The sequence below is a fragment of the Nocardioides sp. NPDC127503 genome, from assembly GCF_040302165.1.
Classification (GTDB): Bacteria; Actinomycetota; Actinomycetes; order Propionibacteriales; family Nocardioidaceae; genus Nocardioides.
Genome location: NZ_JBEORH010000006.1, coordinates 1 through 228630, shown reverse-complemented (window position 1 = coordinate 228630; position 228630 = coordinate 1). Strand labels below are relative to the sequence as shown.

The window sequence follows — 228630 nt, the reverse complement described above, 5'->3', positions numbered from 1 at the left end:
CCCGGGGCCGTCGCCCGCGAGCGCGACGTGCTCGGCTGGGGCACCGACATCACCGACGCCCTGGTCCATCGGCTGCACCATCCGACCCTCGCCCCGGCGATTCCGATTACCGCGTACCGGCTCGGGCAAATGGGTGATATCACTTGCGTGAGCCATCTCGAAGGTCTCACTGGTCTGCCGCCCGCCCATCAGGACGTGGTGAGGTCGGCGATCCACCGGATCAAGGAGCGCCATGAGCACAGCGTCTGAGTCAGGCACCCCGCCGCGAGCTCCCGTGCTCGTCCTCGGCGCGACCGGCGACCTCGGCAGCGCGGTCGCGCGCCGGCTCAGCGCGGAGGGCACCCCAGTCATCCTGCACGCCTACAGCCGCACCACCGAGCTGGCCTACCTGGCCGACGAGACCGGCGCCGTCGCGCGGGTGGAGGGCGACCTGACCACCGACGACGGCGTGGACGCCCTGGCCGAGACGCTGGCCGGGTTCGAGACGCTGTCGGGGCTCATCAACTGCTCCGGCATCAATCCCAGTCCCGACACGGTCGCCGAGATCGACCGGTCCGAGTGGCAGCTCACCCTCGACCTCAACCTGACCTCGGTGTGGCGCACGGCCTCGCTCGCGCTGCCGAAGCTCCGGGCGGCCCGGTCCGGGGCGGTCGTCCTGGTCAGCTCCGTCTTCGGGATCCGTACGCCCTCACGACGGGCCGCCTACGGCGTGTCCAAGCACGCGCTGACCGGGCTCGCACAGGCGATCGCGCAGGAGGAGGAGGGGATCGTCCGGGCCAACGTCGTCGCTCCCGGCCCGATGTGGAGCGAGTCGTCCCGGCAGGTCTTCGTCAAGCACGCTCGCAAGGAGGGCGTGACCGTCGACCAGTACATCTCCTACCGGGCCGCGCGCATCCCCGGACACCGGTTCGTCACCGCCGATGCCGTCGCGAAGGTCTGCGTCTTCCTCGCCTCCGACATGGCCGGCGCCATCAATGGCCAGTGCGTGGTCGCAGACGGCGGCGAGTACTGACCCGCGGCGCAACCCGCAATTTACTCGAGATGCCACTGATGCGGCGTCGTGCTGTCTAGGCTTCGCCTAGCGCCTCCACACGTCTTTGTTTCTCCTCTTCAGACTGGCGACAACGTTGACCAATTTCTGGCTTGCCATCGATCACGCAGACGATGGGCTGTTCCACACCCCGGACTCCTCCGACATCAGGCCCGGCATCCTCGATCTGGTGGCCAACACCCCTCGTTGGGGCATCGTCGTGCGGCCCACGCAGGGCCACGGCGACGTACGCCGCGAGCTCGCCTGCGCCGGGCTCCCGGACATCGACGCCGTCGATGAGCTCGTCGTCCCGGAGAGGACGACGGACGCGGTGAAGGTCGGGTTCGACGACCACCAGACCGAGTGCGCGCCGATGGCGCTCGACATTCTGGAGCGACTTCCGGGCTATGACCGGGTCTTCCTCGAGCCCTACTGCACGACGCCCGGCTGCCTCGAGGATCTGGCCACCCTCGCCACGCGGTCACGGTGCGGCGGCATCGTGCTCAAGCTCAAGGTCAACGACGAGGGCCTCGAGAGCATCGAGCGCGCCGACCTCGGGCGAGCGTTCTGGGTCGCACGGTCCGACGGGATGGGGTGGGACGACTTCAGCGAACGCCTGCCGCGGGTGCGAGCGCTCGGCGCCAGCGGTGTGATGGTGGGCCGGGCGGTCTGGGGGGACACCGGCGAGGCCGGTCAGGACGTACGTCTCAAGACCATCCGCGAGCGAATGCACACGATCGAACGCATCTTCGCGTAGAGCGATCTCTTGATCCGGTCCGCGAGCCGCGAGGCGACGTACAACCGGATTGGCCCTAGGCTCGGTGACATGCTGACGACGCGCCAGGGGATCCGCCCGCTGCACGCGGGTGATCTCAGCGCGTTCCTCGACCTGACCGCGCAGGATCCGGTGGTCAACGTGTTCGCGGAGTATCGGGCGCGCACCACCAACCTCGAGCCGCGCTGGCTCGGCGGCGAGATCTGGGGCCGCTGGGACGGCGGCGACCTGGTCGCGGCCTGTCACGTCGGCGCCAACCTGGTCCCCATCCAGGCCACCGAGGAGGATGCGTACGCCTTCGGTGAGCGGGCCCGCAACCGGGTCCGCACCGTCTCGACGATCGTCGGGCGGCAGGCCGCGGTGCGGGCGCTGTGGGGATCGATCGGCGAGTCGTGGGGGACACCGCGCGACCAGCGCTGGGAGCAGCCTCATCTCGAGCAGCAGCTGCAGAGCCTGGTCGAGCCGGACCCGTTCGTACGCCGCACCGTCCGCGCCGACATGGACGCGCTGTATCCGGCGTGCGTGGCGATGTACACCGAAGAGGTCGGGATCTCGCCGGAGACCGGCGGCGGCCGCGACCTCTACCGTGCCCGGGTGCTCCAGCTGATCTCGCGCGGCTGGTCCTTCGCGCGGATCGAGGACGGCGAGGTCGTCTTCAAGGCCGAGGTGGCCTGCGCGACCCCCGAGGCCGCGCAGATCCAGGGCGTCTGGGTGCCCGAGCACCGCCGCGGCGAGGGCCTCGCTGCCCGCGGGATGGCCGCGGTCTGCGACATCGTCCGCAGCGAGATCGCTCCGCGCGTCTCGCTCTACGTCAACGAGTGGAACGCCCCCGCGCGCCGCGCCTACGAGCGGGCCGGCTTCCTCGAGACGGCCCGCTTCTCCACCATCATGTTCTGATCTGGCTACGTTCTAGGAATACGCGCGCCAGGCTCGCTCGCAGTCGGTGGCCTCGCAGCGTACGAGCCAGGGCGTGCCGCTGCTCGGGTGGGACCGCATCAGGATCCGGGTGTTGGTCTCCCAGGCGTACATCCACAGCCCGTTGGGGTTGCGGTAGGTGGTGAGCAACGTGCCGCGGAGGCTGCGGCGGCGGACCACGTCGGCGTGGTTCTCGTGCTCGATCGCATTGGTCGCGAAGCGGGCGCCGTCGGGCGAGAACGACGCGACCGCCTCCAAGCACCCGCGCCAGAGCGTCGTCGCGGGCGCGGTGACGGTCGAGACCACCGAACAGGCGTCGAGGTTCGACGGGTCCTTCGTGTACGTCGCCAGCCGGTTGGTGGCGAAGCTGCCTGCGTACGCTGCCCGGGAGGCGATCGTCTTGACCGTGCCGGCCTTCCAGTCCCACACCAGCGTGCGCGGGGTGCTGTAGGCACCCACGAGCACGCGGGTGCCGCTCACGTCGATCGGATCGGGCCTGGTGGCTCCCCTGAAGGTGTGGCGGGCGACGACCGCGCCCGTGGTGGCGCTGCGAACCTGAGCCTGGATTCCGCCGCTGGTCAGGGTTGCCGTCTTGAGCAGGTAGCGGCCGTCGGCCGACAGCCTGGCCTTGTCCGCGTAGTACATGTCGGTGAGGGTCCTCTGCGCGACATCGAGCTGCACCCGGATGATCTTGTCGATGTTGCGGTTGCTGGCCCGCAGCACGAACCCGCTCCCTGAGCGGCCCAGAAGGGTGAACTCGTCGAGATCGTCACCGACGAGCGCGACCGGCGTCTTCATGCCGGTCGCCGGGTCGACCACCGAGACCGACTCGGACGATGGACGGTGCAGGTAGGGAACGGTCGGGCTGTCGCCGATGGGCAGCGGAAGGGGAAGTACGTCGACGGTCGGAGCCGCCGCAGAAGCCGGTGTCGTCAGTGAGACCGGGAGCATGAGAGCAACGAGGATGGCCGTGGCCAGTGCCGGGATTCGGATACGTCTCATGGAGGGATGACGTGTGCCGGCCGGGGTCGGTTGCAACACGCTCCTGACCGGTTCGCGGGAGCGGTCCGGTGCGCCGTACGCTTGCCCGCATGATCGCCCGTATGTCGACCCTGTTCGTGCGGACCCTGCGTGAGGATCCCGCGGACGCCGAGGTCGCGAGCCACAAGCTGCTTGTCCGTGCCGGCTACATCCGCCGCGCCGCTCCGGGGATCTACTCCTGGCTGCCGTTGGGCCTGCGCGTGCTTGGCAAGGTCGAGGGGATCATCCGCGAGGAGATGGCCGCGATCGGCGCCCAGGAGGTGCACTTCCCGGCGCTGCTGCCGCGTGAGCCCTACGAGGCGACCGGCCGCTGGACGGAGTACGGCGACGGCATCTTCCGGCTCAAGGACCGCAAGGAGGCCGACTACCTGCTCGGTCCCACGCACGAGGAGATGTTCACGCTCCTGGTCAAGGACCTCTACGGCTCCTACAAGGACCTGCCGCTGGCCATCTACCAGATCCAGACGAAGTACCGCGACGAGGCGCGTCCCCGCGCGGGGCTGCTGCGCGGCCGCGAGTTCATCATGAAGGACTCCTACTCCTTCGACTACACCGACGAGGGGCTGTCGGCGGCCTACGACGCCCACCGTGCGGCGTACGTCAAGGTCTTCGACCGCCTCGGGTTCGAGTACGTCATCGTCAAGGCCACCTCCGGCGCGATGGGCGGCTCGGCCTCCGAGGAGTTCCTGGCCGTCTCCGCGGCCGGCGAGGACACCTTCGTACGCTCGCCCGGCGGCTACGCCGCCAACGTCGAGGCCGTCACGACCCTGGCCCCCGAGCCGCTCTCGTACGAGGACGTGCCCGCCGCCCACGCCGAGGACACGCCCGACACCCCGACGATCCAGACGCTCGTTGACCACCTCAACGAGGCGTACCCGCGCGAGGACCGGCCCTGGGAGGCCGGCGACACGCTGAAGAACGTGCTCGTGACGCTGCGCCACCCCGACGGCACCGTCGAGCCGCTCGCCATCGGCCTGCCCGGTGACCGCGACGTCGACATCAAGCGCCTCGAGGGCCAGCTGGAGCCGATCGAGGTCGAGCCCATGGACGACGTCGAGCTGAAGAAGCACCCCGAGCTCGTCAAGGGCTACATCGGTCCCGAGGTGCTGGGGGAGTCGTCCGCATCGGGGATCCGCTATCTCGTGGACCCGCGCGTGGCCACCGGCACCCGCTGGGTCACCGGCGCCAACGTCGAGGGCAAGCACGTCATCGACCTGGTCGCCGGCCGCGACTTCACCCCCGACGGCACCATCGAGGCCGCCGAGGTCCGTGAGGGCGACCAGGCTCCTGACGGCTCCGGCCCGCTGACGCTGGCCCGCGGCATCGAGATGGGCCACGTCTTCCAGCTCGGCCGCAAGTACGCCGAGGCGCTGGGGCTGCAGGTGCTCGACGAGAACGGCAAGCTCGTCACCGTCACCATGGGCTCCTACGGCATCGGCGTCACCCGCGCCGTGGCCGCCGTCGCCGAGGGCACCCTCGACGACATCGGTCTCGCCTGGCCCCGCAACGTCGCTCCGTACGACATCCACCTGGTCGCGACCGGCAAGGACGCCGCCGTCTTCGAGGCTGCCGCGAAGCTGGCCGGTGAGCTCGAGGCCGCCGGCATCGACGTGCTCTACGACGACCGCCCCAAGGTCTCGCCGGGCGTGAAGTTCAAGGACGCCGAGCTCATCGGCGTCCCGACCATCGTCACCGTCGGCAAGGGCCTGGTCGAGGGCAAGGTCGAGGTCAAGGACCGCAAGAGCGGCGAGAAGACCGAGGTCGCTCTCGCCGACGCCGTCGCTCACCTCGCCGAGGTCGTCCGCGGCTGACATAACCGGAACTTCTCCGGTGTTTCCTGCGCTTCTCGGGTGTTGCAACGCCTGAGAAGCGCAGGCATACCCGGTTAACCGGGGATTCCAACCGCCCGGAATGCGGCAAGATCGACCCCATGACGGGGGACAGGATTCTTGACCGTACGCTCGCCTGGCGGGTGGCGAGCGCCGCGGAGGCGGCTGCGAAGATCGGGCCTGGGAAGACGGTGGCCTTCTCTGGGTTCGCCGGGACAGGGCGGCCGAAGGCGGTGCCTGAGGCCCTGGGGCTGGTCCGGGAGTGGCCGGAGGGTGTCGACGTACGTCACTCGCGGGTCGCCCAGCACGCGGCGTCCGGGTTCTACGGCGCTCTCGACGTCGCGGTGGTCGAGGTCGCGGCGATCCTGCCCAACGGACTGCTCGTCCCGGGGAGCAGCGTCGGCAACAACCAGACGTGGCTCGACGCCGCCGACGCCGTGATCCTCGAGGTCAACAGCTGGCATCCGCGCGGGTTCGAGGGGTTCCACGACATCCATCACGGCTCCCAGCTGCCGCCGGCGCGGGCACCGATCCAGCTGACGACGCCGATGCAGAGGATCGGTGACCCCTTCCTCCTCGTCGATCCGGCCAAGGTCGTCGCCGTCGTCGAGACCGATCGCCCCGACCGAGGCTCACGACCGCGCGTGATCGACGAGGAGAGCCGCGCGATCGCCGAGCTCGTCGTGGACTTCCTCCGCCACGAGGTACGCCACGGCCGCCTGCATCACAGCCTGCTCCCGCTCCACGCCGGTGCGGGGCCCGTCGCCGACGCGGTCCTCGCCGGGCTCCAGGGCGCCGAGTTCGAGCACCTGACGGCCTACACCGACACCGTCCGGGACGGTCTCCTCGACCTGCTCGACTCCGGGAAGCTGATCGGGGTCTCGGCCACCTCCTTCGGCCTCTCCGAGGCGGGCGCTCGCCGGTTCAACGACGATGTCCACCACTACAAGGGCCGGGTGCTGCTGCGCCCGCAGGAGATGTCGAACCACCCCGAGGTCATCCGCCGGCTCGGCCTCATCGCGATCGACTCGATGGCCGAGGCCGACATCCACGGCAACGTGAACGCCCTCGGCGGCTCGGGTGACTTCGCGAGCAACGCCCACCTCAACCTCTTCGCCGCCCGCTCCACCGCCGAGCAGGGCTCGGTCTCGCGCATCGTGCCGTTCGTAGGCCACGTCGACCACACCGCGCACGACGTGCAGGTGATCATCACCGAGCAGGGTGTGGCCGACCTGCGCGGCATCTCGCCCGCCGCCCGCGCCCGGCGGATCATCGATCACTGCGCCCATCCCGACTTCCGCGCCGAGCTCACCGATCTGGTCGACTCGGCGCAGCTGTCCCGCTGAAACACCATGAGTCGGCCGGTGTCGCACCGCTAGGGTCGTGGCCATGGCGATCGACGCGGTGATCTTCGACTGGGGCGGCACGCTGACGAAGTGGCACGACATCGACTTCCACGCGGAGTCGCTGGCGCTCGCCCAGGCGGTGAGAGGTGCCTGCGACGACGACCACCCGGTCAACGCGACCAGGCTCCACCAGGCCGGAGAGACGATCTGGGCCCGCAGCCGCGACCACCAGCAGAGCTCGACGATCGACAACCTCTTCGATGAGGCCGGCCTCGAGCACGACCCTGACCTGCTCGACGCCTACTACGAGTTCTGGGAGCCGCACACCCTGACCGACCCCGAGGTCGGTCCGCTGTGGGAGGCGCTCCGCGCCGACGGCGTACGTGTCGGGGTGCTGTCCAACACGATCTGGCCGCGCGCGTGGCACCGCGGGTTCTTCGAGCGCGACGGGGTGCTCGACCTGCTCGACGGAGACGTCTACACCTCCGAGGTTCCCTGGACGAAGCCCGCCGAGGAGGCGTTCCACGCTGCGATGGAGGCCGTGAAGGTCTCGGATCCGTCTCGATGCGTCTATGTGGGCGACAGGCTCTTCGACGATGTGTACGGTGCTCAGAAGGCTGGTCTGCGGGCGATCCACATCCCGCACAGCAACATCCCGAGCAGCCAAGTCGGCCACAGCGAGGGCTCTCCGGACGCTGTCGCACATCGACTGAGCGACATACACCAGATCGTTCGCTCCTGGGAATGACGCCGAGAAAAGTTGCAAGTTCTTGCAATGCGCTTTTGCGGGTCTGGGCCATCCTGAGCGGGGATTGCATACTTCTGCAAGAGAGGTTCAGCCCCAGGCGACTTCTCAGGCCTCGTGTCCAGGCCAAAACCTGGCCCGCGAGCCGCCCGGTCTCGGGAGACATCTCGGGAGTCTCCCGCGCCGGACGGTTCGCGGGCCATCTCGGCTTTTGGGGGTCAGGTGCCTGGGAAGGCCCGTGGTTTCGCGCCCAGATCGAGCTGCCGGGCGGCCGCCCGGCAGAGCAGCTGGATGAGCAGCGTCCGGTCGGTGCCGGTCGCCTTCGGGGCCAGCGAGAGATAGGTCGCGGTGGTGTCCTGCTCCAGCTGCAGCGCCGCGGCGCCGATGCCGGCCTCCGACCCGATCCGGCCGGGCAGGTCGTAGACGGCCGAGGGCGCGACCGGCTCGATCCCGGCGGCCACCACGCGCGCGGCCAGGGCCTCCCGGGCGTTCACGTGGTCGTCGTACGCGTCCGTGAGCGCCCGCGCCAGAGCCGGCGAGGACGTCGCCGAGGTGCGCCCGCCCAGGGCGCCCAGGACGTAGATCGCGGAGTGCTCGACGGCGAGTGCCGCCTGAAGCGCCTCGGTCGAGGAGGATGTCGCGGTCGTCATGCCAGACCTCGTCCGTGCAGGAGCTGCTGCTGGCCGGCGGCGGCCGAGGCGAGCAGCGTGATCAGCTGAGGGTCAGCCGCGCGCCCGGCGGCGGCGGTGAGAGTCGTGACCAGGGCGAGCTGACGCTCCTGCCAGCGCCCGGTCGCCGGCGCCGCGGTCACGCCCTTGGTCGGCGCCAGCGCCTCGACGTGCACGCGATGGAGCTGCACGAACGCGGAGGGGGCGCCCTTGTCGGCCCCGAGGATCTCCGCGACCGTGGCGTCGATCACACTCTGGTCGGGGTTGGCGGGGGCCGGGGGAGTGCTCGGTGGAGGGGCTTTGACAGGATCCAGCATCTCCGAGGCCGAACACGCCGAGGCGGCCAGCGGAGCAACCACGGCGACACCCACAGCGGTGCGCCGCGAGAGCATCCGGAGGGCACGTGCGCTGGTCACGTGAGGAACCCTAACCACACCCGGCGGGAGTCGCGTCAGCGGCTTTCCAACACAGCCGCACGCTGTTCGAGACACCCGACGCGTACAGGTATGGTGTCACCAGAAGTGAAGCGTGCTCGGAGGCGCATACAACAGGACCGGACAACAGGATGCAGGGGGAGATCGCGTTGAGTGCTGAGCGGAAGGACGCGATCGCGAGTGCCATCGAAAAGGCCCTCGCAGACCCGCTTCAGACCTTGGGCTTCGACATCGAGGCCGTGGAGATCACGCCGGCCGGCAAGCGCCGGATCCTGCGGATCGCCGTCGACAAGGACGGCGGGATCACCCATGAGGAGGTCACCGAGGCAACCCGTGAGGTCAACCGGGTCCTCGACGAGTCCGACGTCATGGGCGAGCAGCCCTACACGCTCGAGGTCACCTCTCCCGGTGTCGACCGGCCGCTGACCCTGCCGCGCCACTGGCGCCGCAACAAGGGTCGCCTGGTCAAGGTCACCACCGCCGACGGCTCCGCGTTCACCGGACGGGTCAAGGAGTCCGACGAGGAGCGGGCGAGCCTCGAGGTGAGCGGCAAGCGCCGCGATGTGGCGTACGCGGACGTGAAGAAGGCGCTTGTGCAGATCGAGTTCAAGCGGATCGACGAGGGGGAGTAGGCCATGGACATCGATATGAGCATCCTGCGGATGCTGGAGCGGGAGCGGGAGATCTCGCTCGATGTGCTCGTCGAGGCGATCGAGCAGGGGCTGCTGACCGCCTACCACAAGACCGGCGACTCCCAGACGAAGGCGCGGGTCGACCTGGACCGCAAGACCGGGCACGTACGCGTCCTGGCGGCCGAGATCGACGCCGAGGGCAACGTCGTCGGGGAGTACGACGACACGCCCGAGGGCTTCGGCCGGATCGCCGCCACCACCGCCAAGCAGATCGTGCTGCAGCGGCTGCGCGACGCCGAGGACGACGTGAAGTTCGGTGAGTTCTCCGGCAAGGAGGGCGACATCCTCTCCGGCGTCATCCAGCAGGGCCGCAACCCCGACGACGTGCTCGTCGACCTGGGCCGGCTCGAGGGCGTCATCCCGCTCTCCGAGCGCGTGCCGGGTGAGGACTACAGCCACGGCACCCGGATCAAGGCCCTCGTGGTCAGCGTGCGCAAGGGCATGCGCGGCCCGCAGATCACGCTCTCGCGCTCTCACCCCAACCTGGTCAAGAAGCTCTTCTCCTTCGAGGTGCCCGAGATCGCCGACGGCACCGTGGAGATCTCCGCGATCGCCCGCGAGGCCGGCCACCGCACCAAGATCGCGGTCAAGTCGACCGTCCCCGGCGTCAACGCCAAGGGCGCCTGCATCGGCCCGATGGGCCAGCGGGTCCGCCAGGTCATGTCCGAGCTGCAGGGCGAGAAGATCGACATCGTCGACTGGTCCGAGGACCCGAAGGTGCTCGTCGCCTCCGCGCTCTCGCCGGCCCGGGTCTCCTCGGTCACGATCATCGACGAGGCGACCAAGTCCGCCCGTGTCGTGGTGCCCGACTACCAGCTCTCCCTGGCCATCGGCAAGGAGGGGCAGAACGCCCGCCTGGCCGCTCGCCTGACCGGCTGGCGCATCGACATCCGCTCCGACGAGGAGACCCCGGTCGCCTGAGCATCGCGGCTCGCTAGCCTGTGCGCCATGGCGAGCGTGCGTGAGACCACTCTGACCGACTCCGAGGGCGTCCTGCTGGAACCGGAGGGCGCCACCACCGGCGTACTCGTGCTCTCGGGGTCATCGGGGCGGATCGAGACCGACCGGTGCCGGATGCTCGCCTCGCACGGTGTGGCCGCGGCATCGATCCGCTACTTCGGTGGCCCCGGACAGCCGGGCGAGGCCCGGTTGATACCGCTGGAGACGTTCGACGACGTCCTCGCCGACCTCCACGCCCGCTACCAGCGGCTGGTCGTGCTCGGGACGTCCTGGGGCGCCCAGGCCGCGCTCCTGCTCGGCACCCTGCACCCCGAGATCGACGCGGTGGTCGGGATCTCCCCGACGTACGTCTCCTGGGCCGGTCTCAGCGACGAGCGGCCGCAGCGGTCCTCGTGGACGCTGCGGGGCGAGCCGGTGCCGTTCGTGCCGTTCGACGACGAGGCGATCGAGGACGCGGTCAAGGAGGCAGAGGCGACCGGAGTGAGGTCGAGCGGCGAGCTTGCTCGTCCGCTCGCGCCGAGCGAGGGAGCAAGCGCGCGAAGCGCGCACGGGGAGCTTCCGTCGTTCTGCGAGGCCTATCTCTCGGCCTTGGAGAAGTACGCCGACCGCGTGCCCGCTGCGACCATCCCGGTCGAGCGCATCGCCGGTGAGGTCGTCCTGGTCGCCGGGGGAGGCGACGCGCTGTGGCCCTCGGTCCTGTCCGCCGAGGCGGTCCGGCGGCGGCGTACGGCACACGACCTGGAGACGATCGTGGTCACCCATCCCGATGCCGGCCACCGGGTCGTGCTGCCCGGCGAGCCGGTGCTTCCGCTCAGCCAGCGGCTCGCCTGGGGCGGCTCGGAGGCGGCCGACCGCGAGCTCGGCCTGCTGGCTTGGCCGGAGATCGCCGCCATCTTGTGATCGCCGCCATCCGGTGAGGACGGGTCACGGAATAAGAACGACCTGCGCCCCGGTTTCGTCTACCGAACCCCGGAAGCGGTAGTGTTAAGGATCGGTGGCACGCCTCGAAGAAACTACGCAGAACGGACCTGTCCGTACGTGCGTTGGTTGCCGGAAGCGAGCTGCCAAGCGCGAGTTGTTGCGGGTGACCGCCGGCTCGGACCGCAACGGCCAGCCGGCCGTCGTGCCCGATCCGACAGCCACCGCACCTGGGCGAGGGGCGCATATGCACCCCACGCGTGAGTGCTACGAACTCGCGGTGCGCCGGAAGGCGTTCACCCGGGCCTTACGGGCCGAGGGCGGGCTTTCCAGCGCACCGGTGGAGGACTTCCTCGACACGCGCCCGACATCCACGACCGTCGCCGACGGTCAACTGACCAGGAACTGGAGCAAAAGCTCATGAGCACTCGATGAGTACTTCGCGATGAGCGTGTTCTACAACCATTAGTGGTCACAGTTTCACCCGGATTTGGGTCTGTGGCCAGAAGGAGAAACGTGGCTAAGACCCGAGTCCACGAACTCGCCAAAGAGTTCGGAGTCGAGAGCAAGTTCGTTCTCGAGAAGTTCAAGGAGATGGGTGAGTTCGTCAAGTCGGCGAGCTCGACCGTCGAGCTCCCCGCGGAGATGCGTTTCCGCAAGGAGATCGGCCCCGGCCTGAAGGCCGGCGGCAAGGGTGGTTCCGCGTCCACGGACGAGAAGCCCGCCCCCAAGCCCGGCCCCAAGCCGGCTCCCAGGCCCGCGGCCCCCAAGAAGGCTGCGGACGCGGCGCCCGAGAAGCCTGCCGAGGCTCCCGCGGCGACCAAGTCGGCTGCGCCCAAGCCCGGCCCGAAGCCCCCGGCCAAGAAGGCCGAGGCTGAGCCGGCCGCCCCCGCGGCGTCGGCTCCTGCCGCTCCCAAGCCCAGCCCGAGCACGCCGGCGAGCACCGACCGTGGTGACCGTCGCCCGGCCGCTCCCAAGCCGGGTGCGCCTAAGCCTGGTGCCCCGAAGCCCGGTGCTCGTCCGCAGACCCCCGCGGCTCGCGGTGGCGCTGGTGGTGCCGGTCGTCCCGGACCGCGTCCGGTCGGCAAGCCCGGCGCTCCGCGCCCGGGCAACAACCCGTTCTCCTCCAACCAGGGCATGGGGCGTCCGCGTCCCGGCGGCCAGGGTGGAGGCCAGGGTGGAGGTCAGGGTGGCCAGGGCGGAGCCCCGGCCGGTGGCGACCAGCGTCCGCCGCGTCCTGCTGCCGCCCGTGAGGGTGGTCAGGGTGGTGGCCGTCCGGGCATGCCGCGTCCCAACCCGGCGATGATGCCGAAGTCCCCGGCCGCGTTCGGTGCCCGTCCTGGTGGCGGTCCCGGCGGCGGTGGCGGCGGCCGTGCCGGTGCTCCGGGTCGTCCCGGCGGCGGTGGCCGTCCGGGTGCCGGTGGTCGTCCCGGTGGTGGCGGCGGCGGTGCTCCGGGTCGTCCCGGTGGGGGTGGCTTCGGCGGTCGTCCGGGTGCCGGTCGTCCCGGCGGTCGCGGAACGACCCAGGGCGCCTTCGGTCGCCCGGGTGGTCCCTCGCGTCGTGGCCGGAAGTCGAAGCGGGCGCGTCGTCAGGAGTTCGAGGCCATGGAGGCCCCGACGATCGGTGGCATCCGCGTCCGCAAGGGCAACGGCGAGACCGTGCGTCTCGCCCGTGGTTCCTCGCTGACCGACTTCGCCGAGAAGATCAACGTCGACCCGGCCCAGCTGGTGCAGATGCTGTTCGGCCTCGGTGAGATGGTCACCGCGACCGAGTCCGTCAACGACGAGACCCTCGAGCTGCTCGGTGAGGAGCTCAACTACATCGTCTCGGTCGTCTCCCCCGAGGACGAGGACCGTGAGCTGCTGGAGTCCTTCGACATCGAGCTCGGCGACGAGGGCGACGAGGCCGACTGGACGGTCCGACCGCCGGTCGTCACCGTCATGGGTCACGTCGACCACGGTAAGACCAAGCTGCTCGACGCCATCCGTGACGCCAACGTCATCGAGGGCGAGGCCGGTGGCATCACCCAGCACATCGGTGCCTACCAGGTCTCGACCGAGGTCGACGGCCAAGAGCGCAAGATCACCTTCATCGACACCCCGGGTCACGAGGCGTTCACCGCCATGCGTGCTCGTGGTTCGCAGTCCTCGGACCTCGCGGTCCTCGTGGTTGCTGCCGATGACGGTGTGATGCCGCAGACGATCGAGGCGCTCAACCACGCCAAGGCGGCTGGTGTCCCGATCGTGGTCGCGATCAACAAGATCGACAAGCCGGAGGCGGACCCGACCAAGATCCGTGGCCAGCTGACCGAATACGGCGTCATCCCCGAGGAGTACGGCGGCGACACCATGTTCGTCGAGATCTCGGCCAAGTCGCGGATCAACATCGAAGGCCTCCTCGAGGCCGTCGTGCTGACCGCCGACGCCTCGCTCGACCTGCAGGCCAACGCCAGCCAGGACGCGCAGGGCATCGTGATCGAGGCCCACCTCGACCGCGGTCGCGGCCCCGTCGCGACCATCCTGGTCCAGCGCGGCACGCTGCGCGTGGGTGAGTCCATCGTCGCCGGTCCGGCCCACGGCCGTGTCCGCGCGATGATCGACGAGTACGGCCACGAGATCACCGAGGCGACCCCGTCGCGTCCGGCGATGGTCCTGGGTCTCTCGGCGGTGCCGGGTGCCGGTCAGAGCTTCCTGGTCGTCGAGGACGACCGGATGGCTCGCCAGATCGCCGAGAAGCGCGAGGCACGCGAGCGTGCCGCGCAGCAGGCCAAGCGCCGCGTACGCCGCACGCTGGAGGACTTCATGGCCTCCATGGAGAAGGGCGAGAGCCAGGAGCTCAACCTCATCCTCAAGGGCGACGTGTCCGGTTCGGTCGAGGCGCTCGAGGACGCACTGGCCAAGATCGACGTGGGTGGCGACGAGGTCTCCATCCGGGTCATCGACCGCGGTGTCGGTGCGATCACCGAGACCAACGTCGACCTGGCTGCTGCCTCCGACGCGATCATCATCGGCTTCAACGTCCGCCCGCAGGGCAAGGCGACGGAGCTGGCTGACCGCGAGGGTGTCGAGATCCGCTACTACTCGGTCATCTACCAGGCGATCGAGGAGATCGAGGCGGCCCTCAAGGGCATGCTCAAGCCGGAGTACGAGGAGAAGGTCCTCGGCAAGGCGGAGATCCGCGCGATCTTCCGCTCGTCGAAGGCCGGAAACATCGCCGGTTGTATGGTCACCGAGGGCCTCATCCGCCGCAACGCCAAGGTTCGCGTCCTGCGCGACGGCGCCGTGGCGGCCGACAACCTCGACCTGGCCTCGCTGCGCCGCGAGAAGGACGACGCCTCCGAGGTCCGCGAGGGCTTCGAGTGCGGTCTGGTCCTGAAGAACTTCCAGGACATCAAGGAAGGCGACATCATCGAAGCCTTCGAGATGGTGGAGATTCCCCGAGGCTGAGAATGAGCCTCTGACGTTGGCCGGGTCGCAGTCGCGGCCCGGCCAACGTCTCGATTTACTTCGATTATTTGAGAGAGTGTGAACATGAGTAGCCCACGGGTTCGCCGGATCGCTGACCGGATCAAGGTCATCGTGGCGCAGATGCTGGAGCGACGGATCAAGGATCCGCGGATCGGGTTCGTCACCGTGACCGACGTTCGCGTGACCGGCGACAGCCAGCAGGCGACGATCTTCTACACGGTGCTGGGCGCCGACTCGGAGGCGGAGTTGGCCGGCACGGCCGCCGCGCTGGAGTCGGCCAAGGGGCTGATCCGCTCCGAGGTCGCCAAGCAGCTCGGCACCCGCACCGCGCCGACGCTGGAGTTCATCCACGACGCGCTGCCGGAGACCGCCCGCCACCTCGACGACGTGCTCGCCCGCGCCAAGGCACAGGATGAAGCGGTCGCCGCTGCGCGTGGGGAGACCTACGCAGGCGAGGCCGACCCCTACAAGAAGCCGCGCGAGGACGACGACGAGTGGGACGAGGACGACGAGGAGTGAGTGCCCCCGCATCTGGGCTGGTCATCGTCGACAAGCCTGCCGGGGTCACCTCCCACGACGTCGTCGCGCGCGTACGGCGGCTGGCCGGCACCCGCAAGGTCGGGCATGCCGGCACCTTGGACCCGATGGCCACCGGCGTACTCGTTCTGGGGATCGAGCGCGCCACCCGGCTCCTCGGCCACCTGATGCTGACCGAGAAGTCCTACTCGGCGACGGTGCGGCTGGGTGTCTCGACGACCACGGATGACGCCGAGGGCGAGGTCGTGGAGACCCGCTCTGCCACAGGCATCGACGAGGAGCGCGTACGCAGCGCCTTCGCCACCCAGGTCGGCGACATCCTCCAGGTGCCGACCGCGGTCTCGGCGATCAAGGTCGACGGGAAGCGCGCCTACCAACGCGTACGCGACGGGGAGCAGGTCGAGCTGAAGGCGCGGCCGGTCACGGTGCACGAGCTCACCGTCGGCGAGGTCCGGAGCGAGGGCGACGTCGTCGACGTCGACATCTCCGTCCGCTGCTCCTCGGGCACCTACATCCGGGCCATCGCCCGGGACGTCGGCGAGGCGCTCGGGTTCGGTGGCCACCTGACGATGCTGCGCCGCACGGCGGTTGGGCCCTACGGCCTCGACGTCGCGAAGACGCTCGATGAGCTCACCGACGAGTTCGCCGCGCTGCCCCTGGCGGAGGCCGCCCGCGCCGCGTTCACCCCCTACGACCTCTCCGAGGAGCAGGCGCAGGACGTCCGCTACGGACGCAAGCTCAAGCTCGCGTTCGACGGTCTCACCGCCGTCTTCGCCCCCGACGGCGAGTTCCTCGCGCTCTACGAGCCGGTCGGACCCGAGACCGCCAAGGCGACCGCCGTCTTCGTCGGCTGACACCCCACGCTGAGACGTCACTCCGGTCGGTCGAGTTGGCACGGCCGTGCCAACTCGACCGACCGGAGTGACGTCTCGGCCTGCGGGGGCGACGCCTCGGCGAGGTGGAACGCTTGTCAGGTGGGCCGGATCCCGGGAAGGGGAGCGGGGATGGATATTCTGGCGACGTGTTCTGGAGAAGTCTGAGCGAGGTGCCCGCCGACCTCGGCCGCACCTGTGTCGTGGTCGGCAACTTCGACGGCGTCCATCTCGGGCACCAGCATGTGCTGCGCCGGGGGCGCGAGGTGGCGGACGCCAAGGAGCTCACCCTGGTCGCGGTCACCTTCGACCCACACCCGATGGCGGTGCTGCGGCCCGAGCACGCCCCAGGTGTGCTCACGAGGATGGAGGAGCGCGCCGAGCTGCTGCTCGCGGCCGGCGCCGACGCCGTACTCGCGCTGCCGTTCGACATGGAGATGGCCAACTGGTCACCCGACGACTTCGCCCAGCGCGTGCTCGTCGATGCGCTGCACGCCGAGGCGTGCGTGGTCGGCGCCAACTTCCGCTACGGCTGCAAGGCCGCCGGCGACGTGGCCGACCTGGTCGCCTACGGCAAGATCCACGACTTCTCCGCCGAGGGGATCCCGCTCGACGGCGGGCCCCAGGTGTGGTCCTCGACCTACATCCGTACGTGTCTGGCCACGGGTGACGTCACCGGCGCCGCCGAGGCGCTGGGCCGTCCCTACTCGGTGCGTGGGGTCGTCGTGAAGGGCGACCAGCGTGGCCGCGAGCTCGGCTTCCCGACGGCCAACGTGCCCACCGACTCGCTGACCGCGGTGCCGCCCGACGGCATCTACGCGGGCTGGCTGACCCGGCGCGACACCGGAGAGCGGTTCCCCGCCGCCATCTCGGTCGGCACCAACCCCACCTTCGAGGGCGTGGTCGGGCGCCGGGTGGAGTCCTACGTGCTCGACCGCGACGACCTGGAGCTCTACGGCGTCGAGGTCGAGGTCGCCTTCGTGGAGCGGCTGCGCGGCATGGTCGCCTTCGAGGGGATCGACGCGCTTGTCGAGCAGATGCGCGCCGACGTGGTGCGGGCACGCCAGATCCTTACCGAGCCGTAGACTCCGCGGCCTGTTCAGCGGGCTCCGGGTGCGGTTCAATTGTTGGTTATGGATCCCCACCCCACCCCAACGTCAGCCTACGAGACCGAGGTCGAGGCCGACCGCCCCCGCGGCGGTATCCCGGCCTTCCTCAACGCGGTCCTGGTCACCGGTGGGCTCTGGGTCCTGCAGTTCCTCTCCGGCTCCGCGCCGTTCTCGACCTGGATCGAGGAGAACGGCACCGGCTCGCCCAGCTGGGTGGCCGCGCTGCTCGGGGACCGGCTCACCTACTTCGGCGAAGGCTCCTTCAGCGGCCTCTTCTCCGGCGACGACCTGGTGCACTCCGCCGTTCTCACCGGCACCGTCTTCGTGCTCACCTGGCTGCTGACCTGGCTCTGCACCATCGGCATCTGGCCGCGGGCGTTCTGGCCGGTGTTCCTCGGCTGCTGGTTCGCCGCGATCGTCGCCACCGCCGCCGGACAGGTCGCCGGGAGCCTCTACTCCTACCTCGCCGGCAGCTCCGACTCGTTCGTGGTCACGCTCGGTGAAGCGCTCGAGTCGGGTGCTGCGTACGGGCTGACCTACGGGTGGGCGATCGGGTTCCTGATCGCGCTGATCTGGCTCGCTGTGCCCGGCAAGAGGGACGAGGTGGAGGAGTACACGCCGATGTCCTCGCTCATCTCCGGCGGCCCGAGCGGCCCCAGCGCCCCCGGTGGCCCCGGCGGCCCCACGGGCCCCGGGGGAGCGCCCGGTTACGGGCAGCAATTGCGCTCGAGCGTCGCGGTGCCGACCGCCCAGACGCGACTCGCCCCCGCCTCGCCTTCCGGGCAGCCTGTTCAGCCCGTCCAGGTGCGCACCTTCACCGGACCCACCCGCGCCTCCGGGCCGGCTGGCGACACGGCCGCCTGGAAGGACTTCGTACGCGACGTACGCGGCCGGTCCTAGGGCCAGGCCCTCCCCGCCGCTGAGCTACTCGGCGGCGCGCGGTGCAATGCTCTGGCAAGTAGTGCGCACTGCGTAGTAGTGTGCGAAGCATGGATACCACCCAACTGCTCAAAGGGGTGCTCGACCTGACCGTCCTGGCCGTCGTCGACGGCGAGGACGCGTACGGCTATGACATCGTCCGCAAGCTCCGCGACAGCGGGCTCACGGACGTCGGCGACGCGTCGGTCTACGGCACCCTGCGGCGGCTGTACGCCGCGGGTGCCCTGACCTCCTACGTCGTGCCGTCGGAGTCGGGTCCGCACCGCAAGTACTACGGCATCACACCTGCCGGGCAAGGCCAGCTCAAGCAGCAGAGCGAGGACTGGTCCCACTTCTCCACCACCGTCACCGAGATCCTCCAAGGGGCAAGCGCATGACGACCACAGATGCCGAGGCCAACGTCGCGCCGGAGGTGCGGCTCTTCCTGGCTCGCGTACGCCGCGAGCTCGCCGATCTCGACCCGGAGGTGCTCAGCGACATCACCGACGGCCTCGAGGCCGACTTCACCGAGCTCGTCGAGGAGCGCGGTCCCGACGCGCTCGGCGACCCGGCCGAGTACGCCAAGGAGCTGCGGGCCGCGGCGGGCATCCCTGTGGGTGTGAAGGCGCCCCGGGGTCTCGCGGAGCGGGTCGACGGGCTCCTGGACGCCGGCCACGACCGCTTCGACAAGGCGGTCGCCAAGCTCGGTGAGCTGCTGCGTACGGACCTGGCTCCTGTGGTCGCCTGGCTGCGGCCGCTGTGGTGGATCGTGCGTGCCTGGGCGGCGGCCTGGCTGGTCTCGGCGGTGTTCGGGTGGAGCATGTCGAGCGCCCCGGCGGTCCTCCTCCTCATCGTCGCGGTGGCGGTCAGCATGTTCATCGGAGCCGGCCGCGTCTGGCCCGGTGGTGACCGGGGGACCGCCGCACGTGTCGTGCTCCTGGGCCTGAACACGTTCGCCGCGTTCGTGCTCTTCATGACCTGGGCGAACGGGGGTGGCGGCAGCACGGACTACGACCGTGGTTGGAGCGACGGCTTCAACGAGGCCGGCGCCGGCGGCGGCTACGGTGCGCCGATCGGCGAACAGGCGGGGATCTACTCCGACGGCAAGTGGGTCAGCAACATCTACCCGTACGACGCCTCGGGCAAGCCGTTGACCGGCGTACAGCTCTTCGACCAGGAGGGGAAGCCGATCGACGTCGTCACCCAGCCCGACTGCACCTCGTCGGCCGCCGCCCCGCTCCCGCCGGTCACCGGCGACGAGCTCGACATGGCCGAGGTCGTCTGCACCGACGAGATGACCGGCGAGCCGCTGCAGGCGCGGATCTTCTACCCGTGGTCCAACGGTGCCGCGCAGCTCTATAACGTCTTCCCGCTGCCCAGCCGGGTCCAGCCGGGCACCGCGCTCGACCCGAACGCGTTCGCGGACGGGAGCGAGGACGCACCGGCGATCCAGGGGCCGCCGCTGGCGACCGTACCGAAGGCCTCGCTTCCCGGGATCACGACGACCTCGCCGAGCGCTACTCCGAGCGCTTCCCCGAGTGCCTCGCCGAGCGCCACTGAGAAGCCATGAGCTGACCGATGCAACCAAACCCGGCCTCACAGCGTCGAACCCAGTGGCGGGAGAGACGAGGGGGAGTTCGATGAAGTTCTGGTGGAGGTTGCGCCGGCTGGTGGCGCGTCTCGTGCTCGTGGCGTGATCCGGCGGCGATTCGGGGCGTACGCCGGCTCGCTGTTAATCTTCTCGGGTTGTCGGCCCATGGGGGTCGGCGGCTCAAGCCGTGAAATCGGCCGCGGACCAAGAGTGCCCCGGTGAACAGGCCCGGGCGCGCCGCGCAACGAGTTAGGCCCACGGGCCGGAAGGGAGCCTTCGCATGGCAGTTGGAACTGACGCGGAGACCAAGAAGAAGATCATCGCCGAGTACGCCACGACCGAGGGTGACACCGGCTCGCCGGAGGTGCAGATCGCGCTGCTGTCGCACCGCATCTCCCACCTGACCGACCACCTCAAGGAGCACAAGCACGACCACCACAGCCGTCGTGGTCTGCTGCTGCTCGTCGGCCAGCGCCGCCGCCTTCTCAACTACCTTCAGAAGAAGGACATCGAGCGCTACCGCTCGATCATCGAGAAGCTCGGCCTTCGTCGTTGATCTCTTGATCTTCGTAGCGGCGGGCCGCCCCCACATGGGGCGGCCCGTTCGCCTGTTTTAGGGAAGGTTGGGCCTCAGCGGTACCTCTTGGGGCATTCCTGCTGCGATCACGGGTGAATCAGGCGCAGTCTGGAAACCGTGCATCGTCATATCGCAGGCAAGCTGACCGGACCCAAGACCAAGTACGTCGTCGTGCTGTTCTGGCTGCTCGCCGTGGTCGCCCTCGGCGGTTTCGCCGGGAAGCTGACCGAGGTGCAGAACAACGAGGCCAGCTCATGGCTGCCGGCATCGGCCGAGTCGACCCGCGGATTCGACAAGATGAGCCCGTTCCAGGATCCCAACGCGATCCCCACCACGCTCGTCTACACCTCGACCACCACCACCGGGGCCGAACTCGCCGCTGTCGCCTCGGGTGACATCGCCGGGCTCGGCACGCTCGACGGGGTCGAGGGCGAGATCGAGCCACCGCGGTTGTCGGAGGACGGCGAGGTCGCCCAGCTCACCGTGACCTTCAACCTCGGCTCGGACGGCTGGGCCAAGATGCCCGGCCTCGTCGACGAGATCCGCGGGATCGCCGACCACGACGGCGTACGGGTGCACGTCACCGGCCAGGGTGGCTCCGCAGCCGACGCGGCGGAGGCGTTCGGCGGCATCGACACGACGTTGCTGCTGGCCGCGCTCGTGGTGGTCGTGGTCATCTTGCTGTTCGTCTATCGCAGCCCGGTGCTCTGGCTCTTCCCGATCGTCTCGGTGGTGGTCGGCCTCGGCGTGACGATGGGCTTGGTCTATTTCCTGGCGAAGAACGCAGGGCTGACCGTCAACGGCCAGAGCCAGGCCATCTTGAGCATCCTGGCGATCGGTGCCGGCACCGACTACGCCCTGCTGCTGGTCTCCCGCTACCGCGAGGAGCTGCGCAACTTCGAGGATCGTCACGACGCGATGGCGCATGCCCTGCACCGTGCCGCTCCGGCGATCCTCGCCAGCGCCGTGACCGTCGCCCTGGCCATGCTCTGCCTGACCTTCGCGGAGATGAACTCGACCGCCGGGATGGGGCCGGTCGTGGCCGTCGGGATCGGCGTGACCTATCTGGTGATGGTCACCCTGCTGCCTGCCCTCCTGGTCATCTGCGGCCGGTGGGTCTTCTGGCCGAAGCGCCCGGCTTACGGATCGCCGGAACCGACTGAGACCGGTCTGTGGGCGAGGGTCGGTGACCGGGTCTCGGTCCGGCCGCGCAGGGTCTGGGTGGTGACGACGGGCCTACTGCTGCTCGCCTGCCTCGGTCTGTTCCGGCTCGACGCCAACGGACTGGCATCGGACGAGACCTACACCAAGGAGTTCGACTCGATCACCGGCCAGCAGGTGCTGGTCGACCACGACATGGTCGACCAGTCCAACCAGCTGCTCGTGGTCGCCGACTCGGCGGCGCAGGAGCAGGTGCAGCAGGCGCTCGACGGTGTCGACGGGCTGGTACCCACCGTGACCCCGGCGGGGGAGATGGTGAGCTTCCCGCTCGGCCCGCCGCAGGACGGTGTGGTCGCGATCGCGGCGGTGGTCGACGCCGACGTGACCTCGCCCCAGGCGTACGACATCGTGGCTGCCGCGCGCTCTGCGGTGCACGAGGTGGACGGCTCCGCCGCCCTGGTCACCGGCACCTCGGCGATGATGCTCGACACCCTCGAGGCCAGTCAGCGTGACAACTTCGTCATCATCCCGATCGTCCTGCTGGTCGTGCTGCTGGTGTTGATGGTGCTTCTACGCGCGCTGGTCGCTCCGTTGATCCTGCTCGGCACGGTGATCCTGTCGTTCGGCGCGGCACTCGGCATCTCGGTGCTGCTCTTCGAGTTCGTCTTCGGCTTCGCCGGCGCGGACCCGGGGTTCCCGCTGTTCGCCTTTGTGTTCCTGGTCGCGCTGGGAATCGACTACAACATCTTCCTGATGACCAGGGTGCGTGAGGAGTCGCAGGTCCGCGGCACCTGGGCAGGGTCGCTGGTCGGCCTGACCTCGACCGGTGGCGTGATCACGTCGGCGGGTGTCGTCCTCGCCGCGACGTTCCTGGTGCTCGGCTCGCTGCCGATGGTCTTCCTGGCCGAGATCGGGGTGACCGTCGCGCTGGGGGTCATGCTCGACACGATGATCGTCCGGTCGATCCTGGTCACCGCCATCAACCTCGATGCCGGCGACCGGATCTGGTGGCCGAGCAAGCTGGCGAAACCTAAACAAGAGTAAGTTAGTCATGTTAATGTTCGGGCCATGACGTCCCCAGGTCTGAACCGACGCACCTTCCTCACCACCGCGGCGCTCGGCGCGGCGGCGGTGGGCACGACCCAGGTCGCCGAGTCGGTCACGGCCGGCGCCGCCGCGGGCGCCCCGGCGATCCTCAAGCCGCTGCCAGTCGAGCGGTTCATCGACTACGGCACCAACGCCGAGACTCGCTGGGACTCGGTCGACCCGCGCCGCTACCTGACCCCGCAGGCCGACCTCTTCGTGCGCAACCACACCGCGACCCCGCAGATCGACCCGGAGACGTACGAGCTGGAGATCTTTGGCGACGGGCTGCGCGACGCTGCCGGCATCAAGCTCACCCTCGACGATCTCAAGGCCTTCCGACACGTCGAGACGACCTCGGTCCACGAGTGCACCGGCAACGGCCGCAGCTTCTTCACCACCCAGCAGGGCCAGGAGGTCAGCGGCACCAAGTGGACGCTGGGCGCCGTGGGCGCGGTCCGCTGGAAGGGCGTACGCCTCGGCGACGTCCTCACCGCCGTCGGCATCCGTCAGGACGCGGTCTCCGTGCAGGCGAGCGGGCTCGATGCCCCTTATGTGGACAAGGGTGTCGACTACGGCCGGGTGCGGCGCCCGTTCCCTATCGAGAAGGCCTTCGACGACGCTCTGCTCGTCTGGGGTGCCAACGGTGAGGACCTGCTGCCCGATCACGGCTTCCCGCTGCGGCTGCTGCTGCCCGGCTGGATCGGCATTGCGAGCATCAAGTGGCTCGGCTCGCTGGAGGTGTCCACGAGCGTGCTGACCTCGCCGTGGGACACGAAGTGGTACAACGTCGACGGCCCGCTCACCGTCAACCCGGTCCGCTCCGCACTCGAGCTGGAGTGGAATGCCGAGATCCCGGCCGGCGACCGCATCGTGCTGAGCGGCCGCTCCTGGTCCGGCAAGGCGCCGATCGCGCGCGTCGAGATCAGCACCGACGGGGGAGAGACCTGGGCACAGGCGATCCAGCACGCGCCGGGCCGCCCCACCGGCGGCCACGGCCTCGGCTGGGCGCAGTGGGACCACACCTGGCGCAACCCCGAGCCCGGGGCGTACGAGATCCTCGTCCGGGCCACCGACCGGGCCGGGCGCACCCAGCCCGACGTCGCGGCCCACAATCCCGGCGGCTACCTCTTCGACGCCGTCGTACGCCACCCCGTCACCGTCATGTGATCTCCTCGCGGAGGCACGCGCGTGCCTCCGTTCCGCATTTCGGGCAGGGGACGGATAGGCTGAGCGATGAGTGCTAGCGCCATCCGCGCAGGCACTCGGAAAATGGAACACATCACCAGGAGCGGCCCGCCCGTCCGGCTCGGTCCTCGGTAGTGATTCCCAGGTCCGTCGCGGACCTGAGGGTCTCGATCGAAGACCGGCCCCGTGCACAACGAGTGCACATGCCCGGCGCGGGGGCGCTCCGAGACCTAGACAAGGACGAATCCTTGACTGAACCAGTCATCACTGCCGTCGAGACGACCATCGACAACGGCAAGTTCGGCACCCGCACCGTCAAGTTCGAGACCGGGCTGCTCGCCCGCCAGGCCGCGGGTTCCGTGACCGCCTACCTCGACGACGAGACGATGCTCCTCTCGGCGACCACCGCCTCCAAGCAGCCGAAGGACCACTTCGACTTCTTCCCGCTCACCATCGACGTCGAGGAGCGGATGTACGCCGCGGGCAAGATCCCCGGCTCGTTCTTCCGTTCCGAGGGTCGCCCGGGCGAGGACGCGATCCTCACCTGCCGCCTGATCGACCGCCCGCTGCGCCCGACCTTCAAGAAGGGTCTGCGCAACGAGGTCCAGGTCGTCATCACCGTCATGGCACTCGACCCCGACCAGCCCTACGACGTGCTCGCGATCAACGCCGCGTCGATGTCCACCCAGCTCTCCGGCCTGCCGTTCTCCGGCCCGGTCGGCGGCGTGCGCGTCGCCCTGATCGAGGGCCAGTGGGTCGCCTTCCCGAGCCACAGCCAGCTCGAGAACGCCGTCTTCGACATGGTCGTCGCCGGCCGCGTCACCGACACCGGCGACGTCGCCATCATGATGGTCGAGGCCGAGTCCACCGAGAAGACCTGGGATCTGGTCCAGTCCGGCGCCCAGGCGCCGACCGAGCCGATCGTGGCCGGTGGACTGGACGCCGCCAAGCCGTTCATCAAGCAGCTGGTCGAGGCCCAGGCCGAGCTGGCCAAGCAGGCCGCCAAGCCGGTTCAGGACTTCCCGGTCTTCCTGGAGTTCCAGGACGACGTCTACGAGGCCGTCGAGGCCACCGTCGGCGCCGACGTCACCGACCTCTACAGCGTCAAGGGCTCGCGCGAGCGCGTCCTGACCAAGCTGGAGCGCGAGGAGGAGGGCGACCGGATCAAGCTCGCCCTGCTCGAGAAGATCGGCGCCCAGTTCGAGGGCCGCGAGGGCGAGATCGGTGCGGCGTACAAGGCCATCACCAAGAAGGCCATCCGCACCCAGGTCCTGCGTGACAAGGTCCGCATCGACGGCCGCGGTCTGGCCGACATCCGGCCGCTGCACTCCGAGGTCGGCGTGATCCCGCGGGTCCACGGCTCGGCGCTCTTCGAGCGCGGCGAGACCCAGATCCTGGGTGTCACCACCCTCGACATGCTCAAGATGGAGCAGCAGCTCGACACGCTCTCCCCGGAGAAGCACCGTCGCTACATGCACAAGTACATCTTCCCGCCGTTCTCCACCGGTGAGACCGGTCGCGTGGGCTCGCCCAAGCGCCGCGAGGTCGGCCACGGTGCGCTCGCTCGTCGCGCGCTCCTGCCGGTGCTCCCGAGCCGCGAGGAGTTCCCCTACGCGATCCGCCAGCTCTCCGAGGCGATGGGCTCCAACGGCTCCACCTCGATGGGCTCGGTCTGCGCCTCGACGATGTCGCTGCTCAACGCCGGTGTCCCGCTCAAGGCTCCGGTCGCCGGCATCGCGATGGGTCTGATCTCCGGTGAGATCGACGGCGAGACGAAGTACGTCGCGCTCACCGACATCCTCGGTGCCGAGGACGCCTTCGGCGACATGGACTTCAAGGTCGCCGGCACCGCGGAGTTCGTGACCGCGCTGCAGCTCGACACCAAGCTCGACGGCATCCCGGCCGAGGTCCTCGCCCAGGCCCTCAACCAGGCCAAGGACGCGCGTACGACCATCCTGGACGTCATGCACGAGGCCATCGGCGGCGTCGAGGAGATGGCTCCGACCGCTCCTCGGATCATCACCGTGAAGGTCCCCGTCGACAAGATCGGCGAGCTGATCGGGCCCAAGGGCAAGGTCATCAACCAGATCCAGGACGACACCGGCGCCCAGATCTCCATCGAGGACGACGGCACGGTGCTCATCGGCGCGACCGACGGCGGCGCCGCCGAGGCCGCCCGTGCGGCGGTCAACGCGATCGCCAACCCGACCATGCCCGAGGTCGGCGAGCGCTACCTCGGCACGGTCGTGAAGACGACCAACTTCGGTGCGTTCGTCGCCCTGCTCCCGGGCAAGGACGGCCTGCTCCACATCACCAAGCTGCGCGCCCTCAACGGCGGCAAGCGGGTCGAGTCGGTGGAGGACGTTGTCGAGGTCGGCCAGAAGATCCAGGTCGAGATCGCCGAGATCGACGACCGCGGCAAGCTCTCGCTGGCCCCGGTGCTCGAGGAGGAGGCTCCTTCCGAGGAAGCTCCTGCGGAGACCGCCACCGAGGCCGCAGACGAGGAGTGACCTTGGTGTCACGCACCACCCGGGGGACCGGTCGACACGCAGGTGTCGGCCGGTCCTCCGGCTATAACCAGGAGCCCGGCACCACCGTCACGCTCGAGCAGACCGAGGTCAACGGCGCGGTGACGTCGCTGGTACGCCGCACGGTCCATCCCTCGGGACTGCGGATCGTGACCGAGCAGATGGCCGGGGTCCGCTCGGCCGCCATCGGCGTGTTCATCGGTGTCGGGTCCCGGGACGAGACCGCGCGTCAGCACGGCTGCTCCCACTTCCTCGAGCACCTGCTGTTCAAGGGCACCCCGTCGCGTACGGCCTTGGCGATCTCCTCCTCGATGGACCGCGTCGGTGGGGAGTTCAACGCCTACACCGCCAAGGAGTACACGTGCTTCCACGCGCGGGTGCTCGACGTCGACCTGCCGCTGGCGATCGACGTCATGGGCGACATGCTGACCTCCTCGCTGATCACGGGCGAGGACGTGGAGGCAGAGCGTGACGTGATCCTCGACGAGATCGCGATGCACGACGACGAGCCCGACGACGTGATCCACAACCTCGTCGCCGCGCAGGCGTGGGGTGCCGAGACACCGCTCGGGCGGGGCATCGCCGGCACGGAGGCCTCGATCGCGGCGCTGACCCGCGAGGAGATCAACGACTTCTACCACGTGCACTATGTGGCGCCACGGATGGTCGTCTCGGTGGCCGGCAACGTCGACCACGACGAGGTCGTGGCGCTGGTGGAGAAGGCGTTCTCCGGCTCGGGCTTCCTGCGGGGATCGGCCGCGCCGGTGCCTCCGCGTGAGGGGTCGCCGCTCGAGGTCGCTCCCGGCGAGATCAGCGCCCAGCGCCCGCTGGAGCAGGTCAACGTGATCCTGGCCCGTGAGGGTCTGCAGCGCGGCGACGACCGCCGCTTCGCCTTCGAGGTGGTCAACACCGCCGTCGGCGGCGCGACCTCCTCACGGCTCTTCCAGGAGGTCCGCGAGCACCGGGGCCTGGCCTACTCGGTCTACTCCTACGCCTACAGCCACGCCGAGACGGGTCTCTTCGGGGTCCAGGTCGGCTGCCTGCCGGCCAAGCTCGACGAGGTCCTCGAGGTCGTACGCTCCGAGCTGTCCGCCGTCGCCCGCGACGGCATCACCGACGAGGAGCTCGAGCTCGGCAAGGGCCAGCTGCGTGGCGGTCTCGTGCTCGGCCTGGAGGACTCTGCCTCCCGGATGTCCCGCATCGGCCGCGCCGAGCTGGTCCACCGCGAGCTCTACTCGATCGACGAGGTGCTGGCACGGATCGACGCGGTCACTCTCGAGGAGTGCCGTGAGGTGGCCGCCGAGATCCTCACCCGGCCGGAGATCCTGGCGGTAGTGGGACCGGCCTGACGCCGAGTCGGCGCGTTCTGACCGGATCATCGGCCGAGTCGGCTCGTCAAGACGAGCCGACACGGCGTGATCTGGGTCAGCGCTTGCCGATGATCCCGACGGCGGCGGGGACCTTGGAGTCGACGATGGAGACGCGGAAGCCGGCGTCGGCCAGGGCCTTGCTCGCCTTCTCGACGATCTCGGGGACCTGCTCGCGCTGGGTTGCCTCGTAGAAGAGGTTGACGGTGCCGCCGGGGAGCACGCGCTCGTGGAGCAGCGCGATCTCGGCGGATGCGTCGCGCACCCAGAACAGGTTGACGTTGAACGCGAACACCTTCGTCAGCCGCTTGACCGGGACCCGCAGCGTCGCGAGGTCGATCTGTCGGACCGTGAGGCGTCCTGCCTCCAGGTACTTCGCGCAGCGTCGCTTCGTACGATCGACACCCGACTCCGAGCGATCGATCGCAAATAGCTTTCCGGTCTCCAGCCGGCTACAGATCAGCTCGGCACCAGCCCCCGGGCCACAGCCGATCTCAAGGACATGATCGTTCGGTTGAATGTCCATGAAATCAACGGCCCAACGGATCCGAGCAGGGATCGTCTGCACCACCATGGGTCCAAGACTGCCAGATCCTCATACGGTTCCGCTCACAGCCCCTTCGACAAGCTCTGAACAAGCCTCGCAATTTGTTCACCGGATGGTGGTCGATCGTTGCTGGAGCGTGATCTATAAGGTGTGGCCTCATGACTAAGGTGGCTGTTCTCGGTGCACGTGGCAAGCTCGGTTCGGCGGTCTGCGAGGCCGTCGAGTCCGCCGATGACCTGGAGCTCGTCGCCAGGATCGGTCGCGACGACGAGCTGTCGGCGATCACCGACGCCGGTGCCGAGGTGGCCGTCGACGTCACCACGCTCGAGGCGGTGATGGGCAACGCGGAGTTCTGCCTGTCCCACGGCGTGCACACGGTGATCGGCACCTCGGGCTTCGGGCCCGACCGCGTCGAGCAGCTCGAGGCCTGGCTGGCGAAGAACCCGGGCGTCGGCGCGATGGTGGTGCCCAACTTCTCGGTCGGCGCGGTGCTGATGATGCGGTTCGCCGAGCTCGCCGCCGCCCACTTCCCGTCCGTGGAGATCGTCGAGACCCACCACGAGCGGAAGGCCGACGCTCCTTCGGGTACGGCACGCAGGACCGCCGAGCTCGTCGCTGCGGCGCGCCGGGAGGCCGGGGTGGACCCGGCGCCCGACGCGACCACCTCGGCCCTCGACGGGGCCCGTGGGGCCTCTGTGGAGGGCATCCCGGTGCACTCCCTGCGGATGTCCGGATCGGTCGCCCACCAGGAGGTCATCCTCGGCGGTGTCGGCGAGCTCCTGACCATCCGCCACGACTCGCTCTCGCACGCCTCCTTCGCCCATGGCGTACTCGCCGCGATCCGCGGCATCGGCTCGCGGCCCGGGCTCACGGTCGGCTTGGAGGACGTGCTCGGGCTGGTCTGAGGCCGGGGGAGTCAGCCCGGGCAGAGGTCGCCGCGTCGGAGCAGCTCGTCCTTGGGCTGCTCGGCGGGATCGTCGGGATCGGCGAGCAGGCTCCGGTAGTCGTCGTGTCGCAGCGGTCCGTCGGCGAGCTCGCCCGAGGACCGCGGAACCTGCAGCGGCCCGGTGTCGTACTCCATCTCCACCTGGTCCACGCCGGGGATCGAGGTCAGCGACAGCACAGTCTGGGCCGTCGCGAGCACGACTCGGTTGGTGGCGATCGCGTCGTCCGTGGAGATGCGGAGGTGGGCGGTGCGATCGGTGATCGCCACGAGATTAAGCCACCTGTCCGGAGGCAGAGCCGTGCCGAGGCCGGAGCCCAGGTCGCGCGCCGAGGGCCCGTCGCCGAGCTGGCCGAGGATGTTCCTGGCGACCCCGGTGAGGGTCTTCGCGCAGAAGCTCCCCGCGGGCCGGCCGACGAGCCGGTCCTCGGCGTCGACCCAGTAGAGCCGCGGTCCGGCGACAGCGCTCGCGGCGCCCGAGGGGACATCGTCCACGTCCTCGAGCAGGTGGTACGGCACCTCTGACGGGTCGACGGTGCGTACCTGGTCGTCGTCGGGGACTCCGCACGACGCCACCGCGAGCAGGAGGAGGCCGGCGGCGCCCGCCGCCCAGGACGTACGCACCGCCCTCATGTCGCCTCTCGACCCGAGGCGGTCCTCGCCGTGGGCGCCAGCGGGAAGGAGAGCACGAAGTCGGCGCCGCCGGAGGCGGCCTCGCGACACCAGACCGAGCCGTCGTGGAGCTGCGCGGTCTGCTCGACGATGCTCAGCCCGAGCCCGCTCCCAGTGGTCGCGCCGCGGGCGCCCATCCGGGCGAACCTGTCGAAGATGCGTTCTCGTTCGGCGGCTGGGACCCCGGGGCCGGAGTCGGAGACATGGATCTCGGCGTAGCCGCGTCGTGCGATCGCGCGTATCGAGGTCAGGCCGCCCCCGTGGGTCTCGGCGTTGCGCACCAGGTTGGCCAGCGCCCGGTGCACCTGGAGCCGGTCGGCGTAGATCGCGAGATCGGCGGGGACGTCGACGGTGGCCTGGTCGCCGATCTCGGCCTCGGCGAGCGTCGCGGCGACCAGGTCCGCGACGCTCAGCACCTCCCACTCCGACTCGCGTACGCCCGCATCGAGCCGTCCCAGCGTGATCAGGTCCTCCAGTGCACCGCGGAACCGCTCCAGCTCGCCGGCCATCAGCCCGACGGCGGTCGCCGAGCTCGGCGAGAGCGTGGGGTCGCCCTGCAGGACACCGAGGCTGGTGGTGAGGGTGGCGACCGGCGTACGGAGCTCGTGGCTGACGTCGGCCGCGAAGCGGGCGTCATGGTCGAGGCGCTCGACGACGGTGTCGACCATGGTGTTGAACGACCCGGTGAGGGTGGCCAGGTCGGGGTCGTCGGTCGCCTCGACCCGGGTGTCGAGCTCTCCGGCGGAGATCCGGGCGGCGGCCAGTGCGACCTGCCGCAGCGGCCGCAGCACCCGCCGGGCGGCGTACCAGCCCAGGAGTCCGCCGGCGAGGGTCGTGATGGCCGCGGAGATCGTGACCGCGTAGCCCATCGTGTCGAGGGTCTCGCTGAGCTCCTTGGCGTGGGTGACCTCGTAGTAGTCGGCGTCCACGCCCTCGAGCGGGACGCCGACCACGATGTTGGGTCGGTCGTTCGTATCGGTCCAGGACAGCGCCACGTCTCCGGCTTCCACGCTGGTCGCGACGTTGCTGGTGGCGTCGTGGACCTGCGTGGTGAGGTCGGAGGAGTACCACTGTCCGTCCTGGTGGACGAATACCGTGGTGCGCCGCGGCGGGGCGATCTCGGAGAGGACCTCGGCGACGTTCACGCCGTTCGTGCGCAGTCGCTCCTTGACCAGGGCGGCGTCGATGTAGGCCTGCTGCAACGCGTTCCGCTCGCGCTGGACGATCAGGTAGTGACGCGCCGAGAAGTAGGTGCTGCAGGCGAGGATCAGGCTGATCAGCAGTGCGCCGGCGGCGAACGCCGCCACGACGTTGGCGCGCAGCCCGCGCCGGGGTGGCCACCGGATCATCGCGGATCCAGCCGGTAGCCCAGCCCACGGACCGTCGAGATGACGCCGCCGGCCGTCGGGTCGCTGTCGACCTTGTTGCGCAACCGGCTGACGTGCACGTCGACGACCCGGACGTCGCCATGGTGGCCCTCGGGCCACATCTGGCTGACCAGGTTCTCGCGGGTCATCACCCGTCCGGGGCTGGCCGTCAGCGCGAGGAGGAGCTTGAACTCCGTGCTGGTGAGGTGCAGGTCCTCGGCGCCGCGGCGCAGGGTGGCGGCCGCCGGGTCGAAGACCAGCGGTCCGTGGGTCGAGTCGAGCACGATGCCCCCGACCGGGGTGTAGCCACTCGAGGAGGACACGAGCGGGTAGTCCGGGCGCCGCAGCGCGGCCTTGATCCGGGCCCTGACCTCGGCGACGTCGAACGGCTTGCGTACGTAGTCGTCTGCTCCTGCCTCCAGCGCCGCGACCACGTCCTTGGACCCGTCGCGAGCGCTGATGACGATGATCGGAGCCGTCGTTCGCGGGCGGACGCTGCGGATGAAGGTGAATCCGTCGATGCCGCCGAGCATCAGGTCGACGAGCATCACGTCGTACGGCTCGAGGGCGTCCAGGTCGAGGGCGACCTCGGCGTCGTCGGCCTCACCGACCGCGTACCCCTCCTGCTCGAGGAAGAGCCGGAGTGAGGTACGCAGCCCGTAGTCGTCCTCCAGGATGAGCACTCGCTTTGCTGCCTCTTGCACGTCTCGCATCGTCTCACCCGAGCGGTCAGGAGGCCGACCCGTCGCGGCGTACCCGCCGCAAGTGACACGAAACTGACACGAAACTGCGAAGGGCCCTCCATACGCCGCGGGCAGTGTGGGCGGCATGAGCGAGGGGGACTTCTACCCGGTCGACGAGACCGTCGTCGTCCCGTTCTCGGACGCCACCTGCCTGCGGGCGATCCACATCCTGCGCTGGCGGCTGTCGGAGATGCTCGCGGGCGGTCCGGAGGCGGTCGTGGTCGACCTGGCAGGTCTGACCGGGTTCTCCTCCACGACTGTCGCGGCGCTGCTGTGGGCCAAGCGGCGCTGCGGTACGCGGGGCGTGCCGCTTCGCCTCCGCAACGCTGATCCCGCGCTCGCCGGCCGGCTTCGACGAGCCGGCCTCGACACCATCTGGGACATCCGGACGGCTCCGGACACCCCAGCCCCCACCCGAAAGGTCACTTGATGAGCAACCACGTCCACGAGACGGACCGCGAGGATGCGGCCGATCTGCTGACGCCGGACCAGGCGATGAGCCAGGTGCGGGCGTGGACCGACTCACGAGTCGTCGGCGACCGTGCCGCCAATCGGCTCGAGGTGCTCGCCGCCTTCGGCGTCCATGTGGCCATCTCGAACCTGCCCGGCGAGATCTGGGTCAAGCTGGCGTGGCGTACGCCGACCCGGGTCGAGCTCTCCACGGTCTGGACCCTCACCTCGATGCCCGCGGAGGCACCGGAGTCCTTCATCGCCGACAAGCTCACCGATCTGACCAGCGGCTGGAGCTTCCAGAGCCACGCCGGCGGCGCCAGCCTGATCTGCGAGGTCGAAGACCCTCCCGGGTCAGACGAGACTCAGCGGTAGTCGTCGGGGAGCTGCGTGCCGATCTTGACCTGCGGCTTGGGCAGGCGCAGGGGGCGGATCTGGATCGAGCGCATGATCGCGTAGTAGGTGGTGCCCTTGAGGTCGTTGTCGGGGAAGCGACGCTTGAGCTCCTTGCGGAGCAGGAAGCGCAGCGCGACCAGGTTGATGATCACGGTGGCCATCACGACGAGGGTGAAGAGCTGGGAGTACATCGCCAGCTCGAGGCTGATGTAGGGCACCACGAGCGCGATGATCAGCACCGGGAGCACGATCTCGGCGAAGGTGAACCGGGCGTCGATCCAGTCGCGGATGAAGCGCTTGACCGGGCCCTTGTCGCGCAGCGGGAGGTAGCGCTCGTCGCCGGTCTTCATCGCCTGGCGCATCTTGTCGCCCTGCTCGGAGCGCTGGGCGCGGTTGGCGGCGTTGATCTCCTTGCGGGAGCGCGGCTGCTTGAGGCGCGCCTTGCGGGCCGCCTCCGCTTCCTTGCGCGAAGGGGTCGGACGACCCTTACCGGTCTCTTTGACCGGGTTCTCGGGCTCGACGACCTGCGGGGCGGGGGACTTGCGACCGAACAACGGAGGGACCTCTTACTGTTGGCTGGGACACATACAGGATATCCCGAAGGACCCTGACAGCGAGTTTTGTGGACCCGGCCTAAGGTGAGAGGCAACACTTGTCCTAGGACGACGAGAGTCCAGCGGCAAGCGACGACGCGGGGCGGCCGGCGGTCGGCCGCATATGAGAGGCGTAAAGGGAACCGATGAGTGTGATGAAGCGGCTGAGCCTGGTCTTCAAGGCGAAGGCAAACAAGGCGCTCGACAAGGCCGAGGACCCACGGGAGGTGCTCGACTACAGCTACCAGAAGCAGCTTCAGATGCTGCAGCAGGTGCGCCGCGGTGTCGCGGACGTCGCGACCAGCCGCAAGCGCGTCGAGCTGCAGATCAACGGGCTCAAGCAGCAGTCCGACAAGCTCACCCAGCAGGCCCAGAAGGCCATCGAGATGAACCGTGAGGATCTCGCCCGTGAGGCCCTCACGCGCAAGAGCGGTCTCACCCAGCAGATGAACGACCTCAACACCCAGCTGGGCACCCTTCAGGGCGAGGAGGAGAAGCTCACCCTCGCGCAGCAGCGGCTGCAGGCGAAGGTGGAGTCCTTCCGCACCAAGAAGGAGACCATCAAGGCGACCTACACCGCCGCCGAGGCGCAGACCCGGATCAACGAGGCGATCTCCGGCATCGGCGAGGAGATGGGCGACGTCGGCATGGCCATGCAGCGTGCCGAGGACAAGACCCTGGAGATGCAGGCTCGCGCCGGCGCCGTCGACGAGCTGCTCGCCTCCGGTGCCCTCGACGACCTGACCGCCGGTCCGTCCGACGACATCACCCGCCAGCTCGACGCGCTGAGCTCGACCAACGACGTCGAGGCCGAGCTCGCCGCGCTCAAGGGCCTCAACTCCCCGCAGCAGACCCAGGCGCTGCCCGGTGCCGACGCCAACGCGCCGGTCATCGACGTGGAGTCGACCGAGAAGAAGGCCGAGCAGTGATCGTACGCATCCTGGGCGAGGGGCAGTACGACCTCGACGAGGCCGCCGTGGACAAGCTCAACGAGCTCGACGCCGCAGTCGAGACCGCCTGCAAGGGCACCGACGAGGCCGTCTTCGACGCGGCCCTGGAGGCGCTGCTCAACGGCGTACGCTCGCTGGGCACCGCCCACCCGGTCGACGCGATCGACTCCTCCGACCTGATCCTTCCCGGACCCGGCTCCACGCTCGCCGAGGTCTCCGAGATGCTTGGCGACGAGGGCCTCATCCCCGGCTGATGTCCCGCTTCCAGGGTGATGCCGGGCTGACCGTCCGGATGACCACGGTGATGTTCCTGCTCGGCGCGTTGTTCGTCGGGCTCATCGTGGCGCTGATGTTCGTCATGCCCGCGCAGTGGGCGCCGATCATCGGCATCGTCGGGCTCGGCATCGCCTGGTGGCAGTGGTACGCCTCCGACACCCTCGCGATGCGCGCCATGGGCGCGCGCGAGGTGTCGGCTCAGGAGGCGCCCGAGCTGCACGCGATGATCGACCGGCTGTGCACCCTGGCCGACATGCCGAAGCCGCGGGTCGGGATCGCGCACACCGACATGCCCAACGCCTTCGCCACCGGCCGTTCGCCGAAGCGGTCCGCGGTCGTGGTGACCACCGGCATCATGCAGCGCCTCACCGCCGAGGAGCTGGAGGGCGTGCTCGCCCACGAGCTCTCCCACGTCGCCCACCGCGACGTGCTGGTGATGACGGTCGCCTCCTCGGCCGGCATCGTGGCCGGGATGCTGAGCCGCGGCTCCCAGTACGGTGCGTACGCAGGTGGCGGCCGCCGCGACAACAACAACGGTCTGCCGGTGTGGCTGGTGGTGCTGCTGGTCTCGCTGGCCGTCTACGCCGTCTCCTGGCTGCTGCTGCGGATGCTGTCGCGCTACCGAGAGCTGGCCGCCGACCGCGCCGGCGCGCAGCTGACCATGAAGCCGGGCGCGCTGGCCAGCGCGCTGCAGAAGATCACCGGTGAGATCTCCGCGATCCCGAGCCGCGATTTGCGGTCGTCGCAGGCGATGAACGCGTTCTTCATCGCGCCGGCGATCAGCGGCCAGTCGCTGCGTACGCTCACCTCGACCCATCCGTCGCTGGAACAGCGGCTGGAGCAACTCGCCCGGATCGAGGCCGAGCTGGGCCGTCCGGCGCAGTAGGGTCGCCCTCGTGGGCTTCTGGGATGTCATCACGGGTCGTACGCGACCGAAGCAGGCCAACCTCGACGCACTGTTCGCGGTGCCGACTGCCGCACTCACCATGCAGACCTCGCTCGGCCTGGTCCCGACCGGCGACGGCGCGGTCTGCTACCGGGCCGCGGCGGGGGCAGGGTTCGCCGGGACGCAGAGCGACATCGTCGAGCTGCTCGGCGCCTCCGAGGGCGCGCCGACGGTGACCACGAGCGTCGACGAGTTCGGCTTCACCTGGCTCAGCGTCGACCACGAGCCGCTGGACCCGGACAACCCCGACATCACAGGCCTGGTCACCGACCTGCACGCGGTCAACACCACCCTGGAGATGAACGGCTTCGGCCCCGGCCTGCTGTGCTCGCTGATCGCCTTCCGTGACAGCAGCGCGGGCGCCGACGGGCGCAGCGTCGGCCTGATCTACCTCTACAAGCAGGGCACCTTCTACCCCTTCGTCCCGACCGGCCCGCAGCAGCGCGACAACCTGCTCGAGATCAACGTCCGCAGCGCGGTCGAGGGCGATCTACCGGTCGAGAAGGATCTCTCCCGCTGGCTCGCCGTCTGGGGAGCTCCCGGGCTGTGACCGATTCTGAGGCTGAGACGGAACGGGCGCGGAGCTTCGGCGCGGTCGCGGAGGACTACGAGCGGTTCCGCCCCGGCTACCCCGACGACCTGGTCGCGCTGGTGAGCGACGTCGCCGACGGCCCGGTGCGTCGGGCGATCGAGATCGGCGCCGGCACCGGGAAGGCGACCCGGACGTTCGCGGCCGCGGGCATCGAAGTGGTCGCGACCGACCCCGACGCCGACATGCTCGGGGTGCTTCGGCGCGAGTGCGCCGGGCTCCCGGTGACCACTGTGCGCGCCGCTCTGGAGGAGCTCGACCCGGCGGTCTACGAGCCCTTCGACCTGCTCTACGCGGCCGCCTCGTGGCACTGGACGGCGCCGGCGACGCGGTGGGACCTCGCCACCGCGCTGGTCCGAGACGGGGGAGCGGTGGCCTTCTTCGGCGGCCCGTTCGTGCTGGCCGACGATGAGGTCGCGGTGGTCGAGGAGGAGATGATCGCGGCGTACGCCCCGGCGGGCCGGCACATCCCGCCGCCGTCCGCGGTGGACGCGCCGATGCTGTTCCCGGGGGACGAGATGCTGGCCGACGGCCGGCTGAGCGACGTACGGCAGCGGGAGGTGCCGCGCCGGTTCACCCTCGCTCGAGCGGACTACGTGCGCCACCTCGACACCATCTCCGCGATCCGGATCCTTCCGGCCGCCGACCGGTCCGCGCTCTTCGCCGACCTGGCCGCGGTCCTCCCCGAGCAGGTGGAGGTGCGTGCGGATCTGATGGTCCACACGGCCCGCCGAGCCGTCGGTCAGCGGTGACATCAACACACCACAGTGACCTCACAGGCACCACACAGCAAACCGTCGCATGATGGGGTCATGACTGCTGGAGGAAAGGACCTGACCCGCGCCGACGGCTCGCCGCTGCGGGTGCTCGTCGTGGACGACGAGGTGAACATCGCCGAGCTGATCGCGATGGCGCTGCGGTTCGAGGGCTGGGAGATCACCATGGCCCACTCCGGCTCCAAGGCCGTGGCCGCCGCGAAGGAGACCGCTCCCGACGCGATCGTGCTCGACTGGATGCTCCCCGACTTCGACGGGCTCGAGGTCATGCGCCGGGTCCGGTCCACCAACCCGTCCGTACCCGTCCTCTTCCTCACCGCCAAGGACGCGGTCGAGGACCGGGTCGCCGGGCTGACCGCGGGTGGTGACGACTACGTCACCAAGCCGTTCTCGCTCGAGGAGCTCGTCGCCCGGCTGCGTGGGCTGATGCGGCGGGCGGGCGCGACCCGGGTCGAGGAGCACTCGGTGATCCGCGTCGGCGACCTGACGATGGACGAGGACTCGCGCGAAGTGCATCGTGGCGAGGAGGAGATCACCCTCACCGCCACCGAGTTCGAGCTGCTCCGCTTCCTGATGCGCAACCCGCGCCGGGTGCTGTCGAAGGCCCAGATCCTCGACCGGGTCTGGTCCTACGACTTCGGCGGCCAGGCCAACGTCGTCGAGCTCTACATCTCCTACCTGCGCAAGAAGATCGACGCCGGCCGGGACCCGATGATCCACACGATGCGCGGCGCGGGCTACGTGCTGAAGGCCGCTGAGTGATCCGGCTGCAGCGACTGGTCGCGCCGCTGAGCTCGCGCCTGGTCATCACCGCGGTCTCCCTGGTGCTGGTCGTCTCGCTCCTGATCGCCACCTTCGCCACGATCGCGCTGCGACAGACATTGATGGACCGTCTCGACCGGGACGTCGAGGAGATGTCGCGTCGGATTGGCGGTCCGTCGCCCGCGGGCAATCGCATCGTCGTACCGCCAGGTGCGGTATGGGCCGTCTTCCCTGCGGCCAGCCAGGAGCAGAGCGGGGTCGGGAGCTTTGACCGCGACGCAGAGGACGAACTCTCCGACGCCGACCTGGAGGCGTTGAAGGATGTACGTGTCGACGCTCGCACCCACGATGTGGAGCTTCCCGACGAGGGAGGCTTTCGTGCAGTCGCCCAAGCGGTCACCGTCGATCTGACCGGGGAGAGGGCCGTGCTCGTAATGGGGATGCCGACCGCCGAGGTCGACAACACGATCGAGAGCCTCGTCTTCTGGGAGGCGCTGCTGACCCTGCTGGGTGTCCTGGCCGCCGCGGGCGCCGGCTATGTCGTCGTACGCCGCCAGCTCAGCCCGCTGCGCGAGGTCGCGGCCACCGCGCACACCGTCGCCGCGCTGCCGCTCTCCTCCGGTGAGGTCTCGGTGACCCAACGGGTGCCCGAGCGGCTCACCGACGAGGACACCGAGGTCGGCCAGGTCGGGGCCGCGCTCAACTCGCTGCTCGACCACGTCGAGACCTCGTTGGCCGAGCGTCACCGCAGCGAGCAGCAGGTACGCCAGTTCGTGGCCGACGCCTCCCACGAGCTGCGCACCCCGCTGACCACGATCCGCGGCTACACCGAGCTGGCCCAGCAGCGGCCCGAGGCGGTCCCGACGGCGCTGGGCAAGGTCGAGGAGGAGTCGCTGCGGATGACCGCCCTGGTCGAGGATCTGCTCCTGCTCGCTCGCCTCGACCAGGGCCGTCCGCTCGCCCGCGACTCGGTCGATCTGACCAGGCTGCTCCTCGAGGCCGTCGACGACGCCCGCGTAGTCGCCCCCTCACACACCTGGCGGCTCGAACTGCCGGCCGACGCCGACTCCGGTGACGCCGAGGTGATCGTCACCGGCGACGCCCAGCGCCTCCACCAGGTGATCAGCAACCTGCTCACCAACGAGCGCCGGCACACGCCCGCCGGCACCACGGTCACCGTCCGCGTACGTCCTGATGGTTTCGACGTCCACGACGACGGCCCCGGCTTCCCTCCGGCCCTGGTACCGCACGCCTTCGAGCGCTTCACCCGCGCCGACGAGGCTCGTCAGCGCGACGGCGGCGCCGGTCTCGGCCTCGCGATCGTCCACGCCATCGTCACCTCCCACGGCGGCACCGTGACCCTCGCCAGCGCGCCGGGCGACACCACCATCGCCGTACGCCTCCCGCGCTCGTCGCAGGGATGAGGTGGGGTTTTCCCTACCCGGGTCGGCTCCTTGAGCCCATCGTGGGAGAGCGGCGGGTTCCTTAGCGTCGAAGGGTGACATCAGCCACCCGAAACCCAGGAGCCACCCCATGACCACACCCGCCCTCGAGGTCACCGGCCTCACCAGGACCTACGGCACCGGCGCGGCCGCCGTGACCGCGCTCAACGGGCTCGACCTGGCCTGCGCGCCGGGCACGTTCACCGCCGTGATGGGGCCCTCCGGCTCCGGCAAGTCCACCTTCCTGACCTGCGCCGGAGCGCTGGAGCAGCCGACGGGCGGCCGGGTCGTCATCGCCGGCCAGGACGTCACCGAGCTGACCGAGGCGCGCCGGACCAGGCTGCGCCGTGAGCGGATCGGGTTCGTCTTCCAGGGCTTCCACCTGCTGCCCTACCTCACCGCCGAGCAGAACGTCGCGCTGCCGCGGCGGCTGGCCGGCGGCCGGATCGACGCGGCGGCCCGCCGCCGGATCTGCGACCTGCTCGACCGCGTCGGCCTGGGCGATCGCACCGGCCACCTGCCGGCACAGCTCTCCGGCGGCCAGCAGCAGCGGGTCGCGATCGCCCGGGCGCTGGTGACCGGTCCCGACATCGTCCTCGCCGATGAGCCGACCGGAGCCCTCGACTCCCGCACGGCCGCCTCGGTGCTCGCCCTGCTCCGCAGCCTCGTCCGCGAGCTCGGCGCGACCGTGGTGATGGTGACCCACGACCCGGTCGCCGCTGCGTACGCGGACAGCGTGGTCTTCCTCGTCGACGGCCGTGCCGTGGGGCGGATGGACAACCCTGCCGCGGAGGCCGTCGCCGGCCAGATGGCGCACCTCGACGAGCTCACCGCCCGGGCCGAGCGGGAGATGGTGTGATGTTGTCCCTGGCACTGCGCTCGCTGCGCCATCGCGCCACCGCCATGACCGCGACCTTCCTCGCGATCCTGCTGGGCACGGCGGTGATGGGTTCGTTCACGCCGTTGATCCAGGTCGGGCTCGACTCCGGCACGCCGAGCGCCGAGCGGGAGACCCTGCTCGTCCTCGGCGGGGTGGTCGGAGCCTGGGGCACCGTCATCGCGCTCTTCTCGATCGTCTCCACCGTCGGGGTCACCGTCCGGCAGCGCGAGGTCGAGATCGGCCTGCTGCGCACCGTCGGCGCCGAGCCCCGTCAGGTCCGCACGCTGGTACGGGCGGAGACGCTCGTGGTCGCGCTCGTCGCCGCCGTCCTCGGCGCCCTCGTGGCGAGCCTGACCAGCCGGGCGCTCCTCGACCTGCTGCAGTCCGGTGGCGTCGTCAGCGAGCAGGTCGCCCACTCGGGCGGCTGGATCGCGCTCGCCGCGACCGTCGCCCTGCTCCTGCTCGTCTCCCTGGCCGCCTCCGGCCTGGCCGGGTCACGTGCCTCCCGGGGACCGGCGACCGTCGCTCTCTCCGAAGCCAGGTCGGGCAACGGACGCATCGCCTGGTGGCGGTGGGTGGTGGCCGTGGTCGCCGTCGGCCATGCCACGACCATGGTCGTGATGACCATGGTCGCGGGCAAGGATGCCGCCGACCCGTACGACGCGATGGCGATGACCGGTTCCCTCGGACTCCTGGTCGCGGTGGGTCTCGCCGCCCTGGCGCCGCTGCTGCTGCGGGCCGGGAGCTGGGTGCTGCGGCCGCTGCTGGGCGGCACGAGCGGGCACCTGGCGGCGTACAACACCTCGCGGAGGTCCCACCTGCTCGCCGGGGTGCTCGCCCCGGTGATGGTCCTCTCCGCGGCCGCGGTCAGCATCCTGATGCTGGTCGGGATCGACGAGCGTACGCTGCCCACCGGCCTGCCGCCGGAGGTCACCGAGGGCTACGAGACGATCAACCTGCTCAACAACGTGGTCACCGCGATGATCTGCGCGTTCGCCGCGATCATGGTCGTCAACGCCTTCGCCGCCCTCCTCGCCGACCGGCGCCTGGAGCTGCACCGGCTGCGGCTGCTCGGTGCCACTCCCGGTCAGGTGCGTGGCTCGATCCTCGCCGAGGCCGGTGTGGTCGCCGCGGTCGGCACCGTCATCGGTCTGCTCGCCGCCCAGGCGACGATCGTCCCGTTCGCCTACGTCCGGGGTGAGGGTCTGATCCCCGATGCACAGCTCTGGCTGCCGCCTCTGCTGATCGCCGGAGCCGTGGTGCTCACGCTGGCCTCTGCGGCCGGCGCGACGAGCCGGGCATTACGCACGACGTCCGGCGCTCGCTGATGTCACACTCACTCCTGATGACCGAGTGGGATGCACCGATCCGGACCGTGCGACCGGAGCCGTTCAGCGGGCAGGCGCTCATCGAGCGGCTCCGGCTGACCGGACTGTCGCTGGGCTATGCCCTGATGATGGTGCCCGCCCTGGTGCTGGCGATCCTCACCGTGCTCTCGATCCCGCTCGGGCTGGTGTTCGGCGTCGGCATCGCGATCGCCCTGGGCGCGGTGCCGGCCACCCAGGCCGTCGCCGGGGTGCATCGCCGGGTGAGCGGCATGCTCCTCGGGGAGACGATCCCGGAGACGTACGCGGACCTGAGTGCGCTGCCGGTCCTCACCCGGCCGTTCCGGTGGCTTCGGGACAAGGCGCGGTGGCGCGACTTCGCCTTCTGCTGCTTCTCGGCGACCGGCGGCTTCGTGCTCTCCCTGCTGCCCGCGGCGTTCCTGACCGTGCCGCTGACCTGGCTGATCCTGGCGTTGAGCGGCATCACCTGGGTGGCCTGGATGCTGCTCCTGCTCACCGGCCCGCTGCTGCTGGTCTGGTGGGTGACGACCCCGGGCCTGGTCCGGGCACGGGCGCTGGCCGAGCGTGGCATCTTCGGTCAGGGGGAGGTCGCCACACTGGCCGCCAGGGTGGAGAAGGTCGAGTCGACCCGCGCCGAGACGCTGGACCACTCGGCGGCCGAGCTGCGCCGCATCGAGCGCGACCTCCACGACGGTGCTCAGGCCAGGATCGCCGCCGTCGGGATGAGCGTCGGGCTGGCCGAGAAGCTGATGGCGAGCGACCCGGACGCTGCCGCCGCGCTGCTGCGCGAGGCCCGCGAGACCACGGTGTCCGCGCTGGAGGACCTGCGTGGAGTCGTACGCGGGATCCTGCCGCCCGTGCTCGCCGACCGTGGCCTCGTGGGAGCGGTCCAGGCCCTCACCGTCGGACTGCCGCTGCCGGTCACCGTCGCCATCGAGTTGCCCGGGCGGCTGCCCGACCCGGTCGAGTCGGCGGCCTACTTCGCGGTGGCCGAGTGCCTGGCCAACGCGGTCAAGCACTCCGGCGCCGACCGGGCGTTCGTACGCGGCAGCCACAACGGGCAGCGGCTGCGGATCGTGGTGGGGGACAGCGGCCGTGGCGGCGCCGACGCGACCGGACAGGGGCTCGCCGGGGTCGCATCCAGGCTGGCCGCCTTCGACGGCACCGTCGAGGTCGAGAGCCCCGCCGGTGGACCGACCCTGATCACGCTGGAGGTGCCTTGCCGGATCTGAGGGTGGTCCTGGCCGAGGACCAGGCGCTGCTCCGCGTCGGCCTCACCCGGATCCTCGAGGCAGGCGGGATCGAGGTCGTCGAGGCCGTCGACAACGCGCCTGCCCTGGCCCGGGCTCTGCTCCGGCCGGACGTGGACGCGGCGGTGGTCGACGTACGTCTTCCTCCGTCTTTCACCACCGAGGGCATCACCGCCGCGATCGAGGTCAGGCAGGCGCGGTCGGGGTTTCCGGTGCTGGTGCTGAGCCAGTACGTCGAGCCGCTCTACGCGCGCGACCTGCTCGCCGGGGGAGAGGGCGCGGTCGGCTACCTGCTCAAGGACCGCGTCGCCGATGTCGACGCCTTCCTCGGAGCGGTCCGCCAGGTCGCCGGTGGCGGGACCGTCCTCGACCCGGAGGTCGTGGCCGCGCTCCTCACCCGCCGGGAACGCCCGCTCGACCGCCTCACCGAGCGTGAGCGCGAGGTGATGACGCTGATCGCCGAGGGGCGCTCGAACGCCGCCATCGCCGCTCAGCTCTTCGTCACCGAGAAGGCGGTCGGCAAGCACATCAGCTCGATCTTCACCAAGCTCGACCTGCCCCAGGCCAGCGACGACAACCGTCGCGTGCTCGCGGTCCTGGCCTGGCTCAACGACACCTGACCCGGCGCCGACCTCGGCGCCGGGTGGACAGGGTCAGTCGTCCTGCGTCTTGCCTGGCAGGTCGAGCATGCGCTGGAGGGCGAGCTTGGCGTAGCGCTCGGTGTCGGGGTCGACCTCGATGCGGTTCACGACCTGACCCTCGGCGAGGGACTCGAGGGCCCAGACGAGGTGGGGGAGGTCGATGCGGTTCATCGTCGAGCAGTAGCAGACGGTGCGGTCGAGGAAGACGATCCGCTTGTCGGGGTGGGCGTTGGCGAGGCGCTTGACCAGGTTGAGCTCGGTGCCGATCGCCCAGGCCGACCCGGCGGGAGCGGCCTCGATGGTCGAGATGATGAACTCGGTCGAGCCGACCAGGTCGGCCTTGAGGACGACCTCGTGCTGGCACTCGGGGTGGACCAGGATCTGCACACCCGGGATCTCGGCGCGCAGGTCGTCGATGGTGTCGGGGGAGAAGCGGCCGTGGACCGAGCAGTGGCCCTTCCACAGGATCACCTTCGCCGCCCGCAGCTCCTCCGCGCTGAGGCCGCCACCGGGCTTGAGCGGGTCCCAGACCACGCAGTCGCCCAGGGACATGCCGAGCTTGAGCACGGCGGTGTTGCGGCCGAGGTGCTGGTCGGGGAAGAAGAGGACCTTGGCATCGTCCTTCTGGTCGAAGGCCCACTCCAGCACGGCCTGCGCGTTGGAGGAGGTGCACACGACGCCGTCGTGGCGTCCGCAGAACGCCTTGATGTCGGCGGAGGAGTTCATGTACGTCACCGGCACGACCTGGTCGGCCACACCGGCTTCCGAGAGCGCCTCCCAGGCCTTCTCGACCTGGCCCAGCCGCGCCATGTCGGCCATCGAGCACCCGGCCGCGAGGTCGGGGAGGATGACCGCCTGCTCGGGCGAGGTGAGGATGTCGGCCGACTCGGCCATGAAGTGCACGCCGCAGAAGACGATGTACTCCGCGTCCGGCCGGGCGGCGGCGTCGCGCGCGAGCTTGAAGGAGTCCCCGGTCACGTCAGCGAACTGGATGACCTCGTCGCGCTGGTAGTGGTGTCCGAGGACGAACACCTTCTCGCCGAGCTTCTCCTTGGCGGCGAGCGCGCGCTTGACCAGGTCAGGGTCGGAAGCGGCCGGCAGATCGCCGGGGCACTCGACGCCACGCTCGGAGTTCAGGTCGGTGCCGCGCCCCAGGGGGAGCAGCGGGAGGTCGACAGTCGTCATGATGACGATAATACATGTCGAGGGCTCGCCGGCCCGGTGGCATGGGTCACATGGTGGTACGGATCAGGCACGCAGCGGGCGCACGGCATCCCACCCCGGGTCGGTGTCGACCCGGGTGACGACGTCTCCGTGGACCCAACCGCCGACCGTCTCTTCGAGCCGTTGCGGGGCAGAGGTGGTGGGGTCGACATAGGCGTGGAGAAGGCGTACGCCGTTGGTGGTCTCGTGAGCCACGACGCGGCCGTCGGGGCCGAGGGTCGAGGCGAGCCGGTCCTCGAGCTGGCCGAGCTCGCGCAGGGCGTCGGGCGAGGGGAGACCCCGCTCGGCGAAGCCGACGTAGGGGACCATCACGCCGACGTGATGGGTCAGGTTGGGTGCGGTGACCGGGTGCAGGGGCACGACCGCGCTCGCGATCACCGGTCCCTGGGGGCTCTCCCCGTGGAGCAGGACCCAGGCCGGGTTGCCGTCGGGGTCGACGTACTCCTTGCGGAGGTTGCGTACGGCGACACGCAGCCCGTCGAGGCCGAAGCCGTCGCGGGGGCGGGCGGTGGTGGTCTCGACCTCGCCGATCCACAGTTCCGTGCTGGACTCGCCCAGCGTCGTGTCGAGGGCGTGGAAGGCGACCTGGAGGCGGGCGTCGTCCGCGAGGTCGGGGAAGGCCGGGTGGAAGAGGGTGAGGTCGAAGTGCGCGCCGTTCTGTTTGGCGGCGACCAGGACGTCGGCGAGCCGGATCGCGTCACCGGAAGGGGTGGTGAGCACCGCCTCGACCGGGTCGTCGACGGGCGGGCGCTGGTCGCTGAACTCCCAGGGCGAGACGCCGTCGGGCTCGGGGGCGGCGAGCAGCCAGCGGCGTGCCAGCGCGCGATGGTCTGGGTTGCCGCCGGCCGAGACGACCAGCAGCCGGCCGCCCAACGGCCCGGGGCCGACCTCCCAGCTCAGGCCCGCCTCGATCGCGTCGATCCGCCTGGCCAGCAGCGTGACGAGAGCCTCCTGGTCGTCGGCGTCGAGCGCAGCACCGCAGGCGAGAGCGCCCTTCTGGGCCCACCAGGTCCAGAAGCCATTGATCCGCCTGGTCTCTGAGTCGCCGGCCCCGCGCCGCCCGAAGATCCGCACGAAACGACCTTAACGCGACGCATGCGGAATGGTTACGACTCCGAAAACGTCAGGCGAGACACCCGGACCTTCCGGGCGCAGGTAGGTTTCGGCCATGCGAGTGCTGATCGCCCCCGACAAGTACGCAGGCACGCTCACCGCGTCCCAGGCGGTCGCCGCGATCGCGGAGGGCTGGCGGCGTACGGCGCCCCGCGACGAGCTCTCGCTCGCGCCGATGGCGGACGGGGGGCCGGGCTTCCTCGAGCTGTTGCACGAGGTCCTCGGCGGCGACCTCCACGAGGTCGAGGTCAGAGGCCCGCACGGTGAGCCGGTGACGGCGCAGGTGCTGGTCGACGGCGAGACCGCCTACCTCGAGTCGGCCCAGGCCGCCGGCCTGCACCTGACCGGCGGAAAGGGCGCCGAGCAGGCGAGCTCGTACGGCGTGGGCCAGCTGCTCCTCGCCGCCCGCGACGCCAGCGCGACATCGGTCGTGGTCGGCCTCGGCGGCTCGGGCACCAGCGACGGGGGAGCGGGCCTGCTCGCCGCGCTCGGCGCCACCGCGGACCGGCCGCTCGATGCCGGTGTCGCCGGGCTCGAGGGCATCAGCGAGGTCACGCTCCCCGAGCCGCTGGGCCTCGAGATCGTGATCGCCAGCGACGTCGACAACCCGCTGACCGGGCTCTTCGGCGCGATCAAGGTCTACGGCGCTCAGAAGGGGCTGGCCGAGGAGACCATGCCCCGCTGGGACGGCGCGCTCCAGGACCTGGCCGCCGCCACGTCACGTAAGACCGCCACCGAGAAGGGCGCGGGAGCGGCCGGCGGGATCGGGTTCGCACTGCTGCTCCTCGGCGCCACCCGGCGACCGGGGTTCGACGTCGTCGCCGACCTGCTCGGGCTGCCCGAGCTGGCCTCCCGGACCGACCTGGTGATCACCGGTGAGGGGTCCTTCGACCCGCAGAGCGCGGCCGGGAAGGTGCCGGCCGGGGTGGCGAAGCTGGCCGAGCGGGCGCTGCGGCCCTGCATCGTGCTGGCCGGCAAGGTCAGCATGAGCGGGCGGGAGATGCGTACGCTCGGGATCGACGCCGCCTATTCGCTCGTGGACATCGTCGGCGAGGAGCAGGCGCTCGGCCAGGCGTACGACTCCCTGGTCCAGGTCGCCGCCAGGGTGGCCCGGACGTGGTCCGCCGACCAGCGGGAATAACCGATGATGTGCGACGATTGAGCCTTAAGACACACCCGCACCCACGCACAGGGAGCCCAGCTACATGACCGAGCAGACGACCGAACGCCGCGAAGACTCCATCAACGTGAGCGACGTTGCCGCTTCGAAGGTGAAGAGCCTCCTGGAGCAGGAAGGCCGAGACGACCTCAGCCTGCGCATCTCGGTGCAGCCCGGTGGCTGCTCCGGCCTGCGCTACCAGCTCTTCTTCGACGAGCGCACCCTCGATGGTGACGTCGTCACCGACTTCGACGGTGTCTCCGTCGTCGTCGACCGGATGAGCGTTCCCTACCTCAACGGCGCCATGATCGACTTCGTGGACAGCATCGAGAAGCAGGGGTTCACCATCGACAACCCCAACGCCACCGGCTCCTGCGCCTGCGGCGACTCGTTCCACTGAGTCAGCACAGCCACTGAGCATCAGCGCGAGCGCCCCTGTCCGACTCGGACAGGGGCGCTCGCGCGTTCGGTGACGCTCAGGCAGGGACCGGCGCGGGCCGGCGACCGGCGAACGCGGGCGTCGCCAGGGCCAGCACGAGGAGCACGAGCCCGAAGGCGGTGGAGGCGAGCATCGCGGTCTCCATCGCCGGTTCGACGCCCGCTGCGGAGCGGCTGGTGAACACGGCGGTGAGCGTCGCGACGCCGATCGCCCCGCCGAGCTGCTGCATCGCCTGGAACATCCCGGCGGCGGCACCGGAGTCCTCACCCTCGGCCGCCGCCATGATCGCGGCGCTGGCCGGGGTGAAGAAGAACGGCGCGGTGAAGCCGAAGATGAAGCACGGCAGCAGGACACCGGCCCACAGCGGGGCATCGGCGGCGAGCAGTACGAACGCGACCAGCCCGGCCAGGCCGAGGACGATCCCGAGAACGATCGTGCCGCGGTCACCGACGCGGGTCACCAGCGCCGGCACCAGCCGGGCGCCGATGATCACCGACGCTCCCCACGGGAGGTAGGCCAACCCGGCCTCGAGGGCGTCGAAGTGGCGTACGTCCTGCAGGAAGAGCACCGAGAACGTGAAGAACCCGATCATCATCGCCGGCACCAGGAGCATGCCCGCATAGGGCACGGCGCGGCGGGCGCCGCGGAGAAGCCGGAGCGGTACGACGGGGTGTGCCGCGCGTGACTCCACGGCGACCAGGACGACCAGGGCGAGCAGCGCGAGAGCCAGGGAGCCGAGCACGAGGGGGTCGCCCCAGCCCTCCTGTCCCGCTCGGGTGAGCCCGTGCACCAGAGCGACCATGGTGACCGCCGAGGCGAGCGCACCGGGGATGTCCAGGCGTCCTGGTGTCCGGTCGGCCTCTCGGACGAAGGCCACGGTCCCCACGATGACCGCCGCACCGACGGGCACGTTGATCAGCATCACCCAGCGCCAGTCGAGGGCCACGGTCAAGACACCCCCGGCGACCAGGCCGAGGCAGCTGCCGAGGCTGGAGCCGATGATGAACCACGACATCCCACGCAGTCGCTGCGGCCCTTCGTCGGTGTTCGCGACCAGCAGCACCATGATCGCCGGCCCGGCCAGCGCGGCGCCGATGCCCTGCACGGCGCGAGCTGCGATCAGCAGCTCCCCGGACGGGGCGAGCCCTCCGGCTGCGGAGGCCACCACGAAGACCGCCGCGCCCGCCAGGAGCACGCGGCGGGGGCCGAACATCATCCCGAGCCGTCCGCTGACCAGGAGGAAGCCCGCGAACGCCAGGGCATAGGCGGAGACGACCCACGACAGGCCGACCGCGCTGAGCCCGAACTCCTCGCGGATGTAGGGCAGGGCGACGGTGACGATCACGCCGTCGACCATCAGCATCAGCTGGCAGGTCACCACCGCCGCCACCGCCCAACCTCCGCCGCGGGCACCGGCTCTGTTTCCGGTCTGTGCCTCGTGAAGCTCTGTCATGTCTTCGTACCTCGCTATCATCGGAACCAGGGAGACTCCCCATTTCAAATGTGGGGATAGTCCCCGGTTATTGTCAAGGGGTAATGATGACTGCGACCGAGATCACCGACTGGGAGAGCAGGCGGCCGAAGCGGGCGGATGCGCGCCGCAACTACGACGCCGTCGTCGAGGCGGCGCGAGCGGCTTTCGCGCGCTACGGCGTCGACACCTCGATCGACGAGATCGCGCGTTCCGCGGGGGTCGGGAACGCGACGCTCTATCGGCACTTCCCGACGCGCGACGAGCTCATCTCCGCGGCGCTCGCGGAGAACATGGCGGCGGTGCACAAGCGGGGCACCGAGCTCGCCGGGGCCGAGGAGCCGCTGACGGCCCTGCGGGAGTGGCTGCTGGCGTCGATCGCGCAGATCAGCACCTACGGGGGACTCCCGGGCAGCGTGCTCGACGCTGCCGGCAGGGAGGGGTCGCTGCTCGGAGTGACCTGTGAGCACATGCAGGAGACGACCCGGACGCTGCTCGCCCGGGCGCAGGAGTCCGGTGACATCAGGCAGGACGTACTCATGGACGATCTCTTCGATCTCGCCGCCGGGATCGCCTGGGTCATCAGCCGTGACCGGGCCGCCGGCCCAGACCGCGCCGCGAGGCTTCTCGACCTCGCCCTGGACGGGGTGACCGCGAGGGAGTGACCGGGTCGCGGACATGACGAGAGCCCCTGTGTGTGACAGGGGCTCTCATGTCTGCGGGCAGCCACGACACGCGGTCGCGGCGGCGTCCGACTCAGGTCAGGGCGAGGTCGTCGGCGACGTGTCCGCAGGCCTCGAGCATCGCGGCGTGGCCCGGCTCGCGGGCCTGCATCCGCACGGACGGCGCCGGGCGGGCCGCCTCGCGCACCCGTGGTGCGGGCAGGCGCAGCGCGCTGTCGGCGGCGGCGCAGTCGGCGCAGAGCTGCGCGGGGCTGTCGAGGTCGTCGTACGGAACGCGCATGGCTGTCATGCAAACGACGGTAAGCACTACCAACGGGTAGCAGAAGGCCGACTCAGCGGTAATATTTCATCTTCTGTCTACGGTCGAGCCTTAACGTCGCCCGAGGTCTCGCCGGTAGGGTTCCGCGCATGTCCGGTTCACTCCTGATCGCAGGCTCCATCGCCACTGACCACCTGATGAGCTTCGGCGGAAAGTTCGCCGATTCGCTGGTCGCCGACCAGCTCGACAAGCTCTCGGTGAGCTTCCTGGTCAACGACCTCGAGATCCGCCGCGGTGGCGTCGGCGCCAACATCTCCTTCGGCCTGGCCAACCTCGGTCTGGCGCCGGTGCTCGTGGGTGCGGTCGGCGAGGACTTCGCCGACTACCGCTCCTGGCTCGAGCGCCACGGCGTCAACTGCGACCACCTGCACGTCTCCGAGACGCTGCACACCGCGCGGTTCGTGTGCACCACCGACACCGCGATGGCGCAGTTCGCCAGCTTCTACCCGGGCGCGATGGCCGAGGCGCGCGAGATCGAGCTCGGCCCGATCGCCGACAAGGTCGGCGAGCCGTCCTTCGTGCTGATCGCGCCGGACGACCCCGACGCGATGAAGCGCCACACCCAGGAGGCGCGCCAGCGCGGCTACACCTTCATCTCCGACCCGAGCCAGCAGCTGGCCTTCGGCGACGGCGAGCTCATCCGTGAGCTCGTCGACGGCGCCGCGTACCTGTTCACCAACGAGTACGAGTCGCACGTCCTCCAGCAGAAGACCGGCTGGTCCGCCGACGAGGTCCTCGCGCGCGTCGGCACCCAGGTCACCACGCTCGGCAAGGACGGCGTACGCATCCAGCGCAAGGGCGAGGACGCGATCGAGCTACCGGCCGCGAAGAACGTCAACGCCATCGAGCCCACCGGAGTCGGCGACGCCTTCCGCGCCGGCTTCCTGGCCGCCCTGGCCTGGGACTGCGAGCTCGAGCAGGCCGCCGAGGTCGGCTGCGTCCTCGCCGCCTACTGCGTCGAGACCGTCGGCCCGCAGGAGTACTCCTTCACCGCCGAGGAGTTCGTCGCCCGGGTCCGCGAGTCCTACGGCGACACCGCAGCGGACCAGATCGCCCCGCACATCAAGGCCTGAACTTCTCCGGTGTTTCCTGCACTTCTCTGGCAATGCAACGCCTGAGAAGTGCAGGAGTACCCGGTTAACCGGGTATGCCTACCGCTCAGCTCAGACGGCGTATCCGATAGACGGGTACGCCGTCTTCTGCTTCCACCTCGCCGACGAACTCCTGGCCGCGCATGCGGGCCCAGGCGGGTACGTCGTGGTGGGCGGCCACGTCGTCGGCCGCGACGGCGATGACCTCGCCGACCTCGACGTCGCCGAGGTGGCGGCCGAGCTCGATGATCGGCCGCGGGCAGGCCTGGCCGCGGCAGTCGAGGGTGATGTTGGGCGCGCTCACAGGCCGGCCTCGGCGCGTAGGTCCTTGACGATCCCGGGTAGTGCGTCGAGCACGCGCTCCACATCCTCTCGCGTCGTGTCGCGGGTCAGCGATAGCCGAACGTTACCGTGTGTCAGCGCTCCCATGGCAGCAAGCACGCGAGAGGGTTCGCGGGTGTCGGAGGTGCAGGCCGAGCCGCTGGCGACACCGGCGCCGATGCGGTCCAGCGCGGTCACCAGCGCCTCGCCGTCGACGTACAGCGCCGAGAAGGTGACCAGGTGGGGGAGCCGGTCCTCGGCGGGCCCGGCGACGTCCACGTCGGGGATCTCCGTCCGGACGCGTTCCCTGACCAGCGCGACGAGCTCGTGCTGGCGGGCGTTGACCTCCTCGCGCTCGGCGACGACCGCCTGGAGCGCCGCCGCGGCCGCCAGGGCCCCGGGGATGTTCGTGAACCCCTGGTCCGTACGCGACCACTCATCGCCCGGGAACGGCCAGCGCCACCGGGCGGACCGGCGTACGACCAGCACTCCCACGCCACCGGGGCCACCCCACTTGCGGGCGGAGCCGGCGACCGCGTCTCCGACCGAGGGCAGCGGCAGCCGCCCCATGGCGGCGCCGGCATCGACGAAGAGCGCAGCCGGGCCGGCGGCGGAGGCGACCTCGTCGAGGCGCTGGATGGTGCCGACCTCGTGGTTGGCCTGCTGGACGGCGATCACGTCGACGTCTCCGGCCTCCACCGCGTCACGCACGGCGGCCACGTCGACCCGGGCCTCGCCGTCGACGGCCAGCTCGGTGACGGGGGAGCGCTGCGACCATCGGGCGGCGTCGATGACCGCCTGGTGTTCGACGGCACTGTGACCTATGCCACGTGATCCGAGCCCCAGCAGGCCCGCATGCACGGCGGCGGTCCCCGACGATGTGAAAAGCACCTCATCTCGACGCACCCCCAACGTCTCGGCGACGACCTCGCGGGCGTTGGAGAGCAGCAGTTCGGCGTTGCGCGCCGGCCGGTGGAGGCGGCGCGGGTCGGCGTACCCCTGCTCCGCCGCGGCGAGCAGCACTTCCCGCGCGGCGGGATGGAGCGGTTCGGCCGATGCGGCGTCGAGGTAGGTGAAGCGGTCGGTCACAGAACCCAACGGTAGCCATACGCGACATGAGGAACCCCTGAAGATGAATCCGGAGGCGCTCGCGGTAGTCTGCCGACATCTGAGTGTTCGCATGAGAGAGAGGCTCGTAGTGGGTCTGCACTTGCCAGGGGCCGGAACGACTCCGTCCCACGCCCGCGCCCGACGTGGTGCGCTGGTGGCGACGCTGACGGCCGGCGCCCTCCTGCTGAGTGGCTGTTCGGACGAGGCGGCGCGTTTCGGCTTCCCCGAGCCACGTTCTGAGCAGGGGGATCACAACCTCGCCCTGTGGCAGGGCGCATGGATCGCCGCGTTGATCACGGGTGTCCTGACCTGGGGGCTCATCTTCTGGGCGATCTGGCGCTACCGGCGCCGCAGCGACGCCGACGTCCCGGTCCAGACGCGTTACAACCTGCCGTTGGAGATCTTCTACACGATCGCCCCGGTCCTGATGGTGATCGTGTTCTTCGACCACACCGTCAAGGTTCAGAACGAGATGCTGGACAACGGCAACCCGACCAACGTGATCGAGGTGACCGGCCAGCAGTGGCAGTGGACCTTCAACCACGGCATCGGTGAGCCCGACGTGAGCGCGGACGAGAACCTCGTCGACGACGAGTTCGCCTACGACAGCTACGGCTACGTTGTGGGCACCGGCTCGCACATCCCGACGCTGGTCCTCCCGGAGAAGACCACCACGCGGTTCAACCTGCGCTCGGCCGACGTCATCCACAACTTCGGTGTCCCGGACTTCGGCATGAAGATGGACGTCATCCCGGGTCGGGTGAACCACTACTCGATCACCACGAAGGAGGCCACGGCCACCTTCGACCCGAGCGCGGAGGACCTCATCGAGGGCACCACGTTCCGCGGCGCCTGCTACGAGCTCTGCGGCGTCTACCACGCCCGGATGATCTTCAAGGTCGCGATCGTCTCCGAGAGCGACTACAAGTCCTACGTCGACACGCTGGCGCAGAACGGCTTCGAGGCCGAGCGCCCGCTGCTCGGTGGTGGCAAGTCCACCCGCCCCGCCGACGACATCCCCACTCACGAGGAGGAGGGCGAGTGACCGCCACCGCTGCGCGCCCGGTCACCGAGGGCCGCAAGCCGCTCGGAACGCAGATCTACCAGCTGCTGACCACCACCGATCACAAGCTGATCGGCAAGATGTACCTGGTCACGTCGTTCGTCTGGTTCCTGATCGGCGGCCTGATGGCGCTGCTGATGCGCTCGGAGCTGGCCTTCCCGGGACAGCAGGTCGTCAACGACGAGCTGTTCAACCAGCTGTTCACGATGCACGGCACGATCATGCTGCTGCTCTTCGCGACGCCGCTGTTCTTCGGCTTCTCCAACGTGATCATGCCGCTGCAGATCGGCGCGCCTGACGTCGCCTTCCCGCGGCTCAACATGTTCAGCTACTGGCTCTACCTCTTCGGCAGCCTGATCGCGGCCAGCGGCTTCCTCACCCCGACCGGCGCGGCCGACTTCGGCTGGTTCGCCTACACGCCGCTCTCCAGCGCGCAGTACTCGCCGGGTGTCGGTGGCGACCTGTGGATCATGGGTCTCTACATGGCCGGTCTGGGCACGATCCTCGGCTCGGTCAACTTCATCACCACGATCATCTGCATGCGGGCGCCGGGCATGACCATGTTCCGGATGCCGATCTTCACCTGGAACACCCTGGTCACCGCGCTGCTCGCGCTGATCGCGTTCCCGATCCTCGCGGCCGCGCTGCTGATGCTCGAGTCCGACCGCCAGTTCGGCTCCCACGTCTTCGACGCCGCCCATGGTGGCCCGATCCTGTGGCAGCACCTGTTCTGGTTCTTCGGTCACCCCGAGGTCTACATCATCGCGCTGCCGTTCTTCGGCATCATCTCCGAGATCCTCCCGGTCTTCAGCCGCAAGCCGATCTTCGGCTACGTCGGCCTGGTCGCCGCGACCCTCGGCATCGCGATCCTCTCGGTGGCGGTGTGGGCGCACCACATGTTCGTCACCGGCGCGGTCAACCTGCCGTTCTTCTCCGGCATGACCTTCCTGATCGCGGTGCCCACAGGCGTGAAGTTCTTCAACTGGATCGGCACGATGTGGGGCGGATCGGTCAGCTTCGACACCCCGATGCTCTGGTCGATCGGCTTCCTGACGACCTTCCTCTTCGGTGGTCTGACCGGCATCATCCTGGCGAGCCCGCCGCTCGACTTCCAGGTCTCCGACTCCTACTTCGTGGTCGCGCACTTCCACTACGTGGTCTTCGGAACCGTCGTGTTCGCGATGTTCGCCGGCTTCTACTTCTGGTGGCCGAAGATGACCGGCCGGATGCTCGACGAGCGCCTCGGCAAGGTCCACTTCTGGCTGCTGTTCGTCGGCTTCCACGCGACCTTCCTGGTCCAGCACTGGCTCGGTGTCGAGGGCATGCAGCGACGCATCGCCGACTACCTGCCCAGCGACGGGTTCACCTTCCTGAACCAGTTCTCGACGGTGGGCGCGTTCCTGCTGAGCCTGTCGATGCTGCCCTTCTTCTACAACCTCTACATCTCCCGCAACGCCCCCAAGGTCGAGGTGGATGACCCCTGGGGTTGGGGTCGCTCGCTGGAGTGGGCCACCGCCTGCCCGGCGCCGCGCCACAACTTCGTCTCCATCCCGAAGATCCGCTCGGAGTCCCCGGCCTTCGACCTCCACCACCCGGAGATCGCCGCGCTGGAGCACGATGAGGACGATCTCGCCTCCACCAGCTCCAACAAGGAAGGCTGACCCCGATGAAGTCTGAAGCCTGGATCTTCGTGGTCTGCACCGCCTTCATGGTGCTGGTCACGCCGGCCTACTGGTTCGTCACCGCGGCCTCCGAGGAGGGCGGCGACTGGACCGGCACCTCGGCACTGGTGATGTGCACGCTGCTGTTCGCGATGATCACCGTCTACCTCGGCTTCCACGCCATCAAGATGGACCCGCGTCCCGAGGACCGTGAGGACGGCGAGATCGCCGAGGGCGCCGGGGAGTACGGCTTCTTCCCGCCGTTCTCCTGGTGGCCGCTGTGGGCCGGTCTCACCTTCGGTCTGGTGGTCCTCGCCGTCGCGATGGCCGCCTGGTGGCTCCTCATCATCGCCGCCGTGCTCGGCCTCCTGGCCCTCGCCGGCTGGAACTTCGAGTACTACCGAGGCGAGTTCAAGCACTGAGCAGAGAACGTACGCGGGGCCCGATCCGAGATGGATCGGGCCCCGCTTCCCTTCTTGGGAAGCTCTTGGTGATGCCCGGTAGGGTTATCGCGCCCACGTCCCGGTTCAGGGCGTCGGGGTAAATGAATCAGGTCTGGAGCAGTCTCACCGTGTCAACGCAGTCACCGTTTCGCCGCCCGTCCGTGTTTGCCCGCCGCCGGGTGCTGTTGACCACGGCAGCGGCGGCCCTCGCGCCGGTGCTCGCCGCGTGCGGGGCCGACTCGGCCTCGAAGGAGCCCAAGAAGCCCGCCGAGCCGACGGTGCAGATCACGCCCAACATCGAGAACAACGCCACCGGCGTCGCGGTCGACAAGGTCGTGAAGGTCGATGTGGCCAAGGGGCGGCTCGACGAGGTCATGCTGACCGGTGCCAAGGGCACCAAGGTGCGGGGCACGATCACCGAGGACGGGCTCAGCTGGAGCGCGGGCGAGGTGCTCGAGCCGACCGCCTCCTACACCCTCGCGGTCACCGCCACCGGTGACGACGGCCTGGAGCAGACGAGCGAGATCAAGTTCTCGACCGAGGATCTCGGCCTGGACCGTCAGACCTACCCGTCGATCGCGCCGCTCAACGGCGAGACGGTCGGCGTCGGGATGCCGATCATCGTGACGTACGACCTGCCGGTGAAGAACAAGGCCGCCTTCGAGAAGAAGATGATCGTCGAGTCGACCCCGAAGCAGGAGGGGTCCTGGTACTGGGTGAGCGACAAGGAAGCTCACTACCGCCCGCGCACCTACTGGCAGGCCAACTCCACGATCAACGTGAAGCTCAACATCAACTCCGTCCCCGCCGGCGGCGGGATCTTCGGCCAGAAGGACCGCGAGATCACGTTCAAGACCGGTGACGCGCACATCTACAAGGCCAACGCGCAGACCCACCAGATGGAAGTCTTCAAGAACGGGCAGAAGATCAGGACCATCCCGATCACGACCGGCAAGGAAGGGTTCATCACCCGCAGCGGCGTAAAGGTGATCATCGAGAAGTTCAAGCGCAAGACCATGAACTCCGAGACCATCGGGATCAACCAGGGCGACCGGGAGTACTACAACATGGAGGGCGTGAAGTGGGCCATGCGGCTGACGTTCTCCGGTGAGTTCATCCACGGCGCACCGTGGTCGGTCGCGCAGCAGGGCAATGCCAACGTCTCCCACGGGTGCACCGGGATGAGCGACGAGAACGCCAAGTTCCTCTACGACATGACCCGCCGCGGCGACGTCGTCGAGACCGTCGGCACCAACCGCGAGATGACCTTCAGCAACGGCTGGGGCGACTGGAACACCTCCTACGAGGAATACCAGGCGGGGTCTGCACTCGCCTGAGTCGATGTTGTGCATTGCAGCAATTAGCGTGCGACATCATGCGGTTGATGCTTGCTTCCATCAGCGCCTTTACTTACTTTCCACCTAACACGTAATCGCGTTGCGCAGGGCTGACCCCGACGGCCCGCGCCCTGGAAGGTGGACTCGTTGCCTCGGCCTGTGCTGGTGCTCGACCTGGACGGCACGGTGTGTCTCGGAGACACACCGGCACTTCTCTACGCCACCCGGGTGGCGGACCTCACCGACGCCCCTGAGGTGCTCCTGGAGACCGCAGCGGCCTTCCTCGGGCAGAGACTCCCCGTGACCGCTCCGAAGACGCTGACAGGCGCTCAGGACGGCTATGAGGCAGTCAAGATCCTGGGCCTGGCGGCCGGAGTGACCGAGGAGCAGCTCAGCGCTGCGTACGTCGCGAGCCGGGCAGCGATCAGCGAGCAGCCGGGGGACATCCGCACGCCCGACGGGCTGATCGACCTGCTCGACGGGATCGACGCGCACCGGGTGATCCTGACCAACTCGCCCGGCGGCAGCGGGCTGGACGCGATCCTGGAGCACCTCGGCGTACGCGACGTGGTCGACGAGGTGTGCACCGATGCGCTCAAGCCGACCCGGATGAAGGGGCACCTGGACGGCTTCCTCGACCACGTCGGAGCCGCCGACACGCCGGAGTGGTTGATGTCGGTCGGCGACATCTGGCGCAATGACCTTGCCCCCGCCGTCGAGCGTGGTTGTGTTGCTGCATACGTTGACGCATTCGACCGCCGGCAGGGACCGGCCCATGTTCGTGCAGGATCGTTCGTGGACCTGTACCCCGCAGTCTCGGACTGGTCGAATGACCCGTCATCCTTCATAGCAGCTCACCCCCTCAAGGAGTCTGTCCAATGTTGAGAACCCCCCGGTTGCTGGCGGTCGGTGCCGCCACATCGCTCGCCCTCGCGCTCGCCGCCTGCGGCGGCGGTGAGGACAGCGCCGCGCCCGCGGAGGATCCCGAGGAGATCGTGCTGTCGCTGGTGCCCTCCGGCGACGTCGACTCGATCACCCAGAGCGCGAAGGGCCTGGAGTCGTTCCTCAGCGACAAGATCGGGATCCCCGTACGCGCCGAGGTGACCGAGAGCTATGCCGCCGCGATCGTGGCGATGAAGGCCGACCAGGCCCAGGTCGCGATGCTCGGCCCGATCGGCATGGTCCAGGCCGAGGACCAGGCCGGTGCGGTGCCGGTCCTGCAGTCGGTGCGCTTCGGCTCGGGGACCTACCACACCCAGTGGTTCACCAACGACCCCGAGACCTACTGCGCCGACGAGGTCAAGGTCGTCGAGGGCTTCAAGTACTGCAACGGCACCGATGCCGCCAAGACCGGTCCCGCCGGCGAGGAGGCGCTCGCCAAGATCAAGCCCGGCACCTCGATCGCCTTCGTGGATCAGGGCTCCGCCTCGGGCTACTACTACCCGGCCACCCAGTGGGGGCAGGTCACCGGTGGCGACGCCCTGGTCGACCTCGACGCGCAGTTCGCCGGTGACCACGACGCCGCGGTCCTGGCCGTGGCGCGCGGTGACTACCCGATCGGGGTGAGCTTCGACGACGCCCGCGAGGAGGTCGCGGACGACGAGCCGAAGGTCGCCTCCGAGGTCGTGGTGTTCGCCTACTCCACCGAGATCCCCAACGACGGCATCGTCGTCGCCGCCGGACTCTCCAAGGAGCTGCGTACGAAGGTGACCAACGCGTTCACCGCGATGGCGAAGGACCCCAAGGGACTCAAGACGCTGAAGGCGGTCTACGAGATCGAGGGTCTCGAGAAGGTCGACACGGCCGCGCTGAAGAAGGCGAAGTCCGTGGAGGAGAACTTCGGCGAATGAGCGGCTCGGATCCCGCGGGTCGGACCAATGGTGGGCACAGCATCGTCTTCGACGACGTCTCGGTGGTCTACCCGAACGGCGCCCGCGGCCTGGACAAGGTCTCCTTGACCATCCCGGCGGGGGAGTTCGTCGTGGTCGTCGGACTCTCCGGGGCCGGCAAGTCGACGCTCGTACGCACGATCAACGGCCTGGTGCCGGTCACCTCGGGATCGCTGTCGGTGGGCGGGACCGAGGTGGCCACGGCGCGCGGGCGACAGTTGCGGCGCCTGCGTGCCGAGATCGGGATGATCTTCCAGGGTTTCAACCTGGTGACCCGTCGCTCGGTGATGGGCAATGTGCTCACCGGGCGCCTGCACGCGCAGTCATGGGTGCGGTCGGCCCTCGGACTGCACACCAAGGCCGACAAGGAGATCGCCTTCGAGGCGCTCGAGCGCGTCGGGATCGTCGAGAAGGCATGGGTACGCGCCTCCCAGCTCTCCGGCGGGCAGCAGCAGCGCGTTGCGATCGCCCGTGCGCTGGCGCAGCAGCCGTCCGTGGTGCTCGCCGACGAGCCGGTCGCCTCCCTGGACCCGCCGACGGCCAACCTGGTGATGCGAGACCTGCAACGGATCAACCGCGATCTCGGTATCACCACTGTGGTCAACCTGCACTTCCTCGATCTCGCCCGGCGCTACGCCGACCGGATCATCGGCATGCGCGCGGGTGAAGTGGTCTTCGACGGTCCTGCCGCCGAGGCCGACGACGCCGTCTTCGAGAGGATCTACGGCCGCTCGCTGACCGCCGAGGACGTCTTGGCATGAGTCAGGCCACCCTCGACCGCCCCGGCGGCGGCTCGCCGAAGCAGGTACGTCCGGCGCAGCCGCCGCCGAGCCCGCTGCTCATCGGGGGCATTGTCGGCGCTGTCGCCATCACCGTGGTGGCAGGGTGGGCGATCGACTTCTCGCTCGCGCCGGTCATCGAGCAGTGGCCGATGCTGACGATGATCCTCGGGGAGGTGGTGCACCCCGAATGGTCGGAGATCACCGACCCGTCCTCGCGGCTGTGGACCGCGCTGAAGGAGACCGCGGCCATCGCGATCATCGCGACCTTCGTGGGCTCTCTGATCGCCCTCGGGGTGGCTCTGCTGGGCTCCAAGGTCAGCGCGCCGCCCGCCGTCTACCGGGTCACCAAGTCGGTGATGGCGGTGATCCGGTCGCTGCCCGACATGGCGTACGCGCTGGTCTTTGTCGCCGTCGTCACCGGCCCGCTTCCGGGGATCCTGGCGCTGACCATCTTCAACATCGGCATCGTCGCCAAGCTGACCGCGGAGAGCATCGACGCCGTCGATCCCGGCCCCCTGGAGGCGCTCGACGCCGCCGGGGCCACCCGCTGGCAGCGGGCCCGTGTCGCGATCGTGCCCGCCGTGCTGCCCAACTACGCCTCGTACGTCCTCTATGTCTTCGAGCTCAACATCCGCGCCTCCGTGGTGCTGGGTGCGGTCGGGGCCGGCGGGATCGGGCAGCTGATCATGCTCTACTTCAACCGGGCCGACTATCCCCAGCTGGCGGCGGTCGTGATCGTCATCTTCGTGGTGGTCATCGCGATCGACCTGTTCTCCCAGTTCCTGCGCCGGAGGCTGGTATGACCTCGGCGACCGTGACTCGGCCGAAGCCGCCGCCGAAGTGGCCCTATACCGTGGCCGGCCTGGCGCTGATCGGCATCGTGCTGGTGGCCGGCTGGTCGCTGGACGATGCCAAGTGGGAGCGGCTGCCGCAGTTCCCCGGGGAGATCCTGCAGTACGCCGGGCAGATGCTCGACGGCGTGCTCACCTGGCCGGGAGCGCATCCCGAGGGCCAGGCCGACCCGGAGCTCACCTACGGGGACTGGTGGCTGCAGTCGCTGAAGCTGATGGGGGAGTCGGTGGCGCTCGCCTGGATCGGCACCTGCGTGGGGGCGCTGTTCTCGTTCCCGCTGGCGTTCCTGGCCGCCTCGAACACCGCGCCGATGGTCCTACGCCTCCCGGTGCGGCTGTTCTTCAACGCCATCCGCGCCGTCCCGGAGATCCTGCTTGCGGTGATCGTGATGCTGCCGCTGTTCGGGCTCAACCCGATGGCCGGAGCGATGGCGATCGGCATCCACTCGATCGGCTCGCTCGGCAAGCTGACGCTGGAGAACATCGAAGCGGTCGACCCGCGTCCCGTCGAGGCCGTCACGGCGGCCGGCGCGACGTGGTGGCAGCGCATCCGTACGGCGGTCATCCCGCAGATGATGCCGGAGACGGTGGCATTCTGGCTCTACCGCTTCGAAGTGAACATCAGGGCAAGCGCGATCCTCGGCGTCGTGAGCGCTGGTGGAATTGGTGCGTTATTAAACCGTGTCCTTCGGGGCCGTGAGTGGGAGTGGGGTGGAATCATGCTAGCTGTGATCATCATCGTGACGATCCTGGTCGACCAGCTGTCAGCAGCGCTGCGTCACCGGATCCTGCACGGCGCCGAAGCCACTGCGGTGGCGGCATGACGAGTGCGCCGGTCCTCCCAGCCATAAGGGCCGCGATGCCGCGGCTCAACCCTTCCGAGCGCGCGGTAGCCGAGGTCGTGCTGACCCGTTCGGAGTGGGCCATCGAGGCGACCACCGCCGAGATCGCCGCCGAGGCTTCCGTCTCGACCGCGACCGTGGTCCGAGCCGCGCAGAGACTCGGGTTCCGCGGCTTCCCGCACCTCAAGGTGCTGCTGGCGCGCGACCTCGGAACGGCCAAGACCGAGACGACCGAGGGAGGCAGCCCGCTGACGGTGGTGCGCTCCTTCTTCGCCGACATCGCCGACTCCGCCTCCGACATGGTCGGGCTCCTCTCCGAGGAGCAGGTCACCCGGGCCGTGGAGCTGCTCGCCGAGGCCCGCTCGATCCTGGTCGCCGGCACCGGGGTCTCCTCGCCGGTCGCCCAGGACATCGCGATGAGACTGGGCTCCCAGGGCCTGAGCACCGTCGCTCCCAGCGATCACCTCGACCAGCTCATCCGGGCCCGTCTGCTCCAGCCGGGCGACGTCTGCGTCGTCGTCAGCGGCACCGGCGCCACCGCGCCGACCATCCAGGTCGCCCAGGCGGCCGTCGCCGGGGGAGCGGCCGTCATCGCGCTCACCTCATTCACCGGCACCCAGCTGACCAAGCTCGCCGAGGTCGAGCTGGTCACGCCGCAGGGCGGTCGCGCCGGGTTCCGTCAGGAGCTCGACTCGATCATCCGGATCCCGCAGCTCATCCTCGGCAACGCGCTCGTGGCCGCCGTTGCGGCCCGCGACCCCGAGGCCGCCGCCAACGTACGCGCCAGGGTGCTCGAGGTCGTCGGCGGCGAGCTCGACCCGCAGGGCTGAGTTCCTAGAGGTACGCAGCGAGCAGCTCCGCCTCGGCGCGGAGCTGCTCTGCTTTTTCGCCCGCGCCGCGGGACTCCAGGTCCGTCGCGGCGCTCAGACGCTCGGTCTGCTCATCGGTGATGATGCCTCGTACGTCGTCATCGGTGAGGTCGCGCCTGGCGGCCTCGGTCGCGCCAACGCCGCTGGCTGCGCCGGCTATCGGGCCGTCTGCTGTGAGGGCCGCCTCCGCCACCGGCAGTGCCTCGGCGTTGGCGATGGCGGACAGGGTCGAGCGGAGCACGGCTGTCGTCGTGGTGTCGCGCGCCTTGCGGGCGGTGAGGAGGTCGGCTCGGAGTCGAGCCTGGAGGCCGGTCATGTGCTGGACCCTAGGGTCCGCGTCCGGCCGCGGGCAACCGGGTTTCGGCCGCTAGAACACCCAGAAACGCACGTGGCGCCGTCCCCCGGAGGGAACGGCGCCACGTGCGCTCTGATGTGGATCTCGACCCGCCCGTCGCCCGCTCGCAAGCTCGCGGGCGGGGCTCGCTCGATCTCCTCCGGTCATCGGTGGGCGAGCAAGCTCGCCCACCGATGCGTCGGACGTCAGTGGCTGAGGGGCTCCTCGATCGCCGAGTGACGGTGATCGTCGAAGTCGTGACCGTCGACCTGGTGACCCTCGTGGGCAGCCAGCTCGTGGGCCTCGTGCTCGGCGTGGTGGTGCGCCTCGCTGAGCTCCTCGGGGGTCGGCTTGTCCACGTCGTGGTCGTAGTAGAAGGCCCGGAGCTTCGCGCGGAAGGTCGGCTTCCCGTTCTTCTTCAGCTCCGGCTCCTCGCCGGCCCGGCCGCGGTCGCGGACGGTCATGGCGTAGGCCTCGGCCTCGGGAAGGGGCAGGTGCTTCTCGTGGTAGGCGCCCTCCGGCGTACGGATGACCGTGCCGGTCTCGTAGCCGTGCAGCAGCTTCTCGTTGTCGTGACGCTGCAGCGAGATGCACCAACGACGCGTGATGATGAACGCCGCGACCGGACCCAGGAACACGAACGCCCGCAGGAAGTAGGTGATCTGGTTGATCGAGAGGTCGAACTTGATCGCGATGATGTCGTTGCCGCCCGCGGCCCAGAAGCCCGCGTAGAACGTCATCAGCGCGACGAACGTGGCGGTGCGGGTCGGAGCGTTGCGCGGGCGCTGGAGCAGGTGGTGCTCGCGCTTGTCGCCGGTGATCCAGGACTCGATGAACGGGAGCATCAGCACGACCATCCAGGCCGCCATCGGCAGCACGATGACCGGGAAGAAGATGTTCCACGACCAGGTCGAGCCCCAGAAGTGCGACTCCCAGCCCGGCATGATGCGCAGTGCGCCGTCGGGCCAGCCCATGTACCAGTCAGGCTGCGAGCCCGCGGTGACCTTGGTCGGGTCGTACGGGCCGAACTTCCACACCGGGTTGAGCGAGAAGAAGGCACCGAGCAGGGCGGTCACACCGAAGGTGATGAAGAAGAAGCCGGTCATCTTGGAGATGTAGTTCGGCACCATCGGGTAGCCGACGACGTTCTTCTCGGTGCGTCCGGGTCCAGGCCACTGGGTGTGCTTGTGGTAGATCAGCAGGATCAGGTGGGCACCGATCAGCGCCAGCAGGATCGCTGGGATGAGCAGCACGTGGATCGTGAACAGGCGTGGAATGATGTCGTCGCCTGGGAACTCGCCTCCGAACAGGAAGAACGAGAGGTACGTCCCCACGATCGGGATCGCCATCATGAACCCGTCCGCGGCCCGGATGCCGGTGCCGGAGAGCAGGTCGTCGGGGAGCGAGTAGCCGGTGAAGCCCTCGAGCGTGCCGAGGAGCAGCAGCGTGGCGCCGATGACCCAGTTGATCTCACGAGGCTTGCGGTGCGCGCCGGTGAAGAACACGCGCATCATGTGGATCATCATCGAGGCGATGAACAGCATCGCCGCCCAGTGGTGGACCTGGCGCAGCAGCAGGCCGCCGCGTACGTCGAAGGAGATGTCCAGCGTCGAGGCCATCGCCTCGGACATGTCGATGCCGCGCAGCGGCGCGTAGGAGCCCTGGTAGGTGATCTCGGCCATCGAGGGCTTGAACCACAGGGTCAGGAAGGTGCCGGTGACGAGCAGGACCACGAAGCTCCACAGCGCGATCTCACCCAGCATGAACGACCAGTGGTCGGGGAAGATCTTGCGGGAGAGGAACTTGCTCAGGCCACCGAGGCCGAGGCGCTCGTCGGCCCAGTTGGCGGCTGCGCCGGCCTTGGTCGGCTTGCCCGCCGGGGCAGCGGCGTTGGTGCCGTTGCTGGCGGCAACCTTGGACGTGTCGGTGCTCACTGTCCGCCCTCCTTGTAGCCGTACTGCTCAGCATCGGCGGCGTGGTCCTTGGACCAGTCGTCGAAGATCGTGTCGATGTCGTAGGTGTTGCGCTCCCAGTAGCTGACGCCCACAGGCTCAGGGTAGTCCGAGAGGGCAACGAGGAAGCCGTCCGCGTCGACGCCCAGAGGCAGTTGCGGGAGGTGCCGGCCGGCCGGACCGAAGATGACCTTGCCGTGGTCGGCGAGGTCGAAGGTCGACTGGTGGCACGGGCACAGCAGGTGGTGCGTGGTGCGCTCGTTCAGCGAGATCGGGCAACCGACGTGGGTGCAGATCTTGGAGTAGGCCACGATGCCGTTGACCGACCAGTTGCGGGTCACGTCGTTGGCGATGTCGTTGGGGTCCATCCGCAGCAGGATCGTCGCGGCCTTCGACTTGGCGATCTGCAGCGGCGCGCCGTGCAGGCTGCCGTCGAAGATCGTCGAGGGCTCGGCGTTGACCAGGTCACCGATCTCCAGGTCGCCCGGGCGGATCGGGGTGCCGACCACGTCGCGTACGACGCGCACGCCGGCATCCCAGACGGTGTGCTCGAGGCCGGCACCGGGGTAGGGCTGCTCAGCGGTGATCTGGGCGTTGGTCTGGCCCAGGTCCTTGAGCATCACGATCGCGGGCAGACCGAGCAGGGCGGCCGAGCCGATCATCGCGTTGCGGATGAAGGGGCGGCGGGCCATGCCGGACTCGTGGAGCGCGGCCTTGAGCTCGGCGACCGCGACCTCGCGGGTGGCGGGGGAGGAGGCCGCCGGGTGGCGGTCCTCGGTGTGCTCGATGTCGACGACGAGCTTGCGGGCCCACTGGATGACGCCGATGCCGAGGAAGAGCAGGGCGAAGCCCAGCGTCGATCCCAGCGCCAGGTTGGAGGCGCCGTAGCCGGCCCAGACGTCACCGTCGTAGCCAGGCTCGACGGCGAAGTACGCAACCACGAACAGCACCGAGCAGAGCGCGGAGAGACCGAAGAAGAGGCTCACCTGACGCTCGGCGCGCTTCTCCGCCTTGGGGTCGACGTCGGTGGGACGCCAGTGATGCTCGTGCAGGCCCGGGTCGGGCAGCAGCGCGTCGGTGTGCGCGTTGAGCTCGGGGTGCGAGTCGTCGTGCTTCTCGATCTCGCTGAGGTCGCTGCTCACTTGGCAGATCCCTTCTTGGTCTGGTTGGTGCGCGTGGTGTGCGCGGCGATCCAGAAGGCGAAGGCCACCAGGACGCCGAGACCGACGACCCACGCGACGATGCCCTCGGTCACCGGACCGAGCGAACCATTGTTGAAGCCGCCGTAGTCGGGCTGTTCCTTCATCGACTCGACGTAGGCGATGACAGCCTTCTTCTCCTCCGGGCTGATGTTGCCGTCGGAGAAGGTGTCCATGGACTGCGGACCGGTCAGCATCGCCTGGTAGATGTGCTTCGGGTCGGTGTTGAGGATGCTCGGAGCCTCGCCGCCGCGCGGCATGGCGCCGCCGGCACCGGTGAAGTTGTGGCAGGCGGTGCAGTTGGTCAGGAAGATCTGGCCACCGAGGGCGACCGCCTCCTCCCGCTCCTTCTCCGAGGCAAAGGTCTCCGGGTCGTACTGCTCCCGGTCCGGGACGGCCGGGCCGGGGCCGAGGCTGGCGACGTACGCGGCCAGGGCGTCGATCTCGTCCTGGTTGAAGCTGGGGTCCTTGACCTCGACCTGGGCGCCGGGCTGGGCCATCGGCATCCGGCCGGTGCCGACCTGGAAGTCGACGGAGGCGGCACCGACACCGATCAGGGAGGGCCCGTAGAGCTTCCCGTTCTGGGTGGTGATGCCCTCACCGTTGGAGCCGTGGCAGGTGGAGCAGTTGATCATGAAGAGCTCTTTGCCCTCGGCGACGAGAGCAGCGTTGTCCTTCTCCTGCTCGGCCTGGGAGGCCGGGGCGAGCGCGGCGTACGCGCCGCCGGTGCTCAACAGGGCGACCAGGAGCACGGCGGCACCGGCCAACGGGCGGCGACGGTGCCGCGACAGTCGACCGACGGAGCGGTTCAGTAGACGCACATTCAGTCCTTGGTCACTTGAGGAGGTAGATGGTCGCGAACAGGCCGATCCACACCACGTCGACGAAGTGCCAGTAGTAGGACACGACGATCGCGGAGACGGCCTGCTCGTGGGTGAAGCGCTTGGCGACGTACGTCCGGCCGAGCACGAACAGGAAGGCGATCAGGCCGCCGGTGACGTGCAGACCGTGGAAGCCCGTCGTCAGGTAGAAGACCGAGCCGTAGGGGTCGTCGGGACCGGTGATGCCGCGGTTGAGGGCGATGCCCTCCTGCACCAGGGCTGCGTACTCGGTCGCCTGACCTGCGATGAAGACCGCGCCCATGAGGTAGGTGAGGATGAACCACTCACGCAGGCCCCACAGGCGGATCGCGAGCAGGGAGCCCTTACGTCCGACCTGGCCGCGCTCGGCGGCGAAGACGCCGAACTGGCAGGTGAACGACGACAGCACGAGGATGGTCGTGTTGACCGCCGCGAACGGGATGTTGAGCCCAGCGGTGTTGGCTTCCCACACCTCGGGGCTGACCGCGCGGATCGTGAAGTAGGCCGCGAACAGCGCCGCGAAGAACATCAGCTCGCTTGCGAGCCAGATGATCGTCCCCACGCTGACCATGCTCGGACGGTCGTGATGCCCGTGCAGGCGGGCTGTTGGAAGAGTCGATACTGTCGCCACGCCCGCCATTATGTCCTGCCCCTTTCCCAGAGTCTTCTTGGGACCCTGTGTGTCGTGTTTCAGGGTGCTGCTACACCCTTAGACACCGCTCAGGTTCGGGTTGTGACATGTGGCCTCAGGGCCTGGTGTTGGCGCTAGCATCGGGGTGTGACCGATACCACCTCGAATTCACTGAAGATCCTCGTCTACAGCGACGACGTCGACGTACGCAAGCAGGTGATCCTCGCTCTGGGGCGCCGCCCGCATCCGTCTCTGCCGGAGGTGGAGTACGTCGAGGTGGCCACCGAGCCGGCCGTGCGCGCCCAGCTCGACGCCGGTGGCCTGGCGCTGGCCGTGCTCGACGGCGAGGCTGCTCCGGCCGGTGGGCTGGGGATCGCGAAGGCGGTCAAGGACGAGGTGAAGGACGCTCCGCCGATCGTGGTCCTCATCGGTCGTCCTCAGGACGCATGGCTCGGCACCTGGTCGCGTGCGGAAGCCACCGTGCCGCACCCGCTCGACCCGTTCGAGCTGGCCCGGACGGTCGTGGGACTGTTGCGGCCCGTTAACGTTGGCGCATGACGTCCGTGCCCCACTCCTGGCCCGAGGTCCTCACCACGCTGGTCGCGAGACAGTCCCTGTCTGCGCACCAGGCGGCGTGGGCGATGGGGGAGATCCTCTCGGGAGAAGCGACGCCCGCGCAGATCGCCGCCTTCGCGGTGGCGCTGCGTGCCAAGGGTGAGACCGTCGACGAGCTCGCCGGGGTCGCCGACGGGATGCTGGCCAAGGCCAACCCGATCTTCGTGCCCGGACGCGTGCTCGACATCGTCGGTACCGGTGGTGACCGGTCCTTCTCGGTCAACATCTCCACGATGTCCGCGATCGTCGCGGCCGGCGCCGGGGCCAAGATCGTCAAGCACGGCAACCGGTCCGCCTCCTCCAAGTCGGGGTCGGCCGACGTGCTCGAGGCGCTCGGCATCCGCCTCGACCTCGATGTCGAGCGGGTCGGCGAGGTGGCCGAGGAGGCAGGGATCACCTTCCTGTTCGCTGCGGCCTTCCACCCCGCGATGCGCCACGCCGCCGCCGCGCGGCGTGAGATCGGCATCGCCACCGTCTTCAACCTGCTCGGTCCGCTGACCAACCCTGCCCGCCCCGCGTCCTCCGCGATCGGCTGCGCCGACGCCTCCGCCGCGCCGGTCATGGCCGGTGTCTTCGCCCGCCGTGGCGTCGACGCCTGGGTCTTCCGCGGCGACGACGGCCTCGACGAGCTCACCACCACCACGACCTCGCACGTGTGGATGGTCTCGCAGGGCGTCGTGACCGAGGCGACCGTCGAGCCGCTCGACCATGGCATCGGCCGGGCCACCACCGAGGACCTGCGTGGCGACGACGCCGCCTACAACGCCGCTGTCGTTCGCCGTCTGCTCGCCGGGGAGAAGGGCGCCGTACGCGACGCCGTCGTGCTCAACGCCGGTGCTGCTCTTGCCGTTCACGACGCCGGGTCCGGCAGCGTCGACGAGCGGCTCGGGGGCGGCATCGCTCGTGCTGCTGACGCGATCGACTCGGGGGCTGCTCAGGCTGTGCTTGACCGGTGGGTGGCGGCTACCGCTCGCTGAGGTAGATGATTACGCGCCGAGTCGGCGCATCCGCACGCCTCGCTCGCTTCGCTCCAAGGCGTGCAGATGCGCCGACTCGGCTACACGAGTACGGGCTCAGTCCAGCCCGATTGAGAAGGCGGCTTCCAGGTCGACCTGGGAGTAGGTGCGGAAGGCGATGTGGGTCTCGGTCTCGAGCACGCCGGGGACCTTGTTGACCTTGTCGGCGACGACGTTGGCGACCTCCTCGTGGGCACGGACGCGCACCAGGGCGATCAGGTCGATCTGGCCGGTGACGGAGTAGACCTCGCTGACGCCGTCGATGGCGGCGACGGCCTCGGCCACCTCGGGGATCTGGGAGACCTCGGCATTGATGAAGACGATCGCTGTGATCACGCAGGTCACGTTAGCCGATCGTCCTAGAGTGCCGCTGCCCGCCGGCCCGCACCGCCGATAGGACAGGTCCACTCGCCCTCGACGTGGGCGAGGCGTACGCCCGGGGACTCCAGCCAGCGCAGCACCAGCTCGGTCTCCTCGGCGCTCGCGGCCGGCACCGGGCCGGGGGCGTCCAGGACCGTCTCGGCGCTGAGCTGGAGGTCGGCGACGTAGGCGTGCGCGTTGGCCTCACGCGGGATCACGCCGGCCCCGGCGAGCCGCCCGTGACGGACGACGTGGACCGCCCAGCGGCCGTCGTCCTCGCGCCGGATCGCGGTGAGGTCGGGCAGCCGGGTCAGGCCGGTGAGCCGCTGGGTGCGCGCGGCGGCGCGCAGGTAGGAGGTCAGCCGGTCGCGGTGGACCGCCGCCTCCTCGAACCGTTCCTGCTCGGCCAGGCCGGTGAGCCGCTCGGTGACCGTCTCGACCACCTCGTCGGGCCGGTGGAGCAGCGACTCGCGGACCCGCGAGACCAGGGTCGCGTACGTCTCCGCGGGGACGCTCTGGTCGCACGGGCTCAGGCAGCGGTGGAGCTCGGCGAGGACGCACGGGGTCTTGCGCGGCAGCAGCGGGAGCCGGTCGGCGCACTGCCGGATCGGGAAGGTGTCGTGCAGGGCCTGGAGCGCCTTCTCGGCGACCTTCCTGGAGCCGAACGGGCCGAGATAGTCCGCGTCGTCGTCGAGCACCTGCTTGACCAGCGACAGCCTGGGCCACGGCTCCTGGGTGAGTTTGACGAAGTGCATCTTCTCCGGGCGTCGGGAGCGGCGGTTGTAGGGCGGCTTGTGCTCGGCGATGAGCCGCAGCTCGCGCACCCCCGCCTCCAGCGCCGTCGCGCACTCGATGCCCTGCACGGTCGCGGCCAGCCCGACCATCTCGCCCATCCGGGAGCGGGTCTCGGAGGCGGTGAAGTAGGTGCGAACGCGGGTGCGGAGGTCTTTGGAGGTGCCGATGTAGAGTGCGCGGCCCTTGTCGTCCTTGAACAGGTAGACGCCGGGGGCGTGCGGCAGGTCCTCGGCCAGGTGACGTTTCTTGCGCTGGGCGGTGGTGACCTTGGCCGAGAAGACGGCCAGGTCCTCGAGAGTCTGGACGCCGATGTTGCCGAGGCGCTCCATCATGCCGTGGAGGACGTCGACGGTCGCCCGGGCGTCGGAGAGCGCGCGGTGGTTGGGGGTCGTGGGAGAGCCGAAGACCCGGGCCAGCGAGCCGAGCTTGTGGTTGGGCGCCTCGTCCCGGGTGACCACCCGGCGGGCGATCTTCACCGTGTCGAGCACCTCGAAACGCGGCCAGGGCCGCTCCTGCTTCGCGGCGAAGTGCTTGAGGAAGCCCACGTCGAACGGGGCGTTGTGGGCGACCAGCACACAGCCCTCGGCGAACTCGAGGAACGCCGGGAGCACCGACTCGATCGTGGGGGAGGAGGCGACCATGGAGTTGGTGATGCCGGTCAGCACGGCGATCGACGGCGGGATGCCGGTGTGTGGGTTGACGAGGGTCTGGAACTCGCCCAGCACCTCGCCGCCACGCACCTTCACCGCACCGATCTCGGTGATCATGCCGCCGTTGTCGGGGCTGTTTCCGGTGGTCTCCAGGTCGACGACACAGAAGGTCAGGTCGCGCAGCGGCCTGCCGAGCTCGTCGAAGCCCCGCTGGGCCTCCCAGCCTCCGGTGGCCTGCTCGCGCTGGCGGCGGGCCACGGCACGGGCTCGCATCTCCTTCCGCGCCTCTGTCACCGCCGCACTGCTCATGCGAACACATTAGCGAGTGCCGCCGACAGTCCTTCGCCACTAGGGTGTGGCCACCGACATGGGAGGTGTGGGCGATCGCTGCGAGAAACAGCGGCACCGAGGGATCGACGTCCGGGAACGAGGACCGGCCCTGGGCCAGGTGGTTCGCTCGCTCGGGCTCGTTGCAGGTCGAGCCGGCCGAGGCCGGCGAGCAGGCCAGGACGCTGCTGAGCGAGGACGGGCAGACCGCGGCGCTGCGGTTCAACGAACGCGTGCTCGACACGCTGACCGGCGATCTGGCGGGCCTGGTCGAGTACGTCACGGTGCTCGACGGCGCCAAGGCCGACGAGGTCCTCAACACCCAGAAGCTGATCGACCACGCCTTCGCCCGGGTCTCCGGCCAAGGTGTCGACCGGTTCGTCGCCTGGCTCGCGGAGCTGCGTACGCAGGGCCATCCGGCGATCGCGGTCCAGGCACTGCACGCCTACGGCAGGCTCGCGGACGGCGACCTGGCCGCCGTGGCGACCTCGCTGGAGTCCGCCGCGGACCGGGTGATTCTGATCGCGGCCGCCGCGCTGCACCGCCCGCCCGAGGACGCGGCCCGGCTCGCGATCGAGACCGAGCACGACGCCTCCATTGCCTACGCCGTGATCCACGACGTACTCCGTCAGCGGACCGTCCCCGACATCGCCCGGTTCCTCCGGGCGCTGCACCTGCTCGGCGCGCCGGACCTGGTCAACGACACCGTGAAGCAGTTCGCGGCCCCGTCCAGCGGTCGCTCGAACCTCGACAAGGCCCTGCTGTACGTCGCGCTGTACGCCAGCCCGAGGCTGCGCGAGATCGCGCTGGACCTGCTCTGGCGCACCCTCGGCGCGATCGGCGACCTCGGCCGGGCGCCCGGTCCGGCCCAGCAGCAGGATCTCGTCGCGGCGTTCTGGGAGCTGTGCCCGGGCGGCCGCGTGCTCGAGGACTGGTTCAAGCTGCGCCTCGACGGCAGCGAGAACGCCGAGGAGGCGCGTGAGCACGTCGTGCTGCTGCTGCGCGGCAGCCGCGGTCCCGGCCGCGACAGCCTCCTGGCGGCGATGGCTAGCGACGCGACGCCGATGAACCTGAAGCGCATCTGCGAAACCCTCATCGAGGAGGGCAACGAGGCCCAGGCCGCGATGCTCGTCCGCGCGCTCGCCCACAGCGGCCACATCGAGCGGCTCGGCGACTTCCTCGACCGGTGGTCGTGGGCGCAGCCGTCCACTGAGACCATGCGGAACCTCCTCCTCTGGGTGCTCACCCCGGAGGGCGCGGACCGCGAGCCCATGGGATCCGCCGTCGTGGAGGGCATCGCCGGCTATCTCGCCGACGGCCACGGCCGGACGCTGGGGGAGGACCTTCGACGACAGGCTGCGACCCTGGTCAGGCTCCGCCCCGCCGAGGAGATCGTGGGCCTACTCGGGCACGTGCCCTCCCGGGTCGGGAGGCGGGGCCGGTCGGCCGTGGCAGCCGACGTCGGCTGGAGGCTGGCCGAGGATCTGCTCGTCTATCCGGCGCCGACCGAGGAGACGTATGTCGCCTGGTACGCCGAGTGCCTCGCCGCCCTCGAGTCGGCCGGCTTCACCGACGCGGTGCGTACGTCCTGGCACCACCTCGCCGACGAGGCGATCAACCGCCGGGGCGCGGGGCCCACGATCGCCGAGACCGCGCACCAGCTCCTTCGCAAGGAGCTCGCCGGCACGGCCGACCGGCTGCTGATCCGCTATCTCGACCAGGCGCAGAGCGTCACGCCCACCGACATCGTCGGCATCACCACGCGACTGCGGCTGCACCGCTATCCCGAGGCGAGCCGCGCCGGGGTCCTGCGCCGCTCGGTGGGGCGGTGGCAGGACCGGGCCCGGGTCGATGCCGTCGTCGAGGCCCTGGTCGCCGCCGGCCAGGAGGAGGAGGCCGAGTGGGTCAGGGCCGGATCGTCGTGAGCCGGGTCTGCCTGAGGTAGCGACGCCCCGCACCGACGAGGAGGACGAACGCGCCTGAGGCGACGATCATCACCAGGGCACGCAGGCTCCACACGCTCCACACGGAGTCGTCGTCGATCCGGTGGCGGACGGCGCTCAGCAGCGTCAGCGCGACCAGGTAGAGCGCCAGCACGACGAACGGGCGGTTCGCCGGGTCGCGAGAGACCAGCCGCGCGCCGTGGTTCTTCGCGTCGTACCAGCCCAGGCCGGGGACCCGGAGATGATGGAGCCAGGGGAGCACCAGGAGGACGAGCGACCCCCAGCCGATCACCGCCACGCCCTTCCACACCCGGTCCCACGCGGACTCGTTGACGACCAGCGCGATGACGACGAAGGCCGCGTACGCCGCGAACGGCAGGAGCCGCTGGGCGCCCGTCCCGAGCAGGTCGGAGCGCACGGCCAGGACGACACAGGTGACCGCGTAGAGGATCAGGATCGGGATCGTGTTGAGCACGGCCAGGGTCTGCCAGTCGCCGCCCACGGCCACCAGGACGACCAGCGCGAGGATCAGGTTCACGAGCAGGATCAGCCAGAAGGAGTCGCTGGTGCGGCCGGGGAGCCGCGATGCTCGCGGTTCGTGCAGGCCGCTGGGGACGTACCTCTCCGCGCTGAGCGCGTAGACCTCGCGGCTGAGGGCGTAGGTGAACACGATGCCCGAGCCGATCGGGGCGATGATCGCGGCGATGCGGATCAGCACGACCAGCCAGTCGATCGGCGCCCCGGCCAGCGTGGCCGCGTCGGTCAGGCGGGCGTAGGAGGTGCCGTGCTCGGCCCCGGAGGCGGACATGTGCTCGGCGTAGACCAGCTGGAGCGCGGAGTAGAGCAGGAACGAGCCGACGACAGTGCCGTAGACCGCCCAGCGCACGCGCCTGGCCACCTCGCGACGGCCGCCACGGACCTCGCCGGTCACGTCCAGGGGCGCCTGGAAGCCGATGTAGGCGTAGATCACGCCGCTGGTGATCAGGGCGCTCAGCACGCCGGTCGACGTCGGCCCGGGCGCGGGTTCTGCGCCGGTGGGACGACCGGGGACCGCGAGCACCAGGAACACCACGAAGATCACCGGGATGGCGATCTTGAGCAGTGTCAGGGCCGCGTTCGTACGGAGCACGAACCGCCGGGGCAGCAGCACGAAGGCGATGATCGCGGCGGTCACGGCCACCGCCAGGGCGGAGCCGACCCCGGTGAGCCCGCCCTCGCCGGCCAGGGCGGGGACGACCTCGGCCAGCCCGTTGACCGCGGCCGCCGCCTGGGCGGCCGGGTTGATGGCGTACGAGATCCACAGGGATGCCGCCAGGATGATCACCACCAGCGGCCCGAATGCGTCGTGCGGGTGGAACAGCAGCCCGCCGGTGCGCTGGGAGATGAGCCCGAACTCGACCATCACGACCGCGATGGTGAGCATGAGTACGCCGCCGGCGGCCCAGCCGAGGAGCGCGGCCTCACCGAGGCTCTCGTGGAGGCCGGGCACCGCCAGGAGCCAGCCCGATCCGATGACACCGCCCGCGGCGAGACCGACGACCTCGACAAGACTCAGCTTGTCGCCGTCCTCGGCGGGGCGCTCGTCCTTCGCGGGCTCAGTCGGGGTGGGCTCGACCGACCTGACGGGCTCGGCCGCCTCGACTGGCTGGGCAGGCGCCGCCGCGGGGACCTGCGCCCGGCGCATCGCCTCGAACGCGATCGCGGTCATCAGGCCACCGATGGCGGCGACCCAGAAGCTCGACTCGTGCAGCAGCTCGCGAAATCCCGGCGACTTGAGGGCGTTGAGCTGGACGCTGCCGTAGATGGACATCACGAATCCCGCGGCGCACAGGATCATCCTGCCGATCGCGCTGAGGGTGTGCCGCACGCGCTGGTCTCCCACTCCCGATGATTCGAACGTCGAGAGAACCTATCGAATCAGGGCGGTATGGCGCAGGAAGCCTGCTGGATCAGCCCAGCAGGGGCGAGAGCGAGGAGAGCGGGACGGTGCGGGCGCCGGCGCGGCGTACGTCCTTGACGACCTCGGCGTCGTCGGTGGCGACCAGGACGACGCGGCCGGCGGGCTCGGCGTCGACGAGGTCGCGGATGACGTCGTCGGCGATGACGCCCTCGGGGGAGAAGAGGACCTTGACGCCGCGCGGAGGCACGGCGGTGGGACGTACGGATGCGGAGTGGGCGTCGAAGACGACGGTCGTCTCGGCGCCGGTGCGGGCGGCGATCGGCGCGATCCCCCGCAGCAGCCGCAGCCGCTGGGCGTCGAGCGCCGAGTCTGGCCACAGCGCCTTGGAGACGTTGTAGCCGTCCACGATCAGCCGGACCCGCGGCATGGCCAGGAACTGCTCGAGGTGGGCGCTGCTGGTGACCCCGGCACCGGCGGCGGCGTCCGCGGAGGCCAGCTCGGCCTCCACCCGCTCGCCCGGGGTGCCGGTGACCGGTGGCAGCGCCAGCTCGCGACGCAGGCCTCCGGCCGCGTCGAGCAGCGTGTCGAGCAGGAACCGGGCGCGCAGCGAGGCGTCCTCGCGGTCCGTCTTGGACGTACGCCGCTCGGCGGCCGCCTCGCGCTCCAGCTTGTCGATCTGGCTGCGGAGCTGACGCAGCTGGCGGTCACGTGCGGCGAGCTCGTCCTCGGCACGGGCGAGCGCCGCGCGGGTCTCGGTCAGAGCCGCGTCCAGTCCCGTGCCGGCCTCGCGTGCGGCTGCTCGGGCCTCGCCGAGCTTGCGCCGCAGGGCGGTGTTGTCGGCCTTGAGGTCGTCGAGGCGGGCCTTGCGGTCGGCACGGACCTCGCGGATCTCGTCCTCGGCGGCGGCGAGCTTGCCGCGCAGGCGGGCGACCTCGGCGTCGACCACGGGCACCGCGGCGGCGTCGAGCCGGTCCAGGGCCTCCTTGAGCGAGACCTCCCAGCCGTCGGGGCGGATGAGCCAGACGACGGCGGCCGCCTCGGCCGGGTCCTCGGGAAGGACCACGTCGTCGGAGGAGCCCTCGGGAACGTACGCCGGGCGCAGCTGGCTGCCGACCTTCTCCCGGACCTCGTCGTCGCTCTCGAGCACCGAGGCGATCATCGCGCCGCCGGCCTTGGCGCGCCGGGCAGGCGCGAAGTCGGCGATCCGCTTGAGCGCGGGTGGGAGCCGCACCACGTCGGGAAGCACCCCGGCCGTGAGCGCGACGATGCGCCCCCGGACCGTGTCGGGGAGCGTCGCGTACGCGGAGACCTCCATGTTCCAAGTGTAGGGACCCGGTCCGCGATCGCCGCCTCGAATACCGTGCTGCGATGGTGGTGACACGCCGCACGCAACCGGACGAAAGCAAAAATGTCGGTGCTCGGTGAGACCGTCACAGCATGACGACGAGAATCGACTGTGACACCTGCCTCGTACGCGGTTTGGCGTGCCACGACTGCGTGGTCACCGTGCTGCTGGGGCCGCCGCCGGAGCTGACCATCGAGGACGACGAGCGCCGGGCGCTCGACGTGCTGGCCGAAGGTGGGCTGGTCCCGCCGCTGCGCATGGTGGAAGGGATGTAGCCGAACTTTTGGGCGTGGGTGGTTGGCAGGTGGGGGATGCCGTCGGCTAGTGTGCGCAGGAACTTGGCGCTCGTGGGAGTGGGTCAACCGGCCCACGCGAGTGTCGCGCTTAGTCCAGGCCCGCTTCGGGGCGGGCCAGGAGCCGGGGAACCACACCGGTCGTACGCCGCGAAAACGGAGTGCGATCACCTGGGGTGCATCCGCCGCAAGGGCGATCTGGGAGACCAGATCGAGGAGCGGTGGTAAGGCAGGTCGTGCCTGAACCCGTCAGCTCACCCGGTAGGCGTCAACGACTACACAAGGAGACCGTCCGCTCGTGACACGCGACCGGAAGCGACTCATTGCCGGAGTAGCCGGCATCGCCGCCATCGGTGTCGCCGGGATCATTCCCGCAGCGACCCCCGCCCAGGCAGACCCAGACATCGACGACGTTCGCAAGAAGGTCGACAAGCTCTACACCCAGGCCGAGGCGGCCAACGAGGACTACAGCAACGCCAAGCTGCGGCTGCAGGACCTCAAGGACCAGCTCGACGACCTCAGCTCCGACGAGAAGCGTCAGAGCAAGGAGCTCGACAAGATCCGCGCCGAGCTCCGTGACTCCGTGCTGCGGCAGTTCGAGGGCTCCGACGTCTCTGCCGTCGGCCAGGTGATCACCTCCGAGGACCCGCAGGAGTTCCTCGCCGGTCTCTCCACCGTCTCGTCCTACAACGCTCTGCAGGCCGACCTGCTGGCTCGGTACAACACCGAGGCGGAGGCCCTCCAGGTGCGTCGCGAGGCCACCGAGGACGCCAAGTCCCAGATGGCCAAGGTCAAGACGACCATGCAGCAGAAGAAGAGCGAGATCGACAAGAAGTACGAGGCGGCTCAGGCCGAGCTCGACGAGCTGGAGGCCGATGAGCTGGAGGAGTTCCAGTCCACCGACACCAGCATCCCCTCCAACCTGCCGCCGCCCTCGGGTCGCGCCAAGGTGGCCGTCGACTACGCCCTCGCCCAGGTCGGCGACGCCTACGTCTACGGCGCCACCGGGACCGAGTCGTGGGACTGCTCGGGCCTCACCATGGGTGCCTGGGGCCAGGCCGGCGTCTCGCTCCCGCACTCCTCCTCGGCGCAGTACAGCAGCGGACCCCAGGTCTCGCGCGACCAGCTCGCCCCCGGTGACCTGGTCTTCTACTACAGCCCGATCAGCCACGTCGGCATCTACATCGGCAACGGCATGATCGTGCACGCCTCCAACCCGAGCACCGGTGTGAAGGTCTCCCCGATGGACGAGATGCCCTACACGGGCGCCGTCCGCCCGGGCTGAGTTGACCCAGGACCCCGAAGAGGCCGATCGTTCGCAGGTGCGAACGGTCGGCTCTCTTCTTTCTCGCCCGGCCCTGATCGGGGCCGCGCTCGTGCTGGTGATGCTGCTCGCCGGGTTCGTCGGCTGGCGGCTGACCGGCGGGGGCGAGTACGTCGCGCCCACACCGTCCACCGCGCCGGTCGTGCGCGCCGACACCGAAGGCGCCCGGGCCTCCCTGGACGAGCTGGTCGACGGCGTACGTGAGGGGGCGGAGCCCGAGGGCGAGGACGCCGCCTCGGTGGCGGTGCGCAACGCCCATGCCATCGGCATCGAGGACGTCACCGCGAGGTACGTCGCCGAGGCGGACAACGTGGAGCCGGACGGCTCCTGGACGGCCGACGTCGAGATGTCGTGGCGCATGCCCGGCGATCCCGCGCTGACCGAGGAGCTGAAGGTCGGCTTCGACGCCGACGGCGCGATCACCGGGTTCTCGGCGGCGCAGGGCACGCGGCTGCCGCTGTGGCTCAGCGGTCCGGTCGAGGTGCGGCGTACCGGCTCCACTCTTGTCATCGTCCAGGCCTCCGCAGAGGTCGCCGACCGCTACGCCGAGCTGGCCACCACCGCGGTCGCCGGGGTCCGCAAGGTGATCCCCTGGAACGACCCGCGCCTGGTCCTCGAGGTGCCGTCCACCGGCCTCGACTCCGCGCTCGGCGCGCAGCCGGGCACCTACGCCGCCGTGGCGGCGGTCACCGCGACCGTCGACGGGTCCACGAAGGTCGGGACCCCGCTGCACGTGTGGGTCAACCAGGGCGTCATCGGCGACCTCGACGCTCCCGGCGCCCAGATCGTCATCACCCATGAGGCCACCCACGCGGCCACCGACGCCGCGACCAACACCCGCCGGCCCATGTGGCTTGTCGAGGGCTTCGCCGACTACGTCGCGCTGCGCGACACCAAGCTGCCGCTGTCCAAGACCGCCGGCCAGATCCTCGCCCAGGTCCGCGAGAACGGCGCCCCCGACCACCTGCCGGGCAAGGCCGAGTTCAACACCCGCTCGGAGCACTTCGGCGCCGAGTACGAAGCCGCCTGGCTCGCCTGCGAGGTGCTCGCCGAGGCCGGCGGCGAGCAGGCCCTGGTCGACCTCTACGAGGAGACCGGGCGCGGCATCGGTCTGGAGAAGGCGCTGCAGGCAAGCTTCGGCTTCGGGGAGGACGAACTCACCGCCCGCTGGCGGACCCATCTGTCAGAATCTGCGAAGTGATTGCAACGCGGCGTACGTCCTGGGTGGTTCTCGTCCTCGGGGCGGTCGCATTCGTGGTGCTCGCCTGGCTGCTGATCCCGTGGCACCCCTACCCGGGCGGCGCGCTCGACCTGCCCGACGAGCGTGACGTGTTCACGCCCGAGGAGCTCGAGCGGATGCTGGCCTACTCCGGCACCGCTCGCTGGATCAGCCGGGCCTCGCTCGTCGTCTCGCTCGTGGTCGCCTGCGTGCTCGGGTTCACCCCGCTGGGGCGGCGTCTGGTCGCGCGGATACGCGGACCATGGCTGCTCCGGGTGGTGCTCGCGGTCGCCGTGGTCACGCTCCTCGGCTGGATCGCGACGATGCCGTTCGCGGTGGCGATCCACCGCCTGCAGATGCGCTACGGGCTCTCCCGGCAGGCGTGGGGGCCCTGGCTGGGCGACTCGCTGCTGAACCAGGTCGTCGGCATCGTGACCAGCTCGGTGGCGCTGCTCGCCCTCTTCGCCTGCATCCGCCTCGGCCGCCGTTGGTGGCCCGCCGTCGCCGCCGCCCTGGTCGCGGCCCTGGTAGTGGTCGGCTCGTTCGTCTACCCGGTCGTCATCGAGCCGCTGTTCAACGACTTCGAGCCGCTGCAACGCGGCCAGTTCCGCACCGAGGTGATGGCGATCGCCGAGCGTGAGGGCGTCGAGCTCGACGACGTCCTGGTGGTCGACGCCTCCCGGCGGACGACCTCGCTCAATGCGTACGTCACCGGCTTCGGCTCCACCCGCCGCGTCGTCCTCTACGACAACCTCGTCGACTCGCAGCGGGGCGCGGCCGCCCGCGGCGCCGTCCTCTCCGTCGTCGCCCACGAGCTCGCCCACGCCAAGCACGATGACGTCCTGGTCGGGACGGTCATCGGCGCCGCCGGCGCGGTCGCCGGCGTCGGTCTGCTGGGCCTGCTGCTCTCCTACCGCCGCCAGGACGAGTACGCCACCCCCGAAGCCGTCCCGATGCTGATGGCGGTCTTCGCGCTGGCGAGCGTGCTGGCGATGCCCGTCCAGAACGGCCTCAGCCGGCACGTCGAGGCCCGCGCGGACGTCGACGCGCTCCATGCCACCGGCGACCTGGAGTCGTTCACCCGCTTGCAGCACGACCTCGGCGCCCGCTCGCTCTCCGACCCGTCCCCGCAGGCCTGGTCGCAGTGGTGGTTCGGCTCCCACCCGACCACCCTGCAGCGCATCGCGATCGCCCACCGCGTCCTCGACTGAAAAGAGGCCGAGTCGGCTCATCCTGACCAGAAATGCCGCCGAGTCGGCTCGTCATGACGAGCCGACTCGGCGGTGATCTCGATCAGGATGCGCCGACTCGGCGCCACGAGAACTCTTACTTGCTGTAGAGCGCGTCGACCTCGTGGCTGAACTCGCGCATGACCACGTTGCGCTTGAGCTTGAGGCTCGGGGTGAGCTGGCCACCCTCCTCGGTCCAGGAGTCGGCGATGATCACGAACTTGCGGATCGACTCGGCCTTCGAGACCGCCTTGTTGGCGTCGTCTACGGCGCTCTGGATCACGGCGAGCAGGTCCTCGTCCTCGACGAGGTCCTCGATGTTGCCGGACTTGCCGTTGGCCTCGGCCCAGGTGGGCAGGGCCTCGGGGTCGATGGTGACGATCGCGCCGATGAACGGCTGACCGTCGCCGACGACGATGCACTGGTCGACGAGGACGTGGGCGCGCAGGCGGTCCTCGAGGACGGCCGGGGCGACGTTCTTGCCGCCGGCGGTGACCAGGATCTCCTTCTTGCGGCCGGTGATCTTGACGAAGCCCTCGTCGTCGACCTCGCCGAGGTCGCCGGAGTGGAACCAGCCGTCATCGGTCTTCGCGTCCGCGGTGGCGGCAGGGTTCTGCCAGTACTCCTTCAGCACCTGGCCGCCCTTGAAGAGCAGCTCGCCGTCGTCGGCGACACGGACCGAGGTGCCGGGAATCGGCCGGCCGACGGTGCCGATCTTGAACGCCTCGGGCAGGTTGACGGTGAGCGCGCCGGTCGTCTCGGTGAGGCCGTAGCCCTCCAGGACGGTGACGCCGATGCCGCGGTAGAAGTGGCCCAGGCGGTCACCGAGCGGCGCTCCGCCGGAGATCGCGTAGGAGCAGTTGCCGCCGAGCGCGGCGAGCAGCTTGCCGTAGACGAGCTTGGAGAACAGCTTGTGCTTGGCGGCCAGCAGGAACGGCGCCTTGCCGGTCTCGGTGGCGCGGGAGTAGTCGATCGCGACCTCGGTGGCCATGTCGAAGATCTTGCCCTTGCCGTCGGCGACGGCCTTCTGCGAGGCGGTGTTGTAGACCTTCTCGAACACCCGCGGCACGGCCAGCACGAAGGTCGGCTGGAAGGTGCCGAGGTCGGCGACGAGATTCTTGATGTCGGGGGTGTGGCCCAGACGGGTGCGGGACGTGATGCAGCCGATCTGGATGATCCGCGCGAAGACGTGCGCGAGCGGCAGGAACAGCAGCGTGCTGCGGCCTTCGATGTTGAACAGGCCATCGAGCGAGTCGACGACGACGCCGAGCTCGAACATGAAGTTGCCGTGGGTCAGCACGCAGCCCTTCGGGCGGCCGGTGGTGCCGGAGGTGTAGATCAGCGTCGCGGCGTCGTCAGGGGTGACCGCGCTGCGGCGTACCTCGAGCTGCTCGTCGGTGATGTCGGCGCCGAGCTTGACCAGCAGGTCGATGGCGTTGTCGTTGATCGACCACACGCTGTTGAGCGCTGCGCAGCTCGCACGGACCTCGCTGATCCGGCTCATGTGGCCCGCGTCCTCGGCGATGATCGCCACGGCGGCGGAGTCCTGGAGGATCCACTCGATCTGCTCGGCCGAGGAGGTCTCGTAGATCGGCACCGTCGTCGCGCCGGCGAACCAGATCGCGTAGTCGATCAGCGTCCACTCATAGCGCGTCTTCGAGAGCAGCGCGACCCGGTCCCCAGCGCCGACACCCGCCGCGATCAGTCCCTTGGCGACGGCGGAGACCTCAGAGAGGAACTCGGACGACGTCACGTCGACCCAGGAGCCGTCGGCGCCTGGCCGGCTGAGGACGGCTACATCGGGTGCCTCAGCGGCGTTGCGCACGACATCGTCGCTCAGACTGCCGGTGGGGGGAACAACGTACGTCGCGGGCGTGGAGAACTCGCGCACTAGGGCCTCCGCATACTGATGGTAGGTGGGTACGAACCGGAGGTTACCCCCGTCACAGCCCGACCATTTCACCGGGATGCTATCCGGTACGCTCCATGGCACCTAGCAAGTCAGGGAGTGAGGACACCACCGATGGCCGATCAGACCACCTCGACGATCGTGATCGAGGCCGCGCCCTCGGCAGTGATGGCGGTGATCGCGGACTTCAAGTCCTATCCGGCCTGGGCCAAGGGCATGCAGGAGGTCAGCGTCCTCGAGACCGGCGTCGACGGGCGGGCCGAGCAGGTCCGTTTCGTGCTGGACGTCGCGCCGATCAAGGACGAATACACCCTGGCGTACGACTGGGACGACGACCGCCAGGTGACCTGGTCGCTGGTCAAGGGCAACCTGCTGCGGTCGATGGACGGCGCCTACGTGCTGCGCGACCTCGGGGGTCGCACCGAGGTCACCTACCGGCTCGCGCTCGACCTGAGCATCCCGCTGATCGGCATGCTCAAGCGCAAGGGCGAGAAGGTCCTGATCGACACCGCGCTGCGAGGCCTCAAGCAGAGAGTCGAGAAGCAGGGCATGCCTTCGTGAGAATCCTTCTCTTCACCGGCAAGGGCGGCGTCGGCAAGTCGACCGTCTCGGCCGGCACCGCGGCGATGTCCGCGGCCCGCGGCCTGCGCACCCTGGTCCTCTCGACCGATGCCGCCCACTCCCTGGGCGACGCGTTCGGGGTCGAAGGCGCGCTGGGTTCGGACCCTGTCCAGGTCACCGAGCACCTCTACGTCCAGCACGTCGACGCCCAGCGCCGCTTCGAGGAGTCGTGGGCGGAGGTGCAGGGCTATCTGCTGAGCGTCCTGGACACGATCGGGGTGGACCGGATCGCGGCCGAGGAGCTGACCATCATCCCCGGTGCCGAGGAGGTCTTCGCGCTCCTGGAGCTGCGCCGGATGGTGGTCTCGGGGGAGTGGGACACGATCGTGGTCGACTGCGCCCCGACCGCCGAGACGCTGCGGCTGCTCGCCCTTCCCGAGGCCCTGGGCTGGTACCTCGAACGCATCCTCCCGGTGCAGCGCAAGATGGTGAAGGCGCTCAAGCCGGTGCTGACCAAGGCCGCAGGCGTGCCGATGCCCGGCGACTCCGTCTTCGACGCCCTGGTCCGGCTCCACGACGAGCTCGCAGAGGTCCGTGCCCTGCTGTCGGGCCCCGAGGCGTCCGTACGCATCGTGCTGACCCCCGAGCGAGTCGTCCTCGCCGAGGCACGACGGTCCTGGACGACGCTCTCCCTCTACGGCTACCGCGTCGACGGTGTCGTCGCCAACCGGATCTTCCCGGCCGGCGGCTCCGACGACTGGCGCGCCGGCTGGGTCAAGGCCCAGGACGACGTGCTCGGCGACGTGGGCGCCTCTTTCGAGGGGCTGCCGGTCTGGCGCTCGTTCTACCGGCCGACCGAGCCGGTCGGGGTCGAGGATCTGCGCGAGGTCGCCGAGGCTGCGTACGCCTGGACCGGCAGCGTCGACCCGCTGGCCGTCCCCGAGACCGCGGCTCCGTTCCGGACCGAGACCACCGGCGAGACCACGATCGTCCATCTGGCGCTGCCCGGGCTGGCGCAGTGGGTCGCGCGCGACCAGGTCCAGCTGGGCCGCAACGGCGACGAGCTGGCGATCACCGTGGGCGCCTACCGGCGCCTGCTGACCCTTCCCGCCGCACTCGCCCGGATGCGCGTCAGCGGGGCGCGGGTCGAGGGCGGGGAGCTGCGAGTAACGTTTTCTCGTCAGACGACGAACACCGAGAGCGAGTAGTCGTGAGCGAGCAGCGCCACGAGTGGGCGGACGAGCCGTTGGGGTCGACCGCCGAGGAGCTCGGCCGGCTGATGGAGGCCATCGGCGAGTGGGCCAAGGACTCCCGGATCGGCCACCTCACCGAGTCGGTCGGGGAGCATCTCGATACCGGGGCACCGGAGTGTGCCTACTGCCCGCTGTGCCGTACCGTACATGTCCTCCGGGAGTCGAGTCCGGAGGTCAAGGTGCACCTGGCCAGCGCTGCCGCATCGTTGATGCAGGCCGCGGTCACGGTGCTCAACGCGGCGGCCACGGGTCCGGGTGCTGGCCCTAGTGAAGGCGAGGAAGCTCACAGTGATGGCGTGCGGGCTGAGGAAGATGCGACCCGGGACTGGGCGCAGCGCTCGGAGAAGGTCGAACGGATCGATCTTGACGGCTGGAGCTGAGGCATGACGACGACGAAGAAGCTCGCCTGTGGTGTCGACGTCGGTGGCACCAAGATTCTCGGCGGCGTCGTCGATCACGACGGCAACATCATCGAGGACCACCGCGTCGAGTCACCGGCGAAGAGCCCGGAGGCCATCGAGGCCGCCATCGTCGAGGTGGTCTTGGAGCTCAAGACCCGCCACCCGATCGAGTGCGTCGGCATCGGCGCGGCGGGCTACATCGACAAGGGCCGCTCGACGGTCATGTTCGCGCCCAACATCGCCTGGCGCGACGTACCGCTCAAGGAGCGCCTGGAGAAGGTCCTCGAGCTGCCGGTCGTGATCGAGAACGACGCCAACGCGGCTGCGTGGGGCGAGTTCGAGTACGGCGCGGGTGCCGAGGTCGACAACATGATGCTGGTGACCGTCGGCACCGGTGTCGGCGGCGGCCTGGTGCTCGAGGGCGAGCTCTACCGCGGCGCCTTCGGCGTCGGCGCCGAGATCGGCCACATGAGGGTCGTGCCCAACGGCCACCTGTGTGGCTGCGGCAACCGCGGCTGCTGGGAGCAGTACGCCTCGGGGTCGGCCCTGGTGCGCAACGTCCGCTCCGCCGCGCGCGGAGGGTCCCTGCTGGCCCGCGAGGTCCTGGATCGTGCCGAGGGTGACCTCGACAAAATCAAGGGCCCGCTGATCACCGAGGCGGCCCGCGACGGGGACGCCTTCGCGATCGAGGCGCTGACCGACCTCGGCATCTGGCTCGGCGAGGGGATCGCCTCGATCGCCGCCGTGCTGGACCCGGCCGTGGTGGCCATCGGCGGGGGAGTGGCCGAGGCCGACGACCTGCTGCTCGGGCCCGCTCGGCGTGCCTTCCAGGCCCAGCTGACCGGCCGCGGACACCGGCCGATGCTCGACGTACGCAAGGCGACGCTCGGCAACCAGGCCGGTCTGATCGGCGCGGCTGATCTGGCCCGCAAATGAGCCATTTCCAGTGAGCCTGCACATCGGTGTCGACATCGGCGGCACCAAGGTGCTCGCGGCGGAGGTCTCACCGGCCGGTGAGGTGCTCCGCACCGCTCAGCGCAGCACGCCCGGACGCCGGGTCGAGCTGGAGCTGGTGGAGGACGCGCTGACCGAGGCGGTCACCGAGGTGGCCGCCGGCCGGCCCGTCGCCGGCGTCGGCCTGGCCGCCGCGGGGTTCGTCGACGCGGCCGGGGAGCGGGTCATGTTCGCTCCCCACCTGCCCTGGCGAGGCGAGCCGACTCTGACCCGGCTCTCCTCGCGCTGGGGCACCCGGGTGGCGCTCGACAACGACGCCAACTGCGCCGCGCTGGCCGAGCTGGAGCTCGGCGCCGCCCGTGGCGTCGACTCTGCTTTGCTCATCACCCTCGGCACCGGCATCGGTGGTGCCGTGATCCTGGACGGCAGGGTCGTCCGGGGCCGCAACGGCATGGCCGGCGAGTTCGGCCACATGCAGGTCGTACCCGGCGGGCTCCCGTGCGAGTGCGGCCTCACCGGCTGCTGGGAGCAGTACTCCTCCGGCAACGCGCTGGTCGCCTTCGTGCGCGCCCGCGTGGAGACCGAGGAGTACGCCGGCTGCGCGCTCGACGAGCTGGCCGCGGGCGACCCGCTCAAGATCACCGGCCCGGCGGTCACCGCCGCCGCGGCACGCGGCGATGCGCTCGCGCTGGCTGCGTACGAGTCGGTGGGGTCGTGGCTAGGGGTCGGGATGGCCGGCCTCGTGGCCGCCTTCGACCCCGAGCTGTTGGTCGTCGGCGGGGGAGTCTCCACCGCGGGCGACCTGCTGCTGACGCCTGCCCGCACCGCGCTCGAAGCCTCGCTCGTCGGCCGTCTCCACCGCGAGGTGCCCCGGATCGTGGCGACCGCCTTCGGCGCGGAAGCAGGCGTGGTGGGAGCGAGCATCCTCGCTCGCCGCCTTACCGGCGGGAGCTAGACCCGAGCGCCGTCGTCCCAAGGGTCGCGGGGCTCGGACGGCATGGTCACCAGCAGGTAGACGAAGCCGGCCAGGAAGGCGGCGACCAGGCCGCCGATGACCCAGCTGTTGAAGTGGCGGCCGGTGATCTGGGTGACCACGATCAGGACCATCACGGCGACCGGTGCGCCGAGCACGCCGATCCAGGCGAGCAGACGTGCCGGGGTCGGCTTCGGCAACGGCGGCGGAGGCGGCGGGACATAGCCCTCCTCGTCGTCGCGCCACATGTCGTCATAGGGGTCCGGCTCGTCGACCGTCTCGACGATGTCGATCTTCTTCTCGAACAGATCGCGGGCGACGGGCTCCTCCTCGAGGGCGGGGCGGTCGCCGTAGTTCTCGACGATCTGGCGCCATGCCTCGTCGTCCGACGGCTGGCCCTCCGAGGGCACGGAGGCGTCGTCGGAGGCCCCGGTCGCGTCCTCAGGCCGGTCGTCTCGGTCACTCACTCCTCCAGCCTAGCCGGATCTCATGACAGGGTGCGGGAGTAGAAGTACCTGTCTCGTTATAGGCTCATCGGTCGAAGGCAAATAGGGAAGGCGATGGGGTGTCGACGAAGCTCTTCTACTCGTTCTTGAAGTGGGTCGCGATCGGGCCTATCCTTCGGGCGGTTTTCCGTCCGTCCTATGAGGGCACGGAGAACATCCCGCGCAAGGGCCCGGCGATCATGGCCAGCAACCACCTCTCCTACGCCGACTGGCTCTTCATGCCGCTCGGGATGAAGCGGATGGTGCGTTTCGTCGCCAAGGCGGAGTACTTCACCGGAACGGGCCCCAAGGGCTTCCTGCAGAGGATCTTCTTCTCGGGCACCGGCAACGTGCCGATCGACCGTGGTGGCGCCACCGCCGCCGAGGGGGCGCTCATCGCCGCCAAGCGGGTCCTGGCCGAGGGCGAGCTCTTCGGGATCTACCCCGAGGGCACCCGCTCCCACGACGGCAAGCTCTACCGGGGACGGACCGGCATCGCCAGACTGGCTCTGGACACGGGTGCGCCCGTGATCCCGGTCGCCGTGATCGGCACCGATGTGATCGCGCCTCCGGGCAAGAAGTTCGGCAAGCTCGTGCACCCGCGGGTGATCTACGGCAAGCCGCTCGACTTCTCGCGCTACGAGGGCATGACCAACGACCGCTACATCCTGCGCGCGATCACCGACGAGATCGTCTACGAGATCCTCAAGCTCTCCGGCCAGGAGTACGTCGACATGTACGCCACCGAGGCCAAGAAGCTGGCCGAGGGCAAGAAGCCCGCGAAGAAGTCCGGGCCTACCAAGGACGTAGCCTGACGATCCACTCGTCCCACCCGTTCCCGACGCCGGAGGATCCGGTACGCCGGTTGCGCGGTCGTCTGGGTGGGCGGGTCTCGCTGTGGACCTCCGGCTCTGCCGGTTCCTGGGCCGGGCTCACGGTCTCCTCGCTGATGGTGGCCAACGGGTCGCCCGGAGCCGTGCTCGGCCTGCTCGATCCCGACTCGGACCTGCGTGACGAGCTCGAGGAGACCGGCGTGGGGGTCGTGTCGCTGCTCCACTGGCGCCACCGCGACCTCGCCGAGGCGTTCGGGGGCACCGCTCCCGCTCCCGGCGGCGCGTTCCGGACCGGGTCGTGGGAGACGACCGAGTTCGGCCAGCGGCTCGCCGATGCGCCGACCTGGGCAGGCGTACGCCTGGTGTCGATGCAGGAAATCGGCTGGTCCGCCTTGGCGACGTGCGAGATCGTGTCGCTGGAGGTCGGTGACGACGCCGACCCGCTGGTCCACCGGCACGGAAGGTATGAGCGATGATCGACGGCTATCTGCGACGGCTCGGCATCGAAGGGCGGCCGGGGGCGACGTACGAGACGCTTGTCGATCTTCATCACCGCCACCTCGACACGCTTCCCTACGAGAACCTCTCGATCATGCTCGCGGCCATCGGGGCCGTGGGAGCACCGGATCCGGTGGACCCCGAGGTGACGCTGGCGCGGGTCGCGGCCGGGGGCAACGCGGGCTACTGCTTCCACAACAACGGCGTCTTCTCGCTGGTGCTGAAGGAGCTCGGTTTCGACGTCGTACGCCGCTTCGGCCAGATGCTCGAGGCCACCGGTCCTTCGGGGACCTTGGACCACCTGGCGATCGAGGTTCGTGGACTGCCGACCTCATCGAACCCGGCGGGACGGTGGGCTGCCGACGTGGGCTATGGGGACGGCTTCCGTGACCCGTTGCCGCTGGTCGATGGGCATTTCCGGCAGTCCGGCTTCGTCTACCGGCTGGCGCGGGTGGGGGAGTCGGGGTGGACCTTCCACCACGACCCGCACGGTTCCTTCAACGGGAGCTTCGTGCGCGGCGACGTCGCGCAGGACGCGATCGAGACTTCGCACCTGCGTCTCTCCACGCCGCCCGAGGGCGACTTCGCTCGCAAGCTCGTCGTGCAGCGTCGTGACGCGACGGGCGCTGACACCGTTCGCTCGATTCGGCACACGCGGACCGGCTCCGGGGCGTCGACGCGTGAGCTGCGGGACTTCGAGGAGTGGCGCGCGGCGCTGGGTAATCTCGGGCTGTCGTTCCTCGGGGTCGAGGACGACGCGCTGCGCGAGCTCCACAAGCGACAGGCCGCCGACTACGACGAGTGGTTGCTGACGCGGTAGTCCGCGACGTGCTGAGATGGCGGACATGAGCGACGAACCTGCCCCCGAGCTGCTCGACATCGCGGCCGAGCTCTACGGGCTGCCGCTGCCCGACTTCACTCCGGAGCGCGACGCGCGGGTCAAGGCTCTCAAAGGGACGCCGCTGGCTGGCCCCGCCAAGGCGCTGAAGAAGCCCTCGACCGCGGCGTGGGTGGTGAACCTGCTGGTGCGCTACGAGACCGAGCAGGTGGAGCAGGTGATCTCGGTCGGCGCCCTGCTGCGTGAGGCGCAGACGGGCATGGACGCCGCTCAGCTGCGCGAGCTCACGAAGCAGCGCCGCCAGCTGACCGCGGCGGTGACGACCCGTGCCCGCGGCCTCGCGCGCGAGCACGGTCTCCGGGTGACCGAGGCGGTGGCGACCCAGGTCGAGGCGACGTTGACCGCGGCGATGATCGACGAGTCCGCTGCCCAGGCCGTACGCAGCGGCCTGCTCATCTCCCCACTGGCCGCCACCGGGATCGACGCCGTGAACGCGGCGGACGCCGTCGCGCTGCCGGACGCCTTGGGCTTCGAGGTCCCTGAGATCGTCCCGCCGCCCCCGGAGCCGCTGCGGGCGGTCCCGGACCTGCCCGACACCGCGGCGCTCGACGAGGCCCGCGAGGCGCTCACGGAGGCCGAGTCCGCGCTGTCCGGCGCCGAGGAGGAGCGCGACAAGGCCATGTCAGCCTTCAAAGATGTCGAGGCGAGGTCGCTCCAGGTGAAGTCGGAGATCGACGAGCTACGCCGCCGGCTGGCGGACCTCGAGGCGACCGCCGCCGACGTCGACGACGAGCTCACCGAGGCGGAGGAGGCCCGCGACTCCGCCGAGACCGCGGTCTCGGAGGCCGCCGCCACCCGGGACGCCGCGGCCGCTGAGGTCGAGCGCCTCGGCAGCTAGGCCGGTCGCCGGCTCAGATGCTCTTCCGCATCCGGACCAGCGGGACCGGTGCCCCGCCACGGTCGTCGGTGATCCGCTCGACGGGTTCGAAGCCGTACGCCGTGTAGAGCGGCTCGCCGGACAGGGTGCCCATCAGCTCGAGGGTCGTGAAGCCCTCCGCTGCCGCGGCGCGCTCGCAGAGGTCCAGGATCAGCCTGCCCACGCCGCGGCGGGCGAAGGCCGGGTTGGTGTACATCGCCCGCACCCTGGCGGGATCGCTGGCCGGGTCCAGAAGCGCCGGCTCGCGGCCCGGGGTGTGGTCGCCGCCGTAGAGCGTCGCCCTCCTGCTCCAGCCGCCGCAGCCGGCGATCTCGTGGTCCTCTTCGACCACGAAGTAGGTGCCGTCCTCGATCAGCTGGGTGTCGATGCCCATCACCGTTCGGCTCGAGGTGATCTGGGCTGCGGTCAGGAACCCCTTCTGGAGCTCTCCGATCGACGTGTTCATGATCGCCGTCAGGGCCGGGATGTCTTCTCGAGTCGCGATGCGGTGGGTGAAGGGCACCTGCCAAAGCCTGCCATGACGCTGCGGCTTCGTCGCCGGGCGACCGAGCACAGGAATCCTGTGTGAGGTAAGTCACGCCAATTCGGCCGAATCTATTGACGCTATAAAACGATGTCGATAACGTTTTCCAGCGAGTTCGCGCGAGCTCCGAGGTACCACCGACCACCTTTCATTCCGGGAGAACAGGATCGATGATGACCCGAGTTCGAGTTAGACCCCTGCGCGCCGTGAAGGCCCGAAGAACCGCCGCCTTCACCACCCTCGCCGCCTTGGTGATCACCAGCGGCATCGCCATCCTCGCCGTCGCCGGCCCCGCCCGGGCCGACGGCTCCACCCTGCAGGCAGCCGCGGCCGAGTCCGGCCGCTACTACGGCACCGCCATCGCCGCGAGTCGGATGTCCGACTCGCAGTACACGACCATCGCGAACCGCGAGTTCAACATGATCACCGCCGAGAACGAGATGAAGATGGACGCGACCGAGCCGTCGCCGAACCAGTTCAGCTTCTCCTCCGGCGACCAGATCGCAAACTGGGCCATCCAGAACGGCAAGCGGGTCCGCGGGCACGCGCTGGCCTGGCACTCCCAGCAGCCGGGCTGGATGCAGAACATGGAGGGCAGCTCGCTCCGCAGCGCGATGCTCAATCACATCGCCGGGGTCGCCGGCCACTACCGGGGCAAGATCTATGCCTGGGACGTGGTGAACGAGGCCTTCGAGGACGGCTCCTCCGGGGCCCGCCGCAACTCCAACCTGCAGCGCACCGGCAACGACTGGATCGAGGCCGCCTTCCGCGCCGCCCGCTCCGCCGACCCGAACGCGAAGCTCTGCTACAACGACTACAACACCGACAACTGGAGCCACGCGAAGACGCAGGCGGTCTACAACATGGTCCGCGACTTCAAGTCGCGCGGCGTACCGATCGACTGCGTCGGCTTCCAGGCCCACTTCAACTCGGGCAACCCGGTGCCGAGCAACTACCACGTCACGCTGCAGAACTTCGCCGACCTGGGCGTGGACGTACAGATCACCGAGCTCGACATCGCCGGCTCCGGCACCTCGCAGGCCGAGCAGTTCCGCGGTGTGACCCAGGCCTGCATGGCGGTGACCCGCTGCACCGGCATCACTGTCTGGGGCGTACGCGACACCGACTCGTGGCGCGCCTCGGACACCCCGCTGCTCTTCGACGGCTCCGGCAACAAGAAGCTCGCCTACGGCTACGTCCTCGACCAGCTCAACACCGCCGACGGCGGATCCACGCCACCGGCGGGGAGCTGCACGGTGAGCGCCACCCGGACCGAGTCCTGGAACGACCGGTTCACCGTCAGCGGCACCGATGACTGGGTGGTCCGGATCAGCACCGGCTCGGGCCAGAGCCTGCAGAACTCCTGGAACGCGACCGTCTCCGGGACGTCGGGAACGCTCACCGCCACACCGAACGGCAACGGCAACCAGTTCGGGATCACGCTCTACTCGGGTGGGAACACAGCGACACCGACCGCGACCTGTACTGCGGCCTGACCCCAAGAAAGCTGAGGCCCCGGCCGCGGATGATCCGCGGCCGGGGCCGTGCCGTCGGACACGCGGCCTCAGAGCTCCTCGAGGGTGTCCTCTCCGGACGCGGCGTCGTAGAGGTAGACCTGCTCGCCCGCACGGGGGTCGCGGGCGGAGAGCACGTGGAAGGTGGGGGAGGCCGGGTCGGCGAGGTCGACGACGGACGCGCCGGCGCCGAGCACGCCGCGTACGAGATGCGGGGGTGCGGTCGTGTCGATGCGCGTCACGATGCCGGGCGTCACCCACACGGGTATACCGGCGAGGAACCCGCTGACCTGGAAGTGCAGGTGCCCGGTGAGGATCGCGCGTACGTCGCTGCTCCGCACCACCCGGCCGAGGGCGGAGATGTTCCGGAGCACGACATCGGCGACGTAGGGGACCGAGGCGAGGTGAAGGGGCGGATGGTGCAGGACGAGGAGGGTTCCGTCGCGCACCGGAGTGGCCAGCTCGTTGGCGAGGCAGGCCAGCTGGTGCTCATCGAGGAAGCCGTGGGTCTTGCCCGGGACCAGGCTGTCGATGGTGATGACCCTGAGCTCGCCCAGGTAGCTGACCGCCGCGCACATGTCCGAGTCCGGGTCCAGCGGTCGGCCGCGGTCGCTCCCGTCGGGATCGCGATGCCCGCTGCCGAGCACCTCGCGGAACGGTCCGCGGGCATCGTGGTTGCCGGTCGAGTAGAGGTGCGGGATGCCGCGCTCGGCCGCGAACGCGCCCACCCGCTCCAGGACCGCGCCGCAACCGGCGGCCGAGCCGTCGTCGGCGATGTCGCCGCTGACGACAACCGCGTCCAGCCCGGGCACATGGCGGGCGTCGCGCAGAATGCTCTCGAGCGCGGCGACGGCGTCGACACCGTCCATGTCGACGCCGCTCGCGGTGACATGGGTGTCAGAGAGATGCAGGATCCGGGTCAAGTCTGGGTTCTCCTGTCCGATCGACGGGGTCACGTGGTGTAGGCCGACATGAGGACCTCGGCGACGCCGTCGTTCTCGCTCTGGACGGCGACGTCCAGGTAGTGGGCGTCGACCTCGTCCCCGATCTGGGTGAGGTCGACCTGGACACAGGCGATCGCGTCGGCGTCGATGCAGCCAGTCTCGTCCAGCACCGGCGAGCCGGGTAACCGGGCGAGCCAAGCGTCGAGCTCGGCCCGGGGGACCGTCATCGCGCCCTCGATCTGCCAGTCCTGGAACCCGATGTAGGTGCAGCTTGCTGCCGAGGTCCCGTCCGGCAGGTCTGGCGCTCCAACCGCCTGCGCCAGATCGACGCAGTCGGCCGGCACGTCCTCCGCCGCCTCGCGCAGGTCGGTGCCCACCCAGGCGACCAGCCCGACGAAACCGACCAGCATGAGGACCACGAACACAGCACCCGCTACGAGCGCCCAGCCCCACCAGGGCACCCGTCGCGGAGTGCTCATGCCCACTGTCGGGAGCGCTCGACGGCCCGGGTCCAGGAGGCGTACGCCTCATCGGCCTTCTCGCGACGCGACGCGTCGGGGGAGAAGGTGCGGTCCAGGGCCCAGGTCTCGCGGATCTCGTCGAACGACGACCACACCCCGACCCCGAGGCCGGCGAGGAAGGCCGCCCCGAGACCCGTGGTTTCGACGAAGCGGGGGCGGGAGACGTCCACCCCGAGCTGGTCGGCCTGAAGCTGGCACAGCAGGCTGTTGGCGGCAGCACCGCCGTCGACGTTGAGCGAGGCGACGGGCGTCGGCATGGTGGCCATCACGTCGCGTACCTCGAAGGTGATCGCCTCCAGGGTGGCGCGCACGATGTGGGCACGGGTGGTGCCGCGGGTGATGCCGATGATCGTGCCGCGGGCGTCGGGGTCCCAGTGGGGTGCGCCGAGACCGGTCAGAGCGGGCACGAACACGACACCCTCGGACGATGTCACGGTGCGCGCCAGCGCCTCGGTCTCCGCGGCCGCGCCGATGATCTGCAGGCCGTCGCGCAGCCACTGCACCGCGGCGCCGGTCACGAAGATCGAGCCCTCGAGGACGTAGGTGACCTCTCCATCGGGCGACATCCAGCCGGGCGAGGTGAGCAGCCCGGACTCCGACCGCTGCGGTGTGGTGCCGGTGTTGGTCAGTACGAACGAGCCGGTGCCGTAGGTGCACTTGGAGTCGCCCACCTCGAACGCGGCCTGCCCGAACAACGCGGCCTGCTGGTCCCCGGCCACCCCGGCGATCGGTAGCGAGAGATCCAGGAAGGAGCGCGGGTCGGTGACCACACTCTCGCCCCAGTTGGGGCCGATCTCCGGCAGCGCGTCGCGCGGCACCCCGAAGAGGTCGCACAGCTCGTCGGACCAGTCGTTGGCGCCGATGTCGAACAGCAGCGTCCGTGACGCGTTCGAGACGTCGGTGACGTGGTGCAGGCCGCGGGTCATCCGCGCGATGAGGTAGGAGTCGACGGTGCCGATCGCGTAGCGCCCCGACTCCACGTGCGCCCAGGTGTGCGGCTCGTTCTCCCGGATCCAGGCCAGCTTCGTCGCGCTGAAGTAGGGGTCCAGGCGAAGTCCGGTCAGCTCCCGGACGCGGGCGTCGTCGTCGGCCATCGAGGCGCACATCGCGGTCGTACGCCGGTCCTGCCACACGATCGCCCGCCGCGGCGACCCCAGCGTCTCCCGGTCCCACAGCACGACCGTCTCGCGCTGGTTGGTGATCCCGATGCCGACGAGGTCGTCCTTGCCCTGGGCCTTGAGGACCGTACGGCACGCCTCCAGGGTGGCCTGCCAGATCCCCTCGGGCACGTGCTCGACCCGGCCAGGGCTGGGGAAGAGCTGATCGAACTCCTCATAGCCCCGGGCCACGACCTCGCCCGACTCGTTGACGATCAGGGCGGTGACGCCGGTGGTGCCGGCGTCGATGGCGAGGATCGAGGTCACTTCGGCGTCCTGACGATGTCGAGGATGCGCCGGTCGATCCAGGACAGGTCCTCGGCCACCCGCATCTCGTAGTTCTCGGTGGCGACCCAGGCGAGGAAGCCCGTGGCGCCCTGCGCCGCGGCGTACGTCTCCACCTCGGCCTCGATCTCAGGGGTGACCTGCACCTTCTCGGCCTCGGTCGACGCGGTCAGGTAGAAGTCGCTGAGGTCCAGGAGCCGCTTCAGCTCGGTGATCGGCGCGGCGTGGTCGTCGACCCGGAGGTCGGCCGCGATGTCGTCGTTGCCGCCGTAGCCGGCCTCCTCGCGCACCACCAGGAGGGCCGCGCTCTGCCGGCCGCGGCTGTCGCCGCCGGCCTCGTCGCCGGCGGCGAGGGCTGCCAGGAGACGGTGCTGCAGTGGCTCCTCGGGAGAGGAGGCGAGCCAGGCGGCCTCCATCGCCTCGACCACCTCGGGGCCGGTGAGGATGTTGCCCTGGATCGCGTAGGCCCCGTCGTCGGTGGAGCCGGTCCGGCCGCCCGCCCAGTCGAAGCAGGCGGGTCCGGTGTGGGAGGCGGCGTTGCCGTCGACGTCGACGATCCCGACCTGACGGTGGTCCCGGCGCTCGTCCTCCTCCAGGAGCCTCTCGAGGGCGACCGAGGCGGTCGCACCCTCGTCGAGGTGGGCGAGCGCGAGACCCTTGTAGGCGACGTTGGCCTCAGCCTGGGTGGCGATGGCTCCGACTCCGGCGACGGCGGCCGGGACGGCCGATCCGACGGCGAGGAACTTCGAAGCGACGGCCACACCCCAGGTGGGCTCCCCGGTGCCTGGATCAACTGCTCTGGCGACGATGGAGAAGGTCATGGCGCGACCCTATCCACGAAATTTCGTCCGGTTACGGCGTGTTGACGAATTGTCGTACACCTGACGTCGAGGTTGGGCTTTGATTGAGGGATCCCTTCATCCCAATTTCGGAACTGAGTTTCGAACATGACCAGGAAGGACATCATGACAACCCTGGCGAAAGAAGAAACACCCGAGTTGAAGAGAGTGATGGGGCCCTGGCTCCTTCTGCTCTTCATCGTCGGTGACATCCTGGGAGCCGGCGTCTACGCCGTCACCGGGACCATGGCCGGCTACGTGGGCGGCATCCTGTGGCTGCCGTTCCTGCTCGCCTTCGTGGTCGCCACGATGACCGCGTTCTCCTACCTCGAGTTGGTGACGAAGTATCCCAGCGCCGCCGGAGCCGCGCTCTACACGCACAAGGCGTTCGGCATCCACTTCCTCACCTTCATGGTGACCTTCGCGGTCGCCTGCTCGGGCATCACCAGCGCGTCGACCTCGGCCAACACGCTGGCGCAGAACTTCTTCGGCGGTCTGGAGATCAACGGCTGGATGGACGCGCCCAGCGAGGGCGCCGTCACCCTGCTGGCGTTGGGCTTCATGGTCCTGCTCGCGCTGATCAACCTGCGCGGCGTGGGCGAGAGCGTGAAGTTCAACATCATCCTCACCGTCGTCGAGATGGTCGCGCTGTGCATCGTGATCGGCGTCGGCTTCTACGTGATCGCCCAGGGCAAGGCGGAGATGTCGGAGCTGATCTCCTTCGACGACTACTCGAACATGGGCGTGGTCTTCGCGGTCACCGCCGCCACCTCGGTGGCGTTCTTCGCGATGGTCGGGTTCGAGGACGCGGTCAACATGGTCGAGGAGACCAAGGAGCCCGAGAGGATCTTCCCGCGCACCATGTTCATGGGCCTGGGTGCAGCCGCGCTCCTCTACATCCTGGTCGCGGTCTCGGTCGTCAGTGTCCTGAGCCCCGGAGAGCTCGAGACGATCCGTGAGTCCGAGGGCCGGGCCCTGCTCGAGGTGGTCGCCAAGGGTGCTCCCGACTTCCCGATCGACAAGGTGTTCCCGTTCCTGGCGGTCTTCGCCGTAGCCAACACGGCGCTGATCAACATGCTGATGGCCAGCCGGCTCGTCTACGGCATGGCCAAGCAGCGGGTGCTGCCCAAGCAGCTGGGCGCGGTCCTGCCCGGCCGCCGCACGCCCTACATCGCCATCATCTTCACCACGATCCTGGCGCTGTGCCTGATCTGGTACGTCTCCAGCGACCCGGACAGCAACATCGTCTCCAACCTCGGCTCGACGACCGCGCTGCTCCTGCTGTGCGTCTTCGCGATCGTCAACATCGCCTGCGTGGTCCTGCGCAACCGACGTGCCGACACCGACAAGGTGTTCTTCACCGCGCCGAGGTGGCTGCCGCCCATCGCCGCGATCCTGTGCATCTACCTGGCCGGCCCGTGGGTCGACCGCGACGGGATCGTTTACGAGATCGCCGGCGGCCTGATGGTCATCGGCGTGATCCTGTGGGCGATCACCTGGCTCATCAACAAGTTCGCCAACAAGGACGACGAGCCGCCGCACTTCAAGGACATCGAGCACATGGACGTCAACCCGGAGGACGACAAGTAAACGGGTGACTTCGGTCAGGGCCGGCGTACGAGCTGTTGAGGACGTACGCCGGCCCTGCCGTGTCTGAGATGACTTCGTAACAACCGGGTGATCCGCGTACCCTGAGCCACGTGAACGACGCCTTCCCCTCCCTCGAGCAGCTGCACGCCATCGGAGCCCTTCAGCAGCCGACCTATTCCGACCCGGCCGCCCTGGCCGCGGCGGTCGAGAAGCTGAGGAACCAGCCGCCGCTCGTCTTTGCGGGGGAGTGCGACCAGCTCAAGAGCTCGATCGCCGCCGCCGGCCGTGGTGAGGCGTTCATCCTGCAGGGCGGCGACTGCGCCGAGGTCTTCGCCGAGGCGACCGCCGACAACACCCGCAACAAGCTGCGCGTGCTGCTGCAGATGGCCGTGGTCCTGACGTACGCCGCCTCCGTCCCGGTCGTGAAGATCGGCCGGCTCGCGGGGCAGTACGCCAAGCCGCGCTCCTCCGACACCGAGACCCGCGACGGCGTGACCCTGCCGGCCTACCGCGGCGACGCCGTCAACGGCTTCGAGTTCACCGAGGAGTCCCGCATCCCCGACCCCCAGCGGCTGCTGGACGTCTACCACGCCTCCTCCTCGACCCTGAACCTCGTGCGCGCGTTCACCACCGGTGGCTACGCCGACCTGCGTCAGGTGCACACCTGGAACTCCGAGTTCGTGCGCAACTCGCCCGTCGGCGCGAAGTACGAGGCGATGGGCTCCGAGATCGAGCGAGCGATCGCGTTCATGGAGGCCATCGGCGCCGACCCGGAGGAGTTCCACCGGGTCGACTTCTACTCCTCCCACGAGGCGCTGCTGCTCGAGTACGAGCACGCGATGACCCGCATCGACTCGCGCACCGAGACGCCCTACAACGTCTCCGGCCACTTCGTCTGGATCGGTGAGCGCACCCGTCAGCTCGACGGCGCCCACGTCGAGTACTTCCGCCACCTCAACAACCCGATCGGCTGCAAGCTCGGCCCCACCGCCACCCCCGACGACGCGCTCGCGCTGGCCGCCAAGCTCAACCCGAAGAACGAGGAGGGCCGGCTCACCTTCATCACCCGCTTCGGCGCGGGGAAGGTGCGCGACGGGCTGCCCGGGCTGGTCGAGAAGATCACGGCTGAGGGCGTCAACGTCACCTGGATCTCCGACCCGATGCACGGCAACACCTTCTCCACCTCCAACGGCTACAAGACCCGCCGCTTCGAGGACGTCCTCGACGAGGTCCAGGGCTTCTTCGACGTCCACCACGCCCTCGGCACTGTCCCCGGCGGCATCCTCGTCGAGAACACCGGCGACGACGTCACCGAGATCATCGGCGGCGGCGAGGAGCTCGACGAGGCCGGCCTCGTGCACCGCTACGAGTCCGTCGTCGACCCGCGCCTCAACCGCGTCCAGTCGCTCGAGATGGCCTTCCAGGTCGCGGAGATGCTGCGGTCCCGCTAGTCACATGCGTCGCAGGAATACCCGGTTAACCGGGTATTCCTGCACTTCTCTGGCATTGCAACACCCCGGAAGTGCAGGTTTCACCGGTGAACCGGGTATTCATTCACGCGCCCAGGCGAGCTGCATGATCTCGTCGCCGTCGTGGAGGATGCTGCGGTTGTTGGTGTCGGTGAAGCCGGTGCGCTCGTAGAGGCGCTGGGCGCGGCGGTTGTCGGTGCGGGTCCAGACGCTGAGGCCCTCCCAGTCGCGTGACTGGAGGTCGCGGATCATCTCGGTGCCGACGTGGGAGCCCCAGACGGCGGGGTCGACGAAGACCATCGAGATGTGGCCGTAGCCGGGGAGGGGTACGCCGTCGACGAGGTAGGTCTCGGCGACCAGCATCCCCGCCGGGCGGGTGCCGTAGTGGGCGAGCAGCGCCAGCTCGGCGGACTCCAGCTTTTCGCGGACCCGGCGGATGCGGGCCTCGGTGGCGGTGCGGCGGCGGGCGGCGTTGGCCGCCCGCCAGACGTCGAGCGCAAGGGCGCGCTGCTCGTCGCTGCTGATCTCGGCGACGATGATTCTCGGCATCTAGGCTGCTACAGCGTCATCAGCCAGATGCCGAGCACGAGCATCACGATCATGAAGATCGCGCCCACCCACAGCAGCACGATCCAGGTCGAGGGGTTGTCCTCGGTCTCGGCAGCCATCAGCGAGGAGACGTACTCCTGCTGGGCGCCGTAGTCGCCGAAGTCCTGCTCGAGCGGCTCCTGCTCGCCCGCGTACCCGTAGCCGGTCTGCCACTCGCCGGCGTCCTCGGTGGCGTAGGCCTCCTCGGCGTAAGCGGTCGCGTAGGCGGGCTCGGTCTCGTAGACCTGGTCGGCCGGAGTCTCCTCAGGCGGGGTCCAGCGGCGGACCTTCCCGTTGCGCGACTCCTGGACGAGCATCCCGGAGGGCTGGACGAAGGGCTGGTACGCCACCTCGGCCGTGGCCACGGAGACCGGCTCGGGCTCGGGGACGGGCTCAGGTCCGGGAAGCGGGCCCGGCTCCGGAGGCGGCTCGGGCGTCGGCTCCGGGTCGGGCACGGGGTCGGGTCCCGGGACTGGCGTCGGCTCCGGGAAGGGTGACGGGTCCGGGATGGGCGACGGCTCCGGATCGGGGATCACGGCCTCCGTCGCGGCGGCAGGCTCGTGCGCCGGCGGGGGAGTGGTCGGCGGCGGGGCGGTCGGCGGTGCGTACGCCGGGCGGACCGCCGTGGTCCCGTCGGGCTCGTCGGTGTCGAGCTTCTCCTCGACGGAAGGCGCCTGGCGCCTCGAGGTGCGCTCGGTGGGCTCGTCGTTCGGCTTCGTGGCGGTCGCGGAGCTTGCCGGACCGGGCACGTTGTCGTCGCCGTAGGCGCTGATCCGGGGCAGGCTCAGTGAGGTCTGCGCCGCGTCGGGCTCGTCCTCGACGGCCTCCGGGGCGGTGGCCTCGACGGGCTTCCGGATCACGGTGGCCTCGTTGGGCTCGTCGACCTCAGGTGTGACGTCATCGTTCGCAGCAGACTGTATTGCTTCGGGCTTTGCTTCAGCAGCGGACACGGGTGGCGTCCTTTCCTCTACATCGGTGGAGTCAGCCTCGGCTGCTCGATCGGGCTCCGTGGCGACCTCGAGTCCACACATCGGGCACGCCGGCTCATCGGACAGCCGGTGTCCACACTGTGCGCAGTTGGTCATGCCACCCCCATGGCGTCGAAGATCACTCCCGTGCGGTCCCAAGCCTAGGTCACACGCCTTAACCTTGGGCCGATGCCCGCAGATCGCGCAGCAGCGCGATATCGGGGTTGTCGGCGTCGCGAGAGCCAGGGGTCTCCAGGATGAAGGGGACTCCGTCGGTCGCCGGGTGCGCGAAGAGCTCCTCGAAGGCTGTCGTGCCGATGTGGCCGCGACCGATCTGCTCGTGGCGGTCGAGGTGCTTGCCGCGTACGTCCTTGGAGTCGTTGGCGTGGATCAGCCGGAGCCGTCCGGGGCCGCCGATCTCGACGATCCGGTCGACACACGCGGTGGCGCCACCGGGCTCGTCCAGCGGGGCACCGGCGGCGAAGACGTGGCAGGTGTCCAGGCAGATCCCGGCCTTGGGGTGGAAGTCGACGGCCGCCAGGTAGGCGGGCAGGTCCTCCACGCCCGCGCACAGCGAGCGTCCCTGGCCGGCGGTCGGCTCCAGCAGCAGCCAGGGGGCGTCCTCGGCGGAGATCTCGTCGAGCACCGGGAGCAGCGCCTCGCGCACCTGCGTCATCGCGACGGCGTGCTTCTCGATCGCGTCCCCGTCGGGGGAGACGAAGGAGCCGGTGTGGATGACGACTCCTTCGGCGCCGATGTCGGCGGCGCGGCGGAGGTTGTGGGCGACCAGGGCCGCTGACTTCTCGTAGGTGGCCGGGGTCGGCGAGCCGAGGTTGACCAGGTATGGGGCGTGGACGAAGGCACGCATGCCGCGCCGTTCGAGCTCCGCCCGGAACGCCTTGTCCTCGGCCGGCTTCCCGGCCGAGAGCGCCCAGCCGCGCGGGTTGCCGACGAAGATCTGCAGCGTCTCGCCGCCGACGGCGTCGGTGTTGGCGAGGGCACCGGCGACGAGACCCTTGCCCACCTGTACGTGGGTGCCGATCGGGTTGCGAAGAGAGGTCCGAGAAGAGGTCAAGGTCAGTTCAGCCAGATCGTGATCTCGGAGCCGTACGGCGCCTCGCCATCGGCGGGCTCCTGCCGGGTCACGAGGTTGAGGCCGAGCGCGAAGTCGTCCTTCTCTTCCTTGACCTTGAATCCGGCGGCCTCGAGGGTCTGCTTCGCGGTGTCCTTGGTGCTGCCGACGACGTTGGGGACGGCGACGGCGGCGGGGCCCTTGGCGACCACGAGGGTCACGGTCTCACCCTTGGGGAGGGTGCCGGAGTTGGGACTCTGGCTGAGCACGGTGCCGGGCTGGGCGTCCTTGTTCTCCTCCTCGGTGATCTCGACCTTCAGGCCGTCGGCCTCGAGCGACTTCTTGGCGCGCTCGGCGCTGCGGCCGGTCCAGTCGACGATGTCGACGGGGGCCGGGCCCTTGCTGATCACCAGCACGATCGCCTTGCCGGGCCGCACCAGCGTGCCGGCGCGGGGCTGGGAGTTGATGACGTGGCCCTCGGGGACGTTGTCGTTGAACTTCTCGATCGGGTCGCCGATGCCGAGGCCGAGGTCGCGGATCTCGTCCTGGGCGTCGTCGGCGACCATGCCCTTGACCTTGGGCACGGAGTATTCCTCGACGCCCCTGCTCACGCTGATCTCCACCGTCGACCCGGGCAGCACCTTGTCGCCCTGGCCGGGGTCGGAATCGATCACCACGCCCTTGTCGATGGTGTCGGAGAACTCGGTGTTGGCCGAGACCTCGAAGCCGGCCTCCTGCAGCTGCGTGGTGGCGGCAGCCTTGCTCAGGCCGGCCACCGACGGCACCCGCTCGTAGCGGCCGTCGACGAACCACCACAGTCCGGTCGCCACCAGCGCGACGGCGACCACGGCGGCGCCGATCGCGATCGGGCCCTTCCATGTCGCCGGCATGCTCCAGCGCTGCTTCGGCTGCGCGGGGGTCGGGGCGATGCGTACGTTCTCCTCGGGCTCGCTCAGGGAGAGCCGGGCGCCCGAGGGGAGGCCGACGCCCGGGGGCGGTCCCGGCGGACCCGGGGGACGGCCCGGCGGCGGACCGGACGGTCCGGTCGGGCCGGAGGGTCCCAGGCCGAGCGCGGGCAGGACGGCGGTCGACTCGGCGGCTGACTCGTCGTGGGCACGCGCAGGGGAGTCGGCGACCTGGGTGGCCTTGTCGGGTGCGCCGGCCCTGGGAAGCGCCAGGTCGGCGGTGAGGTCGGGGTCGTCGAAGATGCCCGCGGACAGGGTGGCCATGACGCGGTTGACCATGCGCAGCAGCACGCCGGCGTCGGCGGGGCGCAGCTCGGGATCGCGGGCGGTCGCGCGGGCGACCAGGGCGTCGACGTACCGCGGGATGCCGGGGGCGGCCTTGGAGGGCGGCGGGACGTCCTCGTGGACGTGCTTGTAGGCGACCTCGACCGGCGAGGGTCCGCTGTGCGGCTTGCGGCCGGTGAGCAGCTCGTAGAGGACGACGCCGGCGGCGTAGACGTCGGTGCGCGGGCCGGACCTGGACTCGGTGACCAGCTCGGGCGCGAGATAGGAGACGGTGCCGACCAGGTTGCCGGTGGTGGCGTCGTTGGAGTTGTTGTTCATCACCCGGGCCAGGCCGAAGTCGGCGACCTTGACCCGCTGCGAGATCGAGGCGGCACCGGTGGTGATGAGCACGTTCTCGGGCTTGATGTCGCGGTGCACGATCCCGATCGCGTGCGCAGCGGTCATCGCGCTCAGGATCGGCTCGATGTAGGCCAGCGCCTTCGCTGCTCCCAGCGGAGCCTGCGAGGCGATGGTGTCGCGCAGGGTGTGGCCCTCGATGTACTCCATCGCGAGGAAGGCGACGCCGTCGTCCTCGTCCTGGTCGTAGACGGCGACCACGTTGGGGTGGGACAGCTTCGCGGCCGACCTGCCCTCGCGTACGAACCGCTCGGCGAAGTTGCCCTCCTCGTCGAGGTCCTGGTGCATGACCTTGACGGCGACGATGCGGTCCAGCCGCATGTCGTGGGCGACGTAGACCGTCGCCATGCCGCCCTTCGCGACCTTCTCGACGATCCGGTAACGCATCCCCAAGACTTTGCCCAGAAGGGGTTCGGATGCGGTAGCCGAGCCTCCGCCGTGGCGCCCGATGACGTCGTCACGGGGGTCCGCCTCACTAGCCACGCGATCCTCCTGTCTCCGGTCGGAGAAGTATTCCGGACCGGGCAATGGTACGGACCAGCGGGTCCCACTCACGACTTTCCGAACCGGCTACCCCGGCCGGTAATGTGATTGTTATGAGCGATTTGCGGCTGGCGGAGCAGGATCTGGGTGTCCTGGTTGAAGAGTGGATCGACTGGGCCACGGCCGCGTCGCTGCTCGGAGTGACCGTGGGGAAGGTGCGCACCATGATCCGCGAGCACGAGCTCGCGGCGGCGGTGCCGCCGGGGGTCAAGGGTCAGCACATCCCCGCCCTGTTCATCCAGGACGGCCTGCCGGTCAAGGGTCTGAGCGGGCTGCTGCACGTGCTCCACGACGGACGCTACGACGACCGCGAGATCATCGCCTGGCTCTTCCTCGACGACAACCTCCCCGGCCGCCCGATCGACGCGCTCCGCGAGAACCGCGGGTCGGAGGTCAAGCGCCGGGCTCAGGCCATGGCACTCTAGGTTCGCCCGTTCCGTACGTCTCGGAGGAACCTCGTGAGGTCGAAGTACGCCCTGGTTGGCCTGCTGATCGCCGTCCTGTTGGCGCTGGTCGCCGGTTGCGGAGGCGGTGGTGACTCCGGCGCGGGCGGTGGTGGGAAGACCGGCACCGACCCGGAGAGCGGCCTCGCCTGGATCGCGGAGTCCGACCTGCCGCCCGAGGGCGTGGAGACGCTCGAGCTGATCGACGCCGGCGGACCGTTCCCCTACCCGGGCAAGGACGGCAGCACCTTCGGCAACCGCGAGGGGATCCTGCCGGACGAGGCGTCGGGCTACTACGCCGAATACACCGTGCCGACGCCTGGCTCCGATGACCGGGGCGCGCGGCGTATCGTCACAGGCGAGGGTGGGGAGTACTACTTCACCGAGGACCACTACGAGTCGTTCTCACGGATCGACCGGGGGTGATGGAGATGAGTGGACTGGCAGGACTTCTGGCAGGCCGGGTCGATCCCGGCGTCTATCGCTGGCACACCGAGCTGGCCGCGGCCGACCTCGCCGACTCGGTGACCGGCGCCGGCTGGTCGCTGGCGCAGATCGCCGTCGTGGCCGAGACCAAGGACGAGGTGCTCGGCGCCATCGGTGCCGCGCTGCGGTTCCCGCCCCACTTCGGCCGCAACCTCGACGCGCTCTGGGACTCGCTGCGCGATCTCTCCGCGCCCACGGTGCTGCTGTGGGAGACGTGGGGATGCGCTGCGTACGCGGATCGTGCCGATTTCGACAAGATCGTCCGGGTTCTCCAGGATCGTTCCGCGGAGATCTCCGAGGACCGGCCGGCGTTCACCGTGCTGCTGCGCGGGGACGGTCCGGAGACGGACCTGCCCGACCTGGGCTGATCAGCCGACGTTGACGGTACGCGTCGGGTAGCCGGTGGCTCCGTCGGGAGCGGGCGGCGCCTCGTCGGCGGTCTGCGGCGTGCCGGTGCGGTCGTACGCCCTCGCCTGGATCTGGTGCTCGCCCTCGGTCGCGTCCCAGCGGTAGGTCCACTGGCGCCAGGTGTCGATGCTGTCCTCGGCGGCGAGCGTGGCGGGCTGCCAGGGGCCGTCGTCGACGCGTACCTCGACCTTGCTCACGCCGCGGTGCTGCGCCCAGGCGACGCCCGCGACGGTCACCTCGCCGGGCATGGTGTCCTCGCCCGGGATGTCGATGCGGCACTCGGTCTTGATCGGGCCCTCGGCGGACCAGCCGCGGTCGGTCCAGTAGGCGCGGAAGTCGGCGAAGCGGGTCACCTCGAGTTCGGTGAGCCACTTGGTCGCCGAGACGTAGCCGTAGAGACCTGGGACGACCATGCGTACGGGGAAGCCGTGGTCCTGGGTCAGCGGCTCGCCGTCCTGGGCGATCGCGAGCAGGGAGTCGCGGCCGTCGGTGAGCGCCTCGAGCGGGGTGCCGATGGTGATGCCGTCGGCGCCGGTGGACTTGACCGCGTCGGCGTCGGGGGAGAGGCCGGCGCGCTTGAGTACGTCGCGGATGCGTACGCCGGTCCAGGTCGCGTTGCCGATCAGGTCGCCGCCGACCTCGTTGGAGACGCAGCAGATCGTGACGCGACGCTCGTAGAGCGGCATCGCGAGCAGGTCCTCGTAGGTCAGCTCGACCGGGTTGTCGACCAGGCCGTGGATCTTGAGCCGGTAGTCGGCGAGGTCGACGCGTGGGGTGAGCAGGGCGATGTCGATGCGATAGAAGTCGTCGACGGGGGTCAGGTGGGGCGTGAGGCCGTCGATCCGGAGCTCTGAGCCTCCCGGGAGGGGCGCGGCGGGGGAGACGGCCGCCGGGATGGGCAGCTTCGTCGCGGGGTGCCGGCGGCCGGTGACGACCTTGGCGCCGACCCCGCCGACCGCACCGACCGCGGTCACGGCCGCCGCGGCGACCAGGAACTTGCGGCGGTCGAAGCCGTCGGGTGCCTCCGCCTCGGCGTGGGGGTCGTCGGACTCGCGCAGCGGTCGGGTCAGCAGGACCAGCGCCACGATACCGACGACCAGGCCGATCACGATCGCGATGATCCCGGTCGTCCCGTTGCCGGCCCGGTCGGCCAGGAGGGCCGCGATGTCGATGGCCCCGAGGAGCAGCAGCATGCCCGCGCCGAGGGCGGGGCGGCGTACGGCCAGGGCGCCGGCGACCCCGAGCAGGACCAGCGTGACCAGCCCGACGGAGGCGAGCAGGATCGGCTTGTCGGCGGTGCCGAAGGTGGCGACCGCCGCCTCCTTGAGCCAGCGCGGGGTCAGGTCGATGACCCGGTCGCCGAGCGCGAGCAGGGGAGAGGCGCCACCGGCGAGGGCGGCGATGAGCTCGGCTACGCCGAGGCCGAGCACGCCGGCGGCGATGCCCGCGGCGGGGCCGTAGAGACGTGGTGCCGAAGCGGAGCCCGAGGCCTTCTGTTCGGGGAGGATGCGGGATGCCATGCTGTGGGTTCGTGGCCGATCGATGGGCGGATGGGACCAATCCTTCCACTCTTCGGCTGCGAACCCGGAGTGAGATCTGTCATTAGTCGGAAGGGGTGCGCGTGCGGCGAGCGCTGCGGGTCGTGGGCGACGAGTCGCCACCGAATCCCGATGACGACCTGGACCCGGCGGCGGTGCTCGCCGCGGTGGCCGGTGGCGACCTCGAAGCCTTCGGCCGGCTCTACGACGACCTGGCCCCACTCGTCTTCGGCGTCGCCCGGCGGGTCGTGCGCGACCCCTCGCGTGCGGAGGAGGTGACCCAGGAGGTGTTCACCGAGATGTGGCGCCAGGCGGCCCGGTTCGACCCGTCGCGCGGCTCCGTCCGGACCTGGGTGCTGACGATCGCGCACCGTCGCGCCGTCGACACCGTGCGCTCCTCGCAGGCCTCGCGGGCCAGGGAGGAGCATGTCGCCCGGCGTGAGCCGGTCGACGTCGCCGGCCCGGAGGACGCTGTCGTCACGGCGGCGGAGCACGAAGGCGTACGCCGCTGCTTGGACTCCCTCACACCGCTGCAGTCGCAGGCCGTACGGCTGGCCTACTACCAGGGCTTCACCTATCCCGAGGTCGCCGAGCTGCTCGGCCGGCCGCTGCCGACGGTGAAATCGCGGATGCGGGATGGGCTGATCCGTCTGAGGGATTGTCTGGAGGCTCGTGATGGCGCCTGACGTACACGGCCTGGTCGGGGCCTATCTCCTCCACGCGTTGGAACCTGCCGAGCGAGCAGAGGTCGAGGCGCACCTGGCTGCCTGTCCTGACTGCCGTGAGGAGGTCGACTCGCTGAGGTCGGCCACCGCGTCGCTGGCCGATGAGGTCGCCGAGACGCCCCCGGCATCGCTGCGCGCGAGGGTGATGCGTACGGCCTCGGAGACTCCGCAGCTCCGGCCCGTCGTCGCCGCGGGCCGCGCTCGTCGGCGTTGGTTCGCGGGCGTGATCGCCGCGGTCGCGGCCCTGGTCATCGGTGTCGGTGTGACGGTCGGGGTGGTCGTACGAGATGACGACCCGCCCTCCATGACTGCCGCCGAGGTGATGTTGGCCCCCGACGCGAGGATGCACAAGGAGGAGACCTCCGACGGCGAGCTGATGGTCGCGATGTCCCACGAGATGCACATGGTCGCCGTCGACACCGCCCACCTCGACCGCCCCGCCGGCATGACCTACCAGGTCTGGTGGCACACCGACGCCGGCATGGAGTCCGCCGGTGTCCTCGACGAGGAGATGGCCGTCGCCGTACCGGTCGAGGACGGCGACCTGATGGTCACCATGGAACCCGAGGGCGGCTCCGACGAACCGTCCGACAAGGTCCTGTTCGAGATGCCTGCCACCTCGCTCTAGACGCTTCGGCCGACCGGGGCGACGTCTCGGCTAGACCGTGCGCTGGGTGGCGGCGGTGGCGAGGGCGCGCAGGACCTCTGCGGCGTTCGCGTCGAGGACTCCTGACGACTTCGCGTCGTCGAGGGCGGTGAGGCCCTGGTCGGCGAGCTCGGTGATGGTCTTCTCGACCTGCTGCTCGGCGCCGGAGGAGGCGATGATCGTACGCAGCGCCGCGACCTGGTCCTCGGTGAGCGGCTGGCCGAGGGAGCTGTCCAGAAGATCGGCGTCGGCGGGCGGTGAGGCCTTCAGGGCGAGGGCGACCAGGACGGTGCGCTTGCCCTCGACCAGGTCGTCGCCAGCGGGCTTGCCTGTGACCGAGGGATCGCCGAAGACGCCGAGGAGGTCGTCGCGGAGCTGGAAGGCCTCGCCGACGGGGAGGCCGTAGGCCGACAGCGCCTCGATCTGCTCCACGGTGGCTCCGGCCAGGGCGGCGCCGACGTGGAGGGGGCGCTCGACGGAGTACTTGGCCGCCTTGTAGCGCACCACCTTCATCGCCGCCTCGACGTCCGCCGCGCCGCGCGCCTGGACGGTGATGTCCAAGAACTGCCCGGCGATCACCTCGGTGCGGGTGTGGTCGAACACCGACAGAGCGGCAGAGGTCTCGGAGTCCCCGAACCCAGAGGTACGCAGCAGCTCGTCCGACCAGGTCAGCAGCAGGTCTCCGAGGAGCACGGCAGCGGCGTCGCCGTAGGCACGGGACCGGCCCGGCCAGCCCGCGGCGGCGTGGTCGGCCTCGAACGCGCGGTGCGCGGACGGCGCGCCGCGCCGGGTGTCGGAGTCGTCGATGACGTCGTCGTGGACGAGCGCCGAGGCCTGGAGCAGCTCGAGCGCCGCGGCGGCGCGTACGAGCGACTCCTCCTCGGCCGGCGAGGGGGAGGGGCGGACCGCGTGGAAGCCCCAGTAGCAGAACGCGGCGCGCAGCCGCTTGCCCCCGGACATCGACTCGCGGGCCCGGCGCAGCAGCGGTTCGACCTCGTCACCGAGCGGAACCAGCCGCTGGGACTGCGTCTCGAGAAAGGTGTCCAGTGCCCCCTGGACGCGACTGCGGAATTCATCGGCGTCCCACGTTTCATTCACTCTCCGAGCCTAGGGCACTGCCTAGGATGGCCCGATGGTGACTGGACGTGGACGCTCCCTCGCGGAGCTGATCAACCAAGGCGAGCGCTCGTTCTCCTTCGAGTTCTTCCCGCCGAAGGACGAGGCCGGCGAGGAGCAGCTGTGGAACGCCGTGCGCGCGCTGGAGCCCTACCGCCCCACCTTCGTGAGCGTCACCTACGGTGCCGGCGGCTCGACCCGAGACAAGACGGTCGCCATCACCGGCCGGATCGCCGCGGAGACCGAGCTGCTGCCGGTCGCCCACCTGACCTGCGTCGGCCACACCCGCGACGAGGTCGCCGGGATCCTGGACTCCTACGCGGCGAAGGGCGTCGAGCACGTGATGGCGCTGCGCGGCGACCCCGCCGAGGGGCCGCGCGCCGAGTGGACCCCGACGCCGGGCGGTCTCGACTACGCGATCGACGTGGTGAAGCTGGCCCGGGAGCGCGGCGACTTCCGTATCGGCGTCGCCGCCTTCCCGGAGGGGCACCCGAGTGCCGAGTCGCTCGAGGCCGACGCCGACGTGCTGGTCGCCAAGGCGAAGGCCGGCGCGGAGTTCGCGGTCACCCAGATGTTCTTCCGTGCGGCCGACTACTTCGGCCTCGTCGACCGGGTCCGGGCACGCGGCGTCGACATCCCGATCCTGCCGGGGATCATGCCGATCCTGAACCTCGCCGCCATCCGCCGCCAGAGCGAGCTGATCGGCGCCGAGGTCCCCGAGGAGATCGTGGAGCGCCTCAGCGCCGCCGGTCCCGAGCCCGCCGACATTCGTGCCGAAGGCATCGCGGTGGCCGCCGAGCTGTGCCAGGAGCTTCTCGACGGAGGCGCTCCCGGGTTGCACTTCTACACGCTCAACCGCTCCAAGGCGACGCTGGAGATCTTCGCCAAGCTCAACGTCACGGTCTAAGGCTCACTTCTCGGCAGGCCCGATCGACTGCGCGACCAGCGCGGACGACAGCCCGGCGAACGGCAGCCCGGAGCCGGGCGTGGCGTGGGCGCCCGCGGCGTAGACGTTCGGGAGAGGGGTGCGCGGCCCGAGACGCTGGAACACCGTGCCGCGCCCCGACCACTTCACGCCCAGCGGCGACCCGCGCCAGCGGCGTACGAGCTCGGCGGCGCCCAGGTCGACACGGTGCACGACGTGCTCGCGCACATCGATCTTGTGGCGCGCCAGCGCCAGCAGGACGTCCTCCATCAGCTTGCCGTAGGAGTGGATGGTCCAGGCGTGCTGTCCTTCGGGGGCGAGCCCGCGGGTGCGTACGACCAGGGTGGGCTCGCCGTGGAGCACCAGCTCGTCGGGAAGGTCGACCAGATGCTCGGGCAGCGAGGAGAGCCCGAGATGGAAGGTCATCGGCGGGATCGCCGGCAGAGTGCGCTCCACTAGCGGCCGCAGGGCCGGCAGCGAGCGTGGGTCGAAGGCGAGGACGACCGCTCCATCGGCGCCGAGATCGATCTCTCCGGCGGTGGTGCTGGCCGCGACCGCCCGCCCGTCGCGTACGACGATGTCCTCCACCCGGGTCGCGGTCTGCACCGAGACGCGGCGGGTGGCCATCCGGGCGGCGAGCACCTCGGCCACCACTCCCATCCCGCCCTCGACGCGCCAGGCGCCGAACCGCTGCTCGAGATAGGCGGTGAGCCCCGCCCAGGCGGGTACGTCACGCAGCTCCTGCCCCGCCGCGACGAACGGGTGCGCCGCGACCAGCCGGAGCCGTTCGTCCTTGAACGTCTTGCGCAGCCGCTTGTGGAGGGTCTCGCGGGACCGGAACCGCTCCGCGACGGCCTCGGGGAGCGCCGCGGGCTCCCACGGCACCTCGAAGTAGTGCTGGCGCAGCACCTCCCAGTCCTCGCTGAACCGGGCCACGTAGTCGGTCCACCGCTGGCCCATGCCCGGGCCGAGCTCATCGAAGGCCGCCAGCTGGGCGCCGCGGGTGCCGCCGGGGATCGAGACCGAGGTCTTGTCGGCGAACCGGTGCTCGCGGATGACGTCCATCGGCACCAGCTCCAGCTCACGCTCCGCGGGCCGCCCGGACTTGCGGAACAGGTCGCGCATCACCGCGGGCAGCAGCGTCGAGGTCGCCGAGGCGTCCCAGGTGAACCCCTCCTCGCGCACCGGCACCAGGGCGCCGCCGAGCTGACCGGAGGCCTCGAGAAGGGTCACCGAGTGGCCGAGCTTGGCCAGCCTCGCGGCGCTGGCCATCCCGGCGTAGCCACCCCCGAGGACGACGACGCTGGTCACTGGACGGGGTAGGGCTTGGTGTTGCCGTCGGAGGGCTCCTCCGGCGGCGGGACGCCGCGTCTTCCGCGGCGAGTGAGCCTGCGCCAGCCCCCGCGAACGGTGCGGATGATGAAGTACACCAGCACCAGCCCGGTCGCCAGCAGGACCGCGGCGATGCCGGCGGCGGCCAGCGGATGCTCGGTCGCGAACCAGACCACGCCGAGGACCAGGCCGTCCTCGGCCAGGCTGACCACCGAGTTGGAGACCGGCTCGGGGGAGGTGTTGACCGCGAGTCGCTCGCTGGCCTTGACCAGATGGGACATCAGCGCCGAGGTGCCGCCCACGACGCCGGCGACGGCCGCGTTGAGCGAGTCGGCCTCACCGGCGAGCAGGACGCCGATCACAGCGCCGATCGTGGGCCGGATGACCGTGGAGATCGAGTCCCACGTCGAGTCGATGTAGGGGATCTTGTCGGCGACGAACTCGATCGCGAACATCACCCCCGCGGCCGCCAGGACCGGCCAGGTGCCGAGCACGTCAGGGATCTCCTCGGCCCCGGTCGTACGCTGCACGACGCCGAGCACCAGCACGACCAGGTAGGCGTTGATGCCACTGGCCCACCCGCTGGAGAAGGTCAGCGCTAGAGATTCCATGGAGACATCTTGGCCTACGCCACCGACAGTTCGGACCCGGCCCGAGACCAAGCGCACGCGATCCCGTATTTACCTCCGTTGTGCCCCGTGCGGCAGAATGGGCTGATCAACGCAGAGTTCCCCCCACGTCGCAAGGAGACCGGATGACCATGACGACACCCGACGAGAACGAAGGTGTGGTCGTGAACGAGGACCTGGAGGCCACTGTCGAGGTGGCGGCCCTCGCTGCCGAGCCCGTGCCGCGCGAGATGACGTGGGCGATCCGCCTGATCGTCGGTCTGATCGTGTTCAGCGCCGTCGTGGTCGTGGTGATGGTGCTGACCTCCGACGAGCTGGTGCGGTCGTGGGCTGAGGGCAACTCCTCGGCCAAGCGCATCCTGGAGACCGAGGGGCTCGAGGCCCTCATCAACCCGCCCACCGACAACCGGGTCAGCGCGCCGGCGTTCATCGCCCCCGCCATCACTCTGTTCGGCGTGATGGCCGGCATGCTCGGTGTGCTCGCGGTCTTCCTCCGCAACGGCTTCGAGTGGGCCCGCATCGTGATCACGTTCCTGGTGTTCATCTCCGCGGTGGCCAGCGTCGGCGGCATCCTGACCGGCCCGCCGGTGATCATCAGCGTGCTCACCGCGATCGCGATCGTCATCGCCGCGGGGCTGCTGGTGGTCATGTGGCTGCCGGCCAACACCCGCTACATCCACCCGCCGCACCTCATCCGCGGCGCCGTCGCCGACGACTGAGCGACCAGCAGCACCCCTCGACACGCCCCGTCCCCGAAACGTCTTGTGACTGTCGGTGGCGGGGTGTAGTTTGATCTTCGTGTTCGAACAGATGTTCGAACAACCAGGCTCTGGCGGGCGTCGTCCTCGACCCCCGACGCCCGCCGGAGCCGTCCACTGCGGGGTCGACCGTGAGCGAGAAGGACGACCCGATGCATCTGCTGCCGGCGACGACACACAGCTACCTCTTCCGCGCCACCGAGTCCCTCGCGGAGGCGATCGTGGCCGACGACGTGCCTAGCAGGTACGCCATCGCTCATGTCGCCGCTCTCCAGGCCGCCGCGGCGCTGATCGCCGCCCGCACCGACCCCGTCGAGGCCGCGAGCCGTGCCGGCCGCCGCCGTCCGTGGAACGCCTGGGTCCGCCTCAAGAAGGTCGCGCCCGAGCTCTCCGAGTGGGCCGACTACTTCGCCGCCGGCGCCGCCAAGCGCGCCGCGGCGGAGGCCGGCTCGATCCGGGCGGTCACCGCGGAGGAGGCCGACGACCAGGTGCGTGACGCCGACCGGTTCCTCGCCGTCGTCGAGGAGTCCCTCGGGCTGATGGCCCACACCTCTCCGGCCACGCGGCTCCCGCACGACCGCCTCGTGGGCTGATCCAGGTGTGGCGTACGCAGGGTGGGAGGCAGGGCCTACGCTTGGCCCCATGTCAGCTGGCTCCGCTTCCACCAGTCGTCGGGCAGGCGCCCGAACCGTCGCCGTCTGGGACGCGCTCGACCCGGTCCTGGCCTCCGGCCCGCTCGACGTCCTCGACATCGGCGGCGGCACCGGCACCTCAGCCGTACGCATCGCCGGGCTCGGTCACCAGGTCACCGTCGTCGACCCCAGCCCCGACGCGCTGGCCGCGCTCGACCGCCGGGCCCGGGAGGCCGGCGTCTCCGTCGACGCGCGCCAGGGCGACCTGGCCGCACTCTCCGACGTCGCCGACCCCAGCGGTGCCGACGTGGTGCTCTGCCACGGCGTCCTCGAGGTCGTCCCCGACCCCGCGGCGGCGCTGGCAGGGATCCGCGAGGTGCTCCGTCCCGGTGGCACGCTCAGCCTGCTGGTCGCCCAGCGCACCGCGGCTGTCCTCTCCCGCGCTCTCGCCGGCCACTTCGCGCAGGCCGCCGAGCTCCTCGACGACACCACGTCGCAGGGGCGCTCCGGTCGCCGCTTCGCCCTCGACGAGGTCACCGGGCTGCTCGAGGCTGCCGGCTTCGCGGTCTCGGATGTTCGTGGCGTACGTGTCTTCGTGGATCACGTTCCGGGGTCGCTGCTCGATGTCGATCCTGGTGCGACCAACGCGCTCGTCGAGCTCGAGCAGCGGGCTTCTACCCGCGCTGACTACCTGCCGCTGGCTTCGCAGGTGCATCTGCTCGCTTCGCTTCGCTGAGGGCTCGCTTCGCTGCGCCGAGTCAGCGCTTGTCCGCGTCCTTGGAGGATCGGGGTGACCTCCTCCGCTGGCGCTCCGGAGGTCACCCCGATCCTCCATGTCGACATGGACGCCTTCTTCGTTTCTGTGGCGATCAGGCACCAGCCCGAGCTGTGGGACCAGCCGGTGGTGGTCGGGGGACATGCTCGTGGCGTGGTGACCTGCGCCAACTATCCGGCGCGGGCCTACGGCGTGCGGGCCGCGATGCCGGGGTCGTTGGCGAGGCGGCTGTGCCCTCAGCTCGTCTCTGTCCGTCTCGACTTCGGTGAGGTCGCCGAGGTCTCCCACCAGGTCCGCGAGATCTTCCGCCGCGCCACCCCGCTGGTGGAGGTGGTGAGCGTCGACGAGGCGTTCCTCGACGTACGCGGAGCGACCAGGCTCTTCGGAAGCCCCGAGCAGATCGCCCAGCGGATCCGCCGCCAGATCGCCGAGGAGCTGAGCATCACCTGCTCGGTCGGCGTCGCGCCCACCCCGAGCGTGGCCAAGGTCGGCAGCCGCAAGGCGAAGCCCGACGGCGTCGTGGTCGTCCGGCCGAAGGAGATCCCCGGGTTCCTCCACCCGCTCGACGTCGGAGAGCTCTACGGCGTCGGCCCGAGCACCCGGACGCGGCTGCGGCGGCTCGGCTTCGAGACGGTGGGCGACATCGCGCGCACCCCGGTGCCGACCCTCCACCAGATCCTCGGCCCGCGCCTCGGCGGCCATCTGCACCGGCTCGCCACCGGCACCGACCGGCGCGAGCTGACCGGGCGGCTGGGCCCCGACCTGCCCGACCGGTCCACCGGGGCTCAGGAGACCTTCGGCCACGACCTGAGCGCCCGCGAGGACATCGTCCGCGAGCTGCTGCGCCTCTCCGCCCGTGTGACGCGGAGGATGCGGAGGGCCGGCACGGTCGGCCGCACCATCGCGCTGACCGTCCGGTTCACCGATTTCAAGACCATCTCGCGCTCGCGCACGCTGCCCGATCCCACCGACGTCACCCAGGAGGTGCACGCCACCGCGGTCAGCCTCTACGACGAGCTCAACCTCCGGGGCCGGGCCCTGCGCCTGGTAGGGGTCCGGGTGGAGCACCTGGTCACCCGTGAGGGCACCGACCGGCAGCTGGTTCTCGGCGAGCGGGAACGGGGCTGGTCCGAGGCCGACCGCGCCATCGACCAGGTCGCCGAACGCTTCGGATCGAGCCTCGTACGCCGCGCGAGCCTGCTGGATCAGGGGCGGGGTTGACGCACCTGCCACTTTGCTTGACACAATCGGACTTGGTTGTGCCATGGGGCAGAACGTCAAGGGGCAAGAATTTTCTGGGCTCACTACCGCCTTCAGGGTGGCCAGCCTAGACTTGGAGATGCCCCAACAGGACATGGGAGGTACGGTGCCACTCTCGGAAGAGGAGCTTCGCCTGCTTGAGCAGATGGAGCGCGCGCTCTCGGCGGAGGACCCGAAGTTCGCCTCCGCCCTCCGAGGCACGGCTTTGCGCCGTGCCCAACGTCGACACGCGGTCCTCGCGGGCATCGTGCTCGCCGGTGGAGTCGCGTTGCTGATGACCGGTGTGATCTCACGGATGTGGATCGTCGGGGTGGTCGGCTTCCTGGTGATGCTGGCCTCGACCTCCGTGCTGCTCACCGCTCTTCGTGGTGCTGCCGCGGTCGAGGAGGACGACGGGGACCACACGCCCCGCACCTCGTTCTTCGACCGGGCCAGCGAGCGCTGGAAGCAGCGCCGCCGCGACAACGACCTCTAAGAGGAATCACCTCTCAGAGGAACGGCCTAACGTCCTCTAGGACGAGATCAGCTCCCGCTCGGACCGGGCAACCGGTCCGTCGGAGGCTGGTGCCGGCGGGCGGCGGAAGACCGACGCCGGCCACAGGCGTGCCCGGCGACGGGCACGCCGATCGGCGTTCTCCCTGAGCGTGGCCGAGACCAGGCGTACGTCGTCCCCGACCGCCACGGTGTCGCGATGCTCCGCATAGCGGTTGCGCTCGACGGCGGCGACGACCCGCTGCAGAGCGAGCATCGGTTCGCGACCCTGCAGATGCGGAGCCAGGCTGGTGGCCTCCTCCCGCGGTGAGCGGGTCCCGGACCAGGGGAGGCCCAGGTCGATCGCGGTGTCACCCAGCTCGGTCCAGCCAGCCTCGGCATCGCCGGCGAGCCGAGTCGTACGCCGTCGGCGCCGGATCACCGCCGGCGCCGCGAGCGCGATCAGGCCGACCAGGGCCCCGATCCCCAGGCCGGTCCAGATGGCGCCCGCGTTGGACTCCTCGGTGCCGGTGTCGGCCACCTCGGCGGTGTCGGGCTGCTCGCGCTGCGGCCGGTTGGGCACCGGCGCGACGCTCGTGCCGGCGCTGGGAAGAGGGGCCTCCGGCTCGTTGCTGGCGTTGCCCAGCGCACCCGTGGTGTAGCCGGGCTCGCTGGTGTCGGCGGCCGCCGGCGTGGGCTCGAAGCGGATCCAGCCGATGTCCTCGAACCACAGCTCGGGCCAGGCGTGCAGGTCGCGGCCGCGGAACTGCCACACGCCGTCCTCGTCCCGGTCGCCGCCCAGGAAGCCGAAGGCGACCCGCGCCGGGATGCCGAGCTCGCGGGCGAGCACGGCCATGGCAGTGGCGTACTGCTGGCAGTAGCCGATCTTGTTGTCGGTCAGGAAGTCCAGCAGCGCCGCGCTGTCGGTGCCGACGTCACGCTCCAGACTGTAGGTGAACTCGCCGCTGTGCCTGAACCAGTTCTGCAGGGCGACCGCCTGGGCGAACGGCCGGTCCTGGCCCGCGGTCCGCTCCAGGGCGATCTGCTCGATCTCGTCGGGGAGCAGCGGCAGGTCGGTCATGCCCGGTGGGGCGCCGACGCCGGGGTCCCCGGCGGCAAGGAGGCGCTCCTGGGTCGGCTCGACGGGGGCGGCGGTCATCCGCCACCTCGTCCCGGCCACCGTCTGGTCCCTGCCCTCGGTTGACATGAAGTCGAGGGTGTCCTCGTCGTAGCGCCACGGCCCCCTGGCTGTGACCTCGAGGGGATGGGCGAAGATCGGGAGCCAGGTCGACTGGAACTTCGCGCTCGCCTTCAGCTGATAGGTCGTCGGATCGCCCAGCAGGGTCGGGTCGGACATCGGCGGCTCGAAGGTGGCCACGCCGCTGTTGTCGGAGGGCACGTCGCGGTTGCCCGAGGTCCATTCCGTGCCGGTGAACTTGGTCAGGGCCCCGACGCGAAGATAGGACGGGGGAGTCTCGGTGTCGCCGTAGACGGGGGTCACCGACACCATCACCTGGTCGCTCTGCCGGCGCAGGTCGTCGTAGAGCCCGACGGTCGGGTTGATCACTCGCAGCGGCCCGTCGCCGTCGCCCGGACCCAGGCCGGGCAGGGAGACGCTCGGGCTGGGCAGCCAGGCCGGGGCGAGCAGGGCGATCGCGACCGCGGAGACGCCGATGACCGCCGGCCCGGCGGCAGGCGCCACCGGGAGGTCGTCGTCGAGGCGACGGCCCCAGCGGCCGAGCTGCTGGGCACGGTCGAGGCGCAGCATCACCAGGAACGAGGTCGCGGTGAGCGCGAAGACGACCCAGGAGACCCCGCCCCAGCCGCCGGCACCGATGATGCTGAAGGGCACCGTGAAGACGCCCAGCACCACGAGCCCCATCATCGGCGGGCGCCGCAGCGAGACCGCCAGGATGTCGGCCAGCAGCACCGCCGCGACACCGCCTGGGATGAGGTACGGCGCCACCTCCGCCCCCGACATCGGCAGGTCGAACGGGTTGAACGCGACGTACGCCTCGGTCATCTCGGCCGTCACCCGTGCCCGGCCGCCGCCGGTGACCGGGAAGGGGTGCTGCACGACCAGGAGGCTGGTCGCGATCGTGCCGAGGAGCACCTGCAGCAGGACCACGACCGAGCCGTGCACGCGCAGCAGCCGCGCGGAGATGCCGGTGCCGACCACGAGCAGGCCGGCGACCAGGATCGGGCCGAGGTAGGGGAACCGGGTGCTCGTGAACGAGCCCCACGACGACAGCGCGAACAGCACGGTCAGGAAGCAGGTCAGCGGCACCGCCATGGCGGGCACGACGCCGCGGGTGTCGCGGGAGGTCATCATCGCGATGCCCCCACTCCGGCTGCCGCGCCCCGGGTGCCGAGCTCGCGCCAGCGCGTGGCCACCGAGTCGCCGACCCGGAGCTCGACAGCCTTCCAGCCGTGCTGGATGAGCAGGGGTACGCCGCTGGGCCGCCGTTGCTCGGGCGCCAGGTGCACCGCGCTCCAGCCGTCGACGGCGAGCGAGAAGGCGAGCGCGGACCCGGTGTGGTGACGCACTCGGCGAAGCACGCCGGCGTCGTCCTCGTCGAGAGAGCCGAGCACGGCCACGGTGACGCCGCCCTGGCCGGCCTCGCCGATCCAGGAGGCGTCGATGCGGTGGTGCTGGACGGTCTCGACCACGGCGAGCGCCTCCAGCAGGGCGGCCGCGTCGGCCTGGCCCTCGCGGTCGTGCCAGCCGGCGTTGAGCTCGCCGCTGCCCCCGGCGACGCCGGGGGTGTGGCCGCCGGAGGTGACCAGCCGCACGGAGTAGCCGGCCTCGACCAGGTGCACCGCGACCGAGGCGGCGACCACGACGGCGTGCTCGAAGGAGGAGCCCGCGCCCTGGCCGCGGTGGACCGAGCGGCGGTTGTCGAGGAAGACGGTGGCCCGGGCCTGCCAGGGCTGCTCCTCGCGGCGCACCATCAGCTCGCCGAGGCGGGCCGAGCTGCGCCAGTGCACTCGCCGCAGCTCGTCGCCGCGCCGGTATTCACGCACCGTGACGTCCTCCGCGCTGCCACCGAGGAACGCCCTCGGCCTGGAGTCGCCCGACGAGGTGGCGTTTCCGGTCAGGGGAGTCGAAGGCAATGCGACCACCCTCGGCGTGACCGTGAACGGGACTGTCGACTGGAAGGCTCGGTTGAGCTCGACCAGGCCGAACGGGTCGGCCACCGTCACCCGCATCGGGCCGATGTCGAAGCGGCCCCGGATCTCGGAGCGGATCTGGTAGCCGAGCTTGTGGCGCCACCCGAAGCCGATCCGGTCGACCACGAAGCGCGGACGCCCGCCCAGCGCGTAGGGCACCGTCTCCTCCAGCAGCAGGGTCCCGGTGGGGATCCGGCCCTCGTTGGCGATGGTGAGCTCGACCCTGGCGGGCTGGCCGGCCTCGGTCAGGTGCGGCTCGATGTGGCGGACGAGCGCGAGCCGGTAGCGGCCCCAGGCGGCGACCACCGCGGTGACCAGCGGCAGAGCGACCAGCAGCATCCCGATCCGGGACAGTGTGGACTGGTCCAGCAGGATCCCGCAGACGATGGCAGTGATCCCGGCGGCCAGGAAAGCCCGGCCCCGGACGGTCAGTCCTGACAGTGCCTCACGCATCGCGCCCCTCCTTGAAGTCGGCCCGAGGGTCAGGTCTGTGGCACCGCGACGGTGGACACGACGGCCTCGAGGATGTCGGTGACCGACCGGCCGTGCATCGCCGCGGAGGCGCTGGGGAGGAGACGGTGGGCAAGGACCGGACCGGTCAGCCTGCGTACGTCATCGGGGAGGACGAACTCGCGTCCGTGCAGTGCGGCATGAGCCTTGGCGGCCCGCAGCAGGTGGAGGCTCGCCCGCGGCGAGGCGCCCAGGGCGAGCTCGTTGTTGGTGCGGGTCGCCGCGGTCAGGGCCACGGTGTAGCGGCGGACCGCCTCGGAGACGTAGATCTGGTTGACGACGCCGACGAGCTTGCGGATCTCCACGGCGTCGGTGACCGGGTCCAGGTCGTCGAGCGGGTTGGACGCGCTGTGGTTGGCCAGCATCGCGATCTCGGAGGCGACCGGCGGATAGCCGACCGAGACCCGCGCCATGAAGCGGTCGCGCTGCGCCTCGGGGAGGGCGTACGTCCCCTCCATCTCGATCGGGTTCTGGGTCGCGATCACCATGAACGGCGAGTCCAGCTGGTAGGTCACGTTGTCGACGGTGACCTGATGCTCCTCCATGCACTCCAGCAGCGCCGACTGGGTCTTGGGGGAGGCACGGTTGATCTCGTCGCCGACCACGATGTTGGCGAAGATGCCACCCGGGCGGAACTCGAACTCCCGGGTGTTCTGGTTGAAGATCGACACCCCGGTGACATCGCTCGGAAGCAGGTCGGGCGTGAACTGGATGCGGCGCACCGAGCAGTCGATCGAGCGCGCAAGCGCCTTCGCGAGCTGGGTCTTGCCGACCCCGGGCACGTCCTCGATCAGGAGGTGTCCCTCGGCGAGCAACACGGTCAGCGTGGAGTCGACGACGTCGGTCTTTCCTTCGATCACCTTCTCGATGCTGTCGCGAATGCGGCCCGCGACCCGCACCAATGTCTCGATCTCTGCCCCATTCGATGAGGCCTCCAACGGCGTCGTCACGTCGCGTCCTTCCGACTCACCCAGCTTATGGGAACACCGTACGGGGTAGCGCCTACGGGCGTCTGCGTCATTCACCCGACTGTGACATCAGCAGGGGAGCGGGGTGTGGTGGGAAAACGCCTCGTGGGGGAGGAAGGTGGTTTGAAAGTGGGGGATTGTGGGGTACGGTGGGGCAAAGTGGAGGAACGATCCACGTTGAGCTGACCGCGGGGGCGAGCACATGTTCTTCATGGGCACGTACACGCCGAAGCTCGACGAGAAGGGCCGGATCTTCCTCCCCGCAAAGTTCCGAGATCGACTGGCGGAGGGGGTTGTCGTGACGCAAGGTCAGGAGAACTGCCTCGTGGTGTGGCCCGAGGATGTCTTCATGCAGGAGGCGCAGCGGGCCCAGCAGACGCCGCTCACCTCTCGGGACGCACGTGACTACGCCCGTGTCCTCTTTGCAGGGGCCGAGCAGACGACACCGGACAAGCAGGGCCGGATCGGCATTCCGCCGCTCCTGCGCGACTACGCCGGGATCGTCAAGGACGTGGTCGTGATCGGTGTGATGGACCGGATCGAGATCTGGGACCCGGCCAAGTGGGCGGAGTACTCCGCGGGTGCACAGGCCAAGTTCGCAGACCTCGACGAGTCGACGGACTGATAAAGGGACAGATCGACAAAGCGACAAGCAGCAGAGCTGATCGAGAAGCAAACAAGTCAACAGCGGATCCGCAGGACGAGGTCTCAGTCCCGCTCCACTCATCCAGCCATCCGGGGCACCTTCCCCGGCTCCGGACGGCACAGGTGGTGACGGAGCGGGCATGAGACCTGGCTCTGCGGATCCGTGGCGTTGTCAGCCCGTGTCTCTCTCAAAGAGGCGGGCAGAACACACACCAGATGAAGCCGTGCGATGGGGGTCGAGGCGGTGACGAACCAGAAGCACGTGCCGGTGATGCTCGACCGCATCGTCGACCTGCTCGCGCCGGCGCTCACCGATGGTGGGGTCCTGGTCGACTGCACGACCGGTCACGGCGGTCACACCGAGGCCGTCCTCGAGCGGATCCCCGGATCCAGGGTGATCGGCATCGACCGTGACACCTACGCCCTCGGCATCGCGGGGGAGCGGCTGGCCCGCTTCGGCGACCGGTGGACAGGGGTCCACGCGGTCTACGACGAGATCCTCGACGTCGTCGCCGGGCAGGGCCTGAACGAGGTCCAGGCGGTGCTCTTCGACCTCGGCGTCTCCTCGATGCAGCTCGACCAGCGCGAGCGCGGGTTCGCGTACGCGGAGGACGCGCCGCTCGACATGCGGATGGACGCCACCCGGGGTCAGACCGCGGCGGACGTCCTCAACAACTACTCCGCGGGCGACCTGACCCGGATCCTGCGGGACTACGGCGAGGAGAAGTTCGCCAAGAAGATCGCCTACGCCATCGTCAAGCGTCGCGAGACGGTGCCGTTCACGACGAGCGGGCCCCTGGTGGAGCTGCTCTACGCGGAGATCCCCGCACCTGCCCGTCGCACCGGCGGACATCCGGCCAAGCGCACCTTCCAGGCGCTGCGGATGGAGGTCAACGACGAGCTCGGGGCGCTGCGTACGGCACTGCCGGACTCGCTCGAGGCCGTCGGTCTCGGTGGCCGGGTGGTGGTCGAGTCCTACCACTCGCTCGAGGACCGGCTCACCAAGCGGGCCTTCGCCGAGGCGACGAAGCTGGACGTACCTCCCGACATGCCGATCGTGCCGCCCGAGGCCGAGCCGTCGTTCCGCCTGCTCACCCGTGGTGCCGAGCAGGCCAACGAAGCCGAGATCGAGGAGAACCCGCGCGCCGCTTCGGTGCGACTGCGCGCGGTCGAGCGCACCAAGCCCCGAACCAACCTTCCCAAGTCGAACCCTGGAGCAGCCAGATGAGCATCTCCGCCGCGCCACAGGCGCCTGTGCGCAGCCCGGACCGGGCCACCGAGACGACCCAGACACGGCTCACCGCCGTGCCGGCGCCGCTGCCTGCCCCGATGGCGCCGCGGCTGCCGTTCGTCGTGCTCGTCTCGATGCTGCTCGTCGGTGGCGTCGTGGGTCTGCTCGTCTTCAACACCTCCATGCAGCAGTCGGCCTTCCAGGAGCAGCGTCTCCAGGAGCAGGCGACCACGCTGGCCGCTCGGGAGCAGGCGCTCGACGGTGAGCTGAAGAAGATGGAGGACCCGCACAAGATCGCCGCCAAGGCGAAGGATCTCGGCATGGTCGTCCCGCAGAACGCCGCCATGCTGCGCGTCCCCGAGGCGAAGATCGAGGGCGAGGCGGCCGCGGCCGACCGCTCCGCGACGCCGCCGCTGCACCCGAAGGTCGCCAAGCCCTACAGCGTGCTGGTCGCCGAGCAGAAGGCGGCCGAGGCGGCCGCCGCGAAGAAGAATGCGGCCGAGCTCGCCGAGAAGAAGCGCGAGCAGGAAGCGGCAGAGAAGCAGGCGGCCGAGGAGCAGCAGCGTACGTCTCCGGGCGAGGCTCGGTAGGGGAGGAGAGCGATGGCCCAGCGACAGGTCAAGCGGAAGGTCCGCCGGCCGGCGCGACGTCCTGCCCCACGGGCCACGCCGAAGGCGACGCAGCGACGCGGGCCGGTGCACATCCGGCTCCGCGTCGGCTTCATCCTGGTGGCGATGGTGCTCTCGGTCTTCGGTGGCCGGCTGGTGCAGCTGCAGGGCATCGACCCGCACTCGTACGCCGCGATGGCGGCCGCCGAGAACGTCGTCGATGTCGTGCTGCCGGCCGAGCGCGGCGAGATCCTCGACCGTGACGGCGAGGCGCTGGCCGACTCCTCCGACGGGCTGATGGTGCTGGCCGACCCGAAGCAGACGAAGAAGGACGCCCCGGCGATCGCCGCGTTCCTGGCCAAGGAGCTCGGGGTCGACTACGCCTCGGCGCTCGCCAAGCTCCGCAAGGACGGGAGCCGGTTCCAGTACATCAAGCGTCAGGTGCCCGCGACCCAGGCGACCGCCGCGGTCGAGAAGGCGGGCAAGGAGGGCTACCAGGGGCTGTGGACCAGCCGTGACCCGCTGCGCAACTACCCCAACGGCGACGTCGCGGCCAACCTGGTCGGCTTCCTCGGCAACGACGGCCCGCTGGCGGGTCTCGAGGCCGCCTTCGACAAGCACCTGGCAGGCAAGGACGGGCATGCCGAGTACGACGCGACCAGCCCGGTCAGCGGCACCCGGATGCCGCTGGGCACCAACAACCGCGTCGACCCGGTCGACGGCAACGACCTGCGGCTCACCATCGACCGCGACCTGCAGTACTACGTGCAGCAGACCCTGATGGACGCCGTGCAGAAGTCGCGCGCGGAGTCGGGGATGGCGGTGGTCATGGACACCCAGACCGGCGAGATCCTGAGCCTGGCCGACTACCCGACCTTCGATGCCCGCGACCCGGCGGCGTCCCCGAAGTCGCTGCGCGGGAGCAACGCCCTCTCCAACGTCTACGAGCCCGGCTCGGTGCAGAAGGTGCTCACCGTCGCCGGCCTGCTCGACCAGGGGCTCGTCTCGCCCTCGACCCGGCTCAAGGTGCCGGGCTCCTACAGCTCGGGCGACGCCGACATCCACGACTACTACGAGCACGGCATGGAGAAGCTCACCCTGGCCGGCGTGATCGCGAAGTCGTCCAACATCGGCACCGTGATGGCCGCGGACAAGTTCGAGGACGGCCAGCTGCGCGACTACCTGGCCGCTTTCGGTCAGGGCCAGCGCACGGGCCTCGGTCTCGACACCGAGTCGGCCGGTCTGCTCGCCTCGCCGGAGACCTGGAACCCGGCCGACGAGGACCGCATCGACTTCGGCCAGTCGATCTCGGTCAACGCCGTGCAGATGACCGCCGCGGTCAACACCATCGCCAACGGCGGCGTACGCATCGACCCCAGCCTCATCGCCGGGAGCGCCACCAACAACTCCGGCGCCGAGGTCGGCACCGACACCGCCCAGCGCAACCGCGTGGTCTCCGAGGAGGCCGCCTCCCAGACCGCGGAGATGATGGAGCGGGTCATCAACGACCCCGTCAACGGCACCGCCAAGCAGGCCGCCGTCCCCGGCTACCGCGTCTCCGGCAAGACCGGCACCGCGCAGCGGGTCAACTCCGAGTGCAAGTGCTACGACGGCACCACCACGGTCTCCTTCGGCGGCTTCGCCCCCACCGACGATCCGCGGTTCACGGTCTACGTGGCCATCCACAACCCCGGCAACGGTGGTGGCGGTGGCACCGTCACCGGCCCGGTCTTCTCCCAGATCATGTCCTTCGCCCTGCGCCGCTACGGCGTCCCGCCGACCGGCACCGCGCCGTCGAAGATGCCTACTGGTTGGTGAGTTGCGCGGTTGCAGGGATACCCGGTTAACCGGGTATGCCTGCACTTCTCTGGCAATGCAACGCCAGAGAAGTGCAGGCATTGCCTGTGCGCTGTGACGGATGAGACAGATGATCCACCCCAAATACATAACATAGCTATGTTATGTTTCTCGGGTGAGCACGACATCTGCCTCCGGACGTGACCTGTCGCTCGCCCTCGAGAAGGTGGTGCGACTGGTGCGGGAGGTGTCGACCGCGGGGGACGTGTCGCCGACGGCGGCCACGGTGCTGGCCGGGCTGGCGAGGACGGGGCCGCAGCGGGTCACGGACCTGGCAAAGGTCGCGGGGGTGTCCCAGCCCGCGATGACGCAGCTGGTCAACCGGCTCACCCAGCAGGGGATGCTCGCCAGGGTCGCCGATGACGCCGACAGGCGGGCAGTCCTGGTCGAGGTCACCGACGCCGGACGAGAGGTCCTCGAGACCAGGCGCGGACAGCGAGCCGGCGTGCTCGACGCCGCCCTGGCCCGGGTCTCCGTGGAGGACCGTGCCGCCATCGCGGCGGCGCTGCCGGCCCTCGACCGGCTCGTCGACGCCGTGCTCGATTCCTGACGCGCCGGCCTGCCGGCGACGCGTACGAAACCAACGTCTGAGAAGAGGCGAGAAGAATGAGCTCCCACCAAGGGGCAGCTGCCGCAAGTCCGTTCAAGCAACCACGCGCCGTGTGGGCGGTCGCGTTCGCGTGCGTGGTGTCGTTCATGGGCATCGGGCTCGTCGACCCGATCCTCCCGGTGCTCGCCGAGGAGCTGGCCGCAACGCCCGCACAGGTGTCGCTGCTGTTCACCAGCTATCTCGTGGTGACCGCCGTGGCGATGATCGGGGTCGGCTGGGTCTCCAGCCGGATCGGCGCGAAGTGGACGCTGGTCCTCGGCCTGGTGCTGATAGTCGTGTTCGCCGGGCTGGCCGGGACCGTCGACGGTGTCGACGGCATCGTCGGCTTCCGGGCCGGCTGGGGCCTGGGCAACGCGCTGTTCATCTCCACCAGCCTCGCCGTCATCGTCGGCTCGGCGACCGGAGGGTTCGCGGGAGCGATCATCCTCTACGAGACCGCGCTCGGCCTCGGCATCGCGGTCGGGCCGCTCCTCGGCGGCGTCCTCGGTGGCATCTCCTGGCGCGGCCCGTTCTTCGGCGTCTCCGCGCTGATGGCGATCGCGCTGGTCGCGACGCTGGTCTTCCTGCCGCCGACGCCCAAGCCGGAGAAGAAGGTCACTCTGCTCGCGCCGCTCGCCGCGCTGCGCCACCGCGGGCTGCTGACGATGGGCATCATGGCGCTGCTCTACAACTGGGGCTTCTTCACCCTGCTCGGCTACGCGCCCTACCCGATGGGGCTGCACGACCCGCTCCAGCTCGGCTGGGTCTTCTTCGCCTGGGGCATCCTGGTCGCCGTCTTCGCCGTGTGGGGCGCTCCGTGGGCGCAGCGCCGCTTCGGCACCGCGCCGACCATCTACGTCAATCTGCTCGGTCTCGGTGCCCTGCTCGCCGTCATCGGCCTGGGCGTCTCCTCGCCGACCGTGGTCATCGTGGCCGTGATCCTGTCCGGCATCTTCGTCGGCCTCAACAACACGCTGACCACCCAGGCCGTCATGCTGGTCTCGCCGGTGGAGCGGCCGATCGCGTCGTCGGCCTACGGTTTCGTACGCTTCATCGGCGGCGGCCTCGCGCCCTTCGCCGCGGGCAAGATCGCCGAGGCGACCGACCAGTCAGTGGCCTTCTACGTCGGCGCCGCGGCGTTCCTGATTGCGATCCCCGTCCTGGCCAGCGGGCACAAGCTGATCACCGCCGCCGAGTCGGCCGAGACCGCCGACCCGGTCAGGCCGACGCTCGAGCCCGTCGGCCCGGTCCGGGGTGAGGGCCGCCCGGTGCTGGTCGCCGTCGGCGCCACCCTCGACGCCGACGCCGTCGTCGACCGGGCCGCCGAGATGGCCGCCGCCGTAGGCGCGCCGCTGGAGGTGGTCCACGTCCGCGAGACCGAGGTCGTCGAGGAGCTCGCCATCGACGCCGAGGAGCCGGAGATGGCCGCCGCGACCGTACGCGCTCACCTGGACCGCCTCGCCGCCCGCGGCGTGACCGCGACCGGTCTGGTGCTGCACAGCGTGGGCGACCATGCGAGCGCCGGGGTGGAGCTGGCCAGGTATGCCACCGAGGTCCGCGTCCGCACGATCGCGCTCGGCTCCTCGCCCCGTGGCCGTGCCGCGCAGCTCGCTGACGGCTCGATCACCTCCGCTGTCGTGCGCAACGCCGGCGTACCTGTCGTGCTCGTCGTTCCCGATCAGGAGCCGCACGAGCTCAGCGCCGCGGCGCTGACCCAGCTGCGCCACGCCTGAACGCCACGCCTGAGGTCGGCCCGGCGGGACCTGGTCCCGCCGGGCGGATAACCTTCGCCAGGTGAGCAGTGCGTACGAGACGGCGGATCCCAAGAGCCCGACCCGCCCGCGAGTGACCGAGCCGGTCACGCTGGCCGACCTGGCCGGCGAGTTCGGTCTAAACGTACGCGGCGAGGCCCGCGTCACCGGGGTCACGCTGAGCTCCCAACGGGTGCTGCCCGGTGACCTCTACGCCGCCGTCCCCGGCAGCCGGGCGCACGGCGCCAGCTACGCCGCCAGTGCCGTCGAGGCCGGAGCGGTCGCCGTGCTCACCGACGCCGCCGGCGCCGCCGAGCTGGAGGCGCAGGGCCTCGCCGAGGTGCCTGCGCTGCTCGTCGAGCAGCCGCGCAAGGTGCTCGGTGCGCTCTCGGCCCGTATCTACGGCAACCCGTCGGGCAAGCTGCGGCTGATCGGGGTGACCGGCACCCAGGGCAAGACGACGACCACCCGGCTGGCCGAGAGCGCGCTGCTCGACGCCGGCCACCGCGCCGGCGTCATCGGCACCGTCGGCACCCGGATCGGCGGGCGCGACGTGAAGACGCCGCTGACCACGCCCGAGGCTCCCGACCTGCACGGCCTCTTCGCCCGGATGGTCGAGGAGGGCACCGAGGCCTGCGCCATGGAGGTCTCCTCCCACGCCCTGGTGATGGGACGCGTCGACGGGGTCGTCTTCGACGTCGCCGTCTTCCTCAACCTGGGCCGCGACCACCTCGACTTCCATGAGACGGTCGAGGACTACTACGCGGCAAAGGCCGACCTGTTCACCCCGGAACGGGCGATGTTGGGCATCGTCAACATCGACGACGAGCACGGCCGCCGCCTCACCGCCGAGGCGACCATCCCGATCCTCACCTACGCCCTGCACGACGACACCGCCGACTGGCGCGCCACCGACGTCGAGCTGCGCCCCGACGGCTCCACCTTCACCGTCCACGGCCCCGACGGCCTGGAGTTCCCGGGCGCGAGCCCGCTGGCTGGCGACTACAACGTCAGCAACACCCTCGCCGCCCTGGCGAGCATCCACCACGCGTACGGCGAGGAGACGGTGGTGCGCGATGTCGCCACCGCCCTCGCGAAGGGCTCCGGCGTCCCGGGACGCCTCGAGCGGATCGACGAGGGCCAGCCGTTCACCGTCGTGGTCGACTACGCGCACAAGCCGGACGCGGTCGAGGCCGCGCTCGGCACGCTGCGTCCGCTGACCCAGTCCCGGCTGATCGTCGTGATCGGGGCCGGGGGAGACCGCGACACCGGCAAGCGGCCGATCATGGGGGAGATCAGCGCGCGGCTGGCCGACCACGTGATCGTCACCGACGACAACCCCCGCACCGAGGATCCGGCGAGCATCCGACGACAGGTTCTGGAGGGCACCACCGGCGGCAGCGCGAGCGTCGAGGAGATCGGCGACAGGCGGGCCGCGATCGTACGCGCGATCAGCCTCGCCGAGCCCGGCGATATCGTCGTCGTCGCAGGTAAGGGGCATGAGACGGGCCAGGAGATCAACGGCGTCACCCACCCGTTCGACGACCGCGAGGTCGTCCGTGCGGCGTTGGCCACACAGTGATCGATGTGCAGATACGGCGGGGTGCCGCAGAGCCGGCGAAGCCGTAGGGAAGAATGCCCGGGGCCGGTGTCTTCGCTATGCACACCGGCCCGGGGGCAAGGACATGAACGGCATGGCAAGGAAGGCACCCGGCTGACATGAGAGCGATCTTGCTGAGCGGAGCGATTGCGCTTCTGTTCTCGCTGCTCGGCACCCGATTTGCGATCGTACAGTTCACGAAGTTGGGCTACGGCCAGGAGATCCGCGAGGACGGGCCGACCACCCACCGAACCAAGCGCGGCACCCCGACCATGGGCGGCGTCGCGATCGTGATCTCGGTTGTCGTGGGCTACTTCGCGGCCAAGCTGTTGACCGGGGATGCCCCGAGCGCGACGGCCTATCTGCTGCTGTTCCTGCTGGTGGGCATGGCGGCGGTCGGCTTCGTCGACGACTTCATCAAGGTCTTCATGCAGCGCAACCTCGGTCTGCGCGCGTGGTCCAAGATGGTCGGGCAGACGCTGGTCGCGGTGGGCTTTGGAGCAGTGGCGATCCACCCGGGGCTGGCCAACGTCGACGGCATCACGCCGGCGGCCGACCAGCTCTCCTTCATCCGTGACTTCGGTCCACACTTCCTCGGTGGGGACGGCATCCTCTACTGGCTCGGTGGAGCCCTCCTGCTGGTCATCTTCTGGATCATGGTCACCGGCACGTCCAACGCCACCAACCTCACCGACGGGCTGGACGGGCTGCTGGCGGCCTCCTCGGCGATCGTCTTCGCCGCCTACACGATCATCTCGATCTGGCAGAACAACCAGCGCTGCGGCCGCCCGAGCGTGGAGATCGGCACCTGCTACGAGGTGCGCGACCCGCTCGACATGGCGATCCTCGGCGCCGCGATCAGCGGCGCCTGCATCGGCTTCCTGTGGTGGAACGCGAGCCCGGCGAGGATCTTCATGGGCGACACCGGCTCGCTCGCGCTCGGCTCCGTGCTGGCCGGCTTCGCGATCCTGTCGCACACCGAGTTCCTGCTGATCATCCTCGGCGGCCTCTTCGTCACCGAGACGCTCTCGGTGATCCTGCAGACGGGCTGGTTCAAGCTCACCCGCAAGGTGACCGGCACCCCGAAGCGGATCTTCCGGATGACACCGATCCATCACCACTTCGAGATGCTCGGCTGGGAACAGGTGACCGTGGTGATCCGGTTCTGGATCATCACCGGTCTCTGCGTCGCGGCCGGTCTGGGAATCTTCTACGCCGAATGGGTAGCGACCATCTGATGACTGAGCCAGACGACATGGCTGAGAAGCTCGACAAGCTCGGCCGCAACGACTCCTGGGAGGGCGTGAAGGCGGTCGTGGCCGGCTTCGGCGTCTCCGGTTTCGCGGCCGCCGACAACCTCACCCACCTGGGTGCCTCGGTGATCGCGCTCGACGAGTCGCCGGGCGACGAGGAGCGCCAGGAGAAGGCCAAGCTCCTTGGCATCCTGGGTGCCGACGTACGCCTCGGCGAGGGTGCCACCCACGTGCTGCCCGACGACGTCGACGTCGTGGTCACCTCTCCCGGCTGGCGGCCGACGGCTCCGCTGCTCGCCCAGGCGCGTGAGCGTGGGGTCCCGATCTGGGGCGAGGTCGAGCTCGCCTGGCGGCTGCGCGACCCCGACAACGCCGCCCCCTGGCTGGCGGTCACCGGCACCAACGGCAAGACCACGACCGTGCAGATGCTCGACAACATCCTGCGTACGGCAGGGCTCCGGTCCGTCGCCGTCGGCAACGTCGGCCTGCCGATCGTCGAGGCCGTGATGGACCCCGAGCCCTACGACGTCTTCGCCGTCGAGCTCTCCTCCTTCCAGCTCCACTACACCTCCTCGATGGGCGCCCAGGCCTCCGTCGTCCTCAACATCGCCGAGGACCACCTCGACTGGTACCCCTCGATGAAGGAGTACGCCGCCGACAAGGGCCGCGTCTACGAGAACGTCGAGCGGGCCTGCGTCTACAACGTCGCCGACGAGGCCACGCTGCACCTGGTCGAGGAGGCCGACGTCGTCGAGGGCGCCCGCGCGATCGGCTTCACCCTCGGCACCCCGGCGGTGGGTCAGCTCGGGATCGTCGAGGACATCCTGGTCGACCGGGCCTTCATCGAGGAGCGTCAGACCTCCGCCGCGGAGCTGTGCCAGATCTCCGACCTCGCCTCCTCCGCGCCCCACTACGTTCAGAACGCGCTGGCCGCGGCCGCGCTCGCCCGGGCGCACGGGGTCTCCCAGGCCGCCGTACGCGACGGGCTGAAGTCGTTCCGCCCCGACGGCCACCGCATCGAGGTCGTCGCCGAGGCCGGCGGTGTCACCTGGGTCGACGACTCCAAGGCGACCAACCCGCATGCCGCGCAGGCCTCCCTGCAGGCCTACGACCCGGTGATCTGGATCGCCGGCGGCCTGGCCAAGGGCGCCCGCTTCGAGGACCTGGTCGCCTCCATCCACGACCGGCTGCGGGCCGTCATCCTGATCGGTCAGGACCGCGACGTCATCGCCTCCGCCCTCGCCGCCCATGCCGGGGACCTCGAGATCGTCGAGCTCGACGACCCCGACGGCGTGGCCGCTCTCGCGGAGGCCGTCGAGATCGCCGCCGCGCTGGCCAAGCCCGGCGACACCGTGCTCCTGGCCCCCGGCTGCGCCAGCCAGGACCAGTTCCGCGACTACAAGGCCCGCGGCGACGCCTTCGCCGACGCCGTACGCCGCCAGCTCTGACCCCACGAGCCGAGACGTCACTCCGGTCGGCCGAGTTGGCACCGCGCTGCCAACTCGGCCGACGCGGGTGACGCCTCGGCCGACGCGGGTGACGCCTCGCCACGGGCGACACGCGGGGGAGATGCGCCGCGAACGCGGAGACGGCGGCGAGAATGTAATGGACGTACGTCGCACCGCAACTGGGAGGTAGGCCGTGACGACCACCAGCCCCGACCAGACCGGTTCCGGCTCGGCCGAGCAGGCCAAGGCGTACCCGAAGTCGGTTCTCGGCTACCTCAAGGCCTGGTTCCACGCGCTGAGGGTCGCGCTGAACCGGCCGCTGGCCGCCTACTACCTGCTGCTCACCAGCACCGCGCTGCTGCTGACCATCGGGCTGATCATGGTGCTGAGCGCCTCGAGCGTGTGGGCCTACACCCAGATGGACAACTCCTACGCGATCGTCGGGCGGCAGGTGCTGTGGGTGATCATCGGCATCCCGTGTGCGTTCATCGCCTCCAGGATCAGGCCGAAGCACCTGCGACGGCTGGCCTGGCCGGGGTACATCGTCGCCTGCGTGCTGCTCTTCCTGACCATCTTCCTCGGCCATGACGTCAACGGGCAGCAGAACTGGATCGGCGCCGGCCCGGTCAAGATCCAGCCGAGCGAGATCGCCAAGCTCGGGATCGTGCTGTGGGCTGCCCACGTCTACGCGCTCAAGGAGCGCCGGCTCGACAGCCTCCACGAGGTGCTGATGCCGGTCCTGCCGGGCATCGCGCTGGCGACCGGGCTCGTCCTCGCCGGCCGGGACCTCGGCACCGCCCTGGTCTTCTTCGCGATCGTGCTCGGGATGCTGTGGGTGGTCGGTGCGCCGGGGCGGCTGTTCGGGATGGCGATCTCGATCATCGGCGTCTCGGTGCTGTTCCTGATCAGCACCGACACCGAGCGGCTCGCCCGGCTGACGAGCTTCGCGGACCCGTTCAAGGACTACCACGGGCAGGGCTGGCAGCCTTCCCACGGTCTCTACGCACTCAGCTCGGGCGGCATCCTGGGCCAGGGGATCGGGGCGTCGCAGCAGAAGTGGGGCGACCTGCCCGAGGCCCACACCGACTACATCTTCGCGGTGCTGGGCGAGGAGCTCGGCCTGGTCGGCACCCTGCTCGTCGTCGGCCTCTTCCTGACCCTCGCCTTCGCGCTGGTCAAGGTCGCGCGCCAGACCGACCGGCCGTTCGTACGCTACTTCAGCTTCGGCGTGCTGGTCTGGCTGCTGGGCCAGATGATCATCAACGTCGGCATGGTGCTCGCGCTCCTGCCCGTCATCGGCATCCCGCTGCCACTGGTCTCCTACGGCGGCTCAGCGCTGATCCCGTCGATGGTCGCGCTCGGCGTCGTGATCGGCTTCGCCCGTCGTGAACCGGCGGCAGCCGCGGCGCTGAAGCAGCGTAAAGCCTTGGCAAAGGATCGGGCGCGCCAGGCAGCCGCTTACCGGTCCGCTCAACGCAACCGATAAGTTCGGACGCATCATGAAGGCCCTCCTCGCCGGCGGTGGCACCGCTGGACACACATCCCCCCTGCTCGCCACGGCTGACGCCCTGCGCCGACTCGATCCGAGCGTGGAGGTGACCTGCCTCGGCACGCCTCGCGGCCTGGAGAACCAGGTGGTCCCCGCCGCGGGCTACCCGCTCGAGCTGATCCCGCCGGTCCCGATGCCGCGCCAGCTCAGCAGCGACCTGCTCAAGGTGCCTGCCAACCTGAAGGGCGCGGTCGACGCGACCTACGAGGTGCTCGACCGGGTCCGGCCCGACGTCGTCGTCGGCTACGGCGGGTACGTCTCGGTGCCGGCCTACATCGCCGCGAAGCGGCGCCACATCCCGGTGATCGTCCACGAGGGCAACTCGATGCCCGGCTACGCCAACAAGGTCGGTGCTCGCCTCGCCGACCGGGTCGCGGTCAGCTTCCCGGACACCAAGCTGCCCAAGGCCGAATACATCGGGCTGCCGATCCGCCGGATGATCTCGACGATGGACCGCTGGGCGCTGCGCGCCGAGGCGCGCAGCTTCTTCGGGCTCGACCAGCACCGCCCCACGATCGTGGTCACCGGTGGCTCCCAGGGCGCCCGGACGATCAACGAGTCGGTCTCCGGCGCCTACCCGGCCCTGGCCAGCAACGGGATCCAGGTGCTCCACGTGATCGGCCCGAAGAACGAGCTGGCCTCGCCCGGCCCCGGCTACCACGTGCTCAACTACGTCGACCGGATGGACCTGGCGCTGGCCGCGGCCGACCTGATGATCTGCCGCTCCGGCGCCAACTCGGTGATCGAGGCGAGCGCCGTGGGAGTGCCGGCTGTCTACGTACCTCTCCCGATCGGCAACGGCGAGCAGGCGCTCAACGCGCGGGCCGTCGTCGACGCCGGTGGCGCCGTGCTCGTCTCCGACGCTGACATGAACGCCGCCTGGGTCACCAGCCACGTACCCCCGATCGTCACCGACCGGGCCCGCCTCGAGGCGATGTCGAAGGCCGCCAGCGACCTCGTGCCTCGCGACGCCGACGAACGGCTGGCACGGATCGTCCTGGAGACGGCGCAAGGAGGCAGGTCATGAGAGTTCCGGTTCCCGAGCACATCCTTCCCGCCGAGCAGTTGGGCAGGGTCCACTTCATCGGCATCGGTGGGGCGGGTCTGTCCGCGATCGCCCGGGTCATGCTGGCCCGCGGGATCGAGGTCTCCGGCTCCGACGGCGCCGACTCCTCGATGGTCGCGGCGCTGCGCGAGGAGGGCGCGACCGTCTACGTCGGCCACGACGCCTCCCAGGTCGACGGCGTCGACACGCTGATCGTCTCCACCGCGATCCGCGAGGACAACCCGGAGTACGTCGCGGCCGTCGAGAAGGGCCTGCGGATCTACCCGCGCTCGGCCGGCCTGGCCTCGGTGATGGAGGGCCGCCGCGTCCTCGCCGTCGCCGGCACCCACGGCAAGACCACCACCACCTCGCTCCTGACCGTCTCCCTGCAGGCCGCGGGCGCCGCGCCGACCTACACCGTCGGTGGCGAGCTGGCCGCCTCGGGCACCAACGCCGCCGAGGGTTCGGGCGACCTGTTCGTCGCCGAGGCCGACGAGTCCGACGGCGCCTTCCTGGTCTACAAGCCGTACGCCGCCGTCGTCACCAACGTCGAGGCCGATCACCTCGACCAGTGGGGCACCGAGGAGGCCTACCGCGAGGGCTTCGCCCAGTTCGTGGGGCGGCTGGCTCCCGACGGGTTCTTGGTCGCGGTCATCGACGACCCCGGCGCCGCCGACCTGCGCCACGTCGCCCACTCGCTCGGCCGCCGCTTCATCGGCGTCGGTGAGTCGGAGCTGGCCGACGTACGCGCCGTCGACGTCGTCCTGGAGGGCACCACCTCCTCCTTCACCGTCGTCGACGGGCTCGACGAGCTGGGCCGGGTCACGCTGCAGATCCCCGGGCGCCACTACGTCGCCGACGCGCTGGCCGCTCTCACCGTCGGCCTGCGCCTGGGTCACTCCTTCGACCTGCTCAAGGCGGGGCTGGAGTCGTTCACCGGCACCCGGCGGCGGATGGAGCGCAAGGGAGAGGCCGCAGGCGTACGCGTCTACGACTCCTACGCCCACCACCCCTCCGAGATCGCCGGTGACCTCGTCTCCGGCCGGTCCGTGGCGGGGCAGGGGCGGCTCATCGTCGCCTTCCAGCCGCACATGGTCTCCCGCACCCGGATCTTCGGAGAGGAGATGGGCCGCGTGCTCGGCGCCGCCGACGAGGTCGTCGTCCTCGACGTCTACCTCGCCCGCGAGGACTACGACCCCGAGGTCACCGGCAAGCTCGTCGCCGACGCGGTGCCGCTGCCGCCCGACCGGGTCGTCAGCGTCGCCGGGCTCGAGGAGGCCGCTGTCGAGCTGGCCCGCCGCGCCCGTCCGGGTGACCTCGTTCTGACCCTCGGGGCAGGTACCGTGACGGAGGTGGGCCCGATGGTGCTCGCCAGGCTACGTACGGCAGAGCAGTAACGCTGGGGGAGGCGAGCATGGCGGAGAAGGGGTCAGGCGTCGAGACCGAGATCGCCGAGGCCCTGGAGATCGCCCAGTCGGCGTCCGGGGAGCGCGAGATCGACCTCGACTCGGAGGAGGCCAAGGCCGGCGCTGAGTCGAGCACGGAACCGGAGCCGGAGGAGTCTCAGGACGAGCCTGCGGCTGTTGATCCGGCGACCCTGAAGAGCCGCAAGGCCTTCGCCCGGCGCCAGTGGCGCCGGCGCTGGCTGGCGTGGCGCTACCTCATCGTCGGCACCCTGGTCATCGCCCTTCTGCTCGGCGGGATCTGGGCGGTCTACTTCTCCACCTGGCTGCAGGTCAAGGGCACCTCGGTGCACGGCGCGATGAAGATGACCAGCGCCAAGGAGGTCGTCGAGTTCGCGGCCGTCCCTGTCGGGGAGCCGCTGGCCACCGCCGACCTCGAGGCCGTGCAGGTGCGGGTGCTCAACGGGCTGCCGATGGTGCGCTCGGTCAACGTCTCGCGCGAGTGGCCCGACAAGATCCGGGTCGACGTCACCGAACGTACGCCGGTGGCCGTCGTCTCCATCGGCGGCCGGCTCCGCGCGCTCGACGAGACCGGCACCGTCTTCTGGGACTACAAGAAGGCGCCCTCCGGCCTGCCGATGGTGAACACCGTGACCGGCACCAACTCCGACGCGCTCCGCGAGGCCGCCGCGGTGGCCTCGGCCCTCCCAGCCAGCCTGGCCAAGCGGGTCGACCACGTCGAGGTGACCACCGTCGACTCGATCTCCCTGGAGCTGCGCAACGACAAGCGTGTGGTGTGGGGGAGCAGCGCCCAGTCCGACACCAAGGCCGACGTGCTGGTCGCGTTGATGAAGGCGGAGCCCGACGTGGCCCGCTACGACGTCTCCGTGCCCGGCCAGCCGGTCACCAGCAAGAGCGTCGACTGATCCGGAGCGGGGATCCTCTCTACTCCACGGCACTGCCGGATTGCCCCTACCGGACGGCAACGGATCGGCACAACTGATCCGCGTCCGCGTGTCGCGCCAGTTTGAGGACGTACGTCTGCCTACTGTTCTGAGAACGGCGAGGTTGACATAACTATAACCCTCAGGCTGAGGGTAAGGGTTGAGAAACCCGTCGTAAGAACCAACCAGCGATCGAAGGGGCGACCACCGTGGGAGCTGCACAGAACTATCTGGCGATCATCAAGGTCGTCGGCATCGGTGGCGGCGGCGTCAACGCTGTCAACCGGATGATCGAGGTCGGCCTCAAGGGGGTCGAGTTCATCGCCATCAACACCGACGCCCAGGCGCTCCTGATGAGTGACGCCGACGTGAAGCTCGACATCGGTCGCGAGCTGACCCGCGGTCTCGGTGCCGGCGCCAACCCGAGCGTGGGGGAGAGCGCCGCCGAGGACCACGCCGACGAGATCGAAGAGGTCATGAAGGGCGCCGACATGGTCTTCGTGACCGCCGGCGAGGGTGGCGGCACCGGCACCGGTGGCGCCCCTGTCGTGGCCCGCATCGCCCGCTCCCTCGGCGCCCTGACCATCGGTGTGGTGACCCGCCCGTTCGCCTTCGAGGGCCGTCGTCGCGCCAACTCCGCCGAGGACGGGATCGCCAAGCTCCGCGAGGAGGTCGACACCCTCATCGTCATCCCCAACGACCGGCTGCTGTCGATCTCGGACCGCAACGTTTCGGTGATGGACGCGTTCCGCCAGGCCGACCAGGTGCTGCTGCAGGGTGTCTCCGGCATTACCGACCTGATCACCACGCCCGGCCTGATCAACCTCGACTTCGCCGACGTGAAGTCGGTCATGTCCAACGCCGGCTCGGCGCTGATGGGCATCGGCTCCGCCCGCGGTGACAACCGCAGCGTCGAGGCCGCCGAGATGGCCGTCTCCTCGCCGCTCCTGGAGGCGTCGATCGACGGCGCCCACGGAGTCCTGCTCTCGATCGCCGGCGGCTCCGACCTCGGCCTCTTCGAGATCAACGAGGCCGCCGCGCTGGTCGCCGACGCGGTCCACCAGGAGGCCAACATCATCTTCGGCGCGACCATCGACGACGCGCTCGGCGACGAGGTCCGGGTGACCGTGATCGCGGCCGGCTTCGACGGTGGCATGCCCAAGCGCCGCGAGGGCCAGTCGGCACTCGGCACCATGCAGAGCCGCTCGACCAGCTCCCAGTCGGCCAACAACGGCGAGACCGCCGCCGTGGCCACCGCGGTCGCGACCCGACGCGCCGAGGAGGCCGAGGAGACCCCGGCCGCCGAGCCGGCCAAGCCCGCCCAGCCGGCCCCGGCGACGCCTCCGCCCGCGGCTCCGCCGGCCGAGCCCGCTCCGGTCGCCAAGAAGCCCGCTCCGAGCGTCCAGTACAGCGATGACGAGCTCGACGTTCCCGATTTCCTGAAGTAAACACAGCCTCGAGTAAGAACAGTTTGAAGTAGGTCCCATTCTTGTATTCCTTCCGAGCCGCAGCAGGCCTCGTCGACCTGGCGTTCACCGACAGGTACGGCGGGGTCAGTCTCGCTCCGTACGCCGAGCTCAACCTGGCGGTCAACGGATCGGACTCGCCGGAGGCGAAGGCCGAGAACCATCGGCTGCTGCTGGCTGACTTCGCCGACGGCGCGCCCTACGCCGACCTCTACCAGGTCCACGGCAACGCGGTCGTCGACGCGGAGTGCGGCACCCGCCCCGAGGCGGACGGGATCGTCACCACCGAGCGTGACCTGGTGCTGCTGGTCCGCACCGCCGACTGCGTACCCGTGCTGTTCGCGGACGAGGCGGCCGGGGTCATCGGCGCGGCACACGCCGGACGCAAGGGGATGGCGGCCGGGGTCGTGCCCGAGACCATCGCCCGGATGCGCACGCTCGGCGCGACGCGGATCAGCGCCTGGGTGGGGCCGCACGTGTGCGGCAAGTGCTACGAGGTGCCTGCCGAGATGCAGGAGGAGATCGCCGCGGTCGAGCCGGCCGCGCGCGCCACCACGAGCTGGGGCACCCCGAGCCTCGACGTCGGTGCCGGAGTGCTCGCCCAGCTGGCCCGCGAGGGTGTCGAGACGGTCGATGCCGGCCGCTGCACCCGAGAGTCCGAGGACCTCTACTCCTTCCGCCGCGACGGCGCCGGCATGTCGCTGGGCGCCCTGATCCGGTTGCGTGGTGCCTGATGGCGACCGATCGCGCCGATGAGATCGCCGCGGGGCTCGCCGAGACCCGCGAGCGGATCGCTCTGGCCGCCAAGGCCGCCGGTCGCCCCGCTGCCGACGTCCACCTGGTCGTCGTCACCAAGTTCTTCCCCGCCTCCGACGTACGCATCCTGGCCGGTCTCGGCGTCACCGACGTCGGCGAGAACCGCCACCAGGAGGCGGCGGCCAAGGCGGCCGAGTGCGCCGACCTCGGGCTGCGCTGGCACTACATCGGCGGGCTCCAGTCCAACAAGGCGGCGGCCGTGGCCGGCTACGCCGACGTGGTCGAGTCCGTCGACCGGTCCTCGCTGCTGCCCCGGCTCAGCCGCGGCGCGGGTGAGCGCGGCCAGATCCTCGACGTGCTCCTGCAGGTGTCCCTCGACCCGCCTGGGCGCGAGGGGCGTGCCGGGGCGGATCCCGATGACGTACGCGACCTGGCTGCCGAGGTCGAGACGACCGACGGGCTCCGGCTGCGAGGCCTGATGGCCGTGGCGCCTCTCGGTGAGGAACCGGAGCAGGCTTTCGTCCGGCTGGCGCGGATCCGGGAGGACTTCCTGGTCGAGTATCCCGAGGCGACCGTGCTGTCGGCGGGGATGAGCGGAGACCTGGAGCAGGCGATTGCCCATGGCGCGACACACGTACGTGTCGGGTCTGCGGTCCTCGGAGAGAGGCCAACTGTCAAGTAATGTCTCGGTCAGCAATACTTTGGGGAAGGTGGCGACATGAGCGGCGCGATGCGCAGGTTCGGTGAATACCTCGGCCTGCTCGAGGACACCGGGTACGACGACGATGTCTACGAAGGTGACGACGACGAGACCCGCTCCCACCAGGCCGTCAAGGCCCCGGTGCGGTCGAAGCAGTCACGCCCGGCTCCGGTGGCTGACCTTTCCGAGCGGCGACGAGCAACGGTGGTGCCCGCAGTGGCAGAGCTTTCCAAGATCATCACGCTGACCCCGACGTCCTACAACGAAGCGCGTCAGATCGGCGAGAACTACCGCGACGGCACGCCGGTGATCATGAACCTCACCGAGATGAACGATCCGGACGCAAAACGGCTCGTCGACTTTGCCGCCGGCCTGATCTTTGCTACCTATGGAAACATCGAGAGGGTCACCAACAAGGTGTTTCTTATCTCACCTGCGAACGTTTCGGTCACGGCTGAGGCCAAGCAGAGGATCGTTGAGGGCGGCTTCTTCAACCAGAGCTGAGGCCTTCGACACCTGCTCGTAGGTGCTTGGATGCGGTCCGCATCTGGCATGTCTACGGACAGGCGCTAGAGTTTCGACAGCATTACCTGATGCCGCCCCCCGGCGGTGCAGTCCGTACGTCTGAGTCAACCGAGTAATGAATGGGTGAGGTCATGCCGCTGACGCCAGAGGACGTGAGCAACAAGCGCTTTACTCCCGTCCGGCTCCGCGAGGGCTACGACATGGGCGAGGTGGACCAGTTCCTCGACGAGGTCGAGGCCGAACTGGCACGTCTCACCCGGGAGAACGACGACCTTCGCGGGAAGTTGGCATCTGCGCAGTCGGGTGGGGGTCCGTCCTTCCCGATGGCTCCCGAGCCGCCCGCTCCTGAGCCGATGCCGGCTCCTGAGCCGGTCTCGCACCAGATGCCGATGTATCAGGAGGCACCGCAGACCGGCGGCATCGAGACGATCCGGGTCGAGACCGTGCCGGAGGCGTCCAACGCCGCCGCGCGCCTGCTCGAGCTGGCCACGCGCAACCACGATGCGCTCATCGACACGGCCAAGAACGACGCCGACAAGATCGTCGGCGAGGCCCGGACCAAGGCCGAGCGCCTCGAGGCCGAGTCGAAGTCGAAGGCCGACCGCATGGAGGCCGACGCGCGCACCCGTGCGCAGATGCTCGACAGCGAGACCGCCGAGCGTCGCCAGCAGCTCTTCGGCGAGCTCGAGCGCGAGAAGGACAACCTGACCACCGAGGTCGACACCCTGCGCAACTTCGAGCGTGAATACCGTTCGCGCCTGAAGAGCTACTTCACGCAGCAGCTCGACGCGCTCAACAACTCGGCTGAGTCACAGGCGCCCGTGATGGCTGCCGCCGTCAACGAGTCGGGCCCGGCGCCCAAGCGCCTGCGCTCCATCCTGGGGGAGGACGAGGGCTGACGCCTTCGTAGTCAGGCTTCCATCGGCCGGTCCCGCCTCGCGGGGCCGGCCGATGCGTACGTCCACCGCGGTCCGCCTGAGCCCGTCGGCTCAGGCAGGAACGCGTTGTAGCAGGTGAGGCGGGTCCTGTAAGAGGATTTCGGAGTTTTTCCACGCTGCGGACCAATATGCGTGCAGTTTCGGTGTGTTAGTTGAGCGGAGCCGAATCCCGGGCTACATTCCGGGCACGCACTCCGCACCGACTCGGCGGCGCGAAGTGACGGCAGGAGAAAGGGGACTCCATGTCTGTACCGATGAGGTGTCGCGACAACGCGGCAGTCGGGCGCGTCCAGGTGACGACGCCCGAGCTTTCTGGGAATACCAGCTCCTACGTCATGGCTTCCACGTCGGTGGCCACGGCGAGCGCCTAGCCAAACCTGACCAGCCTGCGGCCCGGGGGGCCGTGTCTCACACCAGAAAGCGAGTGCCGTGCCTAAGAAAGCAACCAAGACCGTCGTCTCTCCTGACCAGCTGAAGGTCAAGGACGGCGAGGACCCGTGGACCAAGGATGAGCTCAACGAGGTCATCGACGAGCTTCACGAGATGAGGGCTCACAGCCTCGAGGTGCTCACCGCTCTCGAAGCCGAGCTCTCCGGCCTGATGAAGGACTCCGGCGACGGCGCCGGCCAGGACCAGGCAGACATGGGAGCGACCAGCTTCGAGCGTGACCACGAGCTGACCGTGGTCAACAGCGAGAAGGACAAGCTGGCCCAGATCGAGCGTGTCCTGGGATACCTCGAGGACGGCTCGTACGGCATCTGTGAGTCGTGTGGGGAGCCGATCGGCAAGATGCGGCTCATGGCGTTCCCGCGTGCCACACTGTGCATGACATGCAAGCAGCGCGAGGAGCGTCGCTGAGCGACGCACATACCGGTCCTGAGTCCGACGTGCGCCCTGTTCGATGGGCAGAGTTCGCGACCGTCGCAGTGTTTCTCCTGGTCATCGACCAGATCACGAAGCTCTGGGCGGTCGCGACGCTCGTTCCCGGGCAGCCGCAGGAGCTGATCGGCTCGGTGCTCCAGCTCAACATCATCCGCAACCCCGGAGCGGCCTTCTCGACCGGGACCGGCTACACCTGGGTCTTCACGTCGCTCTCGATCGCGGCCACGATCGGTGTGCTCTGGTTCTCGCGCCGGGTGCGCCACCGGGGCTGGGCCTTCGCGCTCGGCATCCTGGTCGCCGGCATCAGCGGCAACCTGGTCGACCGGCTGTTGCGTGAGCCTGGCTTCTACGTCGGGCACGTGGTCGACTTCCTGCAGCTGCCCAACTGGCCGATCTTCAACGTCGCCGACATGTGCATCAACGTGGCCGCGGTGATGATCGTGATCCTCTCGTTCAAGGGAATCGGGCTCGACGGGTCGATCGACGGCGGCGCCGCGGACGAGTCCGAGAGCGCGTCGGACGACGAGTCCGAGGGCGAGAAGAAGTGAACTTCGGTCACGCCGACCAGCGCACGCTGCACGTCCCCGACGGTCTGGAGGGGGAGCGCGTCGACGCCGCCATGGCGCGGCTGTTCGGCCTCTCTCGAACTCGCGCGGCAGAGCTGATCGCCGAAGGGCTGGTGACCGTGGACGGCTCGGTCGTGGCCAAGAGCGACCGGGTCAGCGCCGGGTCGATGCTCGACGCGACGATCCCGTCGCAGGCCGACCCCCTCGAGATCAAGCCCGAGATCGTCGAGGGCATCAAGATCATCTACGACGACGACGCCTTCGTGGTGATCGACAAGCCCGTCGGCGTGGCTGTCCACCCCTCGCCGGGCTGGCAGGGGAAGACCGTCGTCGGCCACCTCGTCGCGGCCGGCTTCCGGATCTCCACCTCGGGGGCCAAGGAGCGCGAGGGCATCGTCCAGCGTCTCGACGTCGGCACCTCGGGCGTGATGGTGATCGCCAAGTCCGAGCACGCCTACTCCGTCCTCAAGAACGCGTTCCGGCAGCGTACGGTCGACAAGACCTACCACGCGCTGGTCCAGGGCCACCCCGACCCGCTCGAGGGGACGATCGACGCACCGATCGGGCGCAACCCGAAGTACGATTACAAGTTCGCGGTCCGCGCGGACGGGCGTCAGTCGGTGACCCACTACGAGACGCTCGAGGCGCATCGGTTCGCCTCGCTGCTCGAGATCCACCTCGAGACCGGGCGCACGCATCAGATCCGCGTCCACATGTCGGCGCTGAAGCACCCGTGCGTCGGCGACCTCACCTACGGCGCCGACCCCGCTCTGGCGCGGCGCGTCGGGGTCGAGCGGCAGTGGCTGCACGCGGTGAAGCTCGGCTTCGAGCACCCGGAGACCGGTGAGTACGTCACCTTCGAGTCGACCTACCCCGACGACCTCCAGCACGCGCTTGATGTCATCCGCGACTCCGACTGAGGCGGTGCTCCGCCCGGCGGAGTCCGAGGACATCGCCGAGATCGTCAGCACCTACGTCGAGGCACGTGCCGCCGCACCGATGCCGGCGCCCATCTACCCGGAGTCCGACATCCGCGAGTGGCTCGCGGTCAAGGTCCTGGCACCCCAGAAGGGGTCGCAGGTGTGGCTCGCGGAGGTCGACGGCGTCGTCTCTGCCTTCGTCGCCTTCACCCCGACCTGGCTCGACGACCTCTTCGTCCACCCCCGCGCCCAGGGCACCGGCCTCGGCACCATGCTGCTCGACCTGGTGAAGTCTCTGACCCCCGACGGCTTCGGCCTGTGGGTCTTCGAGATGAACACCCCCGCGCGGGCCTTCTACGCCCGCCACGGGCTGCGCGAGGTCGAGCGCACCGACGGCTCCGCCAACCAGGAGAAGACCCCCGACGTACGGATGGCCTGGCCCTGACCTACTCGCCCTTCAGGTGGTCCATCTCGGCCGCGATGAGGGCGATCTCGGCGGGTCCGACGCGGCAGCAGCCGCCGACGTACGCAGCCCCGGACCGCGCCCAGGAGAGGGCCTCTCCGGGCCGGAAGTGAGGGGTGCCGGTCCACGCGCCGTCGGCGTAGGTCTCGCCGGTGTTGGGGTAGACGACGGCCGGCTCGCCGGTGGCGCTGGCCAGTTGGACGGCGGCGGGAACGTCGGCCGGGTCGCAGCAGTTGACCCCGACGGCGACCACCGAGCGGATGCCCGCGGCCAGCGCCAGCGCGTCGGCCAGGGGCTGGTCGGCGCGGGTGCGGGTGCCGGCGCAGGAGTAGGAGAACCACACCGGGAGGCCGATGTCGTCGAGGAGGTCGACGAGCACCTCGGCCTCCTCGATGTCGGGGATGGTCTCGACGGCGATGAGGTCTGGGTCCTCGGTCTCGAGCAGGGCCAGCCGGGGCGCGTGGAAGTCACGCAGCACGGACGCCGAGACCCCGTAGCGGCCGCGGTACTCGGACCCGTCGGCCAGGTAGGCGCCATAGGGTCCGACCGAGGCGGCGACCAGGCGTCCGGGAGCCTCCTCGGCGACCTCACGCGCGACGCGTACGCTGCGGCGCAGCAGCTCGGTGGCGTACGTCTGGGTCATCCCGGCCTCCACGAAACCGGGCACGCTGGCCTGGTAGCTGGCAGTCGTGGCGACGTCGGCGCCGGCGGCGAAGTAGGCGCGGTGGACCGCGGCGATCTCCGCCGGTGACTCGTCCAGCAACCGGGCCGTCCACAGGGCTCCGGAGACGTCATGACCGCGTGCTTCCAGCGCGTTGGACAGGCCGCCATCGAGGATCGTCACCACAACGCCGATGCTACGGCCTGCCGCTGACAAAACTGTCGGTGGCGCCAGATAGTCTGTAGTCCTTCCCCCAGGTCGTCCGTTTGCAGCACGGGCTCCTGCGCCCGCTCCATCCGTTCGACCTCGAGGAGGGCTCCACGCCAATGGCGGCCGGCTCCAAGGACTCATTCGTCCACCTGCACGTCCACACCGAATACTCGATGTTGGATGGTGCCTCGCTCCTCGATGGTCTCTTCAAGCGGACCAGCGAGCTCGAGATGCCGGCGATCGCGATGACCGACCACGGCAACATGCACGGGGCCTACGACTTCTGGAAGAAGGCGAAGGCCCACGACGTCAAGCCGATCATCGGCATCGAGGCCTACATCACGCCGAACACCCCGCGCTCGGAGCGCAAGCGGGTGCGGTGGGGCAAGGGCGACCAGGCCCAGGAGGGCGGCGACGACGTCTCGGGTGGTGGCGCCTATACCCACATGACGATGTGGGCCGAGTCCACCGAGGGGATGCACAACCTCTTCCGGCTCTCCTCGCGATCCAGCCTCGAGGGCTACTACTTCAAGCCGCGGATGGACAAGGAGATCCTCGCCGAGCACTCCAAGGGGATCATCGTCTCCACCGGCTGCCCCTCGGGCGCGATCCAGACCCGGCTGCGGCTGGGTCAGTGGGACGAGGCGCTCAAGGAGGCCGGCGAGCTGCAGGACATCTTCGGGAAGGACAACGTCTTCCTCGAGCTGATGGACCACGGCATCTCCATCGAGAAGCGGGTCCGCGACGACCTGCTCAAGCTCGGCAAGGCGATGAACATCCGCCCGGTCGCGACCAACGACTCCCACTACAACAACCCCGAGGACGCCGCCGCCCACGAGGCGCTGCTGTGCGTCCAGTCGGGCAGCCGGATGACCGAGCCGCCCTACTCCAAGGGCGGCAAGCGGTTCGCGTTCGAGGGCAGCGGCTACTACATCAAGACCGCCGCCGAGATGCGCGAGCTGTGGGGCCAGCAGGACCTGATCGAGGCCTGCGACAACACCCTGCTGATCGCCGAGCGCTGCGACGTGCAGTTCACCGAGTCGACCGGTGGCTACATGGCGCTCGCCGACATCCCCGAGGGCGAGACCGAGGAGTCGTGGCTGCGCAAGGAGACCTGGCGCGGCATCGAGCTGCGCTACCCGGGCGAGAAGACGACCCAGGAGGTCCGCGACCGCGTCGAGTTCGAGATCGACGTCATCCTGCAGAAGGGCTACCCGGGCTACTTCCTGGTGGTCGCCGACTTCATCCAGTGGTCCAAGGACAACGGCATCCGGATCGGACCGGGCCGTGGTTCCGGTGCCGGCTCGATCGTCGCGTACGCACTGAGGATCACCGATCTAGACCCGCTCGAGCACGGACTCTTCTTCGAGCGGTTCCTCAACCCCGAGCGTCCCTCGATGCCCGACTTCGACATCGACTTCGACGACCATCGCCGTGGCGAGACGATCAAGTACGTCACGGAGAAGTACGGCGCGGAGAAGGTCGCCCAGATCGCCACCTTCGGGCGGATCAAGGCCAAGCAGGCGATCAAGGACGCCGCCCGCATCCTCGACCACGGCTTCGCGATCGGTGACCGGATCACCAAGGCGCTGCCGGCCGACGTGATGGGCAAGGGGGTGCCGCTCAAGGAGCTGTTCAACCCCGACCACAAGCGCTACGGCGAGGGTGGCGACTTCCGGGCGCTGCACGACACCGACCCCGACGTACGCAAGATCTACGAGACCGCGCTCGGTCTCGAGGGCCAGATCCGGCAGACCGGCATCCACGCGGCGGGCGTGATCATGGCCTCCGAGCCGATCATCGACATCGTCCCGCTGATGGAGCCCAAGCAGGACGGTCAGGTCGTCACGCAGTTCGAGTATCCGACCTGTGAGGCGCTCGGCCTGGTCAAGATGGACTTCCTGGGCCTCTCCAACCTCCACACCCTCGAGGACGCGCTGGTCAACATCCGCGCCAACCGAGACATCGACCTGGTGCTGGAGGAGGTCCCCTTCGACGACAAGCCGACCTATGAGCTGATGCAGCGCGGCGACACGCTCGGCGTCTTCCAGCTCGATGGTGGTGGCATGCGCGCGCTGCTGCGCTCGATGCTTCCCGACCGGTTCGCCGACATCACCGCGGTCTCCGCGCTCTACCGGCCCGGCCCGATGGGTGCCGACTCCCACAACAAGTACGCCCACCGCAAGAACGGCCGCGAGCCGATCGTGCCGATCCATCCCGAGCTCGAGAAGCCGCTCGCCGAGGTGCTGGGGGAGACGTACGGCCTGATCGTCTATCAGGAGCAGGTGATGTCGATCGCCCAGGTCCTGGCGGGGTTCTCGCTCGGACAGGCCGACAACCTGCGCCGCGCGATGGGCAAGAAGAAGAAGGCCGAGCTCGACAAGCAGTACGCCGGCTTCCAGGCCGGCATGCTCGAGCGCGGCTACTCCCAGAAGGCGATCGACACGATCTGGGAGATCCTGCTCCCGTTCTCCGACTACGCGTTCAACAAGTCGCACTCGGCGGCCTACGGCGTGGTCACCTACTGGACCGCCTACCTGAAGGCCAACTACCCGACCGAATACATGGCCGCGCTCTTGACCTCGGTCAAGAACGACAAGGACAAGATGGCGATCTACCTCAACGAGTGTCGCCGGATGAAGATCGCGGTGCTGCCGCCCGACGTCAACGAGTCCGCCCACGACTTCACCGCGGTCGGCAGCGACATCCGCTTCGGCCTGACCGCGGTCCGCAACGTCGGCGCCCAGGTCGTCGACGGGATCGTCGAGGCCCGCACCACGAAGGGCCGCTTCGCGGACTTCAACGACTATCTCTCCAAGGTGCCCGAGCGGGCCTGCAACAAGCGCGTGATCGAGTCGCTGATCAAGGCTGGCGCCTTCGACGACATGAAGCACCGCCGCCGCGCGCTGGTCGCGATCCACGAGACCGCGGTGGACCAGTACATCGACATCAAGCGCAACGAGGCGATCGGCCAGGACTCGCTCTTCGGCGGCCTCGACGAGGACGGCGGCGACGGCTTCGGCGTCTCGGTGGCCATCCCCGACATGGACGAGTGGGACAAGATGACCCTGCTCGGCCACGAGCGGGAGATGCTCGGCCTCTACGTCTCCGACCACCCGCTGATGGGCCTCGAGCACGTCCTCGCCAACGGCACCGACTGCACCATCGGTCAGCTGATGACCGACGAGTCCCGGCCCCACAACACCACCGTCACGGTCTCCGGGCTGGTCACCAACGTCAACCGGCGCATCACCAAGAAGGGCGACGCCTGGGCGACGGTGACCCTGGAGGACCTCGAGGGCTCGGTCGAGGTGCTGCTCTTCCCGTCGTCCTACCAGCTGGCCGCGCCGCATCTGGTCGAGGACTCGATCATCCGGGTCAAGGGGCAGCTCTCCCGCGACAAGGACCAGCCCGAGCTGCGTGGCCAGGAGGTCACCGTCCCGGACCTGACCGGCGGACCGGGTGCCGCCGGGGGACCGGTGGTGATCTCGCTGCCCTCGACGCGGTGCACGCCGCAGGTGATCGCGTCGCTGCGTGACGTACTGACCACCTATCCCGGAGTAGCCGAGGTCAGGCTACGGTTGATGACACGGGACGCGACCCGGGTCATGAAGCTCGATGACCGGCTGCGGGTGGCACCGACTCCCGAGCTGTTCGCCGACCTCAAACACCTCCTCGGACCAGGATGCCTGACAATCTGATCGTGCCGCCGCCGCCCAGTCTCTACGCGACAGGTCGCCGCTCCGCCGCCCGCCCCGACCTGTCCCGCCCGGTGCTGGTCCAGGTGGCCATCATCGTGGCCGCCTTCATCGTCGGCGGCCTGGCGGCCGGTCTCGCCGCGGCGACGCTGTGGACCCCGCCGACCGGGATGGTGCTCGAGGACAAGTGGTACCGGGGGCTCATCTCGATCGATCCGCCCGCCATCGGACAGAACATCGATCAGGGCGTCTTCGCCGCGACCGCCTGGTTCTCGGTCTGCGCGATCGTGCTCGGCCTGCTGGTCGGCATCGCGGCCGCGGTCTGGCTCAACCGCTCCGAGCTGGTCACCCTCGCCGCACTCACGGTCGGCGGTGCGATCGGCGGCGGCCTGATGCTGCTGGTCACCTCGCTGCTCTCGCCTGAGGATCCCAACGGTCTCGCCAAGGGTGCCGCCGACGGCACCGTGCTCGAGGACAGCTTCCAGCTGGCCTCGCCGTGGCTGATCCTGCTCGTCCCGGGCTCGGCGATGCTGGCGCTGATGGTGGTCTTCCTGATGTGGGCGCCGCACCCTGTCGTAGATCACGAGATCGACGGGCAGCAGGCCGGGACCGAAAGGTAAATTCGCCGGACAGTTCGCCGTCGGGCGGCGTAGATTCAACAGGTTGGACGGTTGGCACAATGCCGACCGACAGAACCTGAAAGTCACTGATGTCAGAGAACACTCCCGGTCAGAGCCCATCCGGACCGGAGGCGACAGAGATCCTCGACCTCGGCGGGAACCCTGCCGGAAAGAGCAAGAAGCCGCTGATCATCGGCGCGGCAGCCGTCGCGGGCGTCGCTGTGCTGGCGACCGCCGGCACCGTCACCGCAGTCGCACTGAGCAACGCCGGTGGCTCCCCGGCAGAGGCGTTCCCGGCCTCGACCGTCGCATATGCCGAGATCGACCTGACCGAGGCCAAGGACGCCCTGCCGACGCTGCGCAAGCTGCCTTCGCTCGAGAAGGAGCTCGGCTTGAAGCAGGGCGAGGATCCGCGCGAGACGCTGTTCACGAACGCCTGTGACGAGCTCGACTTCGCCGCGGACGTCGAGCCGTGGATCGGCTACAAGGCCGCGGTCGGCGCAGTCCCCACGGACGCGGAGCCGGTGATCGCGTTCGCCCTCCAGGTCACCGACGAGTCCGATGCGAAGGCAGGTCTTCCCAAGCTCGCCGAGTGCGGCGGCTCGGAGTCCGCGTGGGCGGTCTCCGACGGTTGGGTGCTCATCGCGGAGACCGACGAGGATCTGGCCGCGATCGAGAAGGCGGTGGAGGCCGGCACCCTGGCCGACGACGCCGGCTTCGAGAAGTGGACCGGCGACGTCGGCGGCACTGGGTTCATCACGGCGTACGCCGCCAAGGAGCTGCCCGACGCCATCGCCGACGCAGCCGAGAACGGCGCGTTCGACGAGGCCGAGGGTGAGCTTGCCGAGAACCCGATGGGTGAGATCGCGCCGATGCCCGACCCGGCCGCCCTGGCCGACACGATTCGATCGGCGATGAAGGACTTCGGTGGCGGGGCCTTCACCGTACGTGCCGACGAGACCGCCTTCGAGCTCGAGGCCGCCTCGACGGTGGGCGAGCAGGCCGAGTCCATGGAGGCCGGCACCATCGCCGGCACCCTGCCGAAGGACACCACCGCGGTGATCGCGGCCAACCCGGCCGACGGCTGGCTCACGACCGGCCTGGCCGGGAGCGGCGCCGAGGACCAGTTCACGCAGATGCTCGGGATGGCTCCCGGTGACCTCGAGAAGCTCCTCGGTGACAGCTTCGCGATCGCGGCCGGCGAGATCGACCTGAGCGCTCCGGACTCCCTGGACATCGGGATCAAGCTCGATGGTGCCGACTCGGCCGACGTCGAGAAGTTCGTGGGCGACCTCACCGCCGGCTTCGGTGCCGAGGGCATCGTCAGCGTCGACAGCGAGGGCGACGTGACGTCCGTCGGGATGGGGGACTACGGCAAGGACCTGCTCGCCGACGGTGGCCTGGCGGAGACCGACAGGTTCAAGAACGCGGTCCCCAACGCCAAGGACGCCTCCGGGGTCGTCTACGTCGACTTCGACGGTCTCGACGCGCTGGTGACGGCCGAGGCTCCCGAGGTCGCCGACGACATCGAGGCGCTCGGCCAGCTCGGCTTCAGCGCTTACTTGGACGGCGACACCTCGCGAGCCCTGGCTCGCATCACCGTCGACTGACCCATTGAGCCGAGTCGGCTCGAACTGACAGGATCCATCGCCGAGTCGGCTCGTCATGACGAGCCGACTCGGCGTGGGTTTTGGTCAGTTCGCGCCGACTGGGCGGGTCATCTGGCGATGGGGGCTGTGGTGGCGTACGTGATCTTGATCAGGTCTGCGGGGGAGAGCTCGACGTCCAGGCCGCGTCGGCCGCCGGAGACGTAGACCGAGTCGTACGTGGTCGCGGACTCGTCCAGGACGGTCGGGTGGGGACGCTTCTGGCCGACGGGTGAGATCCCGCCGGCGACGTAGCCGGTCGCACGCTCGGCCGCGGTCACTTCGGCCATCTGCGCCTTCGAGCCACCCAGCGCGCGGGCCAGGGCCTTGAGGTCGAGCTGGCCGGTGACGGGGACGATGCCGACGACGAGCTTCCCGTCCAGGGAGGCCATCAGCGTCTTGAAGACCCGCTTCGGCTCGACGCCGAGGGCCTCGGCGGCCTCCAGGCCGTAGGACTCGGCGCGCGGATCGTGCTCGTAGGGGTGCAGGGTGTAGTCGATGCCGGCCTGGGTGAGGGCGACTGTCGCCGGGGTGCCTCCGCCGGCCCGCTTCCCGGCCTGCTTCTTCGGCATCAGTTGGGGGACCACTTCGTGCGGGCGACCTCGGTCGCGGGCAGCGAGGGGATGACGTTCATCGCCTTGAGCTCGGAGCGGAGCAGATCGGTGGCCATGCCGAGGCGTATGCCGGCATCGGGGGCCTCCAGGAGCGCCTGGCGGTCGGGCATGGGCAGGGGAGTGGTGGCCGAGATGGTCCAGGAGAGGAACTCCGGGTCCTTGGGGAGCGAGCCGGAGAACGGGTCGTCGCGGAATTCCAGCAGCGCGGCCCGGTAGGCGGTGAAGGTCGCTCGTGCGGTGTCGACGATGGCGTGCGGGACCGCGACGTGATCCTCGGGGAGGTCCTCGATGTCGGCGACGGGGAAGTCGCCCGAGCTGACCAGGCTGTCCATCCGGATCCGGTCGACCGCGAGCACCTCGAGGTCGAAGGAGCCGTCGTCGTGGCGCTCCACCTCGGTGATCAGCAGCTTCACCCCGACGCGGTAGAGCGACTGGGCGCCGGTCTCACCGACCTCGTAGCCCTCGCGGATCGCGACCGAGCCGAAGTGGCGGTCCTCCTCTTCCTGGCGGAGCAGGTGGTGCACCATCGCGCGGTAGCGGTCCTCGAAGACGCGCAGCGGCAGGGTCACGCCGGGGAACAGGACCGCGTTGAGCGGGAACATGGGTAGTCGCTGGCGCTCGTTCACGGGCACCAACCTATGGGGGCCGCGGGCGTGTGCGCCCGCGAACCCCCGTGTTGTTTCAGCTGCCGACCCGAGTCGTCAGTCGTCGTAGACCGCCCGGTCGATCTTGGTGTGGTAGCGCTGACCGGCGGCGGCGCCGACGAGTGCCCCGACGAGCATCACGGCCAGTAGTGCGATGCCGGTGATCACGGCGCCCCAGCTGAGCTGGTCGGTGCTCAGCCCCACGCTGGGCAGGTCGACCTGCCGCATGATGTCGTAGCTGGTGCCGAACACCGTGCCGGCGATGGCGGCGATGATCATCATGACGATCGCCACGATCCACACGCCCAGGCCCTGTCGGCGGGCGTCGAAGCGGGACATGCGGGCGGCGACGTACCCGCCGGCGTAATAGCCGACGAACATCACCACGGCGAGCGTGATCGCCGCCGCGATACCGACCGTGCCGGACATCTCCTGCAGGTCCGTCTGGGTCCAGTTCTGGTTGGCCCCGATCGCCGAGGCGACGGCGCTGATGATCGCCCCGAGAAGTACGGTGACTCCGATGGCGACCAGCCAGCCGAAGAAGCAGGCGCCCCAGTTCATGCCTCCGTAGGTGTCGTGGAGAGCGGCACGTCGGCCCTCCTCGGCGTGGCGATGGTGCTCGACGGCGTCGCCCGCCCGCAGGGGGCCGGCCTCGCCCTCGGCGTTGTGCGGGCGCTCGACGCGGTCATCGTGGCCGACGACCGCCGGGCCACCGGGCTGGTAGTCGCGGGTCGAGGCGTGGTTCTCGTCGACGCCGGGCTGGTTCTCGTCTGCACGCTGATGTTGTCGGTGGAAAGGTCGTGTCAGTGCCATGACGATCCTCCTTTGGTGGGTCAGACGTCCGAGTACCCGGATCGGGGCGCCGTATGCGTCTCTCCGCGGCGTGTCGCGCAGCGTCCACGTGGCGTCGGCAGATCGGCTCCGGAGCCCGCCCACTCGTAGACTTGAGGCATGATCCGCCGCATCGACCTGAGGGGTGCCGACAGAGGCTCCGCTTCGACCATCGACTACCGCGCCGCCGTTCCGCGTGCCGAGTTCGACATCGAGGCGGCCACTCATGCGGTGCAGCCGATCATCGACGCCGTCCGTGAGCGGGGCCAGGAGGCGATCGCCGAGTTCTCCGAGAAGTTCGACGGCGTGCGCGTCGACGACATCCGGGTTCCGGCCGCGGCGCTGACCAAGGCCCTCGACGAGCTGGACCCGGCGATCCGGGCCGGGCTCGAGGAGTCGATCGCGCGGCTGCGTACGACCTGTGCGGCCGAGCTCGAGGAGGACGCGGTCACCGACCTGGCGCCCGGCGCCCGGGTGACGCACCGCAAGGTGCCGGTGGGGCGCGTGGGGCTCTATGTGCCTGGTGGTCTGGCTCCGCTGGTCTCCTCGGTGCTGATGAACGTCGTCCCGGCGCAGGTCGCCGGGGTGCCCTCGATCGCGCTGGCCTCGCCGCCGCAGAAAGAGTTCGGAGGCCTGCCGCAGCCGACCATCCTGGCCGCGTGCGCGCTGCTGGGTGTCGATGAGGTCTACGCCGTCGGCGGTGCCCAGGCGATCGCGATGTTCGCCTACGGAGTCGACCCGTGCGAGCGCGTCGACATGGTCACCGGTCCCGGCAACATCTACGTCGTCACCGCGAAGCGCCTGCTCAAGGGGCAGGTCGGGATCGACTCCGAGGCGGGCCCGACCGAGATCGCGATCCTCGCCGACGAGACCGCCGAGGCCGCCTACGTCGCCGCCGACCTGATCTCCCAGGCCGAGCACGACCCGCTGGCAGCCTCGGTGCTGGTCACCGACTCCGAGACGCTCGCCGCCGATGTCGAGGCCGAGCTCGACAAGCAGGTCGCCGCGACCAAGCACGTCGAGAGGATCCGTACGTCGCTGACCGGCGCGCAGTCGGGCATCGTGCTCGTCGACGACATCGACCAGGGCGTCGACGTCGTGAACGCGTACGCCGCCGAGCACCTCGAGATCCACACCGCCGACGCCGCACGCGTCGCCGGACGGATCCGCAACGCCGGCGCGATCTTCGTCGGCTCCTACGCTCCGGTGTCGCTGGGGGACTACTGCGCCGGGTCCAACCACGTGCTGCCCACCGGCGGCTGCGCCTGCCACTCCTCGGGGCTCTCGGTGCGGGCCTTCACCAAGTCGATCCACGTCGTCGACTACTCCCGCGAGGGGCTGGCCGCGGTCAAGGACCACGTGGTCACGCTCGCCGAGGCCGAGGACCTGCCGGGTCACGGCGCGGCGGTGTCGGTGAGGTTCTCCTCATGAGCTGGCCCCCGATCCGCGCCGAGCTCGCCGGGATCGAGCCCTACGGCGCTCCGCAGCTCGACGTCCCGGTCCAGCTCAACGTCAACGAGAACCCCTACCAGCCCTCCGCCGAGACGGTCGCCGACATCGCGGCCAGCGTCGGCGAGGCGGCGCGCACGCTCAACCGCTATCCCGATCGCGAGTTCGTCGCGCTGCGGGAGGGGCTGGCTGCGTACCTCTCCTCGGACGTGGAGGCGCAGATCGCGCCGGAGCAGGTGTGGGCGGCCAACGGGTCCAACGAGGTGATGCTGCAGCTGCTGCAGGCCTTCGGTGGTCCGGGGCGCACCGCGATCAGCTTCGCGCCGACCTACTCGATGTATCCGGAGTACGCCCGCGACACCAACACCGAATGGGTCGTCGGACACCGCGAGAGCGACTTCGCGATCGATCTGGAGAAGGCACGTGCGCTGGTCGAGGAGACCCGGCCCCACGTCGTACTGCTCCCGAGCCCCAACAACCCCACCGGCACCGCGCTCCCGCCGGAGGCGGTCACGGTGCTGTGCGAGGCCGTCGGAGACGGCGGCATCGTCGTGGTCGACGAGGCCTACGGCGAGTTCCGGCGGACCGGCGTGCCCTCGGCGCTGGAGCTGCTCTCCGAGCACCGCAACCTGGTGGTCACCCGAACGATGTCGAAGGCGTTCGCCGGAGCCGGGCTGCGGCTCGGCTACCTCGCGGCCGACCCGGCGATCTGTGACGCGATCCGCGTCGTACGCCTGCCCTACCACCTCTCCGCGGTCACCCAGGCGGCGGCGAGCGCGGCCCTTCGGCACGCGCCGGAGCTGCTGGGCTACGTCGCGGCTCTTCGCGAGGAGCGCGACTCCTTGGTCGAATGGCTGCGCGGGGAGGGCCTGGAGGTGGCCGACTCGGACGCCAACTTCGTCCTCTTCGGGCGCTACGCCGACCGGCACGCGGTCTGGCAGGGGCTGCTCGACCGCGGAGTGCTGATCCGCGAGACCGGGCCCGACGGATGGCTGCGGGTCTCGGTGGGGACGCCCGACGAGATGACCGCTTTCAAGCAAGCTTTGACCGATGTGAACGGAGCACGAGCATGAGCAGGATCGCCCGGATCGAGCGGGAGACCTCGGAGTCGAAGGTCGTCGTCGAGGTGAACCTCGACGGCACCGGACGGGTGGACGTCTCGACGGGGGTCGGGTTCTACGACCACATGCTGACCGCCTTCGGGCGGCACTCGCTCGTCGACCTCACCGTGCACTCCGAGGGCGACGTGCACATCGACGCCCACCACACCGTCGAGGACACTGCGATCGTCCTCGGCCAGGCACTGCGCCAGGCGCTCGGTGACAAGAAGGGCATCCGGCGCTACGGCGACGCGACCGTTCCGCTCGACGAGGCGCTCGTACGCTGCGTCGTCGACGTCTCCGGGCGGCCCTACTCGGTCCACACCGGCGAGCCGGAGGGCCAGCAGTACGTGCTGCTCGGCGGCTCGGGCGTGCCCTACCTCGGCTCCCTGACCCAGCACATCTTCGACTCCATCGCCCACCACGCCCACCTGACGATGCACGTCAACGTGCTCGCCGGGCGCGAGCCGCACCACATCGTGGAGACGCAGTTCAAGGCGTTCGCGCGGGCGTTCCGCGACGCGATCGCCTACGACCCGCGCGAGACCGGGATCCCGTCGACGAAGGGCGCACTGTGAGCGAGCGTCAGCGAGTGAACGATCGTGTCAATACAGCGCCGCGTTCGTATTCTGGCGCTTGCGCTACGGACGTGGTGCTGTGAGTGCTCCGTCGGTGGTCGTGCTCGACTACGGCTCCGGAAACGTACGCTCCGCCGTCCGTGCCGTCGAGCGCGCCGGTGCCTCGGTCGAGCTGACCGGTGACCTGGACGCCGCGATGGCGGCCGACGGGCTGCTGGTGCCCGGTGTGGGGGCGTTCGAGGCCTGCATGAAGGGCCTGCGTGCGATCCGCGGCGAGCGGATCATCGCCCGGCGGCTCGCCGGCGGACGTCCGGTCATGGGGATCTGCGTCGGCATGCAGATCCTCTTCGAGACAGGCATCGAGCACGGTGTCGAGACCGAGGGCTGTGGCGAGTGGCCCGGCGTCGTCGAGCGTATCCAGGCGCCGATCGTGCCCCACATGGGCTGGAACACGCTCGACGTGCCGTCCGGGACGTCCCTGTTCGCGGGTGTCGAGAAGGAGCGGTTCTACTTCGTGCACTCCTACGGCGTGCGCGACTGGACCCTGGTCACCAACGACCGCACCGTCGCACCGCTGGTCACCTGGGCCGAGCACGGTGGCGACCGGTTCGTGGCCGCCGTTGAGAACGGCCCGCTGAGCGCCACCCAGTTCCACCCGGAGAAGTCCGGCGACGCCGGCGCCGCGGTCCTGCGCAACTGGGTGCTTTCCCTGAAGGCGGCGTAGGTGGCCCAGACCGGAGCCCGGGCGAAGGCCCGCGCCGAGCGCGAGCGGCAGGCCGCCGAGGCCGCCGAGGAGCGGGCCGCCCAGGCGGCCAAGTCGGCCGAACGCCGGGCCCGGCGGGAGCGGTTGACCGGGTGGGTTCCCGCTCGTCGCTCACGACCGGTCAGTGCGCTCGCGGAGCGCCGGCGGCGCAACGTACGGATCCTGATCGTCGTCCTGCTCCTCCTCAACGCGCTGGTCTACCTCGTCACCGAGGACGTCGGCACGGTGGTCTTCTCCGCCATCGCGTCGGTGCTGGTCGCGCCTGTGGTCTACACGCTGCTGTTCCGCCGCTAAAGTGGCCGGATGGCCAAGACGACCTGGACCTCCGCGGACCCGGTGGGTTTCATCGAGGCTGTTGAGCCTCCGGGGCGTCGGCGGGACGCGGCCACGCTGCTGGAGCTGATGCGGCGGGCCACAGGGGCGGAGCCACGGATGTTCGGGACCGCGATAGTGGGTTTTGGCGAGTACCACTACAAGTACGCCACCGGCACCGAGGGCGATGCCCCGGCCGCGGCCTTCTCGCCGCGCAAGGCCGCCTTGGTCGTCTACCTCAACGACGGCATCGCGGCACACGAAGACCTCCTCGCCCGCCTCGGCCCCCACACCAACGGCGTCGGCTGCCTCTATCTCAAGGACGTCACTGCGGTCGATCTGGACGTCCTCGAGGAGATCGTTCGACGCTCGTACGCCACCCTGACCAGCGGCACCTACGGCAAGCGCGCCGCGGAGTGATGAGCGTCGTGATCGAGGACTTCGCGAAGGCCCATCTGCACGACAAGCTCCGTGGCGCCCGGGAGGCGCTGGTGTGGAAGCTCGAGGGGCTCTCCGAGCATGACGTCCGCCGCCCGATGACGCCGACGGGCACCAACCTGCTCGGACTGGTCAAGCACAACGCCCTCTCGGACGCCCGCTACTTCGGCGAGGTCTTCGCCCGTACGCCGCCGGTCGACCTTCCGCCGTGGGACACCGCCGGATGGTGGGACGGCACCCACCGGGCGACCGAGCACGAGACCCGGGCCGACATCCTCGACCTCTACCGAAGCGTCTGCTCCCACGTGGACGCCACCATCGAGGCGCTCCCGGTCGACGCTCCCGGCTACGTACCGTGGTGGGCCGAGGACGTCATGCTCTTCAACATCATGGCCGCCCGCCTCTGCGACGCCACCCGTCACGCCGGCCACGCCGACATCCTCCGCGAGACCATCGACGGCTCGGTCGGCGTCAACCGCGAGAGCGCCTGAGTGCGGACGCCGAAGGTGCACAGCTGGGCGATCCCCGAGCGGGAGTACGCACGCCAGGAGGCTCGCCGCGGCAGGCGCCATGCGTACCAGAGCGTCGACCCGACCAGGACCGCGCTGCTCGTCGTCGACCTCGTGCCGTTCTTCTACGAGGCGAACGCGACGTGCTTCGCGATCACTCCGAACGTACGTCTGCTGGCGGATGCCCTTCGTGTTGCCGGCGGCGCTGTCGCATGGGTCGTTCCGGGCGACCCGGGCTCAACGCAGTGGGCGCGGGAGTTCTGCGGGGAGGAGGTGGCCGAGATGTTCCGGCGCAGCGGCGGGGCCGGGCCGATCAAGGGTCGGCTCGGACCGGGTCTGGAGGCACAAGAGGGCGACATCCTCGTCGAGAAGACCGCGACCAGCGCGCTCTTCCCGGGCAGTTCGACACTGGACTACCAGCTTCGGGAGCGTGGCATCGAGACCGTCGTCGTCACCGGCACGCTCACCGAGGTCTGCGTCGCCGGCACGGCGCGCGACGCGGCAACGCTGGGATACCGCACGATCCTGGTCGCCGACGCCACGGCAGGTCGCGACGACGAGTCCCACAACGCGACCCTGACGACCATCTATCGCACCTTCGGCGACGTACGCAGCACCGACGACGTCCTCGCGCTCGTCGCCGCGGGATGTACGGTCGTGACATGACCGACTACGAGGTCTCCAGGTCCGCGGTCCTGCCGTGCGACATCGGGCGCGCTCACGCGCTGCTCGACGACTTCCACGAGTGGCCGGCCTGGTCACCGTGGGAAGAGCTCGACCCGGACATGTCGCGCACCTACTCGGGAGCCGAATCCGGTGTCGGCGCGCGCTACGCCTGGTCGGGCAACAAGCGCGCAGGCGCCGGCGCGATGGAGATCACCGAGTCGAGGCCCGAGCATCGAGGTCGCGCTGGAGTTCCTGAAGCCGTTCAAGAGCCGGAGCACGGTGAGCTTCGACCTGGCCACCGTCGCCGACGGTACGCAGCTGAGGTGGACCCACGCCGGGTCGGTGAGCGGTGTGATGGGGCTGATGACCAAGTTCTACTCGATGGAGAAGGCGATCGCGCCCGACATGGAGAAGGGACTGGCCAAGCTGGCGAAGGTGGTCGAGAACTGAGCGCCGGTGCACGGGACGCCATTCATGGGCGGGCGTGAACTGATGCAGCCACCTGCCCGGACTGCTGACTAGTCGGTCGAGCCTAGGTCTTGTTCCGGCCTCAGCCAGCCAACAGTTCGGCGTTGATCTCAGCGACACGATGGATGGAGATGCCGTGGACCTGTTCGTAGGCCAGCGGATGTTTGCTGGTCGGATCGACCTGGATCAGTGGTGCAAGGCCGGGGCCCCGGGTGCGCAGGTTGGTTGGCAGCGACAGCGTGGTCGTTTCGTAGCACGGCAGTTTGGTGCAGAGCCATCCAAACATCGGGTCAAGATCCACTCGTTCAGGGCTTTCCCACTGCCGCGCCTGAACGTTCATGTTCGTCTCGCTGAGGGATACCCAGACACCCCATGAGAACGACTCGTCCGCATCAATCAGCGGAATCTCGATCAGGCCGCGTACGAAGTAGTGCGTTCCGTCAGCATCGTGGAGGACGCAGGAGTCGGCGTTGATCTCGCCTTGGGCCCGCTCATCGTCGCTTGCCAGCATCCAGGGCACAGGTGCGGGGGAACCGAAGGACATCGAGTTACCGGGGTGTGCGCTCCCGCAGGACGAGCACGTCCATCCGGAGTCGGCCTGGCTCGTCACGTTACGTCGTCCTTTCGAGTTGTCTCGCCGCTGCATGGCTGCGAGCGGCGACAGCCTAAGGGACCCGGGTTCCTGCGCATGCCGTTCTCATTCATGAGGCGCCTTTTCTGGTGAGCTACCGGCGGAAACCGGTTGTGCGTGATGGGAGGGGAGACTTACGTTGCCGGACATGACACCTCGGCGGTTCGGAATCTGTATCGACGCCAACGACCCGGCGCGGGTCGCAGAGTTCTGGGCGGCGGTGCTCGGCCGGGAGACCGAGACCAGCGGCGAAGAGATCAGGCTGCTGCCACGCGCAGAGGACGACCTCCGGATCCGGTTCCTGCCCACGGAGGCGCCGAAGACGCTGCAGAACCCGCACCATCTTCACCTGACCAGCAGCCTGGCCGATGACCAGCAGCGGACCGTCGACCGGCTGATCAGCCTCGGCGCCACCCACCTCGACGTGGGGCAGCGGCCGGACGAGGACCACATCGTGCTCGGCGACCCGGAGGGCAACGAGCTGTGCGTGATCCCGGCCGGCAACAGCTGGCTGGCGGGGACCGCTTTCCTGGGTGAGATCGCCGCGGACGGGTCGCGGGAGACCGGGATCTTCTGGAGCGCGGCGCTCGGCTGGCTGCTGGTCTGGGATCAGGACGGCGAGACCGCTGTCTCGACCCCGTCGGGCGGTGCCAAGGTCGCCTGGGGCGGGCCGCCGTCGGTGCCGCGCGGGCCGCGAGACCGGTTCCGCTTCGACCTGATCGCGCCCGAGGACACCGGCCCTGCCGACGAGATCCGCCGCCTCGTCGGGCTCGGCGCCACGGTCGTCTCCGAGACGTACCATGACGGGCGGTGGGCGTGGGCGAGGATGACCGACCCGGATGCGTACGAGTTCGAGCTGCTGGCGCCCCGCTGAGCCAGGACCCGTCTCGCAGCGGGAAGGCGGGGCAGGGGTGGCGGCGTACAGAACATAGGATCGTCCCCATGGGTGACTACCTCGAGCTCCTGCCGGCCGTCGATGTGAAGGGCGGGCAGGCGGTGCAGCTGGTCCAGGGCGTGGACGGGTCGGAGAAGCGGTTCGGCGATCCCTACGAGGCCGCGCTGAGGTGGCAGGAGACCGGGGCCGAGTGGATCCACCTGGTCGACCTCGACGCCGCGTTCGGCCACGGCAACAACCGCGAGATCCTCGCCGGGATCGTCGGCAAGCTCGACATCAAGGTCGAGATGAGCGGTGGGATCCGCGACGACGAGTCGCTCGAGGCCGCGATGGCGACCGGCTGCCGCCGCGTCAACATCGGCACCGCCGCGCTGGAGAACCCGGAGTGGACCCGCCAGGCGATCGCGACCTACGGCGACCGGGTCGCGGTGGGTCTGGATGTACGCGGGCGAACCCTCGCCGCGCGCGGCTGGACCAAGGACGGCGGCGACCTCTACGAGACGCTCGCTCGCCTCGACTCCGAGGGCTGCGCGCGCTACGTCGTCACCGACGTCAACAAGGACGGCATGCTCCAGGGCCCCAACCTCGACCTGCTGCGCGCGGTCTGCGAGGCCACCGATCGCCCGGTCGTGGCGAGCGGGGGAGTGACCACCATCGACGACATCGAGGCGCTGATGGGCCTGGTCGGGATCGGCGTGGAGGGTGCCATCGCCGGCACGGCGCTCTACACCGGTTCCTTGGACCTCGCCGAGGCGCTCGACCTCACGCTCGGCCGGCCGCGCGGAGACCAGTCATGAGTTTGGCCGTACGCGTCATCCCCTGCCTCGATGTCGACGCCGGTCGCGTCGTCAAGGGGATCAACTTCAAGGAGCTGCGCGACGCCGGCGACCCGGTGGAGCTGGCCGCGACGTACGACAAGGAAGGCGCCGACGAGCTCACCTTCCTCGACATCTCCGCCTCCCACGAGGGGCGCGCGACGACGCTCGAGATCGTCACCCGCACCGCTGAGCAGGTCTTCATCCCGCTCACGGTCGGCGGCGGCATCCGCAGCGTCGACGACGTGGACCGGATGCTTCGTGCCGGTGCGGACAAGATCGCGGTCAACACCGCCGCCATCGACCGCCCCGAGCTGATCGCCGAGATCGCCGACCGGTTCGGCAACCAGGTGCTAGTGCTCTCCGTCGACGCCCGGCGGGCGCCGGCGACCGACTCCGGGTTCGAGGTCACCACGCATGGTGGCCGCAAGTCTGCCGGGATCGATGCGATCGAATGGGCGGCTAAGGCAGTCGAGCTCGGCGCGGGCGAGATCCTGCTCAACGCGATGGACGCCGACGGCACCGAGGACGGCTTCGACATCGACCTGATCAAGGCCGTACGCAGGGAGGTGACCGTCCCGGTTATCGCCTCCGGTGGCGCAGGCAAGGCTGAGCACTTCCCGCCCGCGGTGGATGCCGGCGCGGACGCGGTGCTCGCGGCGACGATCTTCCACTTCGGCAAGGTTCGGATCGGCGAGGTCAAGCAGGCGCTCTCGGGCGCCGGCGCGCCTGTTCGCTGACGGGTCGCCCGCTGCAGAATCCCGCCATGGCGGGATTCTGCTCCCCTTTCCTGGATAGCCCGGCGCGCTATCGCACACCTGGGTTGCCCGCGCTGCCATCGCACAGCCCGTCGCCGGGACAGGCTGGCTTGGCGCACTTTCCCGCCATGGTGGGAAAATGCGCCGGTCCCGCGCGGACATGCCGCGCAGATTCCCGCCATGGCGGGATTCTGCGCCGCAGCGCCGGCGGCTAGCTCAGCAGCGAATTCGGGATCTGCCCGTGGCGTACGCGCTGGGGGTGGTTGCCGACGTCGAGGAAGGCGAGCTCCTTGCCCGTGCGGAAGTCGATCACGGCGACCGCGTCGGCGTCGGACAGCGACGCCCAGCAGGTGTTGCCGAGGCCTTCGGTGGTCCAGTAGGGCTTGCCGTAGTAGTGGCCGGTGGTCTCCTCGTCGAGGATGGTGTGCTCGCCGCTCGAGCGGTCGACCATCGCGACGTAGTCGTCCATCGTGCCCGCCGCACACAGCGTCTCGCCCTTGGAGTCGATCGAGAGACCGTGGTGGGCGGAGTCGTTGACGTAGAGCTCGCGCGGAAGCTGGGTGCGCTTGGGGAGCTGGATGACTCGGGTGACCGCGCCGGTGCGGGGCTCCTCGACGGAGCCGGTGGAGTAGCCGACCTTCCCATCGATGTCGGCCGCTTGGGTGTCGAATTCGACGATCCCGTGCAGGAACGACATCTGGAAGTAGATGAACCGCTCGCCGGGGGCGACCGCCATGGGACGTACGGCTGAGGAGATCGACGGGTAGCCGGCCTCCTCCAGCTCCTTGCCCATCTCCCAGCGCTGGGAGATGTCGAAGGTGGACTCGTCGACGATCTCGAACCAGCGGTCGCCCTTGATCGCGTCGTGGATCGGGCCGATCTTGATCGGCGGGAACAGGTCGGTGCCGGGGATGGTGCCGAGGCCGAGCTGGTCGAGGTTGATCAGCGGCAGCGAGTCGAGGGAGATCTCCTTCTGGTCGCCGGGCAGGTAGACGCGGCCGATGGAGGCGTGGAAGATTCGCGAGCCGTCCTCGGAGTAGTTGTTCTCGTGGGGCGTCTCGCCCGACTCGAACGTACGCAGCCGCTCACCCGTCCGCGGGTCGCCCGCACCGCCCATCCAGTACTCGTGCACCGAGCGCGAGGTCGAGTCCGAGACCAGCAGCTTGGTGCCGTCGGGGGAGAGGCCCATGTGGTCGGTGCGGTGGCCGTCCATCTGCTGCTCGACTACAACTGAGTCCGGCGAGCCCGCGAGCGCCTTCTCGATGTCGATCCAGACCACGTCGGCCAGGCTGGGGCGCGAGACCGCCAGCAGCTTGCCGTCCCGGGTGGTGAACATGTCGTCCACGAGCTGGTCGTTGCCTTCGCCGGGGCCGTAGCGGACCAGGTAGTACATCGCCAGTCGCTCGGGATCCTGATGGATCGCAGCGATCTCCTCGTCCTTGTCCGGCACCAGGTCGATGTCCTTGCGCAGCACCTCGAAGCTGCGAGCATCGACGATCGAAGCCGTACCGTCCCAGTTGTTGCCCACGACCATCACGTCCCGCAACTCCGGAGTCGCGCTTGCGCTCATTGCTGGAGCGGCCGCGGTGAGTGAGAAGACGAAGAGCATGGCGACGGTGACTGTTGCCGCACGACGCATCGTGGGACCTCCTGGGGGATTCGGTTATCTGAGACACAACGTCTCGGGGCGCGGGGAGGTTACGGGCGTCGCGTCTGGATCGGGGCGTTCTGTGGAACCTGCACGCCGAATGGGTCAGCGGCGAGGTCATCGTGAGTCCCTCGGGGTGGGCTCGAAGAACTTCTTCGTACGTGGGTTCTCTATCTGCTTTCGGGGCATCGTTCTTCGGGGTTGGGGTGGGCCGCCGACCCGTTTTGGAGGGTCTTCTCGATCTGATCCGGCGTCAAGGACGCCCTTCGGGCGCCGGCTTCGCCGGCCGCTTCGCGGTCCTTGACTCCGGACCAGATCGAGAAAAGATTTGGCTGGCTATCGGGGCGGCGGCCGGGGTGTGGCGCGGAGAGATCTTGCTTGGGACAGGTGAGGTTAATGGGGCGGAAGGGTGGCCCTTCGGGCCACTTACCGTCCACAGAGTCGAGGTCGTTCGCTCGCCGCGAAAAAGGCTGTTGACCTGCACAAATAGATGGTCAACGAAGAGCCAGAGGCGTAGAATCAGACCCGTCACAACACACCTCTGAAGGGGACGTCACGCGATGAGTCTCGGCCGCGACATCGACCACTGGGGCACTAACCCCGGCGACGCCATCGACGCTGCCTTGAAGGCCATCGAGACCGCCCTCCAAGAACTCCTCGCGACCGACCCCGCCTACTGGCGCACCGGTCAGAAGAAGGACCTGCTGGAACGGTTGGAGAAGCTCCAGGCCCAACAAGCCGCTCTGAAGCTTCGGGTGCTCGCCACGGCCGGCGACATTGCTGAGGAGAGCGGCGCCAAGGACGCTTCCGGATGGATGCGGACCGAGCTCTTGGTCGACAAGGCAGTCGCTCGCTCGCAGATCAAGCTCGCTAGCGGTGTGGCGAAGTACGACCTCGTGGCCGCTGGACTAGCGGAGGGTGTCGTGTCCCAGGGCAAGGCGCGGGTGATCACCCAAGCCCTCGACGCCATCGAGACCGACCCTGCAGCCAGTGGCGAGGACCTGATCCTGGCCGAAAAGCTGCTGGTCGATCACGCGACCCGGCTGACGGCGAACGAGCTCAAGATCATCGGACGTCGGATCCTCGCCGAGATCGACCCCGAACGATTCGAAGCCGCCGAAGCCAAGGCGCTGCAGCGGGAAGAGGAGCACGCCCAGCGTCGCACTTTCTTCTCTTCCCGTGACAACGGCGACGGCACCATCGACATCCACGCCCGAGTCTCCCGTGCGGTCGGGATGCGGCTCCGCACGCTCTTGGACTCGCTGGCCCAGCCCAGGAAGCTCTCGGCCGAGAACCGTGGCCGCAAGGCCCCGTATGACCGGCTGCTCGGCCAGGCCTTCGCCCGCGTCATCGAGACCTACGACGTAGACAACCTGCCCCGCCACGGTGGCCATGGCACGACGGTGTTCATCACCATGAGCGTGGAGGATCTCCGCAAGGACCTCGGCACCGCAGCCCTCGGCTTCGACGGGGAGAAGATCACCGCCGCCGAGGCCCGGCGGATGGCGTGCAACGCCGACCTCGTCCCGGTGGTGTTGGGCACGGACTCCGAGATCCTCGACTTCGGTCGAACAGCGAGGCTGGCGTATCCGGTCCAACACAGGGCGCTCCGGTTAAGAGATAAGTGTTGCCAAGCCGAAGACTGTGATGCGCCGGCGGCGTGGACCGAGGCCCATCACTTGAAACCGTGGTCCGAAGGCGGGAAAACCAATCTGGCGAACATGGTCCTGCTGTGCGCGAGTGATCATCGCCGGATCCACGACCCGAACTACGGGTATGAGCGACTGCCGAGTGGTCGGATCCGGTTCACCCGGCGTGCCTGAGCGGGCTGATCCCGGACGTGCTGTCCGCGACGGGCGGCATGCGCCACCGTGTCTTGCAGCCATCGGAGTCCGCCACGTGAAGCTGGCTGATCTGCGTTCGTTGCGCATCGTCTCGTGCCGCTGCTGCGAGGTGGCGGCCAGCTTGGTCTGCGATTGCTTCGGTCGGCCAGGCTGATCTGGCCCTCCGTGTCTGGCGGTGCTGTCAGTCTTTCGCCGTCGCCGTCGCCGTCGCCGTCGCCGTCGCCGTCGCCGTCGCCGTCGCCGTCGCCGTCGCCGTCGCCGTCGCCGTCGCCGTCGCCGTCGCCGGCAGCCGATGGCCCGTGCCGCGCGTCAATGCGAGGTCTCCGAGAACCGGCGTGGTCGGCAGTCAGTCGAGGTAGCACCGTCTGCCACGCCTAGGTCGTCGTCGCCGGGCCCTGCTTGTGAAGCGTTCACAAGGTGTCATCGTCTTGTAAAAGCACGAGCAGGACATCCACTGACCAGGAACCACCGGCCCGAGGTCCCAAGCCCGTACCCAACCCATGGAATTCGCGCCAAACCCCGCCGCCGACCCGATATACAGCCAAAATTCTCAACGGGTCCCGGTGTCAAGGCGATGTATCGAGCTTGTCGAGATGATCGCCGAAGGCGACCGGCGAAGCCGGCGGCCGAAGGCCGTCCTTTACTTCGGGACCCGTCGAGAACACCATCCATAACGGGTCGGCGGCCCCGGGCAACGAACAAGGCCAGCCTCAGAACCCGAGACTGGCATTCTCCAACTGAGTGATCCGCTCAGCCGGACCATCGAAGGACAAGCCCCGCACCTCATGCCTCCCGAAGCAGAAGAGCATGAGCTCGCCGACCGGGCCCGTGATGGTGACGGGCTCCTCGCCGGCGCGGAGGGTGGCGGTGTCGGTGCCGTTGCTGACCACGAGTGGGGTGTCGGCCGAGCGGACCAGGCCCTTGCCGAGCAGTTTCAGAGTGCGCCAGAGGTTTCGCTCGGCAGTGGCGGGGAGCGTACGCGGCTCCCAGCCAGGCTGGGCGCGGCGGAGGTCCTCGTGGTGGATGAAGAACTCCACGGTGTTGACCGCCTTCTCGATCGGCCCGAGCGCGAACGGGGTGCCCTTCGGGTCGCGGAGGCGGGCGGCGAGAGCCTCGAGCGACTGGGCGGCGTACGCGGCCTCCGCCTTCCTCAGCACGGGCGCGAGCGGTGGCAGGAACATGCCCGGCGCGGCCCACGGGCGGCGTTCGCGTACGAGCAGATGCACCAGCAGGTCCTTGACCTCCCAGCCTTTGCAGAGCGTGGGGGCCGTCGGCCCGAGGGAGACGGCGGTGTCGCACAGGGCGATGCGCTCGGAGCGCGCGAAGGAAGCCACGGCCTGCACTTTATCGAGCCCTCCCGGCCCTGGGTCGTCTCAAAAAAATTCGTCGCAGGAACGGTGCTGACCTAGGCTTTACCCCGAGATGAGCGACGAGGATCAAATACCCCAGCGGGCCACGACGACCGACGGGTTCAAGGTTCTTGGAGTCGCCATTCGCCGCGAGTGGGCGGTCTTCACCCTCTCGACCCTCGGCTCCGCGCTCTTCGGCGCGCTGACCGTTGCCGACGCCTGGGTGCTGGGCTGGTCCACCGACCACGTCCTCGTGCCGGCGCTGCGCGACGGCGAGATCGGCGCCGGCTGGCTGTGGGCCGTGATCGGCCTCTTCGTCGGTGTCGCGATCCTGCGGGCGGTCGGGGTGGTGGCGCGGCGGCTGGGCGCCGGGGTGATGCAGTACCGGATGCAGGCCCATTCGCGCCGCGCGGTCACCCGCCAATACCTCGCGCTTCCGCTCGCCTGGCACCACCGGCACCCGACGGGCCAGCTGCTCTCCAACGCCAACTCCGACGTCGAGGCGTCCTGGGCGCCGATCGCGCCGCTGCCGATGGCCGTCGGCACCCTCGCGATGATGGTGATCGCGATCGGGCAGATGTTCTGGACCGACGTCGTCCTCGCCTCGGTCGCGATCCTCGTCTTCCCGGCGGTCGTCGTCGCCAACCTGGTCTTCCAGCGCTTCTCCTCACCGCTGATGACCCGCGCCCAGCAGTTGCGCGCGGAGCTCTCCGGGATCGCCCACGAGTCCTTCGACGGCGCCCTCGTGGTCAAGACGCTCGGCCGCGAGGCGGAGGAGACCACCCGCTTCCAGGACAAGGCCCAGGAGCTGCGCGACGTCAACATCCACGCCGGCCGGCTCCGCGCCGCCTTCGACCCGATCCTCGCCGCGCTGCCCAACATCGGCGTCCTCGCGGTCCTGGCCGTCGGCGTCGGCCGCGTTTCCAGCGGTGCCGCCGCCCCGGGTGACGTCGTCCAGATCGGCTTCCTGCTCACCATCGTCGCCTTCCCGATCCGTTCCTTCGGTTGGCTGCTCGGGGAGTTCCCGCGCAGCGTGGTCGGCTACCGGCGGGTCCAGCAGGTACTGAACGCGACCGGCCGCCTGGCCTACGGCACCGCGACGACCAGCCGCGAGCCGACCGGCGCCCGCGTCCGGGTCGACGGCATCTCCTACGCCTACACCGATGGCCCGACACTCCTCGACGGTGTCGACTTCGAGGTCGAGCCGGGGCGTACGGTCGCGATCGTCGGCGAGACCGCCGCCGGCAAGAGCACCCTGACCATGCTGCTCGCGCGGCTGGTCGACCCGGAGGCGGGCCGGATCACCCTGGACGGCACCGATCTGCGCGACTTGGACGCAGGGGAGTGGGCCAGGGTGGCGGCGCTGGTGCCGCAGACGGCTTTCGTCTTCGACGATTCCGTGCGCGGCAACGTCACCCTCGGCGCCGACCTCACCGACGACGAGGTCTGGTCCGCGCTCAAGGCGGCCCAGGCCGACGGCTTCGTCACCGCGCTGCCCAAGGGCCTCGACACCACCCTCGGCGAGCGCGGCGCGAGCCTCTCCGGCGGTCAGCGGCAGCGCCTGGCCCTGGCCCGAGCGCTCGTACGTCGCCCACGACTCCTCATCCTCGACGACGCCACCTCGGCGGTCGACCCCGAGGTCGAGCAGCGCATCCTCGCCGCGCTGCGTGACGGCGCGGGTGACACCAGCCTCGTCGTGGTCGCCTACCGCAAGGCCACCATCGCACTCGCCGACGAGGTCGTGCACCTCGAGGACGGGCGCATCCGCGACCGCGGCACCCACACCGAGCTGCTCGCCCGCGACGAGTCCTACGCCCGCCTGGTGAACGCCTACGAGACCCCGGAGACCATCCAGTGACCGCCACCCTCGAGCCCGAGACCCGGGTCGGCAGCGGCGAGGAGCTCGGCGCGATCGAGACCATCCGCCGGGGCATCAAGCACTCCCCGGAGCTGGTCGAGGGCATCCGCGGCACCTTCGCACTGGCCGTGCTGGCGAGCGTCGGCCAGGTCGTCGTACCTGTCGTCGTCCAGCAGACCCTCGACAACGGCCTGAGCGGTCCGGACGGACCCGACCTCGGCTACGTCCTGCGCGCCGGCCTCATCGCGGTGGTCGCCATCGCGGTCACCGGCTGGGCCTCGTTCAAGATGACCAGCCGACTCTTCACCGCCGCCGAGCGGGGCCTGGCGACGCTGCGTACGAAAGCCTTCCGGCACGTCCACGACCTGCCGATGCTCACCCAGTCGACCGAGCACCGCGGTGCGCTGGTCTCGCGGGTGACCAGCGACGTCGACCAGGTCAGCCAGTTCATCGTCTTCGGCGGTCTGCTGTTCATCGTCAGCATCGGACAGATGCTGATCGCCACCGTCGTGATGGTGATCTACTCCTGGCAGCTCGCGATCCTGGTCTGGCTCTGCTTCGGCCCGCTCTTCCTGAGCCTGCGGTTCTTCCAGCGCAAGCTGTCTGCGGCCTACACGCTCTCGCGCCGCCAGGTCGCCAAGATGCTCTCCGCGGTCTCCGAGCCGGTCGTCGGCGCAGCCGTCGTGAAGGCGTACGCGGTCGAGGACCGCACCCAGGAGCGCATCGACCGCGAGATCGATGCCACCAGCGCCGCCCAGATCAAGGCGCAGGCCTACACCTCGGTCTTCTTCAGCCTCGGTGGCCTCTCCGGCGGCCTCGCCAACGCCGGTGTGATCGTCGGCGGCGTCCTGCTGGCGCTCGCCTACCAGGGCACAGGCGGCGCGCTGACCGTCGGCGAGATCCTGGCCTTCGCGTTCCTGGTGACGCTGTTCGTGGGCCCGGTGCAGATGGGTACGCAGATCCTCACCGACGCGCAGAACGCGATCGCCTCCTGGCGGCGCACGATCGGGATCCTGGACACTCCCGCCGACCTGGTCGACCCGGGCCCGGCCGGCGCGGTCCTGCCCCGCGGCCCGCTCTCGATCGAGTTCGAGGCGGTCACCTTCGCCTACCCCGGCGGCCGTCCGGTCCTCCACGACATCTCCTTCGACATCGAGCCCGGCCGCCGGGTCGCCGTGGTCGGCGAGACCGGCTCGGGGAAGTCGACGATCGCGAAGCTGCTCACCCGGGTGATGGACGTGACCGACGGCCGGGTCCGTCTCGACGGTGTCGACGTACGCGAGATCGGCAACGCCTCGCTGCGCACCAGCGTCGTGCTCGTCCCGCAGGAGGGCTTCCTCTTCGACTCCACGCTCGCCGACAACGTCCGTTACGGCCGCCTTTCCGCGACCGATGCGGAGATCGAGGAGGCCGCGCGAGTGCTCGGCCTGGGGGACTGGCTTGCCGGACTCCCCGACGGCGTCCGCACCAACGTCGGGCAGCGCGGCGAGTCGCTCTCGGCCGGCGAGCGGCAGCTCGTGGCGCTCCTGCGCGCCCAGCTCGCCGATCCCGACCTGCTCGTCCTCGACGAGGCCACCTCCGCGGTCGACCCGCGTCTGGAGATGCGGATCAACCGGGCCCTGGAGCGACTGATGAGCGGCCGTACGGCGGTCACCATCGCCCACCGGCTCTCCACCGCCGAGGCGGCAGACGAGGTGATCGTGGTCGACGCCGGACATCTCGCCCAGCGCGGCCCGCACAGCGAGCTGGTGGCGCAGGCAGGCTCGACGTACGCACGCCTGCACGCCTCCTGGGTCGCCCAGCAGGGCAGCTGAATCAGGCCGCCAGCACGGTGAACGGAGCCCAGGGGAGGTTGCGGACGACCGTGAAGGCGACGGTCAGCGCCAGCCAGGCGTAGACCGCGGTGCGCGAGCGGGCCCAGCCGGGCGCGGGAGGGCCGCCGATGCGGCCGCGGAGCCAGAAGAACCAGAGCAGCGCGAGCAGCGGCACCCCGAGCAGGAACATCAGCGCGTTGTGGTCGATCGCGCCGGAGACGTCACCCGACAGCAGCGACATCGTGCCGCGCGTCATCCCGCAGCCGGGGCAGTCGATGCCGGTGAGAGCGTGGATCGGGCACGGCGGAACGTAGGCGACGAGCCCGGGGGATGTGGCGAAGACGGCCGCGAGGCCCGCCCCGCCGGCCACAACGGCCAGTGGGACGAGCCCCGCGCGCACCCGTGAGGGTGCGGTCACATGGTCCCCGACTGGGCGGCCATGCCGACGCCGAGGACGACCGAGGCGATGATGTAGAGGACGATCACGACGACGCCGGTGATGGCGCCGATGATGCCCCACTTCTTGGCGCCCTCGGCGTCACCCTGGACGGCCTTGACGATCGAGACGATGCCGAAGGGCAGGCAGCAGAAGAGCGTGACCAGGATGCCGATCACGAGGGCGCTGGTGTCGGTCTGCTTCGCCGGGGCCGGCTGCGGGGTGGGGTTAGCCATGGTGCGGTGTTCTCCAGTTTGAATAGTCGACTCGTTGAGTCGGCTGACAGGGCCTTACCGAGACCGGCCCCGATGACCGGGAGAGTCTGGCAGCACGGGGCCTCGAGGGCGCCCGATAAGGCCCGCGACATGCCGGTTGTGTCCGTACTGTTGCCCAGCGGGATACTGGACCTGTGACTACTGGACCCATGAGCGAGGGACTGGACCCCGCCATCGCTGATCGCCTCAAGCGCAACCCCGACGGGCTGGTGCCCGCGGTGGCGCAGCAGCATGACACCGGCGAGGTGCTGATGCTCGGCTACATGGACGACGAGGCCCTCGCGCGCACGCTCGCGACGGGCCGGGCGACCTACTGGTCCCGCAGCCGGCAGGAGTACTGGGTCAAGGGGGAGACCTCCGGCCACCGGCAGTACGTCAAGGAGGTGCGCCTCGACTGCGACGGCGACACGATCCTGCTCAAGGTCGACCAGGAGGGCCCGGCCTGCCACACCGGCGACCACACCTGCTTCGACGCCGGCCTGATCTCGTACGGTGCTATTTCGTGAGGGCTTCGTTCGGTCCGACCGTCACCGCCGGCCTCGTCGGCGCGGCGCTGGCCGCGTGGGCGGGCTCCAACGAGTGGGTGAAGGTGACCGCCCCGGCCCAGATGCCGGCCGACCTCAACGACTCCCCGGCCACCACCGGCCTGGCACTGGTCGCCCTCGCGGCCTGGGGCGTGGTCCTGGTCACCCGAGGTCTCGTACGCCGCCTGGTGGCCGCCCTCGCCGGCCTGGCCGGGATCGGCGTGATCGTCACCTTCTTCGGCCATGCCGGGATCGACGCGCTCGGCCGGGCGATCGACTCCGAGGTCGTCTGGGGTGAGACCGAGCGCTCCACCACCCCCTGGCCCTACCTCGCGCTCCTCGGCGCGGTCCTGACCGTCGCGGCAGCCGTTGCAGCGGTACGTCTGGCTCCCTCATGGCCCGAGATGGGCCGCAGGTACGACGCCCCGGCCGCAGCGTCGCCGGAGCAGAAGCCGTTGGAGGAGCAGTCCACGATCGACGTCTGGAAGTCCTTGGACGAGGGTCGGGACCCGACAACGGGGGATCAATGAATACACTGCAGCCAAGCAAAGAGAACTCGTAGAGGAGCATCGCATGTCCGCCAGCCACGGCAACACCCCGGCAGCCTGGATCGCAGTCGCGGTCGGCCTCCTCGGCTTCCTCATCGGCAGCGTCGCCATGATGCTCGACCCGATCAGCTGGTTCGTCTTCTGGGTCGGCGTGGCCGTCACCGTCGCGGGTGGCCTGCTCTTCATCGTGCTCGCCAAGCTCGGCTTCAACGTCGAGTCACACTGAGCCTGTGAGACAGCGAGGCCCCCGGCGGATTCGCCGGGGGCCTCGCTGATTTCAAAGAGCCGAGCTCAGCTGGACTGAGCTCAGTACGTGGTGGTGCTGCCGCTGAAGTCGAGCGCACCGGACAGGTTCAGGATGACGCCGATGACGAACAGAACGATGGCGACGATGCCGAGGATGAAGCCGGCGGTGGCCATGCCACGCCCGCCCTGCGCTCCGCCGGAGGCGTCGATCTCGTTCTGGGCCATCTTGCCGAGGATGATCGCCGGGATACCGGTGAAGATTCCGCAGCAGATGCAGCCGAGGATACCGAGGACAAGTGCCCAGATCGCCTTCTTGTTGTTGCCCGCAGGCTGACCGGGCTGCCCGGGTGCCGGCGAACCGTACGGGGGCGGCGGCGGAGGAGTTCCGTAGCTCATGTGTGTCTGACCTCCAAAGTCAGGCGAGTTGGGTAGAGATGGAAGAAACTTAACGTTTCCCGCCCGCACTGTGGCGCCAAATCGGGCGTGTCACGGTTCGGGTGAGAGGCTTTGCACGTGGGTCATACCCGGAAACGAGAGGTTTAAACATGTCGGTGCTCGAAAAGATCATCGACGGCGTACGTCTGGACCTGGCGCAGCGCCAGGCGACGGTGTCCGAGGCGGATCTGCGGGCCCGCCTGGCCGACGTCGACGCGCCTCGCGACCCGATGCCGCACTTCCGTGCGGCGGGCAGCAGCGTGATCGCCGAGGTGAAGCGGAAGAGCCCCTCCAAGGGCGCCCTGGCCGACATCCCGGACCCGGCCGAGCTGGCCCAGAAGTACGCCGCCGGCGGTGCCGCCGCGATCTCGGTGCTCACCGAGGAACGCCGCTTCGGCGGGTCACTCGCCGACCTGCGCGCGGTCCGCGCGGCCGTCGACACCCCGATCCTGCGCAAGGACTTCATCGTCGAGCACTACCAGCTGCTGGAGGCCCGGGCAGCCGGAGCCGACCTGGCGCTGCTGATCGTGGCCGCGCTGGACGACGACACGCTGCGCAGCCTCTACGACCAGGGCCGTGAGCTGGGGCTGACCGTGCTGGTCGAGACCCACGACGAGGCCGAGGTCGCCCGGGCGGTCGACCTCGGCGCCGAGCTGATCGGCGTCAACGCCCGCAACCTGAAGACCCTGGAGATCGACCAGGACGTCTTCGGACGACTCGCGCCGCTCATCCCCGAGGACCGGGTGAAGGTCGCCGAGTCGGGCATCTTCACCGCCACCGACGTCAAGCGCCACGTCTCCGAAGGGGCCCACGCGGTCCTGGTCGGCGAGGCGCTGGTCAAGCATGGCGACCCGCAAGGCACGGTCGCCGAGTTCACCGGAATCCAAGGCTAGGACCAGCCATGACAACTCACATCCACGAAACGACGAGCTACGACGCCGACGAGTTCGGCTGGTTCGGTGGCGAGGCCGAGGGATTCGGCGGCCGCTTCATGCCCGAGGCGCTGATGAAGGCGCTCATCGAGCTCGACGACGCCTGGCAGAAGGCGAAGGCCGACCCGGAGTTCGTGGCCGAGTTCGACGCGATCCTGCGTGACTACGCCAACCTGCCGAGCCCGCTCTACCACGCGACCCGGCTCTCCGAGCAGCTCGGCGTGCGGGTCCTCCTCAAGCGCGAGGACCTCAACCACACCGGCGCCCACAAGATCCGCAACGTGCTCGGCCAGGCGTTGCTGACCAAGCGGATGGGCAAGACCCGCGTCATCGCCGAGACCGGCGCCGGCCAGCACGGCGTGGCCTCCGCGACCGCGGCCGCCTACTTCGGTCTCGACTGCACCGTCTACATGGGCAAGGTCGACACCGACCGCCAGGCGCTCAACGTGGCCCGGATGCGGCTGCTCGGCGCCGAGGTCGTCCCGGTGCCCTCCGGCAGCGGCACCCTCAAGGACGCGATCAACGAGGCGCTGCGCGACTGGGTCGCCAGCGTCGACCACACCGCCTACCTGTTCGGCACCGCCGCCGGGCCCCACCCGTTCCCGACGCTGGTCAGGGACATCGTGCGCGGCATCGGCGACGAGGCCCGGGCGCAGTCCCTCGAGCAGTTCGGCGGCCTCCCGAACGCCGTCCTCGCCGCGGTCGGGGGTGGCTCCAACGCCATCGGCCTCTTCACCGCGTTCCTGGACGACGAGGACGTCGAGATCCACGGCTTCGAGGCCGGGGGAGACGGCTTCGAGACCGGCCGTCACGCCGCCACCATCCAGGCCAACGACCCGGGTGTGCTCCACGGCGCCCGCACCTACGTGCTCCAGGACGAGGACGGCCAGACCATCGAGTCCCACTCGATCTCCGCCGGTCTCGACTACCCCGGGGTCGGGCCGCAGCACGCCTGGCTGGCCAAGTCCGGCCGCGCCTCCTACACCTCGATCACGGACAAGGAGGCGATGGACGCCTTCGCGCTGCTGTCGCGCTCGGAGGGCATCATCCCGGCGATCGAGTCGGCCCACGCGATCGCCGGCGCCATCAAGATCGCTCCGCAGATCAAGGAGCGCCACGGCGAAGGCGCCACGATCCTGATCAACCTGTCCGGTCGCGGCGACAAGGACATGGGCACGGCCATCGAATACTTCGGACTGGGAGACGCAAAGTGAGTACGTCGGAAGCGTTCGCGAAGGCGAAGGCCGAGAACCGCGCCGCCCTGGTCGGCTACCTCCCGGCGGGCTTCCCCACGGTCGACGGCTCGATCGAGGCGCTGACGACGATGGTGGAGGCCGGCTGCGACATCATCGAGATCGGCCTGCCCTACTCCGACCCGGTCATGGACGGCCCCACCATCCAGGACGCGGTGCAGCAGGCGCTCGACGGCGGCGTACGTGTCGACGACGTGTTCCGCGCCGTCGAGGCCGTGGCCGCGACCGGGGTGCCGACCCTGGTGATGACCAGCTGGAACCCGATCGAGCGCCGTGGCGTGGACCGCTTCGCCCAGCAGTTGCTCGACGCCGGCGGCGCGGGCCTGATCACGCCCGACATCACCCCTGACTTCGCGCCGGAGTGGATCGAAGCCGCCGACGCCCGCGACCTCGACAAGGTCTTCCTGGTCGCGCCGAGCAGCACCGACCAGCGGATCGCGATGACCACGGCCCAGTGCCGCGGCTTCGTCTACGCCACCGCGGTCATGGGGGTCACCGGCGCCCGCGCCAAGACCTCCGACCTGGCCGCTCCGCTGGTCGCCCGCACGAAGAAGACCACGGACCTGCCCGTCGGCGTCGGCCTCGGGGTCAGCAACGGCGCCCAGGCGGCCGAGATGGCTGCGTACGCCGACGGGGTCATCGTCGGCTCCGCCTTCGTGCGTACGCTGCTTGACAACCGCTCCGACGAGCAGGCGGCGCTCAAGGCGCTGGCGAGCCTGACCGAGGACCTGGCCGCGGGAGTCCGCGCGCGTTGAGGTTCCTCGCTCTTCCTGTACTGCTCGTCCTCATCGGCGTGCTCACCGGCTGCGGCGCCGCCGGGACCGGCCAGAAGCCGGCCTCGGCGATGACCGGGCAGGAGCACACTCCCTACCAGCTCTCCGACACCGCGCTGACCGACACCGGCGGCGAGCAGTTCTCGCTGGCCACCGATGCCGACAAGCCGCTGACGCTGGTCTTCTACGGCTACACCCAGTGCCCCGACGAGTGCCCGTTGGTGATGTCGAGCCTGACCGCGGCGCTGACCCGCCTCGACGACGCCGACCGGAAGAAGGTCGAGGTCGTCTTCGTGACCACCGACCCGGCGCGCGACACGACGAAGGTGCTCGAGAAGTATCTGGACCGCTACGACGAGGACTTCATCGGCCTCACCGGCGACCTGAAGGACATCGTCACCCTGGCCGAGTCGATGCGGCTCTACATAGGGGAGGCCGACCGGCTACCCAGTGGGGGCTACGATCTCGGGGTCCACGACACCCACGTCTCCGCCGTCTCCCAGGGACAGGCCAGCGTGGTGTGGTCGATGAACACCTCTCCCAAGCAGTTCGCCGACGACATCCACCGCCTTCTCACTCAGAAGTAGCCAAGAAGGGCCCCGCATGATCCTCCCGATGTCCATCCCCAGCCCCGCCGAAGGCGTGCTCTGGCTCGGGCCGGTCCCGTTGCGCGGCTACGCCTTCGCGATCATCCTCGGCATCATCGTCGCCGTCTGGGTCTCCGAGCGGCGCTGGCAGGCCCGCGGCGGCCGCGCCGGCGACATCCAGGACATCGCGCTGTGGGCGGTGCCGTTCGGCCTGGTCGGCGGCCGGATCTACCACGTCATGACCGACTGGCAGCTCTACTTCGGCGACGGGGCCAACCCGATCGAGGCGCTCTACATCTGGCGCGGCGGGCTCGGCGTGTGGGGCGCGATCGCGCTCGGCGCCGTGGGCGCGATCATCGGCGCGAAGCAGAAGGGCATCAAGATCGTCCCGCTGCTGGACACGATCGCCCCGACCTGTCTGCTCGCTATGGGCATCGGCCGCTGGGGCAACTGGTTCAACCAGGAGCTCTTCGGCAGGCCCACCGACCTGCCCTGGGGCCTGGAGATCGACCCCTCGCGCTACCCCGACGGTCCTAGCCAGTTCCCCGTCGGCACCACGTTCCACCCGACGTTCCTCTACGAGTTCTGCTGGGACATCCTCGCCTTCTTCGTGATCGTCTACCTGCAGAAGAAGCTGCGCCTCGGTGGCGGCCGCGTGGTCGCTCTCTACGTGATGGCCTACTGCCTCGGCCGCGGCATGATCGAGACCCTCCGCATCGACAACGTGCAGCTGGTCAACGTGCTCGGCCTGCGCTGGAGCGAGTGGATGTCGATCATCCTGTTCGTGCTCGCGGCCGCGTGGTGGGCGTACGCCACCTTCACCGGCCGGGGTACCCTCGAGGAGGAGGTCTACAGCGATCCTGCCAAGGCCCCGGCGAACGACGTCGACAACGACACCGAGAACGAACCCGCCGACGACACTGACGGCAAGGGCGCCGACAACGGGACCGACGACGAGGAATCCTCGACAAAGGCCTGATCAGGCGCAGATATTAGGCGCAACGTAGCGCCTGGCGGGAGGGTGTCCGCGGATCGACCCTCGTTCGCAACCTACGCGTGACACAGTGGTAACCTAGCCGCACTCGCGCGGGCCAACGCTGTCCCCTGCAGATTGCCAGTTTCATCCCCGCAAGGGCGCGCGCACTCGTCGCAGACATCCCCCGCTCCGGACTCGACTCGAAGCAGAGTCAGAGAACCGGGGCTATTGGGCTGCGTCGGTCGGTGCGTGCCTGAGCCCGGACAGACGGGAGATCCCGGTGCCGTACGAGCACTCGTATCCATCCCCCCAGGGCCTTTACGACCCTCGGTTCGAGAAGGACGCCTGCGGCGTCGCCATGGTTGCGACGCTGACCGGCGTGGCCAGCCACGACATCGTGAAGCAGGGCATCCGTGCCCTGGTGAATCTCGACCACCGCGGCGCCGCCGGCGCCGAGACCAACTCTGGCGACGGCGCCGGGATCCTGCTCCAGGTTCCCGACGCGTTCCTGCGTGAGGTCGTCGACTTCGACCTTCCGGCCGAGCGTGCCTACGCCGTCGGCACCGCCTTCATCCCCGGCGACGCCGACCAGGTCGAGCGCACCGTGAAGATGGTCGAGGAGATCGCGACCGAGGAGGGCCTCGAGGTCCTCGGGTGGCGTGACGTACCGGTCAACCCCGAATCCCTCGGCGCCACCGCCAAGGCGGTCATGCCGACCTTCCGCCAGCTCTTCGTCGCCGGCGCCAAGCAGCGCGTCACGGGCCTCGCCCTGGAGCGGCTCTCCTTCTGCCTGCGCAAGCGCGCGGAGAGGGAGACCGACGTCTACTTCCCGTCGCTGTCGAGCCGCACCATCGTCTACAAGGGCATGCTCACCACGCCCCAGCTGGCCGAGGTCTTCCCCGACCTGGTCGACGAGCGGGTCGCCTCCGCGATCGCCGTCGTCCACAGCCGGTTCTCGACCAACACCTTCCCGAGCTGGCCGCTGAGCCACCCGTTCCGGTTCATCGCCCACAACGGCGAGATCAACACCGTCATGGGCAACCGCAACTGGATGAAGGCTCGCGAGTCGCTGCTCGCCTCCGAGCTGATCCCCGGCGACCTCGAGCGGCTCTTCCCGATCTGCACCGAGGGCGCCTCCGACTCGGCCTCCTTCGACGAGGTCCTCGAGCTCCTCCACCTGGCCGGCCGCAGCCTGCCGCACGCCATGCTGATGATGATCCCGGAGGCGTGGGAGAAGCACGAGGAGATGGACCCCGCCCGCAAGGCGTTCTATGAGTTCCACTCCTCGCTGATGGAGCCCTGGGACGGCCCCGCGTCGGTCGTGTTCACCGACGGCACCCAGATCGGCGCGGTCCTCGACCGCAACGGCCTGCGTCCCTCCCGCTACTGGGTCACCGAGGACGGCCTGGTCGTGCTCGGCTCCGAGGCCGGTGTGCTCGACGACATCGACCCCGCCACCGTGGTCCGCAAGGGCCGTGTCCAGCCGGGCAAGATGTTCCTCGTCGACACCGCGGAGCACCGCATCATCGAGGACGACGAGATCAAGTCCGAGCTCGCCGCCGAGCACCCCTACGACGAGTGGCTCCACGCCGGTCTCGTACGCCTCGACGACATCCCCGAGCGTGAGCACATCGTCCACACCCACGCGAGCGTGACCCGCCGCCAGCAGGTCTTCGGATACACCGAGGAAGAGCTTCGGATCCTGCTCGCGCCGATGGCCAACACCGGCGCCGAGTCGATCGGCTCGATGGGCACCGACAGCCCGATCGCGGCGCTGAGCGACAAGCCGCGGATGCTGTTCGACTACTTCGCCCAGCTCTTCGCGCAGGTCACCAACCCGCCGCTGGACGCGATCCGCGAGGAGCTCGTCACCAGCCTCAACGGCACCATCGGCGCCGAGTCCAACCTGCTCAACCCGGGTCCGGCCTCGTGTCGTCAGATCGTGCTGCCGTTCCCGGTCATCTCCAACGACGACCTGGCCAAGATCCGTCACATCAACCGTGACGGCGACATGCCGGGCTTCCAGGTCCACATCGTCCGCGGCCTCTACGAGGTCGACGGCGGGGCCGAGGCCCTGCAGGCGCGCCTGGACGAGATCGCCGCCGAGGTCTCCCAGGCGATCGAGGACGGTGCTCGCATCATCGTCCTCTCCGACCGCCACTCCACCCAGGAGATGGCGCCGATCCCGTCGCTGCTCCTGACCGGTGCGGTCCACCACCACCTGGTCCGCGAGCGCACCCGCTCGCAGGTCGGCCTGCTGATCGAGGCCGGAGACGTACGCGAGGTCCACCACGTCGCCCTGCTGATCGGCTACGGCGCCGCCGCGGTCAACCCCTACCTGGCGGTCGAGTCCGTCGAGGACCTCGCCTACGAGGGCTACTACGTGAAGGCCGACGCCGAGAAGGCGATGGCCAACACGATCAAGGCGCTCGGCAAGGGTGTCCTCAAGGTGATGTCGAAGATCGGCGTCTCCACGGTCGCCTCCTACACCGGCGCCCAGATCTTCGAGGCCGTCGGCCTGTCGAAGGAGGTCGTGGACCGCTACTTCACCGGCACCACCTCCAAGCTCGGCGGCATCGGCCTCGACGTGATCGCCGAGGAGGTCGCGAAGCGGCACGCCACCGCCTACCCGCGCGACGGCGTCGCCAACGCCCACCGCGCGCTGCCCATCGGCGGCGAGTACCAGTGGCGCCGCGAGGGTGAGCCGCACCTGTTCGACCCGGAGACCGTCTTCCGGCTCCAGCACGCCACCCGCAGCGGCCGCTACGACGTCTTCAAGCAGTACACCGACCGCGTCAACGAGCAGTCCGAGCGGCTGATGACGCTGCGCGGGCTCTTCAAGCTCAAGAGCGCTGAGGAGCTCGGTCGCCAGAAGATCTCGATCGACGAGGTCGAGTCCGTCGAGGCGATCGTCAAGCGCTTCTCGACCGGCGCGATGTCGTACGGCTCGATCTCCAAGGAGGCTCACGAGACGCTCGCCGTCGCGATGAACATCCTCGGCGGCAAGTCCAACACCGGTGAGGGCGGCGAGGACCCGGATCGTCTCTACGACCCGAAGCGTCGCTCGTCGATCAAGCAGGTCGCGTCGGGTCGCTTCGGCGTCACCAGCGAATACCTGACCAACGCCGACGACATCCAGATCAAGATGGCCCAGGGCGCCAAGCCCGGTGAGGGCGGCCAGCTGCCCGGCCACAAGGTCTACCCGTGGGTGGCCAAGACGCGTCACTCGACGCCGGGCGTGGGTCTCATCTCGCCGCCGCCGCACCACGACATCTACTCCATCGAGGACCTGGCTCAGCTGATCCACGACCTCAAGAACGCCAACCCGAGCGCTCGCGTCCACGTGAAGCTCGTGGCCGAGGTCGGCGTCGGCACCGTCGCCGCGGGTGTGTCCAAGGCCCACGCAGACGTGGTCCTGATCTCAGGTCACGACGGCGGCACCGGTGCTTCCCCGCTGACGTCGCTCAAGCACGCCGGTGGTCCCTGGGAGCTCGGCCTCGCCGAGGCGCAGCAGACGCTGCTCCTCAACGGGCTGCGCGACCGGATCGTGGTGCAGACCGACGGTCAGCTCAAGACCGGTCGTGACGTGGTCATCGCCGCGCTGCTCGGTGCCGAGGAGTTCGGCTTCGCCACCGCGCCGCTGGTCGTCTCCGGCTGCGTGATGATGCGGGTCTGCCACCTCGACACCTGCCCGGTCGGCGTCGCCACCCAGAACCCGGTCCTGCGGGAGCGGTTCACCGGCAAGGCGGAGTACGTCGTCAACTTCATGCGCTACATCGCCGAGGAGGTCCGCGAGCTCCTCGCCGAGCTCGGCTTCCGGAGCATCGACGAGGCCGTCGGCCACGCCGAGGCGCTCGACGCCCGCGACGCGATCGACCACTGGAAGGCCTCCGGGCTCGACCTGTCGCCGATCTTCACCCGCGTGGAGTCGCCGCAGCAGTTCTCCGACCAGGCCCTCTACAACACCAAGGGCCAGGACCACGGTCTGGAGAAGTCCCTCGACGTCAACGAGCTGCTGCCGCTCGCGGCACCGGCTCTCGAGCGCGGCGAGCCCGTACGCGCCCAGCTGCCGATCCGCAACGTCAACCGCACCGTTGGCACGATCCTCGGTCACGAGATCACCAAGCGCTACCGCGGCGCCGGCCTGCCCGAGGGCACGATCGACATCACCTTCACCGGGTCGGCTGGCCAGTCCTTCGGCGCGTTCATCCCGAGCGGCCTGACGCTGCGCTTGGAGGGCGACGCCAACGACTACGTCGGCAAGGGCCTCTCCGGCGGCCGGGTGGTCATCCGCCCGGAGCGTACGGCCGGGTTCCGGGCCGAGGAGCACATCATCGCCGGCAACACGCTGGCCTACGGCGCCACCAGCGGGCGGATCCACATCCGCGGTGGCGTGGGGGAGCGGGCCGCGGTCCGCAACTCGGGTGCCAGCATCGTCACCGAGGGTGTCGGCGACCACGGCTGCGAGTACATGACCGGTGGTCGGGTCGTCGTGCTCGGCCCGACCGGGCGCAACTTCGCGGCCGGCATGTCCGGTGGGGTCGCTTGGGTCCTCGACTTCGAGGAGCAGCGCCTCAACAGCGAGCTGGACGATGCGACACCGGTGGATGAGAAGTACGCCGCCGAGCTCGAGCAGCTGGTCCGCGACCACCTCGAGGAGACCGGCTCGGCCGTCGCCGAGGCGCTCCTGGCCGACTGGCCGAACTCTCTGACCCGCTTCACGCAGGTCATGCCCAGTGACTACAAGCGCGTGCTCGAAGCCCAGGAGGAGGCCCTCGAGGAGGGTCTCGACGAGGACGAGGCAGCGCAGCGGATTATGGAGGTCCTCCATGGCTGACCCGAAGGGTTTCCTGAAGAACGGTCGCGAGGTCGCGACCCGTCGTCCTGTCGACGAGCGGGTCAAGGACTGGCACGAGGTCTACCCGGGCAAGATCGGCAAGACCCTGCTGCCGATCATCAACACCCAGGCCTCGCGCTGCATGGACTGCGGCATCCCGTTCTGCCACCAGGGCTGCCCGCTCGGCAACATCATCCCCGAGTGGAACGACCTGGTCTGGCGCAACGACTGGGAGGGCGCCTCGGAGCGTCTGCACGCGACCAACAACTTCCCCGAGTTCACCGGTCGTCTCTGCCCGGCTCCGTGCGAGGCGGCCTGCGTGCTGGGCATCAACCAGCCCGCGGTGACCATCAAGAACATCGAGGTCGCGATCATCGACAAGGCCTGGGACGCGGGCCACGTCAAGCCGCAGCCGCCCGAGTGGCTCTCCGGCAAGGCGGTCGCCGTCATCGGATCCGGCCCCGCCGGCTTGGCCGCCGCCCAGCAGCTCACCCGCTCGGGCCACACCGTGGCCGTCTACGAGCGGGCCGACAAGATCGGCGGGCTGCTGCGCTACGGCATCCCGGAGTTCAAGATGGAGAAGTCGCAGGTCGACCAGCGCCTGGCGCAGATGCGCCGCGAGGGCACGGTCTTCCGTCCGAGCGTCGACGTCGGCACCGACATCACCGGTGCGCAGCTCCGGGACCGCTACGACGCCATCGTGCTGGCCAACGGCTCGACCGTCGGCCGCGACCTGCCGGTCCCCGGGCGTGAACTCGACGGGATCCACCAGGCGATGGAGTACCTGCCGCAGTCCAACCGGGCCTCGCTCGGCGAGGCGGTCCCCGACCAGATCCTGGCCGAGGGCAAGCACGTGATCATCATCGGTGGCGGTGACACCGGCGCCGACTGCCTCGGCACCGCCATCCGCCAGGGCGCGGAGTCGATCACCCAGCTGGAGATCATGCCGCGTCCGCCGGAGGAGCGCCCCGAGGGCCAGCCGTGGCCGACGTACCCGATGACCTACCGGGTCGCCTCCGCGCACGAGGAGGGTGGTGAGCGCGTCTACGCGGTCTCGACCAAGGAGTTCCTCGGCACCGAGGACGGTCGCGTACGCGCCCTGAAGCTCGTCGAGGTCGAGTTCATCGACGGCAAGCTGACCGAGAAGGAGGGGACCGAGAAGGAGATCCCCGCCGACCTGGTGCTGCTGGCGATGGGCTTCACCGGCCCGGAGAAGGACGGTCTCCTCACCCAGCTGGGTGTGGAGTACGACGCTCGTGGCAACGTCGCCCGTGACGACTCCTTCGCCACCTCCGTCCCCGGCGTGTACGTCGCCGGCGACGCGGGTCGCGGACAGTCGCTGATCGTGTGGGCGATCGCCGAGGGCCGCGCCGCCGCGGCCGCCGTCGACACCTACCTCACCGGCTCGACCAACCTGCCCGCGCCGATCCGCCCGACGGACCGGCAGCTGATGGTCTGAGGCAGACACCCCGAGGCACAACGGCGTGCCGATGACCGGCCCGGCATCTCCACATCGGAGGTGTCGGGCCGGTCGGTTTTACCTGGCGGTTCGGGGACGACCACGCCCGCTCGGACTCCGCGCCTACACACTTGTGGCGAGGAGTTTGTCGCTGACGTGCATTGCCCGGGTCCGTGGGCGGAGGCTAGCCGTCGGCGACCTCACGCTCGACGTGCGGCGGGCAGGCGGCATCTGACCCGGCGACCTGGGTGAATGCTCGATGAATGGCCATCTCGGGACGCCTCCCGCATGCTGGTTTGAACGTTCCAGAGGGGTAGTCTGGGCTCCCGTGAGAAGAGCGAAGATCGTCTGCACCCTGGGACCCGCCGTCGGGACGGAGCGTCGCATCCGCGAGCTCGTCTACGCAGGTATGGACGTCGCCCGGATGAACATGAGCCACGGGTCCCACGACGACCACTCCAGCAACTACGCGCTGGTGCGGGAGGCGGCCGCCGCGAGCGGGCACAGCGTCGGCATCTTCGCCGACCTGCAGGGGCCCAAGATCCGGCTGGAGCGGTTCAAGGAAGGCTCCGCGACGCTGCGCCGCGGCCAGGCCTGGACGATCACCACGCGCGACGTGCAGGGTGACGACGAGATCTGCGGGACGACGTACAAGGGCCTTCCCGGTGACGTGAAGGTCGGCGACCCGATCCTGATCGACGACGGCAAGCTGCGCCTGCGGGTCACCGCGGTCGACGACACCGACGTCCACACCGAGGTGCTGGTCGGCGGGCCGGTCTCGAACAACAAGGGCATCAACCTGCCCGGCGTCGCCGTCTCCGTGCCGGCCCTGTCCGAGAAGGACGAGGAGGACCTCCGGTTCGCGCTCAAGCTCGGCGTCGACATGGTCGCGCTCAGCTTCGTACGCAACGCGCGGGACTACGAGGACGTCCGCAAGATCATGGACGAGGAGGGGCGCGTCGTCCCGGTCATCGCCAAGATCGAGAAGCCGCAGGCGATCGACAACCTCGACGAGGTCATCGCCGCGTTCGACATGTTCATGGTGGCCCGTGGTGATCTCGGCGTGGAGTGCCCGCTCGAGGAGGTCCCCTTCCTGCAGAAGCGGATCATCGAGCTCGCTCGCCTCAACGCCAAGCCGGTCATCGTCGCCACCCAGATGCTCGACTCGATGATCTCCAACCCGGCGCCCACCCGCGCCGAGGCCAACGACGTCGCCAACGCCGTGCTCGACGGTGCCGACGCGGTGATGCTCTCCGCCGAGACGAGCGTGGGGGACTATCCGATCCACACCGTCGAGACGATGGCTCGCATCATCGTCGCCACCGAGCGCCACGCGCTCTCCTCGGAAGGCAGCCGCGCCGCCGAGCTCAGCCCCATCGACTGGGACCCGCACACCCGCTCCGGCGTCATCGCCAAGGCCGCCGCCGAGGTCGCCGACCGGGTCGGCGCGAAATACCTGGTCGCCTTCACCACCTCCGGTGACTCCGCCCGCCGCCTCTCCCGGCTGCGCGGCGCGATCCCGTTGCTCGCCTTCACCCCCTCCGATGCCGTACGCAGCCAGCTCGCGCTCAGCTGGGGCACCGAGACCTTCCGCACCGACGAGGTCGAGCACACCGACGAGATGGTCCGCCAGGTCGACGAGAACCTGCTCAAGCTCGGCCGCGTCGAGGAGGGCGACCTCGTCGTCATCATCGCCGGCTCGCCTCCCGGCATCCCCGGCTCCACCAACGCCCTGCGCATTCACCGCATCGGCGACGCGATCAACGAGGTCGCGCCCGCCTACGAGCGCAAGGGCTAGGTCTTCGGGCCGATCAACGCGTCGAGCGCCGCGACCGCTTCGCGGCGCGAGACGCTGATGGTCTTCCAGGAGGACTGGCGCCACGGGATGCCGACCAGATCGAGGGTCGCGGTGCACAGGTTGCGGATGTCGTCGGAGTGGTTGGTGAACTGCCAGCGGCCGTACTCATAGCGCTTCTTCTCTCCCGCGACGACTCGGGTCGCCCAGTTCGACACGCGACAGCCGTCCGAGTGGAACAGGCCGCGGAGGAACGGGCCGGGGTGTGCTGAGACGATCTCCTGCTGCCATGGCCTCAGAATGATCTTGCGATCGTGCTTTCGGCCCGGGCCGTGCTGAGGGAAGAGGCAGGGCATGTGCTTCCACGACACCGTCGTGATCACGGCTCCGGGAACGAGGCGGGTGTGCGGTCGGCTGCCCGGCTTGACCCGCTCCATCAGCTCCTTGAGGCGCTGATTGTCCTCGACGTACTTCTGGTCGTTGTAGATGTGCAGGTTGAACACGCCGCGGCGGCCTTCACTGATGTGACCGTCGCCGAGATACCACCCCAAGAGCTCTGCGTACGCCGCCTTGTCCAGGTCGGCTCCGTCGCAACGGGGGCATGGGGGAGCGAGGTGGGTCTGACCGCGCACGACCCCGCGTCGCTGGTAGAGGCGACGCCAACGACGGATGGTCTTGATCGCGACACCGTGTTGTTCGGCGTTGGCCGCGTCGCTCAGTCCGGCGTCCGACATGCGGAGTGCACTGTCGACGACCGATTGAGCGCGAACATGGACCATGTGGCCATCATGAACGTGGTCACCGACAGTTCGTGGTGCCGGATGTGGGATTCGAACCCACAAGCCCTTTCGGGCAGCGGTGTTTGAGACCGCCGCGTATGCCGTTCCGCCAATCCGGCTGGATCGGAAGAAAATCTACCGGACCGTGGGCGGAATCACTGCACCGGGACATGCCTCTGATGGCCTAGTCTGTGCTCGTGACGCAGAGCAACCCCAGCAGCACCCCGGAGAGCCAGGCGCGGCGTACGGTCGTCATCGCGGAGGACGAGGTCCTGATCAGGATGGACCTCAAGGAGATGCTCACCGAGGAGGGTTACGACGTCGTCGGTGAGGCGGGCGACGGCAAGGCCGCGATCGAGCTCGCCACCGAGCACAGACCCGACCTGGTGATCCTCGACGTGAAGATGCCGGTGCTCGACGGGATCGCGGCGGCGGAGGCGATCGCGCGCGACCGGATCGCCCCGGTGGTCATGCTGACCGCGTTCTCCCAGCGTGATCTGGTGGAGCGGGCCCGCGACGCGGGCGCGATGGCGTACCTCGTCAAGCCGTTCAACATCACCGACCTGGTGCCCGCGATCGAGCTGGCGGTGAGCCGATTCCAGGAGCTCGCCCAGCTCGAGCGGGAGGTCGCCGGTCTGACCGACCGGCTGGAGACCCGCAAGGCGGTCGACCGGGCCAAGGGCATCCTGCAGAAGGGTCTGACCCTGAGCGAACCCGACGCTTTCCGGTGGATCCAGAAGACCGCGATGGACCTGCGGCTGTCGATGCGCCAGGTCGCCGAGGGCGTCATCGAGCACGGCGTCAGCGGGCCACGTACCTGAATCCGTGTAAACGGCACGTCACAGATCGGTTGCGGTCTCAGATGAGGGTCAACCTGTGGCTTGTTCGTGGGTGATCTCGGCCTAGACTGCCCGCGCGGACCCGGCCGACCAGCGAATTCAGCTGGTGTCAGGGTCCGTCTTTAGGACACACAGGCAGGAGTACCCACGTGCGCAAGCGGCTCTACAGAGTCCTCGTCGCGCTCATCGGTGCGCTGATGGTGCTGTTGGTTGGGAGCCCGGGTGCCGCACAGGCAACCGAGACCCCACCGCCGGACGCCACCGCGATCCAGGTGACGCTTCAGGACGAGGCCAACAAGGATGCCCAAGGCAATCCGAAACCGATCCCGGGAGTGACCCTCGAGGTCAGCAAGGACGGCGAGAAGGCCGGTGAGGGTGTCACCGACGACAAGGGCGTTGCGATCATCGTCGTCGACGAGCTCGGGAAGTACACCGTCACCCTCGACGAGAAGACGCTCCCGGAAGGGACGGTCCTCGACGAGAACACCAAGGGTGAAGCCACCGTCCAGGTACGTTTCCAGGGGCCCAACAACCGGGCGATCTTCCCGATCGGCGTCACCGCCGGCGAGGAGTCGAACTTCGGCAAGGACCTCGCCCAGAACCTACGCGCGGGCATCGTGTTCTCGCTGGTCCTGTGCCTGGCCGCCCTCGGCTTCTCGCTGATCTTCGGCACGACCGGCCTGTCCAACTTCGCCCACGGTGAGATGCTCACCTTCGGTGCGCTGATGGCCTGGTCCTTCGACCAGATCTTCAAGACCGGCGCCCTGGCCTCGATCTCGGTGCTCCTCGCCGGCATCATCGCGGTCATCCTCGGTGGCCTGGGTGGCTACGCGCAGGAGAAGATCCTGTGGGGCCCGCTGCGCAGACGCGGCACCGGCCTGATCGCGATGATGATCGTCTCGATCGGCCTGGCGATCTTCCTGCGCTACCTGTTCCAGTACTTCTACGGCTCCTCGACCCGGTCGCTGTCGCAGTACAACGGCCAGCAGCGCGAGCAGCACTGGTACTACCTCGGTCTCTCGCTCGCCGACCGCGAGGTGGTCATCGTGCTCGTCGCGGTCATCACGATCACCGCGGTCTGCCTGTGGCTGGCCAAGAGCCGGATGGGCAAGGCGATGCGCGCGGTCTCGGACAACCCGGCACTGGCCGCGTCCTCCGGCCTGCGGGTCGACGGCGTCATCACCAACGCGTGGGTCATCGGTGGAGCGCTGACCGCGCTGTCCGGCGTGCTCTACGCGATGCAGCTGCAGGTCAACAGCTTCATGGGCATGCGGATCCTGCTGGTCATCCTCGCCGCGGTCACCCTGGGTGGTCTCGGCACGATCTGGGGTGCTCTCGTCGGCTCGCTGGTCATCGGGCTCGTCTACGAGCTCGGGCCGCTGTTCGGCGTACCCACCTCGATCAAGGAGATCGGCCCGCTGCTGATCATGATCGTGATCCTGCTGGTGCGGCCCCAGGGCATCCTGGGTCGTAAAGAGCGGCTCGGGTAGGAGAGACAATGGATATCCTCGACATTCTCCGGGCAGCATTGCAGCAGGCACTCGGCCCGCAGGCAATCGTCTTCGCCCTGGCCGCCATCGGCCTCAACATCCACTTCGGCTACACCGGGCTGCTCAACTTCGGCCAGGCCGGGTTCGTCGCGGTGGGCGCCTATGGTCTGGCCGTCTCCGTGGTCACCTTCGGGGCACCGTTCTGGCTCGGTATCACCATGGCGATCGTGGCTCCGCTGCTGCTCGCCGTGATCCTCGGTGTGCCGACGCTGCGTCTACGCGCCGACTATCTGGCGATCGTCACCATCGCCGCGGCCGAGGTGCTGCGATTCGTCTTCGGCTCGGTGGAGATGAAGGACACCTTCGGTGGCTCCAACGGGCTCAACGGCTACGCCAGGCCGTTCCAGGAGGCCAACCCCTACAACAGCGGCCTCGACCTGGGGTTCATCTCCTTCGGGCGCGGCGACCTGTGGTCGCTGACCGTCGGCTGGATCCTGGTCGCGCTGTGCTGCGTGCTGGTGTGGGCGCTGATGCGCAGCCCGTGGGGCCGTGTGCTCCGCTCCATCCGTGAGGACGAGGACGCGGTCCGCTCGCTGGGCAAGAACGTGTTCGCGTACAAGATGCAGGCGCTCGCCCTCGGTGGTGTCATCGGTGGTCTGGGCGGCATGTTCCTGGCGCTCAAGCAGGCCTCGGTCGTGCCGAGCGACTACTCCACGCTGATGACGTTCTACGCCTTCGCCGCTCTGCTCCTCGGCGGTGCGGGACGAGTGATGGGCCCGGTCATCGGGTCCGTGCTGTTCTGGTTCCTGATCGCGGGGCTAGGCTCGTTCTTCAGCCAGTCTGCCGGTAAGGGCGGATGGATCCCGACGGTGATCATGACCGACACCCAGGCCAGTGTGATCCGCTACATCATGCTGGGGCTGGCCATCATGCTGCTGATGATCTTCCGTCCCCAGGGGATCATCGGCGACCGTAGGGAGATCGCGATCGATGGACGCTGACATGACTGACCAGACGAGCACCGAGACGAACGACGTGGCGAGCAAGACGGGGCCCGCGGGCCTGGTCGGGGCGAGCACGGAGCCGGGCAGCAAGAAGTCCGACCCGATCATCGTCGCCGACAACATCACGCGTACGTTCGGAGGACTCACCGCCGTCGACGTCGACCACGTCGAGATCCAGCGCGGTGCGATCACCGCGCTGATCGGCCCCAACGGAGCCGGGAAGACGACGTTCTTCAACCTGCTGACCGGCTTCGACCAGCCCAACACCGGCTCGTGGAGCCTGGAGGGCAAGTCGCTCAAGGGCGTCGCCCCTTACAAGGTCGCCCGCCTCGGGATGGTGCGCACCTTCCAGCTCACCAAGGTGCTGGCCAAGCTGTCCGTGATCGAGAACATGCGCCTGGGCGCCACGGGACAGAAGGGTGAGCGGATCTGGGCCGCGCCGTTCAAGTTCCTGTGGGGCAAGCAGGAGGACGCGGTCACCAAGAAGGCCGACGACCTGCTGGGCAGGTTCCTGCTGGACAAGAAGCGCGAGGACTTCGCCGGGTCGCTCTCCGGCGGCCAGCGCAAGCTCCTCGAGATGGCACGCGCGCTCATGGTCGACCCTGAGGTCGTCATGCTCGACGAGCCTATGGCGGGTGTGAACCCGGCCCTGAAGCAGTCGCTGCTGGGCCATGTGAAGTCGCTGCGCGACGAGGGCCGTACGGTCCTCTTCGTCGAGCACGACATGGACATGGTCCGCGACATCTCCGACTGGGTCATCGTGATGGCCCAGGGCAAGATCGTCGCCGAGGGCACGCCTGACTCGGTCATGGCCGACCAGCGTGTCATCGACGCCTATCTCGGGGCCCACCACGACACCGACCTGACCGAGCTCGACGAAGAGGTCCTCGAGGCCGAGGTCGAGGCAGAGCTCGAGGGCGACATCGCCCAAGAGGAGGACTCGAAGTGACTTCCACCGAAGCGGAGGAGTTCCGCGAGAAGCACCTGAGCGAGGCCGAGGGTGCGGTGCTCCGCGCCGACGGGCTCATCGCGGGTTACCTTCCCGGTGTCAACATCCTCAACGACACCGACCTCTACTGCCAGCCCGGCGAGCTGGTCGGCATCATCGGCCCCAACGGCGCCGGCAAGTCGACCCTGCTCAAGGCGCTGTTCGGCCTGGTGAAGATCCATGAGGGCACGGTCAAGCTGAACGGTGAGGACATCACCGGCAAGCGTGCTGACGAGCTGGTCTCGCGGGGGATCGGGTTCGTCCCGCAGAACAACAACGTCTTCCCGAGCCTGACCATCGAGGAGAACCTCGAGATGGGTTGCTACCAGGCTCCGAAGAAGTTCGCGGAGCGGTTCGAGTTCGTCACCGGGATCTTCCCGGCCCTCGGTGAGCGCCGCAAGCAGCGCGCCGGTGGCCTCTCCGGCGGTGAGCGTCAGATGGTCGCGATGGGCCGGGCGCTGATGATGGAGCCGTCGGTCCTGCTGCTCGACGAGCCCTCCGCGGGGCTCTCGCCGGTCATGCAGGACGAGGTCTTCGTGCAGACCCGCAAGATCAACCAGGCGGGTGTCTCGGTCGTGATGGTCGAGCAGAACGCCCGCCGCTGCCTGCAGATCTGCGACCGCGGCTACGTGCTCGACCAGGGCCGCAACGCCTACACGGGTGCTGGACGCGAGCTCGCCGACGACCCGAAGGTGATCGAGCTCTACCTCGGCACCCTGGGTGCCAAGGAGGACTGAGGGCGTACGTCCCGAACGGCCGGGCCCCGGAGCAGCATGCTCCGGGGCCCGTGCCGTTGGGGCTCAGGCGACGGTGTGTGAGCGCCGCTGGGAGCGCCGGGCGGCGAGCAGCTCGCCGACGGCGCTGGACTGCTTCGGGCTGCGCTGCAGGCGGGCGTGGTGGGGCAGGGCCCGGCCCAGGACGTTGAGCCGGGAGCGTACGACCGCGGTCGGGGCCACGCGCATGACGGCCTGGGCGCCGAGGCCGATCCGGGCGAGGAACCGGTTGCCGTCACGGCCACCGGCTGCCGCCGCGGCCGCGATCGTCCTGACCCCGCGCTCCTCGGCGAAGGCGACGGCAGACTCCATCAGCATCCGGCCCACGCCACGGCGGCGGAAGCTGGGCACGACGTGCGGCGCGAAGATCTGCACCGTCGGCTCCAGGTTGAGCGGACCGAAGGTGGTCGCGCGTACGTAGACCGCTCCCACGGGCTCGCTGCCGCACTCGGCGACCAGGAGACGCTGGTCGGGGGAGGCGTCGGCGGCACGGATGATGGTCTCCAGGTCGCCCAGCTGCTCCTGGGCGTCCGCCATCCGCAGGGAGTCCTGCCAGATGCCGAGAAGGAAGAGCGCGTCATCGGCTCGTGCCTCTCGCATCGTCACCGGCACCCTCATCGAGTCCGTCCTCCGAGAGTGCCGTGCGTACAGATGATCACAATTCCTCCACGATCGTGGCTGTTCCTGGGCGGAATCGGGTTTCCCGAGTGATTATGGGTCACCACGGCGCCGATAATACGGAGCCGATCATGGCGGCAACCCAGGCAATGATGCCATGGGGGAGATGTAACGGATTGGTGAAAAGACAGGTCCCTCGGGTGATTCACCCTCCGAGCGTCTCTAATGTGTCTCCGCAAGGTCCGGCGTGAGCCGGGCCAGCCCATACGAAAGAGGGACTAAGCAGTGAACTCATCATCCTCTACCTGGATGAAGCTGACCGCAGGCGCCGGCGCCTTGGCGCTCAGCTTCACCCTCGCCGCCTGCGGCGGCGAGACCGCTTCCGAGGAGCCGGAGAAGAAGGCCGCCGCCAAGGGCGACGGCACTCTCACCATCGGGCAGCTTCTCCCGCAGACCGGCAGCCTCGCGTTCCTCGGCCCGCCCGAGTTCGCCGGTTCCGACCTGGCGATCCAGGACATCAACGCCGCTGGCGGTGTGCTCGGCAAGGACGTCGTGTCCGTCGTAGCAGACTCCGGTGACACCACCTCCGCGATCGCCCCCACCGAGGCGGACAAGCTCATCGACGCCAAGTCCGACGTCATCGTCGGCACCGCGTCCTCGGGCGTGTCGATGACCGTGATCGACAAGATCATGTCGTCGGGCACCGTGATGTTCTCCCCGGCGAACACCTCGACCGAGTTCGACGAGGGCGACTTCGCCAAGCCGGACCTCTACTTCCGCACGGCTCCGTCCGACATCCTGCAGGGCGCCGTCATGGCCAACCTGCTGCTCGAGGACAAGCGCACCAACGTGGCGATCCTGGCCCGCCAGGACGCCTACGGCGAGACGCTTGCCGAGGAGATCAAGGCCAACCTCGAGGGTGCCGGCTCCAAGGTCGCCACCACGGCGTTCTACTCCGAGGACGCCACCTCGTTCGACGCCCAGATCAACGAGGTCGCCGGTTCGGGTGCCGACGCGGTCGTCGTGGTCGCCTTCGAGGAGACCAAGAAGCTCATCCCGCAGCTCATCGCCGCGGGTGCCGGACCGGCCAAGCTGCCGACGTACTTCGTCGACGGCAACCTGTCGGACTACTCCAAGGACTTCACCAAGGGTGAGCTCAAGGGTGTCAAGGGCACCCTCCCGGGCGCCGAGACCACTGGTGACTTCAAGGAGCAGCTGCTGAAGGTCGACCCGAAGCTGGCCGACTACTCCTACGCCGCCGAGTCCTACGACGCCACCATCGTCTCCGCGCTGGCGGCGATCAAGGCCGACAGCGACGCCGGTGAGGCCATCGCCGAGGAGATCGTCGACATCACCACCGGTGGTGAGAAGTGCGAGACGTACGCCGACTGCGTCAAGCTCATCGAGGACGGCAAGGACGTCGACTACGACGGCAAGTCCGGTCCGATCGAGCTCGGCGAGACCGGTAGCCCGACGGCCGCGTCCATCGGTATCTACCAGTACAACGACAAGGCGACCTACGCCCCCGTCAAGTACATCGCTGGCGAAGTCTGATCCAGATCCAACCAGTGAAGGGCCCCGGAGCGACACGCTCCGGGGCCCTTCTACGTGGGTTTCTACATCGAGATCCGGTCGGCGTCGATGAGCGAGCAGGTGATCCGCGAGGTGCAGACGCGCTTGCCGCGCTCGTCGGTGATCACGACCTCATAGGCCGCCGAGCTGCGGCCGAGGTGGATGGCCGTCGCGGTGCCGGTGACGATGCCGGAGGTCGCCGACCGGTGGTGGGTGGCGTTGATGTCGACGCCGACGGCGATCTTGCCCAGGGACGCGGCGTGCATGCCGGAGCCGGTGGACCCGAGCGTCTCGGCGAGCGCGACCGAGGCGCCGCCGTGCAGCAGTCCGTACGGCTGGGTGTTGCCCTCGACCGGCATGGTGCCGACGACCTTCTCGGCGGAGATCTCCAGGATCTTGACGCCCATCTTGTCGTTGAGGCCGCCCATGCCGTGGGGGAGCGAGGCGAAGAAGGTCTCGCCGACGGTCTTGTCGGTCGGCGAGACGGACTGGTCGGTGGTCGATGCATCGGTCATGGATGCATCGTCGCATGTGCTGTGAGGGGCCGGGGCACGAGGGACGCGCGGGTCTCGACCCGCGGTCGCGCCGTTGTCGGTGGTCGTGGATAGAGTCGGACCGTGGCTGACGTGACGCGTGACCGACTGCTCCTTCTCGATGGGCACTCGCTGGCCTACCGGGCCTTCTTCGCCCTGCCGGTGGAGAACTTCTCGACCGTCACGGGGCAGAACACCAATGCCGTCTACGGCTTCACCTCGATGCTGGTCAACGTGCTGCGCGACGAGACCCCGACCCACGTCGCGGTCGCCTTCGACCTGTCGCGTCAGACGTTCCGGCTGGAGGAATACTCCGAATACAAGGCCAAGCGCAACAAGACCCCCGACGAGTTCAAGTCCCAGCTGCCGCTGATCCAGCGACTGCTCGATGCGCTGCACATCCGCCACCTGTCTCTCGCGGGCTACGAGGCCGACGACATCATCGCGACCCTGGTGACACAGGGGCTGGAGGCCGGGATGGAGGTGCTGATCCTGACCGGCGACCGTGACTCGCTGCAGCTGGTCACCGAGTCCTCCACCGTGCTCTACCCGATGCGCGGTGTCTCCGACCTGGCGCGGATGACGCCGGAGGCCGTCGAGGCGAAGTACGGGGTCCCGCCGCACCGCTACCCCGAGATCGCCGCGCTGGTGGGGGAGGACTCCGACAACCTGCCCGGCATCCCGGGCGTCGGCCCGAAGACCGCCGCGAAGTGGATCAACACCTACGACGGCCTCGACAACGTCATCACCCACGCCGACCAGATCAAGGGCAAGGCCGGCGACAACCTGCGCGCCCACCTCGGCGACGTGATGCGCAACCGGCGGCTCAACGCACTGGTTCGAGACCTGACCCTGGACGTCGGCCCGGCCGACTTCGGGCGGGTCGAGTGGGACCGGGCAGCCGCGCTGGAGCTCCTTGACGAGCTCGAGTTCCGCGGTGAGATCCGCACCCGGATCACCGACGTACTCGCTCCCGAGGACGACGTCCCGGTCGATGAGAGCGGGTTCGCGCTGGAGGGCGAGGCGCTGGCTCCTGGTGCCGTCGCGACGTTCCTCGAGGAGCTCGGGGCCACTCCGGTCGGGGTGCATGTGCGCGGGACCTGGGGTTCCGGCACCGGCCGCGTGGACGGGTTCGGGTTCGCGACGCTGGAGCGGGCTGCGTACGTGGGAGTGGAGGAGCTCACCCCCGAGGACGAGGCCGCGCTGGCCGGCTGGCTCGCGGACGCCTCGAAGCCCAAGATCATGCACGACGCCAAGGGGCCCGAGCTGGCGATCGACGCCCACGGCTGGTCCCTGGCGGGGCTGGTCACCGACACGGCGCTGTCGGCCTACATCGTGGCGCCCGACCAGCGCTCCTACGACCTCGCCGACCTGACGCTGCGCTACCTCAAGCGTGAGCTCAAGCAGGAGGACGACGGCGGCCAGGAATCGCTCTTCGGCGACGACGAGGTCGGTGGCGACGGCGTGGCGCGGACCTCGATGCTCTACGCCCGCGCCGTGATCGACCTGGCCGTCGAGCTCGACTCGGCGGTCGAGGCCGCCGGCGGTCACCGGCTCCTCTCCGAGGTGGAGCTGCCGCTGCTGCACCTGCTGGCGCGGATGGAGAAGACCGGCATCGCGGTCGACACCGAGCACCTCGACGCCCTGGAGCGACACTTCGCCGGCCAGATGAAGCAGGCGGCCGACGATGCCTACGGCGTGATCGGGAAGGAGATCAACCTCGGCTCGCCCAAGCAGCTGCAGGTGGTGCTCTTCGACGAGCTCGACATGCCGAAGACGAAGCGCACCAAGACCGGCTGGACCACCGACGCCGATGCGCTGCAGCAGCTCTACGTGAAGACCGAGCACCCGTTCCTCCTCGCCCTGCTGCGCCACCGCGACGTCACCCGGCTGCGGGTCACCATCGAGGGCCTGCTGAAGACCGTGCAGGACGACGGCCGGATCCACACCACCTTCAACCAGACCATCGCCGCCACCGGGCGGCTCTCCTCGACCGAGCCCAACCTGCAGAACATCCCGGTGCGCACCGAGGAGGGTCGCGGGATCCGCAAGGGCTTCATCGTCGGCGGCGGCTTCGAGTCGCTGATGACTGCCGACTACAGCCAGATCGAGATGCGGATCATGGCGCATCTGTCCGAGGACGCGCTGCTCATCGAGGCGTTCCGCTCCGGACGCGACTTCCACTCGATCACCGCCGCGCGGGTCTTCGGCGTCGACCCCGACGCGGTCTCCAGCGAACAGCGGGCCAAGATCAAGGCGATGAACTACGGCCTCGCCTACGGCCTGTCCGCCTTCGGCCTCTCCCAGCAGCTCGGGATCGAGCCGAGCGAGGCGCGCGGGCTGATGGAGGAATACTTCGAGACCTTCGGTGGCATCCGCGACTACCTGCGCAGCCTGGTCGAGGAGGCGCGGCGCACCGGTTACACCGAGACCATCATGGGCCGCCGCCGCTACCTGCCCGACCTGCTCTCGGACAACCGTCAGCGGCGCGAGACCGCGGAGCGGATGGCGCTCAACGCCCCCATCCAGGGCTCGGCCGCGGACCTGATCAAGGTCGCCATGCTGCGGGTCCAGGCCGCCATCGACGAGGCCGGCCTCTCCTCCCGGATGCTCCTCCAGGTCCACGACGAGCTCGTCTTCGAGGTCGCCTCGGGGGAGCGGGAGCCGTTGGAGGCACTCGTACGCGAGCAGATGGGCTCCGCCGCCGACCTCAACGTCCCCCTCGACGTCTCCGTCGGCACCGGCCTGTCCTGGCACGAAGCCGCCCACTGATCGCCGAGGCGTCACGTACGTCGGCCGAGACGTCAGTTAGGTAGATCGAGTCGGCAGTTGTGGGCGACGAAACTCCACTTTCGTCGCCCACGACTGCCATTTCGGTCGACGCAACTGGCATCTCGGCCGACGTAGCTGCCGTCTCGGCCGACGTAGGTGACGCCTCGGCGGGTCAGGGGCGATGAGGGGTCTGGTTGAGTCGCCAGAACGTGGTCGCGAGCAGGACGGCGGCTAGGACGGCGTCGACGCTGAGTACGGCCCAGACGAGGCCTTCGACGGTGGTCTGCATCGCGCCGAGGGCGAGGGCGGCGGCGACGGCGATCCAGAGGAGGTACGCCGAGAGCCGGCTGCGCCGGGCCAGGACCGAGTAGACGAGCAGCTGGAGCACGGAAAGCACCATGCCGAGGATCGCGAAGACCCAGAGCAGGCCCTCGATCTCGGCGTAGTCGGGGCCGCCGATGAAGATCATCGCGAGCCAGGAGAGCAGCCAGGATCCGGCGATCGCGCACGCGCCGAGCCCGCCGACGAGCGCCAGCGACTTGACGAGCGCGGAGCGGCGGCTGGCCTCGGCCGACATCGACGGGAAGGCGATGATCACCACGAACTGCGGCAGGAACAGCACCGCCTTGGTGAGGATCAGGCCACCTGCGTACAGGCCGGAGACGTGGTCGGAGAGCACGTTGCGCGCGATCAGGATGTCGACGTTGGAGAGCGCGAAGAAGCCCAAGAGCGCGAACGAACCTTGGAGCATCTCGACGACGACGGGCTTCACCGGTCCGGGCTCCGCGTCGCCTGCGGCGCGCCGCCGCAGCACCCACCAGCCGACGATCGCCGGTGCGAACTGGGCCAGCGCGACGCCGGCCATGGCGGCGCCCTCGGTGGGGCGGATCCACATCGCGGCGGTGGTGACGATGACCCGTGGGATGCCGAGCGCCAGGTAGACCATCGCCAGGTCGAGCCAACGGCGCTCGCCCTGCAGTACCCCGGCCTGGCCACCCATGACGGTCAGCGGTACGGCACACACCGCGACCAGCAGAGCGGGATAGATGGAGTCCAGTCGCAGTACCCGCCACACCAGCGGCGAGGCGACGAGCATGACGACACCGACGACGATGGCCGCCCGATAGGTCGCGCGCAGCACCGTCCGCTCGATGGCGCGCTCCTGGCCGGGCGTCTCGGTAACCCGTCGTGACGCGGTCGCCTGCATGCCGAGCTGGACCACGCCGACCACGAGGAGCAGCGACATCATCGATGCGACGCCGCCGTACTGTCCGGGGCCGAGGATCCGGGCGGCGATGATCTGGAAGCCGTACGTCGCGATGTTGGTGACCATGATGCAGACCGCGAGGAAGCCGCTGCTGCGGATGAGCGCGGACAGCCGGCGCCGGCGGGCGCTGATCGGGCTGGCGGTCATCGTGGGCACCTGGAAAGCCTATGGCGAGACAGGTCACATGCCGGCACCGGCATCCGCCCAGGATCGGAACTCGATCGCCACAACTGCCGACTCGGCCGACCGAAGTGACTTCTCGGCCGACGGAACTGACGTCTCGGCTGGGTAGGGTGGCCGGCGTGAGCGAGCGGGTGGTGCCTACGTTGTGGGCGGGCGTGCTCGCGGTGCTGATGCTGGGGCCGGCGCTGGGGGCGGGGTTCGTGCTCAGCTACGACATGGTGTGGGTGCCGGATCTCGCGCTGACTCGGGACGTGCTCGGGCTCGGGTCGGGGCTGCCGCGGGCGGTGCCCTCGGATGCCGTGATCGCGGTGCTGGACGAGGTCGTGCCGGGTCTCGTGCTCCAGAAGCTCGTGCTGGTGGGGGCAATGGTGCTCGCGGGTGCGGGGGCCGCGGAGCTGGTGCGGGACCGCTCTCTCACGGCGCGGCTGGCGGTGGTGAGCCTGACCGTGTGGAGCGCGTACGTCGCCGAGCGGCTGTGGATGGGCCACTGGCCGATGCTGCTGGCCTATGCCGCGGTGCCCTGGCTGGTGCTGGCCGGCCGCCGTCGGGCGGCGGGCCAGCCCGGCACGGTCGAGCGCAGCCCGGTGTGGCTGCTTCCCGTCCTGCTCATCGGGAGCCTGAGCGCCAGCGCGGGGATCGTGTCGGCCGCGGTGGTGCTCGCGACCGGTCTGCGCCGGGGCCGGCGCCCGATCCGGCTGCTCGCGATGGTCGCCGCGGTCAACGCGCCCTGGCTGGTCACCGGCCTCGCTCACGCGACGGAGGCGGCATCTGCCACCGGATTCGACGTCTTCGCGCTGCGCGGCGACGCCCTGCCCGCCCCGCTGGCGGCCCTCACGCTAGGCGGGATCTGGAACACCTCGGTCGTCCCCGCCAGCCGTGAGAGCTGGCTCGCCTGGGTGGCCCTGGCGCTCCTGGTGGCACTGGGCGGGACCGGAATCCGGCGGTGGTGGACCGCCGACAGCCAACGGACCGCGATCCTGGCACTGTGGATCGCCGGCCTGGTGATCGCCGTCGCCGGCTGGGCCGCGCCGGAAGCCCTCGACACCCTCGCCCAGCACATCCCCGGTCTCGCGCTGCTGCGGGACAGCAGCCGCCTGCTTCCGCTCTGCCTGCCGCTGCTCGTCTTGACCGTCGCGGCCGGGGTCGACGCGCTGCGCGAGCGGCTTCGCGGCACCGCTCCTCGATGGGCAGCAGCAGTCGTCCTGGCCCTCGCCCCGGTCGCCGTGCTCCCCGACGCCGCCTGGGGTCTCGCCGGCGGCATCGGCACGGCCGACTACCCGACGTCGTGGCAGCAGGCCGGCGCGGCGCTCGCCGAGGAGACGGCGCCGGGGGACGTACTCGTCCTGCCCTGGTCCGCCTACCGAGCCCCGGCGTGGAACGACCATCGTCCGGTCCTCGACCCGCTGCCGAGGATGCTGCCCAGGGCGAGCGTGGCCAACGGCGACCTCGTCATCGGCGGGACCGAGATCGAGGGCGAGGACCCGCGCGCGGCGGCGGCCGCCGAGGCCCTCGCCGCACCTGACCCCGAGACACGGGCGACCGAGCTGAGCCGCCTCGGGATTGCGTACGTCATCACCGACCGCACCGCGGGCGAGGCACCGCAGGTGGCCGGCGAGACGGTCCACGACGGCGGCGACCTGCTCCTGCAGCGATTGCCGGGGGAGGCGAGCGCGGTGACCGGATACGAGACCGGCCCGGTGGCGCTGGCAGTAGTGATCGTCGCGTGGGTGGCGTACGGCCTGGCCTGGCTCGGAGCCACAACATCAACAGTTCTGCTACTGATCAGTATTGTTCGCCGGCCGGCTGCTAAAGTTCGCGGCTAGGAGAGGGAGGTCACATATCCATGGGCAACATCATTGCCATCGTCGCCAGCATTCTTGTCGGCGGCGGAGTCGCCGCAGCGACCATCGTCGGCGTCGTCACGAGCAGCACGGACAACACCGTGAAGAATCCTCCGAGCGTCTCGGAGTCGACGATTCAGTACGGCACGAACGACTGAGCGCGACAAAGCTGAAAGGGGCCCGGCGGTTTTCCGCCGGGCCCCTTCTCGCTCTGTGCGGGTAAGACGAGTCAGAGCAGTCAGTCCGCGCCGATCACGTGCCCCTGAAGCGCGGAGGCGAGCACGGCGTTGAAGTTGAGCTGGCTCTGCTCCCAGGTGTGCTTGCGCGCGTGCCAGCGGGCACCCTCGGCCAGCTCCTTGCGGCGGATCTCGTCGCCGAGCAGGTGGTCGAGCGCGGCGACGAAGCCGGCCTGGTCGTCGACCAGCACACCGGACTCGCCGTCGTCGATGGACTCGGTCGTCCCGCCCGCGTCGCGGAAGGCGACGGTCGGGGTGCCGTGCTGGGCGGCCTCGGTGACGACCAGGCCCCAGCCCTCCTTCAGCGACGGCAGCGCCATCAGCCACGACCGCTCGTAGACGGCCTCCTTGGTCTCCTCGTCGACATGCCCCAGCATCTCGACGAAGTCCCCGGCGCCCACCCGGGAGACGTACGCAGCCAGCTCGTCGGCCCACCAGCCGCCGCCCACGATGCTCAGCCTCAGGTCCGGGTAGGACGCCCGCAGCGCCACCGCCGCGTCGACGGCGAGCTCGACCCGCTTGTGCGGCACCAGCCGCCCGACGACACAGATGGAGGGGTGCTCGGTCTTCGCCGGACGGTCGCTCAGCGCCGGCGCGGCGCCGTTGTGCACGACGGCGACCCGGGCGGGGTCGACGCCGAGCGTGGCCAGCTCGGCCCGGGTGGCGCGGGAGACCGCGACGTACTGCTTGTGACGGTAGAGACGCGGCGCGAGCCACGACTCGACCCACCAGCCGATCCGCCCGGACAGGCCGGGGTAGACCACCGGCCACTGCTCGCGGTGGACGTGGTGGACGAGCACCGTGACCGGTGCCTTGGTGCCGAGCGGGCAGAAGAACGGAAGCCCGTTCTGCACGTCGACGACCGCGTCGACGCGGCCGATCGGGCCCAGCCGGCCCAGTGCCAGCAGTACCACGCCCCACAGATAGATGCTGAGCTTGCCGCCGCGGCGTACGTAGCGGATGCCGTCGCGCTCCTCACGGGCGCGAGCGCCCGGATAGGCGGCGGTGAACACGGTGACCCGCGCTCCGGCGCCCACCAGACCGGCGGTGATCTGGTGGAGGTAGTGCTCGGCCCCACCGGCTTCAGGGTTGTCGGTATCGCGCCAGCTGAAGACCGCCACATGGCGACCCTCCAGCTGCGCTCCCTCTATGGCGCGCAAAACTCTTCTCCCCTGACTCGCAGTTCCCCGCTGCTGAGCGTTCCCTCCCCAGGGACGACGCAGTTACCGGAGAGTAGGACATTTCGTGACCAAATGCACACCCCTTGGGGTAAGTCGGTTAGTGTTCCCGCCGTGCCGAACCTCCTCGACCCCCGGAGCGGGGACCAGATCGACGCCCCGGTCGGCAACGACTGGCGGGCGACGCTGCGGCGCTCCGTACGCCTCTTCAACGACTTCCGCGTGGAGCAGACCGATCCCGCGCGCTTCTACACCGCGCTAGCGGCAGACTCGGTCGGCCAGCTCGCGCACTACACCGATGGGGAGACCCTCGAGGGCACCGTCCTGCTCGACGTCGGCGGTGGCCCGGGCTACTTCCGCGACGCGTTCATGAACGCGGGCGCGACCTACCTCGCGCTCGACGCCGACGCCGGCGAGATGCAGGGCGCCGGGATCGTCGCCGAGGGCAGCATGCTGGGCGACGGGATGCGGCTGCCGGTCCGCACCAGCTCGGTCGACGCCTGCTACTCCTCCAACGTGCTCGAGCACGTCCCGACCCCGACGGCCATGCTCGACGAGATGCTCCGGGTCACCAGGCCCGGCGGTGTCGTCTTCTGCTCCTACACGCTGTGGTGGGGCCCCTGGGGCGGCCACGAGACCAGCCCGTGGCACCTGCTCGGCGGCCGGTACGCGCGCCGCCGCTACCTGCGCAAGCACGGCCACGAGCCCAAGAACAAGTTCGGCGAGTCGATGTACGCAGCGACCGCCTCCGCCGGGCTGCGCTGGGCGCGCGCCCAGCGCAGAGCGGGCAACGCCGAGATCCTGGCCGCGGTTCCGCGCTACCACCCGGCGTGGGCGGCGTGGCTGATGCGGGTCCCGGTGGTGAGGGAGGTGCTCTCATGGAACCTCCTGCTCGTGCTGCGCAAGACGTGACCCCGGACCGACCCAGCCCCATCCCCGCTGCCTCGGGCTCCGCTTCGGCCACATCCAAACTGAGGATCACGGCGTACGTCGCGATCCTGACCGCGATCACCTTCACCCAGGCCCCGGGCCGGATCGTCGCGGACACCAAGTTCGACCTGAGCGCCGACCCGTGGGCCTTCCTGGCCCGGGCGCTGAACATGTGGGACGCCCAGGGCGCCTTCGGCCAGGTGCAGAACCAGGCGATCGGCTACCTGTGGCCGATGGGTCCCTTCTACGGGCTCGGCCAGCTGGCGCAGCTGCCGGAGTGGGTGATCCAGCGGCTGTGGTGGGCGCTGCTGCTCAACCTGGCCTTCCTCGGTGTTTTGGCCGTGGCCCGCGAGCTGCAGCTGGGGCGGCCGTGGGCGCAGGTCGCGGGTGCCGCGGCGTACGTCCTGACGCCACGCGTGATGACCATCCTCGGTGCCAACTCCGCCGAGCTGTGGCCGACCGCGGTGGCGCCGTGGGTGCTGCTCGCGGTCATCCGGGCCAGCGGCACCACCACGACGAAGGATCTGCTGCGCTGGTGCGCCGTGGCCGCACTCGCGGTCGCCTGCGCCGGCGGCGTCAACGCGACCGCGGTCTCGGCGGTGATCGTCCCGGGCATGGTCTTCCTGCTGACCCGCACCGGCGCCCGGCGGTTCGCCGCGCTGGGCCTGTGGGGCGTGCTGACCATCCTCGCCACCCTGTGGTGGACGATCCCGCTGGTCCTCCAGGCCCGCTACATCCCGCCGTTCCTCGACTACATCGAGACCGCCGCGGTGACCTCCTCGACCACCGGCCTGCTGCCGACGCTGCTCGGCACCTCCGACTGGGTCGCGTACGCCGACCCGCTCTACTACCCGGCCGGGCAGAGCCTGCACGCCACGCCCTACCTGGTCCTCGACGCGGCCGCCGTCGTCGCGATCGGGCTGGCCGGGCTGGCCGGTGTCGGCCGGGCGCGCCGCCACCCAGAGACACGGTTCCTGATCGGCTGCGTGCTGGCCGGCGCCGTCCTCGTCGGGATCGGCTACACCGGCGCGCTGGCCGGCTGGGGAGCCGAGGCGCGCCAGGACCTCGTCGACGGCGCGCTCGCAGCGGTGCGCAACAGTCACAAGTACGACGCCGTGCTCCGCCTCGGGCTCGCCGCCGGGGTCGTGCTCACCGTCGAGACCATCCTCTTCCGCGCCCAGCTGGCGCGAGCCTCGGGGACGGCCACGAAGGCCGCGCAGTGGCTCAGAACGGTGTTCGTCATCGCCGTGGTCGCCGCGCTGGCCGGCCTGGCGGTGCCGTGGGTGCGCGGCCAGGTGCCGCCGCCCGGGTCGATCGAGAACGTACCGACCTTCTGGACCGACGCCGCCGACTACCTCTCCGAGAACGACGACGGCGGCGTGACGCTCGTGGTCCCGGCCGCCCGGTTCGGCGACTACCTGTGGGGCAGCACCCACGACGAGGTCCTGCAGCCCTACGCCGACTCCCGCTGGGCCGTACGCGGCGTGGTGCCGCTGGCCGAGCCCGGCAACGTCGTCTGGCTCGATCGGGTCACCGAGGAGATCGAGCGAGGCACCCCCAGCGCGGATCTCGCGCCGATGCTGGCCAAGGCCGGCGTGACCCGGCTGCTGGTGCGCAACGACCTGCACTGGGGCACCACCGGCGCCCCGCCGCCATCTTTGGTGCACGCCACCCTCGCCCAGTCACCGGGGCTGACCCACGAGGAGAGCTTCGGCACCGAGTTCGGCAACACCACCTACCACCGCGAGAAGGGCACCCGCGTCCTCGTCGACGGGGGACTGGCCGGGGAGTACCCCCCGATCGAGATCTACGAGGTCGACGGCGCCACCTCCGACGGGACCCTGATCCCGGCGAAGACGACGGTGATGGGCGACCCCGGCGAGCCCGCCAGCGGCGCCCAGGCGGTGCTGACCGCCGACGACACCCGGGCCATCGCCGACGACTCCGAGGAGTCGACCGACGTCATCCTGACCGACGGCCAGCGGCGGCGTACGACCCTCTTCTCCGGCGTCCGCGCCAACTCCTCCGCCACCCGCACCGCCGAGGAGGGCGTCGACTCCGACCAGCCCGAGAGCTTCCACCGCTACCTGGAGGACCAGGAGCGGTGGCAGAGCACCGTGGTCTGGCGCGGTGTCGAGGCCGTGGAGGCCTCCAGCTCGGCGGCGACCCCGTCGGAGGTCCCGGTCGACCGCGGCCGGGCGCCCTCGGCGGCCCTGGACGGCGACCTCGACACCGCGTGGCGCACCGAGACCGGATGGGACCGCACCCCCGAGGGCGCCTGGCTCCGGGTGCGGTTCGAGGACGAGACCGACCTCGGCAAGGTCACCATCACGCTGCCCGGCAACGTGGTCGGCGTCGAACGGCTCGAGCTCGTCGCCGGCGCCCAGATGCGGAAGGTCTACGCCCCGCTGCCGGGGGAGGAGGCGACGTACGACCTGACCGGGTTCAGCGCGCGCAACCTCACCGTCACCGCCCGCGGAGCGACCGCCTACGGTCCCTGGGGGATCAGCGAGCTCGACATCGAGGGCGTCGACGCCCAGCGCCTGGTCGCGCTCCCAGAACCGCCGGAGGACGCCACGATCCGCAAGATCAGGCTCGGTCGCGACACCGACCGCAGCGGCTGCATCGACCAGGGCGGAGTGCTCTACTGCGAGCCGTTCCTGGCCGCCACCGGCGACGACGGCGACGACCTGGACCGGCTCGTCACCCTCACCCGCGGGCAGTCGTTCGACGTCACCGGGACCGTGTCGCTGCGCCGCGACCACGCCTACGCCGCGGCGGCCGCCGACCTCGCCGGGGTGGACGTCACCGCACCGAGCAGCGGAGACATCGCCCAGTCGGCGCTCGCGATGGCCGACGGCGACGACGGCACCTCCTGGCGCGCGCCCTCGACAGGCCCGGCCACGGTGACCCTCGGGCTGCCGGAACGGCAGCGGATCAGGTCCTTGCGGCTCGTGGTCAACAAGGCCGCCCCGGTCAGCATCCCCACCGAGGTCGAGATCACCGACCTGCGCCGCCCCAAGCGCACCGTCACCCGCGAGGTCGACTCGGACGGCGACATCGAGGTGCCCACCGGCTGGCGCACCGACCGGCTCCGGATCCGGATCACCGAGACCGACGCCGCCTACGACCAGCCCTCCAGCATGGCCGACGCGACCGAGCTGCCCGCTGGCATCTCCGAGGTGCAGGTCAACGACCGTCCGCTCGGCGACGGGCGGCTCCGGGCCGGCTGCGCCGACGGACCCCGCATCCGCGTGGGCGAGCGGGTGCTGCGTACGGCGGTCAACGGGTCGCTCTCCGACCTGCTGCGCGGCGGCGAGGTGCCGCTGAGGGTCTGCGGCACCGCCCCGGTCGGCCTGGCCGCAGGCGAGAACACCCTGCTCGCCGATCCTGTGGGACCGCTCCGTTTCGACAGCCTCGAGCTCAGCGCCGAGGTGATCGCGGACGCGGAGACCCCGGAGGCGGTCGAGGTGGAGCGCGACGAGCGCGACGCCGCGGTCTCCGCGACGGTCTCCGCCGAAACCTACGACCGGGTCCTCGTGCTCCCGCAGAACATCAACACCGGCGCCACCGCGACCCTGGACGGCAAGGCCCTGCGCGCCCAGCGGGTCGACGGCTGGCAGCAGGGCTGGATCGTGCCCGCCGGCGCCGGGGGAGAGGTACGTTTCGGCTTCGCGCCCGAGGAGACCTACCGTGCCGGGCTGTTCGCCGGTGCCGGCGGCATGCTGCTGGTCCTGGCGCTCGCGCTGGTGACCTCATGGCGCCGCCGCGGCACCCCGCACAGCCTGGAGCTGTTCCCCGTGGCCGCGCCGTGGCGGTGGTATGACGGCGGGCTGCTGGTCCTCGTGGCCGGTCTGCTCGCCGGCTGGTGGGGTGCGCTGGCCGCCGTGATCGCCTGGCTGCTGCCGCGCTTGACGGGCCGCCGGCCGGTCGTCGTACGCCTCATGGCCGCCGGGTCGGGGGCAGCGATGCTCGCCGGTGCCCTGGCCGTCGAGATCCTGCCGACCGCCTGGGACCTGCCCTGGGACCCGCCCGCCTGGACGGCTCAGGCGCTCTCGGTGGTCGCGCTCGTGCTGGTCGCCGCGGCCGCCTCGGTGGCACCGAGCTCGGATGCGGGCTCGGACGCAGACTCAGGCTCGACCTCGGGCGTGGGCTCAGGCTCGGCTCGACGCTTCGGCCGGCGCCCGGAGGGACGCCAGCCGCGCAGCCGCATCATCCGGCGCTCGAAGAAGATGTAGGAGAGCGCCGCGATCGGGATCGTGACGGCGATGGTCATCCCCAGCACCGTCCAGAAGCGGTCGTTGAAGGTGCCGAACCCGAGCAGCTCCATGCCCATCAGCAGCACGAACATGTGGATCGAGAAGATCCCGTAGGAGACCTCGCCCAGCGCGCTGGGCACCGGGCTGGCCAGCCAGCGGCGTACGGGCCCCTCGAGCTCGGGTCCGAAGACCAGCGGGAAGATGACGCACACCGCGACCGCGCCGTAGAGAACGCACTTGAGCGCCGACTCGGCCGGCGTCGGCGCATCCACGAGCCCGGTCGGACCGGTGATCGGCGTGCAGGCCGCGACGAAGAGCCCCAGCGCCAGCAGCCACCACCCGGCCAGGTCGCGCGCGGCAGCGTCGAGCCGGGCCCGCATGCCCGGGTCGACCGAGCAGGCCGCGAGCGCGGTGCCGGCCAGGAACCACGGCAGGTACGCCGGCAGCCACTCGGCCGCGAACGGCTGGTCGAACCAGGTCCGGGCGCCGGCCGCGAAGACCACGCCGCCGATCGAGAGCAGCAGGCAGACGACCAGCACGCGGCGTACGTCCAGACGGTCTCGCGGCGTCAGCAGCCGCACCACCAGCGGCAGGGCGAGGTAGAAGGCGACCTCGGTGCACAGGCTCCACATGTGCGCCAGCCCGTAGGCGTGCGAGTCCTGGGTGTAGATCTGGGTCAGGGTCAGGTTGGCGATCCAGCCGCCGACGCCGACGTCGGAGTTCGCGGGCGCGGCGAGCAGGCAGACGGCCACGACGACCCAGTAGAGCGGCAGGATCCGCAGAGCCCGCTTCCACAGGTAGCGTCCGGTGCTCGGTGGCGGGGCTCCGGCGGCGCTGGCCGCGAACCACGGCCTGGCCAGCAGGAACCCGGAGACGACGAAGAAGAGCGCCACGCCGAGGTCGAAGTGGGCCAGCATCGCCCCGGTCCACCCCTGCGGGTAGCGGCCCGTGTGGAACCCGACGTGGGTCAGCACCACCATCAACGCGCCGACGGCGCGCAATGCGTCGAGCGTGAGGAACCTGCGGTCCATCAGCCGTCCTCCACAGGCCCTGAGATCGGGTCGCCGAACGGCACCAGGCTGCCGACCTCGATACCACCCAGGCATGGCTTCGAGCCCGGAGTCAGGCTCTGGAAGCTGATGGTGTCGAAGCGTCCCTCGCCCGTACGCACATAGAGGCTGCGGAACCCGGGCGCGACCTCGACGTCGTAGGAGTGGTCGCCGGCGGTCACCCGCATCCGGCCCGCGTCCTTGTCGGCGGCCACGTAGGCGATCCGGATCCACCACCCGGCGCCGTCGACGCCGCCGTCCAGGCCCACCTCGAGAGGCGTCTGCCGCACGCGCATCGAGCACTTGTCCAGGCTCGGTGTCGGGTCGACGGCGCCTACCGAGCGTCGCTCGGGGTCGACCAGCGCCGGCCGGATGTGGCCGTCCTTGTCGACCAGATAGAGGTTGTCGGTGCTGGCCTCGGGGAACGCCATCTTGTCCGACAGCGGCCGGAGCACCCGGCTCACCTGGTTGTAGGGGTAGGACGCGCCCCAGACCATCCACTGGGGCACCGGCCCGTCCGCCATCGGCAGCGGCTCCTCGACGTCGGCCAGGTCGCCGCGGACGGTGTCGATGTAGCGCCGGGTGTTGTCGTCGTCGTGCCAGCTCTGGGCGTAGGAGTAGGACGAGAAGAGCCCCAGCGCCGCGACGATCGCGGTCGCCACCGCGACCCGTCGGGGGTTGTCGAGGAAGGGTGACGTACGCGTCGGGGTGAGCGTCTCCACCGCCCCGCGCAACGGCAGCGTGGCCAGCGCGAGCGCCATCGCTGTGACCGCGATCGTGTCGGTGAGGTAGCGGTAGGCGAGCGCGATGTCGGCGCCGACCCCGCCGGCCCGGATGGCGGTGATCAGGGCGATGTCGATGACGAGGATGCCGCCGACCAGCCACCAGGCCCGCAGCGCGATCGAGCGGGTGCGGGCGAGCTCGAAGGTCAGCAGTGCCAGCACGCCGACGGCGAGCACCGAGACCACCGCGCCGGGCTCGGCCCAGCCGGCCGAGTTGCCCTCGATCCACTTCCAGCGCAGCGGCCCGCCGACCACGCCGGGTGCCCACGACTCCAGCAGGAACCGCTGGGCGACCAGCGCGAACCCGTTGGCGTCGGAGCTGCCGGACGCCTTCGACGATCCCGCGCCCAGCGTCAGGTAGGCGATCACGGAGCCGACCGAGACGAACCCGTAGAGGAGCACGCCGGGCAGATAGCGGCCCGTGATCGTCCGCAGCCGGGTCAGGATGTCACCCGTCGCGAACCAGCCCAGCGCCAGCACGGCGTACGGCCAGAACAGCAGCATCGCCTTCTCGCCGAAGGCGATGGCGGCCAGGGTGATGAGCATCGCCAGCAGGGCCCAGCGGAACCGCCGCGTACGCAGGTAGTTGAGGTGAGCCCACGACCCCCAGAAGATCGCGGCGAGGAACGGCAGCTGGGTGATCCCGGGACCCCAGGACAGGAACGCCGGCAGGCTGATCGAGCTGAACAGGAACAGCGCCAGCGGCGGCAGGATCCCGCGCCGCTTCCCGAACGCGGAGCAGAGGAACACCAGCGCGCCCAGGTTCGCGATCGCCTGCAGCACGAGAAGCTCGACGGCCGGGTAGGCCCAGGTATAGGGGTCGAGACCGAAGTTGTAGGACGTCAGCGCGAACGCCGCCGGCATCAGGTGTCCTGCGAAGCCGTTGAAGAGCAGGTCGGCCGAGAGCCCGTCGGACATCAGTTTCGACATGAAGTTGGCGTCGTCGAAGCGGTACCAGGAGCCGCTCAACGCCCAGCCGCGAAAGGCGAGCTGGGCAACGATCAGGGCGAGCGCGGCCACGACGACATCTCGGGGAGTCGCCAGGAAGCCGCCGGCAGCGGGCGCGTCAGCTGGCCCGCCGGTGTGCCCGGCAGCTGTGGTGGTGGGATGGGGGGAGGACACGAAGAGGAAGTGTCGCACAGCAGTTTGTGACCCGTTGCACACCTGCCCAGGTATTGCTGCTACGGTTCGCGGATCGAGGGGGGAACTGAGGCCTTGGGAGGGGCAAAAACATGCGAAGAGTGATTGGTTACGTCTTCTTGCTGGTCGGCGCGTTTGCGCTGGTCGCTGCCGCGGTAGCGGGCTTCTGGGGCAGGGACGCCGCGGCGACCGTGCCGCTCAACGTCAACACCACGACCGTCCTGGACGGCACCGCCAGCGGTGCGCTGGCCAAGTCGGATACCCCAGTTCCGGTGAAGTACACCCGGACCACCGAGGCGGCGCCGAAGGAGTCGACCGACGACGTCGTCGTCTTCGTCGAGGCCGGCTGCATCATGATCCAGGAGGGCGACACGCCTGCGTGCGCCCGGGCCGAGGACGACGACCGCGTGGTGACCACCACCGAGCGTGCCTACGCCATGGACCGCAAGAGCTCCGAGGTCGTCGAGGACCAGGCCAAGTACGTCGGTGAGGACCGCGCCGTCGAGGGCATGACCGGCCTGGCCGGGAAGTTCCCGTTCGACACCGAGCGTCACGACTACGAGTACTGGGACGACACGCTCGGCACGACCGTCATCGCCACCTACGTCGACGACGTCGACATCAAGGGCGTCAAGACCTACCAGTTCGAGGTCTCCGCCTCCGAGGACGACGCGTCGCTCTCGGCCGGAGAGGACGAGGTCAAGGACACCGAGGACGACATCCGCGGCACCTACGAGGCGACCCAGACGATCTACGTCGAGCCGACCACCGGTTCCTACATCGACCAGGCGGCGACCCAGAAGATGGTCACCAGCACCGGCATGGTCCTGATCGACGCCGAGATGAGCTACTCCGACGAGACGGTCTCCAACAACGCGTCGGACGCCAAGGACAACATCGCCCAGCTGAACCTGATCGGCACCTGGATCCCCGTCGGCGGCCTCGTCGCCGGCCTGATCTTCCTGCTGATCGGCCTCTGGCTGGTCCTGCGCGGTCGCAAGCCCAACGGTGGCGCCCACGCCGCCGCGGACGACCGCACGCTGGTTGATGCCTGAGGCTCAGCCACACAACAGCGTCAACGAAACGCGGGCCCGGGAGCTGACAGCTCCCGGGCCCGCGTTCGGCTTCCTGAGCGGGTCTAGCTGCTCGCCAGGTCGGCGCCGAAGATCGCCGTCCCGGGGGTCAACAGCCCCCGGGTGCGCGACCAGCCGCCCCAGATCCGCTCGTGGTCCTCGGGCCACTCCGGTTCGACCAGGTCGGTGATCCGGAACCCGGCACCGGCCAGCAGCGAGACCCAGTCTCCGAGGGTGCGGTGGTGCTCGACGTACGACACCTTGCCGGTCTCATCGTCGACCTCGACGTAGGGGGTGCGGTCCCAGTAGGACTGCGCGGCGATCAGGCCCTCGGGGCCGGGGTCGTCGGGGAACATCCATCGTGTCGGGTGGGTGATCGAGAACGCGAAGCGGCCGCCGGGCCGCAGGACACGGGCGGTCTCGTCGAGCGCGTGGCCGATCTCGCTGACGAACTGCAGCGCCCCGAACGAGCAGAAGACCACGTCGAAGGAGCCGTCGGCGAAGGGCAGGTCGGTCGCGGTGGCCTGCACCGCGGGGACGACCACGCCGGTCTGCTCGTCGAGACGCCGGGAGTGCTGGAGTTGGCGGCCGGACAGGTCCAGCCCGATCGCGCGCCCGCCCTGGGTGTTCACCCATCGGGAGCACTGACAGGCGCCGGAGCCGAGCTCGAGCACGTCCTTGCCGCTGATGTCGCCGAGAATGCCGAGATCGGCCTCGGTCAGACCCTCCGGGCCCCAGACGAAACCGGCCTCACCGAGGAACGGTCCGTGCGTGGCCTGGTACTCGTCGGCGTAGCGGTCCCAGTCGGGGCCGTTCGCTCGGCGTGACTCGGCTTCACCGACCGTACGCCGCTCGGCTCTGACCACTGGGCCGGTTGTTCCGATGGTTTCGATCGCGCCGAAGGGATCGATGGGCGCCTCCGGTCGGACGACCGGGCTGATGGCTTGGTCCACCTCTACAGCGTAGGCCCAGCGCGGTGATGCCGACAGTTGGACGGGGCCTGTGACGGGAGCGTAGGCTAAGAAACTGCGTCTGAAGTCTGCCACGGTCCCAGACCTAGCGGACCTTGGCTTGCTACCTCGGCTGCCGGCTCACACCGGGCGACGAAGCCTGTTGTGCTGGTGCCGGCGAGGGGCCTGCTGACCTGAGATTTCAGATGTGTGTGACCCGACGATATCTGTCCACCCAAGGAAACCACCTCCCTTATGACGAGCACGCTCAACATTCCTCTTCCCGACTACGACGCGCCTCAGGTCGCGATCAACGACATCGGGTCGGAAGAGGACTTCCTCGCCGCGATCGACGAGACCATCAAGTACTTCAACGACGGCGACATCGTGGACGGTGTCATCGTCAAGGTCGACCGGGACGAGGTCCTGCTCGACATCGGTTACAAGACCGAAGGTGTCATCCCGTCGCGCGAGCTCTCGATCAAGCACGACGTCGACCCGTCCGAGGTTGTCGAGGTCGGCGACAAGGTCGAGGCCCTGGTGCTCCAGAAGGAGGACAAGGAAGGCCGCCTGATCCTGTCCAAGAAGCGCGCGCAGTACGAGCGCGCCTGGGGCACGATCGAGCAGGTCAAGGAGGAGGACGGCGTCGTCGAGGGCGCGGTCATCGAGGTCGTCAAGGGTGGTCTCATCCTGGACATCGGCCTGCGTGGCTTCCTCCCGGCCTCCCTCGTCGAGATGCGTCGCGTCCGCGACCTGCAGCCGTACGTGGGTCAGACCCTCGAGGCCAAGATCATCGAGCTCGACAAGAACCGCAACAACGTGGTCCTGTCGCGCCGTGCCTGGCTCGAGCAGACCCAGTCCGAGGTTCGCCACGGCTTCCTGACCCAGCTCCAGAAGGGTCAGATCCGCAAGGGTGTCGTCTCCTCGATCGTCAACTTCGGTGCGTTCGTGGACCTCGGCGGCGTCGACGGTCTCGTCCACGTCTCGGAGCTCTCCTGGAAGCACATCGACCACCCGTCCGAGGTCGTCACCGTCGGTGACGAGGTCACCGTCGAGGTTCTCGACGTGGACATGGACCGCGAGCGTGTCTCCCTGTCGCTGAAGGCGACGCAGGAGGACCCGTGGCAGCACTTCGCCCGCACCCACCAGATCGGCCAGATCGTCCCGGGTAAGGTCACCAAGCTGGTGCCGTTCGGTTCGTTCGTCCGTGTCGAGGAGGGCATCGAGGGCCTGGTGCACATCTCCGAGCTGGCCGAGCGCCACGTGGAGATCCCCGAGCAGGTCGTCCAGGTCAACGACGACGTCATGGTCAAGATCATCGACATCGACCTCGAGCGTCGTCGCATCTCGCTGTCGCTCAAGCAGGCCAACGAGACGGTCACCTCGACCGACGTCGAGGAGTTCGACCCGACGCTCTACGGCATGCCGGCCAGCTACGACGAGCAGGGCAACTACCTCTACCCCGAGGGCTTCGACCCGGAGACGGGCGAGTGGCTCGAGGGCTACGACGAGCAGCGTGAGAAGTGGGAGCAGCAGTACGCTCAGGCCCACGCTCGCTGGGAGGCCCACATCAAGCAGCAGCAGGAGGCCGCCGAGAAGGCTGCCGAGGCCGGCGAGGCCACCTCCTACTCCTCGGGTGGCTCGGTCGACGAGACCGTCTCCGAGGACGAGGGCGGCTCGCTCGCCTCCGACGAGGCGCTGCAGGCTCTCCGCGAGAAGCTGACCGGCGGTCAGTGAAACGCTGAGACGACTGGAGCGAGGTCGAGCGGCGAGCTTGCTCGTCCGCTCGCGCCGAGCGAAGGAGTAACCGCGCGAAGCGCGGAGCTGAGGCTCTGAAACGCCGAAGACCCGGTCCCCGTCGTGGGGCCGGGTCTTCGGCATCTTCAGGTGCACTCATCCGGGTGCCCGTCTCTCAGTGCCAGCGGACTGCGGGGAGGAAGTCGGGGTCGGAGGCGTGGGACCGCGGGGCGGCCTTGGGGCGGTCGTGGCGTACGGCCGAGATGGTGGCGTAGGCGGCGACGGCGAGCAGGACGATGAGGGCGAGGAGTGCTGTGTTCATGGCAGTAATTCTTCGCTACCAGGTATTCCTGCCACATTGGCAGAAATGCCTAAGTTGCGCGATTTCCTGCCACCTGGCACCCTTCTGAGGTGCTTAGGAACGTCGCTGCGGTGATCTGGGACGGTGTCGCCCCCTTCGAGTTCGGTGCGGTCTGCGAGGCCTTCGCCATCGACCGGCGCGACGACGGGGTGCCATTCCTCGACTTCGGGGTGTGTGCGCCGACGGCGGGCATGGTGCGCACCAACCTCGGCTTCGCGTTCGAGGCGCCCCACGGCCTGGAGCGGCTCGAGGAGGCCGACCTGATCGCGATCCCCGCCTTCGGCGGCCCCAGCGGCACTCTGCCCGACGAAGTCAGAGAGGCGCTGCTGCGCGCGCACGCGCGGGGCGCTCGGTTCCTCACCGCCTGCTCGGGTGCCTTCGCCCTGGGCGAGGCGGGCCTTCTCGACGGGATCGAGTGCACGACTCACTGGAAGTACGCCACCGAACTGCAGCGCCGGTTCCCGGAGTCGAGAGTCGTTCCCGAGGTGCTCTACGTCGACACCGGGCAGATCGTCACCAGCGCCGGCACCGCCTCCGTGCTCGACGCCGCGTTGCACATCTGGCGCCAGGAGTACGGCGCCGCGGTCGCCTCCGCGGTGGCTAGACGCATGGTCGTCCCGCCGCAGCGCGACGGGGGACAGGCGCAGTTCATCTCCCACCCCGTGCCCGAGCCCGATGCGGAGACCCTGGGCCCCCTGCTGGCCTGGATCACGACCCATCTCCACGAGGAGCTCGACGTGGACTCGCTGGCCCGGCAGGTGCTGATGTCGCCGCGTACGTTCGCCCGTAGGTTCCGTGCCGAGACCGGCGCGACGCCCTACGCCTGGATCACCGCCCAGCGGGTTCGCCGGGCCGAGGAGCTGCTTGAGCGCACCGACCGGTCGGTCGAGTGGATCGCGGGCGAGGTCGGCTTCGGCAACGCCGCGGCGCTGCGCCATCACTTCACCCGGGTGCGGGGGCTCTCCCCGCAGGCCTACCGGCGCCGGTTCGCCTGCAGCGACAGCCTCGACTCGGCGATGCCCGCCTAGGCGGCGTCAGGTGCCGACAGCGGCCCCATTAGGTTGGGGCCCATGCGCGTAGGACTCACCGGCGGGATCGCCTCGGGGAAGAGCACGGTGTCGGAGCTGCTGGCCGGGTTCGGGGCGGTGATCGTGGACTCGGACAAGATCGCCCGGGAGGTCGTCGAGCCCGGTACGCCGGGGCTGGCTCAGGTCGTGGCGGAGTTCGGGCCGTCGGTGCTGACCGAGTCCGGTGCGCTCGACCGGGCCAAGGTGGGGGAGATCGTCTTCGCCGACGAGGGCGCCCGTGCGCGGCTCAACGCGATCGTGCACCCGTTGGTCGGGGCACTCTCCGCGGAGCTCGAGGAGGCCGGGCGGGCGGCCGGGAAGCTGGTCGTCAACGACATCCCGCTGCTGGTCGAGGTGGGCTATGCGCCCTTCTTCGACGAGGTGATCGTCGTCGACGTGCCGGTCGAGACCCAGGTCGAGCGGGCGATCGCGCGCGGGATGACCGAGATCGACGCCCGCGCCCGCATCGCCGCGCAGGCCAGTCACGAGGAGCGGCTCGCCGCGGCTACGTACGTCATCGACAACACCGGCACCCTCGACGACCTGCGCAGGCGGGTCCGGGAGATCTACGACGCCCTCGCCGGTTCGTGAGTTAGGCGGGGGTTGCTGACATACTCGGCCGCGTGACTGGGGGCAAGCACACCGATTCAGAGGATCAGCCGCGTCGTCCGAGGCGTTGGTTGCGACCGGTGATCGCGGGGGCCGTGCTGGCCCTGGCGGCCGGGGCGGGCGCGGCGGCGGTGACCGTCGGGATGCCGACGAGGGTCGAGGACGAGCCGAACAGGCCGGCCAATGCGACCACGAAGACCGACCCCAAGAAGGACACCACGCCGCTGGCCTGGGGTCCCACGCGCGGAGAGCTGGCGACCGCCCGCGAGCTGGTGGCGGGCTGGGACGAGGAGCAGCTCGCCGGACAGGTGATCGTCGGCCGCTATCACGGCACCGATCCGGCCAAGGCCGCGAAGATGGTGCGCAAGCTGCACCTCGCCGGGGTCAGCGTGACCGGCGAGAACGTCGTCGACGAGGCTCAGGTGCGCGAGACGACCGCCGCGGTCTCCCGCGCGGTGGCGGCTGACGGCCGCTCGTTCCCCGCCGTGATCGGCGTCGACCAGGAGGGTGGCGTCGTCTCCCACCTGCGCGGTGTGGCCACCGAGTTCCCGGAGTTCGCACGCACCGGGGACGCCATCGACGCGAAGCCGCGCAAGGGCGTCACGGTGACGACCGAGGCGGCGCGGACGACCGCGCTCGAGCTGCGCGACCTCGGCTTCACCTGGGCGTTCGCGCCGGTCGCCGACGTGACCGTGGGCGCGTCCGATCCGACGATCGGCTCGCGTTCCCCGAGCGAAGACCCGGGGATCGCCGCGACGGCGGTCTCCGCGGCCGTACAGGGTTACAACGCCGCCGGTCTGGTCTCCACCACCAAGCACTTCCCGGGCCACGGCGCGGTCACCGGTGACACCCACCTCGGGCTCCAGGAGCTCGCCTTCGGGAAGAAGAAGCTGAAGCGCCGCGACCTGGTGCCGTTCGACGCCGCGGTGGATGCCGGGGCTCCCTCCGTCATGATCAGCCACGTCGACGTCAAGGCCGTGGCTCCCGGGAAGCCGGCCAGCATGGCGGCACCCATCTATGACCTGCTCCGCGAGGACCTCGGCTTCGACGGCATCGCCGTGACCGACTCGCTGGGCATGGGCGCGGTCACGACCACCACCAAGAAGCCCTCGGTGGCCGCCCTCGAGGCCGGCGCCGACCTCCTGCTGATGCCGGCCAACTCCAAGGCCGCCCACCGCAGCGTCGTCAAGGCCATGCGCTCCGGCCGCCTCGACCGATCTCTCGTCGAGGACGCCGCCGCGAAGGTCGTCGCCATGCAGCTGTGGCAGCAGCGCACCGCCGGCGCGGTGCCGGTGCCTGGTGACGTACGCGAGCAGGCGGAGCAGGCCTCCGCGGCCCTCTCCGAGGCGGCCTCCGAAGGCTGACCCTTCGTCGGGCTGTTCATGGCACCATCGGGGCATGAGCCTCGTGCTTCACGTCGACCTGGACCAGTTCATCGCGGCGGTGGAGGTGCTACGCCGGCCCGAGCTCGCCGGTCAACCGGTGATCGTCGGTGGACGAGGAGACCCGACCGAGCGGGCGGTGGTCTCGACGGCCTCCTATGAGGCTCGGGCGCACGGCGTCGGCTCGGGGATGCCGCTGCGGCTGGCGGCGCGGAAGTGTCCCGACGCGGTGCTGCTGCCGGTCGACCACGTGGCCTACGACGAGGCTTCGGCAGGCGTGATGGACACGCTGCGGTCGCTGGAGTGGGGCGGCGTACCCGTCCTGGTCGAGGTCCTCGGCTGGGACGAGGCGTTCCTCGGGCCCGGCCCCGACCACGGCGACCTCGGCGATCCGGCGGCCTTCGCCCAGGACGTACGCGACACGGTGCTCGAACGCACCCGGCTGCGCAGCGGCGTCGGTGTCGGCGACAACAAGCTGCAGGCCAAGCTCGCCACCGGGTTCGCCAAGCAGCGGGTCGACGGTGCCCTCGCCCGTGAGGCCGGGGCAGGCGGCCACGAGCCCGGCCCCGGCGGGCAGCTGCGGGGGACCGGCGTCTACCGGATCACCCACGAGACCTGGGACGCCGAGATGGGCCACCGTCCGACCGACGCGCTGTGGGGGATCGGGGCGAAGACCGCCAAGCGGCTCGCCGGGCTCGGCATCGAGACGGTCGCCGACCTGGGAGCGGCCTCGGCGGAGCGTCTCGCAGCCGAGATCGGCCCCACGACAGGCCCCTGGCTGCGCCGTCTGGGCCGCGGCGCGGACACCAGCCCCGTAGACCCCTCGCCGTGGGTCGCGCGCGGCCACGGCCACGAGGAGACCTTCCAGCAGGACCTCATCGAGTGGCCCGACATCGTCGCCGCGACCCGCCGCCTGTGCGCCGAGTGCCTCGCGGACGTGGTGAAGGAGGGCCGCCCGGTGACCAGGGTCGAGATCAAGGTGCGGCTCAAGCCGTTCTTCACTGTTACCCGAGGCCACAAGCTCCCCGAGCCCACGCTCGATCCCGACCGCCTCGCGGACGAGGCCGTGGCGCTCCTCGAGCGGGTCGAGAAGGACCGCCCGGTCCGGCTCATCGGCGTACGCCTGGAGATGGCCCCGCCGCCCGGCGGCTACTGACCGCCGAGACGTCGCTCGCGCAGGCCGAAGCGTCAAAAACGCAGATCGAGTTGGCACCGCAGTGCCAACTCGATCTGTTTAAGTGACGCCTCGGCTGTGGGTGGCTACGCCGCGAGGTCGGGGTCTGCGAAGCGGCGCAGCTTCTGCAGGGCCTCGCGCTCGAGCTGGCGTACGCGCTCGGCGGAGATGCCGTGCTTGACGCCGATGTCGGCGAGCTTGTGCTGACGGCCGTCGGTGAGGCCATAGCGGGAGCGGACGATGTCGGCGGAACGCTCGTCGAGCTGACCGACCAGCGAGTTGAGCCGCTCGCGCGACTCGACGTCGATGACGTCCATGTCAGGCGACGGTGACGACTCCTGAGCCATCAGGTCACCCAGCGAGGTGTCGCCGTCCTCGTCGATCGGCGTGTCGAGCGAGACGTGGTCACGACCCCAGGAGAGCAGGTCGAGGACGCGGTCGATGTCCATTCCGAGCTCGCCGGCGATCTCCTCCGGCTCCGGGTCACGGCCGAGCTGCCGCTCCAGGGTGCGGCGGGCGCCGCCGACCTGGTTGAGCTCCTCGACGACGTGGACGGGCAGCCGGACCACACGCGCCTGCTGGGCGATGCCGCGGGTGATCGCCTGGCGCACCCACCACGTCGCGTACGTGGAGAACTTGTAGCCCTTGGTGTAGTCGAACTTCTCAACAGCCCGGATCAGGCCGGTATTTCCTTCCTGGATCAGGTCGAGCATCGGCATCTGCGCGCGGCCGTACTTGCGCGCGATGGACACCACCAGTCGCAGGTTGGCGTTGATGAACTGACGGGTGGCGCGGTGGCCTTCCTCGGCCAGCCATTCCAGCTCGGCCCGGGTGGCTCCACCGGGTGCCTTCTTGCGGCCGACGCGGCCCTCGGCCAGCAGATGCTCGGCCATCAGGCCGGCCTCGATCGCCTTGGACAGCTCAACCTCTTTGGCGGCATCCAGGAGCTCGTTGCGGGCGATCTCGTCGAGATACAGCCCGACGCTGTCTCGCCCCTCGATCTCTCGGGTGGCGGTTGCGGTGCGTGTCGCCATGGGAACCTCCTCACGGTGAGGTTTGTGGCCTCACGGTGGTTTCAACGCTTCGCCCCTCCCAGGTGTTCCCTGGTAGAGCGCCTTGTCATCGAATCCGTTTTCGATCTCTTGTCCGGTTCGACGTACGCGGCAGGCGATAAGTTGCATCGCGAGGTGAATCTCAGGGGTTTCTCATGGAGTACCCCGAGATGCCCACAGATATGCCCTACGAAGAGGTCACCTGGTCGATCATCCAGGCAAGGCTGAACGCCCGGTCCTCCCACGCCTTGTAGCGCCCCGAGACTCCGCCGTGTCCGGCCGCCATCTCCGTCTTCAGCAGTACGTCACCAGGATTCTCTGCCGTCGCGCGCAGCTTGGCGACCCATTTCGCGGGCTCGACGTAGAGCACCCGGGTGTCGTTGATGCTGGTCTCGGCCAGGATCGGCGGGTAGTGCTGCTTGGCGACGTTCGTGTAGGGGTCGTAGGAGGACATGTAGTCGTACGTCTCCCTGTCGGCCTCCGGGTTGCCCCATTCGTCGTACTCGGTGACGGTCAGCGGCAGCGTCGCGTCGAGCATGGTGGTCAGCGCGTCCACGAACGGCACCGCGGCCACGACCGCGCCCACGGCGTCGGGCGCCTGGTTGGCGACCGCGCCCATCAGCAGCCCGCCGGCGCTGCCGCCCTCGGCGATGATCTTGCTGGGCGTCGACCAGCCCGACTCGGCGAGGTGGCGGGCGCAGGCGATGTAGTCGGAGAAGGTGTTCTGCTTCTTCAGCATCTTGCCGTCGTCGTACCAGGCCCGGCCCATCTCGCCGCCGCCGCGGATGTGGGCGATGGCGAAGCCGATCCCACGGTCCAGCAGGCTCAGCCGGGCGATGGAGAAGTAGGGGTCCATGCTGGCCTCGTAGGAGCCGTAGGCGTAGAGCAGCACCGGGATCGGGCCCGTCTCGTGGAGCCCCTTCTTCGCCACGATCGAGATCGGCACCCGTACGCCGTCCTCGGCCGTCGCCCAGAGGCGGTGCTCCTCGTAGTCGTCGCGGTCGTAGTCCCCGAGCACCGGGGCCTGCTTGAGCAGGGTCAGCTCGCGGCTGCGTACGTCGTAGTCGTAGACCGAGGCCGGGGTGCGCATCGTGGTGTAGCCGAGCCGCACGACCGGGCTGTCGAAGGTGGGGTTGGAGCCGGAGCCGATGGTGTAGAGCTCGTCGTCGAACTTCACCAGGTAGTCATCGGCGACACCGTTCTCGCCGAGCTCCAGGATGCGGAGCTGGGTCAGGCCCTCGCTGCGCTGGTGGATGACCAGGTGGCCGGCGAAGGCGTCGACGTCCTCGAGACGTACGCCCTGGGTGTGGGGGAGGAGCGGCTGCCACTCGGTCCGCGGGGTCGGCGCGATCGGCGCGGTGGCGATCTCGAAGTCGGGGCCCGAGGCGTTGTGGGTGACCAGGAAGACGTCCTCGCCGGCGATGGTGGCGTGCTCGACGGAGTACTCGACGCCCTCCTCGCGGGCGGCGAAGACCTGCCAGCCGGCGTCGGGGTCGTCGAAGTCGAGGAAGCGGTACTCGGCGGTGATCTTCGCGGCGGTGCCGATGAACATGAACCGGTCGGACTTGGTCCGCCCCACACCGACCCAGAACCGGTCGTCGGTCTCGTGGAAGACCAGCTCGTCCTCGTCCTGGCTGGTGCCGAGGCGGTGGCACCAGATCTTGTCGGCCCGCCAGGACTCGTCGGCGGTCGTGTAGTAGAGCGCCGAGGAGTCGCGGTCCCAGGTGGCGCCGCCGTGGACGTTGGTGAGCTCGTCGTCGAGCAGCTCGCCGGTGGCGAGGTCCTTGACGCGTACGGTGTAGCGCTCGTCGCCGGTGACGTCGGTCGCGTAGGCGAGCAGGGTGGTGCTCGGGCTCACGCTGGAGCCGCCGAGGCTGAAGAAGTCGTGTCCCTCGGCGAGCGCGTCGAGGTCGAGCAGCACCTCCTCGCCGGGGAGCGCGGGCTGGTCATGGGTGACGTCGGCCGGGGTCGGCGGGGTCCAGTCGTCGGGGTCGGCGGCCTTCACCCGGCAGCTCGCGCCGTACTGCTTCCCCTCGAAGCTGCGGCCGTAGTACCAGTAGCCGCGCGAGCGCGTCGGGACGCTCAGGTCGGTCTCGAGAGTGCGCGCCTTGATCTCCTCGAAGATCTGCGTGCGCAGGTCGGCGAGGTGGTCGGTCTGTGCCTTGGTGTAGGCGTTCTCGGCCTCGATGTAGGCGATGACCTCGGGGTTCTCCTTCTCCCGCAGCCACTCGTAGTCATCGGACCGGGTCAGGCCGTGGAACTGCTTGGACGAGGGCTTCTTGGGGGCGATCGGCCAGGGCGTCGAGGAGAGGTCGGCAGACATGAACGAGACCCTATCTCCGCGACCCTCGCAGCCCGGACCGCGGGACCGGCGCGCCGGTTGTATCGCCTCGCGCTATCGCACACCCTGGTCGTTTGGCGCGATACTGCACCCTTCCGCCGCGACGGCGAAACCCGAGCCCGGGGGAGCGGGCGTCAGGACTCGCTGAACGGCTGCAGGTCGGGATCGTCGACGGCGTAGGACTTCACCGGACCGGCGGGAGTCTCGGAAGTCTCGAACCGCACGGTCACGACGCCCCGCCCCGATCCCCAGACCCAGCCGCGACCCATCTCGGCGTGGACGACGTCCATCCCGGCGGCCCAGGTCGGTCGCCGCACCGGCTCGGGGAGGGGGAGGTCGGGCTCGGCGTCCTCGCCGCTGTCGTCGCCGAAGAGGTCCTCCTGGATCCAGTCGGCGAGCCCGGAGACGCCGACCCCGAGAAGGCGTACGCCGCCGGCCGTCTCGCCCGCGGTGAAAAGCTCACCGAGCATGGTCCTGGCCAGGCGGGCGATGGTGCCGGCCTGGTCGGTCGGGGCCGGCAGGGTCGCGGAGCGGTTGATCGTGGTGAAGTCGTAGAGCCGGACCTTGATCGTGATCGTGCGGCCGGAGAGCCCGTTCTTCTTCAGCCGCGCCGCGACCTCGCCGGACTGCCGGGTGAGGATCTGCTCCATGAGCGGCCGGTCGGTCAGGTCGGTGTCGTAGGTGCCCTCCACGCTGACCGACTTGGTCTCGCGCTCGGGCTCGACGCGGCGGTCGTCCTGGGCCCTGGCCAGCTTGTAGAGGTTGGTGCCGTGGGACTTGCCCACGAGGCGTACGAGCTCCTCGACGCTGACCTGCTCCAGATCGGCCACCGTGTGGATGCCCGCGCGGCGCAGGCGCTCGGCGGTGGCGGGGCCGACGCCGGGGATCACCTTGACGTTCATCGGGCGGAGCAGGTCGAGCTCGGTGCCGGGCGGCACCACGACCAGGCCGTCGGGCTTGTCGAGGTCGCTGGCGATCTTCGCGATGAACTTCGAGCTGGCCAGGCCGACGCTCGCACTCAGCCCGCCGGTGACCTCGGCGACCTCCGCACGGATCCTTGATGCGGTCTCGGTGACGGTCTCGACCTCGAGGTCGGGGAGGTCGGCAGCGGCGAGGTCGACGAAGGCCTCGTCGAGCGAGAGCGGCTCGACCAGCGGCGAGAGGTCGCGCAGGATCCCGAAGACCTGCTCGCTGACCTTCTTATAGGCATGGAAGCGCGGGTAGAGGAAGGCGGCGTGCCCGCACAGGGCGCGGGCCTCGCGGGTCGACATCGCCGAGCGGACGCCGAAGGTCCTGGCCTCATAGGAGGCGGTGCTCACCACGCCGCGCCCGCCGATGCCGCCCACGACCACCGGCTTGCCGCGCAGGGACGGCTTGTCGCGCTGCTCGACCGAGGCGAAGAACGCGTCGAGGTCGAGGTGCATCACCGACGCCTGCGCTCTCATGGTGGCAACCTATCTGGCAGCGGGGACACTCTGTCGCGGGCCGCTGACCATCCACAGGTGAGGTTGGGGAGGCGGTTGTCCACAGGCACGGTTATTGGCCACGAAACTGTCGGTGGGTCGCGGGGAGTGTGGTCCGCATGACCACGAAACTCTCCATCGCCCGTCCCGAGGACGTCCTCGCGGCAGTCCCCGTCCTGCTCGGCTTCCAGCCCGAGAAGTCGATCGTCATGCTGACCTTCGGCGGTGAGCATCAGGTCCACGGCAGGATCGACCTACCTCCGCCGGACGAGGTCGAGGACTGTTTGGACAGCTTGCTCCTGCCCGCCGTCCGCCACCAAGTGCGTGGCGTCCTGCTCGTCCTCTACGACAGTGGCCCGCGCTTCGGGGTGAAGATCGCCCGCCGCCTCGCCGAGCGGCTCGCCGAGTGCGAGATCGACCTGATCGGGTGCCTGCGGGTGCAGGACGGCCGGTGGTTCGACCCGCTCGGGTTCCACGGTGTTCCGGACGAAGGCGTGCCCTTTGACGTCGGCGCGCATCCGTTCCGCGCCCAGGCGGTCTACGACGGACATCTGGTGCGCCGTTCGCGCACCGAGCTGGCCGCCTCGATCGCCGCGGTGCCTGCGGCCGTCGCCGAGACCGAGGCCGCGCTGGAGGAGGCGTCGTCGATGAAGATCTACGAGGTCGGCCGGCTGGTCGACGACTCAGTCGCCGGGACGGTCCTTTCTGCAGGCCAGATCGCGTCCCTGCTGCTCGCGCTGCGCGACCCGCAGCGGCGCGACGCCGCCTGGGGCGGGATGACCCGGGAGGAGGCCAGGGCCCACGTGCGGCTGTGGACCGATGTCGTACGCCGCAGCCCCGACGACCACGTCGCCCACCCGGCCGCCGTGCTGGCCTTCGCCGCCTGGTTGGGTGGTGATGGCGCGCTCGCCTGGTGTGCCCTCGACCGGTGCTTCGCGAGCGAGCGTCACCACGGCCTCGGAGTGCTGGTCGCGCAGATGCTCGAGGGTGCTGTCCCTCCGACTGCCTGGGAGGAGGCGCAGTCGGATCGTCCGGCCTAGTCCGTGCGGTAGCGCAGCCGCTTCCACCGCCGACTCAGCCCCGAGCGCGGGTCGACCCACGCGTTGCGGGTCACCACGACGTACGTCAGGGGTGCCCCGATCTCCCGGAACGCAGCCCGGGCGGCGGCGAGCCAGCGGAGGTCCACGTCCTCGATCTCCAAGCCGCTGGTGCGGGTCAGCCACACGATCGGGTCGGGCACGCCGACCCGGCGGCGCATGCTGTGGATGATGTCGGTGCGCAGCCAGTGATCGGTGGGCTCGTCCTCGCGATGCGCGTGCGCGACCTCCTTACCGCCAGGGATGCCGAGATGGACGAGCGCCAGGAACGAGCGCCGGTGCTCGGTGGCGGTGTGGTCGAGCACGGCACGTCTCAGCCGTTTCTCGAGCACTGGCGAGAGCGGTTCGTGCAGCCCTTCGACGGTCGTCTCGGACAGAGTGAGCATGGAGGCCATGGGCCTAGCGTGCAACGGATGCCAGATTCCCGCGACCCGCTTTCCACAGGCATGACCACGTACTACGCCGCGAGATGAGGCAGGATGTCTCTTATGCCTTCTCTCCACATCACCGGCGACGAGGCCGCCGACAAGCTGCTCTCCGAGAATCCGTTCGCGCTGCTGCTGGGCATGGCCCTGGATCAGCAGTATCGGATGGAGGATGCGTTCAAGGGAGGTCACAAGCTGGTGACCCGCCTCGGCCATCTGGATCCCGCCAAGATCGCCGAGATGGACCCAGAGGAGTTCAAGTCGATCGCCTCGACGCCGCCTGCGATCCACCGGTTCCCCGGCTCGATGTCGGCCAAGGTGCAGGGGATCGCGACCATCGTCACCAACGAGTACGGCGGCGACGTCACCCGGCTGTGGACAGAGGCGACCAGCGGCAAGGATCTGCTCAAGCGGATCCAGGCGCTCCCGGGCTTCGGGAAGCAGAAGGCGCAGATCTTCGTCTCGCTGCTGGCCAAGCAGCTGGGGGTGCAGCCCGACGGCTGGCAGGAGGCGGTCGGTGACTACGCGCTCGATGGTTACCGTTCTGTGGCTGACGTCGTCGACGTTGCGTCGTTGCAGAAGGTACGTGACTACAAACAGCAGAAGAAGGCCGCAGCCAAAGCAGCCGGATGAGTTGCTGGGGGACATGATGCCCCGGATGGGGAATGTTCACCACCACCGTGGCAGAATGAATCTGCGGCTCTTGACGACCCCGGGCCCTGCCGCGCCCAAACTCAGTTTTTGATAAGTCTCGACCAAGTTCGACGGAGAGGTGTTCGTGTCCTCGAACGCGCGCAAGATACCCGCTGAGGTACTCGCCCACCCTGCCGTGAAGGCACTGATCGACCAGGCCAAGCCAACCGGCCGGGTCAGTCCCGACCAGGTCCGTCAGGCCAGCGAGGATGCCGCGGTCGAGCCCAGGCATCTGAAGGCACTGCTCGGTCACCTGAGCACGCTCGGCATCTCGGTGGACCTCGGTACGGCTGTCACAGGCCGTGCCGCGGCGGCGACGACCTCGACCCGCAAGACGACCACGGCCAAGGCGCCGGCGAAGAAGGCTGCCGCCAAGAAGGCGGCGGCTGAGCCCGCGAAGCCGGCCACCGAGGTCGCGGCGAAGAAGGCCGACGAGCCCGAGCCGAAGAAGACGACCGAGATCGACGAGGACGGCGAAGAGATCGTCCTCGAGGACGTCGAGGTCGATGTCGACGACATCGAGGTCGACGACTCGGACAACGACACCGAGGACGAGACCCCGGTCGTCAAGCTCGGCCCCGACGGCAAGAAGGTCCTGCCCGACATCCCGGACGAGCAGTTCGAGAAGGATGTCGCCGCCGATCCCACGATCAAGGAGGACGAGAAGGAGGCCTCGAAGCAGAGCTTCGTCGTCTCCACGTCCGACGACACCGACGAGCCCGAGCAGACCGTCATGGTCGCCGGTGCGACCGCCGACCCGGTCAAGGACTACCTCAAGCAGATCGGCAAGGTCCCGCTGCTCAACGCGGAGATGGAGGTCGAGCTCGCCAAGCGGATCGAGGCCGGCCTCTTCGCGGAGGAGAAGCTCGGCAAGGGCGGCAAGATCACCCCGAAGATCCTCGATGAGCTCGAGTGGATCGCCGAGGACGGCAAGCGCGCCAAGAACCACCTCCTCGAGGCCAACCTTCGTCTGGTGGTCTCGCTGGCCAAGCGCTACACCGGCCGCGGCATGCTCTTCCTCGACCTGATCCAGGAGGGCAACCTGGGTCTGATCCGTGCGGTCGAGAAGTTCGACTACACCAAGGGCTACAAGTTCTCGACGTACGCCACCTGGTGGATCCGTCAGGCGATCACCCGCGCGATGGCCGACCAGGCCCGCACCATCCGTATCCCGGTGCACATGGTCGAGGTCATCAACAAGCTCGCGCGCGTCCAGCGCCAGATGCTCCAGGACCTGGGCCGCGAGCCCACCCCGGAGGAGCTGGCCAAGGAGCTCGACATGACCCCGGAGAAGGTCATCGAGGTCCAGAAGTACGGCCGCGAGCCGATCTCGCTCCACACCCCGCTGGGTGAGGACGGCGACTCCGAGTTCGGCGACCTGATCGAGGACTCCGAGGCGATCGTCCCGGCCGACGCGGTCTCCTTCACGCTCCTCCAGGAGCAGCTGCACGCTGTGCTCGACACCCTCTCCGAGCGTGAGGCCGGCGTCGTGAGCATGCGCTTCGGCCTGACCGACGGTCAGCCGAAGACTTTAGACGAGATCGGCAAGGTCTACGGGGTCACCCGCGAGCGCATCCGTCAGATCGAGTCCAAGACGATGTCGAAGCTGCGACACCCGTCGCGTTCGCAGGTTCTGCGCGACTATCTCGACTGATTCTGGCTAAGATCACCTCGAACGCCTTCCCGGACTTCTGGGAGGGCGTTCGCCATTTCCGCAGACTCGCCCGCCACAACTGCGGATTCGGCTAGGTTGCACGGGTCGGTTTGTCCGCGTCCCGGGAGGTCTTCTCGTGCCTTTGCGTCTCTCACGTCCACACCGGCCCGCCCTGGCCGCGGCCGGAGCGCTGCTCGGCGGCCTGCTCGTCGCGGTGCCGATCACGGCGGTTGCCTCTGCTTCTGAGCCCGACTGGAACGCCTGCCTGAAGGGCACCACCGACCGGCAGGCCGTCTTCGAGCGCGCAGCGGAGACCAGCGGGGTGCCAGCCGAGGTGCTGCTCGCGGTCTCCTACATGGAGTCGCGCTGGGATGCCCACGGGGAGGCGCCAAGCACGTCGGGCGGTTACGGGCCGATGCACCTGACCGACCTGCCGGCCCTGGCGAAGGACACCGAGGCCCATCCCGACCCGCTAGGCAAAGGCGACGGCTCCAACCAGGCTCGCACCACGCGCCAGCGCGAGGAGGCGGTCAGGCTGGGGGAGGTCGAGACGCTGCGTACGGCCAACGACATCACCGGGATCCCGGTCGCCGATCTGCGCGAGGACGCGGTCGCCAACATCTGCGGTGGCGCGGCGGTGCTCGCCGACTACCAGGAGGCCGCGGGTGGGGCCGAGAGCCTGGCGGACTGGACTGCGGCAGTGGGCCGTTACAGCGGGGCTGCCGACGAGGCGACCGCGCTCAAGTTCGCGCGGCAGGTGTTCGCGACGCTGAGCGCGGGGGCGTCGCGTACGACCAACGACCGCCACCAGGTCACCCTGGCCGCGAAGCCGGTCGCTGCCAGCGAAGAGGCGATCGGACGGCTCGATCTCGCCGAGTCATCGACGGCGGAGACGGTCGAGTGTCCGGCGGTGCTCGGCTGCGAGTCGCTACCGGCGCCCTACGAGCAGACCGGTGACACGATCGGCGACTACGGCAACCACGACCTCGCCAGCCGGCCCGAGGAGGGTTCGGTCGACTACATCGTCATCCACGACACCGAGACCTCCTACGACGGCACCGTGAGGCTGGTCCAGGACCCGACCTACCTCGGCTGGCACTACACGCTGCGCTCGGTCGACGGCCACGTCGCCCACCACATCCCCGGCAAGGACGTTGGCTGGCACGCCGGCAACTGGTACGTCAACAGCCACTCGATCGGGCTGGAGCATGAGGGGTACGCCGCCAACGGCGCCTGGTACACCGAGGCGATGTACCAGACCTCGGCCACCCTGGTCGGCTACCTGGCCCAGAGCTATGGGATCCCGCTGGACCGGGCCCACATCATCGGCCATGACCAGGTCCAGGGCGTCGCGCCGGCCAACGTCGCCGGGATGCATTGGGACCCGGGCCCCTACTGGGACTGGAGCCACTACTTCGACCTGCTGCGGTCGCCGATCAAGGCCGACCGGAAGTCGCGCAGCGGGATCTGGACGGTCAACCCCAACTTCGACACCAACACCGGCAACGTGATGACCGGCTGCACCGAGTCGGGCGTCCCGTGCCCGAGCGACCGCGGCACCAACTTCGTCAACGTCTACTCCGAGCCCTCCACCGACGCCCCGCTGCTGCCGGACACCGTCGTCGGCGGCTCCGCCAAGGTCTCCAACTGGGGGCCGCGCCTGGCGGCCGGGCAGAAGGTCGTCGTCAACGACCGGACCCGCTCGACGTGGTGGGGCGTCTGGTTCGGCGGCAAGCAGGGCTGGATCCAGAACCCCCGCGACGTACTCCTGCCCTCCGACGGCAAGGTCGTCACCCCGAAGGCCGGCACCACCGCGAAGATCTACGGCACCGCCTATCCCACGAAGGCCAGCGACTACCCCGACGGGGTCACGCCGCGGACGATCGCGCCGCTGCAGTACACCATTCCCGCAGGTCAGAAGTACGTCCTGGCCGACGCGACGGTGCCGACCGACTACTACAAGGCGGTCAACTTCAACTGCGCCACCGTCAACGGTGTCCCCGACTGCATCGTGATCACCGGCGGTACGACCTACTACCAGATCTGGTTCAATCACCGGATCGCGTACGTCATGGCCGACGACGTGACGATCACCAACGGCTGACCGACCCCAGCCGAGACCGCAGAAGATGCGGCCGAGAATGTAGTTGTGGGGGGGGGGGGCCGGGTTTTGGTGGGCCCCCAAAAAAAAAAGTGGGGCCGCAAAAGCCC

General features: G+C 69.6%; 216 protein-coding genes, 1 tRNA gene, 1 pseudogene and 1 riboswitch (1 of these 219 only partly in view). Of the genes and pseudogenes, 153 read left to right on the top strand and 65 right to left on the bottom strand.

The window, feature by feature from the left end:
* From ABTW65_RS15870 to ABTW65_RS15855, 4 genes are all read left to right on the top strand, one after another.
* Window positions 1-249, top strand: the 3' portion of a protein-coding gene (locus ABTW65_RS15870; RefSeq protein WP_350661655.1) for a hypothetical protein. It extends 1755 nt beyond the left edge of the window; only the last 249 of its 2004 coding nucleotides appear in the window; its start codon lies beyond the left edge, outside the window; the stop codon is at window positions 247-249.
* The gene (locus ABTW65_RS15865) at window positions 233-1012 is read left to right on the top strand and encodes an SDR family NAD(P)-dependent oxidoreductase (protein ID WP_350661654.1); all 780 of its coding nucleotides are present in this window, start codon (window positions 233-235) and stop codon (window positions 1010-1012) included. The genes ABTW65_RS15870 and ABTW65_RS15865 overlap by 17 nt, the downstream gene beginning before the upstream one ends.
* A 115-nt stretch (window positions 1013-1127) precedes the next feature.
* Entirely contained in the window at window positions 1128-1787 is a 660-nt protein-coding gene (locus ABTW65_RS15860; RefSeq protein ID WP_350661652.1) for a hypothetical protein, read from the top strand.
* A 69-nt stretch (window positions 1788-1856) separates the two neighbouring features.
* The gene (locus ABTW65_RS15855) at window positions 1857-2702 is read left to right on the top strand and encodes a GNAT family N-acetyltransferase (RefSeq protein WP_350661650.1); all 846 of its coding nucleotides are present in this window, start codon (window positions 1857-1859) and stop codon (window positions 2700-2702) included.
* Between the two features lie 12 nt (window positions 2703-2714).
* Here the strand turns inward: ABTW65_RS15855 and ABTW65_RS15850 are convergent, their stop codons facing one another.
* Complete coding sequence (locus ABTW65_RS15850; RefSeq protein ID WP_350661648.1) at window positions 2715-3722, bottom strand: hypothetical protein; 1008 nt, start codon at window positions 3720-3722, stop codon at window positions 2715-2717.
* A gap of 89 nt (window positions 3723-3811) precedes the next feature.
* On the opposite strand from ABTW65_RS15850, the gene ABTW65_RS15845 reads away from it, so the two are divergent.
* From ABTW65_RS15845 to ABTW65_RS15835, 3 genes are all read left to right on the top strand, one after another.
* Window positions 3812-5572 (top strand): proline--tRNA ligase, encoded by a 1761-nt coding sequence (locus ABTW65_RS15845; protein ID WP_350661645.1) that lies wholly within the window; start codon window positions 3812-3814, stop codon window positions 5570-5572.
* Between the two features lie 119 nt (window positions 5573-5691).
* The gene (locus tag ABTW65_RS15840) at window positions 5692-6936 is read left to right on the top strand and encodes an acetyl-CoA hydrolase/transferase C-terminal domain-containing protein (RefSeq protein ID WP_350661643.1); all 1245 of its coding nucleotides are present in this window, start codon (window positions 5692-5694) and stop codon (window positions 6934-6936) included.
* Between the two features lie 43 nt (window positions 6937-6979).
* Window positions 6980-7684 carry an HAD family hydrolase gene (locus ABTW65_RS15835; RefSeq protein WP_350661641.1) on the top strand — a complete coding sequence of 235 codons (705 nt, stop codon included), beginning with the start codon at window positions 6980-6982 and terminating at the stop codon, window positions 7682-7684.
* Window positions 7685-7899: 215 nt separating this feature from the next.
* Here the strand turns inward: ABTW65_RS15835 and ABTW65_RS15830 are convergent, their stop codons facing one another.
* Both ABTW65_RS15830 and ABTW65_RS15825 read right to left on the bottom strand, forming a co-directional pair.
* Window positions 7900-8331: a DUF4439 domain-containing protein gene (locus ABTW65_RS15830; protein ID WP_350661639.1), complete on the bottom strand. Its 432-nt coding sequence runs from the start codon at window positions 8329-8331 to the stop codon at window positions 7900-7902.
* Window positions 8328-8765: a hypothetical protein gene (locus ABTW65_RS15825; protein ID WP_350661637.1), complete on the bottom strand. Its 438-nt coding sequence runs from the start codon at window positions 8763-8765 to the stop codon at window positions 8328-8330. The genes ABTW65_RS15830 and ABTW65_RS15825 overlap by 4 nt, the downstream gene beginning before the upstream one ends.
* Before the next feature lie 167 nt (window positions 8766-8932).
* Here ABTW65_RS15825 and rimP point away from each other — a divergent pair, with 167 nt between their 5' ends.
* The 16 genes from rimP (at window position 8933) to ABTW65_RS15745 (ending at window position 27734) form a co-directional block, all read left to right on the top strand.
* Window positions 8933-9415 carry a ribosome maturation factor RimP gene (gene rimP, locus ABTW65_RS15820; protein WP_502890595.1) on the top strand — a complete coding sequence of 161 codons (483 nt, stop codon included), beginning with the start codon at window positions 8933-8935 and terminating at the stop codon, window positions 9413-9415.
* Between the two features lie 3 nt (window positions 9416-9418).
* Window positions 9419-10396 carry a transcription termination factor NusA gene (nusA, locus tag ABTW65_RS15815; RefSeq protein WP_350661633.1) on the top strand — a complete coding sequence of 326 codons (978 nt, stop codon included), beginning with the start codon at window positions 9419-9421 and terminating at the stop codon, window positions 10394-10396.
* A 27-nt stretch (window positions 10397-10423) separates the two neighbouring features.
* Window positions 10424-11335 (top strand): alpha/beta fold hydrolase, encoded by a 912-nt coding sequence (locus ABTW65_RS15810; protein WP_350661631.1) that lies wholly within the window; start codon window positions 10424-10426, stop codon window positions 11333-11335.
* A 94-nt stretch (window positions 11336-11429) separates the two neighbouring features.
* Window positions 11430-11777 carry a YlxR family protein gene (locus ABTW65_RS15805; protein WP_350661629.1) on the top strand — a complete coding sequence of 116 codons (348 nt, stop codon included), beginning with the start codon at window positions 11430-11432 and terminating at the stop codon, window positions 11775-11777.
* A 92-nt stretch (window positions 11778-11869) separates the two neighbouring features.
* Complete coding sequence (infB, locus tag ABTW65_RS15800) at window positions 11870-14800, top strand: translation initiation factor IF-2 (protein WP_350661626.1); 2931 nt, start codon at window positions 11870-11872, stop codon at window positions 14798-14800.
* Between the two features lie 84 nt (window positions 14801-14884).
* Window positions 14885-15340 (top strand): 30S ribosome-binding factor RbfA, encoded by a 456-nt coding sequence (gene rbfA, locus ABTW65_RS15795; protein ID WP_350661624.1) that lies wholly within the window; start codon window positions 14885-14887, stop codon window positions 15338-15340.
* Entirely contained in the window at window positions 15337-16212 is an 876-nt protein-coding gene (truB, locus tag ABTW65_RS15790; protein WP_350661622.1) for a tRNA pseudouridine(55) synthase TruB, read from the top strand. The genes rbfA and truB overlap by 4 nt, the downstream gene beginning before the upstream one ends.
* A 167-nt stretch (window positions 16213-16379) precedes the next feature.
* Window positions 16380-17315, top strand: a complete 936-nt coding sequence (locus ABTW65_RS15785; protein WP_350661621.1) for a bifunctional riboflavin kinase/FAD synthetase — start codon at window positions 16380-16382, stop codon at window positions 17313-17315.
* A gap of 48 nt (window positions 17316-17363) precedes the next feature.
* A complete protein-coding gene (locus ABTW65_RS15780) occupies window positions 17364-18239 on the top strand; it encodes a hypothetical protein (RefSeq protein ID WP_350661619.1) in 876 nt (291 codons plus the stop codon).
* An 89-nt stretch (window positions 18240-18328) separates the two neighbouring features.
* Window positions 18329-18655, top strand: coding sequence for a PadR family transcriptional regulator (locus tag ABTW65_RS15775; protein ID WP_350661617.1), 327 nt, complete (start codon window positions 18329-18331; stop codon window positions 18653-18655).
* Window positions 18652-19827, top strand: a complete 1176-nt coding sequence (locus tag ABTW65_RS15770) for a DUF1700 domain-containing protein (protein ID WP_350661614.1) — start codon at window positions 18652-18654, stop codon at window positions 19825-19827. Before ABTW65_RS15775 ends, ABTW65_RS15770 begins: the two co-directional genes overlap by 4 nt.
* Before the next feature lie 301 nt (window positions 19828-20128).
* Entirely contained in the window at window positions 20129-20404 is a 276-nt protein-coding gene (gene rpsO / locus ABTW65_RS15765) for a 30S ribosomal protein S15 (protein ID WP_008363208.1), read from the top strand.
* A gap of 138 nt (window positions 20405-20542) precedes the next feature.
* The gene (locus ABTW65_RS15760) at window positions 20543-22630 is read left to right on the top strand and encodes an MMPL family transporter (protein WP_350661612.1); all 2088 of its coding nucleotides are present in this window, start codon (window positions 20543-20545) and stop codon (window positions 22628-22630) included.
* Window positions 22631-22654: 24 nt separating this feature from the next.
* Window positions 22655-23839 (top strand): molybdopterin-dependent oxidoreductase, encoded by a 1185-nt coding sequence (locus ABTW65_RS15755; protein WP_350661610.1) that lies wholly within the window; start codon window positions 22655-22657, stop codon window positions 23837-23839.
* Between the two features lie 266 nt (window positions 23840-24105).
* Window positions 24106-26367 carry a polyribonucleotide nucleotidyltransferase gene (locus ABTW65_RS15750; protein WP_350661608.1) on the top strand — a complete coding sequence of 754 codons (2262 nt, stop codon included), beginning with the start codon at window positions 24106-24108 and terminating at the stop codon, window positions 26365-26367.
* Window positions 26368-26372: 5 nt separating this feature from the next.
* Window positions 26373-27734: a M16 family metallopeptidase gene (locus ABTW65_RS15745; RefSeq protein WP_350661606.1), complete on the top strand. Its 1362-nt coding sequence runs from the start codon at window positions 26373-26375 to the stop codon at window positions 27732-27734.
* 76 nt (window positions 27735-27810) lie between these two features.
* Here the strand turns inward: ABTW65_RS15745 and ABTW65_RS15740 are convergent, their stop codons facing one another.
* Window positions 27811-28278, bottom strand: a complete 468-nt coding sequence (locus tag ABTW65_RS15740) for a class I SAM-dependent methyltransferase (protein ID WP_229788274.1) — start codon at window positions 28276-28278, stop codon at window positions 27811-27813.
* A gap of 179 nt (window positions 28279-28457) precedes the next feature.
* On the opposite strand from ABTW65_RS15740, the gene dapB reads away from it, so the two are divergent.
* Window positions 28458-29204: a 4-hydroxy-tetrahydrodipicolinate reductase gene (dapB, locus tag ABTW65_RS15735; protein WP_350661603.1), complete on the top strand. Its 747-nt coding sequence runs from the start codon at window positions 28458-28460 to the stop codon at window positions 29202-29204.
* A gap of 11 nt (window positions 29205-29215) precedes the next feature.
* Here dapB and ABTW65_RS15730 read toward each other — a convergent pair whose 3' ends face one another.
* The 3 genes from ABTW65_RS15730 to ABTW65_RS15720 are packed head-to-tail and all read right to left on the bottom strand — an operon-like array spanning window position 29216 to window position 31985.
* Entirely contained in the window at window positions 29216-29875 is a 660-nt protein-coding gene (locus ABTW65_RS15730; protein ID WP_350661601.1) for a GerMN domain-containing protein, read from the bottom strand.
* Window positions 29872-31263: a sensor histidine kinase gene (locus ABTW65_RS15725; RefSeq protein WP_350661599.1), complete on the bottom strand. Its 1392-nt coding sequence runs from the start codon at window positions 31261-31263 to the stop codon at window positions 29872-29874. Before ABTW65_RS15725 ends, ABTW65_RS15730 begins: the two co-directional genes overlap by 4 nt.
* Entirely contained in the window at window positions 31260-31985 is a 726-nt protein-coding gene (locus ABTW65_RS15720; protein ID WP_350661597.1) for a response regulator transcription factor, read from the bottom strand. The genes ABTW65_RS15725 and ABTW65_RS15720 overlap by 4 nt, the downstream gene beginning before the upstream one ends.
* 124 nt (window positions 31986-32109) lie before the next feature.
* Between ABTW65_RS15720 and ABTW65_RS15715 the strand changes: the two genes are divergently transcribed.
* Together ABTW65_RS15715 and ABTW65_RS15710 are read left to right on the top strand one after the other, a co-directional pair.
* On the top strand, window positions 32110-32454 hold the full coding sequence (locus ABTW65_RS15715) for an STAS domain-containing protein (RefSeq protein WP_350661596.1): 345 nt from the start codon (window positions 32110-32112) through the stop codon (window positions 32452-32454).
* The gene (locus ABTW65_RS15710; RefSeq protein WP_350661594.1) at window positions 32454-32849 is read left to right on the top strand and encodes a hypothetical protein; all 396 of its coding nucleotides are present in this window, start codon (window positions 32454-32456) and stop codon (window positions 32847-32849) included. Before ABTW65_RS15715 ends, ABTW65_RS15710 begins: the two co-directional genes overlap by 1 nt.
* On the opposite strand, the gene ABTW65_RS15705 is transcribed toward ABTW65_RS15710, so the two are convergent.
* Complete coding sequence (locus ABTW65_RS15705) at window positions 32840-33424, bottom strand: DUF3043 domain-containing protein (protein ID WP_350661592.1); 585 nt, start codon at window positions 33422-33424, stop codon at window positions 32840-32842. The genes ABTW65_RS15710 and ABTW65_RS15705 overlap by 10 nt on opposite strands.
* Before the next feature lie 185 nt (window positions 33425-33609).
* Here ABTW65_RS15705 and ABTW65_RS15700 point away from each other — a divergent pair, with 185 nt between their 5' ends.
* The 11 genes from ABTW65_RS15700 to ABTW65_RS15650 all read left to right on the top strand — a co-directional run bounded on the left by ABTW65_RS15700 (window position 33610) and on the right by ABTW65_RS15650 (window position 43300).
* Window positions 33610-34392: a PspA/IM30 family protein gene (locus ABTW65_RS15700; RefSeq protein WP_350661590.1), complete on the top strand. Its 783-nt coding sequence runs from the start codon at window positions 33610-33612 to the stop codon at window positions 34390-34392.
* Entirely contained in the window at window positions 34389-34667 is a 279-nt protein-coding gene (gene pspAA, locus ABTW65_RS15695; protein WP_350661588.1) for a PspA-associated protein PspAA, read from the top strand. Before ABTW65_RS15700 ends, pspAA begins: the two co-directional genes overlap by 4 nt.
* Complete coding sequence (gene htpX, locus ABTW65_RS15690) at window positions 34667-35575, top strand: zinc metalloprotease HtpX (RefSeq protein ID WP_350661586.1); 909 nt, start codon at window positions 34667-34669, stop codon at window positions 35573-35575. The genes pspAA and htpX overlap by 1 nt, the downstream gene beginning before the upstream one ends.
* 10 nt (window positions 35576-35585) lie before the next feature.
* Window positions 35586-36185: a PspA-associated protein PspAB gene (gene pspAB, locus ABTW65_RS15685; RefSeq protein WP_350661584.1), complete on the top strand. Its 600-nt coding sequence runs from the start codon at window positions 35586-35588 to the stop codon at window positions 36183-36185.
* Window positions 36182-36976, top strand: coding sequence for a class I SAM-dependent methyltransferase (locus tag ABTW65_RS15680; RefSeq protein ID WP_350661581.1), 795 nt, complete (start codon window positions 36182-36184; stop codon window positions 36974-36976). Before pspAB ends, ABTW65_RS15680 begins: the two co-directional genes overlap by 4 nt.
* 60 nt (window positions 36977-37036) lie before the next feature.
* Window positions 37037-37762 carry a response regulator transcription factor gene (locus ABTW65_RS15675; RefSeq protein WP_350661580.1) on the top strand — a complete coding sequence of 242 codons (726 nt, stop codon included), beginning with the start codon at window positions 37037-37039 and terminating at the stop codon, window positions 37760-37762.
* Window positions 37759-39186 (top strand): sensor histidine kinase, encoded by a 1428-nt coding sequence (locus tag ABTW65_RS15670; protein ID WP_350661578.1) that lies wholly within the window; start codon window positions 37759-37761, stop codon window positions 39184-39186. The genes ABTW65_RS15675 and ABTW65_RS15670 overlap by 4 nt, the downstream gene beginning before the upstream one ends.
* Before the next feature lie 109 nt (window positions 39187-39295).
* The gene (locus ABTW65_RS15665) at window positions 39296-40063 is read left to right on the top strand and encodes an ABC transporter ATP-binding protein (RefSeq protein ID WP_350661576.1); all 768 of its coding nucleotides are present in this window, start codon (window positions 39296-39298) and stop codon (window positions 40061-40063) included.
* Window positions 40063-41412 carry an FtsX-like permease family protein gene (locus tag ABTW65_RS15660; protein ID WP_350661574.1) on the top strand — a complete coding sequence of 450 codons (1350 nt, stop codon included), beginning with the start codon at window positions 40063-40065 and terminating at the stop codon, window positions 41410-41412. The genes ABTW65_RS15665 and ABTW65_RS15660 overlap by 1 nt, the downstream gene beginning before the upstream one ends.
* 17 nt (window positions 41413-41429) lie before the next feature.
* Window positions 41430-42662, top strand: a complete 1233-nt coding sequence (locus ABTW65_RS15655) for a sensor histidine kinase (RefSeq protein ID WP_350661573.1) — start codon at window positions 41430-41432, stop codon at window positions 42660-42662.
* A complete protein-coding gene (locus ABTW65_RS15650; RefSeq protein WP_350661933.1) occupies window positions 42659-43300 on the top strand; it encodes a LuxR C-terminal-related transcriptional regulator in 642 nt (213 codons plus the stop codon). The genes ABTW65_RS15655 and ABTW65_RS15650 overlap by 4 nt, the downstream gene beginning before the upstream one ends.
* Window positions 43301-43333: 33 nt before the next feature.
* Here the strand turns inward: ABTW65_RS15650 and nadA are convergent, their stop codons facing one another.
* Together nadA and ABTW65_RS15640 are read right to left on the bottom strand one after the other, a co-directional pair.
* Window positions 43334-44506: a quinolinate synthase NadA gene (nadA, locus tag ABTW65_RS15645; RefSeq protein ID WP_350661571.1), complete on the bottom strand. Its 1173-nt coding sequence runs from the start codon at window positions 44504-44506 to the stop codon at window positions 43334-43336.
* Window positions 44507-44569: 63 nt separating this feature from the next.
* On the bottom strand, window positions 44570-45619 hold the full coding sequence (locus ABTW65_RS15640) for a DUF695 domain-containing protein (RefSeq protein ID WP_350661569.1): 1050 nt from the start codon (window positions 45617-45619) through the stop codon (window positions 44570-44572).
* Window positions 45620-45713: 94 nt separating this feature from the next.
* On the opposite strand from ABTW65_RS15640, the gene ABTW65_RS15635 reads away from it, so the two are divergent.
* Together ABTW65_RS15635 and erpA are read left to right on the top strand one after the other, a co-directional pair.
* A complete protein-coding gene (locus tag ABTW65_RS15635) occupies window positions 45714-46799 on the top strand; it encodes a glycerate kinase family protein (RefSeq protein ID WP_350661567.1) in 1086 nt (361 codons plus the stop codon).
* Window positions 46800-46863: 64 nt separating this feature from the next.
* Window positions 46864-47217, top strand: coding sequence for an iron-sulfur cluster insertion protein ErpA (erpA, locus tag ABTW65_RS15630; protein ID WP_350661565.1), 354 nt, complete (start codon window positions 46864-46866; stop codon window positions 47215-47217).
* A 76-nt stretch (window positions 47218-47293) separates the two neighbouring features.
* Here the strand turns inward: erpA and ABTW65_RS15625 are convergent, their stop codons facing one another.
* Window positions 47294-48709, bottom strand: coding sequence for an MFS transporter (locus ABTW65_RS15625; RefSeq protein ID WP_350661563.1), 1416 nt, complete (start codon window positions 48707-48709; stop codon window positions 47294-47296).
* 86 nt (window positions 48710-48795) lie between these two features.
* On the opposite strand from ABTW65_RS15625, the gene ABTW65_RS15620 reads away from it, so the two are divergent.
* Complete coding sequence (locus ABTW65_RS15620; protein WP_350661561.1) at window positions 48796-49392, top strand: TetR/AcrR family transcriptional regulator; 597 nt, start codon at window positions 48796-48798, stop codon at window positions 49390-49392.
* Between the two features lie 91 nt (window positions 49393-49483).
* Here the strand turns inward: ABTW65_RS15620 and ABTW65_RS15615 are convergent, their stop codons facing one another.
* A complete protein-coding gene (locus ABTW65_RS15615) occupies window positions 49484-49699 on the bottom strand; it encodes a hypothetical protein (RefSeq protein WP_350661559.1) in 216 nt (71 codons plus the stop codon).
* 119 nt (window positions 49700-49818) lie between these two features.
* Here ABTW65_RS15615 and ABTW65_RS15610 point away from each other — a divergent pair, with 119 nt between their 5' ends.
* Window positions 49819-50802: a carbohydrate kinase family protein gene (locus ABTW65_RS15610; RefSeq protein WP_350661557.1), complete on the top strand. Its 984-nt coding sequence runs from the start codon at window positions 49819-49821 to the stop codon at window positions 50800-50802.
* 85 nt (window positions 50803-50887) lie between these two features.
* On the opposite strand, the gene ABTW65_RS15605 is transcribed toward ABTW65_RS15610, so the two are convergent.
* Both ABTW65_RS15605 and ABTW65_RS15600 read right to left on the bottom strand, forming a co-directional pair.
* Window positions 50888-51124, bottom strand: coding sequence for a sulfurtransferase TusA family protein (locus ABTW65_RS15605; protein ID WP_350661555.1), 237 nt, complete (start codon window positions 51122-51124; stop codon window positions 50888-50890).
* The gene (locus tag ABTW65_RS15600; protein ID WP_350661553.1) at window positions 51121-52230 is read right to left on the bottom strand and encodes a cysteine desulfurase family protein; all 1110 of its coding nucleotides are present in this window, start codon (window positions 52228-52230) and stop codon (window positions 51121-51123) included. The genes ABTW65_RS15605 and ABTW65_RS15600 overlap by 4 nt, the downstream gene beginning before the upstream one ends.
* A 175-nt stretch (window positions 52231-52405) precedes the next feature.
* Here ABTW65_RS15600 and ctaC point away from each other — a divergent pair, with 175 nt between their 5' ends.
* From ctaC to ABTW65_RS15550, 10 genes are all read left to right on the top strand, one after another.
* Window positions 52406-53296 carry an aa3-type cytochrome oxidase subunit II gene (ctaC, locus tag ABTW65_RS15595; protein WP_350661551.1) on the top strand — a complete coding sequence of 297 codons (891 nt, stop codon included), beginning with the start codon at window positions 52406-52408 and terminating at the stop codon, window positions 53294-53296.
* Window positions 53293-54975 carry an aa3-type cytochrome oxidase subunit I gene (gene ctaD, locus ABTW65_RS15590; RefSeq protein ID WP_350661549.1) on the top strand — a complete coding sequence of 561 codons (1683 nt, stop codon included), beginning with the start codon at window positions 53293-53295 and terminating at the stop codon, window positions 54973-54975. Before ctaC ends, ctaD begins: the two co-directional genes overlap by 4 nt.
* Window positions 54976-54980: 5 nt before the next feature.
* A complete protein-coding gene (locus tag ABTW65_RS15585) occupies window positions 54981-55397 on the top strand; it encodes a cytochrome c oxidase subunit 4 (RefSeq protein ID WP_350661547.1) in 417 nt (138 codons plus the stop codon).
* 149 nt (window positions 55398-55546) lie between these two features.
* Window positions 55547-56755 (top strand): L,D-transpeptidase, encoded by a 1209-nt coding sequence (locus ABTW65_RS15580; RefSeq protein ID WP_350661545.1) that lies wholly within the window; start codon window positions 55547-55549, stop codon window positions 56753-56755.
* Window positions 56756-56902: 147 nt separating this feature from the next.
* Complete coding sequence (locus tag ABTW65_RS15575; RefSeq protein ID WP_350661543.1) at window positions 56903-57640, top strand: HAD family hydrolase; 738 nt, start codon at window positions 56903-56905, stop codon at window positions 57638-57640.
* The gene (gene phnD, locus ABTW65_RS15570) at window positions 57634-58605 is read left to right on the top strand and encodes a phosphate/phosphite/phosphonate ABC transporter substrate-binding protein (RefSeq protein WP_350661541.1); all 972 of its coding nucleotides are present in this window, start codon (window positions 57634-57636) and stop codon (window positions 58603-58605) included. Before ABTW65_RS15575 ends, phnD begins: the two co-directional genes overlap by 7 nt.
* The gene (phnC, locus tag ABTW65_RS15565) at window positions 58602-59405 is read left to right on the top strand and encodes a phosphonate ABC transporter ATP-binding protein (RefSeq protein WP_350661539.1); all 804 of its coding nucleotides are present in this window, start codon (window positions 58602-58604) and stop codon (window positions 59403-59405) included. Before phnD ends, phnC begins: the two co-directional genes overlap by 4 nt.
* The gene (phnE, locus tag ABTW65_RS15560; RefSeq protein WP_350661537.1) at window positions 59402-60229 is read left to right on the top strand and encodes a phosphonate ABC transporter, permease protein PhnE; all 828 of its coding nucleotides are present in this window, start codon (window positions 59402-59404) and stop codon (window positions 60227-60229) included. The genes phnC and phnE (ABTW65_RS15560) overlap by 4 nt, the downstream gene beginning before the upstream one ends.
* Window positions 60226-61101 (top strand): phosphonate ABC transporter, permease protein PhnE, encoded by an 876-nt coding sequence (gene phnE, locus ABTW65_RS15555; protein ID WP_350661535.1) that lies wholly within the window; start codon window positions 60226-60228, stop codon window positions 61099-61101. The genes phnE (ABTW65_RS15560) and phnE (ABTW65_RS15555) overlap by 4 nt, the downstream gene beginning before the upstream one ends.
* Window positions 61098-61949, top strand: coding sequence for a MurR/RpiR family transcriptional regulator (locus ABTW65_RS15550; RefSeq protein WP_091049949.1), 852 nt, complete (start codon window positions 61098-61100; stop codon window positions 61947-61949). The genes phnE (ABTW65_RS15555) and ABTW65_RS15550 overlap by 4 nt, the downstream gene beginning before the upstream one ends.
* 4 nt (window positions 61950-61953) lie before the next feature.
* Here ABTW65_RS15550 and ABTW65_RS15545 read toward each other — a convergent pair whose 3' ends face one another.
* From ABTW65_RS15545 to ctaE, 5 genes are all read right to left on the bottom strand, one after another.
* Complete coding sequence (locus ABTW65_RS15545) at window positions 61954-62304, bottom strand: GatB/YqeY domain-containing protein (RefSeq protein ID WP_350661533.1); 351 nt, start codon at window positions 62302-62304, stop codon at window positions 61954-61956.
* A 224-nt stretch (window positions 62305-62528) separates the two neighbouring features.
* Window positions 62529-64256 carry a cytochrome bc1 complex cytochrome b subunit gene (gene qcrB, locus ABTW65_RS15540; RefSeq protein WP_350661531.1) on the bottom strand — a complete coding sequence of 576 codons (1728 nt, stop codon included), beginning with the start codon at window positions 64254-64256 and terminating at the stop codon, window positions 62529-62531.
* Complete coding sequence (gene qcrA / locus ABTW65_RS15535; RefSeq protein WP_350661529.1) at window positions 64253-65416, bottom strand: cytochrome bc1 complex Rieske iron-sulfur subunit; 1164 nt, start codon at window positions 65414-65416, stop codon at window positions 64253-64255. Before qcrA ends, qcrB begins: the two co-directional genes overlap by 4 nt.
* Window positions 65413-66294 carry a cytochrome bc1 complex diheme cytochrome c subunit gene (gene qcrC / locus ABTW65_RS15530; protein ID WP_350661527.1) on the bottom strand — a complete coding sequence of 294 codons (882 nt, stop codon included), beginning with the start codon at window positions 66292-66294 and terminating at the stop codon, window positions 65413-65415. Before qcrC ends, qcrA begins: the two co-directional genes overlap by 4 nt.
* A gap of 13 nt (window positions 66295-66307) precedes the next feature.
* Window positions 66308-66973 carry an aa3-type cytochrome oxidase subunit III gene (gene ctaE / locus ABTW65_RS15525; RefSeq protein ID WP_350661525.1) on the bottom strand — a complete coding sequence of 222 codons (666 nt, stop codon included), beginning with the start codon at window positions 66971-66973 and terminating at the stop codon, window positions 66308-66310.
* A 138-nt stretch (window positions 66974-67111) separates the two neighbouring features.
* On the opposite strand from ctaE, the gene ABTW65_RS15520 reads away from it, so the two are divergent.
* Window positions 67112-67522, top strand: a complete 411-nt coding sequence (locus ABTW65_RS15520; protein WP_141803871.1) for an Rv3143 family two-component system response regulator — start codon at window positions 67112-67114, stop codon at window positions 67520-67522.
* Window positions 67519-68556: an anthranilate phosphoribosyltransferase gene (gene trpD, locus ABTW65_RS15515; RefSeq protein ID WP_350661523.1), complete on the top strand. Its 1038-nt coding sequence runs from the start codon at window positions 67519-67521 to the stop codon at window positions 68554-68556. Before ABTW65_RS15520 ends, trpD begins: the two co-directional genes overlap by 4 nt.
* 96 nt (window positions 68557-68652) lie before the next feature.
* On the opposite strand, the gene ABTW65_RS15510 is transcribed toward trpD, so the two are convergent.
* Together ABTW65_RS15510 and ABTW65_RS15505 are read right to left on the bottom strand one after the other, a co-directional pair.
* Complete coding sequence (locus tag ABTW65_RS15510) at window positions 68653-68931, bottom strand: Lrp/AsnC family transcriptional regulator (protein ID WP_091050134.1); 279 nt, start codon at window positions 68929-68931, stop codon at window positions 68653-68655.
* A 23-nt stretch (window positions 68932-68954) separates the two neighbouring features.
* Window positions 68955-70673 (bottom strand): DEDD exonuclease domain-containing protein, encoded by a 1719-nt coding sequence (locus tag ABTW65_RS15505; protein ID WP_502890599.1) that lies wholly within the window; start codon window positions 70671-70673, stop codon window positions 68955-68957.
* Window positions 70674-70774: 101 nt separating this feature from the next.
* Here ABTW65_RS15505 and ABTW65_RS15500 point away from each other — a divergent pair, with 101 nt between their 5' ends.
* A complete protein-coding gene (locus ABTW65_RS15500; RefSeq protein WP_350661518.1) occupies window positions 70775-72652 on the top strand; it encodes a hypothetical protein in 1878 nt (625 codons plus the stop codon).
* Here ABTW65_RS15500 and ABTW65_RS15495 read toward each other — a convergent pair.
* The gene (locus tag ABTW65_RS15495; protein WP_350661516.1) at window positions 72633-74537 is read right to left on the bottom strand and encodes an APC family permease; all 1905 of its coding nucleotides are present in this window, start codon (window positions 74535-74537) and stop codon (window positions 72633-72635) included. The genes ABTW65_RS15500 and ABTW65_RS15495 overlap by 20 nt on opposite strands.
* A gap of 82 nt (window positions 74538-74619) precedes the next feature.
* The gene (locus ABTW65_RS15490; protein ID WP_350661514.1) at window positions 74620-75885 is read right to left on the bottom strand and encodes an NYN domain-containing protein; all 1266 of its coding nucleotides are present in this window, start codon (window positions 75883-75885) and stop codon (window positions 74620-74622) included.
* A gap of 122 nt (window positions 75886-76007) precedes the next feature.
* Between ABTW65_RS15490 and ABTW65_RS15485 the strand changes: the two genes are divergently transcribed.
* The 4 genes from ABTW65_RS15485 (at window position 76008) to ABTW65_RS15470 (ending at window position 79962) form a co-directional block, all read left to right on the top strand.
* Window positions 76008-76190, top strand: coding sequence for a hypothetical protein (locus ABTW65_RS15485; RefSeq protein WP_091049976.1), 183 nt, complete (start codon window positions 76008-76010; stop codon window positions 76188-76190).
* Between the two features lie 96 nt (window positions 76191-76286).
* Window positions 76287-76491: riboswitch (cyclic di-AMP (ydaO/yuaA leader) on the top strand.
* Window positions 76492-76506: 15 nt separating this feature from the next.
* On the top strand, window positions 76507-77493 hold the full coding sequence (locus ABTW65_RS15480) for a C40 family peptidase (protein WP_350661512.1): 987 nt from the start codon (window positions 76507-76509) through the stop codon (window positions 77491-77493).
* 37 nt (window positions 77494-77530) lie between these two features.
* Window positions 77531-78733, top strand: coding sequence for a hypothetical protein (locus ABTW65_RS15475; protein WP_350661510.1), 1203 nt, complete (start codon window positions 77531-77533; stop codon window positions 78731-78733).
* Window positions 78730-79962, top strand: a complete 1233-nt coding sequence (locus ABTW65_RS15470) for a M48 family metallopeptidase (RefSeq protein WP_350661508.1) — start codon at window positions 78730-78732, stop codon at window positions 79960-79962. Before ABTW65_RS15475 ends, ABTW65_RS15470 begins: the two co-directional genes overlap by 4 nt.
* Before the next feature lie 115 nt (window positions 79963-80077).
* Here ABTW65_RS15470 and ABTW65_RS15465 read toward each other — a convergent pair whose 3' ends face one another.
* Entirely contained in the window at window positions 80078-81871 is a 1794-nt protein-coding gene (locus ABTW65_RS15465; protein WP_350661506.1) for an AMP-dependent synthetase/ligase, read from the bottom strand.
* A gap of 132 nt (window positions 81872-82003) precedes the next feature.
* On the opposite strand from ABTW65_RS15465, the gene ABTW65_RS15460 reads away from it, so the two are divergent.
* From ABTW65_RS15460 to ABTW65_RS15440, 5 genes are read left to right on the top strand one after another with little or no spacing between them, the layout of a single operon-like run.
* Complete coding sequence (locus ABTW65_RS15460) at window positions 82004-82450, top strand: SRPBCC family protein (RefSeq protein WP_160024372.1); 447 nt, start codon at window positions 82004-82006, stop codon at window positions 82448-82450.
* Window positions 82447-83658: an ArsA family ATPase gene (locus tag ABTW65_RS15455; RefSeq protein ID WP_350661504.1), complete on the top strand. Its 1212-nt coding sequence runs from the start codon at window positions 82447-82449 to the stop codon at window positions 83656-83658. The genes ABTW65_RS15460 and ABTW65_RS15455 overlap by 4 nt, the downstream gene beginning before the upstream one ends.
* Before the next feature lie 2 nt (window positions 83659-83660).
* On the top strand, window positions 83661-84083 hold the full coding sequence (locus ABTW65_RS15450; protein ID WP_350661501.1) for a DUF5304 family protein: 423 nt from the start codon (window positions 83661-83663) through the stop codon (window positions 84081-84083).
* 3 nt (window positions 84084-84086) lie between these two features.
* Window positions 84087-85040, top strand: a complete 954-nt coding sequence (locus ABTW65_RS15445) for an ROK family glucokinase (RefSeq protein WP_350661499.1) — start codon at window positions 84087-84089, stop codon at window positions 85038-85040.
* A 10-nt stretch (window positions 85041-85050) separates the two neighbouring features.
* On the top strand, window positions 85051-86013 hold the full coding sequence (locus ABTW65_RS15440; RefSeq protein WP_350661498.1) for an ROK family protein: 963 nt from the start codon (window positions 85051-85053) through the stop codon (window positions 86011-86013).
* Here ABTW65_RS15440 and ABTW65_RS15435 read toward each other — a convergent pair.
* The gene (locus ABTW65_RS15435; protein WP_350661496.1) at window positions 86010-86498 is read right to left on the bottom strand and encodes a hypothetical protein; all 489 of its coding nucleotides are present in this window, start codon (window positions 86496-86498) and stop codon (window positions 86010-86012) included. The genes ABTW65_RS15440 and ABTW65_RS15435 overlap by 4 nt on opposite strands.
* Before the next feature lie 98 nt (window positions 86499-86596).
* On the opposite strand from ABTW65_RS15435, the gene ABTW65_RS15430 reads away from it, so the two are divergent.
* The 4 genes from ABTW65_RS15430 to ABTW65_RS15415 are packed head-to-tail and all read left to right on the top strand — an operon-like array spanning window position 86597 to window position 89583.
* Complete coding sequence (locus tag ABTW65_RS15430) at window positions 86597-87331, top strand: lysophospholipid acyltransferase family protein (protein WP_350661494.1); 735 nt, start codon at window positions 86597-86599, stop codon at window positions 87329-87331.
* 50 nt (window positions 87332-87381) lie between these two features.
* Complete coding sequence (locus tag ABTW65_RS15425) at window positions 87382-87825, top strand: flavin reductase family protein (RefSeq protein ID WP_350661492.1); 444 nt, start codon at window positions 87382-87384, stop codon at window positions 87823-87825.
* Window positions 87822-88667, top strand: coding sequence for an arylamine N-acetyltransferase family protein (locus ABTW65_RS15420; RefSeq protein WP_350661491.1), 846 nt, complete (start codon window positions 87822-87824; stop codon window positions 88665-88667). Before ABTW65_RS15425 ends, ABTW65_RS15420 begins: the two co-directional genes overlap by 4 nt.
* A 25-nt stretch (window positions 88668-88692) precedes the next feature.
* On the top strand, window positions 88693-89583 hold the full coding sequence (locus ABTW65_RS15415; protein WP_350661489.1) for a coiled-coil domain-containing protein: 891 nt from the start codon (window positions 88693-88695) through the stop codon (window positions 89581-89583).
* Window positions 89584-89596: 13 nt separating this feature from the next.
* Here the strand turns inward: ABTW65_RS15415 and ABTW65_RS15410 are convergent, their stop codons facing one another.
* Window positions 89597-90124 (bottom strand): GNAT family N-acetyltransferase, encoded by a 528-nt coding sequence (locus ABTW65_RS15410; RefSeq protein WP_350661487.1) that lies wholly within the window; start codon window positions 90122-90124, stop codon window positions 89597-89599.
* 227 nt (window positions 90125-90351) lie between these two features.
* On the opposite strand from ABTW65_RS15410, the gene ABTW65_RS15405 reads away from it, so the two are divergent.
* A complete protein-coding gene (locus ABTW65_RS15405) occupies window positions 90352-91641 on the top strand; it encodes a glycoside hydrolase family 10 protein (RefSeq protein WP_350661485.1) in 1290 nt (429 codons plus the stop codon).
* Between the two features lie 68 nt (window positions 91642-91709).
* Here ABTW65_RS15405 and ABTW65_RS15400 read toward each other — a convergent pair whose 3' ends face one another.
* Genes ABTW65_RS15400 through ABTW65_RS15385 form a run of 4 tightly spaced genes read right to left on the bottom strand, consistent with a single transcriptional unit; the run spans window position 91710 to window position 95387 of the window.
* The gene (locus ABTW65_RS15400; RefSeq protein WP_350661483.1) at window positions 91710-92582 is read right to left on the bottom strand and encodes a metallophosphoesterase; all 873 of its coding nucleotides are present in this window, start codon (window positions 92580-92582) and stop codon (window positions 91710-91712) included.
* A 29-nt stretch (window positions 92583-92611) separates the two neighbouring features.
* Window positions 92612-93082, bottom strand: coding sequence for a hypothetical protein (locus tag ABTW65_RS15395; RefSeq protein WP_350661481.1), 471 nt, complete (start codon window positions 93080-93082; stop codon window positions 92612-92614).
* The gene (locus ABTW65_RS15390; RefSeq protein WP_350661478.1) at window positions 93079-94548 is read right to left on the bottom strand and encodes an FGGY family carbohydrate kinase; all 1470 of its coding nucleotides are present in this window, start codon (window positions 94546-94548) and stop codon (window positions 93079-93081) included. The genes ABTW65_RS15395 and ABTW65_RS15390 overlap by 4 nt, the downstream gene beginning before the upstream one ends.
* Entirely contained in the window at window positions 94545-95387 is an 843-nt protein-coding gene (locus ABTW65_RS15385) for a DUF1028 domain-containing protein (protein ID WP_350661476.1), read from the bottom strand. The genes ABTW65_RS15390 and ABTW65_RS15385 overlap by 4 nt, the downstream gene beginning before the upstream one ends.
* A 189-nt stretch (window positions 95388-95576) precedes the next feature.
* Here ABTW65_RS15385 and ABTW65_RS15380 point away from each other — a divergent pair, with 189 nt between their 5' ends.
* Together ABTW65_RS15380 and ABTW65_RS15375 are read left to right on the top strand one after the other, a co-directional pair.
* On the top strand, window positions 95577-96995 hold the full coding sequence (locus ABTW65_RS15380; RefSeq protein WP_350661474.1) for an APC family permease: 1419 nt from the start codon (window positions 95577-95579) through the stop codon (window positions 96993-96995).
* A 110-nt stretch (window positions 96996-97105) separates the two neighbouring features.
* Entirely contained in the window at window positions 97106-98446 is a 1341-nt protein-coding gene (locus ABTW65_RS15375; protein WP_183545321.1) for a class II 3-deoxy-7-phosphoheptulonate synthase, read from the top strand.
* Window positions 98447-98545: 99 nt separating this feature from the next.
* Here the strand turns inward: ABTW65_RS15375 and ABTW65_RS15370 are convergent, their stop codons facing one another.
* From ABTW65_RS15370 to pknB, 4 genes are all read right to left on the bottom strand, one after another.
* A complete protein-coding gene (locus ABTW65_RS15370; RefSeq protein ID WP_350661472.1) occupies window positions 98546-99013 on the bottom strand; it encodes a GNAT family N-acetyltransferase in 468 nt (155 codons plus the stop codon).
* An 8-nt stretch (window positions 99014-99021) separates the two neighbouring features.
* The gene (locus tag ABTW65_RS15365) at window positions 99022-99912 is read right to left on the bottom strand and encodes a hypothetical protein (RefSeq protein ID WP_350661470.1); all 891 of its coding nucleotides are present in this window, start codon (window positions 99910-99912) and stop codon (window positions 99022-99024) included.
* Window positions 99913-100195: 283 nt separating this feature from the next.
* Window positions 100196-101095, bottom strand: a complete 900-nt coding sequence (locus ABTW65_RS15360; RefSeq protein WP_350661468.1) for a deoxyribonuclease IV — start codon at window positions 101093-101095, stop codon at window positions 100196-100198.
* Window positions 101096-101097: 2 nt separating this feature from the next.
* Window positions 101098-103221: a Stk1 family PASTA domain-containing Ser/Thr kinase gene (pknB, locus tag ABTW65_RS15355; RefSeq protein WP_350661466.1), complete on the bottom strand. Its 2124-nt coding sequence runs from the start codon at window positions 103219-103221 to the stop codon at window positions 101098-101100.
* A gap of 113 nt (window positions 103222-103334) precedes the next feature.
* Here pknB and ABTW65_RS15350 point away from each other — a divergent pair, with 113 nt between their 5' ends.
* Genes ABTW65_RS15350 through ABTW65_RS15340 form a run of 3 tightly spaced genes read left to right on the top strand, consistent with a single transcriptional unit; the run spans window position 103335 to window position 104578 of the window.
* The gene (locus ABTW65_RS15350) at window positions 103335-103706 is read left to right on the top strand and encodes an Rv2175c family DNA-binding protein (protein WP_350661463.1); all 372 of its coding nucleotides are present in this window, start codon (window positions 103335-103337) and stop codon (window positions 103704-103706) included.
* Between the two features lie 33 nt (window positions 103707-103739).
* A complete protein-coding gene (locus ABTW65_RS15345; RefSeq protein WP_350661461.1) occupies window positions 103740-104150 on the top strand; it encodes a guanyl-specific ribonuclease in 411 nt (136 codons plus the stop codon).
* A gap of 5 nt (window positions 104151-104155) precedes the next feature.
* Window positions 104156-104578: a barstar family protein gene (locus tag ABTW65_RS15340; RefSeq protein ID WP_350661459.1), complete on the top strand. Its 423-nt coding sequence runs from the start codon at window positions 104156-104158 to the stop codon at window positions 104576-104578.
* On the opposite strand, the gene ABTW65_RS15335 is transcribed toward ABTW65_RS15340, so the two are convergent.
* Entirely contained in the window at window positions 104579-106138 is a 1560-nt protein-coding gene (locus tag ABTW65_RS15335) for a molybdopterin-dependent oxidoreductase (protein WP_350661457.1), read from the bottom strand.
* 101 nt (window positions 106139-106239) lie between these two features.
* Here ABTW65_RS15335 and sigK point away from each other — a divergent pair, with 101 nt between their 5' ends.
* Both sigK and ABTW65_RS15325 read left to right on the top strand, forming a co-directional pair.
* Window positions 106240-106842 carry an ECF RNA polymerase sigma factor SigK gene (gene sigK, locus ABTW65_RS15330; protein WP_350661455.1) on the top strand — a complete coding sequence of 201 codons (603 nt, stop codon included), beginning with the start codon at window positions 106240-106242 and terminating at the stop codon, window positions 106840-106842.
* A complete protein-coding gene (locus ABTW65_RS15325) occupies window positions 106832-107509 on the top strand; it encodes an anti-sigma factor (RefSeq protein ID WP_350661453.1) in 678 nt (225 codons plus the stop codon). The genes sigK and ABTW65_RS15325 overlap by 11 nt, the downstream gene beginning before the upstream one ends.
* 30 nt (window positions 107510-107539) lie before the next feature.
* On the opposite strand, the gene ABTW65_RS15320 is transcribed toward ABTW65_RS15325, so the two are convergent.
* Complete coding sequence (locus tag ABTW65_RS15320) at window positions 107540-108625, bottom strand: polyprenyl synthetase family protein (RefSeq protein ID WP_350661451.1); 1086 nt, start codon at window positions 108623-108625, stop codon at window positions 107540-107542.
* A gap of 34 nt (window positions 108626-108659) precedes the next feature.
* Here ABTW65_RS15320 and metF point away from each other — a divergent pair, with 34 nt between their 5' ends.
* On the top strand, window positions 108660-109550 hold the full coding sequence (gene metF, locus ABTW65_RS15315) for a methylenetetrahydrofolate reductase [NAD(P)H] (RefSeq protein ID WP_350661449.1): 891 nt from the start codon (window positions 108660-108662) through the stop codon (window positions 109548-109550).
* Window positions 109551-109553: 3 nt separating this feature from the next.
* Here the strand turns inward: metF and ABTW65_RS15310 are convergent, their stop codons facing one another.
* Window positions 109554-110879: a phytoene desaturase family protein gene (locus ABTW65_RS15310; protein ID WP_350661447.1), complete on the bottom strand. Its 1326-nt coding sequence runs from the start codon at window positions 110877-110879 to the stop codon at window positions 109554-109556.
* Window positions 110876-111511, bottom strand: coding sequence for a DUF4126 domain-containing protein (locus ABTW65_RS15305; RefSeq protein ID WP_350661445.1), 636 nt, complete (start codon window positions 111509-111511; stop codon window positions 110876-110878). The genes ABTW65_RS15310 and ABTW65_RS15305 overlap by 4 nt, the downstream gene beginning before the upstream one ends.
* Before the next feature lie 143 nt (window positions 111512-111654).
* On the opposite strand from ABTW65_RS15305, the gene ABTW65_RS15300 reads away from it, so the two are divergent.
* The 5 genes from ABTW65_RS15300 to ABTW65_RS15280 all read left to right on the top strand — a co-directional run bounded on the left by ABTW65_RS15300 (window position 111655) and on the right by ABTW65_RS15280 (window position 115429).
* Window positions 111655-112248, top strand: coding sequence for a hypothetical protein (locus ABTW65_RS15300; protein WP_350661443.1), 594 nt, complete (start codon window positions 111655-111657; stop codon window positions 112246-112248).
* A gap of 170 nt (window positions 112249-112418) precedes the next feature.
* Window positions 112419-112880, top strand: a complete 462-nt coding sequence (locus ABTW65_RS15295; protein ID WP_350661441.1) for an SAV_6107 family HEPN domain-containing protein — start codon at window positions 112419-112421, stop codon at window positions 112878-112880.
* Between the two features lie 49 nt (window positions 112881-112929).
* Window positions 112930-113655, top strand: coding sequence for a methyltransferase domain-containing protein (locus ABTW65_RS15290; RefSeq protein ID WP_350661439.1), 726 nt, complete (start codon window positions 112930-112932; stop codon window positions 113653-113655).
* A gap of 54 nt (window positions 113656-113709) precedes the next feature.
* Window positions 113710-114915 (top strand): DNA polymerase IV, encoded by a 1206-nt coding sequence (dinB, locus tag ABTW65_RS15285; RefSeq protein ID WP_350661437.1) that lies wholly within the window; start codon window positions 113710-113712, stop codon window positions 114913-114915.
* Between the two features lie 145 nt (window positions 114916-115060).
* Window positions 115061-115429 carry an SCO2097 family morphological protein gene (locus ABTW65_RS15280; protein ID WP_350661435.1) on the top strand — a complete coding sequence of 123 codons (369 nt, stop codon included), beginning with the start codon at window positions 115061-115063 and terminating at the stop codon, window positions 115427-115429.
* Window positions 115430-115465: 36 nt separating this feature from the next.
* Here ABTW65_RS15280 and ABTW65_RS15275 read toward each other — a convergent pair whose 3' ends face one another.
* The 3 genes from ABTW65_RS15275 to ABTW65_RS15265 are packed head-to-tail and all read right to left on the bottom strand — an operon-like array spanning window position 115466 to window position 120056.
* On the bottom strand, window positions 115466-117757 hold the full coding sequence (locus ABTW65_RS15275) for a transglutaminase TgpA family protein (protein WP_350661433.1): 2292 nt from the start codon (window positions 117755-117757) through the stop codon (window positions 115466-115468).
* A complete protein-coding gene (locus ABTW65_RS15270; protein ID WP_350661430.1) occupies window positions 117754-119049 on the bottom strand; it encodes a DUF58 domain-containing protein in 1296 nt (431 codons plus the stop codon). Before ABTW65_RS15270 ends, ABTW65_RS15275 begins: the two co-directional genes overlap by 4 nt.
* Window positions 119050-119078: 29 nt before the next feature.
* On the bottom strand, window positions 119079-120056 hold the full coding sequence (locus ABTW65_RS15265; protein ID WP_350661429.1) for an AAA family ATPase: 978 nt from the start codon (window positions 120054-120056) through the stop codon (window positions 119079-119081).
* Window positions 120057-120276: 220 nt separating this feature from the next.
* Here ABTW65_RS15265 and mraZ point away from each other — a divergent pair, with 220 nt between their 5' ends.
* From mraZ to ABTW65_RS15155, 22 genes are all read left to right on the top strand, one after another.
* Complete coding sequence (gene mraZ, locus ABTW65_RS15260; protein WP_008363047.1) at window positions 120277-120699, top strand: division/cell wall cluster transcriptional repressor MraZ; 423 nt, start codon at window positions 120277-120279, stop codon at window positions 120697-120699.
* 249 nt (window positions 120700-120948) lie between these two features.
* Window positions 120949-121947 carry a 16S rRNA (cytosine(1402)-N(4))-methyltransferase RsmH gene (rsmH, locus tag ABTW65_RS15255; protein WP_350661426.1) on the top strand — a complete coding sequence of 333 codons (999 nt, stop codon included), beginning with the start codon at window positions 120949-120951 and terminating at the stop codon, window positions 121945-121947.
* Window positions 121944-122540 (top strand): cell division protein FtsL, encoded by a 597-nt coding sequence (ftsL, locus tag ABTW65_RS15250; protein WP_350661424.1) that lies wholly within the window; start codon window positions 121944-121946, stop codon window positions 122538-122540. The genes rsmH and ftsL overlap by 4 nt, the downstream gene beginning before the upstream one ends.
* Window positions 122541-122552: 12 nt before the next feature.
* Complete coding sequence (locus ABTW65_RS15245) at window positions 122553-124376, top strand: peptidoglycan D,D-transpeptidase FtsI family protein (RefSeq protein ID WP_350661423.1); 1824 nt, start codon at window positions 122553-122555, stop codon at window positions 124374-124376.
* A gap of 154 nt (window positions 124377-124530) precedes the next feature.
* The gene (locus ABTW65_RS15240) at window positions 124531-124965 is read left to right on the top strand and encodes a MarR family winged helix-turn-helix transcriptional regulator (protein ID WP_350661421.1); all 435 of its coding nucleotides are present in this window, start codon (window positions 124531-124533) and stop codon (window positions 124963-124965) included.
* Window positions 124966-125021: 56 nt separating this feature from the next.
* Window positions 125022-126737 carry an MFS transporter gene (locus ABTW65_RS15235; protein ID WP_350661419.1) on the top strand — a complete coding sequence of 572 codons (1716 nt, stop codon included), beginning with the start codon at window positions 125022-125024 and terminating at the stop codon, window positions 126735-126737.
* 61 nt (window positions 126738-126798) lie between these two features.
* Window positions 126799-128337 (top strand): UDP-N-acetylmuramoyl-L-alanyl-D-glutamate--2,6-diaminopimelate ligase, encoded by a 1539-nt coding sequence (locus ABTW65_RS15230; RefSeq protein ID WP_502890590.1) that lies wholly within the window; start codon window positions 126799-126801, stop codon window positions 128335-128337.
* 137 nt (window positions 128338-128474) lie between these two features.
* Window positions 128475-129593 (top strand): phospho-N-acetylmuramoyl-pentapeptide-transferase, encoded by a 1119-nt coding sequence (gene mraY, locus ABTW65_RS15225; protein WP_350661417.1) that lies wholly within the window; start codon window positions 128475-128477, stop codon window positions 129591-129593.
* Complete coding sequence (murD, locus tag ABTW65_RS15220) at window positions 129593-131056, top strand: UDP-N-acetylmuramoyl-L-alanine--D-glutamate ligase (protein WP_350661414.1); 1464 nt, start codon at window positions 129593-129595, stop codon at window positions 131054-131056. Before mraY ends, murD begins: the two co-directional genes overlap by 1 nt.
* A 193-nt stretch (window positions 131057-131249) precedes the next feature.
* Window positions 131250-132542: a putative lipid II flippase FtsW gene (ftsW, locus tag ABTW65_RS15215; RefSeq protein WP_350661412.1), complete on the top strand. Its 1293-nt coding sequence runs from the start codon at window positions 131250-131252 to the stop codon at window positions 132540-132542.
* Window positions 132543-132555: 13 nt separating this feature from the next.
* Entirely contained in the window at window positions 132556-133632 is a 1077-nt protein-coding gene (gene murG, locus ABTW65_RS15210; protein ID WP_350661410.1) for an undecaprenyldiphospho-muramoylpentapeptide beta-N-acetylglucosaminyltransferase, read from the top strand.
* The gene (gene murC / locus ABTW65_RS15205) at window positions 133629-135047 is read left to right on the top strand and encodes a UDP-N-acetylmuramate--L-alanine ligase (RefSeq protein ID WP_350661408.1); all 1419 of its coding nucleotides are present in this window, start codon (window positions 133629-133631) and stop codon (window positions 135045-135047) included. The genes murG and murC overlap by 4 nt, the downstream gene beginning before the upstream one ends.
* A gap of 17 nt (window positions 135048-135064) precedes the next feature.
* A complete protein-coding gene (locus ABTW65_RS15200) occupies window positions 135065-135979 on the top strand; it encodes a cell division protein FtsQ/DivIB (RefSeq protein WP_350661406.1) in 915 nt (304 codons plus the stop codon).
* Between the two features lie 227 nt (window positions 135980-136206).
* Window positions 136207-137445, top strand: coding sequence for a cell division protein FtsZ (gene ftsZ, locus ABTW65_RS15195; protein WP_350661404.1), 1239 nt, complete (start codon window positions 136207-136209; stop codon window positions 137443-137445).
* Between the two features lie 41 nt (window positions 137446-137486).
* Window positions 137487-138197, top strand: a complete 711-nt coding sequence (gene pgeF / locus ABTW65_RS15190) for a peptidoglycan editing factor PgeF (RefSeq protein ID WP_350661402.1) — start codon at window positions 137487-137489, stop codon at window positions 138195-138197.
* Complete coding sequence (locus ABTW65_RS15185; protein ID WP_350661400.1) at window positions 138197-138901, top strand: YggS family pyridoxal phosphate-dependent enzyme; 705 nt, start codon at window positions 138197-138199, stop codon at window positions 138899-138901. Before pgeF ends, ABTW65_RS15185 begins: the two co-directional genes overlap by 1 nt.
* A 36-nt stretch (window positions 138902-138937) precedes the next feature.
* A complete protein-coding gene (locus ABTW65_RS15180) occupies window positions 138938-139423 on the top strand; it encodes a cell division protein SepF (RefSeq protein ID WP_141803932.1) in 486 nt (161 codons plus the stop codon).
* Window positions 139424-139575: 152 nt separating this feature from the next.
* Window positions 139576-140343 (top strand): DivIVA domain-containing protein, encoded by a 768-nt coding sequence (locus ABTW65_RS15175; RefSeq protein WP_229788310.1) that lies wholly within the window; start codon window positions 139576-139578, stop codon window positions 140341-140343.
* Between the two features lie 468 nt (window positions 140344-140811).
* Window positions 140812-141240 (top strand): TraR/DksA family transcriptional regulator, encoded by a 429-nt coding sequence (locus tag ABTW65_RS15170; RefSeq protein ID WP_160024321.1) that lies wholly within the window; start codon window positions 140812-140814, stop codon window positions 141238-141240.
* Window positions 141213-141812 (top strand): signal peptidase II, encoded by a 600-nt coding sequence (lspA, locus tag ABTW65_RS15165; RefSeq protein WP_350661397.1) that lies wholly within the window; start codon window positions 141213-141215, stop codon window positions 141810-141812. Before ABTW65_RS15170 ends, lspA begins: the two co-directional genes overlap by 28 nt.
* A complete protein-coding gene (locus tag ABTW65_RS15160) occupies window positions 141809-142750 on the top strand; it encodes an RluA family pseudouridine synthase (protein WP_350661396.1) in 942 nt (313 codons plus the stop codon). The genes lspA and ABTW65_RS15160 overlap by 4 nt, the downstream gene beginning before the upstream one ends.
* The gene (locus ABTW65_RS15155; protein WP_350661393.1) at window positions 142728-143195 is read left to right on the top strand and encodes a GNAT family N-acetyltransferase; all 468 of its coding nucleotides are present in this window, start codon (window positions 142728-142730) and stop codon (window positions 143193-143195) included. Before ABTW65_RS15160 ends, ABTW65_RS15155 begins: the two co-directional genes overlap by 23 nt.
* 1 nt (window position 143196) lies before the next feature.
* On the opposite strand, the gene mmuM is transcribed toward ABTW65_RS15155, so the two are convergent.
* Complete coding sequence (gene mmuM / locus ABTW65_RS15150) at window positions 143197-144060, bottom strand: homocysteine S-methyltransferase (protein ID WP_350661391.1); 864 nt, start codon at window positions 144058-144060, stop codon at window positions 143197-143199.
* A 140-nt stretch (window positions 144061-144200) separates the two neighbouring features.
* Here mmuM and dnaE point away from each other — a divergent pair, with 140 nt between their 5' ends.
* From dnaE to ABTW65_RS15135, 3 genes are all read left to right on the top strand, one after another.
* Window positions 144201-147785 carry a DNA polymerase III subunit alpha gene (gene dnaE, locus ABTW65_RS15145; protein WP_350661929.1) on the top strand — a complete coding sequence of 1195 codons (3585 nt, stop codon included), beginning with the start codon at window positions 144201-144203 and terminating at the stop codon, window positions 147783-147785.
* A complete protein-coding gene (locus ABTW65_RS15140; protein WP_350661390.1) occupies window positions 147770-148402 on the top strand; it encodes a hypothetical protein in 633 nt (210 codons plus the stop codon). The genes dnaE and ABTW65_RS15140 overlap by 16 nt, the downstream gene beginning before the upstream one ends.
* A gap of 89 nt (window positions 148403-148491) precedes the next feature.
* Window positions 148492-150012 (top strand): hypothetical protein, encoded by a 1521-nt coding sequence (locus ABTW65_RS15135; RefSeq protein ID WP_350661389.1) that lies wholly within the window; start codon window positions 148492-148494, stop codon window positions 150010-150012.
* Window positions 150013-150119: 107 nt separating this feature from the next.
* Here ABTW65_RS15135 and ybaK read toward each other — a convergent pair whose 3' ends face one another.
* The 3 genes from ybaK to ABTW65_RS15120 form a co-directional block, all read right to left on the bottom strand.
* Window positions 150120-150620: a Cys-tRNA(Pro) deacylase gene (ybaK, locus tag ABTW65_RS15130; RefSeq protein WP_350661388.1), complete on the bottom strand. Its 501-nt coding sequence runs from the start codon at window positions 150618-150620 to the stop codon at window positions 150120-150122.
* Window positions 150620-151288 carry an LON peptidase substrate-binding domain-containing protein gene (locus ABTW65_RS15125; RefSeq protein WP_350661387.1) on the bottom strand — a complete coding sequence of 223 codons (669 nt, stop codon included), beginning with the start codon at window positions 151286-151288 and terminating at the stop codon, window positions 150620-150622. The genes ybaK and ABTW65_RS15125 overlap by 1 nt, the downstream gene beginning before the upstream one ends.
* Before the next feature lie 75 nt (window positions 151289-151363).
* Window positions 151364-152119, bottom strand: a complete 756-nt coding sequence (locus ABTW65_RS15120) for a hypothetical protein (protein WP_350661386.1) — start codon at window positions 152117-152119, stop codon at window positions 151364-151366.
* Window positions 152120-152257: 138 nt separating this feature from the next.
* On the opposite strand from ABTW65_RS15120, the gene hisD reads away from it, so the two are divergent.
* The 9 genes from hisD to ABTW65_RS15075 all read left to right on the top strand — a co-directional run bounded on the left by hisD (window position 152258) and on the right by ABTW65_RS15075 (window position 158402).
* Window positions 152258-153568 (top strand): histidinol dehydrogenase, encoded by a 1311-nt coding sequence (hisD, locus tag ABTW65_RS15115; RefSeq protein ID WP_350661385.1) that lies wholly within the window; start codon window positions 152258-152260, stop codon window positions 153566-153568.
* Complete coding sequence (locus ABTW65_RS15110) at window positions 153565-154659, top strand: histidinol-phosphate transaminase (RefSeq protein ID WP_350661383.1); 1095 nt, start codon at window positions 153565-153567, stop codon at window positions 154657-154659. The genes hisD and ABTW65_RS15110 overlap by 4 nt, the downstream gene beginning before the upstream one ends.
* The gene (gene hisB / locus ABTW65_RS15105; protein ID WP_350661381.1) at window positions 154656-155264 is read left to right on the top strand and encodes an imidazoleglycerol-phosphate dehydratase HisB; all 609 of its coding nucleotides are present in this window, start codon (window positions 154656-154658) and stop codon (window positions 155262-155264) included. Before ABTW65_RS15110 ends, hisB begins: the two co-directional genes overlap by 4 nt.
* 79 nt (window positions 155265-155343) lie before the next feature.
* Window positions 155344-155988 carry an imidazole glycerol phosphate synthase subunit HisH gene (hisH, locus tag ABTW65_RS15100; protein ID WP_350661379.1) on the top strand — a complete coding sequence of 215 codons (645 nt, stop codon included), beginning with the start codon at window positions 155344-155346 and terminating at the stop codon, window positions 155986-155988.
* On the top strand, window positions 155989-156321 hold the full coding sequence (locus ABTW65_RS15095) for a hypothetical protein (RefSeq protein WP_350661378.1): 333 nt from the start codon (window positions 155989-155991) through the stop codon (window positions 156319-156321). It begins immediately after the preceding gene.
* 9 nt (window positions 156322-156330) lie between these two features.
* Window positions 156331-156759 (top strand): DUF1801 domain-containing protein, encoded by a 429-nt coding sequence (locus tag ABTW65_RS15090; protein WP_350661376.1) that lies wholly within the window; start codon window positions 156331-156333, stop codon window positions 156757-156759.
* Window positions 156759-157268 carry a DinB family protein gene (locus ABTW65_RS15085; protein ID WP_350661374.1) on the top strand — a complete coding sequence of 170 codons (510 nt, stop codon included), beginning with the start codon at window positions 156759-156761 and terminating at the stop codon, window positions 157266-157268. The genes ABTW65_RS15090 and ABTW65_RS15085 overlap by 1 nt, the downstream gene beginning before the upstream one ends.
* Window positions 157269-157952 carry an isochorismatase family protein gene (locus ABTW65_RS15080; RefSeq protein ID WP_350661371.1) on the top strand — a complete coding sequence of 228 codons (684 nt, stop codon included), beginning with the start codon at window positions 157269-157271 and terminating at the stop codon, window positions 157950-157952.
* 279 nt (window positions 157953-158231) lie between these two features.
* Window positions 158232-158402: an SRPBCC family protein gene (locus tag ABTW65_RS15075; protein WP_350661369.1), complete on the top strand. Its 171-nt coding sequence runs from the start codon at window positions 158232-158234 to the stop codon at window positions 158400-158402.
* A 100-nt stretch (window positions 158403-158502) separates the two neighbouring features.
* Here the strand turns inward: ABTW65_RS15075 and ABTW65_RS15070 are convergent, their stop codons facing one another.
* A complete protein-coding gene (locus ABTW65_RS15070) occupies window positions 158503-159066 on the bottom strand; it encodes a DUF2199 domain-containing protein (RefSeq protein WP_350661367.1) in 564 nt (187 codons plus the stop codon).
* Between the two features lie 133 nt (window positions 159067-159199).
* Here ABTW65_RS15070 and ABTW65_RS15065 point away from each other — a divergent pair, with 133 nt between their 5' ends.
* From ABTW65_RS15065 to hisF, 3 genes are all read left to right on the top strand, one after another.
* A complete protein-coding gene (locus ABTW65_RS15065; RefSeq protein WP_350661365.1) occupies window positions 159200-159925 on the top strand; it encodes a VOC family protein in 726 nt (241 codons plus the stop codon).
* A gap of 68 nt (window positions 159926-159993) precedes the next feature.
* Entirely contained in the window at window positions 159994-160743 is a 750-nt protein-coding gene (gene priA / locus ABTW65_RS15060; protein ID WP_350661363.1) for a bifunctional 1-(5-phosphoribosyl)-5-((5-phosphoribosylamino)methylideneamino)imidazole-4-carboxamide isomerase/phosphoribosylanthranilate isomerase PriA, read from the top strand.
* A complete protein-coding gene (hisF, locus tag ABTW65_RS15055) occupies window positions 160740-161501 on the top strand; it encodes an imidazole glycerol phosphate synthase subunit HisF (protein WP_350661361.1) in 762 nt (253 codons plus the stop codon). Before priA ends, hisF begins: the two co-directional genes overlap by 4 nt.
* Window positions 161502-161730: 229 nt before the next feature.
* Here hisF and ABTW65_RS15050 read toward each other — a convergent pair whose 3' ends face one another.
* The gene (locus tag ABTW65_RS15050) at window positions 161731-163158 is read right to left on the bottom strand and encodes a YncE family protein (RefSeq protein ID WP_350661358.1); all 1428 of its coding nucleotides are present in this window, start codon (window positions 163156-163158) and stop codon (window positions 161731-161733) included.
* Window positions 163159-163727: 569 nt separating this feature from the next.
* Between ABTW65_RS15050 and ABTW65_RS15045 the strand changes: the two genes are divergently transcribed.
* On the top strand, window positions 163728-164990 hold the full coding sequence (locus tag ABTW65_RS15045; protein WP_350661356.1) for an HNH endonuclease signature motif containing protein: 1263 nt from the start codon (window positions 163728-163730) through the stop codon (window positions 164988-164990).
* Between the two features lie 731 nt (window positions 164991-165721).
* Here ABTW65_RS15045 and ABTW65_RS15040 read toward each other — a convergent pair.
* The gene (locus ABTW65_RS15040) at window positions 165722-166345 is read right to left on the bottom strand and encodes a TIGR03085 family metal-binding protein (protein ID WP_350661355.1); all 624 of its coding nucleotides are present in this window, start codon (window positions 166343-166345) and stop codon (window positions 165722-165724) included.
* Between the two features lie 88 nt (window positions 166346-166433).
* Between ABTW65_RS15040 and ABTW65_RS15035 the strand changes: the two genes are divergently transcribed.
* Together ABTW65_RS15035 and ABTW65_RS15030 are read left to right on the top strand one after the other, a co-directional pair.
* A complete protein-coding gene (locus tag ABTW65_RS15035) occupies window positions 166434-168218 on the top strand; it encodes an ABC transporter ATP-binding protein (protein WP_350661353.1) in 1785 nt (594 codons plus the stop codon).
* A complete protein-coding gene (locus tag ABTW65_RS15030; RefSeq protein ID WP_350661351.1) occupies window positions 168215-170032 on the top strand; it encodes an ABC transporter ATP-binding protein in 1818 nt (605 codons plus the stop codon). Before ABTW65_RS15035 ends, ABTW65_RS15030 begins: the two co-directional genes overlap by 4 nt.
* A 1-nt stretch (window position 170033) precedes the next feature.
* Here ABTW65_RS15030 and ABTW65_RS15025 read toward each other — a convergent pair whose 3' ends face one another.
* Complete coding sequence (locus tag ABTW65_RS15025) at window positions 170034-170450, bottom strand: DUF2752 domain-containing protein (protein ID WP_350661350.1); 417 nt, start codon at window positions 170448-170450, stop codon at window positions 170034-170036.
* A complete protein-coding gene (locus ABTW65_RS15020) occupies window positions 170447-170704 on the bottom strand; it encodes a CD225/dispanin family protein (RefSeq protein ID WP_350661348.1) in 258 nt (85 codons plus the stop codon). The genes ABTW65_RS15025 and ABTW65_RS15020 overlap by 4 nt, the downstream gene beginning before the upstream one ends.
* A gap of 188 nt (window positions 170705-170892) precedes the next feature.
* On the opposite strand from ABTW65_RS15020, the gene hisI reads away from it, so the two are divergent.
* From hisI to ABTW65_RS15005, 3 genes are read left to right on the top strand one after another with little or no spacing between them, the layout of a single operon-like run.
* On the top strand, window positions 170893-171249 hold the full coding sequence (hisI, locus tag ABTW65_RS15015; RefSeq protein ID WP_350661346.1) for a phosphoribosyl-AMP cyclohydrolase: 357 nt from the start codon (window positions 170893-170895) through the stop codon (window positions 171247-171249).
* Window positions 171246-171797, top strand: coding sequence for a Trp biosynthesis-associated membrane protein (locus ABTW65_RS15010; protein ID WP_350661344.1), 552 nt, complete (start codon window positions 171246-171248; stop codon window positions 171795-171797). Before hisI ends, ABTW65_RS15010 begins: the two co-directional genes overlap by 4 nt.
* A gap of 43 nt (window positions 171798-171840) precedes the next feature.
* Complete coding sequence (locus tag ABTW65_RS15005; RefSeq protein ID WP_350661342.1) at window positions 171841-172041, top strand: HGxxPAAW family protein; 201 nt, start codon at window positions 171841-171843, stop codon at window positions 172039-172041.
* Between the two features lie 80 nt (window positions 172042-172121).
* On the opposite strand, the gene ABTW65_RS15000 is transcribed toward ABTW65_RS15005, so the two are convergent.
* Window positions 172122-172457: a DUF4190 domain-containing protein gene (locus tag ABTW65_RS15000; protein WP_350661340.1), complete on the bottom strand. Its 336-nt coding sequence runs from the start codon at window positions 172455-172457 to the stop codon at window positions 172122-172124.
* Window positions 172458-172606: 149 nt separating this feature from the next.
* Here ABTW65_RS15000 and trpC point away from each other — a divergent pair, with 149 nt between their 5' ends.
* From trpC to pyk, 8 genes are all read left to right on the top strand, one after another.
* Entirely contained in the window at window positions 172607-173389 is a 783-nt protein-coding gene (trpC, locus tag ABTW65_RS14995) for an indole-3-glycerol phosphate synthase TrpC (RefSeq protein WP_350661338.1), read from the top strand.
* A gap of 8 nt (window positions 173390-173397) precedes the next feature.
* Window positions 173398-174642 carry a tryptophan synthase subunit beta gene (gene trpB, locus ABTW65_RS14990; protein ID WP_350661337.1) on the top strand — a complete coding sequence of 415 codons (1245 nt, stop codon included), beginning with the start codon at window positions 173398-173400 and terminating at the stop codon, window positions 174640-174642.
* The gene (gene trpA / locus ABTW65_RS14985; protein WP_350661335.1) at window positions 174639-175436 is read left to right on the top strand and encodes a tryptophan synthase subunit alpha; all 798 of its coding nucleotides are present in this window, start codon (window positions 174639-174641) and stop codon (window positions 175434-175436) included. Before trpB ends, trpA begins: the two co-directional genes overlap by 4 nt.
* Complete coding sequence (locus ABTW65_RS14980; protein WP_350661332.1) at window positions 175433-176041, top strand: SCO family protein; 609 nt, start codon at window positions 175433-175435, stop codon at window positions 176039-176041. The genes trpA and ABTW65_RS14980 overlap by 4 nt, the downstream gene beginning before the upstream one ends.
* Window positions 176042-176069: 28 nt before the next feature.
* Window positions 176070-177020 carry a prolipoprotein diacylglyceryl transferase gene (gene lgt / locus ABTW65_RS14975; protein WP_350661330.1) on the top strand — a complete coding sequence of 317 codons (951 nt, stop codon included), beginning with the start codon at window positions 176070-176072 and terminating at the stop codon, window positions 177018-177020.
* 277 nt (window positions 177021-177297) lie between these two features.
* Window positions 177298-181854, top strand: a complete 4557-nt coding sequence (gene gltB / locus ABTW65_RS14970; RefSeq protein ID WP_350661328.1) for a glutamate synthase large subunit — start codon at window positions 177298-177300, stop codon at window positions 181852-181854.
* Window positions 181847-183313 (top strand): glutamate synthase subunit beta, encoded by a 1467-nt coding sequence (locus ABTW65_RS14965; RefSeq protein WP_350661327.1) that lies wholly within the window; start codon window positions 181847-181849, stop codon window positions 183311-183313. Before gltB ends, ABTW65_RS14965 begins: the two co-directional genes overlap by 8 nt.
* 328 nt (window positions 183314-183641) lie before the next feature.
* Window positions 183642-185111 carry a pyruvate kinase gene (gene pyk, locus ABTW65_RS14960; RefSeq protein WP_350661325.1) on the top strand — a complete coding sequence of 490 codons (1470 nt, stop codon included), beginning with the start codon at window positions 183642-183644 and terminating at the stop codon, window positions 185109-185111.
* On the opposite strand, the gene ABTW65_RS14955 is transcribed toward pyk, so the two are convergent.
* Window positions 185108-185842 (bottom strand): transcriptional regulator, encoded by a 735-nt coding sequence (locus ABTW65_RS14955; RefSeq protein ID WP_350661323.1) that lies wholly within the window; start codon window positions 185840-185842, stop codon window positions 185108-185110. The genes pyk and ABTW65_RS14955 overlap by 4 nt on opposite strands.
* Before the next feature lie 78 nt (window positions 185843-185920).
* Window positions 185921-186006, bottom strand: a tRNA-Leu gene (locus tag ABTW65_RS14950).
* Window positions 186007-186078: 72 nt separating this feature from the next.
* On the opposite strand from ABTW65_RS14950, the gene ABTW65_RS14945 reads away from it, so the two are divergent.
* The 5 genes from ABTW65_RS14945 (at window position 186079) to ABTW65_RS14925 (ending at window position 190945) form a co-directional block, all read left to right on the top strand.
* Entirely contained in the window at window positions 186079-186708 is a 630-nt protein-coding gene (locus tag ABTW65_RS14945; protein WP_350661322.1) for an ANTAR domain-containing response regulator, read from the top strand.
* Between the two features lie 167 nt (window positions 186709-186875).
* Window positions 186876-188216, top strand: coding sequence for an ABC transporter permease subunit (locus ABTW65_RS14940; RefSeq protein ID WP_350661321.1), 1341 nt, complete (start codon window positions 186876-186878; stop codon window positions 188214-188216).
* Window positions 188217-188224: 8 nt separating this feature from the next.
* A complete protein-coding gene (locus tag ABTW65_RS14935; protein ID WP_350661320.1) occupies window positions 188225-189217 on the top strand; it encodes a branched-chain amino acid ABC transporter permease in 993 nt (330 codons plus the stop codon).
* 1 nt (window position 189218) lies between these two features.
* Window positions 189219-190169, top strand: a complete 951-nt coding sequence (locus ABTW65_RS14930) for an ABC transporter ATP-binding protein (RefSeq protein ID WP_350661319.1) — start codon at window positions 189219-189221, stop codon at window positions 190167-190169.
* Window positions 190166-190945: an ABC transporter ATP-binding protein gene (locus ABTW65_RS14925; RefSeq protein ID WP_160024274.1), complete on the top strand. Its 780-nt coding sequence runs from the start codon at window positions 190166-190168 to the stop codon at window positions 190943-190945. The genes ABTW65_RS14930 and ABTW65_RS14925 overlap by 4 nt, the downstream gene beginning before the upstream one ends.
* 63 nt (window positions 190946-191008) lie before the next feature.
* Here the strand turns inward: ABTW65_RS14925 and ABTW65_RS14920 are convergent, their stop codons facing one another.
* Window positions 191009-191599: a GNAT family N-acetyltransferase gene (locus tag ABTW65_RS14920; protein WP_350661316.1), complete on the bottom strand. Its 591-nt coding sequence runs from the start codon at window positions 191597-191599 to the stop codon at window positions 191009-191011.
* Between the two features lie 309 nt (window positions 191600-191908).
* On the opposite strand from ABTW65_RS14920, the gene ABTW65_RS14915 reads away from it, so the two are divergent.
* Window positions 191909-193153, top strand: coding sequence for an ABC transporter substrate-binding protein (locus ABTW65_RS14915; RefSeq protein WP_350661314.1), 1245 nt, complete (start codon window positions 191909-191911; stop codon window positions 193151-193153).
* Between the two features lie 62 nt (window positions 193154-193215).
* Here ABTW65_RS14915 and ABTW65_RS14910 read toward each other — a convergent pair whose 3' ends face one another.
* Window positions 193216-193686, bottom strand: a complete 471-nt coding sequence (locus ABTW65_RS14910) for a hotdog fold thioesterase (protein WP_350661312.1) — start codon at window positions 193684-193686, stop codon at window positions 193216-193218.
* Window positions 193687-193788: 102 nt separating this feature from the next.
* On the opposite strand from ABTW65_RS14910, the gene polA reads away from it, so the two are divergent.
* Complete coding sequence (gene polA, locus ABTW65_RS14905; RefSeq protein WP_350661311.1) at window positions 193789-196476, top strand: DNA polymerase I; 2688 nt, start codon at window positions 193789-193791, stop codon at window positions 196474-196476.
* Window positions 196477-196648: 172 nt separating this feature from the next.
* Here polA and ABTW65_RS14900 read toward each other — a convergent pair whose 3' ends face one another.
* A complete protein-coding gene (locus tag ABTW65_RS14900) occupies window positions 196649-197890 on the bottom strand; it encodes a lipopolysaccharide biosynthesis protein (protein WP_350661927.1) in 1242 nt (413 codons plus the stop codon).
* 155 nt (window positions 197891-198045) lie between these two features.
* Here ABTW65_RS14900 and ABTW65_RS14895 point away from each other — a divergent pair, with 155 nt between their 5' ends.
* Both ABTW65_RS14895 and ABTW65_RS14890 read left to right on the top strand, forming a co-directional pair.
* Window positions 198046-199749: an MmpA family trehalose lipid delivery protein gene (locus ABTW65_RS14895; RefSeq protein WP_350661309.1), complete on the top strand. Its 1704-nt coding sequence runs from the start codon at window positions 198046-198048 to the stop codon at window positions 199747-199749.
* Between the two features lie 20 nt (window positions 199750-199769).
* Entirely contained in the window at window positions 199770-199925 is a 156-nt protein-coding gene (locus ABTW65_RS14890) for a hypothetical protein (RefSeq protein WP_350661307.1), read from the top strand.
* An 80-nt stretch (window positions 199926-200005) separates the two neighbouring features.
* Here ABTW65_RS14890 and ABTW65_RS14885 read toward each other — a convergent pair whose 3' ends face one another.
* Window positions 200006-201124 (bottom strand): glycosyltransferase family 4 protein, encoded by a 1119-nt coding sequence (locus ABTW65_RS14885; protein ID WP_350661304.1) that lies wholly within the window; start codon window positions 201122-201124, stop codon window positions 200006-200008.
* Window positions 201125-201295: 171 nt separating this feature from the next.
* On the opposite strand from ABTW65_RS14885, the gene ABTW65_RS14880 reads away from it, so the two are divergent.
* Together ABTW65_RS14880 and ABTW65_RS29420 are read left to right on the top strand one after the other, a co-directional pair.
* On the top strand, window positions 201296-202093 hold the full coding sequence (locus ABTW65_RS14880) for a class I SAM-dependent methyltransferase (protein WP_350661302.1): 798 nt from the start codon (window positions 201296-201298) through the stop codon (window positions 202091-202093).
* Window positions 202060-205296, top strand: a pseudogene (locus ABTW65_RS29420) (alpha-(1->3)-arabinofuranosyltransferase domain-containing protein); the annotation flags it as partial. The gene ABTW65_RS14880 and the pseudogene ABTW65_RS29420, both read left to right, overlap by 34 nt.
* Before the next feature lie 860 nt (window positions 205297-206156).
* On the opposite strand, the gene ABTW65_RS14870 reads toward ABTW65_RS29420, so the two are convergent.
* Both ABTW65_RS14870 and ABTW65_RS14865 read right to left on the bottom strand, forming a co-directional pair.
* The gene (locus ABTW65_RS14870) at window positions 206157-207401 is read right to left on the bottom strand and encodes an acyltransferase family protein (protein WP_350661300.1); all 1245 of its coding nucleotides are present in this window, start codon (window positions 207399-207401) and stop codon (window positions 206157-206159) included.
* Entirely contained in the window at window positions 207401-209323 is a 1923-nt protein-coding gene (locus tag ABTW65_RS14865; RefSeq protein WP_350661298.1) for a hypothetical protein, read from the bottom strand. Before ABTW65_RS14865 ends, ABTW65_RS14870 begins: the two co-directional genes overlap by 1 nt.
* Before the next feature lie 110 nt (window positions 209324-209433).
* Between ABTW65_RS14865 and pgfA the strand changes: the two genes are divergently transcribed.
* A complete protein-coding gene (gene pgfA, locus ABTW65_RS14860; RefSeq protein ID WP_350661296.1) occupies window positions 209434-210396 on the top strand; it encodes a cell envelope lipid trafficking protein PgfA in 963 nt (320 codons plus the stop codon).
* An 83-nt stretch (window positions 210397-210479) separates the two neighbouring features.
* Here pgfA and ABTW65_RS14855 read toward each other — a convergent pair whose 3' ends face one another.
* Window positions 210480-211367 carry a class I SAM-dependent methyltransferase gene (locus ABTW65_RS14855; RefSeq protein WP_350661294.1) on the bottom strand — a complete coding sequence of 296 codons (888 nt, stop codon included), beginning with the start codon at window positions 211365-211367 and terminating at the stop codon, window positions 210480-210482.
* A gap of 252 nt (window positions 211368-211619) precedes the next feature.
* On the opposite strand from ABTW65_RS14855, the gene rpsA reads away from it, so the two are divergent.
* Window positions 211620-213101, top strand: coding sequence for a 30S ribosomal protein S1 (gene rpsA / locus ABTW65_RS14850; RefSeq protein ID WP_350661292.1), 1482 nt, complete (start codon window positions 211620-211622; stop codon window positions 213099-213101).
* Window positions 213102-213276: 175 nt separating this feature from the next.
* Here rpsA and ABTW65_RS14845 read toward each other — a convergent pair whose 3' ends face one another.
* On the bottom strand, window positions 213277-213423 hold the full coding sequence (locus tag ABTW65_RS14845) for a hypothetical protein (RefSeq protein ID WP_350661290.1): 147 nt from the start codon (window positions 213421-213423) through the stop codon (window positions 213277-213279).
* Between the two features lie 89 nt (window positions 213424-213512).
* Here ABTW65_RS14845 and ABTW65_RS14840 point away from each other — a divergent pair, with 89 nt between their 5' ends.
* The 4 genes from ABTW65_RS14840 (at window position 213513) to ABTW65_RS14825 (ending at window position 217676) form a co-directional block, all read left to right on the top strand.
* Window positions 213513-214490, top strand: a complete 978-nt coding sequence (locus ABTW65_RS14840) for a helix-turn-helix domain-containing protein (RefSeq protein WP_350661289.1) — start codon at window positions 213513-213515, stop codon at window positions 214488-214490.
* 42 nt (window positions 214491-214532) lie between these two features.
* Window positions 214533-215120 (top strand): dephospho-CoA kinase, encoded by a 588-nt coding sequence (gene coaE / locus ABTW65_RS14835; protein ID WP_350661287.1) that lies wholly within the window; start codon window positions 214533-214535, stop codon window positions 215118-215120.
* A 98-nt stretch (window positions 215121-215218) separates the two neighbouring features.
* Window positions 215219-216502 carry a glycoside hydrolase family 3 N-terminal domain-containing protein gene (locus tag ABTW65_RS14830; RefSeq protein ID WP_350661284.1) on the top strand — a complete coding sequence of 428 codons (1284 nt, stop codon included), beginning with the start codon at window positions 215219-215221 and terminating at the stop codon, window positions 216500-216502.
* A gap of 34 nt (window positions 216503-216536) precedes the next feature.
* Window positions 216537-217676 (top strand): DNA polymerase IV, encoded by a 1140-nt coding sequence (locus tag ABTW65_RS14825; RefSeq protein WP_350661282.1) that lies wholly within the window; start codon window positions 216537-216539, stop codon window positions 217674-217676.
* Window positions 217677-217780: 104 nt separating this feature from the next.
* Here the strand turns inward: ABTW65_RS14825 and ABTW65_RS14820 are convergent, their stop codons facing one another.
* From ABTW65_RS14820 to ABTW65_RS14810, 3 genes are all read right to left on the bottom strand, one after another.
* Window positions 217781-218728 carry a sigma-70 family RNA polymerase sigma factor gene (locus ABTW65_RS14820; RefSeq protein ID WP_141803993.1) on the bottom strand — a complete coding sequence of 316 codons (948 nt, stop codon included), beginning with the start codon at window positions 218726-218728 and terminating at the stop codon, window positions 217781-217783.
* Between the two features lie 205 nt (window positions 218729-218933).
* The gene (locus ABTW65_RS14815; RefSeq protein ID WP_350661280.1) at window positions 218934-221069 is read right to left on the bottom strand and encodes a S9 family peptidase; all 2136 of its coding nucleotides are present in this window, start codon (window positions 221067-221069) and stop codon (window positions 218934-218936) included.
* A gap of 152 nt (window positions 221070-221221) precedes the next feature.
* Window positions 221222-222532 (bottom strand): DNA polymerase IV, encoded by a 1311-nt coding sequence (locus tag ABTW65_RS14810; protein ID WP_350661278.1) that lies wholly within the window; start codon window positions 222530-222532, stop codon window positions 221222-221224.
* 137 nt (window positions 222533-222669) lie between these two features.
* On the opposite strand from ABTW65_RS14810, the gene ABTW65_RS14805 reads away from it, so the two are divergent.
* Entirely contained in the window at window positions 222670-223590 is a 921-nt protein-coding gene (locus ABTW65_RS14805) for a DUF4192 domain-containing protein (protein ID WP_350661276.1), read from the top strand.
* On the opposite strand, the gene ABTW65_RS14800 is transcribed toward ABTW65_RS14805, so the two are convergent.
* Window positions 223587-224042 carry a hypothetical protein gene (locus tag ABTW65_RS14800; RefSeq protein WP_350661274.1) on the bottom strand — a complete coding sequence of 152 codons (456 nt, stop codon included), beginning with the start codon at window positions 224040-224042 and terminating at the stop codon, window positions 223587-223589. The two genes, ABTW65_RS14805 and ABTW65_RS14800, sit on opposite strands and share 4 nt — an antisense overlap.
* 84 nt (window positions 224043-224126) lie before the next feature.
* Between ABTW65_RS14800 and ABTW65_RS14795 the strand changes: the two genes are divergently transcribed.
* The 3 genes from ABTW65_RS14795 to ABTW65_RS14785 all read left to right on the top strand — a co-directional run bounded on the left by ABTW65_RS14795 (window position 224127) and on the right by ABTW65_RS14785 (window position 228523).
* A complete protein-coding gene (locus ABTW65_RS14795; RefSeq protein ID WP_350661271.1) occupies window positions 224127-224705 on the top strand; it encodes an HhH-GPD-type base excision DNA repair protein in 579 nt (192 codons plus the stop codon).
* Between the two features lie 145 nt (window positions 224706-224850).
* Window positions 224851-226419 (top strand): RNA polymerase sigma factor, encoded by a 1569-nt coding sequence (locus ABTW65_RS14790; RefSeq protein WP_502890586.1) that lies wholly within the window; start codon window positions 224851-224853, stop codon window positions 226417-226419.
* 136 nt (window positions 226420-226555) lie between these two features.
* Complete coding sequence (locus ABTW65_RS14785; RefSeq protein WP_350661267.1) at window positions 226556-228523, top strand: N-acetylmuramoyl-L-alanine amidase; 1968 nt, start codon at window positions 226556-226558, stop codon at window positions 228521-228523.
* The last annotated feature ends 107 nt before the right edge of the window (window positions 228524-228630 follow it).

Bases quoted from the DNA above. Each gene is read 5' to 3' on its own strand.
- ABTW65_RS15865 (WP_350661654.1), top strand. From the start codon at position 233: ATGAGCACAGCGTCTGAGTCAGGCACCCCGCCGCGAGCTCCCGTGCTC.
- ABTW65_RS15855 (WP_350661650.1), top strand. From the start codon at position 1,857: ATGCTGACGACGCGCCAGGGGATCCGCCCGCTGCACGCGGGTGATCTC.
- ABTW65_RS15850 (WP_350661648.1), bottom strand. From the start codon at position 3,722: ATGAGACGTATCCGAATCCCGGCACTGGCCACGGCCATCCTCGTTGCT.
- ABTW65_RS15845 (WP_350661645.1), top strand. From the start codon at position 3,812: ATGATCGCCCGTATGTCGACCCTGTTCGTGCGGACCCTGCGTGAGGAT.
- ABTW65_RS15840 (WP_350661643.1), top strand. From the start codon at position 5,692: ATGACGGGGGACAGGATTCTTGACCGTACGCTCGCCTGGCGGGTGGCG.
- ABTW65_RS15835 (WP_350661641.1), top strand. From the start codon at position 6,980: ATGGCGATCGACGCGGTGATCTTCGACTGGGGCGGCACGCTGACGAAG.
- ABTW65_RS15830 (WP_350661639.1), bottom strand. From the start codon at position 8,331: ATGACGACCGCGACATCCTCCTCGACCGAGGCGCTTCAGGCGGCACTC.
- nusA (WP_350661633.1), top strand. From the start codon at position 9,419: ATGGACATCGATATGAGCATCCTGCGGATGCTGGAGCGGGAGCGGGAG.
- ABTW65_RS15810 (WP_350661631.1), top strand. From the start codon at position 10,424: ATGGCGAGCGTGCGTGAGACCACTCTGACCGACTCCGAGGGCGTCCTG.
- rbfA (WP_350661624.1), top strand. From the start codon at position 14,885: ATGAGTAGCCCACGGGTTCGCCGGATCGCTGACCGGATCAAGGTCATC.
- ABTW65_RS15780 (WP_350661619.1), top strand. From the start codon at position 17,364: ATGGATCCCCACCCCACCCCAACGTCAGCCTACGAGACCGAGGTCGAG.
- ABTW65_RS15775 (WP_350661617.1), top strand. From the start codon at position 18,329: ATGGATACCACCCAACTGCTCAAAGGGGTGCTCGACCTGACCGTCCTG.
- ABTW65_RS15770 (WP_350661614.1), top strand. From the start codon at position 18,652: ATGACGACCACAGATGCCGAGGCCAACGTCGCGCCGGAGGTGCGGCTC.
- rpsO (WP_008363208.1), top strand. From the start codon at position 20,129: ATGGCAGTTGGAACTGACGCGGAGACCAAGAAGAAGATCATCGCCGAG.
- ABTW65_RS15755 (WP_350661610.1), top strand. From the start codon at position 22,655: ATGACGTCCCCAGGTCTGAACCGACGCACCTTCCTCACCACCGCGGCG.
- ABTW65_RS15740 (WP_229788274.1), bottom strand. From the start codon at position 28,278: ATGGACATTCAACCGAACGATCATGTCCTTGAGATCGGCTGTGGCCCG.
- dapB (WP_350661603.1), top strand. From the start codon at position 28,458: ATGACTAAGGTGGCTGTTCTCGGTGCACGTGGCAAGCTCGGTTCGGCG.
- ABTW65_RS15730 (WP_350661601.1), bottom strand. From the start codon at position 29,875: ATGAGGGCGGTGCGTACGTCCTGGGCGGCGGGCGCCGCCGGCCTCCTC.
- ABTW65_RS15725 (WP_350661599.1), bottom strand. From the start codon at position 31,263: ATGATCCGGTGGCCACCCCGGCGCGGGCTGCGCGCCAACGTCGTGGCG.
- ABTW65_RS15715 (WP_350661596.1), top strand. From the start codon at position 32,110: ATGAGCGAGGGGGACTTCTACCCGGTCGACGAGACCGTCGTCGTCCCG.
- ABTW65_RS15710 (WP_350661594.1), top strand. From the start codon at position 32,454: ATGAGCAACCACGTCCACGAGACGGACCGCGAGGATGCGGCCGATCTG.
- ABTW65_RS15700 (WP_350661590.1), top strand. From the start codon at position 33,610: ATGAGTGTGATGAAGCGGCTGAGCCTGGTCTTCAAGGCGAAGGCAAAC.
- htpX (WP_350661586.1), top strand. From the start codon at position 34,667: ATGTCCCGCTTCCAGGGTGATGCCGGGCTGACCGTCCGGATGACCACG.
- ABTW65_RS15675 (WP_350661580.1), top strand. From the start codon at position 37,037: ATGACTGCTGGAGGAAAGGACCTGACCCGCGCCGACGGCTCGCCGCTG.
- ABTW65_RS15665 (WP_350661576.1), top strand. From the start codon at position 39,296: ATGACCACACCCGCCCTCGAGGTCACCGGCCTCACCAGGACCTACGGC.
- ABTW65_RS15660 (WP_350661574.1), top strand. From the start codon at position 40,063: ATGTTGTCCCTGGCACTGCGCTCGCTGCGCCATCGCGCCACCGCCATG.
- ABTW65_RS15655 (WP_350661573.1), top strand. From the start codon at position 41,430: ATGACCGAGTGGGATGCACCGATCCGGACCGTGCGACCGGAGCCGTTC.
- nadA (WP_350661571.1), bottom strand. From the start codon at position 44,506: ATGACGACTGTCGACCTCCCGCTGCTCCCCCTGGGGCGCGGCACCGAC.
- ABTW65_RS15635 (WP_350661567.1), top strand. From the start codon at position 45,714: ATGCGAGTGCTGATCGCCCCCGACAAGTACGCAGGCACGCTCACCGCG.
- erpA (WP_350661565.1), top strand. From the start codon at position 46,864: ATGACCGAGCAGACGACCGAACGCCGCGAAGACTCCATCAACGTGAGC.
- ABTW65_RS15625 (WP_350661563.1), bottom strand. From the start codon at position 48,709: ATGACAGAGCTTCACGAGGCACAGACCGGAAACAGAGCCGGTGCCCGC.
- ABTW65_RS15620 (WP_350661561.1), top strand. From the start codon at position 48,796: ATGACTGCGACCGAGATCACCGACTGGGAGAGCAGGCGGCCGAAGCGG.
- ABTW65_RS15615 (WP_350661559.1), bottom strand. From the start codon at position 49,699: ATGACAGCCATGCGCGTTCCGTACGACGACCTCGACAGCCCCGCGCAG.
- ABTW65_RS15610 (WP_350661557.1), top strand. From the start codon at position 49,819: ATGTCCGGTTCACTCCTGATCGCAGGCTCCATCGCCACTGACCACCTG.
- ABTW65_RS15585 (WP_350661547.1), top strand. From the start codon at position 54,981: ATGAAGTCTGAAGCCTGGATCTTCGTGGTCTGCACCGCCTTCATGGTG.
- phnD (WP_350661541.1), top strand. From the start codon at position 57,634: ATGTTGAGAACCCCCCGGTTGCTGGCGGTCGGTGCCGCCACATCGCTC.
- phnC (WP_350661539.1), top strand. From the start codon at position 58,602: ATGAGCGGCTCGGATCCCGCGGGTCGGACCAATGGTGGGCACAGCATC.
- phnE (WP_350661537.1), top strand. From the start codon at position 59,402: ATGAGTCAGGCCACCCTCGACCGCCCCGGCGGCGGCTCGCCGAAGCAG.
- phnE (WP_350661535.1), top strand. From the start codon at position 60,226: ATGACCTCGGCGACCGTGACTCGGCCGAAGCCGCCGCCGAAGTGGCCC.
- ABTW65_RS15550 (WP_091049949.1), top strand. From the start codon at position 61,098: ATGACGAGTGCGCCGGTCCTCCCAGCCATAAGGGCCGCGATGCCGCGG.
- ABTW65_RS15545 (WP_350661533.1), bottom strand. From the start codon at position 62,304: ATGACCGGCCTCCAGGCTCGACTCCGAGCCGACCTCCTCACCGCCCGC.
- ctaE (WP_350661525.1), bottom strand. From the start codon at position 66,973: ATGGCGGGCGTGGCGACAGTATCGACTCTTCCAACAGCCCGCCTGCAC.
- trpD (WP_350661523.1), top strand. From the start codon at position 67,519: ATGACGTCCGTGCCCCACTCCTGGCCCGAGGTCCTCACCACGCTGGTC.
- ABTW65_RS15505 (WP_502890599.1), bottom strand. From the start codon at position 70,673: ATGCGAGCCCGTGCCGTGGCCCGCCGCCAGCGCGAGCAGGCCACCGGA.
- ABTW65_RS15490 (WP_350661514.1), bottom strand. From the start codon at position 75,885: ATGGAGGTCTCCGCGTACGCGACGCTCCCCGACACGGTCCGGGGGCGC.
- ABTW65_RS15485 (WP_091049976.1), top strand. From the start codon at position 76,008: ATGACGACGAGAATCGACTGTGACACCTGCCTCGTACGCGGTTTGGCG.
- ABTW65_RS15460 (WP_160024372.1), top strand. From the start codon at position 82,004: ATGGCCGATCAGACCACCTCGACGATCGTGATCGAGGCCGCGCCCTCG.
- ABTW65_RS15445 (WP_350661499.1), top strand. From the start codon at position 84,087: ATGACGACGACGAAGAAGCTCGCCTGTGGTGTCGACGTCGGTGGCACC.
- ABTW65_RS15420 (WP_350661491.1), top strand. From the start codon at position 87,822: ATGATCGACGGCTATCTGCGACGGCTCGGCATCGAAGGGCGGCCGGGG.
- ABTW65_RS15415 (WP_350661489.1), top strand. From the start codon at position 88,693: ATGAGCGACGAACCTGCCCCCGAGCTGCTCGACATCGCGGCCGAGCTC.
- ABTW65_RS15395 (WP_350661481.1), bottom strand. From the start codon at position 93,082: ATGAGCACTCCGCGACGGGTGCCCTGGTGGGGCTGGGCGCTCGTAGCG.
- ABTW65_RS15385 (WP_350661476.1), bottom strand. From the start codon at position 95,387: ATGACCTTCTCCATCGTCGCCAGAGCAGTTGATCCAGGCACCGGGGAG.
- ABTW65_RS15380 (WP_350661474.1), top strand. From the start codon at position 95,577: ATGGGGCCCTGGCTCCTTCTGCTCTTCATCGTCGGTGACATCCTGGGA.
- ABTW65_RS15370 (WP_350661472.1), bottom strand. From the start codon at position 99,013: ATGCCGAGAATCATCGTCGCCGAGATCAGCAGCGACGAGCAGCGCGCC.
- ABTW65_RS15350 (WP_350661463.1), top strand. From the start codon at position 103,335: ATGAGCGATTTGCGGCTGGCGGAGCAGGATCTGGGTGTCCTGGTTGAA.
- ABTW65_RS15340 (WP_350661459.1), top strand. From the start codon at position 104,156: ATGAGTGGACTGGCAGGACTTCTGGCAGGCCGGGTCGATCCCGGCGTC.
- ABTW65_RS15335 (WP_350661457.1), bottom strand. From the start codon at position 106,138: ATGGCATCCCGCATCCTCCCCGAACAGAAGGCCTCGGGCTCCGCTTCG.
- ABTW65_RS15325 (WP_350661453.1), top strand. From the start codon at position 106,832: ATGGCGCCTGACGTACACGGCCTGGTCGGGGCCTATCTCCTCCACGCG.
- metF (WP_350661449.1), top strand. From the start codon at position 108,660: ATGGTGACTGGACGTGGACGCTCCCTCGCGGAGCTGATCAACCAAGGC.
- ABTW65_RS15305 (WP_350661445.1), bottom strand. From the start codon at position 111,511: ATGGAATCTCTAGCGCTGACCTTCTCCAGCGGGTGGGCCAGTGGCATC.
- ABTW65_RS15300 (WP_350661443.1), top strand. From the start codon at position 111,655: ATGACCATGACGACACCCGACGAGAACGAAGGTGTGGTCGTGAACGAG.
- ABTW65_RS15290 (WP_350661439.1), top strand. From the start codon at position 112,930: ATGTCAGCTGGCTCCGCTTCCACCAGTCGTCGGGCAGGCGCCCGAACC.
- ABTW65_RS15275 (WP_350661433.1), bottom strand. From the start codon at position 117,757: ATGATGACCTCCCGCGACACCCGCGGCGTCGTGCCCGCCATGGCGGTG.
- ABTW65_RS15270 (WP_350661430.1), bottom strand. From the start codon at position 119,049: ATGCGTGAGGCACTGTCAGGACTGACCGTCCGGGGCCGGGCTTTCCTG.
- mraZ (WP_008363047.1), top strand. From the start codon at position 120,277: ATGTTCTTCATGGGCACGTACACGCCGAAGCTCGACGAGAAGGGCCGG.
- rsmH (WP_350661426.1), top strand. From the start codon at position 120,949: ATGGGGGTCGAGGCGGTGACGAACCAGAAGCACGTGCCGGTGATGCTC.
- ftsL (WP_350661424.1), top strand. From the start codon at position 121,944: ATGAGCATCTCCGCCGCGCCACAGGCGCCTGTGCGCAGCCCGGACCGG.
- ABTW65_RS15245 (WP_350661423.1), top strand. From the start codon at position 122,553: ATGGCCCAGCGACAGGTCAAGCGGAAGGTCCGCCGGCCGGCGCGACGT.
- ABTW65_RS15235 (WP_350661419.1), top strand. From the start codon at position 125,022: ATGAGCTCCCACCAAGGGGCAGCTGCCGCAAGTCCGTTCAAGCAACCA.
- mraY (WP_350661417.1), top strand. From the start codon at position 128,475: ATGAGAGCGATCTTGCTGAGCGGAGCGATTGCGCTTCTGTTCTCGCTG.
- murD (WP_350661414.1), top strand. From the start codon at position 129,593: ATGACTGAGCCAGACGACATGGCTGAGAAGCTCGACAAGCTCGGCCGC.
- murG (WP_350661410.1), top strand. From the start codon at position 132,556: ATGAAGGCCCTCCTCGCCGGCGGTGGCACCGCTGGACACACATCCCCC.
- murC (WP_350661408.1), top strand. From the start codon at position 133,629: ATGAGAGTTCCGGTTCCCGAGCACATCCTTCCCGCCGAGCAGTTGGGC.
- ABTW65_RS15200 (WP_350661406.1), top strand. From the start codon at position 135,065: ATGGCGGAGAAGGGGTCAGGCGTCGAGACCGAGATCGCCGAGGCCCTG.
- ABTW65_RS15185 (WP_350661400.1), top strand. From the start codon at position 138,197: ATGGCGACCGATCGCGCCGATGAGATCGCCGCGGGGCTCGCCGAGACC.
- ABTW65_RS15180 (WP_141803932.1), top strand. From the start codon at position 138,938: ATGAGCGGCGCGATGCGCAGGTTCGGTGAATACCTCGGCCTGCTCGAG.
- ABTW65_RS15175 (WP_229788310.1), top strand. From the start codon at position 139,576: ATGCCGCTGACGCCAGAGGACGTGAGCAACAAGCGCTTTACTCCCGTC.
- lspA (WP_350661397.1), top strand. From the start codon at position 141,213: ATGCAAGCAGCGCGAGGAGCGTCGCTGAGCGACGCACATACCGGTCCT.
- ABTW65_RS15155 (WP_350661393.1), top strand. From the start codon at position 142,728: ATGTCATCCGCGACTCCGACTGAGGCGGTGCTCCGCCCGGCGGAGTCC.
- dnaE (WP_350661929.1), top strand. From the start codon at position 144,201: ATGGCGGCCGGCTCCAAGGACTCATTCGTCCACCTGCACGTCCACACC.
- ABTW65_RS15140 (WP_350661390.1), top strand. From the start codon at position 147,770: ATGCCTGACAATCTGATCGTGCCGCCGCCGCCCAGTCTCTACGCGACA.
- ABTW65_RS15135 (WP_350661389.1), top strand. From the start codon at position 148,492: ATGTCAGAGAACACTCCCGGTCAGAGCCCATCCGGACCGGAGGCGACA.
- ybaK (WP_350661388.1), bottom strand. From the start codon at position 150,620: ATGCCGAAGAAGCAGGCCGGGAAGCGGGCCGGCGGAGGCACCCCGGCG.
- ABTW65_RS15120 (WP_350661386.1), bottom strand. From the start codon at position 152,119: ATGGCACTGACACGACCTTTCCACCGACAACATCAGCGTGCAGACGAG.
- hisD (WP_350661385.1), top strand. From the start codon at position 152,258: ATGATCCGCCGCATCGACCTGAGGGGTGCCGACAGAGGCTCCGCTTCG.
- ABTW65_RS15110 (WP_350661383.1), top strand. From the start codon at position 153,565: ATGAGCTGGCCCCCGATCCGCGCCGAGCTCGCCGGGATCGAGCCCTAC.
- hisB (WP_350661381.1), top strand. From the start codon at position 154,656: ATGAGCAGGATCGCCCGGATCGAGCGGGAGACCTCGGAGTCGAAGGTC.
- ABTW65_RS15090 (WP_350661376.1), top strand. From the start codon at position 156,331: ATGGCCAAGACGACCTGGACCTCCGCGGACCCGGTGGGTTTCATCGAG.
- ABTW65_RS15085 (WP_350661374.1), top strand. From the start codon at position 156,759: ATGAGCGTCGTGATCGAGGACTTCGCGAAGGCCCATCTGCACGACAAG.
- ABTW65_RS15070 (WP_350661367.1), bottom strand. From the start codon at position 159,066: ATGCAGCGGCGAGACAACTCGAAAGGACGACGTAACGTGACGAGCCAG.
- ABTW65_RS15065 (WP_350661365.1), top strand. From the start codon at position 159,200: ATGACACCTCGGCGGTTCGGAATCTGTATCGACGCCAACGACCCGGCG.
- priA (WP_350661363.1), top strand. From the start codon at position 159,994: ATGGGTGACTACCTCGAGCTCCTGCCGGCCGTCGATGTGAAGGGCGGG.
- hisF (WP_350661361.1), top strand. From the start codon at position 160,740: ATGAGTTTGGCCGTACGCGTCATCCCCTGCCTCGATGTCGACGCCGGT.
- ABTW65_RS15050 (WP_350661358.1), bottom strand. From the start codon at position 163,158: ATGCGTCGTGCGGCAACAGTCACCGTCGCCATGCTCTTCGTCTTCTCA.
- ABTW65_RS15045 (WP_350661356.1), top strand. From the start codon at position 163,728: ATGAGTCTCGGCCGCGACATCGACCACTGGGGCACTAACCCCGGCGAC.
- ABTW65_RS15035 (WP_350661353.1), top strand. From the start codon at position 166,434: ATGAGCGACGAGGATCAAATACCCCAGCGGGCCACGACGACCGACGGG.
- ABTW65_RS15020 (WP_350661348.1), bottom strand. From the start codon at position 170,704: ATGGCTAACCCCACCCCGCAGCCGGCCCCGGCGAAGCAGACCGACACC.
- hisI (WP_350661346.1), top strand. From the start codon at position 170,893: ATGAGCGAGGGACTGGACCCCGCCATCGCTGATCGCCTCAAGCGCAAC.
- ABTW65_RS15005 (WP_350661342.1), top strand. From the start codon at position 171,841: ATGTCCGCCAGCCACGGCAACACCCCGGCAGCCTGGATCGCAGTCGCG.
- ABTW65_RS15000 (WP_350661340.1), bottom strand. From the start codon at position 172,457: ATGAGCTACGGAACTCCTCCGCCGCCGCCCCCGTACGGTTCGCCGGCA.
- trpC (WP_350661338.1), top strand. From the start codon at position 172,607: ATGTCGGTGCTCGAAAAGATCATCGACGGCGTACGTCTGGACCTGGCG.
- trpB (WP_350661337.1), top strand. From the start codon at position 173,398: ATGACAACTCACATCCACGAAACGACGAGCTACGACGCCGACGAGTTC.
- lgt (WP_350661330.1), top strand. From the start codon at position 176,070: ATGTCCATCCCCAGCCCCGCCGAAGGCGTGCTCTGGCTCGGGCCGGTC.
- ABTW65_RS14965 (WP_350661327.1), top strand. From the start codon at position 181,847: ATGGCTGACCCGAAGGGTTTCCTGAAGAACGGTCGCGAGGTCGCGACC.
- ABTW65_RS14955 (WP_350661323.1), bottom strand. From the start codon at position 185,842: ATGTCGGACGCCGGACTGAGCGACGCGGCCAACGCCGAACAACACGGT.
- ABTW65_RS14935 (WP_350661320.1), top strand. From the start codon at position 188,225: ATGGATATCCTCGACATTCTCCGGGCAGCATTGCAGCAGGCACTCGGC.
- ABTW65_RS14930 (WP_350661319.1), top strand. From the start codon at position 189,219: ATGACTGACCAGACGAGCACCGAGACGAACGACGTGGCGAGCAAGACG.
- ABTW65_RS14920 (WP_350661316.1), bottom strand. From the start codon at position 191,599: ATGAGGGTGCCGGTGACGATGCGAGAGGCACGAGCCGATGACGCGCTC.
- ABTW65_RS14915 (WP_350661314.1), top strand. From the start codon at position 191,909: ATGAAGCTGACCGCAGGCGCCGGCGCCTTGGCGCTCAGCTTCACCCTC.
- ABTW65_RS14910 (WP_350661312.1), bottom strand. From the start codon at position 193,686: ATGACCGATGCATCGACCACCGACCAGTCCGTCTCGCCGACCGACAAG.
- ABTW65_RS14900 (WP_350661927.1), bottom strand. From the start codon at position 197,890: ATGACCGCCAGCCCGATCAGCGCCCGCCGGCGCCGGCTGTCCGCGCTC.
- ABTW65_RS14890 (WP_350661307.1), top strand. From the start codon at position 199,770: ATGGGCAACATCATTGCCATCGTCGCCAGCATTCTTGTCGGCGGCGGA.
- ABTW65_RS14870 (WP_350661300.1), bottom strand. From the start codon at position 207,401: ATGGACCGCAGGTTCCTCACGCTCGACGCATTGCGCGCCGTCGGCGCG.
- pgfA (WP_350661296.1), top strand. From the start codon at position 209,434: ATGCGAAGAGTGATTGGTTACGTCTTCTTGCTGGTCGGCGCGTTTGCG.
- rpsA (WP_350661292.1), top strand. From the start codon at position 211,620: ATGACGAGCACGCTCAACATTCCTCTTCCCGACTACGACGCGCCTCAG.
- ABTW65_RS14845 (WP_350661290.1), bottom strand. From the start codon at position 213,423: ATGAACACAGCACTCCTCGCCCTCATCGTCCTGCTCGCCGTCGCCGCC.
- coaE (WP_350661287.1), top strand. From the start codon at position 214,533: ATGCGCGTAGGACTCACCGGCGGGATCGCCTCGGGGAAGAGCACGGTG.
- ABTW65_RS14825 (WP_350661282.1), top strand. From the start codon at position 216,537: ATGAGCCTCGTGCTTCACGTCGACCTGGACCAGTTCATCGCGGCGGTG.
- ABTW65_RS14820 (WP_141803993.1), bottom strand. From the start codon at position 218,728: ATGGCGACACGCACCGCAACCGCCACCCGAGAGATCGAGGGGCGAGAC.
- ABTW65_RS14815 (WP_350661280.1), bottom strand. From the start codon at position 221,069: ATGTCTGCCGACCTCTCCTCGACGCCCTGGCCGATCGCCCCCAAGAAG.
- ABTW65_RS14810 (WP_350661278.1), bottom strand. From the start codon at position 222,532: ATGAGAGCGCAGGCGTCGGTGATGCACCTCGACCTCGACGCGTTCTTC.
- ABTW65_RS14805 (WP_350661276.1), top strand. From the start codon at position 222,670: ATGACCACGAAACTCTCCATCGCCCGTCCCGAGGACGTCCTCGCGGCA.
- ABTW65_RS14800 (WP_350661274.1), bottom strand. From the start codon at position 224,042: ATGGCCTCCATGCTCACTCTGTCCGAGACGACCGTCGAAGGGCTGCAC.
- ABTW65_RS14795 (WP_350661271.1), top strand. From the start codon at position 224,127: ATGTCTCTTATGCCTTCTCTCCACATCACCGGCGACGAGGCCGCCGAC.